Annotated in this window: 226 protein-coding genes and 8 tRNA genes (2 of these 234 cut by a window edge); 136 read left to right on the top strand and 98 right to left on the bottom strand. The window is 64.8% G+C overall.

The window, feature by feature from the left end:
* The 6 genes from VSX79_RS09620 to VSX79_RS09595 form a co-directional block, all read left to right on the top strand.
* Nucleotides 1-670 carry the 3' portion of an NAD(P) transhydrogenase subunit alpha gene (locus VSX79_RS09620; RefSeq protein ID WP_179495957.1) on the top strand. It extends 452 nt beyond the left edge of the window, so the window shows 670 of its 1122 coding nt (coding positions 453-1122); the start codon falls outside the window, past its left edge; its stop codon occupies nt 668-670.
* Nucleotides 671-677: 7 nt separating this feature from the next.
* Nucleotides 678-1043, top strand: coding sequence for a PH domain-containing protein (locus tag VSX79_RS09615; protein ID WP_179495959.1), 366 nt, complete (start codon nt 678-680; stop codon nt 1041-1043).
* 113 nt (nt 1044-1156) lie between these two features.
* Complete coding sequence (locus VSX79_RS09610) at nt 1157-1753, top strand: fasciclin domain-containing protein (RefSeq protein ID WP_326913232.1); 597 nt, start codon at nt 1157-1159, stop codon at nt 1751-1753.
* 163 nt (nt 1754-1916) lie between these two features.
* The gene (locus tag VSX79_RS09605) at nt 1917-2198 is read left to right on the top strand and encodes a proton-translocating transhydrogenase family protein (protein ID WP_037510628.1); all 282 of its coding nucleotides are present in this window, start codon (nt 1917-1919) and stop codon (nt 2196-2198) included.
* Between the two features lies 1 nt (nt 2199).
* Nucleotides 2200-3684: an NAD(P)(+) transhydrogenase (Re/Si-specific) subunit beta gene (locus VSX79_RS09600; RefSeq protein ID WP_326913231.1), complete on the top strand. Its 1485-nt coding sequence runs from the start codon at nt 2200-2202 to the stop codon at nt 3682-3684.
* 146 nt (nt 3685-3830) lie between these two features.
* Nucleotides 3831-4526 carry an aspartate/glutamate racemase family protein gene (locus VSX79_RS09595; protein WP_326913230.1) on the top strand — a complete coding sequence of 232 codons (696 nt, stop codon included), beginning with the start codon at nt 3831-3833 and terminating at the stop codon, nt 4524-4526.
* 30 nt (nt 4527-4556) lie between these two features.
* Here VSX79_RS09595 and VSX79_RS09590 read toward each other — a convergent pair whose 3' ends face one another.
* Nucleotides 4557-4952 carry a DUF2147 domain-containing protein gene (locus VSX79_RS09590; protein WP_326913229.1) on the bottom strand — a complete coding sequence of 132 codons (396 nt, stop codon included), beginning with the start codon at nt 4950-4952 and terminating at the stop codon, nt 4557-4559.
* A gap of 114 nt (nt 4953-5066) precedes the next feature.
* On the opposite strand from VSX79_RS09590, the gene VSX79_RS09585 reads away from it, so the two are divergent.
* The 8 genes from VSX79_RS09585 to VSX79_RS09550 all read left to right on the top strand — a co-directional run bounded on the left by VSX79_RS09585 (nt 5067) and on the right by VSX79_RS09550 (nt 12722).
* A complete protein-coding gene (locus VSX79_RS09585) occupies nt 5067-6284 on the top strand; it encodes a parallel beta-helix domain-containing protein (RefSeq protein WP_326913228.1) in 1218 nt (405 codons plus the stop codon).
* Nucleotides 6281-7309 (top strand): SO2930 family diheme c-type cytochrome, encoded by a 1029-nt coding sequence (locus VSX79_RS09580; RefSeq protein WP_326913227.1) that lies wholly within the window; start codon nt 6281-6283, stop codon nt 7307-7309. Before VSX79_RS09585 ends, VSX79_RS09580 begins: the two co-directional genes overlap by 4 nt.
* A 7-nt stretch (nt 7310-7316) precedes the next feature.
* Nucleotides 7317-7949 (top strand): maleylacetoacetate isomerase, encoded by a 633-nt coding sequence (maiA, locus tag VSX79_RS09575; RefSeq protein WP_326913226.1) that lies wholly within the window; start codon nt 7317-7319, stop codon nt 7947-7949.
* Complete coding sequence (locus VSX79_RS09570) at nt 7946-10042, top strand: TonB-dependent receptor (protein ID WP_326913225.1); 2097 nt, start codon at nt 7946-7948, stop codon at nt 10040-10042. Before maiA ends, VSX79_RS09570 begins: the two co-directional genes overlap by 4 nt.
* Nucleotides 10043-10128: 86 nt before the next feature.
* On the top strand, nt 10129-10575 hold the full coding sequence (locus tag VSX79_RS09565) for a MarR family winged helix-turn-helix transcriptional regulator (protein WP_179495977.1): 447 nt from the start codon (nt 10129-10131) through the stop codon (nt 10573-10575).
* Nucleotides 10568-10849 carry an HPr-rel-A system PqqD family peptide chaperone gene (locus VSX79_RS09560; protein WP_326913224.1) on the top strand — a complete coding sequence of 94 codons (282 nt, stop codon included), beginning with the start codon at nt 10568-10570 and terminating at the stop codon, nt 10847-10849. Before VSX79_RS09565 ends, VSX79_RS09560 begins: the two co-directional genes overlap by 8 nt.
* A complete protein-coding gene (locus VSX79_RS09555; RefSeq protein ID WP_326913223.1) occupies nt 10846-11712 on the top strand; it encodes an HprK-related kinase A in 867 nt (288 codons plus the stop codon). The genes VSX79_RS09560 and VSX79_RS09555 overlap by 4 nt, the downstream gene beginning before the upstream one ends.
* Complete coding sequence (locus VSX79_RS09550; RefSeq protein ID WP_179495983.1) at nt 11709-12722, top strand: nucleotidyltransferase domain-containing protein; 1014 nt, start codon at nt 11709-11711, stop codon at nt 12720-12722. Before VSX79_RS09555 ends, VSX79_RS09550 begins: the two co-directional genes overlap by 4 nt.
* A gap of 23 nt (nt 12723-12745) precedes the next feature.
* Here VSX79_RS09550 and VSX79_RS09545 read toward each other — a convergent pair whose 3' ends face one another.
* A complete protein-coding gene (locus VSX79_RS09545; RefSeq protein ID WP_326913222.1) occupies nt 12746-13414 on the bottom strand; it encodes an HAD hydrolase-like protein in 669 nt (222 codons plus the stop codon).
* 59 nt (nt 13415-13473) lie between these two features.
* On the opposite strand from VSX79_RS09545, the gene glmU reads away from it, so the two are divergent.
* Nucleotides 13474-14829, top strand: coding sequence for a bifunctional UDP-N-acetylglucosamine diphosphorylase/glucosamine-1-phosphate N-acetyltransferase GlmU (gene glmU, locus VSX79_RS09540; RefSeq protein ID WP_326913221.1), 1356 nt, complete (start codon nt 13474-13476; stop codon nt 14827-14829).
* Nucleotides 14826-15140 (top strand): hypothetical protein, encoded by a 315-nt coding sequence (locus VSX79_RS09535; RefSeq protein ID WP_179495989.1) that lies wholly within the window; start codon nt 14826-14828, stop codon nt 15138-15140. Before glmU ends, VSX79_RS09535 begins: the two co-directional genes overlap by 4 nt.
* 45 nt (nt 15141-15185) lie before the next feature.
* On the opposite strand, the gene VSX79_RS09530 is transcribed toward VSX79_RS09535, so the two are convergent.
* Entirely contained in the window at nt 15186-15962 is a 777-nt protein-coding gene (locus tag VSX79_RS09530; protein WP_326913220.1) for a hypothetical protein, read from the bottom strand.
* A gap of 228 nt (nt 15963-16190) precedes the next feature.
* On the opposite strand from VSX79_RS09530, the gene VSX79_RS09525 reads away from it, so the two are divergent.
* The 4 genes from VSX79_RS09525 to VSX79_RS09510 are packed head-to-tail and all read left to right on the top strand — an operon-like array spanning nt 16191 to nt 19027.
* Nucleotides 16191-16415 (top strand): ribbon-helix-helix protein, CopG family, encoded by a 225-nt coding sequence (locus VSX79_RS09525; protein ID WP_179495999.1) that lies wholly within the window; start codon nt 16191-16193, stop codon nt 16413-16415.
* Nucleotides 16412-16780 carry a PIN domain-containing protein gene (locus tag VSX79_RS09520; RefSeq protein WP_179496001.1) on the top strand — a complete coding sequence of 123 codons (369 nt, stop codon included), beginning with the start codon at nt 16412-16414 and terminating at the stop codon, nt 16778-16780. The genes VSX79_RS09525 and VSX79_RS09520 overlap by 4 nt, the downstream gene beginning before the upstream one ends.
* 13 nt (nt 16781-16793) lie before the next feature.
* Nucleotides 16794-18617 carry a glutamine--fructose-6-phosphate transaminase (isomerizing) gene (gene glmS, locus VSX79_RS09515; RefSeq protein ID WP_326913219.1) on the top strand — a complete coding sequence of 608 codons (1824 nt, stop codon included), beginning with the start codon at nt 16794-16796 and terminating at the stop codon, nt 18615-18617.
* Entirely contained in the window at nt 18614-19027 is a 414-nt protein-coding gene (locus VSX79_RS09510) for a GFA family protein (RefSeq protein WP_179496005.1), read from the top strand. The genes glmS and VSX79_RS09510 overlap by 4 nt, the downstream gene beginning before the upstream one ends.
* Nucleotides 19028-19030: 3 nt before the next feature.
* On the opposite strand, the gene VSX79_RS09505 is transcribed toward VSX79_RS09510, so the two are convergent.
* A complete protein-coding gene (locus tag VSX79_RS09505) occupies nt 19031-19219 on the bottom strand; it encodes a hypothetical protein (RefSeq protein WP_179496007.1) in 189 nt (62 codons plus the stop codon).
* 59 nt (nt 19220-19278) lie between these two features.
* Between VSX79_RS09505 and VSX79_RS09500 the strand changes: the two genes are divergently transcribed.
* A complete protein-coding gene (locus VSX79_RS09500; RefSeq protein WP_326913218.1) occupies nt 19279-19962 on the top strand; it encodes an HAD family hydrolase in 684 nt (227 codons plus the stop codon).
* A gap of 41 nt (nt 19963-20003) precedes the next feature.
* Complete coding sequence (locus tag VSX79_RS09495; RefSeq protein WP_326913217.1) at nt 20004-20876, top strand: dienelactone hydrolase family protein; 873 nt, start codon at nt 20004-20006, stop codon at nt 20874-20876.
* A 15-nt stretch (nt 20877-20891) separates the two neighbouring features.
* On the opposite strand, the gene VSX79_RS09490 is transcribed toward VSX79_RS09495, so the two are convergent.
* A complete protein-coding gene (locus tag VSX79_RS09490; RefSeq protein WP_326913216.1) occupies nt 20892-21359 on the bottom strand; it encodes a DUF411 domain-containing protein in 468 nt (155 codons plus the stop codon).
* Between the two features lie 47 nt (nt 21360-21406).
* Here VSX79_RS09490 and VSX79_RS09485 point away from each other — a divergent pair, with 47 nt between their 5' ends.
* Nucleotides 21407-21979 (top strand): hypothetical protein, encoded by a 573-nt coding sequence (locus VSX79_RS09485; RefSeq protein ID WP_179496015.1) that lies wholly within the window; start codon nt 21407-21409, stop codon nt 21977-21979.
* On the opposite strand, the gene VSX79_RS09480 is transcribed toward VSX79_RS09485, so the two are convergent.
* Together VSX79_RS09480 and VSX79_RS09475 are read right to left on the bottom strand one after the other, a co-directional pair.
* Nucleotides 21964-22980, bottom strand: a complete 1017-nt coding sequence (locus VSX79_RS09480) for an aldo/keto reductase (protein ID WP_179496017.1) — start codon at nt 22978-22980, stop codon at nt 21964-21966. The genes VSX79_RS09485 and VSX79_RS09480 overlap by 16 nt on opposite strands.
* 66 nt (nt 22981-23046) lie before the next feature.
* The gene (locus VSX79_RS09475) at nt 23047-23712 is read right to left on the bottom strand and encodes a LysE family translocator (RefSeq protein ID WP_257018101.1); all 666 of its coding nucleotides are present in this window, start codon (nt 23710-23712) and stop codon (nt 23047-23049) included.
* Between VSX79_RS09475 and VSX79_RS09470 the strand changes: the two genes are divergently transcribed.
* The 10 genes from VSX79_RS09470 to queE all read left to right on the top strand — a co-directional run bounded on the left by VSX79_RS09470 (nt 23711) and on the right by queE (nt 33901).
* Nucleotides 23711-24163 carry an Lrp/AsnC family transcriptional regulator gene (locus VSX79_RS09470; protein ID WP_179496019.1) on the top strand — a complete coding sequence of 151 codons (453 nt, stop codon included), beginning with the start codon at nt 23711-23713 and terminating at the stop codon, nt 24161-24163. The genes VSX79_RS09475 and VSX79_RS09470 overlap by 2 nt on opposite strands.
* A gap of 67 nt (nt 24164-24230) precedes the next feature.
* Nucleotides 24231-25217 carry an LLM class flavin-dependent oxidoreductase gene (locus tag VSX79_RS09465; RefSeq protein ID WP_326913215.1) on the top strand — a complete coding sequence of 329 codons (987 nt, stop codon included), beginning with the start codon at nt 24231-24233 and terminating at the stop codon, nt 25215-25217.
* Nucleotides 25218-25337: 120 nt separating this feature from the next.
* Nucleotides 25338-27926 (top strand): TonB-dependent receptor, encoded by a 2589-nt coding sequence (locus VSX79_RS09460; RefSeq protein ID WP_326913214.1) that lies wholly within the window; start codon nt 25338-25340, stop codon nt 27924-27926.
* Nucleotides 27926-28666 carry a hypothetical protein gene (locus VSX79_RS09455; protein ID WP_326913213.1) on the top strand — a complete coding sequence of 247 codons (741 nt, stop codon included), beginning with the start codon at nt 27926-27928 and terminating at the stop codon, nt 28664-28666. Before VSX79_RS09460 ends, VSX79_RS09455 begins: the two co-directional genes overlap by 1 nt.
* Nucleotides 28667-28796: 130 nt before the next feature.
* The gene (locus tag VSX79_RS09450) at nt 28797-29984 is read left to right on the top strand and encodes an aspartate aminotransferase family protein (protein ID WP_179496026.1); all 1188 of its coding nucleotides are present in this window, start codon (nt 28797-28799) and stop codon (nt 29982-29984) included.
* Between the two features lie 28 nt (nt 29985-30012).
* Nucleotides 30013-30939, top strand: coding sequence for an ornithine carbamoyltransferase (argF, locus tag VSX79_RS09445; RefSeq protein WP_179496027.1), 927 nt, complete (start codon nt 30013-30015; stop codon nt 30937-30939).
* Nucleotides 30940-30949: 10 nt separating this feature from the next.
* Complete coding sequence (gene hslO, locus VSX79_RS09440) at nt 30950-31873, top strand: Hsp33 family molecular chaperone HslO (RefSeq protein WP_326913212.1); 924 nt, start codon at nt 30950-30952, stop codon at nt 31871-31873.
* A 128-nt stretch (nt 31874-32001) separates the two neighbouring features.
* Complete coding sequence (locus VSX79_RS09435) at nt 32002-32406, top strand: hypothetical protein (protein WP_326913211.1); 405 nt, start codon at nt 32002-32004, stop codon at nt 32404-32406.
* 174 nt (nt 32407-32580) lie between these two features.
* The gene (gene queC / locus VSX79_RS09430) at nt 32581-33264 is read left to right on the top strand and encodes a 7-cyano-7-deazaguanine synthase QueC (protein ID WP_179496030.1); all 684 of its coding nucleotides are present in this window, start codon (nt 32581-32583) and stop codon (nt 33262-33264) included.
* A 4-nt stretch (nt 33265-33268) separates the two neighbouring features.
* Nucleotides 33269-33901, top strand: a complete 633-nt coding sequence (gene queE, locus VSX79_RS09425) for a 7-carboxy-7-deazaguanine synthase (protein WP_179496031.1) — start codon at nt 33269-33271, stop codon at nt 33899-33901.
* 3 nt (nt 33902-33904) lie between these two features.
* Here the strand turns inward: queE and VSX79_RS09420 are convergent, their stop codons facing one another.
* Both VSX79_RS09420 and lipB read right to left on the bottom strand, forming a co-directional pair.
* Nucleotides 33905-34249 (bottom strand): hypothetical protein, encoded by a 345-nt coding sequence (locus VSX79_RS09420; protein ID WP_179496033.1) that lies wholly within the window; start codon nt 34247-34249, stop codon nt 33905-33907.
* Nucleotides 34250-34259: 10 nt separating this feature from the next.
* Entirely contained in the window at nt 34260-34913 is a 654-nt protein-coding gene (gene lipB / locus VSX79_RS09415; protein WP_179496035.1) for a lipoyl(octanoyl) transferase LipB, read from the bottom strand.
* A gap of 133 nt (nt 34914-35046) precedes the next feature.
* On the opposite strand from lipB, the gene VSX79_RS09410 reads away from it, so the two are divergent.
* Nucleotides 35047-35793: a glycerophosphoryl diester phosphodiesterase membrane domain-containing protein gene (locus VSX79_RS09410; RefSeq protein ID WP_179496037.1), complete on the top strand. Its 747-nt coding sequence runs from the start codon at nt 35047-35049 to the stop codon at nt 35791-35793.
* Nucleotides 35794-35905: 112 nt separating this feature from the next.
* Nucleotides 35906-36787, top strand: coding sequence for a hypothetical protein (locus VSX79_RS09405; protein ID WP_179496039.1), 882 nt, complete (start codon nt 35906-35908; stop codon nt 36785-36787).
* Nucleotides 36788-36842: 55 nt separating this feature from the next.
* Here VSX79_RS09405 and hemF read toward each other — a convergent pair whose 3' ends face one another.
* Nucleotides 36843-37703: an oxygen-dependent coproporphyrinogen oxidase gene (gene hemF / locus VSX79_RS09400; RefSeq protein ID WP_326913210.1), complete on the bottom strand. Its 861-nt coding sequence runs from the start codon at nt 37701-37703 to the stop codon at nt 36843-36845.
* Nucleotides 37700-38158, bottom strand: coding sequence for a tRNA (cytidine(34)-2'-O)-methyltransferase (locus VSX79_RS09395; RefSeq protein WP_326913209.1), 459 nt, complete (start codon nt 38156-38158; stop codon nt 37700-37702). Before VSX79_RS09395 ends, hemF begins: the two co-directional genes overlap by 4 nt.
* A gap of 222 nt (nt 38159-38380) precedes the next feature.
* On the opposite strand from VSX79_RS09395, the gene petA reads away from it, so the two are divergent.
* The 4 genes from petA to VSX79_RS09375 are packed head-to-tail and all read left to right on the top strand — an operon-like array spanning nt 38381 to nt 41665.
* Nucleotides 38381-38938 (top strand): ubiquinol-cytochrome c reductase iron-sulfur subunit, encoded by a 558-nt coding sequence (gene petA, locus VSX79_RS09390; RefSeq protein WP_179496045.1) that lies wholly within the window; start codon nt 38381-38383, stop codon nt 38936-38938.
* A gap of 13 nt (nt 38939-38951) precedes the next feature.
* Nucleotides 38952-40238: a cytochrome b gene (locus VSX79_RS09385; RefSeq protein WP_179496047.1), complete on the top strand. Its 1287-nt coding sequence runs from the start codon at nt 38952-38954 to the stop codon at nt 40236-40238.
* A gap of 31 nt (nt 40239-40269) precedes the next feature.
* The gene (locus VSX79_RS09380; protein ID WP_179496049.1) at nt 40270-41082 is read left to right on the top strand and encodes a cytochrome c1; all 813 of its coding nucleotides are present in this window, start codon (nt 40270-40272) and stop codon (nt 41080-41082) included.
* A 28-nt stretch (nt 41083-41110) separates the two neighbouring features.
* Complete coding sequence (locus tag VSX79_RS09375) at nt 41111-41665, top strand: adenine phosphoribosyltransferase (RefSeq protein WP_179496051.1); 555 nt, start codon at nt 41111-41113, stop codon at nt 41663-41665.
* Nucleotides 41666-41680: 15 nt separating this feature from the next.
* Here the strand turns inward: VSX79_RS09375 and VSX79_RS09370 are convergent, their stop codons facing one another.
* From VSX79_RS09370 to VSX79_RS09360, 3 genes are all read right to left on the bottom strand, one after another.
* Complete coding sequence (locus tag VSX79_RS09370; protein WP_179496052.1) at nt 41681-42130, bottom strand: DUF6010 family protein; 450 nt, start codon at nt 42128-42130, stop codon at nt 41681-41683.
* A gap of 90 nt (nt 42131-42220) precedes the next feature.
* The gene (locus VSX79_RS09365; protein WP_179496053.1) at nt 42221-42604 is read right to left on the bottom strand and encodes a RidA family protein; all 384 of its coding nucleotides are present in this window, start codon (nt 42602-42604) and stop codon (nt 42221-42223) included.
* A 101-nt stretch (nt 42605-42705) separates the two neighbouring features.
* Nucleotides 42706-43485, bottom strand: a complete 780-nt coding sequence (locus tag VSX79_RS09360) for a DUF1134 domain-containing protein (RefSeq protein WP_179496054.1) — start codon at nt 43483-43485, stop codon at nt 42706-42708.
* A 244-nt stretch (nt 43486-43729) separates the two neighbouring features.
* Between VSX79_RS09360 and VSX79_RS09355 the strand changes: the two genes are divergently transcribed.
* The 5 genes from VSX79_RS09355 to VSX79_RS09335 all read left to right on the top strand — a co-directional run bounded on the left by VSX79_RS09355 (nt 43730) and on the right by VSX79_RS09335 (nt 47000).
* Nucleotides 43730-43822 (top strand) — tRNA-Ser (locus VSX79_RS09355).
* A 180-nt stretch (nt 43823-44002) separates the two neighbouring features.
* The gene (locus tag VSX79_RS09350; RefSeq protein WP_326913208.1) at nt 44003-44647 is read left to right on the top strand and encodes a PepSY-associated TM helix domain-containing protein; all 645 of its coding nucleotides are present in this window, start codon (nt 44003-44005) and stop codon (nt 44645-44647) included.
* An 11-nt stretch (nt 44648-44658) separates the two neighbouring features.
* A complete protein-coding gene (locus VSX79_RS09345) occupies nt 44659-45189 on the top strand; it encodes a DUF2271 domain-containing protein (protein WP_179496056.1) in 531 nt (176 codons plus the stop codon).
* Nucleotides 45190-45207: 18 nt separating this feature from the next.
* Nucleotides 45208-46041: a DUF4198 domain-containing protein gene (locus tag VSX79_RS09340; protein WP_326913207.1), complete on the top strand. Its 834-nt coding sequence runs from the start codon at nt 45208-45210 to the stop codon at nt 46039-46041.
* Nucleotides 46042-46067: 26 nt separating this feature from the next.
* Complete coding sequence (locus tag VSX79_RS09335; protein WP_326913206.1) at nt 46068-47000, top strand: FAD:protein FMN transferase; 933 nt, start codon at nt 46068-46070, stop codon at nt 46998-47000.
* Here VSX79_RS09335 and VSX79_RS09330 read toward each other — a convergent pair.
* From VSX79_RS09330 to VSX79_RS09315, 4 genes are all read right to left on the bottom strand, one after another.
* Nucleotides 46997-47680, bottom strand: coding sequence for a Fe2+-dependent dioxygenase (locus tag VSX79_RS09330; RefSeq protein WP_179496058.1), 684 nt, complete (start codon nt 47678-47680; stop codon nt 46997-46999). The genes VSX79_RS09335 and VSX79_RS09330 overlap by 4 nt on opposite strands.
* 91 nt (nt 47681-47771) lie before the next feature.
* Nucleotides 47772-50072: a TonB-dependent receptor gene (locus VSX79_RS09325; RefSeq protein ID WP_326915246.1), complete on the bottom strand. Its 2301-nt coding sequence runs from the start codon at nt 50070-50072 to the stop codon at nt 47772-47774.
* Nucleotides 50073-50252: 180 nt separating this feature from the next.
* A complete protein-coding gene (locus tag VSX79_RS09320; protein ID WP_326913205.1) occupies nt 50253-50939 on the bottom strand; it encodes an energy transducer TonB in 687 nt (228 codons plus the stop codon).
* 85 nt (nt 50940-51024) lie between these two features.
* The gene (locus VSX79_RS09315; RefSeq protein ID WP_326913204.1) at nt 51025-51894 is read right to left on the bottom strand and encodes an alpha/beta fold hydrolase; all 870 of its coding nucleotides are present in this window, start codon (nt 51892-51894) and stop codon (nt 51025-51027) included.
* A 106-nt stretch (nt 51895-52000) separates the two neighbouring features.
* Between VSX79_RS09315 and VSX79_RS09310 the strand changes: the two genes are divergently transcribed.
* Nucleotides 52001-52792 carry an SDR family oxidoreductase gene (locus VSX79_RS09310; protein ID WP_326913203.1) on the top strand — a complete coding sequence of 264 codons (792 nt, stop codon included), beginning with the start codon at nt 52001-52003 and terminating at the stop codon, nt 52790-52792.
* 43 nt (nt 52793-52835) lie between these two features.
* On the opposite strand, the gene VSX79_RS09305 is transcribed toward VSX79_RS09310, so the two are convergent.
* Together VSX79_RS09305 and cpdR are read right to left on the bottom strand one after the other, a co-directional pair.
* A tRNA-Val gene (locus VSX79_RS09305) sits at nt 52836-52910 on the bottom strand.
* Nucleotides 52911-52981: 71 nt separating this feature from the next.
* Nucleotides 52982-53359 (bottom strand): cell cycle two-component system response regulator CpdR, encoded by a 378-nt coding sequence (gene cpdR / locus VSX79_RS09300; RefSeq protein ID WP_326913202.1) that lies wholly within the window; start codon nt 53357-53359, stop codon nt 52982-52984.
* Nucleotides 53360-53552: 193 nt separating this feature from the next.
* Here cpdR and VSX79_RS09295 point away from each other — a divergent pair, with 193 nt between their 5' ends.
* On the top strand, nt 53553-54374 hold the full coding sequence (locus tag VSX79_RS09295) for an N-formylglutamate amidohydrolase (RefSeq protein ID WP_326915245.1): 822 nt from the start codon (nt 53553-53555) through the stop codon (nt 54372-54374).
* Between the two features lie 182 nt (nt 54375-54556).
* On the opposite strand, the gene VSX79_RS09290 is transcribed toward VSX79_RS09295, so the two are convergent.
* Together VSX79_RS09290 and VSX79_RS09285 are read right to left on the bottom strand one after the other, a co-directional pair.
* Nucleotides 54557-54633 (bottom strand) — tRNA-Pro (locus VSX79_RS09290).
* 107 nt (nt 54634-54740) lie between these two features.
* Nucleotides 54741-55088, bottom strand: coding sequence for a JAB domain-containing protein (locus VSX79_RS09285; RefSeq protein WP_326913201.1), 348 nt, complete (start codon nt 55086-55088; stop codon nt 54741-54743).
* A gap of 265 nt (nt 55089-55353) precedes the next feature.
* Here VSX79_RS09285 and thyA point away from each other — a divergent pair, with 265 nt between their 5' ends.
* The 4 genes from thyA to VSX79_RS09265 all read left to right on the top strand — a co-directional run bounded on the left by thyA (nt 55354) and on the right by VSX79_RS09265 (nt 59979).
* Entirely contained in the window at nt 55354-56247 is an 894-nt protein-coding gene (gene thyA / locus VSX79_RS09280; RefSeq protein WP_407697280.1) for a thymidylate synthase, read from the top strand.
* Nucleotides 56248-56340: 93 nt separating this feature from the next.
* Nucleotides 56341-57636, top strand: a complete 1296-nt coding sequence (locus VSX79_RS09275; protein WP_326913199.1) for a 3-methyl-2-oxobutanoate dehydrogenase (2-methylpropanoyl-transferring) subunit alpha — start codon at nt 56341-56343, stop codon at nt 57634-57636.
* A 20-nt stretch (nt 57637-57656) separates the two neighbouring features.
* Nucleotides 57657-58661 (top strand): alpha-ketoacid dehydrogenase subunit beta, encoded by a 1005-nt coding sequence (locus VSX79_RS09270; RefSeq protein ID WP_179497354.1) that lies wholly within the window; start codon nt 57657-57659, stop codon nt 58659-58661.
* 4 nt (nt 58662-58665) lie between these two features.
* Nucleotides 58666-59979 carry a dihydrolipoamide acetyltransferase family protein gene (locus tag VSX79_RS09265; RefSeq protein ID WP_326913198.1) on the top strand — a complete coding sequence of 438 codons (1314 nt, stop codon included), beginning with the start codon at nt 58666-58668 and terminating at the stop codon, nt 59977-59979.
* Nucleotides 59980-60069: 90 nt separating this feature from the next.
* Here the strand turns inward: VSX79_RS09265 and VSX79_RS09260 are convergent, their stop codons facing one another.
* From VSX79_RS09260 to VSX79_RS09245, 4 genes are all read right to left on the bottom strand, one after another.
* Entirely contained in the window at nt 60070-65181 is a 5112-nt protein-coding gene (locus VSX79_RS09260; RefSeq protein ID WP_326913197.1) for a hypothetical protein, read from the bottom strand.
* Between the two features lie 68 nt (nt 65182-65249).
* Nucleotides 65250-66314 (bottom strand): DUF11 domain-containing protein, encoded by a 1065-nt coding sequence (locus tag VSX79_RS09255; protein ID WP_179496078.1) that lies wholly within the window; start codon nt 66312-66314, stop codon nt 65250-65252.
* A 74-nt stretch (nt 66315-66388) separates the two neighbouring features.
* Nucleotides 66389-66853, bottom strand: a complete 465-nt coding sequence (locus tag VSX79_RS09250) for a hypothetical protein (RefSeq protein ID WP_326913196.1) — start codon at nt 66851-66853, stop codon at nt 66389-66391.
* Nucleotides 66854-66864: 11 nt separating this feature from the next.
* On the bottom strand, nt 66865-67866 hold the full coding sequence (locus VSX79_RS09245) for a hypothetical protein (protein ID WP_326913195.1): 1002 nt from the start codon (nt 67864-67866) through the stop codon (nt 66865-66867).
* 195 nt (nt 67867-68061) lie between these two features.
* On the opposite strand from VSX79_RS09245, the gene VSX79_RS09240 reads away from it, so the two are divergent.
* On the top strand, nt 68062-69261 hold the full coding sequence (locus VSX79_RS09240; protein ID WP_326913194.1) for an AI-2E family transporter: 1200 nt from the start codon (nt 68062-68064) through the stop codon (nt 69259-69261).
* Between the two features lie 43 nt (nt 69262-69304).
* Nucleotides 69305-69381, top strand: a tRNA-Asp gene (locus tag VSX79_RS09235).
* 78 nt (nt 69382-69459) lie between these two features.
* Here VSX79_RS09235 and VSX79_RS09230 read toward each other — a convergent pair.
* The 4 genes from VSX79_RS09230 to VSX79_RS09215 all read right to left on the bottom strand — a co-directional run bounded on the left by VSX79_RS09230 (nt 69460) and on the right by VSX79_RS09215 (nt 71144).
* Complete coding sequence (locus VSX79_RS09230) at nt 69460-69690, bottom strand: DUF2842 domain-containing protein (protein ID WP_326913193.1); 231 nt, start codon at nt 69688-69690, stop codon at nt 69460-69462.
* Nucleotides 69687-70280 (bottom strand): 5-formyltetrahydrofolate cyclo-ligase, encoded by a 594-nt coding sequence (locus VSX79_RS09225; protein ID WP_179496082.1) that lies wholly within the window; start codon nt 70278-70280, stop codon nt 69687-69689. The genes VSX79_RS09230 and VSX79_RS09225 overlap by 4 nt, the downstream gene beginning before the upstream one ends.
* A 218-nt stretch (nt 70281-70498) precedes the next feature.
* Nucleotides 70499-70945, bottom strand: a complete 447-nt coding sequence (locus VSX79_RS09220) for a cell division protein ZapA (RefSeq protein WP_179496084.1) — start codon at nt 70943-70945, stop codon at nt 70499-70501.
* A complete protein-coding gene (locus VSX79_RS09215; protein ID WP_179496086.1) occupies nt 70938-71144 on the bottom strand; it encodes a hypothetical protein in 207 nt (68 codons plus the stop codon). The genes VSX79_RS09220 and VSX79_RS09215 overlap by 8 nt, the downstream gene beginning before the upstream one ends.
* Before the next feature lie 156 nt (nt 71145-71300).
* Here VSX79_RS09215 and tkt point away from each other — a divergent pair, with 156 nt between their 5' ends.
* From tkt to VSX79_RS09190, 5 genes are all read left to right on the top strand, one after another.
* Entirely contained in the window at nt 71301-73268 is a 1968-nt protein-coding gene (gene tkt, locus VSX79_RS09210) for a transketolase (protein WP_326913192.1), read from the top strand.
* Nucleotides 73269-73304: 36 nt separating this feature from the next.
* Nucleotides 73305-74312 carry a type I glyceraldehyde-3-phosphate dehydrogenase gene (gene gap / locus VSX79_RS09205; RefSeq protein ID WP_326913191.1) on the top strand — a complete coding sequence of 336 codons (1008 nt, stop codon included), beginning with the start codon at nt 73305-73307 and terminating at the stop codon, nt 74310-74312.
* Between the two features lie 17 nt (nt 74313-74329).
* Entirely contained in the window at nt 74330-75526 is a 1197-nt protein-coding gene (locus VSX79_RS09200) for a phosphoglycerate kinase (protein WP_179496092.1), read from the top strand.
* A gap of 100 nt (nt 75527-75626) precedes the next feature.
* Complete coding sequence (locus VSX79_RS09195; RefSeq protein ID WP_407697279.1) at nt 75627-76496, top strand: fructose bisphosphate aldolase; 870 nt, start codon at nt 75627-75629, stop codon at nt 76494-76496.
* A gap of 4 nt (nt 76497-76500) precedes the next feature.
* Nucleotides 76501-77157 (top strand): O-methyltransferase, encoded by a 657-nt coding sequence (locus VSX79_RS09190; protein WP_326913189.1) that lies wholly within the window; start codon nt 76501-76503, stop codon nt 77155-77157.
* Nucleotide 77158: 1 nt separating this feature from the next.
* Here VSX79_RS09190 and VSX79_RS09185 read toward each other — a convergent pair whose 3' ends face one another.
* Complete coding sequence (locus VSX79_RS09185; RefSeq protein WP_326913188.1) at nt 77159-77554, bottom strand: hypothetical protein; 396 nt, start codon at nt 77552-77554, stop codon at nt 77159-77161.
* A gap of 35 nt (nt 77555-77589) precedes the next feature.
* Between VSX79_RS09185 and thiE the strand changes: the two genes are divergently transcribed.
* From thiE to VSX79_RS09165, 4 genes are all read left to right on the top strand, one after another.
* Nucleotides 77590-78228, top strand: coding sequence for a thiamine phosphate synthase (gene thiE / locus VSX79_RS09180; RefSeq protein ID WP_179496096.1), 639 nt, complete (start codon nt 77590-77592; stop codon nt 78226-78228).
* Nucleotides 78229-78508: 280 nt separating this feature from the next.
* On the top strand, nt 78509-80470 hold the full coding sequence (locus tag VSX79_RS09175; protein WP_326913187.1) for an OPT family oligopeptide transporter: 1962 nt from the start codon (nt 78509-78511) through the stop codon (nt 80468-80470).
* 106 nt (nt 80471-80576) lie between these two features.
* Nucleotides 80577-81140, top strand: a complete 564-nt coding sequence (efp, locus tag VSX79_RS09170) for an elongation factor P (protein WP_037553878.1) — start codon at nt 80577-80579, stop codon at nt 81138-81140.
* 39 nt (nt 81141-81179) lie between these two features.
* A complete protein-coding gene (locus tag VSX79_RS09165; protein ID WP_407697215.1) occupies nt 81180-81998 on the top strand; it encodes an inositol monophosphatase family protein in 819 nt (272 codons plus the stop codon).
* 6 nt (nt 81999-82004) lie between these two features.
* On the opposite strand, the gene VSX79_RS09160 is transcribed toward VSX79_RS09165, so the two are convergent.
* Nucleotides 82005-82562, bottom strand: coding sequence for a YbjN domain-containing protein (locus VSX79_RS09160; protein ID WP_179496100.1), 558 nt, complete (start codon nt 82560-82562; stop codon nt 82005-82007).
* Nucleotides 82563-82584: 22 nt separating this feature from the next.
* Nucleotides 82585-83067 (bottom strand): YbjN domain-containing protein, encoded by a 483-nt coding sequence (locus VSX79_RS09155; RefSeq protein ID WP_179496102.1) that lies wholly within the window; start codon nt 83065-83067, stop codon nt 82585-82587.
* Between the two features lie 235 nt (nt 83068-83302).
* Here VSX79_RS09155 and VSX79_RS09150 point away from each other — a divergent pair, with 235 nt between their 5' ends.
* The 21 genes from VSX79_RS09150 to VSX79_RS09050 are packed head-to-tail and all read left to right on the top strand — an operon-like array spanning nt 83303 to nt 101892.
* The gene (locus tag VSX79_RS09150) at nt 83303-83677 is read left to right on the top strand and encodes an NADH-quinone oxidoreductase subunit A (protein WP_179496104.1); all 375 of its coding nucleotides are present in this window, start codon (nt 83303-83305) and stop codon (nt 83675-83677) included.
* A gap of 29 nt (nt 83678-83706) precedes the next feature.
* On the top strand, nt 83707-84261 hold the full coding sequence (locus tag VSX79_RS09145; protein ID WP_179497368.1) for a NuoB/complex I 20 kDa subunit family protein: 555 nt from the start codon (nt 83707-83709) through the stop codon (nt 84259-84261).
* The gene (locus tag VSX79_RS09140) at nt 84261-85178 is read left to right on the top strand and encodes an NADH-quinone oxidoreductase subunit C (RefSeq protein WP_326913186.1); all 918 of its coding nucleotides are present in this window, start codon (nt 84261-84263) and stop codon (nt 85176-85178) included. The genes VSX79_RS09145 and VSX79_RS09140 overlap by 1 nt, the downstream gene beginning before the upstream one ends.
* Before the next feature lie 50 nt (nt 85179-85228).
* Nucleotides 85229-86446, top strand: a complete 1218-nt coding sequence (locus VSX79_RS09135) for an NADH-quinone oxidoreductase subunit D (protein WP_326915243.1) — start codon at nt 85229-85231, stop codon at nt 86444-86446.
* Nucleotides 86443-86628 (top strand): hypothetical protein, encoded by a 186-nt coding sequence (locus VSX79_RS09130; protein ID WP_326913185.1) that lies wholly within the window; start codon nt 86443-86445, stop codon nt 86626-86628. The genes VSX79_RS09135 and VSX79_RS09130 overlap by 4 nt, the downstream gene beginning before the upstream one ends.
* Entirely contained in the window at nt 86621-87289 is a 669-nt protein-coding gene (locus tag VSX79_RS09125) for a complex I 24 kDa subunit family protein (protein ID WP_326913184.1), read from the top strand. The genes VSX79_RS09130 and VSX79_RS09125 overlap by 8 nt, the downstream gene beginning before the upstream one ends.
* Nucleotides 87290-87292: 3 nt before the next feature.
* A complete protein-coding gene (gene nuoF / locus VSX79_RS09120) occupies nt 87293-88582 on the top strand; it encodes an NADH-quinone oxidoreductase subunit NuoF (protein WP_326913183.1) in 1290 nt (429 codons plus the stop codon).
* The gene (gene nuoG / locus VSX79_RS09115; RefSeq protein WP_326913182.1) at nt 88582-90594 is read left to right on the top strand and encodes an NADH-quinone oxidoreductase subunit NuoG; all 2013 of its coding nucleotides are present in this window, start codon (nt 88582-88584) and stop codon (nt 90592-90594) included. Before nuoF ends, nuoG begins: the two co-directional genes overlap by 1 nt.
* The gene (locus VSX79_RS09110; protein WP_179496111.1) at nt 90591-90866 is read left to right on the top strand and encodes a hypothetical protein; all 276 of its coding nucleotides are present in this window, start codon (nt 90591-90593) and stop codon (nt 90864-90866) included. The genes nuoG and VSX79_RS09110 overlap by 4 nt, the downstream gene beginning before the upstream one ends.
* Nucleotides 90863-91000 (top strand): hypothetical protein, encoded by a 138-nt coding sequence (locus tag VSX79_RS09105; RefSeq protein ID WP_179496112.1) that lies wholly within the window; start codon nt 90863-90865, stop codon nt 90998-91000. The genes VSX79_RS09110 and VSX79_RS09105 overlap by 4 nt, the downstream gene beginning before the upstream one ends.
* Nucleotides 90997-92040 carry an NADH-quinone oxidoreductase subunit NuoH gene (gene nuoH, locus VSX79_RS09100; protein ID WP_326913181.1) on the top strand — a complete coding sequence of 348 codons (1044 nt, stop codon included), beginning with the start codon at nt 90997-90999 and terminating at the stop codon, nt 92038-92040. Before VSX79_RS09105 ends, nuoH begins: the two co-directional genes overlap by 4 nt.
* The gene (gene nuoI, locus VSX79_RS09095; protein ID WP_093511087.1) at nt 92037-92525 is read left to right on the top strand and encodes an NADH-quinone oxidoreductase subunit NuoI; all 489 of its coding nucleotides are present in this window, start codon (nt 92037-92039) and stop codon (nt 92523-92525) included. The genes nuoH and nuoI overlap by 4 nt, the downstream gene beginning before the upstream one ends.
* A 12-nt stretch (nt 92526-92537) precedes the next feature.
* Nucleotides 92538-93149, top strand: a complete 612-nt coding sequence (locus VSX79_RS09090; protein WP_326913180.1) for an NADH-quinone oxidoreductase subunit J — start codon at nt 92538-92540, stop codon at nt 93147-93149.
* A complete protein-coding gene (gene nuoK, locus VSX79_RS09085) occupies nt 93146-93451 on the top strand; it encodes an NADH-quinone oxidoreductase subunit NuoK (RefSeq protein ID WP_053554267.1) in 306 nt (101 codons plus the stop codon). Before VSX79_RS09090 ends, nuoK begins: the two co-directional genes overlap by 4 nt.
* A gap of 4 nt (nt 93452-93455) precedes the next feature.
* Complete coding sequence (gene nuoL / locus VSX79_RS09080; protein WP_326913179.1) at nt 93456-95492, top strand: NADH-quinone oxidoreductase subunit L; 2037 nt, start codon at nt 93456-93458, stop codon at nt 95490-95492.
* Nucleotides 95489-97042 (top strand): NADH-quinone oxidoreductase subunit M, encoded by a 1554-nt coding sequence (locus tag VSX79_RS09075; protein WP_179496121.1) that lies wholly within the window; start codon nt 95489-95491, stop codon nt 97040-97042. The genes nuoL and VSX79_RS09075 overlap by 4 nt, the downstream gene beginning before the upstream one ends.
* Nucleotides 97039-98472, top strand: coding sequence for an NADH-quinone oxidoreductase subunit NuoN (nuoN, locus tag VSX79_RS09070; RefSeq protein ID WP_326913178.1), 1434 nt, complete (start codon nt 97039-97041; stop codon nt 98470-98472). Before VSX79_RS09075 ends, nuoN begins: the two co-directional genes overlap by 4 nt.
* Complete coding sequence (locus VSX79_RS09065; RefSeq protein ID WP_326915242.1) at nt 98394-99197, top strand: biotin--[acetyl-CoA-carboxylase] ligase; 804 nt, start codon at nt 98394-98396, stop codon at nt 99195-99197. Before nuoN ends, VSX79_RS09065 begins: the two co-directional genes overlap by 79 nt.
* Nucleotides 99198-99199: 2 nt before the next feature.
* Nucleotides 99200-99985, top strand: coding sequence for a type III pantothenate kinase (locus tag VSX79_RS09060; RefSeq protein ID WP_179496125.1), 786 nt, complete (start codon nt 99200-99202; stop codon nt 99983-99985).
* Complete coding sequence (locus VSX79_RS09055) at nt 99982-101616, top strand: ribonuclease J (RefSeq protein WP_326913177.1); 1635 nt, start codon at nt 99982-99984, stop codon at nt 101614-101616. The genes VSX79_RS09060 and VSX79_RS09055 overlap by 4 nt, the downstream gene beginning before the upstream one ends.
* A 15-nt stretch (nt 101617-101631) precedes the next feature.
* A complete protein-coding gene (locus VSX79_RS09050; RefSeq protein ID WP_179496129.1) occupies nt 101632-101892 on the top strand; it encodes a DUF1467 family protein in 261 nt (86 codons plus the stop codon).
* 147 nt (nt 101893-102039) lie between these two features.
* On the opposite strand, the gene VSX79_RS09045 is transcribed toward VSX79_RS09050, so the two are convergent.
* Nucleotides 102040-104313, bottom strand: coding sequence for a hypothetical protein (locus VSX79_RS09045; protein ID WP_326913176.1), 2274 nt, complete (start codon nt 104311-104313; stop codon nt 102040-102042).
* Nucleotides 104314-104462: 149 nt separating this feature from the next.
* Here VSX79_RS09045 and VSX79_RS09040 point away from each other — a divergent pair, with 149 nt between their 5' ends.
* Both VSX79_RS09040 and VSX79_RS09035 read left to right on the top strand, forming a co-directional pair.
* Nucleotides 104463-104759 (top strand): Hpt domain-containing protein, encoded by a 297-nt coding sequence (locus tag VSX79_RS09040; protein WP_179496133.1) that lies wholly within the window; start codon nt 104463-104465, stop codon nt 104757-104759.
* A 195-nt stretch (nt 104760-104954) separates the two neighbouring features.
* Entirely contained in the window at nt 104955-106259 is a 1305-nt protein-coding gene (locus VSX79_RS09035; protein ID WP_326913175.1) for a tetratricopeptide repeat protein, read from the top strand.
* A 66-nt stretch (nt 106260-106325) separates the two neighbouring features.
* On the opposite strand, the gene VSX79_RS09030 is transcribed toward VSX79_RS09035, so the two are convergent.
* Nucleotides 106326-106799, bottom strand: a complete 474-nt coding sequence (locus tag VSX79_RS09030) for an Lrp/AsnC family transcriptional regulator (protein WP_179496137.1) — start codon at nt 106797-106799, stop codon at nt 106326-106328.
* Between the two features lie 169 nt (nt 106800-106968).
* Here VSX79_RS09030 and VSX79_RS09025 point away from each other — a divergent pair, with 169 nt between their 5' ends.
* The 5 genes from VSX79_RS09025 to VSX79_RS09005 all read left to right on the top strand — a co-directional run bounded on the left by VSX79_RS09025 (nt 106969) and on the right by VSX79_RS09005 (nt 111472).
* Nucleotides 106969-108618, top strand: coding sequence for a histidine kinase dimerization/phospho-acceptor domain-containing protein (locus VSX79_RS09025; protein ID WP_326913174.1), 1650 nt, complete (start codon nt 106969-106971; stop codon nt 108616-108618).
* 73 nt (nt 108619-108691) lie between these two features.
* A complete protein-coding gene (locus VSX79_RS09020; protein WP_326913173.1) occupies nt 108692-109669 on the top strand; it encodes a polysaccharide deacetylase family protein in 978 nt (325 codons plus the stop codon).
* 69 nt (nt 109670-109738) lie between these two features.
* A tRNA-Ile gene (locus VSX79_RS09015) sits at nt 109739-109814 on the top strand.
* A 69-nt stretch (nt 109815-109883) separates the two neighbouring features.
* Complete coding sequence (locus VSX79_RS09010; protein WP_326913172.1) at nt 109884-111359, top strand: M20 family peptidase; 1476 nt, start codon at nt 109884-109886, stop codon at nt 111357-111359.
* Nucleotides 111360-111395: 36 nt separating this feature from the next.
* A tRNA-Pro gene (locus VSX79_RS09005) sits at nt 111396-111472 on the top strand.
* A 53-nt stretch (nt 111473-111525) separates the two neighbouring features.
* On the opposite strand, the gene VSX79_RS09000 is transcribed toward VSX79_RS09005, so the two are convergent.
* The 4 genes from VSX79_RS09000 to VSX79_RS08985 all read right to left on the bottom strand — a co-directional run bounded on the left by VSX79_RS09000 (nt 111526) and on the right by VSX79_RS08985 (nt 116094).
* Nucleotides 111526-112797 carry a ComEC/Rec2 family competence protein gene (locus VSX79_RS09000; RefSeq protein ID WP_326913171.1) on the bottom strand — a complete coding sequence of 424 codons (1272 nt, stop codon included), beginning with the start codon at nt 112795-112797 and terminating at the stop codon, nt 111526-111528.
* Nucleotides 112794-114080, bottom strand: coding sequence for a DUF2235 domain-containing protein (locus tag VSX79_RS08995; protein WP_326913170.1), 1287 nt, complete (start codon nt 114078-114080; stop codon nt 112794-112796). The genes VSX79_RS09000 and VSX79_RS08995 overlap by 4 nt, the downstream gene beginning before the upstream one ends.
* Before the next feature lie 6 nt (nt 114081-114086).
* Nucleotides 114087-114467 (bottom strand): hypothetical protein, encoded by a 381-nt coding sequence (locus VSX79_RS08990; protein WP_326913169.1) that lies wholly within the window; start codon nt 114465-114467, stop codon nt 114087-114089.
* Between the two features lie 205 nt (nt 114468-114672).
* Nucleotides 114673-116094 (bottom strand): M20/M25/M40 family metallo-hydrolase, encoded by a 1422-nt coding sequence (locus VSX79_RS08985; protein WP_326913168.1) that lies wholly within the window; start codon nt 116092-116094, stop codon nt 114673-114675.
* A gap of 129 nt (nt 116095-116223) precedes the next feature.
* On the opposite strand from VSX79_RS08985, the gene ettA reads away from it, so the two are divergent.
* Both ettA and VSX79_RS08975 read left to right on the top strand, forming a co-directional pair.
* Nucleotides 116224-117903 carry an energy-dependent translational throttle protein EttA gene (ettA, locus tag VSX79_RS08980; RefSeq protein WP_179496149.1) on the top strand — a complete coding sequence of 560 codons (1680 nt, stop codon included), beginning with the start codon at nt 116224-116226 and terminating at the stop codon, nt 117901-117903.
* A gap of 59 nt (nt 117904-117962) precedes the next feature.
* Nucleotides 117963-118367, top strand: a complete 405-nt coding sequence (locus VSX79_RS08975; protein ID WP_326913167.1) for a PaaI family thioesterase — start codon at nt 117963-117965, stop codon at nt 118365-118367.
* 126 nt (nt 118368-118493) lie between these two features.
* On the opposite strand, the gene VSX79_RS08970 is transcribed toward VSX79_RS08975, so the two are convergent.
* The 4 genes from VSX79_RS08970 to VSX79_RS08955 form a co-directional block, all read right to left on the bottom strand.
* Nucleotides 118494-119645 carry a cell wall hydrolase gene (locus tag VSX79_RS08970; RefSeq protein ID WP_326913166.1) on the bottom strand — a complete coding sequence of 384 codons (1152 nt, stop codon included), beginning with the start codon at nt 119643-119645 and terminating at the stop codon, nt 118494-118496.
* A gap of 9 nt (nt 119646-119654) precedes the next feature.
* Entirely contained in the window at nt 119655-120575 is a 921-nt protein-coding gene (cysK, locus tag VSX79_RS08965; protein WP_179496155.1) for a cysteine synthase A, read from the bottom strand.
* Nucleotides 120572-121240 carry an RBBP9/YdeN family alpha/beta hydrolase gene (locus VSX79_RS08960; protein ID WP_326913165.1) on the bottom strand — a complete coding sequence of 223 codons (669 nt, stop codon included), beginning with the start codon at nt 121238-121240 and terminating at the stop codon, nt 120572-120574. The genes cysK and VSX79_RS08960 overlap by 4 nt, the downstream gene beginning before the upstream one ends.
* 149 nt (nt 121241-121389) lie before the next feature.
* Entirely contained in the window at nt 121390-122700 is a 1311-nt protein-coding gene (locus VSX79_RS08955; RefSeq protein WP_257018115.1) for an MFS transporter, read from the bottom strand.
* A 128-nt stretch (nt 122701-122828) separates the two neighbouring features.
* Here VSX79_RS08955 and VSX79_RS08950 point away from each other — a divergent pair, with 128 nt between their 5' ends.
* Entirely contained in the window at nt 122829-124550 is a 1722-nt protein-coding gene (locus VSX79_RS08950; RefSeq protein WP_179496159.1) for a DUF885 domain-containing protein, read from the top strand.
* 63 nt (nt 124551-124613) lie between these two features.
* Here the strand turns inward: VSX79_RS08950 and VSX79_RS08945 are convergent, their stop codons facing one another.
* On the bottom strand, nt 124614-125915 hold the full coding sequence (locus VSX79_RS08945) for an RsmB/NOP family class I SAM-dependent RNA methyltransferase (RefSeq protein ID WP_179496161.1): 1302 nt from the start codon (nt 125913-125915) through the stop codon (nt 124614-124616).
* 56 nt (nt 125916-125971) lie between these two features.
* Between VSX79_RS08945 and VSX79_RS08940 the strand changes: the two genes are divergently transcribed.
* Nucleotides 125972-126181, top strand: a complete 210-nt coding sequence (locus VSX79_RS08940) for a DUF1674 domain-containing protein (protein WP_179496163.1) — start codon at nt 125972-125974, stop codon at nt 126179-126181.
* A 59-nt stretch (nt 126182-126240) separates the two neighbouring features.
* Here the strand turns inward: VSX79_RS08940 and VSX79_RS08935 are convergent, their stop codons facing one another.
* Together VSX79_RS08935 and VSX79_RS08930 are read right to left on the bottom strand one after the other, a co-directional pair.
* Nucleotides 126241-127020, bottom strand: coding sequence for a SapC family protein (locus VSX79_RS08935; protein ID WP_179496165.1), 780 nt, complete (start codon nt 127018-127020; stop codon nt 126241-126243).
* A gap of 50 nt (nt 127021-127070) precedes the next feature.
* The gene (locus tag VSX79_RS08930) at nt 127071-128537 is read right to left on the bottom strand and encodes an FAD-binding oxidoreductase (RefSeq protein ID WP_326915204.1); all 1467 of its coding nucleotides are present in this window, start codon (nt 128535-128537) and stop codon (nt 127071-127073) included.
* Nucleotides 128538-128627: 90 nt separating this feature from the next.
* On the opposite strand from VSX79_RS08930, the gene VSX79_RS08925 reads away from it, so the two are divergent.
* Both VSX79_RS08925 and VSX79_RS08920 read left to right on the top strand, forming a co-directional pair.
* Nucleotides 128628-129254, top strand: coding sequence for a hypothetical protein (locus VSX79_RS08925; protein ID WP_326915203.1), 627 nt, complete (start codon nt 128628-128630; stop codon nt 129252-129254).
* A gap of 113 nt (nt 129255-129367) precedes the next feature.
* A complete protein-coding gene (locus VSX79_RS08920) occupies nt 129368-130729 on the top strand; it encodes a DEAD/DEAH box helicase (RefSeq protein ID WP_179496169.1) in 1362 nt (453 codons plus the stop codon).
* Between the two features lie 107 nt (nt 130730-130836).
* On the opposite strand, the gene VSX79_RS08915 is transcribed toward VSX79_RS08920, so the two are convergent.
* Nucleotides 130837-131850: an NADP-dependent oxidoreductase gene (locus VSX79_RS08915; RefSeq protein WP_326915202.1), complete on the bottom strand. Its 1014-nt coding sequence runs from the start codon at nt 131848-131850 to the stop codon at nt 130837-130839.
* Nucleotides 131851-131949: 99 nt separating this feature from the next.
* Between VSX79_RS08915 and VSX79_RS08910 the strand changes: the two genes are divergently transcribed.
* Nucleotides 131950-132025: transfer RNA gene (locus VSX79_RS08910), tRNA-Ala, on the top strand.
* A 108-nt stretch (nt 132026-132133) separates the two neighbouring features.
* Here VSX79_RS08910 and VSX79_RS08905 read toward each other — a convergent pair.
* From VSX79_RS08905 to VSX79_RS08885, 5 genes are all read right to left on the bottom strand, one after another.
* On the bottom strand, nt 132134-133297 hold the full coding sequence (locus VSX79_RS08905) for an acyl-CoA dehydrogenase family protein (protein WP_179496173.1): 1164 nt from the start codon (nt 133295-133297) through the stop codon (nt 132134-132136).
* Nucleotides 133298-133317: 20 nt separating this feature from the next.
* Nucleotides 133318-134367: an aspartyl/asparaginyl beta-hydroxylase domain-containing protein gene (locus VSX79_RS08900; RefSeq protein WP_257018117.1), complete on the bottom strand. Its 1050-nt coding sequence runs from the start codon at nt 134365-134367 to the stop codon at nt 133318-133320.
* A gap of 50 nt (nt 134368-134417) precedes the next feature.
* Entirely contained in the window at nt 134418-135344 is a 927-nt protein-coding gene (locus tag VSX79_RS08895) for a DUF4349 domain-containing protein (protein WP_326915201.1), read from the bottom strand.
* 72 nt (nt 135345-135416) lie between these two features.
* Nucleotides 135417-137729 (bottom strand): ATP-dependent helicase, encoded by a 2313-nt coding sequence (locus VSX79_RS08890; protein WP_326915200.1) that lies wholly within the window; start codon nt 137727-137729, stop codon nt 135417-135419.
* Between the two features lie 10 nt (nt 137730-137739).
* Nucleotides 137740-138621 (bottom strand): Rossmann-like and DUF2520 domain-containing protein, encoded by an 882-nt coding sequence (locus VSX79_RS08885; protein ID WP_326915199.1) that lies wholly within the window; start codon nt 138619-138621, stop codon nt 137740-137742.
* A gap of 196 nt (nt 138622-138817) precedes the next feature.
* Here VSX79_RS08885 and VSX79_RS08880 point away from each other — a divergent pair, with 196 nt between their 5' ends.
* Entirely contained in the window at nt 138818-139366 is a 549-nt protein-coding gene (locus tag VSX79_RS08880) for a septal ring lytic transglycosylase RlpA family protein (protein WP_326915198.1), read from the top strand.
* An 83-nt stretch (nt 139367-139449) separates the two neighbouring features.
* Complete coding sequence (locus tag VSX79_RS08875; RefSeq protein WP_326915241.1) at nt 139450-140715, top strand: MFS transporter; 1266 nt, start codon at nt 139450-139452, stop codon at nt 140713-140715.
* Here VSX79_RS08875 and rsmD read toward each other — a convergent pair.
* Nucleotides 140702-141244 (bottom strand): 16S rRNA (guanine(966)-N(2))-methyltransferase RsmD, encoded by a 543-nt coding sequence (rsmD, locus tag VSX79_RS08870; RefSeq protein WP_326915197.1) that lies wholly within the window; start codon nt 141242-141244, stop codon nt 140702-140704. The two genes, VSX79_RS08875 and rsmD, sit on opposite strands and share 14 nt — an antisense overlap.
* 1 nt (nt 141245) lies before the next feature.
* Nucleotides 141246-142091 carry a pseudouridine synthase gene (locus VSX79_RS08865; RefSeq protein ID WP_179496186.1) on the bottom strand — a complete coding sequence of 282 codons (846 nt, stop codon included), beginning with the start codon at nt 142089-142091 and terminating at the stop codon, nt 141246-141248.
* Between the two features lie 156 nt (nt 142092-142247).
* Between VSX79_RS08865 and VSX79_RS08860 the strand changes: the two genes are divergently transcribed.
* Nucleotides 142248-142685: a response regulator gene (locus VSX79_RS08860; RefSeq protein WP_179496188.1), complete on the top strand. Its 438-nt coding sequence runs from the start codon at nt 142248-142250 to the stop codon at nt 142683-142685.
* Nucleotides 142686-142810: 125 nt separating this feature from the next.
* Nucleotides 142811-144520: an AmpG family muropeptide MFS transporter gene (locus VSX79_RS08855; RefSeq protein WP_326915196.1), complete on the top strand. Its 1710-nt coding sequence runs from the start codon at nt 142811-142813 to the stop codon at nt 144518-144520.
* On the opposite strand, the gene VSX79_RS08850 is transcribed toward VSX79_RS08855, so the two are convergent.
* The 8 genes from VSX79_RS08850 to purB all read right to left on the bottom strand — a co-directional run bounded on the left by VSX79_RS08850 (nt 144492) and on the right by purB (nt 151923).
* A complete protein-coding gene (locus tag VSX79_RS08850) occupies nt 144492-145808 on the bottom strand; it encodes a bifunctional folylpolyglutamate synthase/dihydrofolate synthase (RefSeq protein WP_326915195.1) in 1317 nt (438 codons plus the stop codon). The two genes, VSX79_RS08855 and VSX79_RS08850, sit on opposite strands and share 29 nt — an antisense overlap.
* 139 nt (nt 145809-145947) lie before the next feature.
* Complete coding sequence (gene accD / locus VSX79_RS08845) at nt 145948-146799, bottom strand: acetyl-CoA carboxylase, carboxyltransferase subunit beta (protein ID WP_179496192.1); 852 nt, start codon at nt 146797-146799, stop codon at nt 145948-145950.
* Nucleotides 146796-147587 carry a tryptophan synthase subunit alpha gene (gene trpA / locus VSX79_RS08840; protein ID WP_326915194.1) on the bottom strand — a complete coding sequence of 264 codons (792 nt, stop codon included), beginning with the start codon at nt 147585-147587 and terminating at the stop codon, nt 146796-146798. Before trpA ends, accD begins: the two co-directional genes overlap by 4 nt.
* The gene (trpB, locus tag VSX79_RS08835; protein ID WP_179496196.1) at nt 147584-148795 is read right to left on the bottom strand and encodes a tryptophan synthase subunit beta; all 1212 of its coding nucleotides are present in this window, start codon (nt 148793-148795) and stop codon (nt 147584-147586) included. The genes trpA and trpB overlap by 4 nt, the downstream gene beginning before the upstream one ends.
* Nucleotides 148792-149421: a phosphoribosylanthranilate isomerase gene (locus tag VSX79_RS08830; RefSeq protein WP_179497384.1), complete on the bottom strand. Its 630-nt coding sequence runs from the start codon at nt 149419-149421 to the stop codon at nt 148792-148794. The genes trpB and VSX79_RS08830 overlap by 4 nt, the downstream gene beginning before the upstream one ends.
* A 101-nt stretch (nt 149422-149522) precedes the next feature.
* The gene (pyrF, locus tag VSX79_RS08825) at nt 149523-150197 is read right to left on the bottom strand and encodes an orotidine-5'-phosphate decarboxylase (protein ID WP_179496198.1); all 675 of its coding nucleotides are present in this window, start codon (nt 150195-150197) and stop codon (nt 149523-149525) included.
* The gene (locus VSX79_RS08820; RefSeq protein WP_179496200.1) at nt 150194-150538 is read right to left on the bottom strand and encodes a lipopolysaccharide assembly protein LapA domain-containing protein; all 345 of its coding nucleotides are present in this window, start codon (nt 150536-150538) and stop codon (nt 150194-150196) included. Before VSX79_RS08820 ends, pyrF begins: the two co-directional genes overlap by 4 nt.
* Before the next feature lie 68 nt (nt 150539-150606).
* Nucleotides 150607-151923: an adenylosuccinate lyase gene (gene purB / locus VSX79_RS08815; protein ID WP_326915193.1), complete on the bottom strand. Its 1317-nt coding sequence runs from the start codon at nt 151921-151923 to the stop codon at nt 150607-150609.
* A 191-nt stretch (nt 151924-152114) separates the two neighbouring features.
* Between purB and VSX79_RS08810 the strand changes: the two genes are divergently transcribed.
* Together VSX79_RS08810 and VSX79_RS08805 are read left to right on the top strand one after the other, a co-directional pair.
* On the top strand, nt 152115-152411 hold the full coding sequence (locus tag VSX79_RS08810; RefSeq protein ID WP_257018120.1) for a hypothetical protein: 297 nt from the start codon (nt 152115-152117) through the stop codon (nt 152409-152411).
* Nucleotides 152412-152432: 21 nt separating this feature from the next.
* Nucleotides 152433-152924 carry an EF-hand domain-containing protein gene (locus tag VSX79_RS08805; RefSeq protein WP_326915192.1) on the top strand — a complete coding sequence of 164 codons (492 nt, stop codon included), beginning with the start codon at nt 152433-152435 and terminating at the stop codon, nt 152922-152924.
* A gap of 70 nt (nt 152925-152994) precedes the next feature.
* Here VSX79_RS08805 and rnk read toward each other — a convergent pair whose 3' ends face one another.
* Nucleotides 152995-153402, bottom strand: coding sequence for a nucleoside diphosphate kinase regulator (rnk, locus tag VSX79_RS08800; protein ID WP_257018121.1), 408 nt, complete (start codon nt 153400-153402; stop codon nt 152995-152997).
* Nucleotides 153403-153615: 213 nt separating this feature from the next.
* The gene (gene radC, locus VSX79_RS08795) at nt 153616-154296 is read right to left on the bottom strand and encodes a RadC family protein (RefSeq protein ID WP_179496206.1); all 681 of its coding nucleotides are present in this window, start codon (nt 154294-154296) and stop codon (nt 153616-153618) included.
* Between the two features lie 52 nt (nt 154297-154348).
* Here radC and VSX79_RS08790 point away from each other — a divergent pair, with 52 nt between their 5' ends.
* The 10 genes from VSX79_RS08790 (at nt 154349) to VSX79_RS08745 (ending at nt 161481) form a co-directional block, all read left to right on the top strand.
* Nucleotides 154349-154471 carry a hypothetical protein gene (locus VSX79_RS08790; protein WP_326915191.1) on the top strand — a complete coding sequence of 41 codons (123 nt, stop codon included), beginning with the start codon at nt 154349-154351 and terminating at the stop codon, nt 154469-154471.
* Entirely contained in the window at nt 154464-157631 is a 3168-nt protein-coding gene (locus VSX79_RS08785; RefSeq protein ID WP_326915190.1) for a YdbH domain-containing protein, read from the top strand. The genes VSX79_RS08790 and VSX79_RS08785 overlap by 8 nt, the downstream gene beginning before the upstream one ends.
* Nucleotides 157628-157855 (top strand): YnbE family lipoprotein, encoded by a 228-nt coding sequence (locus VSX79_RS08780; RefSeq protein WP_257018123.1) that lies wholly within the window; start codon nt 157628-157630, stop codon nt 157853-157855. Before VSX79_RS08785 ends, VSX79_RS08780 begins: the two co-directional genes overlap by 4 nt.
* 20 nt (nt 157856-157875) lie before the next feature.
* A complete protein-coding gene (locus VSX79_RS08775; protein WP_179497387.1) occupies nt 157876-158271 on the top strand; it encodes a YdbL family protein in 396 nt (131 codons plus the stop codon).
* 211 nt (nt 158272-158482) lie between these two features.
* Nucleotides 158483-158812, top strand: a complete 330-nt coding sequence (locus VSX79_RS08770; protein ID WP_326915189.1) for an AtpZ/AtpI family protein — start codon at nt 158483-158485, stop codon at nt 158810-158812.
* 50 nt (nt 158813-158862) lie between these two features.
* A complete protein-coding gene (locus tag VSX79_RS08765; RefSeq protein ID WP_326915188.1) occupies nt 158863-159615 on the top strand; it encodes a F0F1 ATP synthase subunit A in 753 nt (250 codons plus the stop codon).
* A 42-nt stretch (nt 159616-159657) separates the two neighbouring features.
* Nucleotides 159658-159888 carry a F0F1 ATP synthase subunit C gene (locus VSX79_RS08760; protein WP_037515205.1) on the top strand — a complete coding sequence of 77 codons (231 nt, stop codon included), beginning with the start codon at nt 159658-159660 and terminating at the stop codon, nt 159886-159888.
* Nucleotides 159889-159959: 71 nt separating this feature from the next.
* A complete protein-coding gene (locus VSX79_RS08755; protein WP_326915187.1) occupies nt 159960-160457 on the top strand; it encodes a F0F1 ATP synthase subunit B family protein in 498 nt (165 codons plus the stop codon).
* Nucleotides 160450-160983 (top strand): F0F1 ATP synthase subunit B family protein, encoded by a 534-nt coding sequence (locus VSX79_RS08750; RefSeq protein WP_179496216.1) that lies wholly within the window; start codon nt 160450-160452, stop codon nt 160981-160983. The genes VSX79_RS08755 and VSX79_RS08750 overlap by 8 nt, the downstream gene beginning before the upstream one ends.
* 168 nt (nt 160984-161151) lie before the next feature.
* On the top strand, nt 161152-161481 hold the full coding sequence (locus VSX79_RS08745) for a hypothetical protein (protein WP_326915186.1): 330 nt from the start codon (nt 161152-161154) through the stop codon (nt 161479-161481).
* A gap of 253 nt (nt 161482-161734) precedes the next feature.
* Here VSX79_RS08745 and VSX79_RS08740 read toward each other — a convergent pair whose 3' ends face one another.
* Complete coding sequence (locus VSX79_RS08740; RefSeq protein WP_179496218.1) at nt 161735-163072, bottom strand: chloride channel protein; 1338 nt, start codon at nt 163070-163072, stop codon at nt 161735-161737.
* 70 nt (nt 163073-163142) lie between these two features.
* Nucleotides 163143-163781, bottom strand: a complete 639-nt coding sequence (locus tag VSX79_RS08735; RefSeq protein WP_179496220.1) for a carbonic anhydrase — start codon at nt 163779-163781, stop codon at nt 163143-163145.
* Nucleotides 163782-163843: 62 nt separating this feature from the next.
* Here VSX79_RS08735 and lipA point away from each other — a divergent pair, with 62 nt between their 5' ends.
* Nucleotides 163844-164791 (top strand): lipoyl synthase, encoded by a 948-nt coding sequence (gene lipA, locus VSX79_RS08730; protein ID WP_179497391.1) that lies wholly within the window; start codon nt 163844-163846, stop codon nt 164789-164791.
* A complete protein-coding gene (locus VSX79_RS08725) occupies nt 164792-165271 on the top strand; it encodes a type II toxin-antitoxin system RatA family toxin (protein ID WP_179496223.1) in 480 nt (159 codons plus the stop codon).
* On the opposite strand, the gene VSX79_RS08720 is transcribed toward VSX79_RS08725, so the two are convergent.
* Complete coding sequence (locus VSX79_RS08720; protein ID WP_179496225.1) at nt 165214-165771, bottom strand: CinA family protein; 558 nt, start codon at nt 165769-165771, stop codon at nt 165214-165216. The two genes, VSX79_RS08725 and VSX79_RS08720, sit on opposite strands and share 58 nt — an antisense overlap.
* A gap of 3 nt (nt 165772-165774) precedes the next feature.
* Entirely contained in the window at nt 165775-166953 is a 1179-nt protein-coding gene (gene ispF, locus VSX79_RS08715; RefSeq protein WP_326915185.1) for a 2-C-methyl-D-erythritol 2,4-cyclodiphosphate synthase, read from the bottom strand.
* A gap of 96 nt (nt 166954-167049) precedes the next feature.
* On the opposite strand from ispF, the gene dusB reads away from it, so the two are divergent.
* The 7 genes from dusB (at nt 167050) to hflX (ending at nt 176288) form a co-directional block, all read left to right on the top strand.
* Nucleotides 167050-168048: a tRNA dihydrouridine synthase DusB gene (gene dusB / locus VSX79_RS08710; RefSeq protein WP_179496229.1), complete on the top strand. Its 999-nt coding sequence runs from the start codon at nt 167050-167052 to the stop codon at nt 168046-168048.
* The gene (locus tag VSX79_RS08705) at nt 168045-169136 is read left to right on the top strand and encodes a two-component system sensor histidine kinase NtrB (RefSeq protein WP_179496231.1); all 1092 of its coding nucleotides are present in this window, start codon (nt 168045-168047) and stop codon (nt 169134-169136) included. Before dusB ends, VSX79_RS08705 begins: the two co-directional genes overlap by 4 nt.
* Complete coding sequence (locus VSX79_RS08700; RefSeq protein WP_179496233.1) at nt 169133-170551, top strand: sigma-54-dependent transcriptional regulator; 1419 nt, start codon at nt 169133-169135, stop codon at nt 170549-170551. Before VSX79_RS08705 ends, VSX79_RS08700 begins: the two co-directional genes overlap by 4 nt.
* A gap of 123 nt (nt 170552-170674) precedes the next feature.
* Entirely contained in the window at nt 170675-172936 is a 2262-nt protein-coding gene (locus VSX79_RS08695; RefSeq protein WP_257018125.1) for a sensor histidine kinase, read from the top strand.
* On the top strand, nt 172926-174305 hold the full coding sequence (ntrX, locus tag VSX79_RS08690; RefSeq protein WP_179496237.1) for a nitrogen assimilation response regulator NtrX: 1380 nt from the start codon (nt 172926-172928) through the stop codon (nt 174303-174305). The genes VSX79_RS08695 and ntrX overlap by 11 nt, the downstream gene beginning before the upstream one ends.
* 118 nt (nt 174306-174423) lie before the next feature.
* The gene (gene hfq / locus VSX79_RS08685; protein WP_326915184.1) at nt 174424-174927 is read left to right on the top strand and encodes an RNA chaperone Hfq; all 504 of its coding nucleotides are present in this window, start codon (nt 174424-174426) and stop codon (nt 174925-174927) included.
* Entirely contained in the window at nt 174924-176288 is a 1365-nt protein-coding gene (gene hflX, locus VSX79_RS08680; protein WP_456154546.1) for a GTPase HflX, read from the top strand. Before hfq ends, hflX begins: the two co-directional genes overlap by 4 nt.
* On the opposite strand, the gene mazG is transcribed toward hflX, so the two are convergent.
* The 3 genes from mazG to VSX79_RS08665 form a co-directional block, all read right to left on the bottom strand.
* A complete protein-coding gene (gene mazG, locus VSX79_RS08675) occupies nt 176266-177039 on the bottom strand; it encodes a nucleoside triphosphate pyrophosphohydrolase (protein ID WP_179496239.1) in 774 nt (257 codons plus the stop codon). The genes hflX and mazG overlap by 23 nt on opposite strands.
* A gap of 181 nt (nt 177040-177220) precedes the next feature.
* Nucleotides 177221-177934 (bottom strand): anti-sigma factor, encoded by a 714-nt coding sequence (locus tag VSX79_RS08670; protein WP_326915183.1) that lies wholly within the window; start codon nt 177932-177934, stop codon nt 177221-177223.
* Nucleotides 177931-178419: an RNA polymerase sigma factor gene (locus VSX79_RS08665; protein ID WP_326915239.1), complete on the bottom strand. Its 489-nt coding sequence runs from the start codon at nt 178417-178419 to the stop codon at nt 177931-177933. Before VSX79_RS08665 ends, VSX79_RS08670 begins: the two co-directional genes overlap by 4 nt.
* A 123-nt stretch (nt 178420-178542) precedes the next feature.
* Here VSX79_RS08665 and VSX79_RS08660 point away from each other — a divergent pair, with 123 nt between their 5' ends.
* Both VSX79_RS08660 and VSX79_RS08655 read left to right on the top strand, forming a co-directional pair.
* Nucleotides 178543-179811, top strand: coding sequence for a S8 family serine peptidase (locus VSX79_RS08660; RefSeq protein ID WP_326915182.1), 1269 nt, complete (start codon nt 178543-178545; stop codon nt 179809-179811).
* Nucleotides 179812-179903: 92 nt separating this feature from the next.
* Nucleotides 179904-180740: a hypothetical protein gene (locus tag VSX79_RS08655; RefSeq protein WP_326915181.1), complete on the top strand. Its 837-nt coding sequence runs from the start codon at nt 179904-179906 to the stop codon at nt 180738-180740.
* 79 nt (nt 180741-180819) lie between these two features.
* Here VSX79_RS08655 and VSX79_RS08650 read toward each other — a convergent pair whose 3' ends face one another.
* The 10 genes from VSX79_RS08650 to VSX79_RS08605 form a co-directional block, all read right to left on the bottom strand.
* The gene (locus tag VSX79_RS08650; RefSeq protein ID WP_326915180.1) at nt 180820-181215 is read right to left on the bottom strand and encodes a YciI family protein; all 396 of its coding nucleotides are present in this window, start codon (nt 181213-181215) and stop codon (nt 180820-180822) included.
* Nucleotides 181155-181331, bottom strand: coding sequence for a hypothetical protein (locus tag VSX79_RS08645; protein WP_326915179.1), 177 nt, complete (start codon nt 181329-181331; stop codon nt 181155-181157). Before VSX79_RS08645 ends, VSX79_RS08650 begins: the two co-directional genes overlap by 61 nt.
* Complete coding sequence (locus VSX79_RS08640) at nt 181328-182092, bottom strand: MBL fold metallo-hydrolase (protein ID WP_179497400.1); 765 nt, start codon at nt 182090-182092, stop codon at nt 181328-181330. Before VSX79_RS08640 ends, VSX79_RS08645 begins: the two co-directional genes overlap by 4 nt.
* Nucleotides 182093-182105: 13 nt before the next feature.
* Nucleotides 182106-182882, bottom strand: coding sequence for a TatD family hydrolase (locus tag VSX79_RS08635; RefSeq protein ID WP_326915178.1), 777 nt, complete (start codon nt 182880-182882; stop codon nt 182106-182108).
* On the bottom strand, nt 182882-184465 hold the full coding sequence (metG, locus tag VSX79_RS08630; protein WP_326915177.1) for a methionine--tRNA ligase: 1584 nt from the start codon (nt 184463-184465) through the stop codon (nt 182882-182884). The genes VSX79_RS08635 and metG overlap by 1 nt, the downstream gene beginning before the upstream one ends.
* Before the next feature lie 38 nt (nt 184466-184503).
* The gene (locus VSX79_RS08625; protein WP_326915176.1) at nt 184504-185496 is read right to left on the bottom strand and encodes a DNA polymerase III subunit delta'; all 993 of its coding nucleotides are present in this window, start codon (nt 185494-185496) and stop codon (nt 184504-184506) included.
* Nucleotides 185484-186107: a dTMP kinase gene (gene tmk, locus VSX79_RS08620; protein WP_326915175.1), complete on the bottom strand. Its 624-nt coding sequence runs from the start codon at nt 186105-186107 to the stop codon at nt 185484-185486. The genes VSX79_RS08625 and tmk overlap by 13 nt, the downstream gene beginning before the upstream one ends.
* A gap of 75 nt (nt 186108-186182) precedes the next feature.
* Entirely contained in the window at nt 186183-187157 is a 975-nt protein-coding gene (locus tag VSX79_RS08615; protein WP_326915174.1) for a D-alanyl-D-alanine carboxypeptidase family protein, read from the bottom strand.
* A 6-nt stretch (nt 187158-187163) separates the two neighbouring features.
* Nucleotides 187164-188162, bottom strand: coding sequence for a septal ring lytic transglycosylase RlpA family protein (locus tag VSX79_RS08610; protein ID WP_326915173.1), 999 nt, complete (start codon nt 188160-188162; stop codon nt 187164-187166).
* Complete coding sequence (locus tag VSX79_RS08605; protein ID WP_407697271.1) at nt 188146-189210, bottom strand: lytic murein transglycosylase; 1065 nt, start codon at nt 189208-189210, stop codon at nt 188146-188148. The genes VSX79_RS08610 and VSX79_RS08605 overlap by 17 nt, the downstream gene beginning before the upstream one ends.
* 144 nt (nt 189211-189354) lie before the next feature.
* Here VSX79_RS08605 and VSX79_RS08600 point away from each other — a divergent pair.
* Nucleotides 189355-189444 (top strand) — tRNA-Ser (locus VSX79_RS08600).
* Here VSX79_RS08600 and VSX79_RS08595 read toward each other — a convergent pair.
* Together VSX79_RS08595 and VSX79_RS08590 are read right to left on the bottom strand one after the other, a co-directional pair.
* Nucleotides 189445-190536: a flavin reductase family protein gene (locus tag VSX79_RS08595; protein ID WP_218844312.1), complete on the bottom strand. Its 1092-nt coding sequence runs from the start codon at nt 190534-190536 to the stop codon at nt 189445-189447. It abuts the tRNA gene before it with no gap.
* A gap of 114 nt (nt 190537-190650) precedes the next feature.
* Nucleotides 190651-191631, bottom strand: a complete 981-nt coding sequence (locus VSX79_RS08590) for an NAD(P)H-dependent flavin oxidoreductase (RefSeq protein WP_179496261.1) — start codon at nt 191629-191631, stop codon at nt 190651-190653.
* A 122-nt stretch (nt 191632-191753) separates the two neighbouring features.
* Here VSX79_RS08590 and VSX79_RS08585 point away from each other — a divergent pair, with 122 nt between their 5' ends.
* From VSX79_RS08585 to VSX79_RS08550, 8 genes are all read left to right on the top strand, one after another.
* Nucleotides 191754-192935 carry an acyl-CoA dehydrogenase family protein gene (locus VSX79_RS08585; RefSeq protein ID WP_326915172.1) on the top strand — a complete coding sequence of 394 codons (1182 nt, stop codon included), beginning with the start codon at nt 191754-191756 and terminating at the stop codon, nt 192933-192935.
* 103 nt (nt 192936-193038) lie between these two features.
* Nucleotides 193039-194133, top strand: coding sequence for an acyl-CoA dehydrogenase family protein (locus tag VSX79_RS08580; RefSeq protein ID WP_179496265.1), 1095 nt, complete (start codon nt 193039-193041; stop codon nt 194131-194133).
* Nucleotides 194130-195335, top strand: a complete 1206-nt coding sequence (locus VSX79_RS08575) for an acyl-CoA dehydrogenase family protein (protein WP_179496267.1) — start codon at nt 194130-194132, stop codon at nt 195333-195335. The genes VSX79_RS08580 and VSX79_RS08575 overlap by 4 nt, the downstream gene beginning before the upstream one ends.
* Before the next feature lie 12 nt (nt 195336-195347).
* Entirely contained in the window at nt 195348-196130 is a 783-nt protein-coding gene (locus tag VSX79_RS08570; protein WP_179496269.1) for an SDR family NAD(P)-dependent oxidoreductase, read from the top strand.
* A 24-nt stretch (nt 196131-196154) separates the two neighbouring features.
* A complete protein-coding gene (locus VSX79_RS08565; RefSeq protein WP_179496271.1) occupies nt 196155-197405 on the top strand; it encodes an acetyl-CoA C-acetyltransferase in 1251 nt (416 codons plus the stop codon).
* Between the two features lie 118 nt (nt 197406-197523).
* On the top strand, nt 197524-198654 hold the full coding sequence (locus tag VSX79_RS08560) for a CaiB/BaiF CoA transferase family protein (RefSeq protein ID WP_179496273.1): 1131 nt from the start codon (nt 197524-197526) through the stop codon (nt 198652-198654).
* A 92-nt stretch (nt 198655-198746) separates the two neighbouring features.
* Nucleotides 198747-199550 carry a crotonase/enoyl-CoA hydratase family protein gene (locus tag VSX79_RS08555; protein WP_179496275.1) on the top strand — a complete coding sequence of 268 codons (804 nt, stop codon included), beginning with the start codon at nt 198747-198749 and terminating at the stop codon, nt 199548-199550.
* A 2-nt stretch (nt 199551-199552) separates the two neighbouring features.
* Nucleotides 199553-200332, top strand: a complete 780-nt coding sequence (locus VSX79_RS08550) for a tyrosine-protein phosphatase (RefSeq protein ID WP_179496277.1) — start codon at nt 199553-199555, stop codon at nt 200330-200332.
* Between the two features lie 4 nt (nt 200333-200336).
* Here the strand turns inward: VSX79_RS08550 and VSX79_RS08545 are convergent, their stop codons facing one another.
* The 4 genes from VSX79_RS08545 to VSX79_RS08530 all read right to left on the bottom strand — a co-directional run bounded on the left by VSX79_RS08545 (nt 200337) and on the right by VSX79_RS08530 (nt 205172).
* On the bottom strand, nt 200337-201671 hold the full coding sequence (locus tag VSX79_RS08545; protein WP_179496279.1) for a Xaa-Pro dipeptidase: 1335 nt from the start codon (nt 201669-201671) through the stop codon (nt 200337-200339).
* A gap of 73 nt (nt 201672-201744) precedes the next feature.
* Nucleotides 201745-202365, bottom strand: coding sequence for a phosphatase PAP2 family protein (locus VSX79_RS08540; RefSeq protein WP_179496281.1), 621 nt, complete (start codon nt 202363-202365; stop codon nt 201745-201747).
* A gap of 130 nt (nt 202366-202495) precedes the next feature.
* On the bottom strand, nt 202496-203893 hold the full coding sequence (lpdA, locus tag VSX79_RS08535) for a dihydrolipoyl dehydrogenase (RefSeq protein ID WP_179496283.1): 1398 nt from the start codon (nt 203891-203893) through the stop codon (nt 202496-202498).
* A 1-nt stretch (nt 203894) separates the two neighbouring features.
* A complete protein-coding gene (locus VSX79_RS08530; protein WP_326915171.1) occupies nt 203895-205172 on the bottom strand; it encodes a pyruvate dehydrogenase complex dihydrolipoamide acetyltransferase in 1278 nt (425 codons plus the stop codon).
* Between the two features lie 159 nt (nt 205173-205331).
* On the opposite strand from VSX79_RS08530, the gene VSX79_RS08525 reads away from it, so the two are divergent.
* Nucleotides 205332-205787, top strand: coding sequence for a universal stress protein (locus VSX79_RS08525; RefSeq protein WP_179496287.1), 456 nt, complete (start codon nt 205332-205334; stop codon nt 205785-205787).
* Here the strand turns inward: VSX79_RS08525 and VSX79_RS08520 are convergent.
* The gene (locus VSX79_RS08520) at nt 205784-206176 is read right to left on the bottom strand and encodes a hypothetical protein (RefSeq protein WP_179496290.1); all 393 of its coding nucleotides are present in this window, start codon (nt 206174-206176) and stop codon (nt 205784-205786) included. The two genes, VSX79_RS08525 and VSX79_RS08520, sit on opposite strands and share 4 nt — an antisense overlap.
* A gap of 120 nt (nt 206177-206296) precedes the next feature.
* Here VSX79_RS08520 and VSX79_RS08515 point away from each other — a divergent pair, with 120 nt between their 5' ends.
* The gene (locus tag VSX79_RS08515) at nt 206297-207079 is read left to right on the top strand and encodes a helix-turn-helix domain-containing protein (RefSeq protein WP_179496292.1); all 783 of its coding nucleotides are present in this window, start codon (nt 206297-206299) and stop codon (nt 207077-207079) included.
* A gap of 15 nt (nt 207080-207094) precedes the next feature.
* Here the strand turns inward: VSX79_RS08515 and VSX79_RS08510 are convergent, their stop codons facing one another.
* The 5 genes from VSX79_RS08510 to phaR all read right to left on the bottom strand — a co-directional run bounded on the left by VSX79_RS08510 (nt 207095) and on the right by phaR (nt 212498).
* A complete protein-coding gene (locus VSX79_RS08510) occupies nt 207095-209413 on the bottom strand; it encodes a ribonuclease R family protein (RefSeq protein WP_179496294.1) in 2319 nt (772 codons plus the stop codon).
* Nucleotides 209414-209474: 61 nt separating this feature from the next.
* Nucleotides 209475-209960 (bottom strand): DUF6644 family protein, encoded by a 486-nt coding sequence (locus tag VSX79_RS08505; RefSeq protein WP_179496296.1) that lies wholly within the window; start codon nt 209958-209960, stop codon nt 209475-209477.
* A gap of 10 nt (nt 209961-209970) precedes the next feature.
* Entirely contained in the window at nt 209971-210321 is a 351-nt protein-coding gene (locus tag VSX79_RS08500; RefSeq protein WP_179496298.1) for a DUF6152 family protein, read from the bottom strand.
* Nucleotides 210322-210392: 71 nt separating this feature from the next.
* Nucleotides 210393-211919, bottom strand: coding sequence for a proline--tRNA ligase (gene proS, locus VSX79_RS08495; protein ID WP_179496300.1), 1527 nt, complete (start codon nt 211917-211919; stop codon nt 210393-210395).
* Between the two features lie 42 nt (nt 211920-211961).
* A complete protein-coding gene (gene phaR / locus VSX79_RS08490) occupies nt 211962-212498 on the bottom strand; it encodes a polyhydroxyalkanoate synthesis repressor PhaR (protein WP_179496302.1) in 537 nt (178 codons plus the stop codon).
* A 493-nt stretch (nt 212499-212991) separates the two neighbouring features.
* On the opposite strand from phaR, the gene VSX79_RS08485 reads away from it, so the two are divergent.
* On the top strand, nt 212992-216111 hold the full coding sequence (locus tag VSX79_RS08485) for a TonB-dependent receptor domain-containing protein (RefSeq protein WP_326915170.1): 3120 nt from the start codon (nt 212992-212994) through the stop codon (nt 216109-216111).
* A gap of 89 nt (nt 216112-216200) precedes the next feature.
* Here VSX79_RS08485 and alr read toward each other — a convergent pair whose 3' ends face one another.
* Together alr and VSX79_RS08475 are read right to left on the bottom strand one after the other, a co-directional pair.
* Nucleotides 216201-217247, bottom strand: a complete 1047-nt coding sequence (alr, locus tag VSX79_RS08480) for an alanine racemase (RefSeq protein ID WP_326915169.1) — start codon at nt 217245-217247, stop codon at nt 216201-216203.
* Between the two features lie 45 nt (nt 217248-217292).
* Entirely contained in the window at nt 217293-218915 is a 1623-nt protein-coding gene (locus VSX79_RS08475) for an MFS transporter (protein ID WP_326915168.1), read from the bottom strand.
* A gap of 104 nt (nt 218916-219019) precedes the next feature.
* On the opposite strand from VSX79_RS08475, the gene VSX79_RS08470 reads away from it, so the two are divergent.
* On the top strand, nt 219020-219787 hold the full coding sequence (locus tag VSX79_RS08470) for a cyclase family protein (protein ID WP_326915167.1): 768 nt from the start codon (nt 219020-219022) through the stop codon (nt 219785-219787).
* A gap of 712 nt (nt 219788-220499) precedes the next feature.
* On the opposite strand, the gene VSX79_RS08465 is transcribed toward VSX79_RS08470, so the two are convergent.
* The 3 genes from VSX79_RS08465 to VSX79_RS08455 form a co-directional block, all read right to left on the bottom strand.
* Nucleotides 220500-220907: an MAPEG family protein gene (locus VSX79_RS08465; RefSeq protein ID WP_326915166.1), complete on the bottom strand. Its 408-nt coding sequence runs from the start codon at nt 220905-220907 to the stop codon at nt 220500-220502.
* A gap of 58 nt (nt 220908-220965) precedes the next feature.
* Entirely contained in the window at nt 220966-221337 is a 372-nt protein-coding gene (locus VSX79_RS08460) for a tRNA-binding protein (protein ID WP_326915165.1), read from the bottom strand.
* Nucleotides 221338-221463: 126 nt separating this feature from the next.
* On the bottom strand, nt 221464-222923 hold the 3' portion of the coding sequence (locus tag VSX79_RS08455) for an acetyl/propionyl/methylcrotonyl-CoA carboxylase subunit alpha (RefSeq protein ID WP_326915164.1). 535 nt of this gene lie beyond the right edge of the window; only the last 1460 of its 1995 coding nucleotides appear in the window; its start codon lies off the right edge, out of view; its stop codon occupies nt 221464-221466.

Genomic DNA, 222923 nt, shown 5'->3' with positions numbered 1-222923 from the left:
CCGCGCTTTTCCGATGATGATGACCGCCGCGGGTACGGTAAGCGCCGCCAAGGCGTTCGTGATGGGGGTCGGCGTTGCGGGGCTGCAGGCGATCGCGACGGCGCGCCGTCTGGGCGCGCAGGTCAGCGCGACCGACGTGCGCGCCGCGACCAAGGAACAGATCATGTCGCTCGGCGCCAAGCCGATCTTCGTCGAGACGGTCGCGGGGATCGAGGGCGAGGGCGCGGGCGGCTATGCCACCGAAATGTCCGACGAATACAAGGCGGCGCAGGCCGAACTCGTGTCGTCGCATATCGCCAAGCAGGACATCGTGATCACCACCGCGCTGATCCCGGGGCGTCCGGCGCCGCGACTGATCACCGACGCGCAGCTCGCGACGATGCGGTCGGGCAGCGTGATCGTCGACATGGCGGCCGAAAGCGGCGGCAATGTCGAGGGATCGGCGCCCGGCGAGACGAAGAGGATTCACGGCGTCACCGTGATCGGCGCGCAGAATATCGCCGCGCTGATGCCCGCCGACACCAGCGCGCTGTTCAGCCGCAACCTGTTCAACTTCCTCTCGGCCTTCTGGGACAAGGAAGCGGGCAAGCCCGTGCTCGACGAGGAAATCGGCAATGCCGTGCGTCTGACGCAGGGCGGCAAGGTCGTGAACGAGCGGCTATCGGGGTAGCTGAACGATGGGTCTGTTCAGCGCCGGGGATATCGACGTCACCGGCGCGCAGGCCGAGTTTCAGGCCTGGCTGATCGACGGCGAGCGCGTGCTTGCCGCCTTCCGTACGGTTCGCGACACCGCCTTGCTCACCAACCTGCGTTTCATCTTCGTCGATGTGCAGGGGCTGACGGGATCGAAGAAGGAATTCCTCAGCATTCCGTGGCGTTCGGTCACGCGCTTTTCGTTCGAAACCGCAGGAACCTTCGACCTCGATGCCGACATGAAGATGTGGGTTTCGGGCGCCGCGACGCCGCTCGAGGTGAAGATTTCGCGCAAGAGCGATCCGCAGCATATCCACCGGCTGATGACGCAGCTGATCGTCGGTCGCTGAGACCGCCGTCATAGATCGCCACCGGGCCGTAACAAGAGCGTCATCAACCGCGTGTTGATGCCAGCCGACGGCGCTCGATTCGGGCCGCTGGCATGCTTTGCGAAGGACAGCATATGAAAATCCACCTGATCTTGACCGCCGCGGCGGCCGCGCTCGCGTTGGCGGGCTGCGGCAAGGGCGACGCGCCGGCCGACCCGGTTGCGGGCGGCGAAGGCGCGATGTCGGCCGCGATCGGCGGCGATGCGTCGGCGATGCAGGCGACGAGCACGATCGCCGCGAATCTCGCGGCCTCGCCGAACCACAAGTCGTTGACCGCCGCGCTCACGCAGGCGGGGCTTGCCCAAAGCCTGTCGGGCGCGGGGCCGTTCACGGTCTTTGCGCCGACCGACGCCGCCTTTACACAGGTGCCGCCGGTAACGCGCGACGGCTGGATGCGTCCGGCGCAGAAGGCGGTGCTCGCCGGCGTGCTGAATTATCATATCGTTCCGGGCAAGCTGACCGCCGCCGACCTGTCCGCGAAAATCGCCGCAGGCGGCGGCAAGGCGGTGCTCAAGACCGCCAGCGGGCAGGATCTGGCCGCCACGAAAAACGGCAATGCGATCCTGCTGACCAGCAGCAGCGGCAACAAGGCGACGGTGACGGCGGCCGATCTCACCCAGTCGAACGGCGTCGTCCATGGCGTCGACGCGGTGCTGGTGCCGACCATGTAAAAATTTCGTCGCCAACGCGGCGGCAGGATATTTTATGTCGAATAGCGCCCGCATTTCCGGTCATCCGAAATGCGGGCGCCTCTTTTTGGGTGCTTTGGAGTCGACAGGCTGGACGACGCACGGCAAGAGGTGCGCGAAACGGAATCAGCAGGGGAGCGAGCCCGTGGATTTTATCGCGATTTTTTCGATTTTCGTCCTGGCGTGCTTCGTCGGCTATTTCGTCGTCTGGTCGGTGACCCCGGCGCTGCACACGCCGCTGATGAGCGTCACCAACGCCATTTCGTCGGTGATTATCGTCGGCGCGCTGATCGCCAGCGCCGCGGCGGGTTCCGCCTCGTCGAAATGGCTCGGGCTTGCCGCGGTGGTGATGGCGAGCGTCAATATCTTCGGCGGCTTTGCCGTCACCGCGCGTATGCTGGCGATGTACAAGAAGAAGGAGCGCTGAGATGGAATTTCAGTCGATCCTTGCCGCCGCAGCGGGCGGCCATGGCGCGGTGAATCCCTGGGCCGCGATCGCCTATCTGGTCTCGGGCGTCTTCTTCATCCTCGCGCTGCGCGGACTGTCGTCGCCGGCCTCGTCGCAGCGCGGCAATCGTTTCGGCATGATCGGGATGACGATCGCCGTCGTCACGACCTTGCTGACCCACGTTCCGCGCCTCGATGGCGGGGCGCTCGATAGCGTCGCGCTCGCCGAAATCCTCGTCGCGATCGGCATCGGCGCCGTCATCGGCATCGTCATGGCGCGTCGGATCGCGATGACCGCGATGCCGCAGCTTGTCGCGGCGTTCCACAGCCTCGTCGGCCTTGCCGCCGTGGCTGTCGCGGCGGCGGCCTATCTCAATCCGCAGGCCTTCGGCATCGCCGATGCCGCGGGGCAGATTTTCACCGTCAGCCGCGTTGAAATGGGCCTTGGCATCGCGATAGGCGCGATCACCTTCTCGGGGTCGGTCATCGCCTTTCTGAAGCTCAACGGCAATATGTCGGGCGCGCCGATCATGCTGCCGGGGCGGCACGTCATCAATCTCGGCACGCTCGCCGCGATCATCGGCCTCGTCGCCTATTTCACCTTCGACCAGAGTCCCTGGGTGTTCTGGACGGTCACGGGCCTCAGCTTCCTGATCGGATTCCTGCTGATCATCCCGATCGGCGGCGCCGACATGCCGGTCGTCGTGTCGATGCTGAACAGCTATTCGGGCTGGGCCGCGGCGGCGATGGGTTTCACCCTCGGCAACACCGCGATGATCATCACCGGCGCGCTCGTCGGCTCATCGGGTGCGATCCTGTCGTACATCATGTGCCGCGCGATGAACCGCAGCTTCATCAGCGTGATCGCCGGCGGCTTCGGCGGCGACGATGCGGCGGCTTCGGGCGGCGGTTCGAAGGAACAGCGCCCGTGGAAGCCGGGCAGCGCCGAAGATGCGGCGTTCCTGATGAGCCAGGCCGAGAATGTCATCATCGTCCCCGGATATGGCATGGCGGTGGCGCAGGCGCAGCACGCGCTCCGCGAAATGGCCGACCAGCTCAAGAAGGAAGGCGTCAACGTCAAATATGCGATCCACCCCGTGGCCGGGCGGATGCCGGGGCATATGAACGTGCTGCTCGCCGAGGCGAATGTTCCCTATGACGAAGTGTTCGAGCTCGAGGACATCAACGGCGAATTCGCGCAATGCGACGTCGCCTTCGTCATCGGCGCGAACGACGTCACCAACCCCGCGGCGAAGACCGACAAGACCTCGCCGATCTATGGCATGCCGATCCTCGACGTCGCCAATGCCAAGACGGTGCTGTTCGTGAAGCGCTCGATGGGCGGGGTCGGCTACGCCGGCGTCGACAACGATGTGTTCTACATGGACCAGACGATGATGCTGCTCGGCGATGCCAAGAAGATGGCCGACGACATCGTCAAGGCCCTGAGTGGTAGCGGGCACTAAGACCTGAGGCGGCAGCGGGCACTGACCCGACAACCATTGACCCGAATCGTCATCCCGGCGAAGGCCGGGATCTTGACCTGCCGTTGAATCGCGACGGTGAGACCCCGGCCTTCGCCGGGGTGACGATAAAGGGGTAGATATCACCTATGCGTAAAATCGGCCTGATCGGGGGAATGAGCTGGGCATCGACCGAGCTTTATTACCGCCATCTCAACAAGGGGGTGCAAAAGCGCCTCGGGACAGCTTGTTCGGCGCCGATCCTGATGGAGAGCCTCAACTATTGCGAGCTGTCGCGCATTACGACGGCAGAACAATGGGAGCATGCCAAGGAGGTGCTGATCGCCTCGGCGCAGCGGCTCGAGGCGGCGGGCGCGACCGCGCTGATGATCGCGGCCAATTCGATGCACAAGGTCGCCGAAGACGTCGCCGCGGCAATTTCCATCCCGTTGCTCCACATCGTCGACGAAACCGGCGAGAAGATGAAGGCCGACGGGGTCAAGGCGACCGCAGTCATCGGCACGCGCAACGTGATGACCGAGCCCTGGTTCCGCCAGCGCCTCGTTCGCCACGGGCTGACGCTCGCGCCCTATGACGCGAGCCGCGCCGACGAGATCGACCGGATCATTTACGAAGAGCTGATGCTCGGCAAGGTGAACGAAAGCTCGCGCCGGACGATGAAGACATTCATTACGGACATTGCGAAGCAGGATATCCAGGCGGTGGTGCTCGCGTGCACCGAGCTGGTGATGCTTGTCGACACCGACGCCAATGTCCTGCCGATCTATGACACGACGCGCATCCATGTCGCGGCGGGCGTCGACTGGATTCTGGGCGAGGGGTGATCTTCTCCCCTCCCGCAAGCGGGAGGGGAATTATCCCACCCGCGTCCAGGTTACCGTGCGGCAGAATACCGCGACGCAACCCTTCATCGTCAGCTTGTTGCCCTTCACGCGAAGGTGCGCCTTGTAATAGCGGCCGTCCTCGGGGCTATAGCCTTCGCCTTTCCAGCCGTCGCCGTGCGGGACGAGATCCCAATAGATCTGCAAACCCTCGACCATGCGGCCGCGCTTCGCCTTGTCGGGATTGCGTTCGTCGCGCTGGCCGCCGGGGGGCTCCTTGATCAGGAGTTCGGCAATCCGCCCGCACATCGTCGCGCCGCACTTCGTCATCGCGACGATGCCCTTGCCGTCGTCGGTTTTCCAGCGCCCGGACAGCGATGCGGGCGCCGCCGCCATGGACGGCACGGCAATCAGGGCGACAAGCGCCAAAGCAATTCTGTGAATCAAAGCGACCTCTCCCCGGTTAGCTACACATATGTCAGCAACACGCTTGGCATCCGTCAAGTCTTGCACCATGCTCCCCGAAAATTTGGGGAGAGACATATGCGATTCCATGTCCTGCGCCACCACGCGGCGACGCTTTGCATCGTGGCGGCCCTTGCCGCCCAACCGGCGGCGGCGAAAGTTATCAGCGTCAGTGCGGCAACGCCCGACGCCAATGAAAAGCTGCAAGAGGCGCTGATCCTTGCCGATCCCGGCGATGTCGTCGAATTGGGTGCGGGCGTGTGGAAGCTGACCGACGGGCTTTCGCTCGACGTCGCCAATGTCACCGTGCGCGGCGCCGGGGCGGGCGAGGGTGGTTCGGTGCTCGACTTCGCGGGGCAGCAGGGCGCGGGCGAGGGGCTGCTCGTCACCTCGGACGACGTCTTGCTCACCGATTTCGCGGTGCTCAACACCAAGGGCGACGGCATCAAGTCAAAGGGCGCCGACCGCATCGTCTATCACAAGCTGCGCGTCGAATGGACCGCGGGGCCAAAGGAAACCAACGGCGCTTACGGCATCTATCCGGTCGAAAGCAGCGACGTGCTGATCGACAGCGTGTTCGTGCGCGGCGCGTCGGATGCGGGCATCTACGTGGGCCAGTCGAAGAATATCGTCGTCCGCGATTCGATCGCGACCGAAAATGTTGCGGGGATCGAGATCGAGAACAGCTATGACGCGGACGTCCACGACAATATCGCGACGAAGAACACCGGCGGCATTTTGGTGTTCGACCTGCCGAGCCTGCCGATGCAGGGCGGGCACAATGTCCGCGTCTTCGAAAATGTCGTGAACGACAACAGTACGCCGAACTTTGCGCCCAAGGGCAATATCGTCGCGAGCGTGCCGACGGGCACCGGCGTGCTGATCATGGCGAACCGCAATGTCGAGATTTTCGACAATGTGTTCGACCAGAATGGCACCGCGAATGTGATGATCGTCGGCTATCGTTACGAGCATAAGGATCCGAAATATCAGCCGCTGCCTCGGCACATCGTCGTGCGCGGCAACCAGCATGGCAAGGCGGGTTATGCACCGAAGTTCCCCGGCGGCGATCAGATCGCGGCGGCGATGGGGGGCAGCATTCCGCCGGTGCTGTGGGACGGCGCGGGCGATGCCATCGTGCTCGACAAGGTCGGGGTGCTGTCGCTGAACCTGCCCGACGTGACGACGCCGCAGAGCGAGGCCAAGCCCGCGCCCGCCGACCTGTCGAAAGGGACGCCGCCCGCCGCGCTGCCGCCGATCAAGCTGCCCGAAAGCATGGAGGCAAAGGTCCGGTGAAACGCCTTCTCGCCGCGCTGGGAGCGGCGCTGCTATGCGCAAGCGGCGGGGCGGCCATCGTGGCGCCGGCTGTCGATCAGGCGCTGGTCGAAAGCGATGCGATGCCGCCGAAGCTGTCGGCGTTCGGGCTGTTCCGCGGCAATGATCCGAAAATGCCCGCGACCGGCATCGGCTATACGCTGCGCGCGCCGCTGTTCAGCGACTATACCGACAAGCATCGCTTCATTTCGATCCCGGCGGGCAGGAAGGCGAAGGTCGCCGCCGACGGCACGGTCGAATTTCCGGTGGGAACGGTGCTCGTCAAAAGCTTCGGCTGGGCGGACGTGAACGACGGGCGTCCGGTCGAGACGCGCCTGCTCATCCACCGCGCTGCGGGCTGGGTCGCCTTGCCCTATATTTGGGACGCCGACGGCAAGGATGCGACGCTGGCCTTGGGCGGGCGGCGCATTCCCGTGAGCTTCAAGAGCCCCGATGGCGAGACGCACAGCATTCGCTATGCGGTGCCGAACAAGAACCAGTGCAAGGAATGCCACAGCCTGAACGGCGCGATCGTGCCGATCGGTCCGAAAGCGCGCAATTTCATCCCCGACCCGGCCGCTTCCGACAAGCTTCGCAGCGTCTATTTCGAGAATCCGGCTGCATTGAAACCCGTGATGCCGCAATGGGACGATCCGAACGCCGGCAGCGTCGCGACCCGCGCGCGTGCTTATCTCGACGTCAATTGCGCGCATTGCCATAACCCCGCGGGCAGCGCGTCGAACAGCGGCCTGTTCCTGCGCTGGACCGACGACCCGACGGGCGTCAACTATGGCATCGGCAAGCGTCCGACCGCCGCGGGCAGGGGGAGCGGGGGCATGGACTTCGCGATTACGCCGGGCGATCCGGACCACAGCTTCCTGATCTATCGCCTCGAAAGCACCGACCCCGGCATCGCGATGCCCGAGGTCGGGCGATCGACGGTGCACAGGGAAGGCGCGGCGCTGCTGCGGCAATGGATTGCGGAGATGCCGAAAGCATCGCATTAGGCAGGCCATGACCCACCTCGTCCTCCACGATTATTTTCGCTCCTCGGCCAGCTTTCGCGTGCGTATCGCGCTGAACCTGAAAGGGCTCGATTATGAGCGCGTCGAGGTCAGCCTGATCGCGGGCGAGCAGCGCAGCGACGCCTATCTCGAACAGAATGCGCAGGGCTTCGTGCCGATGCTCGTCGTCGATGGGGAACCGATCATCCAGAGCATGGCGATCATCGACTGGCTCGACCGCGCCTATCCCGAACCGCGCCTGATCCCCGAAGAGGCGATGCCGCGGGCGGTCGCGCTGGCGCAGGCGCAGGTGATCGCGAGCGACATCCACCCGCTCAACAACCTCCGCGTGCTCAAATATCTGAAGCGCGACCTCGGGCTCAACGAACAGACCAAAGACCGCTGGTATCGCCACTGGATCCTCGAAGGGTTCGACGCGCTCGAGGCCATGGCGGGACAGGAGCGTTTCCTGGGCGGCGACACGCCGGGTATCGCAGACTGCTGCCTCGTCCCGCAGATGTATAATGCGCGGCGGTTCGACACGGTGCTCGACGATTATCCGCACCTCGTCGCGATCGACGCGGCGTGCATGGAATTGGAGGCGTTCCGGAAGGCCCATCCCGACGCGGTCAAGCCGGCGTGATCCGCCTTCTCGGCGGGCTTTCGGCGCTGGCGTTGCCGGCCGCCGTGGCGGCGCAGGACAGTCCGGCCGCCGCGAGCGAGGAACCGATCATCCTCCTCAACGAGACGCGCGAGACGATCGTCGTGACCGGCGCCGGCAGCCTCGCGCCGACGGCAGGCGACAGCGTCCAGGACGTCACGCTAATCCGCGATGTCGAGCCCGGACTCGGCGCGCGGGTCGAAAATCGGTTGCGCGACGAGGCGGGGATCGTCCAGTTTCGCCGCTCCGACGGTCGGTCGGCCCACCCGACGAGCCAGGGCGTCACACTGCGCGGCCTCGGCGGCAACGCGTCCAGCCGCGCGGTCGTGCTGCTCGACGGCGTGCCGCAAGCCGACCCCTTCGGCGGCTGGGTGGCGTGGAGCGGTTTCGATGCGGTCAGGCTTGGCGGCATCCGCATTACGCGCGGCGGCGGTGGGGGCGCTGACGGGCCGGGGGCGCTGGCGGGAACGATCGCGCTGCACAGCAGCATCACTGATGGCGCCGAGGCGAGCGCCGCCTATGGCTCGCGCGACGCGTTCGACCTCTCGGGCAGCGTCGGAAGCAACCTCGGCGAGGGAGCGATTGCGCTCGACGCGCGCTTCGCCGGCGGCGACGGTTTCACCCCTGTCGTCGCGGACCAGCGCGGCGCCGCCGACCGTGCGGCGCGCTATCGCCAGGGCGGAGGCGGCATCCGGCTTCAGACGCTGACAGGCGGTTCGGGGCGGATCGAGGCAACGGTGCGCGGCTTCTTCGACCGGCGCGACCGCGGCACCGATTATTCGCGGAGCCGCACCGACGGGGTCGATGCCAGCGTCCGCTACGTACTCGACCCGGGTTTCGCCGACGGCTGGCGGGCGAGCGTGCTCGCCTATGTCCAGCTTCGCGACTTCGAGACCGGCTTTGCGAGTGTCGCGGTCGATCGCGACAGCGCGAACCCCGCGCTCGAACAGCATGTGCCGGCAACCGGCCTGGGCGCGCGGATCGAACTGCGCCCCGCCTTCGGATCGCGCAACCCGCTTCGCGTCGGCATCGACTGGCGGCGGACGGTTGGCCGCACCGAGGAGGATTATTTTTTCACCGACTTCGTGCCCGGGCGCCACCGCGTGGCGGGGGGCAGCAGCGACACGCTCGGCGCCTTTGCCGAATGGACCGATTGCCTGGGGAGCGACCGGCTGTTGTGGACGGCGAGCGGCCGCCTCGACCGCTGGTGGCTGGGCGAAGGCTATCGGTTCGAAACCAATATCGGCGGCGCCCCGATCACCGACGCGCGCTTCGCCGCGCGGCAGGGCTGGGAAGCGAGCGGCCGCCTCGGCATCAAATGGACGGCGGGTCCGTTCGCGCTTCGCGCCGCGGCCTATCGCGGCTGGCGGCTCCCGACGCTCAACGAGCTTTACCGGCCGTTCCGCGTCGGCCCCGATGCGACCGCCGCGAACGAGTTGCTCGAACCCGAACGATTGTGGGGTGGGGAGATCGGCGCGGACTGGTCGGCGGGCCGAACCCGCGTGGGCGTGACCCTGTTCGCGAACCGGCTGTCGAACGCGATCGCCAATGTCACGCTCGGTACGGGGCCGGGCAATTTCCCCGGCGTGGGTTTCGTCGCGGCGGGGGCGACATACAGCCAGCGGCAGAATCTCGACGCGATCGACAGCAAGGGCGTCGAGGTGAGCGCCGAGCAGGGCATCGGGCCGCTGATCCTGCGCGCGACCTGGGCTCTCACCGATGCCAGGGTCGATGCGTCGGGAACCGCCGCGACGCTCGACGGCCTGCGTCCCGCGCAGATCGCGAAACATGGCGGCAGCCTGTCGATCCTCGCCGATCGCGGGCGGCCGTTCGGCGGCTTCGCGACGCTGCGCTATATCGGCAGGCAGAATGAGGATGATCTCGGGCTCCTCGCGCTGGATGATGCGCTGACGCTCGACGCCGGGCTGTGGTGGCGCTTATCCGATGCGGTCAGCATCGAGGCGCGCGGGGAAAATCTGTTCGACGAGCTGGTGCCCGCCGCCATCTCGTCCGCCGGCATCGTCGAGCGCGCGACGCCGCGCACCCTGTGGGTCGGTGCGCGCCTTTCTTTCTGATTTTCACGCGTTCCGCCCTTCACAGGTCCGAAACAGGCGGTAGGATGGGCATTGCCGGGAATGACGCGTGTGGGGGTTGGTTAAGCATGGCCGCGAAGAAGCTGAATCTCGATAATTTCCTGCCCTATCGCCTCTCCATCGCCTCCAACGCCCTGTCGAGCCGGATCGCCGCCGAATATGAAAATCGCTTCGGTTTGAAGATTCCCGAATGGCGGCTGATGGCGGTGCTCGGCGAAGGGCAACCGAAGACGCAGCGCGAACTTGTCGCCGCGACGCGCATGGACAAGGTGACGGTCAACCGCGCCGCCAAGGTGCTCGCCGACCGCCAGTTGATCGCGCGCCAGGCGCACGAGGCCGACGGGCGCTCGCACCATCTCGAACTCACCGACACCGGGCGCTCGCTCTACGACGCGATCGTTCCCGCCGCGCTCGCGAGCGAGGCGCGGCTCGAATCGAATATCAGCGCGGGCGAACGCGCGACGCTGATGGCGATCCTCGCCAAGCTGACCGCCGCCGCCGAAGATTATGGCTGATCGCGCCTATCGCGCCGCGCCGGCCGATGCGCTGCGGATCGAACCGCTCGGCGAGCTGACCGCGATCTTCGACCGGCGCTCGATGCAGACGCATCTCGTCGTGTCGCCGGTGCCCGAGATGCTGAACGCGATGGGCGCCGACGCCTGCACGCCGGCGGGCATTGCAGAGCGGCTTGCGGCGACGTTCGATCTCGGCAGCGCGGAAGATGCGCAGCCGATCCTCGCCGAGCGGCTTTCCGAACTGGCGGCGATGGGGCTGGTGGAGCGCGCGTGAGGCACAGCACACGCATCGCGGTCGGCCCGGTGCAATTCCGTATCGGCAGCGACTGGGCCGCACCCGTCGCGGCGCTCGAACGGCTTTATGCCGCCTATCCGCGCGACGATGCGCGGCCCGCTGACGCCACGGTGCGGCTCTTCGCGGCGCGGCCGTGGCGGCGCTGGTTGCGCCCGTCGGTGCATATCGGCGGCGATTTCATCATTCCGGGCGCGTTGCCGCTGCCGCTGTCGATGGGGCTGCTCGCCGCTGAAATGGGGATGAATTTGCAGGTCGCACTGGGATGGCGGCGGCACATGCTGCTCCATGCGAGCGCGGTCGCGAGGAACGGGCGCGCGCTGATCATGTCGGGCGAATCGGGATCGGGCAAATCGACGCTCGCCGCGCTGCTGGGGGAGGGCGATTGGCGGCTGATGGGCGACGAGTTCACGTTGATCGACCCGCAAAGCGGCGACGCCTTCGCCTTTCCCCGCGCGGTCAGCCTCAAGAATTCGGCGATTGCCGAGGTCGCGGCGCGCGTCGATGCGGCGCGGCTCGGCCCGTTGCTCGCGGCGACGCCGAAGGGCGATGTCCGCCATCTGGTCCCGCGCACCGACGCGATCGCGGCGATGCACGAACCCGCGCGCCCGGCGCTGCTGCTCTTCCCGCGCTTTGGCGGGGCCGCCAGCATCGAGCCGATGGGCGAGGGTGAGGCCTTCGTCCGGCTGACCGAGGCGTCGACCAACTATGTCGCGCTGGGCGAAGCGGGCTTCGCCGCGCTGACGCGGCTGGTGCGCGACACGCCGGCGTTCGGCGTCACCTATGCCGACAGCGCGGAGGGGATCGCGCTGGTCGAACAGCTCTGGGCGGACGTCCTGAAATGAGCGCGGTAGAGGCCTTTGTCGATCTGCTGGCCGCACGGCTCGATCCGGCCGCGCTGGCGCCGCGCGACTGGGAGGGTGTGACCGGCGTGGCGCGCAGCGAAGCGATGCTGGCGACGCTTGCGCACCGGCTCGACGGCGCCGTGCTGCCGCCCGCCATCGCCGCGCTCTTTGCGGACCAGCGCGCCGCTGCAGAGGTCGCGCAGCGGCAGGCGCTGTGGGAGGCCGAAATGGCGCGCCGCGCGCTCGCGCCCGTGGGGATCGAATTCGTGCTTTTGAAGGGCGCGGCCTATGCTGCGGCGGGCATGGCGTGCGCGGCGGGACGGCAGATCGGCGACCTCGACATCCTCGTGCTCGCCGCCGACATTCGCCGTGCCGAGAACGCGCTGCTCAAGGCGGGTTGGGAATGGGTCAAGTCGGACCCCTATGACGATCATTATTACCGCGCGCACATGCACGAATTGCCGCCGATGATCCACAAGGCGCGCGACCGGATGATCGACGTCCATCATACGATCCTGCCAAAAACGCACCGGGTCACCCCCGACGCGCTCGCGCTGGTCAGCGATGCGGTAACGAGCGCCGACGGCCATGCGGTGCTGTGTCCCGCCGACATGGCGGTGCATTGCGCGGCGCATATGCTCGCCGATGGCGACCTGCAGGGGGGGCTACGCAACCTGTGGGATTTTCACGCGATGACGCGCGATTTCGCCGCGACCGACGCCGGGTTCTGGGGGCGGCTCGACGGACGGGCGGCGCTGCACGGGCTGCAGGCGGCGGTGCATCGCGCGGCGCGGCTGTCGCGCGACCTTTACGGATCGCAATTGCCCGAGGCTTGGGACCGGAGCGACCCGGCCGATGCCTGGTTCCGCCGCCGCCTGATGGCGCGCGACGATTGGGGGCGGGTGACGCAGCCGCTGCTGGAACAGGCCTTCTACATTCGCTCGCACTGGCTGCGTATGCCCCCGGCGATGCTGGCGAAGCACCTCTGGACGAAGTGGCGGAAACGCTAGCGCGATGACGCGATAGCGACGATCTAGAGCCGCGCCAGCAACGGGACCAACTCGTCATAATGATCGATGACATGGTCGGCGCCATGCTCGGCCGCCGGGCGGTGCAGGAAGCCAAAACTGACCAGCACGCTCGTTGCGCCGGCGCCGCGCGCGGCTTCGACGTCGAAGATGCTGTCGCCGACCAGCGCCGCACGGCCGCCGCCGCACCGTTCGATCATCGCGCGGACGGGAGCGGGCGAGGGTTTTGCCTTGCCCGGCCCCAGCGTGTCGCCGCCGATAATCGTCGCCATGCGGTCGGCGAGTCCCAATTCGCCGAGCAACCGGCGCGCAAGGCCCTCGAGCTTGTTGGTGACCACCGCGGTGCGCACGTTCATGCTGTCGAGCGCGTCGAGCGCGGCGATCAGGCCGGGGAAGGGCCGGCTATGGACCGCGATATGCGCCTGATAATAGGCAAGCAGCTCGTCAAGGAGCCGCGGCACATCGTCCCGAGGCACGCCGCCGGTCGCGGCGAGCGCGCCTTCGAGCAGGTGCGTCGTGCCGAGCCCGACGAGTGGGCGAACTTCGTCGTGGTTCAGCGGCGCGCGGCCTGCGAGCGCCAGCGCGTGGTTGAGTGCGGCGGCAAGGTCGCCGAGCGTGTCGAGGAGCGTGCCGTCGAGGTCGAAACCGACGATCGCGAAAGGAAATCCGTTCATCCTCCGCGCATGGCGCGATGGTCTGGAAACCGCAACGATTTGCTGGCATGGCAGCGGCCATGAGCAATAACATCGCCGCCATCGTCCTTGCCGCGGGCAAGGGGACCCGCATGAAATCCGACCTCCACAAGGTGCTGCACCCGATCGCAGGACGGCCGATGCTGATGCACCTGATGGCGAGCGTCGACGAGCTGAACCCGGCGAAGAAGGTGGTGATCGTCGGCGACAAGGCCGACCAGCTCGAAACGGCGCTGGGCGGCACGGCCGAGCTGGCGGTACAGGCGCCGCAGCTCGGCACCGGCCATGCGGTGCAGCAGGCCGAGGCCGCGCTGGCCGGCTTCGATGGCGATGTGCTGATCCTCTATGGCGATGTGCCCTTCGTTCCCGCCACGACGATGCGCGCGATGGTCGACCGGCTGAATGCGCCCGATGGGCCCGCCGTCGTCGTGCTCGCGTTCGAGCCCGCCGACGCGCAGCAATATGGCCGCGTGATTACCGAGGGCGACCATGTCGTCAAAATGGTCGAGCATAAGGATGCGACCGAGACCGAACGCGCGGTGCGCCTCTGCAATTCGGGGTTGATGGCGGCGAAGTCGGCCGACCTGTTCGCGCTGCTGTCGCGCGTCACCGACAATAATGCCGCGAAGGAATATTATCTGGTCGACATCGTCAATATCGCCAATGCCGACGGGCGGCATTGCGCGGTGGTCGTTACCGACCCCTATGACGTCGCGGGCATCAACAGCCGCGGCGAACTCGCGGCCATGGAGGGCGAATGGCAGGCGCGGCGGCGCGTGGCGGCGATGGAGGGCGGCGCCAGCCTGATCGCGCCCGATACCGTCTGGTTCGCCTGGGACACGAAGCTCGGCCGCGATGTAACGATCGAGCCCAATGTCTTTTTCGGTCCCGGCGTGACGGTCGCGGACAAGGTCACGATTCGCGCCAACAGCCATATCGAGGGCGCAATGATCGGCGCGGGCTGCGAAATCGGCCCCTTCGCGCGCCTTCGACCGGGCACAGTGCTCGGCGAAAAGGTGAAGATCGGCAATTTCGTCGAGACGAAGAAGGCGGTGCTCGGCGCGGGTGCGAAGGCGAGTCACCTGACCTATCTCGGCGATGCGACCGTCGGCGCGGGCGCGAATATCGGCGCGGGCACGATCACCTGCAATTATGACGGCTATTTCAAATACAGGACCGAGATCGGCGAGCGCGCCTTCATCGGATCGAACAGCGCGCTCGTCGCGCCGGTGAAAATCGGTGCGGACGCGATCGTCGCGGCGGGCAGCGCGGTGACGCGCGACGTCGCCGACGGCGAGCTGCGCCTCGTGCGCGGCGAGCAGCTGGTGAAGCCCGGCTGGGCAGACCGTTTCCACGACACGATGCGCAAGAAGAAGGCGGCGGAGAAGAAAATATGAGCGACCGCTATACCGAAAAGCCCTTCCTGCGCTTCGTCGATGCGTGGGTGCTGAAATCGATCGGCCATCTCGATGAAGCGACCGAGAGCTATTGCAGGGCGATGGTGCCGCAGCTCGAGCAGAGCTTCGGCGTCAAGGGAAGCTGGGAGCAGATCGTCGCGCAGCAGATGAACTTCGGCCCCGAACTGCCCGCGCAGATCCAAAAAATCTGGACCGACGGCAAGGCGCGGTTCGCGCAAGGGAATGGCGAGGCGCCCGATCCCGTGCAGTTCGCGATGATTTTCGTCGACCGCAATTTCGGGCGCGCTTGACGGCCCCGAGGCCGCCCTGCCGCTGGCAGGGCAAATTGCGTACCGTCAACAGGACAGGACCTCTTGGGTGTTCTGTGCTTCGGTTTTTGCGCACAAGGTCTTTTCGTCCGCCTCGATCTCGCTCCTGGCGGTCGCCTTGGTCAGTTCAATGACCGCGTTCGCCATCGTGCCCGCCCGGAAATAGGCCTGCAAGTCGTCGATCGCCGACGCGAGGGGATAATCTTTATATTCCGATTTCATACCCGCCAGAATCCGCAAATAGGCGTTGGTTCGCGCTGCGCGCATCGCGGTGATCAGCGCGGGTCCAGTCTGCTCGTAATAGAAAGCCTCCGTCGACAGATTCTGCGTGCTCCCCGTAAAGGTCGCGAGCGCCGACAGAACGGTTTTCACGCCGGTCGCATCGACCAGCGTGGCCGCCGTTTCGAAAGCGGTGCGCGCGGTTCCGATGTAGAAATCGGCCTTTGCGCGGCCGGCGAGCAGATTTCCTTCATAGGAATGATAGTTATTGTTGATGACCAGCATCATGTCGCTGATCACCATATCGCGGAAATTCCGGCATTTCTTCAGTTCGCCAGCGTCGCCGGATACAACGTGATCGCGGCACTCTTGTTGAAATTCCAGCCAGCTGCCCGGTTTCGCCACCGGCATGTCGTCGTCGTTCTGGCTGGTGGCGTCCAGATATTTATTCGCGATCACTGCCATCGAATTATCTTCGAACGGCTTTTTTGGTATTGTCGCGACGCCCGCTCCTGGCAAGCTGGTGCAAGCAGAGGTCGCCAGCGAAATGCCAATCAGTAAAGACGCGCGAATCGAAAATGCCATGGAATATTCCCCCCGGAAGCCCGTTGTCCTTAATATGGATGATCCAATAGATTAAAAGCGAAATCTTGTCTTTTCGGAAGACCGTCCACACGTTGCGTGATGGCGATTGGGTTGCCGAAAGGGCATTGCTTATAGCGACGGCGAGGGTGCGAATGGCGATTCGACCTGCCTTAATCAAGGAAGTCCACGCGCTCTTGATTTGATATCATGATATGATATCAGAAATCCATGCGCTTTCTCGCCGATATTCCCGACGACGATATCCAGTGGCTCGACGCGCTGGCAGGCGAGCAGGGCGTGTCGCGCGCCGAGCTTGTCCGGCGGGCGGTCGCGGCCTTTCGCGCCGACGTGTCGGGTGACGCGATCGACAATGCCTTCGGCATCTGGCGCGGCCGTGACGATATCGGCGACGGGCTGAAATATCAGCGGCGCCTGCGGGGTAAGCGCGAATGATCGACGCGCAGTTCGACAGCGACATATTGATCGATGCGCTGAACGGCGTCGAGGCCGCGCGCGCCGAAATCCGCCGCGCCGGACGCAAGAGCGTCAGCCGCGTCAGCTGGACCGAGGTGATGTCGGCGGCCGATTCCTCGTCGGTGAAGGCGGTCGAGGCCTTCCTCGGCTGTTTCCAGATCGAGGAGATCGGCGATGCCGTCGCGCGCCGCGCCGCTGCCCTGCGCGCCGAGCGCAAGGGCTTGACCTTGGCCGATGCTTTCGTACTGGCGACCGCGCAGATCAGCGGGCGCATCCTCGTTACGCGCAATATCAAGGTGTTTCCGGCGTCGATGCCGGGTATTCGCGTCCCCTACACGCTATAGAAAGCCAGAACCCATGTGCGGAATTATCGGAATCATCGGCACGGCCCAGGTGGCGGACCGCCTCGTCGACGGGCTCAAGCGCATGGAATATCGCGGCTATGATTCGGCGGGCGTGTGCACGGTCGAGGGGGGAGAGCTGATCCGCCGCCGCGCCGAGGGCAAGCTGAACAATCTCGTCAAGGAGCTCGCGGGCAATCCCGCGCCGGGCACCGTCGGTATCGCGCACACGCGCTGGGCGACGCACGGCGCGCCGACGACGAGCAACGCGCACCCGCACGCGACGGGCGAAGTCGCGCTCGTCCACAATGGCATCATCGAGAATTTCAAGCCGCTGCGCGAAGCACTGCAAGCGCGCGGCCGCACGTTCGAAAGCGAGACCGACACCGAAGTCGTCGCGCATCTCGTTTCGGAGCAGGTCGAGGCGGGCCTGTCGCCGCAGGATGCGGTGAAGGCGGTGCTGCCGCAGCTGCGCGGTGCCTTCGCGCTCGCCATCGCCTTTCGCCAGCATCCCGACCTGCTGATCGGCGCGCGCCTCGGGTCGCCGCTTGTCGTCGGCTATGGTGAGGGGGAGACCTATCTCGGCTCCGACGCGCTCGCGCTGGCTCCATTGACGCAGAAGATCGCCTATCTCGATGAGGGCGACTGGGTCGTCATTACGCGGGATGGCGCGCAGATCTACGATGCCGACAACAATCCCGTGACGCGCGAGATCACGACGTCGGGCGTCACCGCCGCGGCGGTCGAGAAGGGCAATTACCGCCACTTCATGCAGAAAGAGATTTTCGAGCAGCCGACCGTGGTCGCGCAGACGCTATCCTCCTACATCCGCCCGCTCGAACAGACGGTCGCGCTGCCGCAGATGGATTTCGACCTGAGTTCGATCGACCGAATCACGATCGTCGCATGCGGGACCAGCTTCTATGCGGGCATGGTCGCCAAATACTGGTTCGAGACCTTTGCGCGCGTTCCGGTCGACATCGATGTCGCGTCGGAGTTCCGCTACCGCGATCCGGTGCTCCAGCCGGGCGGGCTCGCGCTGTTCATCTCGCAGTCGGGCGAGACCGCCGACACGCTCGCAGCGCTGCGCCATTGCAAGGCGAACAGCCAGACGATCGCGGTCGTCGTCAACGTGCCGACGAGCAGCATGGCGCGCGAAGCCGACCTGTTGCTCCCGACCCACGCGGGACCCGAAATCGGCGTCGCCTCGACCAAGGCCTTCACCTGCCAGCTCGCGGTGCTCGCCGCGCTCGCGGCGCATCTCGCGCTCAAGAAGGGCAAGCTCAGCGCCGCCGAAGAGCGCGAGATCGTCAAGCATCTGATCGAGGCCCCCGCCGCGCTCAACGCCGCGCTCGCGCACGACGAGGAAATTTCGAAGATGGCGCATCTCGTCGCCCCCGCGCGCGACGTGCTCTACCTCGGCCGCGGTCCCGACTATCCGCTCGCCTTGGAGGGCGCGCTCAAGCTCAAGGAAATCTCATACATCCATGCCGAAGGCTATGCCTCGGGCGAGATGAAGCACGGTCCGATCGCGCTGATCGACGAGGCGGTCCCGGTAATCGTCCTCGCGCCGTCGGGCCCCCTGTTCGAAAAGACGGTGAGCAACATGCAAGAGGTCATGGCGCGCGGCGGCAAGGTCGTGCTGATTTCCGACGCCGAAGGCCTCGCCGAAGCCGGCGACGGCTGCATGGCGATGATCGAAATGCCCAAGGTCCACCCGCTTATCGCGCCGCTCGTCTATGCGGTGCCGGTGCAGTTGCTCGCCTATCATGTGGCGGTCGCCAAGGGCACCGACGTCGATCAGCCGCGCAATCTGGCGAAGTCGGTGACGGTCGAGTGAGCTGGAACACCACTTGCCATTGCGGCGCCGTCTCGGTCCGCCTCGCCAAGGCGCCCGAGGAGATCGCCGAGTGCAATTGCTCGCTCTGCTTTTCGCACGGGATTCTCTGGGCCTATTATTCGCCGCGCGATGTGGTGATCGAGGGCGAGACGCGGACCTATAACCGCGCCGACCGGGAAAATCCCAATTCGGACCTGCATTTCTGCGCGACCTGCGGCTGTACAACGCATTGGTCGGCGACCGAGGGGCTGATCGAACGGATGGGCGGCGAGGTCGATATGATGGGGGTGAACATGCGCCTCTTCGACCCGGCGCAGCTTAGCGGTTTGAAGCTCAGCTTCCCCGACGGGCGCGGCTGGTCAGGCGAGGGGGCGTGGGGCTATGCGCGCGAGAATGAGGTCATGCGCTGACCGTCACTCCGTCGCGTTCGCCTGCGCGAGGATCGATGCAGCAACGTCCTCGATCCTGCCCGCGACCAGCAGCGGTGCGCCGCCGACCATGCCGACCTGAGTCTGGCCGTTTTCATAGTCGCGGAGCCAGGCGACATTTTCGGCGACGACGAGATAATTGCCGCCACGCGACTTGAGTTCGATGAATTTCATGCCGATGTCTCCTGTTCATCGAGGCTCTAGGCGGCAAATATGAAGATTACAGGATTCGCATGAGCTTCGCTGCCATCATTTTCGATTTCGACGGCGTCGTCGCCGACAGCGAGGTGCGCGCGAACCTGTCGCTGGCCGAGAGCCTGACCGCAGCGGGGATGCCTGCGACCTATGACGAGTGCCTGCGCGACTATTACGGGCATAACTGGCAAGAGACGCAGCGGCGGATCGAGGCGCGATATGGGCGGCCGCTGCCCGCCGATTTTCGCGAGACGCATCGCGAACGGGCGCGGGCGCGCTATATGGAAGGGTTCGACGCCGTGCCCGGCGTTGCCGACTTTCTCGACACGCTCGGACGATTGCCCCGCGCCATCGCCTCGTCGAGCCGCGCCGAATATATCGGCTGGGCGCTTGGGCTTTTCGGGCTTGGCCACCATTTCGGCGCGCATGTCTACAGCGCCGACGGCTGGGACCGCGGCAAGCCGCATCCCGATATCTACCTTGCTGCCGCGAAGGGGCTGGGCGTCGATCCAGCTTCGTGCCTTGCGATCGAGGATTCGCCGACCGGGGCGCAGGCGGCGCTTGCGGCGGGGATGACCGTCGTCGGTTTCTGCGGCGCGGGGCATATCGTCGACCGCGTGGCGCATGGCGAGATGCTCGGCAGTATCGGTGTGCACCGGGTTGCTTTCACCTTCGCCGAGCTTAGCATCGCCACAGAAGCGGGAACCGTCGCCGCTGGATAATGGTCGTTATTCTATCACGAACCGCCGCAAGGAGAGACACGATGTGCACCGAGAATACCGAAGCCGACCTCGACCGCGCCGGGATGCCCGTTGCGCGCCGTAGCTTTACGGCGCTCGCGGGCGCTGGCGCGTTGATGGCGGCGCTGCCCGTGCGCGCGCTGGCGGGCAAGCCGGTGAAGGGGCGCGACGTCACGATCACGACCGATGACGGAACGTGCGACGCCTATTTCGTCGCGCCGGCCGAGGGCAAGCACCCCGGCGTGCTGGTGTGGCCCGATATTCGCGGCCTGCGCCCCGCATTCCGTCAGATGGCCGACCGGCTCGCGGGCGAGGGCTATGCGGTGCTGACGGTCAATCCCTTCTACCGCTGGCAGAAATCTCCGGTGGTCGATGCCGCCAATGACTGGGGCAATCCCGAGGTGCGTGAAAAGCTGTTCGGTTATCTCAAGCAGCTTACGAAGCCGATCGTCGAGACCGACGCCAAGGCGCATCTCGCCTTTCTCGACGCGCAAGGCGAAGTCGATACGGGCCGCAAGATCGGCACCGCCGGTTACTGCATGGGCGGGCCGATGGTCATCTATACCGCCGCATTGAAGCCCGACCGCGTCGGGGCCGCGGCGAGCTTTCACGGTGGCGGGGTGGGCACCGACAAGCCCGACAGTCCGCACCTGCTGATCCCCGCGACCAGCGCCGGCTACCTCTTCGCAATCGCCGACAATGACGACAAGGAAAGCCCGAACGAGAAGGTGCTGCTGAAGGAGGTGTTGGTTCCGCGCAAGCAGTGGCACGAGGTCGAGGTCTATGAAGGTGCGATGCACGGCTGGTGCCCGCCCGACGGCCGCGCCTACAACGAGGCGGCGGCGGAGAAGGCGTGGGGACGCCAACTCGAGCTGTTCAAGGCCGAATTGACCTGACGCCCGCCGCCACGGTCAGTGCGCGTGCGCGCTGCTGCCGGCGGCATAGCTTGCATAGACGCGCTGGCCGGCGGGGCCGAAGGTTATGACCTTATAGGCCTCGCGGTGGTCGCCATGTTCCATGCCGGGCGAGCCCATCGGCATTCCCGCGACCGCGAGGCCCTTCACGCCCTTCGGCTTTTCGCGGAGCAGGCGGGCGATGTCCTTCGCGGGCACATGGCCCTCGATCACATAGCCCCCGACGAGCACGGTGTGGCAGCTGCGCAGCGCCGGCGGCACGCCCTGCTTGTCCTTGACCGCGCTCATGTCGGGCGAGTTGACGATCACCGCCTTCGTTCCGAACGACGCTTTCACCTGTTCGAGCCATTTGAGGCAGCAGCCGCAGCCGGCGTCGCGGAACATCACCGGGTTCGCGGCGTGCGCGGTGCCGATGACGGCAGAGAAAGCGGCGAGGGCGAAAAACGCGCGGCGGGCAGAGGTCATCGCAATTCCTTTTGGAAGAGATGCCCGCGAATCTATAGGGCAGGTCCATGAAAGTCCATTTCATCCGTTCGGGCGAGCGCCGCTACAGCATGCGGATCGAGCGCGAGGGTTTGCCGGTGCTCGTCATGGATCCGGCCCCCGGTTTCGATCCCGACCTGCCGCACGACATGGCGCATTTCGTCGTCGAGGCGGCACTGGGGCTCAGGACGGGGGTGTTCGGCCAGATCGCGGCGGGTGGCGACGCGGGTTCCTTTCGCGTCGAGGCCGCCGACGGCGAGATGTCGGCGAAGGAGCGCCAGCGCGCCGCGCGCAAGCAGGTCGCCAAGGGCGCGAAGCTGATCCGGAGCCAGGGCCGGGAGGGCGAATTGTCCGAACTCGCCGCCTTCCTGTTCGACATCGGCTGGCGGCGTCAGTCGCGACCCGGCAGCGCCGCGCAGCGCGGCGCGCTCGGCGAGGCGGAACGGACGCGCGCATCGCTCAGCGCCGACGAGCGTGCGAGGATCGACGCTGCGCGGCGCCAAGTGTTCGCCGATTTCGATCGGCGGGCGGCCGAATGGCGCGCGCTGCGGGTGGGTGAGGCGCTGGTGCTGGAATGGCCGACCGGTCAGCCCATCGGGTAGAGGATGTCCTTGCTGACCTTGTGCAGCGCCTTCATCACATCGTCGGCAAGCACCAGTTCCATCGCGTCGAGGATGGGATCGAGCTGGTCGTCGGCGCTGACACCGACGATCGTCGAGGCGACGAAATCATGCTGTTTCGACCAGGCGGTCGCCATCGTCACCGGATGCAGCCCAGCCTCTTCGGCGATCTTGAGATAGCGTTCGGTCGCCGCGAGGCTCCTTTCGTTGACGAAACGGCGTCCCATCGCGGCTTGCCGCCCTTCCATCTGGAGATAACGTGAAAAGCGTGCGCCTTCAGGGGTCGCCCCGCCCTGATATTTGCCCGACAGCACTCCGCCCGCGAGCGGCGAATAGGGGATCAGGCTGACGCCTTCCTGCCGGCACACCTGCGCCAGCTCATCCTCGAAGCGGCGGTTGTTGAGGCTGAAATTATTCTGGATCGTGTGGTAGCGCGCGCCGCCCAGCTTCTCCGACGCGGCGAGCGACTTCATCAGCCCCCAGCTCGTCTCGTTCGAGCAGCCGAGGATGCGCACCTTGCCGGCGCGGACGAGCTCGTCGAGCGCGTCCATCATCTCGTCATAGGGCGCGTCATGGTCAGGCCAGTGCGTCTGGTAGAGGTCGATATAATCGGTCTGGAGCCGCGTCAGGCTGTCGTCCACCGCCTGCATGATATTCTTGCGGTCGAGCGCGGTCATGCCGTTCCGGCACGGCGATTTGAACCAGACGTGGCTCGGCCCCGAAACCTTGGTCGCCATGATGATCGCGTCGCGCGGCTTGGTCTTCATCCAGCGCCCGACGATCTCTTCGGTGCGGCCGACCCATTTGACGTCGGGCGGGACCGGATAGCCCTCGGCGGTGTCGTAAAAGTTGATACCGGCATCGAAGCAGCGGTCGAGGACTCGAAACGCCGTCGCCTCGTCGGCCTGACTGCCGAAGGTCATCGTTCCCATGCAGATGTCGGACACATGGATGGCGCTCTGGCCGAGGCGGCGGCTGGGCATGGCTGATCTTCTCCGGTCGCGAGGGAGGGGAGCGCCGTCTTTAGGTTGCGCTTCGCAACCTGGCAATCAGATCAGCAGCGCGAGCGAGCCGACGAGCAGCGCGGCCATCGTCCAGTTGAACGCCTTCAGCCGCGCCGGGCTCGACAGCCAGCCACGCAGCGACACGCCCATCACCGCCCACAGGCTGGTCGAGGGCAGGTTGATGACCCCGAAGACGACCGCGACGAGCAGCACGGCAGCGAAATTGCGATCGGGAGCGTAAAGCGCGATGGCGGTCAGCGCCATCGACCAGGCTTTCGGGTTTACCCATTGGAACAGCACTGCCTGGAAAAAGCTCATCGGCTTGCCGCGCGCGCTGCCTTCGGTGTCGGGCGCGGCGGCGTTGGCGATCTTCCATGCAAGCCAGAGGAGATAAGCAACGCTGACCACCTTGAGGATGATATTGAGCGCCGGAAACAGGTCGAACAGCCCCATCAGTCCGACGCCGACAAGCACGATCATCAGGGTGAAGCCGATGCCGACGCCAAGCGCGTGGGGCACGGTGCGGCGCAGGCCGAAATTGGCGCCCGACGCCATCAGCATCATATTGTTCGGCCCCGGCGTGATCGAGGAGACAAGCGCGAAGGCGGAGAGAGCGGCGAGCGTGGTCTGGTTCATCGGCGCAATATAATGCGTTTCGCTGCGCAACAGATTGCAAAGTTGATGCAGATTGCGATAGATTATGCAATCCATGATCAAGATCGATGCCATTGGCCGCAAGATATTGCAAGAATTGTCTCACGACGGGCGAATCTCGAACCTCGAACTCGCCGAGCGCGTCGGGTTGTCGCCTTCGGCCTGCCTGCGCCGCGTGCAGGAGCTTGAGCGCAGCGGCGTGATCAAGGGTTATCGCGCGGTAATCGATCCGACGAAGCTCGGGCTGACCTTCCTCGCCTATGTGACCGTTGGGCTCTCGTCGCACACCAAGAAATCGCAGGCGGATTTCGAGGCGGCGATGGCCGATGCACCGGAAGTGCGCGAATGCCACAATATCACCGGGACGATCGAATATCTGCTGCGCGTCGAGACCGAGGATCTGGCGGCGTACAAGCATTTCCACACCGAAGTGCTGGGCGTGCTGCCGCAGGTCCATTCGATTACCACCTATGTTCTGATGGATTCGCCCAAGGACGAGCGGGCGTAGTTTTTCTTCGCCATGCCCGCGAAGCTGTGCGGTTGAACCCATCGTTCCTCGACCGCATATCGGTTTCATGACGAAACTCTCTTTCCTCGACCTCGTGCCCGTCACCGATACCGGTACGATCGCCCAGTCGCTCGCCAATGCTGCGGATCTCGCCCGCCACGCCGAGGCGCTCGGTTACGAACGTTACTGGGTCGCCGAGCATCACGGCATGGCGGGGATCGCAAGCGCGGCGACGTCGGTCGTGCTCGCGCACCTCGGCCACACCACCCAAAGCATTCGCATCGGTTCGGCCGGCATCATGCTGCCGAACCATGCCCCGATGGTGATCGCCGAACAGTTCGGCACGCTCGAAGCCCTGTTCCCCGGACGCGTCGATCTGGGCCTGGGCCGCGCACCGGGGTCGGACCAGCGCGTCGCGCGCGCGCTGCGCCGCACCCTCGCGAGCGACGAGCGGCAGTTTCCGCAGGATGTGCTGGAGCTTCAGGCATTTCTGGCGGGCGACGATCAACTTGGCATCACGGCGGTGCCGGGAGCGGGCACGCATATTCCGCTGTGGATTCTTGGTTCCAGTACCTTTGGCGCGCAGCTCGCGGCGATGCTTGGGCTGCCTTACGCCTTCGCGAGCCACTTCGCGCCCGACGCGCTCGACGAGGCGCTCGACATCTATCGCCGCCAGTTCAAACCGTCGGCGCAGCTTGCCGAACCCTATGCCGCCGCCGCGTTCAACGTCTTCGCCGCCGATACGCGCGACGAAGCCGAACTGCTCGCGAGCTCGCAACAACAGGCTTTCGTCGCGCTGCGCACCGGCAACCCGGGCAAAATGAAGCCGCCGCTCGCGGGGTACAAGGACAGCCTGCCGCCCAATGCGCGCGCGATCCTCGACCATGTGCTGCAATGCTCGGCGGTGGGGACGGTCGACGACGTCGCGGCGGGGCTGAAGGCCTTTATTGCGCGCACCGGGGTCGATGAAGTGATCGTCGCATCGTCGATGTACGACCATGCAGCACGCAAACATTCGGTTGCGCTTGCCATGGAGGCGGCGCGCAGCCTCTGATTCGTCAACGCATGTGACGGTTGGCGTCATCAAAACATCGTGAAACGGTCACGGTTGCGTCGTCGAATCGACGCGGCGGACCCCTAGGCGCAGCGCGTCATTCCAAAAGGGGTCGCTTCCATGTCCGTCAAACTCTCCCTCGCCGGAGCAAGCGCGATCGCGCTGCTCGTTTCGTCTCCCGTGCTGGCACAGGAAGCCGCGCCCGCCGATGAGGGCGAAGCGATCGTCGTCACCGGCCAGCGCGCGCAGCAGGAACGCGCGATCGAGATCAAGCGCGATGCCGTCGGCATCATGGACGTCGCTGCGGCGGACGAGATCGGCCAGCTTCCCGATCGTAACGTCGCCGAGGTGATCGAGCGCCTGCCCGGCGTCGGGGTGCAGTACGACCAGGGCGAAGGGCGTTATGTCGCGATCCGCGGCATTCCGTCGGACCTCAACAATTATACCGTCAACGGCTTCGAACTCGGCAACCCCGACGGCAATACCCGCCGCCTGCCGCTCGACATCGTCTCGGGGCAATTGCTCAATCGTGTCGAGGTGACCAAGGCGAAGACCGCCGACCTCGATGCGCAGGGCATCGGCGGCACGATCAACCTCGTGACCCAGACCGCGTTCGACTTCGCCGAGCCTTTCGTCCTTTCGGCCAATGTGCAGGCGGGCTACCAGACGCTCAACGAGAAGGTGCCGGTTCGCGGCGACGCGAGCATTGGCGGCCGCTTCGGCAGCGACGAACAATTCGGCATCCTGATCGGCGCGAGCTATTCGAAGCGAGATTTCCAGAGCTTCGGCATCTTTCCCGACGACTGGGCGCCGTTTCCGGGCGCCGCGCGCGGCGGGCTGCCGACCAATATCAAATATACCGATTATCAGCTCGAGCGCGAGCGCATCGGCGGTATCGCCTCGTTCGACTGGCGGCCGAGCGATACGACGCATTTGTGGGCGCGCGGCCTCTATAGCAAATTCACCGAGAATGAATATCGCCAGCGCTTCCGCCTCGATTTCGCGACGCAGGACCAGCGCGAGGACGGCAATGTGACGCTGAATCCCGACGGGCTGACCGGCGTCGCGGCCGAGAGCGAGCAGCGGTCGGACCTGCGGCTCGAATATAAGGAAAAGTCGGTGCTCGTCGGCATGATCGGCGGTAAGACCGAGACCGACGACTGGACCTTCGACTATGGCCTTGCGCGCTCGCACAATGAGGTCATCGAGCCGAACCAGCTCTGGCAGTTCCGCGGCAATCCGGGGACGGTCGATTTCGACTTCACCGACAAATTGTTCAGCGCCGCGCCGCGCACTCCGCTCTCCGCCGATGGCCTCGGTTTTCGGCAATATACGGTGCAGGACGAAAGCGGCGACGAATATATCTGGACCGGCCGGCTCGACGTGACGCGGCGGCTCGGCTTCGGCGACGACAGCTGGCTGAAACTCGGCGGCAAATATCGCGCGACCGACAAGGATTTCGATTCGAACAACAGCATCTTTTCGCGCGGCGGCGATCCCGCGACGCGCTTCACGCTGGGGCAGTTCGGGCTGCAGGGCGCCGACGTCGTGAGCCATGTCGGCGGCGGGCATGACTATCTGATCACCCCGGTGATCGACGCCGGCCTGATCGACGCGTTCACCGCCGACCCCGCGAATGCCGCCTATTTCGTGCTCGACGAGAGCTCGACCCTCGCCAATGCGACGTTGAACGATCTCGACCTCGGCGAAGACATCGCCGCCGGCTATGCGATGGCGAACCTCGATTTCGGGGCGATCACCGTGACGCCGGGCATTCGCGTCGAACGCACCGACTTGACGATCCGCGGGTTCCAGCTCGAGAACGAAACCGACGTCGTCCCGGTGAACGCGAAGCGCAGCTACACCAACTGGCTGCCCAGCCTGATCGTGCGGATCGAGCCCAACGACGAGGTGATCGTCCGCCTTGCCTATACGCGCAGCGTCGGCCGCCCCAATTATTCGGACCTCACCCCCGGCGGCGAGATCGGCTATGAGCAGAATGACGACGGGACGTTCGATGGATCGGTGTCGCTCGGCAACCCGAACCTCGAACCCTATATCGCCGATGCGCTCGACGCCTCGGCCGAATGGTATTTCGCGAAGGGCGGGCTGTTTTCGGTCGGTGTCTTCGCGAAGTTCATCAAGAACCCGGTCTACACGCAAAGCTTCACCCTGCTCGATACCAGCTATGGCGGGCGCGACTATGCGGTGCTCGGCTTCTCGCAAAAGGCGAACGGGACGAGCGCCGACATCATCGGGCTTGAGCTCGCCTATCGTCAGCAGTTCGATTTCCTGCCGGGCTTTCTCTCGGGCTTCGGGCTCGAGGCGAATATGACGCTGATCGATTCGAAGCTGAAAGTGCCGGGCCGCGCCGACGCCGCAGCCTTCCCAGAACAGTCGAACCTGCTCTATGGGGCGCAGCTTTTCTATCAGAAGGGGCCGGTCGAGGCATCGATCGCCTATCACAACACCGGCAGCGCGCTGATCTCGCTCGGCGCCGACATGCTCGGCGATCAATATAATGACGATCTGCGCCGGCTCGACGCCAAGGCGTCGTTCGCGGTCACCGACAATGTCAGCCTCTTCGTCGAGGGGCAGAATCTGACCGACGAGCCGACGCGCCAATATCAGGGCGAGCGTCGTGACTGGATCATCCAGAACGAACGCTATGGCCGGACCTTCTACGCCGGCGCGTCGGTGCGCTTCTGATGCTCGCCGCCGCGCTCTTGACGCTTTCGACGATCGCGGCGCCCGAGGCCGATCAGGGCGTCGCGGCGGACCGGACCCATGTCTATGCCATCGATAATTATGCGATCGGCAAATATGACAAGGCGAGCGGCAAGCGGGTTGCGGGGTGGGAGGGCGATCCGAAGCTGTTTCCGCATCTCAACAGCTGCGCGGTGGTCAAGGCCGACCTTGTTTGCGCCGCATCCAACTATCCGAAAGTGCCGATGGCGAGCAGCGTCGAGATTTTCGACGCGAAGACCCTCCGCCATATCCGCACGGTGAGCCTCGGCCGCATGGTCGGGTCGCTGACCGCGATGGACTGGCACGGCGGCAACTGGTGGGCGGTGTTCGCCAACTACGACGACCGCGGCGGCGAGCCGGGTCGCGACCACCGTTTCACGACGCTGGTGCGAATGGACGCGTCGTTCCGACCCCTCGAATCCTGGCTGTTCCCCGATGCCGTGCTCGCGCGCTTCGCGCCCAAAAGCTGTTCGGGTTTCGCCTGGGGGGCCGACGGGCTGATGTATGCGAGCGGACACGACCGGCCCGAAATCTATGCGCTGCGGCTGCCGAAGGCGGGCGCGACGCTCGACCTTGTCGCGACGCTGCCGGTGCCGACCGAGGGGCAGGCGATCGACTGGGACCCGGTCGAGCCGCGCCTGCTATGGTCGATCGACCGCGCGAAGAAGGAAATCCGGGCGACAGCGGTTCCGGCACTCTGATCGTTTTTCTGTCATCCGGCGCGAGGCCCGCCGTGTTGACGCGCCTCCGGCACCGGCAGTATAGGAGCGGCCCGACCAAGGGCGGCCCGTTTGGGGTCGCCTTTTTACTTTAGTTTGAAAGGTGCCTGCCATGACGATCACGCCGCTGATGCCCGTATACCCCCGGTGCGGTGTGCGTCCGGTGCGCGGCGAGGGCGCCTATCTGATCGGCGAGCGCGGCGAGCGCTATCTGGACTTCGCGAGCGGCATCGCGGTCAACCTGCTCGGCCACGGCCACCCGCACCTGACCAAGGCGATCCAGGATCAGGCCGCGACGCTGATGCACGTCTCGAACCTCTATGGCAGCCCGCAGGGTGAGGCCTATGCAGCGCGGCTCGTCGAACATACGTTCGCCGATACGGTGTTCCTTACCAACTCGGGCGCCGAGGCGGTCGAATGCGCGATCAAGACCGCGCGCGCCTATCATTCGAGCGCGGGCAATCCCGAAAAGCACAATCTGATCACCTTCAACAACGCCTTTCACGGCCGCACGCTCGGCACCATCTCGGCGACCAATCAGGAAAAGCTGCGCAAGGGTTTCGATCCGCTGCTGCCCGGCTTCGCCTATGCACCGTTCGACGACATCAACGCCGCGCTCGATCTGGTCGACGACAATAGCGCGGGTTTCCTCGTCGAGCCGATTCAGGGCGAGGGCGGTATCCGCCCCGCGTCGCAGCCTTTCCTGCAGGCGCTGCGCGATATCTGCGACAAGCGCGACCTGATGCTCGTGTTCGACGAAGTCCAGTGCGGCGTCGCACGCACCGGGCATCTCTATGCCTATGAACATTATGGTGTCACCCCCGACATCATGGCGAGCGCCAAGGGCATCGGCGGCGGCTTCCCGATGGGCGCGTGCCTCGCGACCGAAAAGGCCGCGCGCGGCATGGTGATCGGCACGCACGGGTCGACCTATGGCGGCAACCCGCTTGCCTGTGCGGCGGGGCAGGCGGTGCTCGACGTCGTGCTCGAAGACGGTTTTCTCGACCAGGTCAAGACGACCGGCGAGCGGCTGCGCGGCGCGCTCGAACAGCTCATCCCGAACCACGACCATCTGTTCGACAGCGTGCGCGGCGTCGGCCTGATGCTCGGGCTCAAGCTCAAGTCGGACAGCCGCGCCTTCGTCGCGCATCTGCGCGACAATCATGGGCTGCTCACCGTCGCGGCGGGCGAAAATGTCGTTCGCGTGCTGCCGCCGCTCAACATCGACGAGAGCCACATCGCGGAATTCATCGAGAAACTGTCGGCGGGCGCGGCGAGCTACACGCCCGCGGAATCCTGATGTTTTCCGTTCCTGTAGAACGGAGGGCATGATGCGGCGCTTCCTGAACCTTTCCGACGCCGGCGGCGACGCCGTCGCGGCGATGCTCTCGGACGCGATCGACCGCAAGGCGGCACGCGCGGGCTGGCCGAAGGCAAAACCCGACGCCGACGCGCCGCTGGCGGACCATGTGCTCGCGATGGTGTTCGAGAAGAATTCGACGCGCACGCGCGCGTCGTTCGACATCGCGATCCGCCAGCTCGGCGGCGTGCCGATGATCCTCGATGCGGGAACGACGCAGCTCGGCCGCGGCGAGACGATCGCCGACACCGCGCGCGTGCTGTCGCGCTATGCCGATGCGATCATGATCCGCACCGACGACCATGCGAAGGCCGAGGAACTCGCCGAATATGCGAGTGTCCCGGTGATCAACGGTCTCACCGACCTGTCGCACCCGTGCCAGATTGTCGCCGACCTCTTGACGGTGGTCGAGAGCGGCAAGGCGCTGCCGGGGCTTGAGCTCGCCTGGCTCGGCGACGGCAACAATGTCCTCGCTTCGCTGATCGAGGCGGCGGGCCTGTTCGGCTTTCACGTCCGCGCCGGTGTGCCGCAGGGCTATGAACCCGAGGCGGGCTTCGTCGAGGCCGCGCGCGCCAAGGGCGTTCGCGTCGATATCGTGCGCGATGCGCGCGAGGCGGTGGCGGGCGCCGACCTGGTCGTCACCGACACCTGGGTGTCGATGGGACAGGATCATGCGCACAACAAGATTGCGGCGATGGCGCCCTACCGGGTCGACGAGCGGCTGATGACGGGCGCCAAGGCCGACGCCATCTTCCTCCATTGCCTGCCCGCGCACCGCGGCGACGAGGTCGTCGATGCGGTGATCGACGGCGCGCAGTCGCGCGTGTGGGACGAGGCCGAAAACCGTGTCCATGCGCAGAAGTCGATCCTGCTCTGGGCGCTCGGCAAATTGTGAGCTTTATGACGTGAGCGAGACCATCGAAACCTGGTTCGACCAGCCCCTGCTGTTCACCATCGCCGAGCGCCATGTGCGCGGACGGCTGGTGCGGCTCGGGCCGACGCTCCAGACGATCATCGGCGCGCACAATTATCCGCCGGTCGCCGAAAAACTGCTGGCAGAGGCGCTGGTGCTCACCGTGCTGCTCGGCTCGACGCTCAAGGACGAGAACGGGCAGTTGACCTTGCAGGCGCAGACCGGCGGCGGGCCGGTCGAACTGCTCGTCTGCGACTATCGCGGCGGTGAGCTGCGCGGCTATCTCAAGTTCGATGCCGAGCGGCTGGCCGAGGTCGGGGCCGATCCGACGCTGTTCGCGCTGTTCGGCGAAGGCTTTCTTGCGATCACCTTCGACCAGGCCACCACCGGCGAACGCTATCAGGGCATCGTCCCGCTCGAAGGCACGTCGATCGGCGAGGCGGCCGAGCATTATTTCGAACAGTCGGAACAGATTCCGAGCCTGATCAAGCTCGCGGCGCGTCACGATCCCGAAGCGGGCTGCCTTGCCGGCGGATTGCTCCTCCAGCACCTGCCCGAAGGCGAGGTCGGCCGCGACCGCCTCCATGTGCGGCATGACAGTCCCGAATGGGAACATGCCAAGGCGATCGCGGTCACGCTCAAGGCCGAGGAACTCACCGATCCCGCGACCTCGCTCGAGACGCTGGCATGGCGGCTGTTTCACGAGGATGAGGTGCGTGTCGAGCCGGGCGTGACGGTGTCGCGCGGGTGCCGGTGCAGCGCCGGCTATTTCGCTGGCGTTCTCGCGCAATTCCCCGAGACCGAACGCGCCGAAATGGCCGACGATGACGGCCGGGTCGTCGTCGACTGCGCCTTTTGCTCGCGCTTCTTCCCGATCCCGCTCGAAGAGATCGCGTCCCACGATCGCAGCGAATAGCATCGGCCTGAACAGACGACGAAACGGGGTAATCCAGCGCCAAGCGGTTGAAATGCCGCTGCGGCGTTGTTAGCTATAGGCGACCGGGTCGCTTCCAGACCGCGCGGGCGGCCAGTGGACAGGTGAAAATGGCGATCTTCTCTCCCTTCGTTCGATATTCCTTACTGGCGCTCGGCCTTGCGGGCGCAACCGCGGTGCCGGCGCAGGCGCCGTCGCTGGCGATGCTCGACCGGCTCGAAAAGGGGAGTTGGCAGCTGCGCGAACGCGGCAAGGACGCGGTCGTCCAGACGATCTGCGTCGGCGACGCGCGGCGGATGATCCAGGTCTATCACCCCGGCGCGACCTGTTCGCGCTATGTGATCGAGGATACGCCCAATTCGGTGACCGTCCATTATACTTGCCCCGGTGCCGGGCATGGCCGCACGACGATCCGCAGCGAAACCAACCGGCTCGTCCAGATCGATACGCAGGGCATTGCCGAGGGCAGGCCCTTCTCGCAGGCGATCGAGGCGCGGCGCACGGGCGGCTGCTGAACAAACCAGATATTAACCATCCGCCGTTACAACAGGGCCATGGCATATCGATGTGTGCCATTCTCCCTAACGGCTGTCATGCCGAACTGGGCCGTGCGGCGACCGCCTCGCGGCCCGTTTCTTTGATGCGGCGCGACCCTTGCGCCCCCGGCGGCGCGGGCCTATCTGGCGCCGATGCAGCAAGTTTCCGGAAAAAGCGTGATCGTCCTCCTGTCGGGCGGGCTCGACTCGATGGTCTGCGCGGGCCTCGCGCGCGAGGCGGGCGCGCGGATCGTCGCGCTGACGATCGACTATAACCAGCGCCATCGCGTCGAGCTCGAATCCGCCGCGCGCATCGCCGAATATGTCGGTGCCGCCGAGCATATCGTCCTGCCGCTCGATCTCCGCCGCTTTGGCGGTTCGGCGCTGACGGCCGATATCGACGTGCCGAAGGACGGGGTCGGCGACGATGTCCCGGTCACCTATGTCCCCGCGCGCAACCTCATCTTCCTGTCGCTGACGCTCGGGCTCGCCGAGGCACGGGCTGCGCAGGACATCGTCATCGGGGTCAATGCACTCGATTATTCGGGCTATCCCGACTGCCGGCCCGAATTCATCCAGGGCTTTGAAAAGCTTGCGGCGCTGGCGACCCGCGACGGCGACAAGGGCGTCGAGTTCCGCATCCACGCGCCGCTCCAGCATATGACGAAGGCCGATATCGCCGCCGAAGCGGCGCGGCTGGGCATGGACGCCGGGATGAGCTGGTCGTGCTACGACCCCACCCCGGAAGGGCTGCACTGCGGGTCGTGCGACAGCTGCCGCCTGCGCAGCAAGGGCTTCGCCGACGCCGGGCTCGCCGACCCGACGTGCTACGCCTGATCCGATGGTCTACGCGGTCAAAGAGATTTTCCTCACGCTGCAGGGGGAAGGGGCACAGGCGGGGCGCCGCGCTGTGTTCTGCCGCTTCGCCGGCTGCAATCTCTGGACGGGGCGTGAAAAGGATCGCGCCAAGGCGATCTGCCAGTTCTGCGACACCGATTTCGTCGGCACCGACGGGACGCTGGGCGGCAAATACAAGACCGCTGCGACGCTCGCCGATGCCATCGCCGAAAGTTGGGGTGCGGGCGGCGAAGACCGCTATGTAGTGCTGACCGGCGGCGAGCCGATGCTGCAGGTCGATGACGCGCTGATCGGCGCGCTGCACGATCGCGGCTTCACCATCGCGATCGAAAGCAACGGCACCCTGCCGATTCCGCGCAGCATCGACTGGATCTGCGTCAGCCCGAAGGCGGGCAGCGATCTGGTCCAACTGAGCGGCGACGAACTGAAGCTCGTCTGGCCGCAGCCGGGCAGCGACGTCGCGCGGCTCGCGGATCTCGATTTCGGGCATCTGCTCGTCCAGCCGCTCGACGACGTGGACGCCGCCGCCAATGTGCAGGCGTGCATCGATCTGGTGATGGCCGATCCGCGCTGGCGCCTGTCGCTCCAGACGCACAAGCATCTGGGTTTGCGTTAGGGCTTATTCGCCCTTTTTTGAGGGCGCGTCGGCGGTCAGCGCCTTTTTCGCGGCCGGCATGTCGACCGCCTCGGGATTGTCGCCGGCATCGCTTTCGTCGGCGGCATCGTCGCTCTCGCTAGCCTCTTCGGGCTTGGGCGCGTCCTTCTTCGTTCCATCGTCGGGAATGCTGTTGTCGATCGCGGTGCCGTCGCTCGCCACATCGTCGAGGATGATCATCGAATCGCTGATCGATCCGGGCTGGACCTCGACCGCGTCGAGCTTGGTCGTCGATTTGCCGGTGCTGTCGCCCCCGCCGCAGGCGGTCAAGGCGAGCAGGGAGAGCGAGGCGAGGAATATGCGGGTCATGGCAGGGTTCCTAGTCTGTCGGCCCGAGCTTGTCGAGAAAGGCGGGCAGCGTCTGCACGAGCGCCGCATCGACGTCGGCGAAGGTCGCCGCCTTGCCGAGCGCGGCGAGGCTGGTCACCGGAAATTCGGCGATGCCGCACGGCACGATCCCGCCGAAATGCGCGAGGTCGGGCGCGACGTTGAGCGAAAAGCCGTGCATCGTCACCCAGCGCTTCACGCGCACGCCGATCGCGCCGATCTTGGCCTCGCGACCCTCTGCGTCGTCGGTCCAGATGCCGATGCGGCCGTCGGCGCGCCTTGCCGCGACGTCCAGCAGCGCGAGCGCGTCGATCACCCAGCCTTCGAGCGCCGAGACATAGGCGCGCACGTCGCGCCCGCGCCGCGTCAGGTCGAGCTGGACATAGCCGACGCGCTGGCCCGGGCCATGATAGGTGTAACGCCCGCCGCGCCCCGCGTCGTAAACGGGGAATTGCGGGTTCAGCAGCTCGGCGGGATCGGCGCTCGTCCCCGCCGTATAGAGCGGCGGATGCTCGAGCAGCCAGATATGTTCGCCGCCCGCGTCGGCTTGGATCGCGGCCGCGCGCGCTTCCATGTCGGCGAGCGCCGTATCATAGTCGGTCAGGCCGGGGCTTATCGTCCATTCGGGCGCGGGAAGGGAGGTCATTGCGCCGGCTATCTGGCGCGCCGCGGCCTTCGGTGCAAGACCCCCCGGCGCGTATGACCGACAGGGCTGGACAGACGCGCCGAAGATCGTCACCTTCGGACGCAACGGGGAACCAAAAAATGACGGGGTATCAATGGTAAAATTCGATATGGGCGCGGCGTGGGACGACACGTTGCAGCTTTTGAGATCGCACACGGCGCTCGTCGGGACGATCGCGGGCGTATTCCTCTTCCTGCCGGCGCTCGCCTTCGCCTGGTTCGGCCCGGTACCGATCGAGCCGCCCGCGGGCGCCGATTTCAACCAGGTCGTGGCAACATTTCGCGAAAGCTTTCGCCAGATGATCCCCGGCCAGCTGGTCATCGCGCTCTGCACCTTGATCGGAACCGCGGCAATCCTGCGGCTCTGGCTTTCGCGGGCGGGAATCAGCGTCGGCGAGGCGCTGACCTTCGGCCTCATGCTCTTCCCGACGATGATTGCGGTCCAGATCCTGTGCGGAATCGCGATCGGTTTCGGTCTCGTCCTGCTGATCGTTCCCGGTATCTACCTGATCGGGCGGCTCGCGCTCGTGACACCGGCGATCGCCGATCGCCGCATCTACAACCCTTTCGAGGCGATCCGGACGAGTTGGGAGCTGACCCGCGACAACGGCTGGGCGGTCTTCTTTTTCCTGTTCCTTGTCGGCATCGTGATCGTGATCGCGGCGCTGATCGTCGGCGGGATCGTCGCGGTGATCTTTGGCAGCGAGCCGGGTATCGGTCGCATGATGGGGGGCTTCGTCGAAGCCGCGTTCGGCGCGATCGGTAGTCTGGTGTCGATCGCCGTATCGGCCGCGGCCTATCGCCAGCTCGCGCTACGGACCTCGTCCGACGTGTTTCAGTGACAGGCAAACCCGCAGCAACAAAGAATGGGTCGCAATCGGGGCGAAGCCGGTCGGCCTTCGCCCAACCTTGGACGGAGTGAAGAGCAGGTTTTGACAAGCAGGGGGAAGTGACATGACGAAAATGAGTATCGGAGCGGCTTTTTCCGAAACCTTCGCGTTTCTGAAGGCCAATTGGATGCAGATGCTGATGTGGGTGGGCGGTGCGCTCGTCGTCGTCGGTCTGCTTGGCTATCTGTTCCTCGGATCGACCTTTGCGGCGATGGCGATGTCGCCCAATGACCCTTCGCTCATCATGGGGGCATTCGGCAAGATCAGCCTGTTCGCGCTGGTGGCCGCGGTAATCTTCTACGGCGTGTCGATGCTGATCTGGCGTGGTGGCATGCACCCCGGCGAGGCGCCGAATTTCGCCTGGGCGTTTCAGGCCGGACCGGCGCTGGCATTTGGCATGATCGTGATCATGATCGCGGCCTATATCGTCATCTTCATCGTCATGTTCATCCTGACGCTGATCTTCGGCGCGGCGCTCGGCGGAATGGGTGGCTTGTCTCCCGCGGCGCTGGAATCGGGCGGTGCCGGCGCGATCGGCGGCGGGGCGATCCTCTTGATGGTGCTCGTCTATATCGCGGTGATTGTTTTCCTCCTGTGGGTGCAGGGCCGCTTCATGGTCGCCGGGCCGGTGATGGCCGAGCGGCTGACGCGAAATCCGGTCACGGGTCTGAGCGAATCGTGGCGGCTCACCGGCCCTTCGCAGTGGGTGATCGTCGGCTTCTATCTGCTCTTCACGATCGGCCTGTTCGTCTACGCGCTGGTCGCGGGGATGATATTCGGCGGCATTCTCGGCGCGGTCGCGGGCGGTTCGGTCGTCGGCGCGATGCTGACGATGATCGTGATGGCGGCGCTCGTCTATCTGCCGATCATCATGATCTCCTTTTCGATGCCGGTCGGCGTCTATCGCGCCATCGCGCCGCGCGCATCGGGCGACGTCTTCGCCTGATCGGACGTATGAACTTGGCGAGAGGGCGCTCCGGAAACGGGGCGCCCTTTTCGCATCAGGCCCATTTTGCGAGCGGCGGCAGGCTCATCAGGATCGCGTCGATATTGCCCCCGGTCTTGAGCCCGAACAGCGTTCCGCGGTCGTAGACGAGGTTGAATTCGGCATAGCGGCCGCGCCAGATCAGCTGCGCGTCGCGCTCGGCCTCGGTGAAGGGCAGGCCCATGCGGCGGCGCACGATCTGCGGAAAGATGTCGAGGAAAGCCTCGCCGACCGCCTGCGTCAGCTGGAAATTGCGGTCATACTCGGCATCGTCGCCGCATTCGAGATGGTCGTAGAAGATGCCACCGACGCCGCGGTGGACGCCGCGGTGGGGGATGTAGAAATAATCCTCGGCCCATTTGGCATAGCGTTCATAGACGTCGGGGCCAAAGGGCGCGCAGGCGGCGCGCAGCCGCGCGTGAAAGGCGTCGGTGTCTTCGGCATAGGGGATCGGCGGATTGAGGTCGGCGCCGCCGCCGAACCAGCGCCGCGTCGTCGCGAGGAAGCGCGTGTTCATGTGGACGGCCGGGACGTGCGGATTCGCCATATGGGCGACAAGGCTGATCCCGGTGGCAAAGAAACTCGGATCTTCGGCCGCGCCGTGGATCGACGTGGCGAATTCGGGCGCGAACTGGCCACCGACGGTCGAGACGTTGACGCCGACCTTTTCGAAGACCTGGCCCGTCATCACCCCGCGGACACCGCCGCCGCCTTCGCCCGGTTCGATCCCGTCGGCATCGCGATCCCACGGGGTATAGGCAAAGCGCGCGTCGCTGCCCGCCTCGGCCTCGATCGCCTCGAATTCGGCGCAGATCCGGTCGCGGAGCGATTCGAACCAGTCGCGTGCCGTCTGTTGCTGCGGGTCGAGCGGGGTCATGCCGGAAAGCCTTTCGTTTGCCTGAGCGCCTCGGCGAGCGCGATGCCAGCCGCGACCGCGACATTCAAGGATCGAAAGCCGGGTTGCATCGGAATCGCGATCCGTGCGGCGGCCGCATCGTGGACATGGTGCGGCACGCCCGCGCTCTCCGATCCGAACAGCAGGACATCGCCAAGGCCGAACTCGAAATCGGGAAGCGGCGTCGCGCCCGCGGTTGTGAGCAGGACGACGCGCTGTCCGCCGATCTGCGACCAATGGCGGAACGCGTCCCAGTCCGGGTGTCTGCGAACATTCGCGCGCACCGCGTAATCCATGCCTGCGCGCTTCAGCGCCGCGTCGCCAAAGGGGAAGCCGCACGGTTCGATAATATGCGCCGGCGCGCCGAAACAGGCGGCGGTGCGTAATATGGTGCCGACATTGCCGGCGATGTCGGGTTGAAACAGCGCGATTTCCATGCTGCCGCCATAAAGGCGAAGGCGCCGCGAATCGAGAGACTTGTCCGTGTCGGGGCGGGCAGGTGACGGAAGCGGAAATTGCCTGTTGGCAAGCCCGGACAGTGCGGCTATCAGGCCCGCAATTCCCGGAGGGGCCGCCGGGTTGTGCGCTTTCGTGCGCGTGCAACAGGGGCGGTCATTCCTTCGAGAATCTTTGTGGTTCACCCATACAAGGGCAATCGAATGGCCAGTGAAACTGAACTCAACGCCGGTATCGAAGATGGCGTACGCCGCCGGGATTTCATCAATATTGCGGCAGTGAGTTTCGCTGGTGTCGGTGCGGTGGCGGTGGTGCTGCCGCTGCTCAACCAGATGAACCCGTCGGCCGACGTGCTCGCGCTGTCGTCGACCGAAATCGACATTTCGGCGATTCAACCCGGTCAGGCGATCAAGACGAGCTGGCGCAAGCAACCCGTGTTCGTGCGCAACCTCGTTGCCAAGGAAATCGCCGAAGCCAAGGCCGTCCCGATGGGCGACCTGCGCGACCCCGAAACGATCGACCAGCGTACCAAGCCCGGCAAGGAAAACTGGCTGATCACGCTCGGCGTCTGCACGCATCTCGGTTGCGTGCCGCTCGGCGCCGCCGAGGGTGAGAATCGTGGCGATTATGGCGGTTATTTCTGCCCGTGCCACGGTTCGCACTATGACACCGCGGCGCGCATCCGTAAGGGGCCGGCACCCAAGAATCTGGTCGTGCCGCCCTATGAATTCACCAGCGATACCGTCGTGACGATCGGCTGAGGAGCGAGATAAGATGAGCTTTCCCTGGGCCAAGCCCTATGAGCCGCAACATCCGCTGATGAAGTGGATGGACGAGAAGCTGCCGATCCCTCGGCTGGTCTACAACGCCACGGGACCCGGCTATCCGGTTCCGCGCAACCTCAACTATTTCTGGAACTTCGGCGTCCTCGCCGGCGCCGCGCTGATGATCCAGATCATCACCGGTATCGTTCTGGCGATGCACTATGCTGCCAATGCGGACGTCGCGTTCAATTCGGTCGAGCATATCATGCGCGACGTGAATGCCGGCTGGTTCATCCGCTACGCGCATATGAACGGCGCGAGCATGTTCTTCATCGTCGTGTATCTCCACATCTTCCGCGGCCTTTATTACGGTTCGTACAAGGCGCCGCGCGAAATGGTGTGGCTGCTCGGCGTCGTGATCTTCCTCCTGATGATGGCGACCGCCTTCATGGGCTATGTGCTTCCCTGGGGCCAGATGAGCTTCTGGGGCGCGCAGGTGATCACCGGCTTCTTCTCTGCGATCCCGCTCGTCGGCGAGCCGGTGCGCGAATGGCTGCTTGGCGGCTTCGTTCCCGACAACGCGACGCTCAACCGCTTCTTCTCGCTGCACTATCTGCTGCCGTTCGTGATCCTGGGTGTCATCATCCTGCACATCTGGGCGCTGCACATCCCGGGTTCGTCGAACCCGACGGGCATCGAGGTGAAGGACGAACAGGACACCGTCCCGTTCCACCCCTATTACACCGCGAAGGACGGCTTCGGCGTCGGCGTCTTCCTGCTCGTGTTTGTCGCGCTGACCTTCTTCAGCCCGAACACGCTCGGCCATGCCGACAATTATATTCCGGCAAACTCGCTTTCGACGCCCGCGCATATCGTTCCCGAATGGTATTTCCTGCCCTTTTACGCGATCCTGAAGGCCTTCACCTTCAACTTCCTGTGGATCGACGCGAAGCTGTGGGGCGTCATCGCGATGTTCGCTTCGATCGCGCTGCTGTTCTTCCTGCCCTGGCTCGACAGCTCGCCGGTCAAGTCGTCGAACTATCGCCCGCTGTACCGCATCTTCTTCTGGGTCCTCGTCGCCGACGTACTGCTCCTCGGCTGGTGCGGCATGCAGCCCGCCGAACAGCCGTGGGTGATCCTCAGCCAGCTGGGTGCGATCTATTATTTCGCGCACTTCCTGGTGATCCTGCCGATCGTGTCGCGGATTGAACGCCCGCTTCCGATGCCGAATTCGATCACCGAAGCGGTCCTCGCCAAACACGCCACCGACACCGCGTCGGCTTCGGCAACGGCCTGAGCGCCGGACTTTAATAGGAGCTGATACAGCCATGGTTCGTCCGCTCGGTTTTCTCGTCGGTCTCGGTTTCATTACCGCGCTGGTGCTCGCGATCTTCACGACGCCGCTCAAGAATGAACCCAATGTCGCGCACGAGTTTCACAAGCACCCCAAGCATCTGAAGCTCGCCAGCGATGGCATCCTGCTGCCGCATTGGGACAAGGCGCAGCTGCAACGCGGGATGCAGGTGTACAAGGAAGTCTGCTCGGCCTGCCACGGCCTGCACCTCGTCGCCTTCCGCGACATTGCGGACCTCGGATACACCGAAGGGCAGATCAAGACTTTCGCCAGGGGCTTCCAGGTCCCGTCGATCAACCCTGACACGGGTGAACCGGCGACGCGCGATGGCCTGCCGTCGGATTATTTCCCGTCGCCCTACGCGAACGAAGTCGCCGCGCGCGCCGCGAACAACAATGCGCTGCCGCCCGACCTTTCGCTGATCACCAAGGCGCGCGAAGGCGGCAAGGACTATGTCTATTCGCTGCTGACCGGGTTCCAGAACCCGCCGGCGAACCTGCCGGCCGAGCTGAAGCCGGGCACGGGGCTGCACTACAACCCCTATTTCGCGAACCTCAACCTCGCGATGGCCCCGCCGCTGGCTCCGAACCAGGTCACCTATGCCGATGGCACCCAGGCGACCGTCGACCAGATGTCGAAGGACGTGACCGCATTCCTCGTCTGGACCGCCGAACCGAAGCTGATCAAACGCATCCAGGTCGGTTATGCGGTGTTCTTCTTCCTGCTGATCTTCACTGTACTGACCTATCTGTCGTACCGGAACATCTGGGCCGACAAGAAGCATTGAGAAACGGGGGCAGGGCGATTGTGACGTCATGATCGCCCTCCCGCCCCAGCCGGACCTCGACCTCGCGTCACTCGTCCGCACGATCCCGGACTTTCCAAAGCCGGGCATCCAGTTTCGCGATATCACGACGCTGATCGGCGATGCCGCCGGTTTCAGCGAGAGCGTGCGCCGGCTGAGCGCGCGCGCCGCGGCCTACCGCCCCGATCTCATCGTCGCGGTCGAGGCGCGCGGTTTTCTGTTCGGCGCCGCGATGGCGACCGCCATGGGTCTTGGCGTCGTTCCGGTACGCAAGGCGGGCAAGCTGCCCGGCGTGACGATCGGCGTGGATTACGAACTCGAATATGGCGTCGATCGCCTCGAACTCCATGATGGCGCGGTGCTGCCGGGGCATCGCGTCATCCTCGTTGATGACCTGCTCGCGACCGGCGGCACGATCCTCGCCACCGCAGCGCTGATGCGCAGCGTCGGTGCCGAGGTGGCGGCGGCGCTGTTCGTGATCGATCTGCCCGATCTTGGCGGGTCGCAGCGGCTCGATGCAGCCGGACTGGCTTGCGAAACGCTGATCGCCTTCGACGGCGACTAGGCGCTTCGGCGCATTTTAGATCAGGCCGTGGTTTCGCCAGATCAACAGCAAGCCGGTCCCGACGATGACGTCGATGACGACGCACCAAGGCACATACCACTGCGGGATCGCCACGAGCGGCAGATGCGCGCGACGGTGATGCGCGAAATCCCACGCGGCGTGGCCGAAATAGGCAAGCGGCAACAGGAGGGGCCAGTGCAGCAAGCCGAGCAGCCCCGCAATGGCGAAGGCGCCGGTGACGTTGAATTCGACAAGCTGGTCGCGGGGCGATCCGTTCACGACGGCAAACCCGAAATAGATACCGGCAATCAACGCGATCAGAATCGCGGCGAAAGCGAGCGATGCCTGCGCCGACAGGAATGCGTGTGGGAGCAGCGAGGCAACGCCGACGGCCACCCCGGTCAGGATCGGGCTCCGCTCGAACGGCGAAAGCCGGCGGTCATGATGCAAGGGTTCGACCGACATAATGCCTCCCCGACTGGTTGCGTGCGGCGGGCCGGCACGTCAAAGTCGCTCTCTTGATATCACAGTCAGGGGCGTCCGTCGCCGGGGGTATTATCCGGATGCCTGGGCCTTGGCCGAGAGCGCGATAGCCTCGATCTCGATACGGAATCCGAAATGGAGCGGGCCGGTGGGGACAACGCTTCGGGCGGGTCGCGTTTCGCCGAAGAATTGCCGGTACAGGATGTCCAGTTCATCCCAGTCGGCAATGCTGCTGAGATAGACGGTCGTCTTGATCACCTGTGAAAGGTCGGCACCGGCCTGATGCAGGACGTTTTCGAGGTTCGACAATGTTTGCTCGACCTGTGCCTTGAACGGTGCATCCGCCAGCGATGAATCGCGGCCCGGCCGCAGAGGAAGCTGGCCCGAGACGAAGATCAGGCCGCCGCCGACCGTGAAGGGCGAATAGTGCGGGTCACTGGCGGGCTTCGATGTCATGTCGTCGATCTCCGGATGGGGCGGTCCCCGATATCATCCGCACAAAGAAAAAGCCCGCGCCGAAGCGCGGGCTGTCGCCCCCGTGGCAAACGGGCCAATTCTCAGAAGGGTACCCAATTCTGCTTTTTGCGGAACTTCATATAGCCGACGTTGGCGCCGAGCCGTGCGCCGACGCCGACCCGGATCGGGATCAGCACGACGTCGCCGCGGCGCAGGTAGCTCGCGTTGAAGCCTCCGACTAGATAGGCGGCGCCTTCGCCCGCAGGATAGCGTTTGTAGAGATCCTCGCTGTCGAACAGATTGTAAACGAGGACGAAGGTGTTGCCGGCGTTCGCGCCCGCGTCGAAACCGATCGACGGGCCGGTCCAATAAGCGGGCAGCTCGCCCTCGATCTTGTGGTGCAGCGTGCCCGAACCGTAGCGCACGCCGAGGACGAGCGCGCCGCCAGCTTCGCGGCCAACGATATAGGCGTTGGGTTCGCCCTGCTTCTTGAGGATATCCTCGATCAATCCCGCGAGACCCTGTGCGCCCTTGCCGAACACACCTTCCGCCGCACCGATCAGGTCGTCCTGCTTATAGGTCGAGCCATCGTCGGTGGCGACGCTGGTGGCGGTCATATCGGCGGTGTCGCCGCTCGTCGTGCCGCCGTCGACCGGCGTTTCGCTCGTCTGTTGGTCGCCGGTCGCAAGGTCGCTGTCATACGACGGCTCGCTGTAGGGATCGCTTGTTGTCGCAGGCGGTGCGGGACTGTCGAGATCGGAGTCGATTTGCGTGTTGCTGGGATCGATCTCGCGCATCTGCGCCGCCGCCGGCAGCGGCGTCAATGCAAGTCCGAGCGAGGCCAAGGCTGCAAGAGCAAGGCTGGTGAACGTCTTCCGCATATTGGACCCCCAAAAATCGAGCGGCACCTTTGCGCCGAAATCTACGTTAATCATGACTCGCTTTGACGCGGGGGCAATGAACGGGCGATGACCTGAGTCGAATTTACGCCGGACCGAATCATTCGAGCGACGAAATGCGCGCAAGGCCCATAAAATTGAACAATCTTTGCCGTTGCGGGGCGCGAGGCGCATGGCTATAGCGACCCGCCTAGGCCAAACCTGCCGTTAGCGCGGCAGACCATGCGGAGACGTGGGTGAGTGGCTGAAACCAACGGTTTGCTAAACCGTCGTACTGGTAAATCCGGTACCGAGGGTTCGAATCCCTCCGTCTCCGCCACCTACTTCCCTTTCGATCGAAAACCATAGGCCGCCGCTGCCTGCCGGCCATGCGTTCGCCCGGCCGCTGCCGCGCGCGCGGCATTTTTCGCGTGGTTCACAAATTTTATTGTAATTGAGAATCGTTCGCGATAATGCCGCTCGCATCCCGCTCCTCCGGAACCCGCCGCAGAAACCTTCGATGCACGCACCGACATCCCAACGCCCGGCGGCCCGGAAGAGCCGGAACGCCTTTTGGCTGAAACAGCTGCATATGTGGCACTGGATGAGCTCGGCCGTCAGCCTGATCGGCCTGCTCCTGTTCGCGATCACCGGCTTCACGCTCAACCACGCGGCGGATATCGAAGCTGCGCCGGTGGTCACCGAAGCGGCGGCGACGATGCCGCCGACCATGCTCACGGCGCTGAAGGCGGCCGTTCCCGCGGCTGAAAAGGCGCCGTTGCCGACCGCCGTTGCCGCCTGGGTCGAGGAGCGCTTTCCCGTCAAAGCGTCCGCTGAGGCCGAATGGTCGGCCGACGAAGTCTATCTGCCCGCGCCGCGTCCTGGCGGCGACGCGTGGGTCGCGATCGATCTGGCGACCGGCAAGGCGACGAGCGAGGTCACCAGCCGCGGCTGGATTTCCTACCTCAACGATCTCCACAAGGGTCGCAATTCGGGTGGCGCGTGGAGCCTGTTCATCGACGTCTTCGCGCTCGCCTGCCTCGTTTTCGCGGTCACTGGCCTGTTCCTGCTCCAGCTTCATTCGGCGAAGCGCCGGAGCACCTGGCCGCTGGTCGGGCTGGGGCTCGCGATTCCCGCCGCCATCGCGACCATCTTCATCCACTAGGGAGACCCTTCATGCAGCTTACCACCCCAGCGCGCATCGTCGGCGGGACGATCGGCCTTGGTGCCATACTCACCGCGCCCTTATTTGCCGCCGCGCCGGGGACGATGGACGTCGCGGTCAATATTCCGCGGCTGAAGGTCGCCGAATATCACAAGCCCTATGTCGCGATCTGGGTCGAGAAGGAGGGCGCGAAGCCGAGGACCGTGGCGGTCTGGTACGATTACGACATGAAGGCGAACGAAGGCACGAAGTGGCTTCGCGACGTGCGCCAGTGGTGGCGCGCCGCGGGCCGTTCGATGACTTTCCCCGCGAACGGGATCACCGGCGCGACGCGCGCACCGGGCGCGCACAAAATCTCCTTCACGCGCGCGCAGCTCGGCGCGTCCGCGCCCGGCCAGTACATGCTGGTGATCGAGGCGGCCCGCGAAGTGGGTGGCCGCGAACTTCTGCGTATCCCCTTTACCTGGCCCGCAAAGGCCGGAGCGGGCGGACGCGCCGCGGGAAAAAGTGAATTGGGGGCCGTCTCGGTTTCCTTCCGTTAAGCAGGAAAGGACAGGGTGATGAACAAGGGTTTTTGGGGCTTCGCAGCGGGGGCGGCGCTTGCCGCGATCGCCACCGTCCCGGCATCGGCGCACCGTCAGTGGATGCTGCCGTCGTCGACCGTTCTGTCGGGCGACGATGTCTGGGTCACGGTCGACGCCGCGATATCGAACGATCTTTTCTACTTCGAACATCATCCGATGCGCCTCGACGCGCTGAAGGCATGGGCGCCTGACGGCAGCGAGGCGGCGATCGAGAACAAGGCGACCGGGCGCTATCGCAGCACCTTCGACGTCCATCTGACGCAGAAGGGGACGTGGCGGATCGCGTCGGTATCCGACGGCGTGATGGGCAGCTATGACCTGAACGGCAAGACCGAGCGCCTGCCGCGCGGCACGACGACCGCGAACCTCGCCGAGCGTATCCCCGCGGGCGCGACCAATGTGCGGACCGCCGAAGCGAACAATCGCAACGAGATTTTCGTGACCGTCGGCGAGCCGACCGTGACGCTGTTCCAACCGACGGGGAAGGGGATCGAGCTGGTCCCTGTCACGCATCCGAACGACCTGATCGCGGGCGAGGCGGCGACGTTCCAGTTCGTGCTCGACGGCAAGCCCGCGGCGGGCCTGCCCGTCACGGTGATCCCCGGCGGCATCCGTTATCGCGACCAGCTCGGCCAGATGGAACTTCAGACGGGTAGCGACGGCAAGGTCGAGATCAATTGGACGGGCCCCGGCCTCTATTGGCTGAACGTCACGACGCCGCGTACGGCGCGCGAAGAAGGCGCCGCGGCACCGGCAGGGCCGCAGCGCCGTGCGAGCTATGTCACGACGCTCGAGGTGCTCGCGCCCTGACCGACCGCATATTGATCCCTCGCGCGTTGACGCTTGCCGCCTTCGCCGGGTGCGACGCGCGGGCAGGGATCGAACGCTTCGTCGGCGAGAGCATGGGGACGAGCTGGTCGCTGCAGGCGGTGGCGCCGCCCGCCTCGACCCTGCACGGCGTCGAGGCGGCGCTTGCTCTCGTCGTCGAACAGATGAGCCAGTGGGAAGCGGAATCCGATCTCTCGCGCTTCAATCGCGCGCGCGCCGGCGTATGGCGCGAGGTGCCGGACGAACTCGCCCATGTCGTGAAGGCGGCGCTTCGAATCGCGCGCGCCAGTGGCGGCGCTTTCGACGCGGGCCTCGGCCGCCTGACCGAAGCATGGGGCTTCGGCAGCGCGGGGGCTGTCGATAGTGCGCCGCCCCCGACCAGCGCGTCCGCCGCAAGGACGATCGATTTCGATCGCGCGACGCGGCGCATCCGGCGCGGCGAAGGCGCGGCGCTCGACCTCTCGGGGATCGCCAAGGGCTATGCCGTCGACCTTGCCGCCGACTGGCTGCTCGACGTCGGCGTGCGCCACTTTCTGCTCGAACTCGGCGGCGAACTGCGCGGGGAGGGGATCCGTCCAGACGGACAGCCCTGGTGGGTCGATGTCGAAATGCCGCCGACGGCATCGCTCGCGCCGTGGCGCATCGCGCTGCACGACCTGTCGGTGGCGACCTCGGGCAATTATCGGCGGGGCTTCAGCGCGGGTGGTCAGCATTATTCGCACAGCTTCGATCCCGCGACCGGACGCCCCATCGTCAACGGCGTCGCATCGGTGACGGTACTGCACCGCAGCTGCATGATCGCCGACGGCTGGGCGACGGCGTTGACCGTGCTGGGCCCCGAAGCAGCGATAGCGTTGGCCGATAAGCAGGAACTGGCCGCGTGCGTGGTCGCGGGCGACCGCGAATATGTCTCGCGCGCGTGGCGCGCGATGCTGGATTAACTGTCCGCCCAGAGCCGCAGCAGATTGTGATAGACGCCGGTGAGTTCGATCACCGAGCGGTCCTTGCCGCCGAGTTCGCCGGTCAGCCGCTGCACTGCGCGATCGAGGTCGAACAATGTCCGGCGCTTCTCGGCATCGCGGACCATCGATTGCAGCCAGAAGAAGGAGGCGACGCGCCGCCCGCGCGTGATCGGCGTGACGCGATGCAGGCTCGACGAGGGATAGACGACCGCGTGACCGGCGGACAGTTTGACGCGCTGGACGCCATAATGATCCTCGATCAGCAATTCGCCGCCGTCGTAATCCTCGGGCGCTTCGAGGAAGACGGTGATCGACAGGTCGCTGCGGATGCGGAAATCGCTGCCGCGCTTGAGGCGGATCGCATTATCGACATGCGTGTCGAATAGCTGCCCGGCCCCGTAACGATTGAACAGCGGCGGGTAGATTTTGAGCGGAAGTGCCGAGGCGAAGAAGATCGGGGAGCGGCCGAGTGCTTCGAGGATCATTCGCCCCGCCTGCTTGGCGGCCTCGCCATCCTCGGGCAATTGCTCGTTCTGCTTGGCGAGCGCCGACTGGTGGCCCGACGTCGCATTGCCGTCGATCCATTCGGCGGCATCGATGATCGCGCGGATGTCCGCCACTTCGGCTGGGGAGAGCAGGTCGGGAACGGCAATCAGCATCGGTAGTGTGTTCCTTACCCTCCGGCGCTGCCACAGCTTGTGCCGGGGATCAATGCCGGGAGCGGCGCCGGGCCGCTCCCGGCAAGGTTCGTTAAAGCCCGACCGTCAGGGTCAGCACCGCAGACCGCGCGTCGCCGGGGGTCGCCCAGCCATTGTTGCGGATGCGGGTGAAATAGAGCTTGTCGGTGAAATTCTTCACGTTGAGCTGTGCCGAAATCCGGTCGGTGAAATCATAGGCCAGATAGGCGTTGTGAACCCAGTAATCGTCCGACTGGAACAGCTCCGGATCGGCCGTTGCCGTCGGCAGGTTAAAGGTGAATTTGCCCTGATAGGTCGCTCCATATCCGATCTTCAGCCCGAACGGCAGTTCATAGGTGGTGAACAGGCTGCCCGAATGTTTGGGTGTGTCCTGGATCCGCGCGCCGGCGACCGGATCGGGGAAGGCGGGCGAGTTGGTGCAGGCGCCTTCGCCGGGATTGGCGAGGCAGTAATCGGACACCGACTGCAAAATCTCGCTGTCGAGATAGGTATAGTTGGCGGTGATCGACCAGCCGGGAAGGATCTGCCCGACGGCGCTCAGCGCGATGCCGTCGACGCGCGAATGGCCGTCGAGCACCTGATCGGGCAGCGTCGGATCGCCCGAATTGACGCGATAGCTGTCGCGCTCGTTGCGGAACGCCGCGGCGCTCAGCAGCAGGCGGCCGCCCGCGACCTCGGCCTTCACGCCGATCTCGTAATTCTTCGCGCTTTCCGGTTTGACGTTGCAATTGCCGTTGGTTGCGGCCTCTGAACAACTGCCGTTGACCGACGCCTGCGAGGGCGTCTTGGAATTGCCGTAGGCGGCATAGAGGGTGACGGCCTCGACCGGTTTGTAAACGAGTCCGATGCGATAGGAAAAGAGGTTGTCGCTATACTCGGTCGGGGTCGTGATGCCCAAGCCGTTGCGGTTCGATCCGCTGCTCTTTTCATAACGGACACCGCCGTTGAGTTCGAACTTGCCGAGCTTCATCGCGTCGAACAGATAGAGTGAATAATTGTCGACCTCGCCGCGCTGGCGGCCGGTGTAGGTGAAATTGACCGGCCCTTCATAGACATTGCTGCCATAAGAGAAGCCGTCGGGGAGCGCGGGGCCGACGACCACCTCGTTCGGGTTGGCGATGTTGACCAGCGGATAGCGGCTATAGAAGGGCGTGCCGTCGGCGTTGCGCAGCGCATTGCCGTTGTTGAGCGTATATTTCTCCCACAATGCCGAGGCGCCGACAACGAGCGTATGTTCGATCGCGCCGGTGTTGAACGTGCCGCGCAGGTCGACCTGGTCGTACATCAGCTCGTTCGTCGAATCGCGGAGCGTCCCGCGCGGGCCGCCGATGTAATAATAGCCGTCGGGCACGGTGAAGCTGCCGAAGCCGTTGACGTTGATCGTGCAGCTGTCGCCTCGCGGCGTCACACCGGTCGAAAGGCAATAAGTGCCTTGCGGCGGGCCCACGACGGTCAGCTGGCTGACCTTCTGCCAGCGCGCCAGATTGCGGATCGACCAGTTGTCGCTGAATTCATGTTCGACGATCGCGGTCGCCTGATCGACCGTGATTTCCTGTCGATCGACATTGCGGTAACCGAAATAATCGCTGCGGTGGACGCCCGGGATCAGGCCATCGTAATAGGGCACGCCATATTGCGGGATATTGTCGTCTTCCTGATGCAGATATTGCAGCGTCAGCTTGGTCGGTCCCGCCATGCCGATGCTGATCGACGGCGCGACGCCCCAACGCTTGTAGTTATCGACATCGCGTCCTGGCACGTCATTCTTGTGCGCCATCGCGTTGAGCCGCACCGCGATCAGGTCGTTGACGCGGAGGTTCGCGTCGACCGTGCCGCGGTAATAATTGTCGGTGCCGATGCCCGCGGTGCCGACGACGCGCGTCTCGTCGAGCGGGCGCTTGGTGACGATGTTGATCGATCCGCCGACCGATCCGGCGCCACTCTGCACCGAATTGGCGCCGTTGACGATTTCGAGCTGTTCGAGGTTGAACGAATCCGACCGGTTATAGGCGGCGCTGTCGCGCACGCCGTCCTGCGTGATGTCGCTGCCCGCCGAATAGCCGCGGAAGTTGATCGAATCGGCGGGCGGTGAGCCGCCTTCGGCTGCGCCAAAGGTGATGCCGGGGACCGTCGAGAGCATGTCGCGCAGCGTCAGCAGATTCTGCTGCTCGATCGTCTCGCCAGTGATAACGGTCACCGTTTGCGGCGTGTCGCGCACCGGACGCGTCGATTTCGGCGATTCCTGCTGCGTCTGATAATGCTGCCCGGTGACGATGATCTGCTCGCGTTCGTCGCGGCGTTCGCGCTCGGACTGCTGTTCGGAAGACGCGTCGGCACCCGTATCGGCCGCCATGGCCGCAGTGCTGATCAGGCTGCCGACGCAGGAGAGCGCCAGGAAAGTGGCGGACGTCGTTGGCTTCACGGCTCTTACCCCTTTTTGTTATGGATGAGGCGCCGCTATTGCGAGTTAATCGCAGAGTCAAATAATATTGCGAGGCATTCGCGATAAGTTGGCGATTGCAGGATGCGCGAACTAGCGCGGCGGTTCGAGCCACCACGTCTGCCGCCAGCCATATTGGCTCGCGATCGGGTCGCCCGCGGCATCGGTCGCAGGCTTGAAGCGAAAGCGCGCCTCGATCAGGGCACAGGTCGTCCGGTCCAGCGACGCATCGCCGCTTGATCGCGTCACGCGGCAGCCGCTGACGCGGCCGCTGGCTTCAATCGTGAACCGCACCTCGACTTCGCCGCCCGCCCTCGCGCGGCTTGCTTCGCGCGGATAATCGCGGTCACGGATCGCGCCGCTCCGCCACACGGCCCTGGTGCCGCCGCCGGTGCCGCTTCCTGCGCCGCCGGCACCGGTGCCGTCGCCGCGCCCGCCTGCTCCCGATCCCGGTCCGGAGTTCGGTGCGGCGCCCGCCGACGCATCGCTCCCTGCGCCGGGGTTCGGCGCGGCCGCGACGGGTGGGATGACCGGTGGCAGCTTGGGCGGCGGCGCGGCAACCGATGCGGCCGAGGCCTTCTTGTTGATGGCCGACGCCTTGCCGCTGGCCTTTTCGCTTGGTGTCTTCGCTGGCCGAGCCTGTGAGCGCGGCTGCTGCGGTGCGGGGATCGCGATCGTCGTGATCGCTTCGCTCGCCTTGCGAACGAGGCTGAGGTCGAGGCCGCTCGCAAGGCCGAAACCGACCGCAACGACGATCGTCAGCGCGCTTGCGCCGGCCAATGCCCGCTGCCTTGTCGATACCTTCCCCGTATACGCCATCGCGCCGCCTCTCATCGCGCGCCGCAGCGCGCAACCGGCGACGGGTCTAAAGGAATTCGTCTAGCGTGGACATGAACCGGTCGAACTGGTCGTGGTGCAGCCAGTGGCCGGCATTTTCGAACTCGATCACCTTCGCGGTGTTGAAATGCTCGAGCCGCCCGTCCTTCTCGGGGTTCGAGGCCCAGCTGTTCGCGCCATATAGGAGCAGGGTGGGGCAGGTGATCGCACCCCACAACGCGGCGATATCGGCGTGCGGCATGTCGAAGGCGGGCCAGACGTTGAGGTAATTGTCGAATTTCCAGCTCCACGTGCCGTCCTCGTTGCGGCTGATGCCGTGGATCGTGAGGTGCCGCGCCTGCGCCTCGGTCAGATAGCTGTTCTCGCCCATCATCCGCGCCAGCGCGTCGTCGAGCGTTGCGTAGCGGCGCGGGGTGCGCCCTGCGGCCTGACGCTTGTCGTCGATCCATTTGCGGAAACGCTCGGCATAGCCGGTTTTCGCGCGCTCGGCGATGACCTTGGGCGAAGGACCGAGCCCCTCGATCGCGACGAGCTTGTGGACATTGTCCGGATAGAGGCCCGTATAGCGCAATGCGATATTGCCGCCCATCGAATGCGCGACGATCGAGATCGGGCCGAGGTCAAGCTGATGGATCAGCTGCGCGAGGTCATAGACGAAACCGTCCATGTCGTAATTGCCGTCGGGCGACCAGGCGCTGTCGCCATGTCCACGCAAATCCGGCGCGATGATATGATAGCGGCCCTTCAGCTTTTCGGCGACCCAGTCCCAGTTACGGCAATGGTCGCGCCCCCCATGGACGAGCAGTAACGGCGGCGCGCCCCGGTTGCCCCAATCGACATAATGCAGCTTCAGCCGCTGCGAGATGAAGCTGTTCGAGGTGGGGCCGGCACTTGCCATCGGTTCGTCCTTGCTGTCTGTTCCAGTTTCAAAAGGCGACTGGTTCCGATCCGTCAACCCCGGATCGTCCGGATCGCCATCCACAGCGAGAGAGAGGGCGAGCGCGATGTCGACATTTCGGGATAATCTGCTGGCGGGAAAGACGGCCTTCGTCGCAGGCGGCACGAGCGGCATCAATCTGGGCATCGCGAAGCGCTTCGCCGAACTCGGCGCGAAGGTCGCGGTGGCCGGACGCGATCCCGACAAGGCGGCGCGCGCGGCGGCGGAAATCGGCAGCGGCGCGCTCGGCCTGTCGGGCGATGTGCGCGATTATGACGCGATCCGCGGTGTGATGCAGCGTGTGGCGGACGCCTTCGGTCCAATGGATATCGTGATTTCGGGTGCCGCAGGCAATTTCCTCGCGCCGGTGCTGGGCATGTCGGCCAATGCGTTTCGCACGGTCGTCGATATCGATCTCAACGGCACCTTCAACGTGTTCCGCGGCTGTCACGACCTGCTCAATCGGCCGGGCGCGTCGCTTATCGCGATCACGGCGGGGCAGGCGGTCAACGCGTCGGCGCTGCAGGCCCACGCCTGCGCCGCGAAGGCAGGGATCAACCAGTTGATTCGCGTGCTCGCGCTCGAATGGGGACCCGAGGTGCGGGTGAACGGCATTTCGCCGGGGCCGATCGCCGACACGGAGGGCATGAAACGCCTCGCGCCCGATGCCGCGACGCGACAGGCGCATTACGACCGGATCGCGATGAAACGCTGGGGCAAGATCGAGGAGGTCGCCGAATCGGCGGTGTTCCTTTGCTCGCCCGCTGCGGGCTACATTACCGGCACGATCCTCGACTGCGATGGCGGCAGCCAGATCGGCGATGCGTCGCGCGGTGATTTGATGAAGGGCATGGCCTGAACGCAAAAACGCCGCCAACCCGTTGGGGCGGCGGCGTTTTTAATGGTGGGCGTGGCAAGGATTGAACTTGCGACCCCTGCGATGTCAACACAGTGCTCTACCACTGAGCTACACGCCCATCCCTTGGGGTGACGCGCCCCCTAATCGGCTCCGCGCGGCTTGGCAAGCCCTTCGCGAAAAAGATGCACGCTATTGTTGGTGCGACTGGTCGGCGCGGCCGAACATATTGTCGACTTCGCGCACCAGATCCTTGAGGTGGAAGGGCTTCGAGAGCAGCTTCGCCTGCGGCACATTTTCCTCGGCCCGCAGCGACACGGCGGCAAAGCCGGTAATGAACATGACCTGCGTCTGCGGGGCCACCTTCGCCGTATGCTGCGCGAGTTCGATCCCGTCCATTTCGGGCATGACGATATCCGAGAGCAGGAGGTCGAAGGTGCCCGAATCGATATAGGGGACCGCCGCGGTCCCGCGGTCGACCGAGGTGACGTGATAACCGCCAGTCGTCAGCGCGCGCGCAAGATATTCGCGCATCACATCGTCGTCTTCGGCCAGCAATATGCGTATCATTCGAAATCTGTTCCCGGTCTTCGGCGCCGCCGGTTCCGCTTGGCCGCGCCTTCTAATCCATATCCGATATAGCGTCAGAGATTTAACAAATTGACGCGCGACGCTGGATTCGTCGCGCTTTTTTTGCCACCCGTAAGCGATGCAGTCCCGTAGCATCCCGCCTGCCGCCATCGCTGTCAACCGGCCCCGGGTGATGGGGCCGGTCGTGGTGTCGGTGCCGCACGCGGGACGCATCTATCCGCCCGAGATACTCGCCGCGGCGCGCGTCGAGCAATCGCAACTCGAGCGGCTCGAGGATGGATGGTGCGATCTGCTGGCGGCCGGGGCAACCGGTGCGGGGGCCGTTGTCGTGGAGGCGCTGTGGGCACGCGCGGTCGCCGACCTCAACCGCGGCGAGGGGCAGATGGCACCCGGCGAGGTCGCGATGTCGTTGCGCGCGCAATTTTCCGCGCCAGGGCGCAAGGAGCGGGCAGGGCTGGGCGTTGTCCCGACGCGACTGTTCGATTGCGGCCCTTTGTGGAAGCGGCCGATCGACAGCGCCGCGTTGCATTGGCGGCTCGAATCCTTCCACCGGCCCTATCATGACGCGCTCACCGAGGTTCTGGTGGAGGCTCGGGACCGCTTCGGGCACGCGATCCTGATCGATCTGCACTCGATGCCCTCGATCCCGGCCGGGCAGCCGGGCCATGGCGCCCGAATCGTGGTCGGCGACCGCTTCGGCGGCAGCGCGGGCGCATGGCTGATCGATATGGTGGTAGCGTCGGCGGGGCGTCTGGGCGAAGTCGTGACGCGCAACCAGCCCTATTCGGGCGGGCATATCATCCGCACGCACGGCCAGCCGGCCGATGCGATCCATGCCGTGCAGATCGAAATCGATCGTAGCCTCTACCTGTCGGTCGAGCGCCTGCCCGATACGGCGCGGATCGGACGACTCGCGCGCTGGTTCGCTGACCTTGTCGGCGACCTGGGACAGGCGCGGCCCGGCAACGAAATATTCCCGCAAGCCGCCGAATAAAAAACCACCTCGTACCGTAGTACGAGGTGGCCAGGGTCCAGGGAGGACGCGTCCGCGCCAAAGCTGACGGGACACTCGCCGCGATGGAAAGGGGGAAAACCACGGCGGCGTAGGATGAATTTAGGGACTTGTTCGCCGACTTACAAGAAGTGACGATGCAGAATCTGCAATTTACAGGAAATTGGTCGGGGAGAGAGGATTCGAACCTCCGGCCCCTGCCTCCCGAAGACAGTGCTCTACCAGGCTGAGCTACTCCCCGACCGATCTGCGCGCCGACCAGGGTCGCCGCGAAGGCAGGGCGGTCCTCTAGACGCGCAATCTGCGAACTTCAAGCGCCAATCGGCACATCGAAGAGGATTGCTGTGACTAAAGCATTTCGGCAGTCCGAAAGCTGAAATGACCGTCCGCCACGAAAATCAGATGATCGACCAGGTCGATGCCCAAGGTCCGCAGAAAAAGCGCGGCATTGTGCGTCGTGCCAATGTCGGTATCGCTCGGCAGGGCGATGCCCGACGGGTGGTTGTGGGCCATTATCACCGTTGCGATCCCGCCATCGAGCAACGTCCGCCAGCTTCGCGTCGGGATAACGCAGCGGCCCGTTGCATCGCCATCGACGCATTCGAGACGGACGAGACGCTCGAACGCGTCGAATCCGGCAAGCAGCAGCGTTTCGCGGCCATCCTCGAACAGCGGGCGTAACAAATGGCGCGCCACCTCATCCTCCGATCGGGACGGAACGAATCCGACCGGCGCGATGGGCTCCGGGGTTTTGCCTACGGGCTCGAAAAGGGTCATCTCCGGACCCATGCGCTCCGGCCGCGCGATTCCCAATGCCCGACTGCCCCGCAACGGAGGCTTTGCGGCGTCACGCCGGCTGCTCCCTTGTCCGCTCGCGGTGCGAGGCCTAGCAACGATGGGAATAAACCGGGAGTGAGTCTTGCCTGATTCCATCCATTATGAACTTCAATATCTCGATTTGATGCGGCGCATCTGGGTCGAGGGCGACGAACGCGTCGATCGCACTGGCGTCGGCACGCGGTCGCTGTTTGGTGAAACGATGCGATTCTCGCTCGCCGACGACGCGATCCCGTTGCTCACGACGAAGCGCGTCTATTGGAAGACCGCGCTGCGCGAGATGCTGTGGTTCCTGACCGGCGATACCAATATCCGGTCGCTGGTTTCGCAGGGCGTGAAGATATGGACCGACTGGCCGCTCGAAAAATACCGCAAGGCGAGCGGTGAGGATATCAGCGCCGAGGATTTCGAGGCGCGGATCGTCGCCGACGAAGAATTCGCCGCGAAATGGGGCGATCTCGGGCCCGTCTATGGCCACCAATGGGTGAACTGGCCGCGTTACGAGCCGGCGGGCGAGGGGCTTTTTCGCCGCGCCGAGCAGGGGCATAATCAGATCGCGGCGCTGATCGATTCGCTCAGGAACAATCCCGGCTCGCGCCGCCATATCTTTACCGGCTGGAACGTCGCGGATCTCGACCGGATGGCGCTGCCGCCGTGCCACATGACCTATCAGTTTCACGTCCGCAGCGATGGCGGGCTGTCGTGCCTGCTCTTCCAACGATCATGCGACCTCGGTCTCGGCTTTGCATTCAACATCTTCGAGGCGGCGCTCTTGACGCGGATGATAGCCGAGGTGTGCGATCTCACCGCGCATGAGGTGGTGTGGACCGGCGGCGACGTCCATCTCTATCTCAATCACGCCGATCTGGTCGAACAGCAGTTGCAGCGCGTCCCCGAAGGCGCACCGAAGCTGCACATCCTTCGCCGGCCGTCGAGCATTTTCGATTACCGGTTCGAGGATTTTGCGGTCGAGAATTATGCGCCGCAGGCGCATATTTCTGCGCCCGTCGCGGTCTGATGGCCGCCGTTGCATTCGTATGGCATCCGTAATAATATGTCGTCACGTTGAAATATAACTAGGTGCGCGATTCGCGTCCGAAGGGAAGAAGATATGCCTGAGACGCCTCAGCGTCCGGCGCGCAATTTGCCGCCGCTGTCGCTTCACATCCCGGAGCCGCGCTATCGCCCCGGCGATACGCCGGACTTTGGCGATATCGAGGTTCCTGCCGTCGATGCGACCCCGCGCCCCGGCGAGGCGACCAAGCCCGACGCGATGCGCGAGCTTTGCTATGGCCTCGTTCGCGTGCTCGATTTCGACGGGCAGGCGAAAGGCCAGTGGGATCCCCGGCTTTCGCCCGAGCGGCTTCGCGCGATGTTGCGAAACATGATGCTCACCCGCGCGTTCGACGACCGGATGTTCCGGGCGCAGCGGCAGGGCAAGACCAGCTTCTATATGAAGTGCACGGGCGAGGAAGCGACCTCGGTCGCCTCGACGATGGCGATCGACCGGACCGACATGGTTTTTCCGAGTTATCGCCAACAGGGCATCCTGATTACGCGGGATTATCCGCTGATCCAGATGATGAACCAGATCTATTCGAATCGTGGCGACCATCTCCTCGGCCGCCAGTTGCCGATCATGTATTCGGCGCCCGAACACGGTTTCTTCAGCGTATCGGGGAACCTTGCGACGCAATATCCGCAGGCGGTCGGCTGGGCGATGGCGTCGGCGTCGAAGGGCGACAGCCGGATCGCGACGGTCTGGTGCGGCGAGGGGTCGTCGGCCGAGGGCGACTTCCACTCGGCGCTGACCTTTGCGACGGTGTATAACGCGCCGGTCATCTTCAACGTCGTGAACAACCAGTGGGCCATATCGAGCTTCTCGGGCTTTGCCGGCAGCGAGCGCACGACCTTTGCGGCGCGCGCGGTCGGTTACGGCATTGCAGGACTGCGCGTCGACGGCAACGACCCGCTCGCGGTCTACGCCGCGACGCAATGGGCGGCGGACCGGGCGCGGACCAACAACGGCCCGACGCTGATCGAGCATTTCACCTATCGCAGCGAAGGCCACAGCACCTCCGACGACCCCAGCGCCTATCGCGCCGCCGATGAAGCGACCGCCTGGCCGCTCGGGGACCCGATTGCCCGGCTCAAGCAGCATCTGATCGTGCTGGGCGAATGGGATGAAGCGCGTCACGAGGCGCAGGCGAAAGAGCTCGACGACCTGGTCAAGATGACCCAGAAGCAATCGGAAAAGCTCGGCATCTTGGGGCACGGCATGCACCAGCCGTTCGAGACGATGTTCGAGGATGTGTTCGAGGACATGCCCTGGCACCTCAAGGAACAATGCGCGCAGATGCTCGCCGAACAAGAGGCCAAGTTCGGCCCCGACTGGAAGCCCGAATGATGGCGGACGAGACCAAAACGATGAACATGATCGAGGCGATCAACAGCGCGATGGACGTCATGCTCGAACGCGACCCCAATACGGTCGTCATGGGCGAGGATGTCGGCTTTTTCGGCGGCGTGTTCCGCGCGACCGCCGGTCTTCAGAAAAAGCATGGCAAGACACGCGTGTTCGACACGCCGATCAACGAATGCGGCATCATCGGGGTCGCGGTCGGGATGGGCGCATACGGACTGCGCCCGGTCCCCGAGATCCAGTTCGCCGACTATATCTATCCCGGCCTTGACCAGCTCGTCAGCGAAGCGGCGCGGCTGCGCTATCGCTCGGCGAACGACTTTATCTGCCCGATGACGGTGCGTACCCCGTTTGGGGGAGGCATCTTCGGCGGTCAGACGCACAGCCAGTCGCCTGAAAGCATCATGACGCATATCTGCGGCGTGAAGACGGTCATTCCGTCGAACCCCTATGACGCCAAGGGTCTTTTGGTCGCGGCGATCGAGGACAATGACCCGGTCGTCTTCCTTGAGCCCAAGCGCATCTATAACGGTCCGTTCAGCGGCTATTACGACCGCCCGGTCGAGCCCTGGTCGAAGCATGATGCGAGCGCGGTGCCCGAGGGCTATTACCGCATCGACCTCGGCAAGGCCGCGACAGTGCGCGAAGGCGAGGCGCTGACCATCCTCGCCTATGGCACGATGGTGCATGTCACCAAGACAATCGTCGAGGAAATGGGCATCGACGCAGAGATCCTTGACCTGCGCACCTTGCTGCCGCTCGACATCGACGCGATCGAGGCGTCGGTAAAGAAGACCGGCCGCTGCCTGATCATCCACGAAGCGACGCGCACCTCGGGCTTCGGCGCCGAACTTGCCGCGCTGGTGCAGGAACGCTGCTTCTATCATCTCGAAGCGCCGGTCGAACGCGTCACCGGTTTCGACACGCCGTATCCGCATAGCCTCGAATGGGCCTATTTCCCTGGCCCGGTGCGCATCGCGACCGCGCTCACCAAGATTTTGAAGGACTGACGCCATGGCCCGCTATTCATTCCGTCTGCCCGACATCGGCGAAGGCATTGCCGAGGCCGAGATTGTCGCCTGGCATGTGCGTGTAGGCGAACGCGTCGAGGAGGACGCGCAGCTTGCCGACATGATGACCGACAAGGCGACCGTCGAAATGGAATCGCCCGTTTCGGGCGTGGTGGTCGAACTGGCGGGCGAGGTCGGCGATCTTATCCCGATCGGCTCGACGCTTGCTGTGATCGAGACGGACGGCGACGGTGAAGGCGAAGTGGAAGCACCGCCTGCGGACACACCGGTCGAACAGCAGATCGAGGCGGAAACGCCGGGTGCCGAGGAGATTTCGGTTGCGGAAGCAGTCCCCCTCCCGCTTGCGGGAGGGGCTAGGGGAGGGCATGTTGAGCCCACTCCGGCAGTTTCCGAAACAAGCCCTCCCCCGAGCCCTCCCGCAAGCGGGAGGGGAGATAGACCTGTCCTCGCCTCGCCCGCTGTCCGCGCGCGCGCCAAGGACCTGGGCGTCGACTTGGGTCAGGTGCAGTCCGAGGGCGACCGCATCCGCCACGCCGACCTCGACGCCTTCCTTCGCTATAGCAGCGGGCAGGGCTATCATGCGCCGGGCGCCAGCCGCGCCCGCGCCGACGAGCCGATCAAGGTCATCGGGATGCGCCGCAAGATCGCCGAGAATATGGCGGCGTCGAAGCGCGCGATCCCGCACTTCACCTATGTCGAGGAAATGGACGTCACCGCGCTCGAAGAGATGCGCGCCGACCTCAACGCCAATCGCGGCGGCCGTCCGAAGCTCACGATGCTGCCCTTCCTGATCGTCGCAATCTGCCGCACGATCCCTGAGTTCCCGATGATCAACGCGCGCTACGATGACGAAGGCGGCGTGGTGACGCGCTATGGCGCGGTGCATCTCGGCATGGCGACGCAGACCGATGCCGGGTTGATGGTCCCGGTGATCCGCGACGCGCAGGACATGAATGTGTGGCAGCTCGCAAGCGAGATCACGCGCCTTGCCGAAGCCGCGCGCACCGGGAAAGCGAAGGTCGAGGAACTGACCGGCGGCACGCTGACCGTCACCTCGCTGGGCCCGCTTGGCGGGATCGCGACGACGCCGGTGATCAACCGGCCCGAGGTTGCGATCATCGGCCCGAACAAGATCGTCGAGCGCCCTGTGTTCGACGGCGACGACATCCGCCGCGCGAAGCTGATGAACCTCTCGATCAGCTGCGACCATCGTGTCGTCGATGGCTGGGATGCCGCGAGCTATGTGCAGGCGCTCAAGAAGCTGATCGAAACGCCGGTTTTGCTGTTCGCGGATTGATCCTATTTCGTCATTGCGAGCGTAGCAAAGCAATCCAGGGCGGTTGATGCCGTCCTGGATTGCTTTGCTACGCTCGCAATGACGAGCTATTTAAAGCCCCAACCCTGCGAAACTCGTCTGGTCGAACTTCAGCTTGAAGGTCACATAGGCGCCCGATCGCGAGAAGCGCGCGTCTTCGAAATCGCGGTCGTGGAAGCCCGCGAAATTATAGCCGAAGGTGATATTGGCATTCTTCATCGGCGCCAGCGTCACCGTCGGGCCGCCGGCCCAGCTGACGGTGTCGGCATCGGTGCCGACGCGCACGGTGCCCGAGGCGCCGACATCGACATGCTCGCCGAGGTTGAAGCGAAAGTCGGCGCCGATCAGGTTCGACCAGCCCTTGACGTCATCGGCGCCGAAGCGGTCGAAATTATAGCGCGTGCCCCAAAAGAGGCCGATCTCGGCGCGTTCGTACCACATGCCGCCTTCGCCGCGCGTGCCGAGCGGCGTCCAGTTGGCCGACAGGCTGCCCAGCAAGCGGCGGCTTGTCGCATCCCCGTCGATCGTCAGCGTTCCGCCGATCGGGCCGGGCCGGCCCGCAACAGCGTCGCGCACCTTGTCCGAACGGAATTCGCTCTTGCCCAGCCATGACACGCGCGAATCGGCGGGGCGGTGGGCCCAGCTCATTTCGAAGTTGATGACCTCGGTCGTTGGTGTCGTGCCGCTGCCGCTTGCTTTGGCATAAGTGAAGAGTGCGCCGAGCGCGCGACCTTCGCCGAGCTGGCGGAGGCCGCCGAGCGTCAGGCCATAACGGTTGGCGAGCTCGCCGTCGCGATATTCGGCGCGGCCCGTGAGCGTCCAGCGGTCGGCGCGGTAGGTTGCACCGCTGCTGATCGCGAGGAAATCTTCGGTGAGCGTGCCGCCCGTGCCGAGGAAACCGCCTGATGCGACAGGTTGGTCGACATTAAGCACGTCGCCCGCACGGATGCCGCCGATGGTACGGTTGCCGTCGACCGACACATCGACCGACCAGCGCTCGCCAAGCTTCAGCGACTGCGACAGGCCATAGGCGGCGAAGCTGCGCGGTCCATATTCGCCGATCTCCTGCTGGTTTGCGGTGGCGAGCAGGCGCGCGCCCGACCAAGGGGCGAGGTCGAAGCCGAGCCGCGCGGTGCGCGCCTTGACCGTATCGCCGTCGGCGATTTCATAGCTGCCGACGAGGTTGACGTCGCGGTTGATCACGACGCGCGCGCCAAGGCGGTGGCGGGTCGGAAAATCGACGCTGGCATCCTCGCCGCCCAAGGCATATTCGGTCTGCGCGTCGAGTTCGAGGCGCTTGCCGAACATCCGTTGCGTCGCGCCGAGCTGGACGATGTTCGAGCGGTTCTGCGTGCCATCGGTCAGGCGGTCGTCGGCATGGGTGAGGCCGGCGCGCGCGACGGTGGTGCCATTGTCATATTCGGCTAGCACCCGCGCGGCGCGGCGGCGCGCATTGGTGTCGAGATAATCTTCCTGCCACGCGCTGCCGGTCAGCGACAGCGTGCGCGTCGCGCGGAGGCGCGCATCGAAGCCGAACTTGCGCGTGCCGTCCTCGCCGCGATTGAGCTGGCCGGCGCCGAAGCCCGCCTCGCGCTCGCGGACATAGGCGAGAATATCCATATTGCTGCTGTGATGCTCGGCCTCGACCAGCCACGCCTTTGCGCTGCCCGCGGTCGCGACGGGGCTGCCATTCTGGGCCTTGGCATCGCTGATCGCGAGTTCGGCGCGGACTTCGGTGTCGATATTGGGGCGATAGCGCGCATCGACACCGCCAAGGTTGGTCCTGGCGTTGCCGTCCTCGTCGTGGATGAAGGTCGCGCCGACGCGGATTTTTTCGTCGTTAGACTGATAGCTGACGCGCCCGCCGGCGTTGAGCACGCGCTGGCCGACGCCGCCCGTCTCATATTCGGCGACGATGAACTGCGGGTCGAGGGCGGGCGAGCGGCTGAGCACGGGTTCGCGGAAGCGGATCGTTCCCGACAGATAGTCGATGTCATAATCAACATGGCGCGACAGGCTGACGCTGTCGACGATGCGCTCGCTGTGCAGCCGGTCGCGCGTCTCGATTACGATGCGCTCGCTGTTCGGCAAAATATCCTTCGCGCCGAGCTGGTACGGACCGGTCAGGCCGTTGCCCTGGATCTCGTCGCGGCGGAAACGATAGGGCGTGTCGGCGACGAAGGCGGTCGCGGCGACATTGCGCCCGCGATACTCGGCCTTGCCGCCGTTGAGCGCGCGCTGGTAGCGGGCGAGCTCGGGCTCTGAAATCCCCGTCTCGATATCGCCGAACATCGCATAGAATTGCGGACGTTCAAGGCGCAGATAGAGCTTGCGCACCGAGGCGGCGTCGTAGCGCGTCTCGTTGCGGTCGGCGTAGATCGTATAATAGGCGCGCGGATCGATCACGCCGCCGAACCGCGCGTCGTCCTCGTCCTTGTCGCTGTCATAGGCGAGGGTCATCAGCCATTTGCCGCGCACGCGGCCCTTGGCATAGAGCGCAAGCCGCGCGTCTGCGTTCAGATCGTCGAGCGTTTCCGCTACCGGCTCCATCCGGTCGTCGAGGGTGTTATAGCCCAGCGTTCCGGCGGCAAAGCCGACCACGGTCCACGGGCGGTTGCCCGGATCGAGCCAGGTTTCGATCGTCTGCTTGCGTGTCACCTTGTCGTCGCGGAAGTTGAAATCCATCGCGAGCGTGCCCGACGCGGTCGTCGGTTCGAGTTCGATATAGGCGATGCCATCGTCGCCATCGATCTTCCACACCGGCTGCGCGCGTTCAAGGCCCGCGAGCTGGCGCGCCTGCTGCGCATCGGCTTCGACCGCCGGATAATAGGGTGCGGGAACGACGAAATCACCCGTCAGCCCGGCGCGAACCGGCTTGCCGTCGCGGTCGGTCAGGTGCACCGCGATCACCGGGCGCGTGACGCCATCGGCGACGAGCACCGATTTTTCGTGGATCAGCGTCGCGCGCATCGGGGTGATCGAATAGTGGACGGTGCGTTCGAGCGTTTCGACGGTGACGCCGCCCGCGTCCTTCACTTCGGCGATGAGGCGATTTTCGCCTTCGCGGATTTCGAGGCCGCGCCACAGGCTCACCGCAACGCTGGCGTCGGCGGATTTGCTCATGCCCTCGAAGGTCAGCGGATCGGCTGCCTTGCCGTTGACGCGGAGCGACACTGTCTGGCCGGGGGCGTGCTTCACCGCGGCGCGGATCGCCTTGGCGCGGGGGTTATGGTCGATTTCGGGAAAGAGCCATGCGATGCCCGGCGCCTGACCCGCGAGCCAGTCGCGACCGGCGCCGGCGGCTTCGGGATCGCTCAGAACTGTCGGCGCCGTGATGGTGGTGAGGTTCGGCGCGGCGCGCGGCGTGCTGGCGATCGCACGGAAATCGGCGCGTTTCAGCGCGCCGCCGCGTCCTTCGACGAAGCGCGAAATGGCGCTGCTGGCGCTTTGCGTCGAGCGGGCGCAATCGACGGCCTCGCGGTCGAGCGGCAGCGTTGAAGGATCGATCTGCGCGACGTGCAGGCCGGGGCGCACGCCTTCGAAATGATAGCGGCCATCTTGGTCGGTGACGGTGTAGCTGCCGTCCTGGAGCATCACGCGCACGCCCATGATGCCGCCGGCCTTGCCCGGATCGATGCTGCAGCCGCCGTCGGTGATCCGGCCGATGATCGTCATCCGGTCGCCGAGCTGGTCGCGTTTGATCGAAATCGTCGCTTCGGCGACGTTGCTTGTCGTCCCGCGGTTGTCCGTCGCCGATGCGCGATTGAGGGCATTGCCCGGCTGCGCCGACACGACGACTTCGGCCAGATAGGTGAGCAGCGCCAAGCGCGAGGCCGCGATTCCGGGCAGCGTGACGGCGAACGCGCGGCCATTCGCCTCGACGGCCGCATCGACACGAACGCCGTCGACCCGCACGGTATCGGCGCGCAGGCGCATCCCGGCGGGCAGGACGTCGCGCACCGTCACCGCGCCGGTGGCGCGGCGGGTGTCGCGATTGGAGAGCTCGATGCGATACTGGATGACGTCGCCGGGCACCGCGACCTGCGTCGAGGTCGTCTTGCGCAGGACCAGCGGCAGGCCGGGCTGGTCGACGGGAATGTCGACGCGCACCGGGGCGGGGCTGTCCAGCGTGAAACTGCGGCCATAGCTCGCGTCGTTGATCGTGAACGGCTGGCCGTCGTCCGGGCGGCGAAAGGCGGCGAGTTCGGCTGGGTTCGACGCCGACGGGGCGGTGAACGGCGCGGGCGGTTCTACGACCAGGCGGTAGGCGCCCGGTGCGAGAAAAGGAAAGCGATAGTCGCCCGCCGGAAAGTCATAGACCGTCCCGCCCGAATCGGTGACGCGCTGCCCGGTGATGACGCTGGAGGGGTAGGCCGAGACGCCGTCGTCGCCGAACACCTTCGCCGGCTGGCCCGTTGCGGCGTCGACGATCGTCACGCGGCTTCCCGCCACCGGCGCTCCGTCGCCGCTGTCGAACACTATGCCGAAGGGATCGACAAGGAAGTCGATCGTGGCGAGCGCGACCAGGCTCGCGTCCGCCTGATCGGACACGCGCAGCGTCAGCGGCGCGCCGGGTTCGACCGACAGGCGGCAATCGCCCTGCGTCACGGCTGGCGGCACACCGATCGTATTGATGAAGCCGACGAATTCGCCGCTGTTCGCGGCCGTTTCGGTAAGGGTGATCGATTCGCGGTCGCCATTTTCGAGTTCGATGACGACGGGCAGCGTATCGCGCGCCTGCGGGTCGCGGTTTGCGGCGGCGAAGGTGACGCCGACGACAAGCATTTCGCCGGCGCGGAAGCTGTCGCTCCGCTGCAGCGATGCCGGGGCAGTCGAAATCCCGGCATAGACACCGGCCAGCGGGATCGCTGCCGCTGCCGCCGCCGCGGTGCTGAGCGCCCCGATACCGCCCGCCCGCCCGCATTGCGTCGGCGCCAGCGGCACCGACCGATCGCCGCCGCCGCTCGTCAGGCGATAGGTCGCGATGCTCGGCGGCTCCGGCGGACGGGGCACGACGGTGACGTCGACGCGGTTCGACAGCGCCTCGCCGCGATGGCCGTCATGCGTCCATTCGGCGGAAGCGGTGTTCGTGATCACCTGCGCGCGCGCCGCCGGTGCCGCAGGCAGCAGCACCGCCGCAACCAGTGCGGTCAAAAGGCCAAGAGATGTGTCGCGGATCGCCATGCCAGCCCCGAAGGGAACAGCGGCGGCCGGTTGTCCCGGCGCGCGCGCTGCTCCCGTCCGTTACGTGGTCAGTTGACCGTGGCGCGGAATACGAGCGTGCGCGTCGCGCCGGCGGCGACCGTTGCGATCGTCCCCGACACGTTGGGCGCCGAATAGCTGCCACCCGCCGCGCCGTCGGCATTGCACGTTCCCGCCGTGGCCGTGCCGTTCAGCAGGATCGTGCCCGCATTGAACGTCAACTGGCCCGGAACGGGGTCGTTGATGGCGACCGACGTCGCATCGGCGCTGCCCGAATTGGCGACGGCAATGCAATATTCGACGACCGCGCCGGGAATCAGTTTTGGGTTCGTCGTGTTGTTGAACGGGTCGGAGATGACGCGGCTGGTCTTGGTGACCGTGAGCGTCGCCGTCTGCACGGTATAGTCGTCGTTGTCGCTGTGCGAGCCATCGCGCGCCGCGTCGCCCGTCACGCCAGCCGTATCGGCGAACACCGTGTCCTTGCCCGCGGTGTTCGCGCCGGCGGTTTCGGTAATCGCCGCACCCTGGCTGCCCGACGTCCCGCCTTCGCGCGCGGTCGCGCGGAGCGTGACCCCCGCTACGGCGTTGTTGGCAAGCGCCGCCGGAATATCGGCGACGACGAAAAGGCGGATTGCGGTATCAACGACGAGTTCATCGACATAGCCGGTGATCAGCGTGTCACCCGCGTCCCAGCTGCCCACTATCCCTGACGAAATATTGTCACGATAGATGCGGACGTTGGTCGCGTCGAAGCTGTCGGTGCCGCCATGCGCGGCGGTGCCGCCAGCGATCTGCGACGCGACGAGCGCGAAATCGAGCACTTCGTTCGAGCTGTTGGTCAACTGAAACGTCGTGACGGCGTTGGTCTGGCCCGGAACGACATTGGTCGTGACGGTGCCGACTTCCTCCACAAGCAGGTTGATCTTGCGGTCGACGGTGAAATTGTTTGACGCCGACTGCTGGCCCTGCGCGACGCCACCGACCTGATAGTCGACGGTGGCGGTATTGGTGATCGTGGTGCCCGCGGTCGTGCCGGCGGCAAAAGCCGGCACGGCGGCGACGCTCGAAAGCGCCGTCAGACCGATGGCACCCATATAAGTCAGCTTGCTGGTCATAGCTGAGCTCCTGGGCTTTATGTGGCCGCCGTTTCCCCACCGCTGGCGACCGTTAAGCGGTTTATGTCACTTCGCTATTTGACGACTCCCCGAAACATGAGCTTGCCCGTGCCGCCGACCGGGATCGGCTTCTGGAAAGCCCAGCGGAGATGCGTCACGTCGGCGGGCTGCGCGGCGCGGCGCATGCCGCCCTCCATCAGAACGCTGAGGTCGGCGAGCAGTCCCCACTGCTTGCCGCCATCGACCGAGACGAGAGGGCGCGTGTCGCCGGCGTCCGCGAAGCGGACCGCCGAGGGCATCGGGTTGGTGACGACGAATTTGTCGGCCGGCTGCGCGCCGGCGTTGCGATAGTTGAGAACGAAAACAAGGCGGTCGCCCGGAACGACGACTTTCGGTTCTTCGAGCAATATGCGTTGCTTGCCCTCGGTGTCGGTCGAAACACGCTCGATGAACACATGATTGTCGAGCGCGACCTGGTTCGCGGCGAGCGCGGGACCGGGCAGCAGGGCGGCGAGCGAAAGGAAAAGGCCGGTGCGCATACGCATCTCCATCAGTCGATCATGGTCTGGAAGGTGACGGTGCGGGTCTGGCCGCCCGCGACGGTGCCGAGCGCGACGTTGATCCGCGTGCCATTATAGTCGCCGGCATCGGCATCGGCCGCGTCGGAAAGCGCGCTGCCGCCGAGCTTGATCGACGCCGGAACATAGCTGGTGTCCGCCGGGATATCGTCGGTGATCGCGAGGCCGCTCACCGAGCCGCTGCCCGCGACGGTGGCAACAATCGTATAGGTGATCGTTGCGCCGGGGATCGGGTCGGCGGTGTTCAGCGTGTTGGTGATGACCGCCGATTTGACGAGCGTCACGGTCGCAGCCGACACGAGGAACGTTCCGGCGTCCTCGCCGTCGGCTCCCGTCGATCCGACCACGGCGTCACCGCCGCCTTCACCCTCGCCGACGAAGCTGGTGCCCGGCGTGCCGGTGCCCGTCTTTGCGGCGGCGACAAGGCTGACGATGCCGCGATTGCCATCGACCACGGTTCCCGGCGTCGTCGCAAGGACGAAGACGGTGATCCCTTGGTCGGGATCGAGCGACGGATCGTTCGCGCCCGCCGCATAAAGCGTGTCGGTGCCGAAATCGAAGAGGCCGTCGCCATTGTCGAGATAGATTTGGGTGATGACGGGATCGTAATTGTCGCCGCCGGCGTTGGCGATCGTCGTCAGGCCGAAGGCTTCGACGCCGTTGCCGTTGTTGGTGACCGAGAAGGTGAGCACCTGGCCCGTCGCGCCCGGCGTCGTCGGCACCTCGGCTGGGTTGCTCGAATCGACGGTCACGTCGAGCAATTCGTCGACGAGCAGGTCGACGCGGTTCGAATCGACGGTCGTCGAGCCGGCGCCGGTGTCGAAGCTGGCCGATGCGGTGTTGCTGATGGTCGAGCCAGCGCGTGTGCCGGCTGCCTGGGCCTGGACCGGCAGCGCAAGCGCGGCCAGCAAGGCAATGGTCGAACAAGAGGGAAGAAGCCGATGCTTCGCGCCCCCCACAGGCGCTATCATCATCATTTTGACTCCGAAAAGGTTGGTCCTTGGAGCCCTCAGTCGCCGATAAAGGGTAATTTCTGGTTAAAAAGCAGGTAGAAAAGCGCGTTTTGCTCCAAATAGGGACAGGCCCGGTTCTTGCACGGCACGAAACGGGGCGGCTGGCGCGGCAGGTAAAGCACGCGTAAGGTGAGGCGGTTAACAAGGAGAAGCGGGGTGGCGGAGGACCGGGGCAGCAAGGATGTGCGTCCGCCGCGCGTCAATCCACTGCAGCAGATCGAGATTGACGATTTCCGCCGCGACCGGCTGCTTGCCGCGCTCGCGCTGATCCTTGGCGCCGCCTTCTGCCTCGGATTGCCGTTCGCCTTGCAAGCCGGTGCGGAATTCTTCCTGCCGCTTACCGCCGCGATCGTGATCGCGATCGCGCTCGTTCCGCTGCTCGAATGGCTCGAACGACGCGGCATCCCTTCCGCGCTTGCGGCATTTCTTGCGCTCGCCACCTTCCTCGCGATCATCAATGCGGCGCTCGCAATCATTGTCGTGCCGGCAACGGGCTGGTTTGCGCGCGTTCCCGAATCGATTCCGCGCATCCAGAGCAATCTTGCGCCGCTCATCGACTTTTATTCGACCCTGCAACGCTTCGTCGATCGCACATTGACGTCGGTTGCCAGCGGGACCGAAGCGACGGCGCAAGCGGTCGCCGCGACCGCGCCGACCTCGGTCGTCGATTATTTCATCTCGTCGGCGCCCTCGGCGGCGATCCAGCTCTTTTTTGCCGTGCTGGTCATCTTCTTCTTCCTCGCGGGCTGGACGCGGCTGCGTAAGGGCACGATCCGCCGGCGCGGGAGCTTCGACGGCGCGATGCAGACCGCGCGCGTGATCCAGAATGTCGTCGATGCGACCGCCGACTATCTCGCGACCATCACGATGATCAACGCGATTCTCGGCCTTTCTGTCGCGCTGCTGCTCTGGGCGCTGGGGATGCCGTCGCCTTTCATGTGGGGCGGGATCGTCAGCATTTGCAATTTCGTGCCCTATCTGGGGCCGATCGTCGCTGCGGTGTTGCTCGGGCTCGGCGGGTTGATGACCTTCGACGCGGTCGGACTCGCGCTGCTGCCGGCGCTGATCTTCATCGGCGTGCATCTGGTCGAGGCGAACCTGATCACGCCCCTCGTGCTCGGCAAGCGCCTTACGATCAACCCGCTGCTGATTCTCGTGTCCCTGAGCTTCTGGGGATGGGTGTGGGGAACGCCGGGCGCGTTGCTCGCGGTGCCGCTGCTGTTGATTCTGCAAACGGTGCTCGCGTCGACCGGAACGCCCGATCTTGCGGGTTTCCTTTTCGAGCATGGCACGCTGACCACGACTGACGAGGTACGCGATCGATTAAATCGCACGCAAGATGAAAGCGACGGTTGACAGGTCGGGGCGAGGGCCATATTGGCGCGGCTCCCAAGCACACGCGGGTGTAGCTCAGTTGGTTAGAGTGCCGGCCTGTCACGCCGGAGGTCGCGGGTTCGAGCCCCGTCACTCGCGCCATTCCTCGTCTTTCTGGACGGAATGGTCACCGCGTCTTGGGACTTTCCATCACTGGAAATTATGGATTGGCGCCGCTCCTCAGCGGCGCCAAGTCCCCAATTCCATCCAGCGCAGCAGCGGCTTCAACGGCGCGATCCACACGATCCCCGCGACGAGATAGAATAGCGCCTGCACCAGCACCGGCCACGCGCCGACCCATGGCGAAAGGCTGACGATGATCGCGGTCCAGCCGCCAATCAGCGCGAGGATCAGGAACATGCCGGCGGGCTTGCGCCAACTGGGCTGGGGATTGGCTGGATCCTGATTCACAAACGATCTCCGCAAAGGATGAATTCCTGTTCGGTCAATATCGCGTCGAGCGCGATATCGGTCGATTCGCGCGGCGTAGCGTCGATTTCCTGCACGGACCAGCCGATACCGATTCGCAGCGGTCCAGGATGCGCAGCAAAATAACGGTCATAGTGGCCGCCGCCCTGGCCGATCCGGCCGCCGCGGCGATCGAATCCGACCAGCGGGCAGAAGATGATGTCGGGTACTGCAATGGGTGCGTCGTCTGCCGGTTGCTGCGTACCCCACGGCCCTTTGACGAGCGACTCGTCCTGTCGCCAGCGACGGAAATGCATTTCGGCGACGCGTCCGGCATGGTGGGGCAGGGCGAGCGCGCCCGCCTCGGCAAGCCCCGCAAGCATCGGCAGGATATCGGGTTCGTCACGCCATGCGACATAGGCGCCAGTCGTTGCGTGCGTGGCGAGAAGCTCGGAAAGCGACGCCGGGAGCACGCGAAACGCCGCCAGCTGCGCCATCCCGTCAAGATTTGCGGCGAAATGCTGGCGCCGGAAGCGCAGCTTCTCGCGCAGTTTCTGCTTTTGCTGGACCAGATCGGCGGACAAGTTGGTCATCGCCTCCTCTGGCACCGGGGGTTCGGTTGGCGGGACCGCCGAGGTCGTTTGCTGGAAGATCCTCTGACGCCAGTAACGTCAGGTGGGAACCATGTGCGTCGGACCAGGGTCCGGGCAGGGACAGCTCCCTAGGATGATGTATCGCCTCAGGGATTTTCGCAAAAGCTCGTGCCGGGCAGTACCCGCCGTCCCCTATGTAGGGGGGCGGACCCGCTCGCTCAAGGGAGTTGCTCGACTTTCGCGGCAAGGCTTTCGATGCGGTCCGCAATCTGCAACAGCGCGCGGCTGTTCGATGCGTTGGTCGAAGGCGCCGGGGCAGCGATATTTTTCCGCGCCGCCTCCAATTCCTTCAGCGCGGCCTTCTCGCGCTCGGCCGCGGCTTTGAGTTCGTCGCGGGCGGCCGCCTCGCGACTTTCGGCAAGCGCTACCGCCGCGCGCAGCGAATCGGATTGCGGTTCGGCTTTTTCCACCTTGCCGCGCGCTTCCTGCGTCTCGTCGGCGAGCATCAGCGCCGCGAAGAGCAACTGTCGCATCTCGGTCACGCCCGGCATCGTGCGGACCTTTTCATCGACGATCGAGGCAAGCTGGGTCAGCTGCACTTCCTCGCCATCGGCGCAATGCACGTCGTAGGGGCGGCCGCCGATCGTCAGTTTGACGTCAGCCACGGTCGGCCTCCGCAATGAGCCGGTCGAGTTCGCCGATCACTGCCGCGACCTCGGCCTTGAGCGCGGACTGGTCGGCGGCGGGGGCGGCAATCGGGAGTGCGGGGCGGCTCGCCCGATCGGTCAGGGCCTTTTCGATGCGGCTCAGCGCACGTTCGATACGGCCGATGGCCAGGCTGGATTCGTCCAGATCGAGTTCCATGTCCAAGGGTTAGCAGGGCAGGGAAGCGGGCGCAATCGGCTGTCCACCCCGAAATGCGCCACAATTTGTGCCGCGAGCGGTTGACTCCTGACCTCGCCACCGCAAAGGGCTGTCCCACCGAATCCGGTCATCTTCACATCCTTTCCCGGGGGACTCATGACACTGCCCGAACGTCAGCTCGCCAACGCGATCCGTGCGCTTGCGATGGACGCCGTACAGGCCGCGAACAGCGGCCATCCCGGGATGCCGATGGGCATGGCCGACGTCGCCACCGTGCTTTATTCCGATTATCTGAAGTTCGACCCGAGCGATCCGAAATGGCCCGATCGCGACCGATTCGTCCTTTCGGCGGGGCACGGTTCGATGCTCGCCTATGCGACGCTCAACCTCGCGGGTTATGCGCGGCCGACGATCGAGGACATCCGCAACTTCCGCCAGCTCAATAGCCCGTGCGCGGGGCATCCCGAGAATTTCGAGCTCGACGGCGTCGAGACGACGACGGGGCCGTTGGGGCAGGGGCTTGCGACCGCGGTCGGCATGGCGATTGCCGAGCGGCATCTGAATGCGATCTATGGCGACGATCTGGTCGATCATCGCACATATGTCATCGCCGGCGACGGGTGCCTGATGGAAGGCATCAACCACGAAGCCATTGGTTTGGCCGGACATTTGCAGCTTGGTCGGCTGATGGTGCTGTGGGACGACAACAAGATCACGATCGACGGGTCGACCGACCTGTCGACGAGCGAGGATATCGCGGCGCGCTATGCTGCGACCGGCTGGCATGTCGAAAGCTGCGACGGGCATGATCCCGCCGATATTCGCCGTGCGATCGACGCCGCGCTGGCCGATCCGCGGCCGTCGCTGGTCGCGTGCCGCACGATCATCGGTTTCGGGGCACCGAACAAGCAGGGCACTTCGGCGACGCACGGGGCGCCGCTGGGGGCAGACGAGATCGCGGCGGCGCGCCGGGAACTGGACTGGACCGCCGAGCCGTTCGTCATCCCGGCGGACATCGCTGCGGCGTGGGCCGCGTTCGGCGAGAAGGGCAATAAACTTCATTCCGAATGGAATGATCGACTTGCAAATAGCGAAAAGAAAAAGGAATTTGAAGACCGGCTGAGCGGCAAGATCGTCCCCGGCGACGCGTTCAAGGCCTATCTCGACGGCCTCGTCGCCGAGCCGCCGAAGGTCGCGACGCGCAAGGCGTCCGAAAACACGCTCGGTGCGCTGACCGCCGATATCGCCGCGCTCGTCGGCGGCAGCGCCGACCTGACGGGTTCGAACAATACCAAAACCTCGTCGACCAAGCCGCTGACGAAGAATGATTATTCGGGCCGTTATATTTATTACGGCATCCGCGAGTTCGGCATGTCCGCCGCGATGAACGGCATGGCGCTGCACGGCGGGGTCGTCCCCTATGGCGGCACCTTCCTGGTCTTTGCCGATTATTGCCGCGCCGCGATCCGCCTGTCGGCGCTGCAAAAGCAGCGCGTCGTCTATGTGATGACGCACGACAGCATCGGGCTGGGCGAGGATGGCCCGACGCACCAGCCGATCGAGCATCTCCAGTCGCTGCGCGCGATGCCGAACCTGCTGGTTATGCGCCCCGCCGACGCGGTCGAAACCGCCGAATGCTGGGCGCTCGCGCTCGCGCAGGAAAGCCGGCCGTCGCTACTCGCGCTGACCCGCCAGAATCTTCCACCGCTGCGTCATGACGTCACGGAAAATCTTTGTGCAAAAGGCGGTTATCGCCTGCGCGGGGCCTCGGCTGCCCGCAAGGTCGTGCTCGTCGCGACGGGCTCCGAAGTCTCGCTCGCGATGGAGGTCGCCGACAAGCTCGAGGCCGCGGGCCATGGCGCCGACGTGGTGTCGATGGTCTCGACCGAACTTTTCGACGAGCAGACGGGCGCCTATCAGGCCGATATCCTGCCCGAAAATGCGCTGATCGTATCGATCGAGGCTGGCACGACCTTTGGATGGGAACGCTATACCGGCCGCCATGGCCTGCGCTTCGGCATCGACAGCTTCGGCGCTTCGGCGCCGATTGAAGACCTATTCAAGCATTTCGGCCTTACCGCCGATGCTATCACACCCCAGATCCTGGCAAAGCTCGGCAACTAAGGACCGGCTTATCCCACGCAGAAAGGACGTTTCGACATGGCAGTGAAGGTTGCAATCAACGGTTTCGGACGCATCGGCCGCCTCGTGGCACGCGCCATCCTCGAACGCCCCGACTGCGGGCTCGAACTGGTCGCGATCAACGATCTGGCGGACGCGAAAGCCAATGCCCTGCTGTTCAAGCGCGACAGCGTCCACGGACCTTTCCCGGGCAACGTTTCGGCCGAGGGCGACCAGATGATCGTCAACGGCAAGGCGATCCGCGTCACCAAGGAACGCGACCCCGCCAACCTGCCGCACGCCGATCTGGGCATCGACATCGCGCTCGAATGCACGGGCTTCTTCACCGATGCCGAAAGTGCGGGCAAGCACCTCGCCGCCGGCGCCAAGCGCGTGCTGATTTCGGCGCCCGCCAAGGGCGTCGACCTGACCGTCGTTTATGGCGTCAACCACGACAAGCTGACCGCCGACCACAAGATCGTCTCGAACGCGAGCTGCACCACGAACTGCCTCGCGCCGGTCGCCAAGGTTCTCAACGACACGCTGGGCATCGAGCGCGGACTGATGACCACGGTTCATGCCTATACCAACGACCAGAAGATCCTCGACCAGATCCACAGCGACATGCGCCGCGCGCGCGCCGCGGGCATGTCGATCATCCCGACGACGACCGGTGCCGCGCGCGCCGTCGGCGAAGTGCTTCCCGAACTCAAGGGCAAGCTCGACGGTTCGGCGATCCGCGTCCCGACGCCCAACGTCAGCCTGGTCGACCTGACCTTCACGCCGAAGCGCGACACGAGCGTCGAGGAAGTGAACCAGATCCTGAAGGACGCGTCGGAAGGCGCGCTGAAGGGCGTTCTCGCCTTTTCGGACGAGCCGCTCGTCTCGATCGATTACAACCACTGCCCGGCGAGCTCGACGATCGACAGCCTCGAAACATCGGTTCTCGAAGGCAAGCTGGTCCGCGTCGTCAGCTGGTACGACAATGAATGGGGTTTCTCGAACCGCATGGTCGACACCGCAGGTGTGATCGCCAAGCTGCTCTGATTTAAAAGGAAACGTCGATGACCGCGTTCAAGACCCTCGACGATATCGGTGACGTCACCGGCAAGAAAGTGCTGGTCCGCGTCGACCTCAATGTCCCGATGTTCGAAGGTGCGGTCAGCGATGCGACGCGGATCCAGGCGGCGATGCCGACGATCCGCGAACTGTCGGACAAGGGCGCGATCGTCCTGCTCCTCGCGCATTTCGGGCGGCCGAAGGGCGCGAAGAACCCGACCCAGTCGCTGAGCCTCGTCATGGGCGGCGTCGAGGATGTGCTGGGCCATTCGGTCATGTTCATCCCCGAAGCCGTCGGTGAGGGGGCGAAGGCGGGCATCGCGGTGCTGGCGCCCGGCGACGTCGCGGTGCTCGAAAATACCCGCTTCTATCCCGGCGAGGAAAAGAACGATCCTGCCTTTGCCGACGGTCTCGCCGAAATCGGCGATCTTTATGTCAACGACGCCTTTTCGGCGGCGCACCGCGCGCATGGCTCGACCGAAGGCGTCGCGCATCGCCTCCCGGCTTATGCGGGGCGCGCTATGGAAGCCGAGCTCAAGGCGCTCGACGCCGCCCTCGGCAATCCGGCGCATCCGGTCGCCGCGGTCGTCGGCGGTGCGAAGGTGTCGAGCAAGATCGACGTGCTCAAGAACCTTGTCGGCCAGGTCGATCACCTGATCATCGGCGGCGGCATGGCGAACACCTTCCTCGCCGCGCGCGGAGTCGATGTCGGGAAATCGCTGTGCGAGCATGACCTGGTCGATACCGCGAATGCGATCTTCGACGCCGCCGACGCGGCGGGTTGCACGATCCATCTGCCCTATGACGTCGTGGTGGCAAAGGAGTTCGCGCCGAACCCGCCGACGCGGACCGTCAACGTCCATGAGGTCGCCGCCGACGAGATGATCCTCGATATCGGTCCCGCCGCGGTCGAAGCGCTGGCGGACGTGCTCAAGAATTGCCGCACGCTGGTGTGGAACGGCCCGCTGGGCGCGTTCGAGACGCCGCCGTTCGATACCGCAACCGTCGCGCTGGCCAAGACCGCCGCTGCGCTGACGCGCGAAGGCTCGCTGATCTCGGTTGCGGGCGGCGGCGATACCGTCGCGGCGCTCAACCATGCGGGCGTCGGCACGGATTTCACCTTCGTCTCGACCGCTGGCGGCGCCTTTCTCGAATGGATGGAAGGCAAGCCGTTGCCCGGGGTCGACGCGCTGAAGGCCTAGCCCTTTCCGCCGCATTGCATCGCGACCAAGGGGAAGCTATGCGCACCGCCACATACGTATGCAAATGACCGGAGATCCTATGACGACCGCCAATGCCGCCATGCTCGACCAGATCAAATCGGGGCAGGGGTTCATCGCCGCGCTCGACCAGAGCGGCGGTTCGACCCCCAAGGCATTGAAGGGCTATGGTATCGAAGCGGACGCCTTCTCGAACGATGAGGAAATGTTCGGCCTGATCCATGACATGCGCAGCCGGATCGTCACCGCGCCCTGCTTCAATGGCGAGAAGGTGATCGGCGCGATCCTGTTCGAACGCACGATGGACGGCGAAGCGGGCGGCAAGCCGGTTCCGGCGCTTTTGTGGGAACGCGGCGTGGTGCCGTTCCTGAAGGTCGACAAGGGGCTCGAGGACGAAGCCGACGGCGTCCAGCTGATGAAGGCGAATCCTGGCCTTGATGACCTGTGCGCGCGCGCCGTCGCCAAGGGCGTGTTCGGCACCAAGATGCGCAGCGTCGTCAACCTTGCCAATCCGGTCGGGATCAAGGCGATCGCCCGTCAGCAGTTCGCCGAAGCCGCGCGGATCGCCGCGCACGGCCTGGTCCCGATCATCGAGCCCGAAGTGAATATCAAGAGCGCCGAGCGCGACGCGGCCGACCGGTTGCTTCTCAAGGAATTGCTCGCGGCGCTCGACGCATGGACGGGCGCGCCAGTGATGCTGAAACTGTCGCTGCCGACCGAAGCGGGCCTGTTCCAGCCGCTCGTCGATCATCCCAAGGTGCTGCGCGTCGTCGCGCTGTCGGGCGGCTTCGCGCGCCCCGAAGCGTGCGTGGAGCTGGCAAAAAACCCGGGTATCATCGCGAGCTTCAGCCGCGCTTTGCTGGAGGACCTGCGTCACCAGATGAGCGACGAGGAATTCAACGCCTCGCTCGGCGGCGCGATCAACGAAATTCACACGGCCTCCGTGGCCTGAAGTGATGGGAGAGAGGTGGCAAGCCGTCGATGACTATATCGCCGGCAAATTGCTGGGCGAAGACGACGCGCTTGCCACCGCCCTCGCCAATAATTCGGCGCAAGGCCTGCCGCCGATCGACGTCTCGGCGGCGCAGGGCAAGATGCTGTTCCTCCTGGCGCAGATGGCCGGTGCGAAGCGCATCCTCGAAGTCGGGACGCTCGGCGGCTATTCGACGATCTGGCTGGCGCGAGCCTTGCCAGCGGACGGTGCCCTGGTGACGCTGGAGCTGGAAGCGCATCACGCCTGCGTGGCGCGCGACAATCTTGAGCGCGCTGGTGTCGCGGACAGAGTGGATCTTCGCGTCGGCCCGGCCGCGGAAAGCCTCGCGGCGATGACCGGCGAGGCGCCGTTCGACTTCGTCTTTATCGACGCCGACAAGCAGAACAACGCGCATTATGTCGCCGAGGCGATCCGGCTTGGCCGCCCCGGCACGACGATCGTCGTCGATAATGTGGTGCGCGAAGGCGGCGTGCTGGATGCCGACAGCGACGATGAACGGGTCGTCGGCACGCGCGCGCTGTTCGACATGCTCGCCGCCGATCCGAGGCTTGATGCGACGGCGGTGCAGACCGTCGGCGCAAAGAAATGGGACGGTTTTGTGCTGGCGTTGGTGCGCTAGCCTAAAGGCCGCCCGCGAAACGGAACGAGAAACGATAGTCCAACGGCTTGATCGTGACGTTGGTCATCTTTTCCGGGCGGACCGATTCGAGCGCGAATTTGCCGTCGGCAAGCTGCGTCTCTTCGCCCAGCGTGACTTCGAACGGCTGCTTCTCGCCATTGCCGCGAAGCCACAGCATCTTCACGCGCACGCGCCCTGCCCACACGCAGCGGGCGTTCATCGGGCAGCGGCTATCCTCGATCACCTCGACTGGCTGGACGAGCGGACCATCGACATAGGCTTTTTGCCCGAGCGCGACGTCGCTGCCATCGGGGAGCGGCGCGCCGGCGGTCGTCGCGCAGGCGGAAAGCAGGAGAGCGGGGAGGGTGAGAGCCGCGAGGCGGGTGACGTTCTGCATTTGCCCGCGTCTGGCCCGGTCGCTATGAACGAGCCATGAAAACACCGACCTGCCAACTCTACCTCATTTCCCCGCTCGACGTCGGCGGCGATTTTCCCGTCCGGCTGGAGGAGGCGCTGTCCGCAGGCCCCGTCGCGGCCTTCCAGTTTCGCATCAAGAATGTCGACCAGCATGACGCGGCTCGGCTGGCGGAACCGTTGCAAGCGATCTGCGCCGCGCAGGAGGTCGCCTTCATCGTCAACGACGATGTCGCGCTCGCGAAGCGGCTGAAGGCCGACGGCGTGCATCTGGGGCAGGGCGATGGCGATCCCAGGGAAGCGCGCCGCCTGCTCGGTCCCGACGCGCAGATCGGCGTGACCTGCCACGACAGCCGCCATCTCGCGATGGACGCGGGCGAGGCGGGCGCCGATTATGTTGCGTTCGGCGCTTTTTTTCCGACGACCACCAAGGCGGTGGAGCATCACCCCGAACCCGAGATACTGACCTGGTGGCAGGGGTTGTTCGAGCTGCCGTGCGTCGCGATCGGCGGGATCACGACGGCCAATGCGAAGATTCTGGTCGACGCCGGGGCCGATTTCCTTGCCGTGTCGGGCGGTGTGTGGGGGCATCCCGAAGGCCCCGCGGCGGCCGTGCGCGCCTTTACCGATATCCTCGAAAATCAGCCGGCGGGATAATCGCGTCCCGGCGTTTTCGGTTCCTTTTTCGGCGCAGACGGCGCCCCCGCATCCTTGCGCCAGCCAAACAGGCCGGCGCAAGGCGCCCCGCGCGGCTTTGCTGCGGTGCCGCGAGGGAGCGGCGGGGTAAGTTCGGGATGCTCGATACTCATCATGGCGGTCGATATGGCACCGTTGCCACACGTCATATTGGATCGATGCGTCAAATCGGCGTCGGTTCGTCGCCTTTTCGCTTGCGCCGCGCGCTCTGGCCCGCAAGACAGCGGCCGGAGATAAATATATGAACGAAACCACCGCAGCGCCGACCTCGCGCGGCCGCGAACTGACGATACGTGCGATCCTGCTCGGCGGCCTGCTGACGTTGATGTTCACGGCCGCGAACGTCTATCTCGGGCTGAAGGTCGGGCTGACCTTCGCGACGTCGATCCCCGCGGCGGTGATCTCGATGGCGCTGCTGCGCTATATGGCGGGCTCGACGATCCTCGAGAATAATATCGTCCAGACGATCGCGAGCGCCGCGGGCACGCTGGCGGCGATCATCTTCGTGCTGCCGGGGCTTGTCATGGTCGGTTACTGGCAGGGCTTCCCGATGCTGGAAACCACCGCGATCACGATGCTCGGCGGGATTTTGGGCGTGCTCTTTTCCGTCCCGCTGCGCCGCGCGCTCGTTGTCGATTCGGATCTGCCCTATCCCGAAGGCCGCGCCGCCGCCGAAGTGCTGCAGGTCGGCGCGGCGAGCGTCGAGGGGGCGGAAGAGAATAAGGCGGGACTGTCGGCGCTGATGTGGAATTCGCTCGTCGCGGCGGGCTTCACGCTGCTCACGCAAATGAAGCTCGCGGGGGCCGAGGTCGCGCGCTGGTTCAGCGTCGGCGCCGGCGCGACGGGGGTCGCGGGCGGGCTCGCCTTTGCGCTGTTCGGCGTCGGCCACCTCGTCGGCCTGTCGGTCGGCATGGCGCAACTCGTCGGGTTGGTCACGGGCTGGTGGGTGCTGCTCCCGATCCTGACGCAGGGCGGGGCGGGGGACCCCGAGACGCTGGCGAACACGGTTTTCCGCGCCGATGTGCGCTTCTTCGGCGCCGGTGTCATCGCGGTCGCGGCGATCTGGACGCTGATAAGGATCGCCGAGCCGGTGCTCGGCGGCATTCGTTCGGCGATGGCGGCATCGCGGGCGCGGCAGGGCGGGCAGGCGCTGGCGATCGAGGAACAGGATATGTCGATCAGCTGGGTGTTCGGCGGCTCGCTGTTCCTGATGCTGCCGATCGGTATCCTGCTCTGGTCCGAGCTTTCGGGCGGGCCGCTGGCGGGCGCATCGTTCGCGCTGATCGCGGGGGCGATCCTGTTCATCATCATCGTCGGGCTGATGATCGCCTCGGTCACCGGCTATATGGCGGGGCTTATCGGCGCGTCGAACTCGCCGGTGTCGGGGATCGGCATCCTTGCGATCATCGCGTCGTCGCTGCTCCTTCTCGGCCTGCTCGGGCGCGGCGGGGGAGAGGCTGAAATCGGCGCGATGGTCGCCTATGCGCTGATCGTCACGGGACTGGTGTTCGGTATCGCGACGATTTCGAACGACAATCTCCAGGATTTGAAGACCGGCCAGCTTGTCGGCGCGACGCCTTGGAAACAGCAGGTCGCGCTGATCATCGGCGTGATCTTCGGCTCGCTCATCGTCCCGCCAGTGCTCAATGTGCTCAACGAGACATTGGGCTTCGTCGGCGCGCCGGGGGCTGGTCCGAACGCGCTCGCGGCGCCGCAGGCGGGGCTGATCTCGTCGCTCGCGCAGGGCGTGCTTGGCGGCGACCTCAACTGGACGATGCTGGGCTATGGCGCGCTTGCCGGCGTCGGCTTCGTCATCGTCGATGCGTTGCTCGGCCGCGCCGGCAAGCTCAGGCTCCCCCCGCTCGCGATCGGCATCGGCATCTATCTGCCGATGGCGGTGATCCTGCCGGTGGTGATCGGCGCGGTCGGCGGATGGTTCTACGATCGCTGGGCGACAAAGCGCCCGAACGCGAGCTTTGCGCACCGCATGGGCGTGCTCACCGCGACGGGGATGATCGTCGGCGAAAGCCTGTTCGGCGTGCTCTATGCGGGGATCGTCGCAGGCAGCGGCAGCGACGCGCCGCTGGCCGTCGTCGGCGACGGCTATGCGCCCTATGCGCCGTGGGTCGGCCTGATCCTGTTCGCGGGCCTCGTCTGGTTGAGCTACAAGCGCACGCGCGCGATGGTCGTCGCGACGCCCTGACACGCGGCTTGCCCTTCGGCGCGCGCGCGGCTAAAGGCGCGCACCTGACAGCTGTGCCCGGCGGGCACCGCTTTGCTCTTTCCATCCTTGACTGTGAGTGTGTGCGATGAAGATCACCGGCGTTGAAATCCGTCCCGGCAATATTATCGAATATGAAGGCGGCATCTGGAAGGTCACCAAGATCCAGCACACCCAGCCGGGCAAGGGCGGCGCCTATATGCAGGTCGAAGCCAAGAATCTGATCGACGGGCGCAAGCTCAACAACCGTTTCCGCAGTGCCGACACGGTCGAAAAGGTCCGCCTCGACACCAAGGATTTCCAGTTCCTCTATGCCGAGGGCGACGACCTGGTGTTCATGGACAAGGACAGCTTCGAACAGATCAACATCTCGAAGGATGTCGTCGGCGAGGCGCATGAATTCCTGCAGGACGGCATGGACGTCGTGCTCGAGCTTTGGGAAGAGCGCCCGATCTCGGTCGAGCTGCCCGAAACGATCGAAGCGACGATCGTCGAGGCCGACGCGGTGGTGAAGGGGCAGACGGCGTCGTCGTCGTACAAGCCCGCGATCCTCGACAATGGGGTGCGCGTGATGGTGCCGCCGCATATCACCAGCGGTACCCGCATCGTCGTGCATGTCTACGACCGCGAATATGTCCGCCGCGCGGACTGATTAGTTCCCCTCCCGCTTGCGGGAGGGCGGAGAAAAATTATGGCCGTATCTGGCATCATCACCGTCATGGAACGCGCCGCGCGCAAGGCCGGCACGAAGCTGCGCCGCGACTTCGGCGAGATCGAGCATTTGCAGGTTTCGCAAAAGGGGCCCGCGGATTTCGTTTCGAAGGCCGACCAGGCCGCCGAGCGCACGCTGTATGACGAGCTGACCCATGCGCGTCCGGGCTGGGGCTTCAAGATGGAAGAGGCGGGCGAGATCGAGGGCGATCCCGGCAAGCCGCGCTTCATCATCGACCCGCTCGACGGCACCTCGAACTTCCTGCACGCGATCCCGCATTTCGCGATCTCGATCGCGGTACAGGAACCCAAGCCCGGCGGCGGCTGGGGCGACGTCACGGCGGCACTCGTCTACCAGCCCGTTACCGACGAAAGCTATTGGGCCGAGCGCGGCCGCGGCGCGTGGCTGCACGACCGGCGTTTGCGTGTGGCGTCGCGCCGCCACCTCAACGAATGCCTGATCGCGACGGGCATCCCATATATGGGCCATGGCAATATGGCGCAGTGGAGCCGCATTTTCGGTGCGGTTGCGCCCGAAGTCGCCGGTATCCGCCGCTTCGGCGCCGCCAGTCTTGACCTCGCATGGATCGCGGCGGGCCGTTACGACGGCTTCTGGGAAAGCGACCTGCAGGTCTGGGACGTCGCGGCGGGCATGCTGCTCGTGCGCGAAGCCGGCGGTTTCGTCAGCGATTTCCGCGGCGGCGACCGCGCGATCGATCGCAGCGAGTTCATCGCGGGCAGCGCCGCGGTGCACTCGAAGCTGCAGAAGCTGGTCGCGGGCGCGCTGCGGAACGCGTGAGAGCGCTTATTTCTTTTTGACGTCGTTCCCGTCGTTAAAGACGAAGGTATCGAAATTGGCCATAACGTCGGTCCAAATTTGTAGGTTTTCGATGAACTGCGCGCGCGGCATGCCTCCGGCATCGAGATAGATATCCATCTCGATGACCGGGTCATTCTCTTTATCGACATAGGTGCGGCCGTAGCGGTTCTTGGCGTTCCACTCGTTCGTCCGTTCGACGGGGAAGGGCTTGCCGATCGTGAAGCCCGTATAGAATTCGATGGAACTGCAGGGCCCCAGCTTTACCCCGCCGTCGCAGCCGAGAAAATAGATGGTGAAATTGCGCCCGCCACTGGCGGATTTGATATAGGTGGTGCCGTCCTTGTCGGCCTCAACCTTGGCGCGATAGCCCTCGTCGGACAGCAGCTTGGCGATTTGCCCGGCGTCTGCCTTGATCGGAATATCCGCGGTTGTCGCCTCCTGAAGCGCCGTCGTATTTTCTATGGCACCCTGCGCTGGTGCGGCAGGCGATACTGCAAGCATCGCCGCGACTAAAATTGTCTTCACGAATTCCCCCTTGTTCACCCATCATCCGGGCCGGCTGTCCCTATTTCTCGAAAACATAAGCCCGGAAGCTGTCCATCAGCGAGGCCCAGGTGTTGAAGGTCTCGCCGACATTTTCGCGCGGGATGCCCGCGAAATCGAGGTCGACGTCCATTTCCAGCACCGGGTCGCCGGCGTCGTCCTTATAGGCGCGCGCGAAACGCTTTTCCTTGTTCCACTGGTTGAGCCGTTCGAGCGTGACGTCCTTGGCGTCGCTGAATCCCATATAATATTGCAGCGTCTTGCACCGCTGGCCCGCATCGCAATTCATGAAGAGGACGAGGAATTTCAGGCCGGCCCGGTTGCTTTCGATATAGGGATCGTCGCCCTCCTTGACGACGATCGTCGCGGGCCAGCCCTGCGACTCGACGATCGCCTTGATCGTCTCCGGATTCGCCGCGTTGACCAGTTCGGCATGCGCCGGAGTCGCCAGCAAAAGCGCCAGCGGGGCAAAGGCGGCGGCGGCGCGAGCGGTGATTGGTCCCATATAAGCTCCCTTGGTCGATATTCAGGGTCCGTACCGCCCCGAAAAGCGCGGCACAGCGACCCTTTTTCGCTTGCGTATCACAGCGATAGGGGCGCTCGCCAGCGCGCATTATGCTTTTGGTCACGCGCGAAACGAAAATCCTGCCCGCGGTGCTTGCGACACGCGGCTTGGTGGCCTAAAGCGCCCCCCATAAACGGGTGCGAGACACCCCAAAACAACAGAACTGCGAGCTCCCATGGTCGATCTGACGCAATATTTGCCGATTCTGATCTTTCTTGTCGTCGCCGTCGGCCTGTCCTCCGCCTTCGTGTTCCTTCCGATGGGCGTCGCGCGGTTGACCGGGGCGCACAAGCCCGATCCGGCGAAGCTGACCGAATATGAATGCGGTTTTCCCGCTTTTGAAGATGCGCGCAGCCAGTTCGACGTGCGTTTCTACCTCGTCGCCATCCTTTTCATCATCTTCGACCTCGAAGCGGCCTTTCTCTTTCCCTGGGCGGTCAGCCTCGAGGAAATCGGCTGGGCCGGCTGGGCGACGATGATGGTTTTCCTCGCCGAACTGACCCTCGGCCTTGTTTATGCCTGGAAGAAAGGGGCGCTGGATTGGGAATGAGCAATTCGAGCATCCTGATGCCCGGCCAGATGCCGGTCGCGCCGGGGACCAACCCCGAGCTGTTTCCGGTGGCGCCGGGGACAAGCCCCGACGCGGGCTTTTTCGACGACCTCAACAGCGAGGTCGGCGACAAGGGCTTTCTCGTCACCTCGACCGAGGATCTGTTCAACTGGGCACGCACCGGCTCGCTCTGGTGGATGACTTTTGGCCTCGCGTGCTGTGCAGTCGAGATGATCCACGTCAACATGCCGCGTTACGACATGGAACGCTTCGGCGCCGCGCCGCGCGCGAGCCCGCGCCAGTCGGACGTGATGATCGTCGCGGGGACGTTGTGCAACAAGATGGCGCCCGCGCTGCGCCGGGTATACGACCAGATGTCGAACCCGAAATATGTCATCTCGATGGGCAGCTGTGCCAATGGTGGCGGCTATTATCACTATAGCTATTCGGTGGTGCGCGGCTGCGATCGCATCGTGCCGGTCGATATCTATGTCCCCGGTTGCCCGCCGACCGCCGAGGCTCTGCTTTATGGCGTGATGCAGTTGCAGCGGAAGATCCGCCGCATCGGGACGATCGAACGCTGATGGCCCATCCCGCTCCCCTCGTTGCGCCGCAGCCCTCGCTCGCGGCCGCGCTGAAGACGCTGCTCGGCACCGATCTGCTCGCGCATGTGTTCACCGTCGATGAAGACAGCATCACCGTCGATCGGAGCGCCGTCGCCGGCGTAATGGTCGCGCTGCGCGACAATCTCGAATATCAGCAGCTGATGGAAATCGCCGGGGTCGACTATCCCGAGCGACCCGAGCGGTTCGAGGTCGTCTATCACCTGCTCAGCGTGACGAAGAACCATCGCCTGCGCGTGCGCGTGTCGACCGACGAGGCGACGCCGGTGCCGACGGTCGTGCCCGTGTGGCCGAACGCCGGCTGGCTCGAGCGCGAAGTGTTCGACATGTATGGCGTGCTGTTCGCGGGCAATCCCGACCTTCGCCGCATCCTGACCGACTATGGTTTTCAGGGGCACCCGCAGCGCAAGGACTTCCCGCTGACCGGCTATACCGAACTGCGCTATTCGGAAGAAGACAAGCGTGTCGTGTACGAGCCGGTGAAACTGGCGCAGGATTTCCGCAACTTCGACTTCCTTTCGCCGTGGGAAGGCGCCGATTATGTGTTGCCGGGCGATGAAAAGGCCGGCGGGACGGGCGAAGCGCCGGGCAAGGGCGCGCCGACGCCGATGACCGCCAAGGAAGTAAAGGCATCCGACGACAAAGCGAAAGCCGCGCCGCCGCCGACCCCGAAGACGACCGAAAAGCCGGCGCAGACGGGGGCGGGCAACAAGGCGAACAAGGAAGCCGCGAAGCCGAGCAAGGACGGCGCGAAGGCCAAGGCGGACGGCGAGTCCAAGACGCCCGCCACCGCCAAGGCCGAGAAGGCGCCCGCCAAGGCGAAGGCCCCGGCCAAGCCGCGCACGCCGCGCAAGCCGAAAACAGGAGGTGACGCATGACCGACGCTCCCCAAATGGCTTCTGGAGCGGTCAAGCACCACGGCAGCGACATGTTCGAAGGCTATCCGGTCGACACCGCGAACACCGCGGGCGATCAGGCGGTCACCAATTACACCATCAACTTCGGCCCGCAGCACCCCGCGGCGCACGGCGTTTTGCGCATGGTGATGGAGCTCGACGGCGAGATCATCGAGCGCGTCGATCCGCACGTCGGCCTGCTCCATCGCGGCACTGAAAAGCTGATCGAATATAAGACCTATCTTCAGGCTTTGCCCTATTTCGACCGGCTGGATTATTGCTCGCCGCTCGGCATGGAGCACAGCTATGTGCTGGCCATCGAAAAGCTGCTCGATCTCGAGGTGCCGGCGCGCGCGCAATATCTGCGCGTGCTGTTCGCGGAGCTGACGCGCATCTGCAACCATATGCTCAATATCGGGTCGCACGTCATGGACGTCGGCGCGATGACGCCGAACCTGTGGGTGTTCGAGCTGCGCGAGGATTGCCTGAACTTCTTTGAGCGCGCTTCGGGTGCGCGGATGCACAGCGCCTATTTCCGCCCCGGCGGCGTCCATCAGGACGTCCCCGAAAAGCTGCTCGTCGACATCGGCGAATGGGTCGAGACGCGTCTGCCGAAGCTGTTCGGCGACGCGATGAGCCTCGTCATCGACAACCGCATCTTTAAACAGCGCAACGTCGACATCGCGACGGTGTCGAAGGAAGACGCGCTGGCGTGGGGCTTCAGCGGCCCGATGATCCGCGGCAGCGGCATTGCATGGGATCTGCGCAAGTCGCAGCCCTATGACGCTTATGCGCAGATGGAATTCGACATTCCCGTCGGCACGCGCGGCGACTGCTATGACCGCTTCATGGTGCGCGTCGAGGAAGTCTATCAATCGGCGAAGATCATCAAACAGTGCCTGCGCGACATGCCCAACGGCCCGATCGCCAGCCTCGACCGCAAGGTCGTCCCGCCGAAGCGCGGCGAGATGAAGCAGTCGATGGAATCGCTGATCCATCACTTCAAGCTCTATACCGAAGGCTTCCACGTCCCCGCGGGCGAAGTCTATGTGGCGACCGAAAGCCCCAAGGGCGAATTCGGCGTCTATCTGGTCAGCGACGGCAGTAACAAGCCGTACCGCTGCAAGATCCGCCCGACGGCGTTTTCGCACCTGCAGGCGATGGACATGATGTCGAAGGGGCATATGCTCGCGGATACGACTGCGATCATCGGGGCGATCGACGTTGTGTTCGGGGAGTGCGACCGGTGATCGCACTGCTCGACACCATCCAAAAAATGGCTATCGGCGCTGGTCTGGTACTTCTTGCGTTGAAGTCGATGCGCGGACTTGAGGTTAATGATGAGCTCGTGCTGCTGAACCTTGTTTGGCCCATCGCTCTCCTTGCTAAGCTGACCCTTGAAAAACGCTCGAAAGTTGTCGCTCATGGCTGACGCACCCCAAATTCCCGACGAAGCCGAAACCCGTGCGCGCTGGGGCACGTTTGCGTGGACGGCGGAAAATGCCGAGAAGGCGAAGGCGGTCATCGCGCGCTATCCCGCAGGGCGCCAGCGTTCGGCGGTGATGCCGCTGCTCGACCTCGCACAGCGGCAGGTCGGTGCCGAGACGCAGACGCAGGGCTGGCTGCCCGTGCCGGTGATCGAATATGTCGCGGCCCAGCTCGATATGCCGTTCATGCGCGCCTATGAGGTCGCGACCTTCTACACCATGTATAATCTCGTGCCCGTCGGCCGCTATCATGTGCAGGTGTGCGGCACGACGCCGTGCCTGCTGCGCGGGTCGGACGATGTGATGGCGGCGTGCAAGAACCGCGGCATGGTGAAGGGCAAGACGACGCCCGACGGCCTGTTCACCTTGACCGAGGTCGAGTGCATGGGCACCTGCACCAACGCGCCGATGGTCCAGATCAACGACGATAATTACGAAGACCTCGATTACGACAGCACCGTCCGCATCCTCGATGCGCTCGCTGCCGGCGAGCAGCCGAAGGCGGGGACGCAGCTTGCGAACCGCCACACGAGCGAACCCGACGGCGGACCGACGACGCTGAAGGAAATGGTGTCTTCGAACCACGACTATCGGAAGGAGTGGTGAGCCATGCTGGCCGATAAGGATCGCATTTTCACCAATCTCTACGGCTTCCAGCCGTGGAACCTCAAATCCGCGCAGGCGCGTGGCGATTGGGACAATACCAGGGATCTGATGAAGCGCGGCCAGGACGCGATCATTGAGGAAATCAAGGCGTCGGGTCTGCGCGGCCGCGGCGGTGCGGGCTTCCCGACGGGGCTCAAGTGGAGCTTCATGCCGAAGGAGCCGCGCGCCGACCGCCCGAGCTTCCTCGTCATCAACGCCGACGAATCCGAGCCGGGGTCATGCAAGGACCGCGAGATCATCCGCCACGATCCGCACAAGCTGATCGAAGGCGCGCTGATCGCGGGCTTCGCGATGCGCGCGCGCGCCGCTTACATCTATATCCGCGGCGAGTTCATCCGCGAGGCCGAGACGCTGTTTGCCGCGGTGCAGGAGGCCTATGACGCCGGCCTGCTAGGGAAAAACGCGGCCAAGTCGGGCTATGATTTCGACGTCTTCGTCCACCGCGGCGCCGGCGCCTATATCTGCGGCGAAGAAACCGCGATGATCGAAAGCCTCGAGGGCAAGAAGGGCCAGCCGCGCCTGAAACCGCCGTTCCCGGCGGGTGCGGGGCTTTATGGCTGCCCGACGACGGTGAACAATGTCGAGAGCATCGCGGTCGTCCCGACGATCCTGCGCCGCGGCGCGCCGTGGTTCGCGAGCTTCGGGCGCGAAAATAACAAGGGCACCAAACTCTTCCAGATCAGCGGCCATGTCGAGCGCCCGTGCGTCGTCGAGGAAGAGATGGGCATCACCTTCCGCGAACTGATCGACAAGCATTGCGGCGGCATTCGCGGCGGCTGGGACAATCTGCTCGCGGTGATCCCCGGTGGTTCGTCGGTGCCGCTGGTGCCCGCGGCCGAGATCATGGACGCGCCGATGGACTTCGACGGGCTGAAGGCCGTCGGTTCGGGCCTCGGCACCGCCGCCGCGATCGTGATGGACAAGTCGACCGACGTCGTTCAGGCGATCAGCCGGATCAGCTATTTCTACAAGCATGAAAGCTGCGGCCAGTGCACGCCTTGCCGCGAAGGCACCGGCTGGATGTGGCGCGTGATGGAACGGCTGCGCACCGGCGACGCCGACATCAGCGAAATCGATACGCTGTTCGACGTGACCAAGCAGGTCGAAGGCCACACCATCTGCGCGCTCGGCGACGCCGCCGCGTGGCCGATCCAGGGCCTGATCAAGCATTTCCGCCCCGAAATCGAACGCCGCATCCGCGAGAATGGCGGCGCGCTGGAGGCAGCCGAATAATGCCTAAAGTTACCGTAGATGGCGTAGAACTCGACGTGCCGCAGGGCGCGACCGTTCTGCAGGCGTGCGAGATGGCGGGGAAGGAAATTCCGCGCTTCTGCTACCATGAGCGTCTGAGCATCGCCGGCAATTGCCGCATGTGCCTTGTCGAAGTGTCGCCGGGCCCGCCGAAGCCGCAGGCGTCGTGCGCGCTGCCGACCGCCGAGGGGCAGGTCATCAAGACCGACAGCCCGATGGTGAAGAAGGCGCGCGAAGGGGTGATGGAGTTCCTGCTCATCAACCACCCGCTCGACTGCCCGATCTGTGACCAGGGCGGCGAATGCGACCTGCAGGACCAGTCGGTCGCCTATGGCCGCGGCGCGACGCGCTATGACGAGAATAAGCGCGCGGTTACCGAGAAATATATGGGTCCGATCGTCAAGACGGTGATGACCCGCTGCATCCAGTGCACGCGCTGCGTCCGCTTTGCGGAGGAAGTCGCGGGCGTCGAGGATGTCGGCGCGATCTATCGCGGCGAAAATATGCAGATCACGTCGTATCTGGAACATGCGGTCGCGAGCGAGCTTTCGGGCAATATCGTCGACCTGTGCCCGGTCGGTGCGCTGACCAGCAAACCCTATGCGTTCGAAGCGCGGCCGTGGGAACTGACCAAGACGCTCGGCATCGACATGATGGACGCGGTCGGCACCAATGTGCGTATCGACAGCCGCGGGCGGCAGGTCCTGCGCGTGCTGCCGCGCGTCAACGACGATGTGAACGAGGAATGGGCGAGCGACAAGACGCGCCACCATGTCGACGGCCTGACCCGTCGCCGTCTCGACCGGCCTTATGTCCGCAAGGGCGGCCAGATGGTCGAAGCGACGTGGGCCGAGGCCTTTGAGGCGATCAGGGCGGTGAACGCCGGATCGTCGGTCGCCGCAATCGCGGGCGACCTTGCCGATTGCGAGACGATGTTCGCGGCGAAGGCGCTGGTCAATGCGCTCGGCGGCACCCTGCTCGAAGGGCGTCAGACCGGGCTCGACTATGACGTCACCAGCCTGTCGGCGGTCAATTTCAACACGGGTATCGCCGAGGCTGAGAATGCCGACGTGATCCTGCTCGTCGGCACCAACCTGCGCTGGGAAGCGCCGCTGATCAACACGCGCGTCCGCAAGGCGGTGTGGAAGAAGGGCGCGAAGGTCTTTGCTATCGGTCCCGAAACCGACCTGACGTACAAGACCGAGTGGCTCGGCGACGATGCGTCGCTCGTTGCGAAGCTGCCCGCGCATGTGATCGACGCGCTGAAGGGTGCCGAACGGCCGATGCTGATCTTCGGCGGTGGCGCTTTGTCGGTGCCCGGCGTCCACGGTGCGGGCCTTGCGCTCGCCAAGTCGGTGGACGCGGTCAAGGATGGCTGGAACGGCTTCAACGTCGTGCATTTCTCCGCCGCGCGCATGGGCTCGCTGATGCTCGGTTACGGGCTGCCCGGCGGGATCAAGGACGTCATCGCGGCCAAACCGAAGCTCGCTTTCTTCCTTGGCGCCGACGAGGTCGATTTCGCGGCGCTGCCCGATACGTTCAAAGTCTATGTCGGCCATCATGGCGACAAGGGCGCGCATGCCGCCGATGTCATCCTGCCCGCCGCAGCCTGGACCGAAAAGGACTTCACCACGGTCAACACCGAGGGCCGCGTCCAGCGTAGCGAGAAAGCCGTGTTCGCACCCGGCGACGCGCGCGAGGACTGGAGCATTTTCCGCGCTTTGGCCGATACGCTCGGCGTGAATGTCGGCTTTGACAGCTTCGACCAGTGCCGCGCCGCGATGATCGCCGCAGTGCCCGCGCTCGGCGTCGAGGGTCTTGCCGATTATGGCTGGACGGTGCCGAAGCTCGCCCCCAAGCCAGAGGCGCGCGCGATCCCGTCGCCGATCAAGGATTTCTACCTCACCAACGCCATCTGCCGCGCGTCGCCGACGATGCAGCGCTGCTCGGAAGAGCTGATCCATGGCGTCGACTTTGCGGAGGCCGCGGAATGAATGGGAATCTACCCGAATGGGTACAGCGCTCACCGCGATTCTTTTATGCCGCTGCGGTGCTGATGTTCTTCGCCTATTTCGCGCTGGGCGTTGTTGAGATAAACGGTTTGAATACATCCTATTCCGATCAGTCAATGGTCCGTGTTGCCACGCTGCGGGTTCTCGCTGACGCGACGCGGGAAGCGATTTACGCTGTCGGAACCGGCGTACTGGTGCATGTTGCATTGGCTATCTGGGCGCGGATGCATTCCACTTTGGAGGCCGCGGAATGACCCCGGTGCATGCGATTGCCAGCGTGTTGCTGGTCGGGATGGGCTATTCGGTGTGGCGCGGGTTCAATCCGCGCAAGTCGGAAAAGCCGGGCCCGCATAATGGCTGGCGGAACCAGGACGGGGCCCGGAAATGACCGAGACCTTCATCTCCTGGGGCATGGACCCGAACTGGGCGTGGGGCGTCGCGACGATCGCCGGTATCCTGCTCATCGCGCTGCCGCTGATGCTCGCGGTCGCGATGATCATCTATGCCGACCGCAAGATCTGGGCGGCCATCGCGCTGCGCCGCGGGCCGAACGTCGTCGGCCCCTTTGGCCTGTTGCAGTCGTTCGCCGACGGGTTGAAAGTGTTCCTGCAGGAAACGATCATCCCCAGCGGGGCGAACCGCGGGCTGTTCCTGATCGCGCCGATCATCACCTTCACCGTCGCGCTGCTCGCCTGGGCGGTGATTCCGTTCAATTCGGGCGCTGTGCTCGCCGACATCAACGTCGGGCTGCTCTACATCCTCGCGATCTCGTCGCTCGGCGTCTATGGCGTGATCCTGTCGGGCTGGGCGTCGAACTCGAAATATCCCTTCTTCTCGGCGATGCGCGCGTCGGCGCAGATGATCAGCTATGAAGTCTCGATCGGCTTCATCCTGATCGGCGTCGTGCTCTTCGCCGACAGCTTCAACATGAACGAGATCGTCAAGGCGCAGCAGGGCCACGGGCTCGGCATCGTCAACGCCTTCGGCTTCAACCTGCTGCTCTTCCCGCTCGCGGTGATGTTCCTGATCTCGTCGCTCGCCGAAACCGCGCGTGCGCCGTTCGACCTGACCGAGGCGGAATCGGAACTCGTCGCGGGGTACCAGACCGAATATTCGTCGATGAGCTTCGCGCTCTTCTGGCTCGGCGAATATGCCAACGTCCTGCTGATGTGCACGCTCAACGCGGTGCTCTTCTGGGGCGGCTGGCTGCCCCCGATCGACTGGGCGCCGCTCTATGCCGTTCCCGGAATCATCTGGCTGTTCGCGAAGATCCTGTTCTTCTTCTTCGTCTTCAGCTGGGTCAAGGCGACCGTCCCGCGCTACCGCTATGACCAGCTGATGCGGCTAGGCTGGAAAATCTTCCTGCCGATTTCGCTTCTCTGGATCTTCCTGATCTCCGGCTATCTGATGCTGACGAGGTATTCATGAGTACCATTGCCCACCTCATCAAAAGCTTCACGCTGTGGGAGTTTGTGAAGGCGCACGCCCTTACGCTCAAATATTTCTTCAAGCCGAAGGCGACGATCAACTACCCGTTCGAAAAGAACCCGCTGTCGCCGCGTTTTCGCGGTGAGCATGCGCTGCGCCGTTATCCGAACGGCGAGGAACGCTGCATCGCGTGCAAGCTGTGCGAAGCGGTGTGCCCGGCGCAGGCGATCACGATCGAGGCCGAGCCGCGCGACGACGGCTCGCGCCGCACGACGCGCTACGACATCGACATGACCAAGTGCATCTATTGTGGCTTCTGTCAGGAAGCGTGCCCGGTCGATGCGGTGGTCGAGGGGCCGAACTTCGAATTCGCGACCGAAACGCGCGAGGAACTGCTCTATGACAAGGCCAAATTGCTCGCCAATGGCGACAAATGGGAACGCGCGATCGCGGCGAATCTTGCCGCCGACGCGCCCTATCGGTAAGGGCGCGCGCACATGATCCAACTCTTTGCCTTTTACCTGTTCGCGACGATCGTCATCGCCTCCGCGGCGATGGTGATTTTCGCGCGCAACCCGGTCCACAGCGTGATGTGGCTGATCCTCGCCTTCTTCAACGCGGCGGGGCTGATGCTGCTCGCGGGCGCCGAGTTCATCGCGATGCTGCTTGTCATCGTCTATGTCGGCGCGGTCGCGGTGCTGTTCCTGTTCGTCGTGATGATGCTCGACATCGATTTCGCCGAGTTGCGCGCGGGTTTCGTGCGCTACCTGCCGCTCGGCGCGCTGGTCGCGATCATCCTTGCGGCCGAACTGATCTTCGCGGTCGGCGCGTGGAGTGCGGGCGGGGTCGACCTCGCGGCGCGCGCGGCACCTGCCGTCAGTGACAAGAGCAATATCCAGCAGATCGGCGAACTGCTCTACACGCGCTACATCTTCCTGTTCGAGGCGGCGGGCATCGTCCTGCTCGTCGCGATGATCGGCGCGATCGTGCTGACGCATCGCCAGCGTGGCGGGGTCCGCACCCAGAATATTTCGCTGCAGAACCAGCGCCGCCCGCAGGATGCGACGCGGCTGGTCGATCCGGGCGTCGGGCAGGGGATGGAATTGTGATTTCGGTCGGCCATTATCTCGCCGTTTCGGCGGTGCTGTTCACGCTCGGCGTGCTCGGCATCTTCATCAACCGCAAGAATATCATCGTCATCCTGATGGCGATCGAGCTGATCCTGCTGGCGGTGAATATCAATCTTGTCGCGTTCAGCGCGGCGCTCGGCGACCTCGTCGGACAGGTTTTCGCGATGTTCGTGCTGACCGTGGCTGCAGGCGAAGCCGCCATCGGCCTTGCCATTCTCGTCATTTACTTCCGCGGCCGCGGCACCATTGCCGTCGACGATGCCAACCGGATGAAGGGGTAAACCGGTGATCCAGGCGATCGTATTCCTGCCGCTCTTGGCGGCGCTTGTCGCAGGCCTCGGCCAGCGCGTGATCGGCAATGTGCCGTCGAAAATCATCACGACGGGCGCGCTGTTCACCAGCTGCGCCCTGAGCTGGCCGATCTTCCTGTCGTTCGTGACGGGCAGCGGCGAAGCGACGGTGACCCCGGTGCTGCACTGGGTTCAGTCGGGCGCGCTGCAGTTCAATTGGGAATTGCGCGTCGACACGCTGACCGCGGTGATGCTCGTCGTCATCACGACGGTTTCGGCGCTCGTCCACCTCTATAGCTGGGGCTATATGGAGGAAGACCCGGACCAGCCGCGCTTCTTCGCCTATCTCTCGCTCTTCACCTTCGCGATGCTGATGCTCGTGACCGCGAACAACCTCGTCCAGATGTTCTTCGGCTGGGAAGGTGTCGGTCTCGCATCCTATCTGCTGATCGGTTTCTGGTACAAGAAGCCGAGCGCCAATGCCGCGGCGATCAAGGCGTTCGTCGTCAACCGCGTCGGCGACCTTGGCTTCATGCTCGGCATTTTCGGCACCTTCCTCGTGTTCGGCACCGTCTCGATCCCCGAGATACTCGCCGCCGCGCCGGGCATGGCCGGAAGCACCATTACCTTCATGGGCATGCGTCTCGACACGATGACGATCCTCTGCCTGCTGCTGTTCATCGGCGCGATGGGCAAGTCGGCGCAGCTTGGCCTGCACACCTGGCTTCCCGACGCGATGGAAGGCCCGACCCCGGTGTCGGCGCTGATCCACGCCGCGACGATGGTCACCGCGGGCGTCTTCATGGTCTGCCGCCTGTCGCCGATGTTCGAAACCAGCGAAGTCGCGCAAGGCGTCGTGATGTTCGTCGGCGCCGCGACCTGCTTCTTCGCGGCGACCGTCGCGACGACGCAGTGGGACATCAAGCGCGTTATTGCCTATTCGACCTGTTCGCAGCTCGGCTACATGTTCTTCGCCGCGGGCGCGGGCGCTTATGGCGCCGCGATGTTCCACCTGTTCACGCACGCCTTCTTCAAGGCGCTGCTGTTCCTCGGTGCCGGTTCGGTCATCCACGCGATGCACCACGAGCAGGACATGCGTTATTATGGCGCGCTCCGGAAACAGATCCCGATCACCTATTGGGCGATGATGCTCGGTACGCTGGCGATCACCGGCGTCGGTATCGCGGGCGTCGCGGGCTTCGCCGGCTTCTATTCGAAGGACGGCATCCTCGAGGCCGCTTTCGCGAGCGGCGGCGGCGGCGTGGTGGCCTTTTGGGTTGGCATTTTCGTCGCCTTCCTCACCAGCTTCTATTCGTGGCGCCTCGTCTTCCTGACCTTCTATGGCAAGGCGCGCTGGGAACAGAGCGAACATATCCAGCATGCGGTGCATGACGATCACGGCCACGGGCATGACGATCATGCCCACGCGGATCATCATTACGATGCGCATAGCGACGGCACAGCGGGCTATCATCCGCACGAAAGCCCGCTTTCGATGCTTATCCCGCTGGTCGTCCTGTCGATCGGTGCGGTCTTTGCGGGCATCGCGTTCCACCACCAGTTCATCTATCCCGAAGAGGGCATGGCGTTCTGGAAGGGCAGCCTCGCGTTCGACGAGCATCTGATGCACGCCGCGCATGAAGTGCCTTTGTGGGTCAAATGGACGCCGTTCACGGTGATGGCGATCGGGCTATTCCTCGCGTGGAACAGCTATATCCGCAACACGACGTTGCCGGCGCGCTTCGTGGCGCAGTTCAGGCTGCTCCACCAGTTCCTGTACAATAAATGGTATTTCGACGAGCTCTACAACATCCTCTTCGTGAAGCCTGCTTTCGCGATCGGCCGCTTCTTCTGGAAGCGCGGGGATGAAGGCACCATCGACCGCTTCGGTCCCGATGGCGCCGCCGCGCTCGTCGCCGGGGGGACCCGTCTCGCGGTCCGGCTGCAATCGGGTTATGTTTATGGATATGCGTTTGTGATGCTGCTCGGTCTTGTCGGCCTCGCCAGCTGGGCCATGGTGAATTTCCTGTGAGCGGTCTCCCCATTCTTTCGCTGATGCTGGCGGTCCCCGCGATCGCCGCCATCCTCTGCCTCTATGCGGGCGACCGTAACGCACGCGTCATCGCGCTCGTCGCGACGCTGATCGATTTTGCGCTGGGCATTGTGCTCTGGGCGAATTTCGACATCGGCGGCGCGCAGTGGCAGTTCACCGAACGCGCCGACCTGTTCGGACGTTTCCAGTGGGCGCTCGGCATCGACGGCATGGCGCTGATGCTCATCATGCTCAGCGTCTTCCTGATGCCGCTGTGCATCCTTGCGAGCTGGGATGCGATCAAGAGCCGCGTCGGGCTCTACATGGCAATGTTCCTGATCATGGAAGTCGTGATGATCGGCGTTTTCATGGCGCAGGATCTGCTGCTCTTTTACATCTTCTTCGAAGCCGGCCTGATCCCGATGTATTTCATCATCGGCATCTGGGGCGGCGCGAACCGCAAATATGCGGCATTCAAATTCTTCCTCTATACGCTGCTCGGGTCGGTGCTGATGCTGATCGCGATGATCGCGATGATCGGCGAAGCGGGTACGACCGACATTCCGACGCTGCTGAACTATGACTTCCCGCCGGCGATGCAGACCTGGCTCTGGCTCGCCTTTTTCGCCAGCCTTGCGGTCAAGATGCCGATGTGGCCCGTCCACACCTGGCTTCCCGACGCGCATGTGCAGGCGCCGACCGCGGGCTCGATGATCCTTGCGGGCGTGCTGCTCAAGCTCGGCGCCTATGGCTTCCTGCGCTTCATGATGCCGATGTTTCCTGACGCTTCGGGGCAATTGATGTGGATCGTGTTCGGCCTGTCGATGATCGCGGTCGTCTACACCAGCCTCGTCGCGCTGGTGCAGAGCGACATGAAGAAGCTGATTGCCTATTCATCGGTCGCGCACATGGCGATCGTCACCGCGGGCCTCTTCGCGTTCAACCAGCAGGGTATCGAGGGCGCGCTGATCATCATGCTCAGCCATGGTGTCGTCTCGGCCGCGCTCTTCTTTTGCGTCGGCGTGATCTACGACCGGCTCCACACGCGCGAGATCGACCGTTACGGCGGGCTTGCGGTGAACATGCCGGCCTATGCGCTGTTCTTCATGCTGTTCACCATGGCGTCGATCGGCCTGCCGGGGACCAGCGGCTTTGTCGGCGAATTCCTGAGCCTCGCGGGCATCTATGAAGCGTCGAGCTGGGTTGCCTTTGTGTGCACGACCGGGATCATCCTCGGCGCCGCGTACATGCTCTATCTCTACCGCCGCGTCGTGTTCGGCGAACTGACCAAGGACGATGTGAAGGCGATGCCCGACCTCAACGCGCGCGAATGGACGATCATGGTGCCGCTGGCCGCCGTGGCGCTGTGGATGGGCGTCTATCCTGAAAGCTTCCTCGCACCGATGCGCGGCGATGTGACGACGGTTGTCGCGCGTCTCGCTCCGGCGAAGCCCGCGGGCGACGCGCATCTGGCCGCCGGCAAGGCGAAGCCCGCTGCGGCGCATGGTGAACCGGCCCACGGATCGAGCCATGCTGGAGGCGTCCAATGACCGGCGACCTGATGCTCATCTGGCCCGAACTGATCCTGACGATCGGCGGGCTCATTACACTGATGCTCGGCACCTTCTTCGGTGACCGCAATGTTGGCCTGTACCAGCTCAGCTCGCTGCTCACGCTCGCCGCAGCCGCGGCCGCCGTCGTCGCGCTGTTCGGTATCGAAACGACGGTCTTTTCCGGCACGCTGTCGGTCGACAGCTTCGGCGGTTTCGCCAAGCTCTTGATCTATGCCGCGAGCTTCGTCTGCATCATCGTCGCGCCGCGCTTCTTCAGCGGCGGGATGCGCGCCGAATATCCGACTTTGATTCTCTTCGCTGCGCTCGGCATGGGCATCATGGCCTCGTCGCGCGACCTGATGACGCTCTATGTCGGGCTCGAGCTCAACAGCCTTGCCGCTTATGTGCTCGCGAGCTTCATGCGGACCGATGAGCGGTCGAGCGAAGCAGGCCTTAAATATTTCGTTCTCGGCGCGCTCGCCTCGGGCATGCTGCTTTACGGCATTTCGCTGCTCTACGGCTTCACCGGCACCACCGATTTCGCGGGTATCGCGAAGGTGATGGGCGGCGAGCTCAACATCGGGTTGATCTTCGGCATTGTCTTCGTGCTCGCGGGCCTCGGCTTCAAGATCAGCGCAGTGCCGTTCCACATGTGGACCCCCGACGTCTATGAGGGCGCGCCGACTCCGGTGACGACCTTTTTCGCCACCGCGCCGAAAGTCGCGGCGATGGCGCTGATGACGCGCGTCGTGATCGACGCCATGGGCCCCGCGGTCGGCGCATGGCAGCAGATCATCATCTTCCTGTCGCTCGCCTCGATCATCCTCGGCGCGGTCGGCGCGATCGGGCAGAAGAATATCAAGCGCCTGCTCGCCTACTCGTCGATCAACAATGTCGGCTTCATGCTGATCGGCCTCGCCGCCGGGACGCAGCAGGGGGTGGAGGGCGTGCTGACCTATCTGCTCGTCTATATGCTGACGACGCTCGGCGCCTTCCTCGTCGTGCTCCAGCTGCGCGATGCGGACGGCAATCAGGTCGAGAGCATTCCGGCGCTTGCCGGCCTGTCGCAGCGCCGTCCGGGCCTTGCCGCGGCAATGGCGGTGTTCCTCTTCAGCCTTGCCGGCATTCCGCCGCTGTTTGGCTTCTGGCCGAAATATCTGGTGTTCGAGGCCGCGGTGAACGCGAACCTCGTGCCGCTGGCGGTCGCGGGGATCGTCGCCTCGGTGATCGGCGCATTCTATTATATTGCGATCATCAAGACGATGTATTTCGACGACAAGTCGGACACCGAGTTCCCGAAGGGTGGCGGCGCCATCGTCGAGGATGCGGTGATCACCGCGAGCGCCCTCTGGCTATCGGTCATCGGCTATCTCTTCATCCCGGCGCTGGCGGTGTTTTCGGCGAGCGCGGCAGCGGTGCTGTTCTGATCCCGCCGATCGAGCGGATCGCGCAGACAGGTTCGACCAACGCCGACCTGCTGGCGCGGCTGGCAGGCGGCGAGCATGTCGGCGAAGGCCATTGGCTGGTCGCCGACCGCCAGACCGCCGGACGGGGGCGGCTCGGCCGCGCCTGGGGCGACGGTTCGGGCAACTTCATGGGCTCGACGGTCGTCCGGCTGACCGCGAGCGATCCGTCGCCGGCGACGCTCGCACTCGTCGTCGCGGTGGCGCTGGCGAAGGTGGTGAAGATTTTCGCGCCCTCGGTTCCGCTCGAACTCAAATGGCCGAACGACTTGCTGGTCGATGGCGCGAAATGCTCGGGGATCCTCCTTGAGCGCAGCGGCGATAGCGTCGTGGTCGGCATCGGGGTCAATCTGGCGTCGGCGCCCGAACTGCCCGACCGCAGGACCTTCTGCTTTGCCGATAGCGGCGTTGCGATCGACCGCGACCGCTTCGCCGAGGCGCTGGCCGTCGCGCTGGTCGATGCGCTCTGGACCTGGCGGCAGGAGGGCGTCGAAAGCATCGTTCGCGCTTGGCTGCCGCTCGGCCATCCGGTCGGCACGCCGCTCCGCGTGTCGGAGCAGGACATCGACGGGACGTTCGACGGTCTCGCGCCCGACGGCGCGCTGCGCTTGCGCAGGGCGGACGGCGAAGTCATGCTGATCCATGCGGGCGACATCGAACTCCGCCGTCCGGTCGAAAAAGGGGAATAGTCGTGCTGCTTGCGATCGATGTCGGCAACACCAACGCCAAATTCGCGCTCTTCCGTGGCACCGAGCTCCTCGCGCGCTGGCGAATCGCGACCGACGACCGGCGGACGGCCGACGAATATATGGTGTGGCTCGACCAGCTCATGCGCATCGAGGGCCATGACCGTGCCGAGGTGGACGCCGTTATCATTTCGACCGTCGTGCCGCGCGCGCTCCACAATCTCCAGCTGCTCGCCGTCAAATATTTCGGGGTCGATGCGCTTGTTGCGGGGCGCGAGCCGGTGAGCTGGGGCATCGCGCTCAGGGTCGACGAGCCGCAGTCGGTGGGCGCCGACCGCGCAGTCAACGCGATCTCGGCGCAGGCGGTCGAACCCGGCAAGGACAAGCTCGTCATCAGCTTCGGCACCGCGACGACGCTCGATCATATCGGCCCCGACGGCGCCTATCTGGGCGGCATCATCGCGCCGGGGGTCAATCTGTCATTGGAAGCGCTGGTCGCCGCCGCCGCCAAGCTGCCGCGCATCGCGATCGAGGCGCCCGCGAGTGCCAGCGTGATCGGCCGCACCACCGAAAGCCAGATGCTGATCGGCGTCTATTGGGGCTATGTTTCGATGATGGAGGGGCTGATCGCGCGCATGAAGGCGGAGATCGGCAAACCGCTTATCGTGGTCGCGACCGGCGGCCTCGCGACACTTTTTCAGGAACAGGCCCATCTGTTCGATCGTATCGAACCCGATCTGACGCTCAACGGGCTCATGCACCTCTATAACCAAGGACAACAAAAGATATGACGACTCCGGGCAAGGAGCTGCTTTTTCTCGCATTGGGGGGATCGGGCGAGATCGGCATGAACGCCAATCTTTATGGCTGCGACGGCAAATGGATCATGCTCGACCTGGGCGTGACCTTTGGCAGTCACGATTATCCAGGCATCGACATCGTCATGCCCGACCTGGAATTTATCGAGGATCGCAAGAAGGATCTGCTCGGCATCGTCCTGACGCACGGGCATGAGGACCATATCGGCGCGATCCCCTATCTTGCCGCCGACCTTGGCGTGCCGCTCTATGCCAACCGCTTCACCGCGGGGCTGATCGCGCACAAGCTCGCCGAAGAGGGGCTGGAGAAGGAGGTCAAGATCAAGGTCGTCGACATCGATGACAGCTTCCGCATCGGCCCCTTCGGTATCCGCCTGGTCCCGCTCGCGCACTCGATCCTCGAAATGAGCGCAGTGGTGATCGACACGCCCCATGGCCGCGTCTTTCACACCGGCGACTGGAAACTCGACGAAGAACCGATCCTGGGCGTGCCCGCGACCGCCGCGGCGCTGAGCGCGATCGGCGACGAAGGCGTCGATTTCCTCGTCTGCGATTCGACCAACGCCTTCAACGCCGATGCATCGGGCAGCGAAGGGGCTTTGCGCGCAGGATTGGAACAGGCGGTCGGTCAGGCCAAGGGCAGGGTGGTCGTCACTACCTTTGCGTCGAACGCGGCGCGGCTGGCGACATTGGGCGCTGTTGCGCAGGCGACCGGGCGCAGCCTCTGCGTCGCGGGGCGCTCGCTCGACCGCATCCTCGGCGTCGCGCGCTCGGTTGGCTATCTGAGGGACTTCCCGCCGACGGTCGATTTCGACGAGGCGATGCGCCTGCCGCGCGACAAGGTGATGGTGATCGCGACCGGCGGGCAGGGCGAACCGCGCGCCGCGCTGGCGCGCATGGCGGCCGACGGCCACCAGATCAAGCTGGAGGCGGGCGACACCGTCGTCTTTTCGTCGAAACAGATCCCCGGCAACGAGGTCGCGATCGGACGGATCATGAACCAGCTCGCGGCGAAGGACGTGCTGACGGTCACCGAGAAACAGGCGCATATCCACGTCAGCGGCCATCCGGGGCAACCCGAGCTGGCCGCGCTTTACGGCTGGCTGCGGCCGAAACTGATCGTGCCGGTGCATGGCGAGATCCGCCACATGCACGAACAGGCCCGCTTCGCGCTCGAAAAGGGCGTGCCGGATGCGCTCGTGCAGGAAAATGGCGACCTGTGCCGCCTGGCGCCGGGGCCGGCGAAAATCGTCGAGCGCGTGCGCGCGGGGCGGCTGATCCTCGACGGCGACGTCATCCTCCCCGCCGATGGCGAGACGATGAGCGAGCGGCGCAAGCTTTCGCTCAACGGTCATATCACCGTTGCGGTGATCTTTTCGGGCAAGCGCTTCGTCGAAAGCGCGATCAGCTATCGCGGCGTGCCGGTCGAGGATGAGCGCGAGGCCTTTATCGACGAGATGCGTGAAGCCGCCCAGCAAGCGGCCACCGGGCCCTCGCGCGACGAGGACAAGCTGCGCGAGGCTATCCGGCTGGGCGTGCGCCGCATTGCAACCGACTGGACCGGGAAAAAGCCGGTGGTCGATGTGATGCTGGTCGATGTCTGATCCGGAGAAATCGCGATGAAATGGACTTCGGCGCTCGCCATCTACCTGCTGATCTGGGCATTCAGCGCCTTTTTCGTTCTGCCCTTTCATGGCCGGCGGGCAAGCGACGACGCCACGCCGCTGGTTCGCGGGCAAGAGCCGGGCGCGCCCGCGACATTTCGTCCGGGGCGGATATTGCTCCAGATGACGATCGTCGCGACGGTGGCCTTCGGGCTTTATTACGTCGCTTATGTCAACGGTTGGGCCGACCCCGACGTGTTGACCGGGCGGGCTTGATCGCAGAGCAGCGCCTAGGCGGCTTTCGGGTGGGCGAGCGACCCTATTGAATATTCGTCATTCTCCGGGTCCCCGCTTTCGCGGGGATGACGACGTAAGAAGGCTTACGACAGCTACCGCTCCAATTCGGGTCCGTTCGCGGCGGGTTCAGTTCCGCAAGCGGTCGATCGCCTGCGCCAGCGCGACATAGAGCTTGCCGATATCCGACGACAGCAAGGTCACGCTGATCGCCGATCCGTCGCGCGCGCCGATCAGCAGGCGCAGCATCGCTTCGAAATCATGGATGAACTGGTTCACCGATGCGTGAAACCCGTCGTCATTCTGGTAGATGCGCAGGATTTCCCTGGCTTCGCTATTCTCCACCAGTTTGACCGCGCGGCGCGCGAATACGCCCCGGTCGCCCTTGAGATAGGCGTCCCACGCGGTATCGCTGACTTCGCTCGACAATATCTTGGTGACGTCGATCGCGGTCGATTTCAGCGCCTCGGTCAGGAGGCCGACCTGCTTGGCGAGCGAATCGCGATCGGACGCGGCGATCGCCTGTTCGGCCTCGCTCACGCGCTGCTCGACGCTCGCGCTGGTGTCCATGATCGTGATCAGCTGGCGCATCAGCCGGTCGGCGGCGCCGTTCGCCGCGGCGACGGCGCGCGCCGAAGCCTCTTCGATCGCGTTCAATTGCGCCATCACGTCATTCTTGAACGCTGCATCGATCGCGCCGGTCGCGGTCGCCTGCATCGCGTCGCGTGCGCCCGACACCAGCTTTTCGAGCGTCAGCCGCGCCTCGTCGGCGGCCGAATCGGCGGTGGCGCGCACTTCGTCGAGCGTCGCGATCATCCGCGCGCCGCCCTGTTCGGCGAAATCGTCGGCGCCTGCGCGCAGTTTCGCCAGCGCGACATCGGCTTCCGCCAGCGCGGCGTTGATCCGGTCGGCCAGTTCCTGCTGGCTGGTCGCATGACCCGCCATCTGTTCCTCATTGGCCTTGAGCGTCGCTTGCACGGCATTGACGTGTGACATCGTCGATTGCGCAACCAGTTCCGACGCGTCGAGCAGCGGGCGCAATTGCGTCAAGGCCGTCTGGGTCGTCTGCCCGTGCGATGCGATGCGATCGAGTGCATGCGGCAGCGTCTCGTCGAGTTCGCGGGTTACCGCGTCGAGCGCGAGCAGCAGCGATTCGGCATGGCCGATAAGCTGATGCGCCGAGGCGTTTCCGCTCTGCACTTCCTGCATGAAAGCGCCGAGCTGCGCCTTGGTATCGTCGATCGCGCGGCCGATGACGCCGGTGCTGGCACCGACGCTGACGTCGAGGATTTCAAGCTGTTCGCCAACGTCGGCGACATGCGCGGTGATGCGCGCGGCGAGGGCGTCGCTGGCATCGGCGTGAGCGACAAGCTGTGCGCCCATCGCATCGCCCGCGTCGCGCGCCGCCGCGAGCCGGGCGTCCATCTGCGCCGCGGCGGCGTCGACGCCGTCGCGAAACTGCTGCCAGCTCCTGTCGATCTCGCCCGTCATCGCGGCGACGGTCGAGGTCATCTCGTCGCGTGCAGAAACGGCGACGTTCGACATGCGGGCGAGGGCGGCATCGTGCGCGTCGGTGACTTGCGCCGACGCGGAGAGCAGGTCGGACTCGGTCTCCTTCGCCTGTCCCTGGAGCGCGACGATCGCCTCGAGAATGCTCGCGGTCGAGGTCTCGCTGGTCTGTGCGGCTTTGGCGGCCTCTTCGCCGAGCGCGGCGAGTCGAGCCTCGAGATTGGCGCCCTGCTGATGCGCGACGAGCCCTGCCTCGCGGAAATTGACTGCCAGCCGCTGGGCGACATCGTCGATCCGCGGCAGGCCGGCGAGCAGCCCGTCCATCCGCTGCATCGCGACATCGCCCGACCGCGCGAGCTGGTCGTGGGCGTTGGCGATCACCGAGGCGTTGCTTGCGAGCTTGTCGCTGCTTTCGGTGAGGCGCGAGACGGTGTCGAGGCCGAGCTGCTGAACGAGCCTCGCCTGTTCGCCGAGTTGCTTTTGCGCGTCGGCGAGATGCAGGCCGAGCGCGTGCATCGACTGGTTCAGAGCCATATTCTCTTCGCGCAGGGCGGCGGCGACGCGGGCGAAGCGCGCCTGCTCCGACCGGCTCGAGCGTAGCAGAATCATCCACAATATCGCGAGCAAGGTCAGCGGCATTGCGATGGTCGCGATCAACAGCGGCCAGTCGGTGAGGGCCGGACCGCGGGCGAAACCCTCGGTTGCCACCGCGAGTGCGAAACCCGTCCAGCCGATCGCGAGGAGGCCGAGCAGGGTGGGGAAGGCGCGGTCGCGCCATGCCGGCGCCACCGCATCCTCGGCGGTTTCGGCATCGTTCAGCGACGACATATCGAGCCAATCGCGTTCGGCCGGCGCCGCCGCTTCGGGCGCAGCCGGGTTTTCGGGCGCTGTCACTTCCGCCGGCGCCTTGCTGTCTGCTTCCTGGTTCGCCGCGGAATCCCGCCACAATCCCACGATTTTCTTTTCCCCGCTCATCCCGCCATCTTAGCATCAAATGCCGGCCATGAAACGGAAACTTAACCACAAGCTGGCAAAGCTGTGGAATGTCTTTCGACAGTGGTCCCCTCGATCGTTACCTGAGCGCAGCGTTCGGCGGCGACCCGGCGATGGCGATGGATCTGCGTGGCGCCTTTACCGGCAGTGCACGCGACCTCGCCGACCTGATGCGCCGCGCGCGCTGCGACGCGAACTGGGAAATGGCGGCGCTCCGCCTGAAAGGGCTCGCCGCAACCTTCGGGATCATCCCGCTGATCGAGCTTGCCGAAGCCGCGATGGCGGGCGCACCGGGTGATCCTGCCATATTGCGCCAGATCAACCGGACGATCGACGAGATCGCCTGACCGCGCCTGACGTGCGACCCGGCGAAGCGGGTTCAATTCCCGTTCAGCCGCTTTCCGCCAGTGAAATATCGATGTCCGCTGTCTTGCCATGGCAACGCGACGGAGTTAGCCGCGTTATCGACGCGCGGCCGACCCTTTGCGCGCCCGATTTGTACGCCGAGGCGACGGCCGCCGAGTTCAAAGGAGAGATTTTCGATGTTCACCCGTTTCCGCTCGATGCCCGCAACGGCGATGGCTGCCGTTCTGGGCTGTGCGCTGATGACCACCGCCCTTCCGGCCGCTGCCAAGGAAAAGCCGAAGAAGGAAGAAGAAGCCAAGGGCAAGGGCCTGTCGGCGAGCAAGGCGTTCGGTCCGGCGCTCAAGAAGATGACCGACGCGACCACCGCGAAGGACACGGCCGCCCTCCAGGCCGCGCTGACCGAAGGACAGGCCACCGCGACCACCCCGGACGATAAATATCTGGCCGCCTTCTATCAACTCCAGCTCGGTATCCTGAGCAAGGATCAGGCGATTCAGGCGCAGGCGCTCGACACGATGCTCGATTCGGGCGTGACCCCGGCGGAAAATCTTGCCGTCTATAATTTCTTCTCGGGCAATTTCGCCTATGGCGCGAAAGATTATCCGAAGGCGATCAAGCGCCTCGAAGCGGCGCGCGCGGCGGGGTCGACTGAGCCCAATGTGCCCGTCCTCCTGATGGACAGCTATCTCAATGCCGGGCAGGTCGATCAGGGGCTCGCCACCGCCAAGGCCGCGATCGAAGCGAGCCGTGCCGCCGGGCAACGCCCCTCGGACGAGCTGTATGTCCGCCCGGTCAAGGCCTTGCAGGCCGCAAAGCGCACCAATGAGGTGCTCGACCTGATGACGATGCGCCTGCGCGACTACAACCAGCCGACGGTCTGGCGTCAGACGCTCTTCATCGCGCTGCAGGCGAATCAGGACAAAGAAGTCGGGCTCGACATCTTTCGCCTGATGCGCGCGACCGGCGCGATGCAGGAACGTCCCGAATATGCCGAATATGCGGCGCTTGCGACCGAAGCCGCGCTGCCGGGTGAGGTCGTGTCGCTGATCAAGGCGGGCAAGCAGAGCAATGTGATCCCCGCCAGCGACGCGAAGTTCAACGAGCTTCTGACGAGCCAGACCGAGCGGATGGGCGACGAGGAATCGACGATCGCCGCCTATGCGCAAAAACCGTCGACGCTGTCGAATCCCAAGGTTGCCGGCGCGACGGGTGACGCGATGGTCGGCTATGGCCGCTACGCCGATGCCATTCCGCTCTACAAGGCGGCGCTGGCCGCCGGCGGCGACAAGGATCTCTGGACCTATCGCCTCGGCGTGGCGCAGGCGCAGTCGGGCGACACGGCGGGCGCGAAGGCGAGCTTCGCGCAGGTGACCGGCCCCCGCAAGCGGCTTGCCGACCTGTGGACGGTGAAGATCGACACGCCCGCGGCGGCGCCCGCCGCTCCCGCACAACCGGCGGCTGCCCCCGCTACGGGCGGCTGAACCGGCGGACAACAAAAAAGGGCGCCGCTCCAGGCCGGAGCGGCGCCCTTTACCTTATCCGGTTGATCAGACTTCGACCGGGATGCCGGCGAGCTGCTTGGCTGTGCGAATCGTCAGCGACGTTTTTACGCTGGTGACGTTCGGCGCCGAGGTCAGATGCGCGGTCAGGAAGGACTGGAAGCTCTGCAGGTCGCGCGCGACGACCTTTAGCAGGAAATCGATCTCGCCGTTCAGCATATAGCATTCGCGCACCTCGGCGAGTCCGCCGACATAGTCTTCGAAGGCTTTGAGGTCCGACTCGGCCTGACTGCGCAGGCTGACCATCGCAAAGACGGTGATGCCGTAGCCGAGCTTCGCCGCGTCGAGGTCGGCGTGGTAGGATCGGATGACGCCCGATTCTTCGAGCGCGCGTACACGACGAAGACATGGCGGAGCGGTCAATCCCACCATCTGTGCCAGTTCGACATTCGTCATCCGCCCGTTTTTCTGCAGCTCGCCCAATATCTGCAAATCAATCTGATCGAATTTCTGACTAGCCATCGTTGAAACATCCGCTTTCCAAAACTGCGGAGACCATAATATTATTTCAGGCGATTGCAATTGTCCCACAATGCGACGTGGAAGGTTAAGGCACTTTCATGACCGGATGATTCACGCTAGCCGGTAAACATATGCTAACCAACGACCGACGCTGTGGGGCTCTTTCCGCGTGACCGCTGACTCGATGATCGCGACCATCTTGCGCCAGGCGCCTGCGGATCGCCGCGCGAGTATCACCGCGTGGCGACAACTCTCCGATATTCTGGCCCAGCGCGGCAATCAACTGGGCGATGACGATATTCGCCGCAGCCTGCATGCGCTCGCCGTATTGCGGCCACGGGTCCCCGAAGCGGTGCGCCGCGACTGCGCGCGCGCGATCACGCGTCACGGCCGTTTCGCCCCGCTCGTCGCGCTCTACGCCAACGACGTTCCGGCGGTATCGGCGGCCATACTGCGCGAGGTGCGTCTTTCCGAAACCGACTGGCTGGCGCTGCTGCCCGCGACGAGCGCGATGGCGCGGTCGGTGCTCGCCGGGCGTCGCGACCTGCCGGAAGCGGTCGCCCGCGCGCTGGCCAGCCTTGGCAGTGCATCGGTGGCATTGCCCCAGCCCGCAAGCGCGGCGGTCGAAGAGCCGGCACCGGCAGCACCGATCGCGCAAGCGATGCCCGATCCCGTGGCCGATAGCGGCCCGAGCCAGATCAGCGAACTCGTCCGCCGGATCGACAAATATCAATCGACCCGCGGCCAGCCGGCTGCGCCGCGCCCGCCGCGGGCCGCCTTCCTTTTCGAAACCGGACCCGATGGCGTGATTCACTGGGTCGACGGCGTGACGCGCGGCGCGGTGATCGGGCTGTCGATCGCCGAGGCCGCCTTTGGCGGCGAACCCGGTACCGATGGCATCGCCGCCGGTGCGTTCCGCCAGCGAGCGGAGATCATCAACGCGCGCATGTTGCTGGAAGGAACGCCCGCCGAATCCGGCGAATGGCGTTTTTCGGCGCTGCCCTGGTTCGACCCGGCGACCGGTCAATTCCGCGGCTATCGCGCGAGCGCCCGGCGTCCGCATCGCAATGAAACCCCCTATGGCCGCACGGCCTCCGAAGATTCGGGTGATTCGATCCGTCAGTTGATCCACGAGCTGCGCAGCCCGCTCAATGCGATTTCGGGTTTCGCGCAGATCATCTCGGGACAGATGTTCGGGCCTGTGAGCCAGGGCTATCGCGCGATGGCCGATGCGATCGTCGCCGATGCCGCCTCGGTCCAGGCGATTATCGACGATCTTGAAACCGCTGCGCGCAGCGGCGAGGCGCCCCCGATGCAGGCGGCCGAAGAGATCGTCGATATCGGCGCGATCGTGACACAGATCGAACGCGATCTGGCCGGGTTGCTCGCCGACCAGCGCGTCGAACTCAGCATCTCGCGCGTCGGCGGCCCCTTTCTCGGGCTCGCCGGTGACGCCAATGTGCAACGTATGGTCGGGCGATTGCTCACCGCGCTCGTCGATGTGTCCGAACCGGGGGCGATTTTGGTCGGGCAACTGGTCACCGAAACGCGGCACGACGACATGCTCCAGCTTCGGATGGTCCGCCCGGCGGCGATCCGCTTCGCGACGGCGTCGGACCTGCTCGATCCGGGTTTCAGTCCCGAGGGCGAGGCGCCTGGCGCTGCCGTGCTCAGCCTTGGCTTCTCGCTCCGCCTGGTCGACAGCCTGGCCCGCGCGATCGGCGGACGGCTCGATATCGGGCATAACGCCTTGACCTTGCACCTGCCCTCCGCCAACTCGAAAGGCGAGGTCGAGCTGGAGGCGCAGCAAGGCGAATAGGCCGGCGGGCCGGGCTAAGGGGGGCGTGGTGCAGCCTGCGGGCAGTTTCTTTGCATATCCGGCCGCATCGGATTTGATCACACTGGATTCGGGCGAGGCGCCGCGTTTCTGGGTGACGGTCGACACCGAGGAGGATTTCGACTGGGACGCGCCCTTCGCGCGCACCGGCTATCGCCTCGCGTCGGTCCCCGCGCTCGCCGAATGCCAGGGCTATTTCGATCGTGCGGGGGTAAAGCCCATCTATCTCGTCGACTGGCCGATCGTCGCCGACGACCGTGCGGCCGAAATACTCGGCGCCGCGCGGCAGGCAGGGCGTTGCGAGATCGGGGCGCAGCTTCACCCGTGGGTGACGCCGCCGCACGACGAAGAGGTCGGCGAGCGGAACAGCTATACCGGCAATCTGCCCGCGGGTCTGCAACGCGCGAAGATGACCGCGCTGCGCGATGCGATCCGCGACCGGTTCGGCGTCCAGCCGATCGCCTATCGGGCGGGGCGCTACGGCCTTGGCCCGGATACGGCGGCGATGCTTGCCGAATTGGGATTCCGCTGCGACACGTCGGTTCGTAGCGGTTTCGATTATCGCGCGGGCCATGGCCCCGACTATCGCGACGCGCCGCTTCATCCCTGGTGGGTCGGGGCGGGGCAGAGCGCCGTGCTCGAGATTCCGGTGACGACCGTGTTCGGCGGGGCGCTCGGCCGCGCGGGGCGCAGCGTCTATCACCGGGTCGCGCGCGATGGCACGCACGCCGGCGCCGCGCTCGCGCGTCTCGGGCTCGTCGAGCGGATCGCGCTGACCCCCGAGGGCATTCCTGTCGAGCGCGCGTGCAGGGCGATCGACATCGCCGTCGACCTTCGTCTGCCGGTGCTGAACTTCTCCTTTCATTCGCCGTCGCTGCAGCCGGGCAACACGCCCTATGTCCGCAGTCAGGCCGACCTCGATCTTTTCTATCGTTGGTGGGATGTGGTGCTTGAACATCTCGCGCGGCGCGGGGTCGAGCCGACCACCGTCGCCGAAATATTGGCGATGGCCGAACGCAAGGCGGCGCGCTGAGGTTGCCGCTTGCCAACGCGGCGCGGCGTCCGCTATCGCCCGCAAATCCCTTTCCGGGTTTCGCGAGGGGGGCCTGTAGCTCAATGGTTAGAGCTGGCCGCTCATAACGGCTAGGTTGCGGGTTCGAGTCCTGCCGGGCCCACCACTCCTTCCACCATTTTCCTTGCAAATCTAAACCGATGGCGGTCCATTGCGCCAGTCGAAGGAGAGGGACATGGCGAAGCGGCGGACGATCCTGGCCGGGGGGCTTGTGATCATTGCAATTGGAGCGGGAACGGTTGCGGTGCGCACTGCGACCTTTGTACCGAAGGATATTGCCGACGGCAGCGATGTGCGGCTTGTGGCGGCGCCTGCCTATGATCTCGACGCAGCGGTCGCGCATCTGAGCGCCGCGGCGCAGATCCGGACGATCTCGCATCAGGACGCGGCCGATAACGACATCGGCGAATGGGACAAGCTGCACGCGTGGCTTGGGTCGACCTATCCCGCGACGCACGAGGCGATGACGCGCACGATCCTGCCGAACCGCACCCTCATATATCACTGGCCGGGCGGCGACGCGTCGCTGGCGCCGATCATCGTCATGGCGCATCAGGACGTGGTGCCGGTGACCGGGGGAACCGAAAGGGACTGGAAATACCCCCCCTTTGCCGGGACGATCGCCGAAAATGCGATCTGGGGGCGGGGCACCGTCGACGACAAGGGATCGCTCGTCGGCCTGTTCGAAGCGATCGAGGCGCTCGCAGTGCAGGGTTTCCAGCCGAAGCGCGGCATCTATCTCGTTTCGGGCCATGACGAAGAAGCGGGCGGATCGGGCGCCGCTGCGGCTGCTGCCAGGCTGAAGGCCGAAGGCGTTCGCGCGCTCTATACGCTCGACGAAGGCAGCGTCGTACTGCGCGATACGCCGCTTATCAACGGCCCCGCCATCCTGATCGGCGTGGCCGAAAAGGGCTATGCGACACTGAAAGTCACCGCCAACGCGCCGGGCGGTCACAGTTCGATGCCGCCCGCCGAAACCGGCGTCACGACGCTCGCGCGCGCGGTGCTCGATATTACCGAAAAGCCGTTCCCGATCGAAATGCGCGGCCCCGGAGCGGCGATGGTCGAGGCGCTCGCCGCGCACAAGGGCGGGACGACAAAGATGGCCGTCGCCAACAAATGGCTGCTCGGCTACCTCGTCAAGAACCAGCTTGCCTCGTCGCCGTCATCGGCTGCCGCCTTTCACACCACGATCGCGCCGACGATGCTGGAGGGCAGTCCCAAGGAGAATGTGCTGCCGCAGTCGGCGACGGCGCTGATCAACTATCGAATCGCGCCGTGGAACAGCTCGGCCGACGTCATGGCGCGCGCGAAAGCCGCCGTGGGCGACGCGCCGGTCGAGCTGAGCTGGGTCAAGCCGCCGAACGAGCCGTCGCGCGTGTCGTCGAGCAGTTCGCAGGGCTGGAAGTATATCGTCGCGGCAGCGCGCGCCGATGCGCCCGATGCCGTCGTCGCGCCTTATCTGGTCGTCGCCGCGACCGACAGCCGCAGCATGGAGCCGATCTCGGAGGATGTGTACCGCTTCATGCCGATGCACTTCACGCTGAAGGAAACGGCGATGATCCACGGCACCAACGAACATATGACGATCGACAGCTTCAAGCGCATGATCGATTTCTATGCGCGGTTGATTGCGACGTCTGCGGGATAGACTTGGGCGCGCCATCTGTCTAAGGCGCCCCAGCGTCGGGGAGTGGCGCAGCCCGGTAGCGCGCTTGCTTTGGGAGCAAGATGTCGCAGGTTCGAATCCTGTCTCCCCGACCATTATCCTTCGGGTAGCAGCGCCGCTGCTGGCGTGATCCACGCCTGCCAGCCGTTTAGCCGACTTCGACGTGCAGGCTCGAGCGCAGGTCCACCTGTGTCGGTCCGTAAGACCAGAAGTCGCGCAGTACGTCTGCCTTTGGATGATATGTGTTCCCACGTTCCGGGTCGGACGAAAAGACGCTGATCAACGGGGCCAGCCGTCCGGCGACGCCCTTGTGCCAGTTACGGCCGGCCCCGTGATGCATGACCTGGAAGATGCCGACCCGGTCGATCCGTACTTCCGAAAAATGCCGCACAAGCGCATCGAGTCGCTCGCGACTGTCGAGGTAGCCGTCGCCCGAGAATAGCTGCGCGACGCGTCGAGGGTGGTCCCAGTGACGATGATTTCCCGGCTGATAAGCGACAAGGCTGTTCCGGTCGTGAAGACGCAATCCGGGAAGCGGGCCCGCATAGAGGAACAGCGAGATCAAATTTCGCGCTACGGCGTCGGAGCCAAATCGGGCATCGTAACAGAGTTTCAACGTCGCGACCGCGGTGTGGACACTGCCGGGCGTGCCCTGGCCCGCCCGCCAGGCCGCCGCCGCCGCCAAAAGTTCCTCTCGGAGGATGCCCACGGCCCGGGCGAAATCCTCAAGATCGGGTGGCAGCAGGTCGGCGTTGTTATAGGGCACGAACTCCCATAGCCCCTCGACCCGCAATCGCCCGCCGCGCCGCAGCAACTCCGCCCGCGGACTTTGGTCAGCATCGCCATCGATCATCAATTCTGACGCTTCTGTATCGCCGAGCGCCTCGGTATCGAGCCGCAATTCGAAATCGCCTTCCTCGCCGTCGATCCCCGGCATCTCCTCCGGTGCGTCGGGCGGCGGCGGCACTGCCTCGCCGTCGGAGGGCGGGACGAAGAGGATACGGCCGATCCGCCGCCCTCCATCCAGTGCCCGGATATAGCCGACCGGATCGGCGAACAGCCGGAAGACGGGATCGGACGAGGTGACGCCCTGCGCGAAAGCGAGCGCCAGCCGGGCGGCCAGCGTCGCATAGGGAAGCATAAGCGTATCTACCGGGAAATGCCCCAGCAGCTCGGCAAGGCCGCTGATATGATCCTTGTCGAAATGCGAGATGGTGACGAGATCGAGACGCTGCCTGCTATCATTGAGCGAGGCCATATCGTTGATACCGTCGATGACGAGCTGGTTCCCCGACACGGTGCGGCAATCATAAACCCAGCGGAAGCGCGCGCGCATCGGCCCCCGTTCTACCAGCGCGCCGGATGCGAAGAGACCCTGACCCACCGCGTGATACCGATAATCGATGCTGTCGATGCTCATCGCGTGCCCTTGTTTTTCGCGAGCTGAGAGCTTCGCGGCGCGCGGCGTTTGGGCGGCGTCGGCGGCTCGATCACTGCGCCCGTTCGCGCATCGACCGTTCCAAGCAACTTGCCCGGTTCAACGCCGAGCTCGGCCGCCCAGCGCTGGAGGTCCTTGGGACGATAATCCGCAACCTTGCGGCGAGGCTTGGGGCCGGGAAGAGCGTAGCCCGTCAATTTGCGCCAGCGGTCGAAGACGCTGGCGTCGATTGTTTCGTTGACGCTCAGCCACGACCCTTTGTCGTCCTCGACGGCGGGGGCGGCAATTCGGCGGTGAAAGCGGCGCCAGAATTTGAGGGCGGGATAGAAACCCCACAGGAAGCTTTTGAAACTGTCGTTGATCGGCGCGGCGATCTCATAGCCCGTGGGAACGACCTCGCCGCGCCAGGCGAGGCCCAGGGCGCCGGCCTTTTTCATCAGCCACGCGAGCGGAAGCTGCGGCAGGTCGTCGCCGGCGATGCCGCCGCCGACATTGGCGTGGGCGCCCGCGAACCAGCGTTGCTCGACGATCGTCGGCCGGACGCGGCGCTTGCCCGGCGGGTCGGGTGTGGCGGGCGTGAAGCGGGTCCAGAGCGTCGGCGCGAAGGCCGCGCGATGCTCGTCGAGCGCGAGGGCATGATAGGCATGCTCGAAAATTGCCGATAGCCGGGTATTGTGAAAGCCGAAGCGCCGACGGCTGATCCCCGGAGTATTGCCGAACGGAATGCCGAGTGCGCCGACGGTGTCCCAGACGCCGATCATCTTGATAGGCACCCGCCGCGAGTGGCGCAGCAGCCGCTTTTCCGCGGGCGGCAGGTTTTTCGTCTGGTGCAGTTCGACGAAGGAGGGCGCCTTGTCGTCGAGCCGGTAGCGTTCGTAAAGTTCCTCGACCGAAAGCGGCGAACCGGGGCGGAGCAGCCCGCAACGTGCGATCATTCCCGCAACGCTGCGTGCGGTGAAGGCACCGCGGCTGAAGCCAAAGAGGAAGATCTGGTCGCCCTGATCATAGTGGCCCATCAGCCAGCGATAGGCGCCGATGACGTCGCGATCGAGGCCATAGCCAAGCGCACCGCCCCGGATGCGCTCGCCGCGCGGGGTGCCGACCCCGGCGGTGTAATAGCAAAGCTGCGCAACGCCCGCCGCGTCCCGCGGTGCGACGAGCTGGCTCAGCCGCCAGACGCTCGTATTGTCCTCGGAGCTGTTCCAGGTGCCGTCGAGCAGGAGGACGAGCCGCTTGCCCGGCATGGTCACGGCCCCTTTTGCCATCGCGCGCTATCCTCCCGTTCGGGCGGGTTTCTCATATCTTCGCGACGCCGACAAGGCGGCCGGCGGGACGGCAAGGTGCGCGCGGGCACAAAAAAAGACGGCCTTCCCGAAGGAAGACCGTCCCTTTTTCGTTTCGGTCAACGCCCCGAAGGGCTGCGACTTACTTCGTTTCTTCGGCCGGAGCGGCAGCGGCGTCAGCCGGAGCAGCAGCAGCGTCGGCCGGAGCGGCAGCGGCGTCGGCCGGAGCAGCGGCTTCGGCACCAGCGGCAGCAGCGTCGGCACCAGCGGCAGCGGCTTCGGCGCCGGCAGCAGCGGCGTCAGCGCCTTCTTCAGCAACAGCTTCAGCAGCCGGAGCTTCGGTGGTGGCTTCTTCAGCAGCCTTTTCACCGCAAGCGGCGAGGGCGAACATGCTGGCAGCAACGGCGATAGCAGCAAATTTCTTCATGATGTGTGGGCTCCCTAAAATGCCTTTCCGCGTCCGGGAAAACTTCCCGTACCGCGAGCGGCGGGATTTAGCTGTTCCGCGTGAATCGTCAACAAAAATAATTGAGATGGCCGGTGCGGGCGGGAATCTGTCATTTATCCGTAACCGTCACGGAAGTTCGCTATCCGCGCTGTTCGCGAGAATCGCCAGAACCGCGCTCCAGACCACCACATTTTGCCGCAACTGAACAGGGTCGATCTTGTCGAGCGTATCGTCGGGCGTGTGGTGCAGGTCGAAATAACGCGTGCCATCCTGGGCCAGGTCGATCGCCGGGACGCCGGCCTGGACGAGCGCGCCGATGTCGGCGCCGCCATTCGCTGCCTGCTTGCCGCGAACGACGCCGAACGGCATCACCGCGGCCGCCAGCCGGTCGGCGAGCGCCGTCGCGCTGTCGGGCAGCTTGAAGTCGATGCGCCACACGCGATCGGCACCGAAATCGGATTCGAGCGCGACCGCGTGCTTTTCGGTCCCGTGCTTCTCGAAATAAGCTTTGCCGCCGAACACGCCGACTTCCTCGGCGCCCGCCCACAGGATGCGGATCGTGCGGCGCGGCTGGCCGGCGGTCATTACATGCTTGGCGGCGGCCGCGACGATCGCGCAACCCGCCGCGTCATCGATCGCGCCGGTGCCGAGATCCCAGCTGTCAAGGTGGCAGGCGACGACCACCGGGCTCGCGGCGGGGTCGCGGCCCGGAACTTCGGCGATGACATTGCCTGACTGTTTTGTCCCGAGGTTCTGCGGGGTGAGGACGAGCTTCATGCGCAGCGGTTCGGGAACATAGCCCATCTCGGTCTCGCTCTTGCGCATCTGCTGCGCGCGCTTCCATTGGCGAACGAGCTGGTCAGCATCGGGGTTCGAGATCGCGCCGGCGGGAATAGGCTTCACGCCGGGCTCGAAATTGGTGCCGCCGGTGTGCGGAACCCGATGATCGTCGGTGCCGATCGCGCGGATGACGGTCGCGATCGCGCCCTTCTTCGCCGCGACATTGGCGCCGGTGAAGCGGCCGCGGCCATAATAGCCGTAGCCGCTGCCGTCCTGCGCAGGCGCCATCTGGTGATCGATGAAGACGATCTTGCCCTTCACCCGACGCTCGGGCGCCGCGACAAGCGCGTCGAAACTCTCGAAATAGGCGATGTCGCCCTCAATGCCCTTGGCCCCGGTCGAGGCGCTGGTACCGAGCGCGGTGATCGCGACCTTTTGCGGCAGGAAGGGGCTCGTAAGCCACGCATCCTCCTCGCCGCGCACCCATACCGGCATATCGAAAGGCTCGTCGCGGACATTGGAGAAACCCATCGATTGCAGCCGCGCGACCGCCCAGCGGCGTGCGGCGGCCTCGGCTTCGGTGCCGGCCATGCGCGGACCGATCTCGGTCGTGAGGTCCTCGGTGATCGACCAGGCGATATCGTCGCCGCGCTGCGCCAGCTCGGCGGCGCCCGGTGGCGGCGGAATCGACGCCGACAGCGGCGTTGAGAGGAGGGCAAGGCTCGTACCGGCGAGCGCGAGGAGGCGGGCGGGGATCGGGTTCGTCATGCCTTTGTCCTAGCGGGGCAATTCAGCGCGCCGCAAGCGCCGATTGCCAACCGCGCCCCCATTCGCTAACCGGCCCCCAACTCTCCCGGCCGCACGACCGCGGCCCAGCCTCTACCGGAGCTTGATCCCATGGCCGCCCAATATAGTTTCGTGATGAAGGGTCTGACCAAGACTTATCCCGGCGCGCAGAAGCCGACGCTGAACAACCTCAGCCTGCAATTCTATCCCGACGCCAAGATCGGCATCGTCGGCCCGAACGGCACCGGCAAGTCGACGCTGATGAAGATCATGGGCGGCATAGACAAGGATTTCACCGGCGAAGCCTGGCCCGGCGAAGGGGTCACCGTCGGCTATCTGGCGCAGGAGCCGCAGCTCGACCCGACCAAGACGGTCAAGGAAAATGTCATGGACGGCGTGCGCCCGGTTGCCGACATGATGGATCGTTTCAACGAGATCAGCGCGCTGATGGCCGACCCGCCCGCCGACGCCGATTTCGACGCGCTCATGGAAGAAATGGGCACGCTCCAGGAAAAGATCGACGCGGTCGACGGCTGGACGCTCGACAACCAGCTCGAAATCGCAATGGAGGCGCTGCGCTGCCCGCCGGGCGACTGGAGCGTCGAAAATCTGTCGGGCGGTGAAAAGCGCCGCATCGCGCTCACCCGCCTGCTGCTCGAAAAACCTTCGATCCTGCTGCTCGACGAACCGACCAACCATCTGGACGCCGAAAGCGTCGCCTGGCTCGAAAAGCATCTGGTCGATTATCCGGGCAACGTGATCCTCGTCACCCACGACCGCTATTTTCTCGACAATGTCGTGAACTGGATCCTCGAACTCGATCGCGGCCGCTATTTCGTCTACGAAGGCAATTATTCGACCTACCTCGAAAAGAAGGGCAAGCGCCTCGAACAGGAAGCGCGCGAGGATCAGGGCCGTCAGAAGGCGATCAAGGACGAACTCGAGTGGATCCGGCAGTCGCCCAAGGCACGCCAGGCCAAGTCGAAGGCGCGTATCAAATCGTTCGACCAGCTCGTCGAGGCGCAGGAAAACCGTGCGCCCGGCAAGGCGCAGATCGTCATTCAGGTTCCCGAACGCCTCGGCGGCAAGGTGATCGAGGTCAGCAATATCTCGAAGGCCTATGGCGACAAGCTATTGTTCGAAGACCTGTCCTTCACGCTGCCGCCGGGCGGCATTGTTGGCGTCATCGGCCCCAACGGTGCAGGTAAATCGACGCTGTTCAAGCTGATCACCGGGCAGGAACAGCCCGACAATGGCAGCGTTTCGATCGGCGACACGGTGCGCCTCGGCTATGTCGATCAGAGCCGCGACGCGCTCGACCCGAACAAGAATGTCTGGGAAGAAATTTCGGGCGGGCACGACATGATGAATATCGGCAAGCACGAGATGCAGACGCGCGCCTATGTCGGCGCCTTCAACTTCAAGGGCACCGACCAGCAGAAGAAGGTCGGGCAGCTATCGGGCGGTGAACGCAACCGCGTCCATATGGCCAAGATGCTGAAGCAGGGCGGCAACGTGCTGCTGCTCGACGAACCGACCAACGACCTCGATACCGAAACGCTCGCGGCGCTCGAAGAAGCGCTCGAAAATTTCGCGGGTTGCGCGGTTGTCATCAGCCACGACCGCTTCTTCCTTGATCGCCTCGCGACGCACATCCTCGCGTTCGAAGGCGACAGCCATGTCGAATGGTTCGAAGGCAATTTCGAATCCTATGAGGAGGACAAGATCCGCCGTCTGGGCGAAGGCGCGACGCGCCCGCACGCGACAACCTACAAGAAGCTGTCTCGCTAAACGGCATGGCGGGGAAGGCCGCACCGGTTTCGGCGCCGATATCATCGGGCGCGATCCGCATGGACGCGGACGCGCTCAACGCTTTTCTCGGTGATGCCTTCCCCCACGCCGAGCCGGGCTCGCGCGGCCATGTCGTTTCCGCCGCGCCCGGCCATGTGCAGGCGCGGATGGACCCGACCGACAAGGCGCTGCGCCCCGGAGGACTCATCTCTGGGCCGACGCAGATGGGTTTCGCCGACATGGCGGCCTATGCGCTCGTCCTCGCGCATATCGGTCCGGTCGCGATGGCGGTGACGAGCGCGCTCAATTACCAGTTCCTGCGGCCATGCCGCCCAGGACCCCTGTTTGCCGACGCGTTCATGTTGCGCCTTGGCAAGCGGCTCGCGGTGATGGATGTGCGGATATGGACCGACGATGCCGACCGGCCCGTCGGGCAGGCGAATGTGACTTACGCGATTCCCTGAAATGGGACCGGTTTTCGACCTGTAGCGGCTGTTCTTCTCCCCTCCCGCAAGCGGGACGGGATATCCGGTTCGAGACTGGAATGTCCGCCTCTCCACCTCAAAGCGGTCACGATCGGAACGCTGCTCTTACCGCTTCATGCACTGGCGCACGTCGTCGCGCTTATATTCGCTACAGTTCCACAACGCCTTTTCGAATCCCGCCTTGTCGTCGCGAAGGTAGGAGAAGCTCATCGCCGCGCGCTGTGTATCGCTCATCGCGTCGCTGTCGGGTTTGAGGGTCGGGTTGGTCCAGCCCATGAACTTGCAATAGGGCTTGTCGCCGCACAGCCGGAGCGCGGTCGTCACGAAACTTTCGGGCGCCGCCTTGCGGTCGAGCTGGGTGTAGATGGTGTCGCGGCCGGCCGTTTCGCCCGCGCCCACGACGACGCGGGCTTCGCCCACCGCCGCATTGGCGTCGACGGGCGCGATTTCGGTGGGCAGGCCGAGCGCGATGGCATGGAGCGGGGAGAGCGCCGCGAGCTTTGCAATCGGCCCGTCGTCGCCCGACACCGCGCCGCGGAAGGCGCCCGGCGTGCCCCAATAGCCAGGCCAGCGGAAGAAGAGATGCGTATCGACGATCGCGATCTTCTCGAGGCTGTCGCTCCAATAGGGGCGCACCCAGTCGGTGTGATAGTGGGTGGCAAGGCCGATGGCGGGATAGGTGCCGCCCGACAGCATCAGGTCGGCGTTGTTCCGTGCGCGCTGCCACGCCGCGTCCGAATAGCGGCGGTTCAGGGCGCCGTCGCAGGTGAAGGTGAACTGGCAGCCGGTCACACGCTCCGAACCCTGGAACACGACGCCGCAGATCGATTTGGGGAAGGCGGGGTGACGCGCGCGGTTGATCACGACCTGGCCGACGGCCTGCTGTCCCTTGGCATCGTCGCCCGCTTCATAGAGCATCGCGGCGGCAAGACAGTCGCGCGCGCGGGCTTTGGCATCGCCGCCGCCAGCATAGACGAAGGGACGCGGCGCGACGAAGCCCTTGGTCACGAGCGCGATCTTCGCATTCTGCGCGCGCGCGTCGGATTCGGTAACCGGCGCGAGCACCATCGGCGGTGCCTCGGGCACGACGTCGGCGGGCGGGGCGACGGGGTGCGGACGCGCCATATAACGCGCGCCGTTTTTTTCGCCATTGGCGTAAAGGACCGCGCCGATCGCCACGACGGCGATCAGGACGAACAACCAGCCCGTCCAGTCGCGCCGCAGCGGCAACGTCGATTCACCGCCCTCGGGACGCATAGCGAAAGGTCAGATTTCCGGGAGGAAATCGGGTACCGACAGGTAGCGCTCGCCGGTGTCGTAGTTAAAGCCGAGCACACGGGTGCCGGGCGGCAGCTCGGCCAGCTTCTGTGCGATGGCGGCGAGTGTCGCGCCCGACGAAATGCCCACGAGCATGCCTTCCTCGGTCGCGGCGCGCCGCGCATAGTCCTTTGCCGCGCCAGCGTCGACCTTGATCACCCCGTCGAGCAGGTCGGTATGCAGGTTGCGCGGGATGAATCCGGCGCCGATACCCTGGATCGGGTGCGGCGCGGGCTGGCCGCCGGAGATCACCGGCGACGCTTCGGGTTCGACGGCATAGACCTTGAGGTTTGGCCAATGCTCTTTGAGAAACTGCGCGGTGCCGGTGATATGGCCGCCGGTGCCGACGCCCGTGATCAGCACGTCGATCGGGCTGTCCTTGAAGTCGGCGAGGATTTCGGGGCCCGTCGTGCGGACGTGGACGTCGATATTGGCTTCATTTTCGAACTGCTGTGGCATCCATGCGCCGGGCGTCGTTTCGACCAGCTCGATCGCACGCTCGATCGCGCCCTTCATGCCCTTTTCGCGCGGCGTGAGGTCGAAGGTCGCGCCATAGGCGAGCATCAGCCGGCGGCGCTCGACCGACATGCTTTCGGGCATGACGAGGATCAGTTTGTAGCCTTTGACCGCGGCCGCCATCGCGAGGCCGATGCCGGTGTTACCCGACGTCGGCTCGACAATGGTGCCGCCGGCTTTCAGGCTGCCGTCGCGCTCCGCCGCTTCGATCATCGCGAGGCCGATCCGGTCCTTGATCGATCCGCCCGGATTGCTGCGTTCCGACTTTATCCAGACCTCGGCGCCCGGAAACAGCTTGGTCATACGGATGTGCGGCGTGTTCCCGATGGTATCGAGGATCGAATTGGCTTTCATGATCGGTGCGCTCTTTCCTTGAATTCGAACCGCGGGTCGCGGCGGACGCGATTTAGCCAGTCCCCGGCGCGTAGCCAGAGTGCCTCATCCGCCAAGGCCGGCGTCGGCGCGGGTTGTAACGAGGCGAGGAGATACTGTCCATAAGGCCAGTCTCCGATCTCCGAGTCCGCATTGATATGACCGAACGGCCCGGCATTGACGAAACGCGCGTCCCACTGCCGGGCGAGCCGCCACACATGCGCGGCCTTGGCATAGGGATCGTTATCGCTGGCGACGACGGTCATCGGCACGCGCGACGTGAAGCCGGACGCGCCGGCAAAGCTTTGCACGCCATGTTTGTGTCGCAGTCGGCCAAGGTCGGGCGGCGCGACGAGCAGCGCGCCGGTGATGCGCGTCCGCGTCACCGCGCTGGCGCCGGCGAACCAGTGGGCAAAAGCGTGGCAGCCGAGGCTGTGCGCGGCGACGAGCACAGGTTCGCTCTCGACCTCGATCGCGGCCGCGATGCGGCGCACCCATTCGTCCTTGTCGGGATTGTCCCAGCTGCCGAGTTCGATTCGCTCGCTATCCGGGAATTTATGCTCCCACAGGCTCTGCCAGTGGGTGGGGCCGCTGTTGTGAAGGCCCGGAATCGTCAGGATTTTATATCGGATCGTCGCACTGTGCATGACGGTTTCTCCATTGAGGGGGCAAGGGGAACCGCGGTGACGGGTGCATATGAGATAATTCAACCAAATAAATAGACAATTGCTTTGTGATGAATCGGCGCTGTTTTCCGACGAGGCGAAGCGAGCCCTCCGGCGGCTACGGAAATGCGTCAGTTGGTCTGTTTGAACTGCGGCTCGAATGTTTTGGCGCGGCGCAGTTCGGGAAAGATCCAGGCCCAAAGCGCCGTTACGCCAACCGCGGCAGCGCCGCCGACGACCACGGCGCTGATCGGGCCGAGCGCGGCGGCCATCGCGCCCGCGCGCATCTCGCCGAGCTCGTTCGAGGCCGAAATGGCGAGCCCGGATGCGGCGCTGACGCGCCCGCGCATGTGGTCGGGCGTGTTGAGCTGGATCAGCGTGCCGCGAACGAACACCGAAAACATGTCGGCGGCACCCATCAGCACGAGCAGCGCGAGCGACAGGATCAGGCTGGTCGAGAGCCCGAAGGCGACCGTCCCGGCGCCGAACACGGCGACCGCCCAGAGCATTTTCACCCCGACATCGCGCTCGATCGGTCGGATGGCGAGGCCCACGGCAACGCCGACCGACCCGAAAGCGACGGCGGCGCGCATCAAGCCCGCGCCCTCCGGTCCGGCGTGCAATATATCGCGCGCGAAGACGGGGAACATCGCGGTAGCCCCCGCGAGCAGCACGGCGAACAGGTCGAGCGTGATCGTGCCCAGAAGGAAGCGCTCGACCCACACGAATTGCAGCCCGTCGACCATTTCGCGCAGCGGATGCCGGCGCACCTCGGCCGGCGGCGGCAGCACGGGGCGCACGCGGCTCAAGGTGAAGGCCGAAATCGCGAGCAGCGCCGCGGCGAAGACATAGACCGACGCCGGGTGCGCGGCATAGATGAGTCCGCCTGCCGCCGGGCCGATCACCGAAGCCGATTGCCAGGCGATGCTGCTCATCGCGATCGCGCGCGGCAGCACGGCGGGCGGCACGATATTGGGCGCGATCGCGCTCATCGCCGGGCCCGAAAAGACGCGGGCTACCCCGTGGAGCGCGGCAAGGCCGAAGAGCAGATTGAGCGTCAGGCCGTCGGTCCAGGTGAACCAGCCGAGCGTGGCCGCGATAAGCAGATCGATCAGGTTCGAGAAGATCGCGACGCTGCGCCGTTCGAAGCGATCGGCCGCCCATCCGGCGACGGGGGTCAGGATCGCGAGCGGGACGAACTGGAACAGCCCGAGCAGTCCGAGCTGGAACGACGCCTCCTTGATCGACATGCCATAGTCGGAGCGCGCGGTGTCATAGAGTTGGTACCCGATCACGACGACCATCGCGATTGTCGCCATTACCGCAGCGAAGCGCGCGAGCCAGAAATAGCGGAAGTCGGGAAAGCTGAGCGGGGAAGGGGCTTTGGGCGTCGCCTCCGGCATCACCGGTTCTTCGCCTTCGGGTGGGGGGATCGTCGCCATCGGTGTTCGCCGTAACCGGCTTTTCGTGCCTGTCCAGACAGCATAGCTTTGCCGTTCGTCGATTTTCGGGTGCCATCGACCTGAGCGGCTGGCAGAAGCGCGGGCACCGGAGTCAGGGAGATCAAGGAATGAATCGCAAATTTGTCCGCTTTGGCGGCGTCGCCATGGCTGCGACGCTGCTCGCGCTCACCGCTTGCAACGCATCCGACAATAAATCCGCAACGGCTCAAAGCGCCAAGTCATGGACCGAATTTCGCGATAGTTTCCTCACCGGCTATTTTCCGCTCAATCCCAATTTCGCGGTCTATCAGGGCAAGCACGAGTTTGACGGGCAATTGCCCGACTGGTCGCCCGAGGGCCTTGAGAAACAGGCGGCCTATCTCGAAAAAACGATCGCTGATGCCAAGGCGTTCGACGGCGAAATGACCGACGCCGAAAAATTCGAGCGCGACTATCTGATCCACGTCGCGCAGGGGCAGCTCTTCTTCCTCCGCGACACCGATTTCGCCCGGAAGAATCCCGCCTTTTATACCGGCGCGCTCGATCCCAACGTCTATATCGCGCGCCCCTATGCCGACGCGACGACCCGGATGAAGGCATTCATCGCCTATGCCGAAAAAGTCCCCGCGGCGGCAGCGCAGATCAAGGCGAATCTCAAGCTCCCGCTCCCCGCGACCTTCGTCAAATATGGCACGGCAGGTTTCGGCGGCTTTGCCGATTATTACAAGGGCGACGCCAAGGCGGCTTTCGCATCGGTCAAGGACGAGGCGCTGCAGAAGCAGTTCGATGATGCGGCCGAAAAGGCCGGCGCGGCGATGTCCGATCTTGCCGAATATGTCGGATCGCAGCCGGGCACGACCGACGGCTATGCGCTGGGCGCCGAGACATTCGCGAAGATGATCCTCACCAACGAGGGCGTCGATACCCCGCTCGCCGAACTCGAGCGCATCGGGCGCGCCGACCTCAAGCGCAACCAGGATGCGCTGAAGGCCGCCTGCGCGACCTATGCCGCGGGGATGACGATCGCCGACTGCATGAAGAAGATGAATGCGGACAAGCCCGAGGGTGGCCCCGTCGCCGAGGCGCGGCGCCAGCTTCCGGTCCTGCGCGCCTTCCTGGTCGAGAAGGATATCGTGACGATCCCCGGCACCGAACAGGCGCAGGTGGAAGAATCGCCGCCGTACAACCGTCAGAATAGTGCCTATATCGACATTCCGGGGCCGTATGAGAAAGGCCTGCCGTCGGTCTATTATATCTCGCCGCCCGATCCGGCGTGGGACAAGGCGACGCAGGATGCCTTCATTCCGGGCAAGAAGGACCTGCTTTTCACTTCGGTCCACGAGGTGTGGCCGGGGCACTTCCTCAACTTCCTCCACTCGAACCGCGCCGAGAGCATCTTCGGCAAGCTGTTCGTGGGCTATGCCTTCGCCGAAGGCTGGGCGCATTATACCGAGGAGATGATGTGGGATGCCGGGCTGGGCGAGGGCGACCTCGAAACCCATATCGGCCAGTTGTCGAACGCGCTGCTGCGCGATTGCCGCTATCTTTCGGCCATCGGGCTGCACACGCAGGGCATGACCGTCGCGGACAGCGAAAAGCTGTTCAAGGAGCAATGCTATCAGGACGAAGGCAACGCCCGGCAACAGGCGGCACGCGGCACTTATGATCCCGCCTATCTCAACTACACGATGGGCAAGCTGATGATCCGCAAGCTGCGCGAGGACTGGACGAAGGGCGACCGGACGAAGTGGAAGGCCTTCCACGACGAATTCCTGTCCTATGGCGGCCCGCCGATCCCGATGGTGCGCGCCGCGATGATGAAGGAAGATACGCCGAAGGCGGTCTTCTAAAAGCTCCGAAAAGGCCGGCTCGCCAACGATTTTGGCGGGCCGCCCTCTTTGCTTGCGTGTCGTTCAGCTCGACGGCGCGCGCAGTCGGGCGACGAAGAATCCGTCAAGACCGCCCGCGTCCGCGAGCACGCCCGGAAGGGTGCGGATGAAGCCGTTGCTGTCAGGCGCAATCGCTTCGGGCAATTCGTCGGCGCGTGCCGGCTCGATGGTCCATCCGGCGTGATGATCGAGGAAGGCCGACACCTGATCCTCGCCTTCGTCTGCCTCGAGCGAGCAGGTCGCGTAGATCAGCGTCCCGCCCGGTTTGACCCAGAAGGCCGCGCGCGCCAGTAGTTCGGCCTGCAGCGCCGACATTTCCGCGATCTGGCGGGGCTCGATGCGGTGCAGGACGTCGGGATGGCGGCGGAAGATGCCGGTCGCCGAGCAAGGCGCGTCGAGCAATACCGCGTCGGCCTGACCCTCGGGCGCCCACGACCGGATATCCCCTTGGACGACGTCCGCCGACAGGCCGGTCCGTTCCATGTTTGTGCGGAGCCGTTCGAGTCTTTTCGCGCTCGAGTCTACCGCGACGACTTCCCAGCCTGCAGCCGCGAGTTGCATCGTCTTCCCGCCGGGCGCGGCACAAAGGTCGAGAACGGTTCGGCCCTCGCCGGCGCCAAGCAGGCGTGCGGGCAGGCTCGCTGCCAGATCCTGTACCCACCAGCCGCCTTCGGCATAGCCCGGCATCGCCTCGACCGCCTGTCCACGCGGCAGGCGGCGATGGCGCGGCGCAAGGGAAACCGCATCGGGCCATTCGTCGGCGCCCGGTTCGGCGGCGAAGCTGAGGTCGATCGGCGGCGGGACGCTCCAGCTCGCTTCGGCGGCCTCGACCGTCGTCAGGCTCCATTGCTCGGCCCATCGTTCGGCGGTGGGCAGGGGAAGGGTGGCGCGTTCGGGTAGCCGCCATTCCTCCTGCTGCGCGCGCGACAGGATCGCGTGGACCAGCCGTCGCGGCCCGCCATCGACGAGCGGCAGGGCGGTCGATACGACCGCATGGCCGGGACTTTTCAGCACCAGCAACTGCGCAAGCGCGATCCGCAGCACGGCGCGCGACTTGACGTCATCGGGAAGAATCTGCGCCGTGGCGCCGTCGATCAGCGCGTCGATGTCGACCATCCAGCGCATCGTTTCGGAAGCGATCGCGACGGCGAACGCGCGGTCGGCGCCGGCCAGGCCCTGCGCCGCTGCGTGCATCGCAACGTCGAGCGGATCGCCGCGGCGCAGGATCGCGTCGATGAGGCGAAGCGCGGCGCGGCGCGGCGCCATGCCGGGGGGATCGGCTTCGCCCGCTTGCCGGCGACGCCGTGGGGGACGGCGATCGGTCATGAAGGGGCTACGACTTGCTTGGCGTGGCGCATCGGAAATCCTATAGGGGCAGGGCCATGAACGACAGCAGCCCGAACCCGACCATCGGCGGAACGCCGCGCGCTGTAAAGCGCCCCGCCCATGTCAAAGCGCCTGCGGGCTGGACGAACAGTGCGGTTCCGGCTCCCAAGCCCATCGTCGAGGACATGGCCGAGGACCAGCCGGGCGGGCGCAATCCGGTGCGCTATGGCGATTGGGAGTTGAAAGGCGTCGCCGTGGATTTTTGACCGCCGCGACCCTGTGACCGCCCCCGCGAGAATGCAGGGGCGGCCCTATATGCCCGTGCTCAGGCTGCGGGTAGTTCGGTGTTGAGCGGCATCTTGCCGCTCTTGACCTGCTCAGCGAACACTTCGCGCATCAGCTGCAGCGAGAAGAGGTGCGCGAAGATCAGGCCGAGGATGCCGTTCTGCATCAGCTTGCGCAGCACGTCGCCGCGCAGCTCGCGCAGCTTGTTCTCGTCGACCATCTGGAAGCCGCGATAGACATAGGGCTTGTCATTGCCTTCCTGCTGGATCGAGACTTCGCCGTCCATCAGGAGGTCGGCCTTTTTCAGCTCCTCCATGAACATGCCCGTGCGCTGGCCGGCTTCTTCGAAATTCTTGCAGAATTCCAGTACGGCCTTGACCTGGTCCGACGGCTGCCCGTCGACGAACAGCACGTCGCCTTCGTCGAACTTGCCGAGCGCGCCCGAGGTCGGGTCGAAGCACAGCGACAGCTCTTCCGTATTGGGCTGAAGCTTGGCGAGCAGGAAGGGGTAGCGGCGGATATAGGCTGGGACATACACCGGGTTGACCAGCTTGCCCTCGTCGTCGACGAAGGTGTTGATCCCTTCGTTGAGGCCCATCAGCGCGAGCGGAACGGGATTGTCGCCCGCCGAAAAGACGATCGGGAAAAAGCGGCAGGCCGAGACGAATTCGTCCGAGGTCAGCGGGATCGCATGCTGGCCAACCAGGAATTCGGCGCTATCGAGCGGGCGGGCGCGGAAATCGGCGTGATCGACGCTCGAAAGCGGGACAAGGTCCTTGTAGAACAGCGGCAGGTTGGCAGGTGCGGGCGCAGTGGCCATGTTTCAACTCCGGTAGGTGCCCGTCGGCGGGACAAAAAAGATACAGCGCCTTATTGGCCCGCGCGGTGCGACGCAAGGGGGCGATCGCCAAGTCCGGCGATGAGCTTGCCCGGATTGAGGATGCCCGCCGGATCGAGGCCGGCCTTGATACCGCGCAGCGCCGACAGCCGCGCCGGACTGTCGAGTTCGGCCAATATGTCGCGCTTCATCTGGCCGATGCCATGTTCGGCCGAAATCGAACCGCCAAGCTCGACAACGTGCGAATAGACGAGCCGGCTGACCGCCGCGCCATGCTCGGCGAGCCATACAGCGCCATCGACGCCGGCGGGCGGCTGGACGTGGTGATGCACGTTGCCGTCGCCGAGGTGCCCGAAGGACAAGGCGCGCAAGCCCGGAAAGACGCTTTCCAGCCGTCGCGGGTTTTCGGCGATAAAATCGGGCATCAAGTCGACCGGAACGCTGATATCGTGCTGAAGCGCGGGGCCTTCGGCGCGTTCGGCCTCGGAAATGGAATCGCGAAGCCGCCAGAAATCGTCGCTTTCGCGTTCGCTCTTGGCGATCACGACGTCGCGGATCAGGCCGGTGTCGATCGCCGCCGCCAGTTGCGGATCGAGCGCGTCGCCCAGCGGCCGATCTTGATCGCCCGCCAGTTCCAGCAGGATATGCCAGGGGTGGGGATCGGAAAGCGGCGCGCGCGTCTGGGGAATATGGCGCAGCACGGCGTCAAGGCAGCTTTGCGGGATCAGTTCAAAGCCCTCGAGCGCATCGCCGATCGCGGCATCGAGCCTGCGCAGCAGCAGGAGCGCGTGCTCGGGCGAATCGACGCCGATCCAAGCCGTACGCCGCGCCGCGACCGCGGGGACGAGGTGCAGGCAGGCAGCGGTCACGATACCCAATGTCCCCTCGGCACCGCACAACAGGTGCCGCAGGTCGTAGCCGCGATTATCCTTCTTGAGCGGGGCGAGCCCGTCGAAAATGCTGCCGTCGGGCAGCACGGCCTCGAGTCCCGCGACCAGCGCGCGCATCGTCCCGTGGCGGAGCACCTGCGTTCCGCCCGCGTTCGTCGATACCAGCCCGCCGATCGTCGCCGACCCTTTGCCGCCGAGCGTGAGCGGAAAGCGCAGGCCGTGCGCCAGAACGCCATCGTGGAAGACTTCCAATATCACCCCTGCCTCCGCGACGGCAAGCCGCGCCGCTTCGTCGACATGACGTATGCGGTTCATACGCCGCAGGCTGAGCAGCAGCTGGTCGCCGCTGTCGTCGGGGGTGGCACCGCCAACCATACCGCTGTTGCCGCCCTGGGGAACCAGCGCAACTTGCTCGTCGGCGCACAGGCGGACGATAGCGGACACCTCCTGGGTCGATGCCGGCGACAGCATCGCGGCGGCGCGGCCGTGATATTTGCTGCGCCAGTCGGTCAGCCAGGGCGCGATCGTGCCGGGGTCGGCGCTATAGCCCTTCGGCCCGAGCAACGCCGCGAGCTTATCCAGTAGCGATGCCGATGGCGCGTGCGTCATGCCCTGCAACTCCGGAATTTTCGCGCGCTCCAAGGAATATGGAGCGGCGACAGTTCATTTGATGTTCAATCATCCTCGTTAAAGGGGGCGATGGACGAATCATATCTGTTCGTCCAGCGGGGCATGGACGCGGGAGCCAAGGGTGAGCAGTATCTTCTGTCAGGACGCCAAGGGAGCGGCAGCGCGGCTGTGCTGACCGCGGCGTTCCTATGGTTCGTGGCGGCCGCGCCGACGGCCGACGCGGCGCCCCCCCTGGCGGCGCCCGAGCCGCTGGTGGCGATTTCCGCGCCGACGGTCGATCAGGCTTCGTCTTTCTGGCAGGTGGTGATCGAGCAGCAGCTGATTATCCGCGTTCCGGCCCAGCGTTCGCAGCTCAACAATTTCGCCGCGGAACGGTCGATGCCCCGGCGGGTGAACGAGTTGCCGATCGTCTGGAAAGAAAAAAAGGCGCCCAAATGCGTCGCGATGCGCAACATTATGGGAATGCAGGCGGTCCAGCGCGATAGTATCGACCTGATCACGCGGCAAAAGCAAAGATTGCGCGCGCAGCTCAATCGCGGCTGCCGCGCGCTCGACTTCTATGCCGGCTTTTACATGCAGGGCAGCAAGGATGGCAAACTCTGCGAAGATCGCGACGAGATTCACGCGCGCACCGGCGCGCGGTGCGAGATCGACAAGTTCCGGCTGATGGTCCCGGTTCACGACGACGACGATTGATCGGGTTTTTCTCGGCCTTTCCTTGACTTTTCTCCGCTATTTGCCCAATGGCGCGGCAACGTCCGCCTGCGTGGGAGGCGGCACGCTCCTTTTATTTCCGGACATATCGCCTCATGAATTTTGCCGACCTCGGCCTTTCCGAAGAACTTTTGCGCGCGATCAACGAGTCGGGCTATACCGAACCGACCGCCATTCAGGCGGGTGCGATCCCCTCGGTTCTGATGATGCGCGACATGATCGGCATCGCCCAGACGGGGACAGGCAAGACGGCCTCCTTCGTGTTGCCGATGATCGACATCCTCGCGCACGGCCGCGCCCGCGCGCTGATGCCGCGTTCGCTGATCCTCGAACCGACGCGCGAGCTCGCGGCGCAGGTTGCCGAGAATTTCGAGAAATACGGCAAATATCACAAGCTTTCGATGGCGCTGCTGATTGGCGGCGTGCAGATGGGCGACCAGGTCAAGGCGCTGGAAAAGGGCGTCGATGTCCTGATCGCGACGCCGGGCCGCCTGATGGACCTGTTCGAGCGCGGCAAGATCCTGCTCACCGGCTGCAACCTGCTGGTGATCGACGAGGCGGACCGGATGCTCGACATGGGCTTCATCCCCGACATTGAGAATATCTGCACCAAGCTGCCGGCGAATCGGCAGACGCTGCTCTTCTCGGCGACGATGCCGCCACCGATCAAGAAGCTGGCCGACAAGTTCCTCTCGAACCCGAAGACGATCGAGGTCGCGCGTCCGGCGAGTCGGAACGAGAATATCGAGCAGTTCCTCGTAAAGACGTCGGAACGCGGCAAGCGCGATACGTTGCGCGACCTGATCGAAGCGGAGGAAGTCGGTACCGCGATCATCTTCTGCAACCGCAAGACCACGGTGCGCGAACTGGCGAAATCGCTCCAGCGCTATGGCTACAAGGCGGGCGAGATTCAGGGTGACATGGATCAGTCGAGCCGCACAGCCGAACTCGACCGGTTCAAGGCGGGAACGATCAATATTCTAGTCGCGTCGGACGTTGCGGCACGCGGGCTCGACGTCAAGGGTGTCAGCCACGTCTTCAATTTCGATGCACCGTGGCATCCCGACGATTATGTCCATCGCATCGGCCGCACTGGCCGCGCGGGCGCCCAGGGGCGCGCGTTCACGCTGGTGACGCCATCGGACGACGAGGCGGTCGACAATATCCAGAAGCTGACCGGCTATCAGATTCCGGTGCATGATGGCGGCGCCGGGGGCGCTCCCGTCCCGGCGAGCGAAGGCGACACCGAAGGGCGCGAACCGCGCCGCAGCGGACGGCGCGCGAGCCCGAAAGCGGGGAAGGAGCCGAAGCGCGCTGCCGAAAAGCCGCGCGAGGCACCGAAGAAAGACCCCGAGCGGAAACCGGCGCCGCGGACACGACGTGACGATGACGATGGCCCCGACGATGGCTGGAACGGCCCGATGCCCGATTTCTTGTCGGTGGGTTTCGGCAGCTGAGCTGAAGGGCTCTTCGGTTCGACCTGATGGCGGTTTGGGGTGGGGGAGCGGACGATCCCTATCCCGTCATGGCAGCTATCCGCCGCCAGCTACCACCGCTGGTTATTTTACAACCGAACCAGCATCTTCCCGATATTGCCGCCTGAAAACAGGCCGAGGAAGGCATCTGGCGCCGCCTCGAGCCCTTGGTGGACGGTTTCGCGGATCGTCACCGCGCCGCTGGCGATCAGGCCACCCATGTCGGCGTAGAATTCTTCCATGCAGTCGATGAACTGGTCGGTGTAGATGAAGCCTTCCAAGCGGATGCGCGCGGGGATGGTGCGGATGAGATATTTCATCTCCTGGGGCTTCGCGTCATTATAGGCGTCGATCATCCCGCAGATCGCGAAGCGCGCAAAATCATTCGCGGTCGCAAATGCCGCGTCGAGATGTTCGCCACCGACATTGTCGAAATAAACGTCGATGCCCGATTTGCCGAGCCGTTCGAGCGCGGCGGCCAGCTGAGCCAACACCGGACCCGCCTTGTAATCGACCACCGCATCGGCGCCGAGTTCGGTCACCCAGCCGCATTTTTCCGCGCCGCCGGCCGAGCCGACGACCGTCATCTCGCGCGCCTTGGCGATCTGGACTACTGCCGAACCGACCGCGCCCGCGGCCGCCGAGACGAAGACGGTATCGCCGGGTTTCGCCGCCGCGACGCGCAGCAGGCCAATCCAGGCCGTACCGCCCGTCAATCCCATATTGTGCAGGAAGGTCTGCGGCGGCAGGCCTGCGGCAAGCAGGTCGGCGGGCAGCTTGTTGGGCATCATGTCGAGACCGATGATGCCGCCTTCGCGCCAGCCGCCCATGTGGAGGATGAGGTCGCCGGGGGCAAAGCCCTCGATCCGGCTTTCGACGACTTCGCCGATCGCGCCGCCGGTCATCGGCTGGTCCAGCTGGAAACTCGCCGCATAGCTTTTGGCGTCATTCATCCGCCCGCGCATATAGGGGTCGACCGAGAGCCAGAGGTTGCGCAAGCGAAGCTGGTCTTTTTCGAGAGCAGCCTCAGGAAGGTCACGGAGCGCGAAATTGTCGATCGTCGGCAGTCCCTGCGGACGACCGGTCAGGTGCCAGGCTTTCATCGGAATCCCCCCATTCCTCAAAAAAACTTCGCGGCGACGACAAAGCTCAGAAAAGCCGTTGCCACTGCCGGACAGTGCCGTTAAGACCCCGCCGGTCGCGGGGCCGTAGCTCAGATGGGAGAGCGCTGCAATCGCACTGCAGAGGTCAGGGGTTCGATTCCCCTCGGCTCCACCAGCGACTTCCTCCCGTTTCGTCGGCACCGGCCCGCTTCCCCACCCGGCCTCCCCGATGATGGCAGCCTATGGGAGGCCGGGTGGGGGAGCGGGCCGGTGCCGTTAGCCCTTAACCGACATAATCCCGAATCATATTCTTTGCGATCACTAGCTGCTGGATCTGTGTCGTCCCTTCATAAATGCGGTAAATGCGGCAGTCGCGATAGAAGCGTTCGGCCAGATATTCCTTGAGATAGCCGGCGCCGCCGTGAATCTGGACGACGCGATCGGCGACGCGTCCGCACATTTCGCTGGCGAACATCTTGGTCGCCGCCGCCTCGACCAATATCTTCTCGCCCCGATCGGCGCGCGCGCAGGCGTCGTTCAGCATGCAGTCGGCGGCATAGATTTCGGCCTTGCTGTCGGCGAGCATCGCCTGGATCAGCTGGAAATTGGCGATGGGTTCGCCGAATGCCTTGCGCTCCATCGCATATTGAAGGCCGACGTCGAGCATACGTTTGGCATAGCCGACGCTCGCTGCGGCGACCGACAGGCGGCCGTTGTCGAGGCTCTGCATCGCCGCGCGGAAGCCGATGCCTTCCTCGCCGCCGAGCAGCGCATCGCCATCGACATGCACATCCTCGAGGATCACGTCGGCGATCTGCGATCCCGCCTGACCCATCTTGCCATCGGGCTTGCCGATCGACACACCCGGCGCGTCGCGGGGGACGAGGAAGGCGCTGACATGCGCATTCTTGGGCAGCGCCTCCGCATTGGTGCGCGCCATGACGAGGATGACGTCGGCGAAGGGTGCGTTGGTGATGTAGCGCTTGGTGCCGTTCAGGACGTAGCCGTTGCCGTCGCGCACCGCGCGCGTCTTCATCGCCGCGCTGTCCGACCCGCTGTCGGGCTCCGTAAGCCCAAAGGCCGCGATCGCGCCGCCCGCGAGGCGGGGCAGCCAATGCGCCTTTTGCTGGTCGGTGCCGAAACCGACGATCGATTTGCACACCATCCCGATGTTGATCGAAACGATCGAGCGGTAGGCGGGCGAGGCATAGGCGAGTTCGCGGATGAAGCCGACATATTGGCCGACGTTCATGCCCGCGCCGCCAAACTCCTCGGGCATCGTCACGCCGAACAGTCCCATCTCGCGCATTTCGGCAAGGATATCGTCGGGGACGCGGCCGAGCTCTTCGAGCTGGTTTTCGGCCGGGATCAGCCGCTCGCGGACATAGCGTCGCAGCTGCTCGATGAAGGCTTCGTAGATATCGGCGTCCATGCCCGGATTGATCATCGTCTTCCTGTCCCCTTGGTCTATTGTTCGCCATATGTGTCGATCGCCGCGAAGATACGCGTCAATTGTTCGCGCTCGTCGGCATCGATATCGGGACGCCAGATTTCGAACAGCAGGATGGTGCGGTCACTGGTTCCGCGGTTCCACGCCTCATGCTCGAAACTGTCGTCGAAAATCAGAAGCTCCCCTTCGCGCCAGCTGCGCGTTTCGGCGCCGACGCGCAGGCCACAGTCGTCGGGCACGATCAGCGGCAGATGGCAGATAAGCCGCGTGTTGAGCATGCCGTGGTGCGGCTGGATATGCGTGCCGGGGGTGAGGCGCGAAAAGAGCGCGATCGGCGCGCGCCCGGGGATCACGGGTTGCGGCGCGAGTTCCAGCGCGGCGAGGGCGGCGGGGCAAAGCGCCGCCATGCCGTCGGCGACCGCGCCATCCTTCCAGAGCCATGCCGCGCCCCAGCCGGGCTTGTCGAGCAGCGGGTTGTTCGGCGGCGGCCGGTCGGGGCTGGCGGTAACATAGGGACCGAACGGATCGGCCGCGCCGTCAACCATCGCCAGCAGCTCGGCGCGGATCGCGTCGGTCGCGGCCTCGACCGCATCGACCCAGCCGAAATCGGACCGTTCGAAAAAGGGTCGTTGGGCGAGACCGGGAAAATAGAACATGCTCGGCTGTTGCACATAGAGCGGTTGCTCGCCGGCGAGCATCCTGAGCGCTTCGGCTACACGCGGCGTGGCGTTTCCGGTGTCGATACCCGCACCGCGCAACTGGCCGAGCAGATGATCGGCAAAGGCGCGGTCGGTCTCCGCGAGGAATTGCTCGGCGCGCTGGAGGCCCGGGTGAAGTGACGGCGGAACGCCGCGCGCCTGCGCCGCGGTGCCCAGCGCGAGGCGGTAATAGCTGCCCGCCGCGCGATCGTCGGCAAGGCGGCGCTTGAGCTCCGCCATCGCGAGCAATGCGGGGATATTGCCGCGGTCGGCGCGGATCGTGGCGTCGAGTATGGCCGTTTCGGCGGCAACGTCGCCGCGGCGGTGCGCGTCGCGCGCCTGATCCAGCCATGTCGTCTGCCCCGTCATGGCCTTTGCCATAACGGGGCGCCGGACCTTTGCAAGCGCGCGCCCGGGTCTCAGTCGACCGGCGGCGCCGGCGCGGTGGCAGTTTTGGAGGCTCCGCGCAGCCATTTCCGGATCGCGAGCGCGGCCGCCGTGCGCCATCCCGCGAGCAGTAACAGGAATAGCGCGGCCCATGGCAGAACCGCCGCCCCGACGACGAGGAGGAACGACAGCATCACGCTGCCGCTACGGATCAGCATGTTCAGCGCGTCGCTGAACGGATTGCCGTAACCGATGCCCGGCAGCCCGCCGGTGCTGACATAGTCGAACTGCATCGGCGTGGTCGCAAGCATCGCTTCGCCGGCGCGGCGCGTATCGCGCTCGCCGTCGAGCTGCCGCCGCATCGCGGAAATTTGTTGCTGCAATTCGGTGCGCTCGCGGTCGCCGAGGCCGCCTTGCTTCAGCCGCGCCTCCAGCCGGGCGATTTCGGCACCGATATCGGCGCTGCGGCGCTGTGATTCGCCGATCTGCGTTCCTACATCCTCGCCACTGATTCGCGCCTCCGCCAGCACCCCTTCCGCCTTTTCGACGCTGCCGATCGCGTCGCGCCCGAACTTGCGCGCGATGGCGGGGTCGAGCTTGAACAGCAGCTGCGCCTCCACTTCATCTTCGCGGACGAGGCGATAGGTCATGCCGGTGATGCGGCAGCGCGTGGTGCCGAGGGCTTCGCATGCGGCGGCATGTTCCTCTTGCATCTTTGCAATGCGATTGTCGTCGAGGCGGAAGGCATAGGCGTAGTTGAAGGCGACCCCGGGCGCCGATGTGACTGCGACGTTGGGCGGGCGCATCGCGGCTGGCGCCGGGATTGCCTGCGTCGACGCCGTTTCGGCGGCGTCGCCGGGTGCCATGTCATAGGCGGGAGCATCGAGCGGTTCGGCGGGTTTTTCCGAACAGCCGACCAGGGCGAGCGCCATCGCGCCCGCTAAGAGCTTGGTTTTCATGAAATCTCTCCCAACATGCGACTCGGATCACATGTGATTTCATATCATAATTGATTGAGTAGACAATATGGATCAGGCGAGCTTTACGAAACTGTCGAGAACCCGCTTGCTGCCAGCCTGATCGAATTCGACTTCGAGCTTGTTGCCGTCGATATCGATGATTTCGCCGTAACCGAACTTCTCATGGAAAACGCGCATTCCGATCGCGAGATCCGATCGCGCCTTGGCGCCGACCGAGGCGGCGGGTCCCCGCTCGGAGGGGGCAGGGGCGCGGGTGGCGGTCGTGGAGATTGCTAGCGCGCGCTGCCATGCCGGGCCGCGCGTCATCGTGCGGGCCGGCTGACGCTCGGCGACATGCGCGAAGGGATCGCCCTGTGCCGACCAGTTGGCTCGCCACAGGCTCTGCCCGCCGCCGAAACTGTTTTCGCTATCGACATGCTCGGGCGGGATTTCGCCGATGAAGCGGCTGGGGATGCTGCTCATCCACTGGCCATAGATGCGGCGGTTGGCGGCGTGATAGATGCTCGCGCGCTGGCGGGCGCGGGTGATCGCGACATAGGCGAGGCGGCGTTCTTCCTCGAGGCTCGCAGTGCCGCCTTCGTCCATCGACCGCTGCGACGGGAACACGCCATCCTCCCACCCTGCGAGGAAGACATGATCGAATTCGAGGCCCTTCGCCGCGTGGATCGTCATGATCGTCACCGTCTCGGTCTGGTCGTCATTGTCGCGGTCCATGACGAGGCTGACATGCTCGAGAAAGGCTTCGAGCGATTCATATTCTTCCATCGCGCGAACGAGTTCGGAGAGATTTTCGAGCCGCCCCGCGGCATCGGCGCTGCGATCGGCCTGCAGCATCGCCGTATAGCCCGATTCGTCGAGGATGAGCTGGGTGAGCTCGGGATGCGGCAGCGCGTTCGCCTTGCCCTGCCAGTTCCGCATCACCGCGATGAAATTGGCGAGCTGGCGGCGCGCCTGCGGGGTCAGCTCGTCGGTTTCGGTGATCCGCGACGCGGCTTGAAACAGCGGCACGCGCTCGGCCCGCGCGAACTGGTGGATCCGCGCGAGCGCCTTGTCACCGAGCCCGCGCTTCGGAACGTTGACGATGCGTTCGAACGCCAGGTCGTCGGCGCTCGACTGGATGAGCCGGAGATAGGCGAGCGCATCGCGGATTTCGGCGCGCTCATAAAAGCGGAAACCGCCGACGATGCGGTACGGCATTCCGATCGCGATGAAACGGTCCTCGAACTCGCGCGTCTGGAACTGCGCACGGACAAGGATCGCGGCGCGATCGAGACTGACCTTGCGATGCTGGAGCGTCTCCAGCTCCTCGCCGATCCGCCGCGCTTCCTCGGGCCCGTCCCACACGCCGACCACCCGAACCTTGTCGCCCGCGTCGAGCTCGGTCCACAGCGTCTTGCCGAGGCGGCCGCTGTTCTGCGCGATCAGCGCCGACGCGGCAGCAAGTATCTGCGGCGTCGAGCGATAATTCTGTTCGAGGCGGATCACCGTCGCGCCGGGGAAGTCCTTTTCGAAGCGCAGGATGTTCGCGACCTCGGCGCCGCGCCACGAATAGATCGACTGGTCGTCGTCGCCGACGCAGCAGATATTCTTGCGCGCCTGCGCGAGCAGGCGGAGCCAGAGATACTGGCTGGCGTTGGTGTCCTGATATTCGTCGACGAGGACATATTTGAAACGCTGCTGATATTGCTCCAGCACGTCGCGGTGCGTCTTCAGGATCACGAGCATGTGGAGCAAGAGGTCGCCGAAATCGCAGGCGTTGAGCGTCTTCAGCCGCGCCTGATAGAGTGCGTAGAAATGCTGCCCCTTGCCGTCGGCATAGGCTTCCTTGTCGGACGCATCGAGATCGGCGGGCGTGAGCCCGCGATTCTTCCATTTGTCGATCAGCCCGGCGAGTTGGCGTGCGGGCCAGCGCTTCTCGTCGAGCCCTTCGGCCTGGATAAGCTGTTTCAGCACGCGCAGCTGGTCGTCGGTGTCGAGGATCGTGAAATTGCTCTGCAGCCCGACGAGCTCGGCGTGGCGGCGCAGCATCTTCGCCGCGATGCTGTGAAAGGTGCCGAGCCAGGGCATACCCTCGACCGCGTCGCCGATCATCCGCCCGATGCGCTCGCGCATCTCGCGCGCGGCCTTGTTGGTAAAGGTCACCGCGAGGATTTCGGACGGCCATGCCCGCCGCGTCGCGATAATATGCGCGAGGCGCGCGGTGAGCGCGGCGGTTTTGCCCGTGCCCGCCCCCGCGAGCATCAGCACGGGGCCTTCGGTGGTCAGCACCGCCTGCCGCTGCGGACCGTTCAAGCCTTGCAGATAGGGTGGGTCCGACGGGTCGGGTGGGGGCAGGTCGGGCAGCGAGGCGGGGGTATCGTTCACGCGCGAACGATTAGGGAACAGCGAGCAGGCTGTCCAGTGCGGTGAGGCGGGCCGGTGGCGTGCTTCCGTGTCGTTTCAATTCGCCGAGCGTTGCCCGTGCCATCGCGCGATAGGCGGGCAAAAGGTCGGGGCTCTGCACCCGGAGCGTTTCGAGATGCCCGCCGATCGTGTGCGCGTCGCCGCGCAGTAACGGCCCCGACAATCCCGCGAAACCCAGGGCGAGGCTGTTTTCGAGCGCGGCGCGTACAAGCGGAGCAAGCAGAGCGGGGGGATCATCGACCCCCGCATCCTCCAATGCGCTCGCTGCGCCCGTGATCAGCGTCACGAGATGGTTCGACGCATGGCAGAGCGCCGCATGATAGAGTGCCCGCCGGTCCTCGGCGATTTCGACCGCGATGCCGCCGAACAGCGCGACGATGCGTTGGGCTTGTCCGGTGGCCTCGCTCGTCGAGCCGGTGATCGCGAAGCGCGCGCCGGTCATGCGCCGCACCTCGGCCTGCGGGTCGCCGGTGAAGGTCATTGCCGGGTGGATCGCGGCGGTCCGGGCGCCGATGAGGCGAAGCGGTTCCAGGATCGCCGCGCCGCTTCGCCCGCTGACGTGAAAGATCATGACGCTGCGATCCGCCGGCAGCGCCGCCGCGATACCCGGCACGATTTTTTCCAGCGCATCGTCGGCGACGGCGACCGCGACGACGTCGCATTCGGCGATCAGGCGGTCGAGGTCGGGTTCCGCAAGGGCGCCGACGCCCTCCGCCGCGCCGCCCGCCTTTTCGGGTGAGCGACCCCACATCATCGGCGATGCGCTCGCATGTGGTCCCAGCGCAAGAGCAAGCGCCTGCGCGACCCGGCCTGCGCCGACAATACCGGGCTGCTGAAAACGAAAGTCGGTCATACGCGCCGTTGTAACGTGCGGGTAAGTGTTTCGCCAACGGAACGTCAGTTTTCGACCGGAAGTTGACATTCGTCTCCCCTCCCGCTTGCGGGAGGGGAGAAGGTCAACGTCCGCTCACCACCCCACAAGGCCGCCATTCACGCTTTATCTCGTCGTGTGCCGCATCTACGGTCCCGCGATGCAGCGAAATCCCACAATGAAACTGGCCGGAACGACACTGGCCGTTCTCGCTCTCTCCGCCTGTGCTGGCGGCAATTACCGTCCCGTTGCCGATGCGCCGGTGCGGATCGGGCCCGCCTATACGATCCGCGGTACGACCTATGTACCTGCCGCCGCGCCCGCCTATGACGCGCTCGGCTATGCGAGCTGGTACGGCAGCGAGTCGGGGAATCGCACCGCCAATGGCGAGAAGTTCCGGCCCGGCTGGATCACGGCAGCGCATACGACATTGCCGCTGCCGACCTATGTCGAGGTGACCGCGCTCGACAGCGGGCGGCGGATCATTGTCCGCGTCAATGATCGCGGGCCCTTCGCGCTCGGCCGGATCATCGACCTGTCGAGCGGTGCGGCCGAGCAACTCGGCATGAAGGCGCAGGGGCATGCGCCGGTGCGCGTGCGACGCGTCGAACCATCGGAGAAGGATCGCGAACGCCTGCGCAAGGGCAAGCCCGCAGCGTCGCTGTCGAGGGTTCCCGAGCGTGAATTGCTGCGTCTGCGCGCGCAACTTGCGCCGCGAGGCCGCTGACGCTTCGCATTCCCGCTTGCGCCGGAGAGGGCGCGCGCCCAAAGCGTCGCCGACAGCAATGGGGAGGGGCATCGGCCGTGGATCTGGCACCCTATCGGCAACATCGCCGTATCCTGACCGCGAGCCTCGTCGGCACCGCGGTCGAATTCTATGATTTCTATATCTATGGAACCGCGGCGGCGCTCGTGTTCGGGCCGCTCTTCTTTCCTGAAAGCTCGGCTTCGGCGCAGCTGATGTACAGCTTCATGACCTTCGGGCTCGCCTTTTTCGCGCGGCCCGTGGGGGCGATCGTCTTCGGCCATTATGGCGACCGGATCGGGCGCAAGTCGACGCTGGTGGCCTCGCTGATGCTGATGGGCGCCTCGACCTTGCTCATCGCCTTCCTGCCGACCTATGCGATGGTGGGCTGGGTGGCGCCGCTGCTGCTGTGCATCCTGCGCTTTGGACAGGGCTTCGGTCTCGGCGGCGAGTGGGGCGGCGCGGCATTGCTCGCGGTCGAGAATGCGCCGCCGGGATGGAAATCGCGTTTCGGCATGTTTCCGCAATTGGGCGCCCCTGTCGGCTTCATCGCCGCGAATGGCCTGTTCCTGCTACTGGGCCTGGGGCTGAGCGATCCCGACTTCGCCGCGTGGGGCTGGCGCATCCCGTTCCTGCTGTCGGCGGTGCTCGTCGGGCTTGGCTTGTGGGTGCGATTGAAGATCGGCGAGACACCGGCCTTCGCCAAGGCTGTCGCCGAGGAGGCACCGGTCGCGGTGCCGCTTGGGGAGCTGTTTCGGCACCATCTGGTTGCGACGCTTGCGGGAACCTTCGCCGTCGTCGCCTGCTTCGCGATCTTCTATCTCGCGACGAGCTTTGCGCTCGCGCACGGGACAACGGCGCTCGGCTATCCGAAGGAGCAATTCCTGTTGATCCAGCTCGGCGCGATCCTGTTCATGGCGATCGGTATAATCGCGGCCGGATACTGGAGCGACGCGTCGAGCGCGCAACGCGTGCTGACCTGGGGATGCGGCGCGACGATCCTGATCGGTTTCCTGTTCGGGCCGTCGCTCGCGTCGGGAAGCTGGTCGCTGATCTTCCTCGGATTGGCCGCGGCGCTGTTCGTGATGGGGCTGGTCTATGGCCCGCTCGGAAGCTGGCTGACCGGGCTCTTCCCGGTGCGCGTTCGTTATACGGGAGCGTCGGTGGCATTCAACGCGGGCGGTATCCTTGGCGGTGCGATGGCGCCGATCGTCGCGCAGGCGCTGGCGGAGCGCGGCGGGACCGAAACGGTGGGCTATTATCTGGCGCTCGCCGGGATCGTGAGCTGGCTGGGCCTCTTGATGGTGCGGCGGATCGCTACGCCAGCCTGAGCAGCGTCAGCTTCGCCTTGCCGACCTTGCGCTCTGCGTCGATTTCAAGGCCGGCGACCTCGACCGCTTCCTTCTCGCCGGTCTCGATCGAGATCCAGCTGTCGGGTCCGATCCAGCCCAGGCGGCCCAGCTTGTCGAGCGCAACGCTGCCGGCGCCGGTGCCATAGGGCGCGTCGAGCAGGAGCAGGTCGTAGCTACGCCGCGCGGGCCCCAGCGCGAGCACGGACCCGGCACGAATGTCGGCGCGCGGCATGGCGCCGAGCGCGCCGAGATTCTTGCGCAGTGCGTCGAGCGCGTCGCGATCCTGTTCGGCGAACAGGCATTGTTCGGCGCCCCGCGACAAAGCCTCGATCCCGAGCGCGCCCGAGCCCGCGAACAGATCGGCGACGTACAGCCCTTCAAAGCTGCCGAGGCGGCTCGCGAGCATCGAGAAAAGCGTTTCGCGCGTGCGGTCGGCGGTGGGCCTCGTGGCGTCGTTCCTGGGCGCGAGCAGCTTGCGGCCGCGCCATTCGCCGGAAATAACGCGCATCCTATTTCATCCGCCGCCGGAACTGGAACAGCTCGTCGCGCGGTACGACCTCGGCCGCGCCCATATCGAGCCCTTCGAGCGTGAACTGGCCGTAGCGCGTGCGTATCAGGCGGCTGACCTGCAGCCCGAAATGTTCGAGCACGCGGCGGACCTCGCGGTTCTTGCCCTCGGTCAGCGTCATTTCGATCCACTGATTGCGACCCGTGCGGCGTTCGAGATTGGCGTCGATCTTGCCATAGCGAACGCCATCGATCTCGATCCCCATCGCCAGCTCCTCAAGCTGCGCCTGGCTGATGTCGCCGAAAGCGCGCGCGCGATAGGTACGCTCGACCCCGCTCGCGGGCAGTTCGAGCTGGCGCTTGAACTCGCCATCGTTGGTGAGCAGCAGCAGCCCCTCGGTATTATAGTCGAGGCGGCCGACGGGCATCAGTCGCGGCAGGCCCTTGGGCAAGAGATCGTAGATCGTCTTGCGGCCCTTGGGATCGCGCGCGGCGGTAAGGCAGCCCGCAGGCTTGTGGAAACGATAGAGGCGCGTCGAAACGGGTTTCGCGACCGGATTGCCATCGACCGTCAAGCCTTCAAGCGTGGAGAGGAGCGGAGCGGGCTGGGCGATGACCTCGCCATTCAGCGCGATGCGGCCTTCCTCGATCATCCGTTCGACGTCGCGCCGCGATCCGACGCCGGCGCGCGCGAGCAGCTTGGCGATGCGCTGCGGCCCTTCCTCCTGCTCTTCGGCCGGCTTGGTCTTGAGCGCCGAAACGGCGCCCCGCGCGGCGCGGCGGCCTTTCGGGGCGTCGCGATCTGCGGCGGAGCGAGGCGTCGAGCGGGGCGGTCGGGGGGGTGGCATCGGAACGGATTTGGCTTTCTTGTCGTTCTCGAAGGAGAATAGTGTTGCGTCGTGAACACGCCCATAGCCGCAAAAGACCCGCTTCGTCGATGGCAAGCAGAAGCGATCTTGCGGGATGACGCGCAGCGAGTCATGGCAATGTCAAAGGGAGTAAACATGCTCTTCGCGTCCCGCCCGACCTGCATCAAGCGGTTGCTGATCATCGAGGATGATCCGCTGACCGCTTTCGACAATGAGCATACGCTGAAGCACGGCGGGTATCAGGTCGTCGCAACGGTCGATTCGGGCGAGGCGGCGGTAGCGGTGATGGCGGCCGAACCGGTCGACGCGCTGGTGCTCGATCTTGGCCTGGCGGGCCACATGACCGGACGTGAAGTCGCGCGGTTGGCGCGCGACCGCGGCATCGCGGTGCTGCTGGTGACCGGACAATGCCCCGCCGACGCAAGCGAGATCGCGATGGCATGCCTCGGCAAGCCGCACAGCGCTTCGGCGCTGATTTCGGCGCTGAAGGCGCTCGAAACGATGATTTGCAAGAATGAGGCGCCGCGCAAGGTGAGCGGCCTGACGACCTACTGGCGCCCCGCCACCGCATGAGATGCGGCGAGCCGACAGGGCGGGGCGGATCGGCGGCGATTTAGCCGCTTCCAATTTGCCCCCGAGGCTTTAGGCCGTTGCTACAATCGGCGATGACCGATCGGCACGCGGCAAAGGGGAATATCATGTCGACAAATGCGGCGATGCCGGCACCGAAGGGCTGGCGCGACAGTTTGCGCCCCTATCTCGAGCCCGCGCCGCTTGCCGCCCTGTTCCTCGGCATATCGTCGGGTTTCCCGTTCGCAATGATCGGCGCGACGCTGACGACGCGCCTCGCGCAGGACGGCATCGAGAAATCGTCGGTCACGGCTTTCGCGCTGACCTTCCTGGCGTATAACCTCAAATGGGCGTGGGCGCCGGCGATCGACCGCTTCCGTATCCCGATCCTCGGCCGAATCGGCCAGCGGCGGTCGTGGCTGATCCTCGTCGGCGCGCTGGTCTTCCTCGCGGTCACGGTGCTGGGCAACCTCGACCCCAAGGCGTCGCTCGCGGTCGTGGCGCTGGCCGCGATCTCGGTGGGACTGGCTGGCGCGACCTTCGATATCGTTATCGACGCCTATCGCATCGAACTGCTCGCGCCCGAGCAGTTGGGGACCGGATCTGGGATGTCGCAATATGGCTGGCGCATTGGCGCCGCGGTGGCGGGCGCAATGGCCCTGGTCGTTGCCGAACGCGCGGGCTGGGGTGTCGCCTACATGGTGTGCGCGGCGCTGGTCCTGCCCGCGATCATCACCGGGCTGGTGATGGGCGAACCCGAACGCAAGATCGAGCGTCATTGGCCGGCCTATCTGTCGCGCGCCTATTATGCGATCTTCATCCTCAGTTTCCCGATCGCCTTCCTCGTCGCGCGGCAGGTCGATCAATGGCTCGATGTCGACATCCTCACGCTGATGGTGCTCGTCGGCTATCTGTTCCCGCTGTTCGACCTCTCCGCCCGCCGCGCGCGCGATATCGGATGGAGCGGACAGGTGAACTGGATCATCGCGCTGCCCGCGCTGGCGCTCGTCGCGGTGCTGGCGACCGATTGGGGCACGATCGCCGCCTATGTCGGCGCGACGCTGCTCGGCGTCGTGCTGGCCGTCGGCGCGCTCGTTATCGCAGCGCTGGTCGCCCTGCCGACCAGGTCACGCGAAGGCCAGGCGCCCGACAAGGGCGCGGTCGGGCCGCTCGCGGAGTTTTTCTCGCGCGAGGGGGCGATCCTGATCCTCTTCTTCCTGCTGCTCCACAAGATCGGCGACACGCTCGCCAATCTGACCTTCCGCCTGTTGTTCGAGGATCTGGGCTATACCAACGACGAGATTGCCTTCTACGACGTCGGTCTCGGCTTCTGGGCGCTGCTCGCCGGGGTGTTCGTCGGCGGTATCATCTATGCCCGGTTCGGCATGAAGCGGTCGGTGCTGCTCAGCCTTGTCCTGATGGCGATTTCGAATTTCAGCTTTGCCGGCCTGGCCGCCGCCGGACACAGCAATTGGGGCATGGCCGGTGCGATCGGGTTCGAGAATTTCGCGAGCGGGATCGGCGGCGTCTGTGTCGTCGCCTATCTGTCGGCGCTCGCCGACCTGCGCTTCACCGCGACCCATTTCGCGCTTTTCTCTGCCGCGGCGAGCATCCTCGGGCGCTTCCTGACCGGGACCAGCGCGGGCAAGCTGATCGAACAGTTCGGCTATGTCGATTTTTACCTGCTGACGACCGCGCTCGCGGTGCCGGGCATTCTGATCTTCTGGTGGATGATGCGCTCGGGGCTGGTCGATCGCTCGATCGGAACGGCGGGCGAGGTCGAGATACCCGAGGCGTCGCCTCAGGCCGTCAGTCCGGAAACTGCCGGTTCGCGCTGAGCACTTCGCCGGCGAGATAAAGCGAACCGGCAATCAGGACGATATCGCTTGCCGGATCGACGTCGAGGCCGCGCAGCGCTTCGGCGACCGACATGGCGGCTTTTGCCCCGGCGCCGAAGGCTTCGGCGCCATGATGCTCGTGCCCCGGAACGGGAACGGCGGTCAGGCTCGCGAGGCGATCGGCCAGCGGCGCGACGATCGCGGCGGGGTCCTTGTTCGCGAGCATGCCGGTGATCAGGTGGATGCGCCGCGCCTCGCCCGCGAACTGGCGCGCCAGCGCAAGGCCCGCGTCGACATTGTGCGCGCCGTCGAGCCAGATTTCCGTGTTGTCAGGAAGCAGGTCGGTGAGCGGGCCCGAGTCCAGACGCTGCATCCGGCCCGGCCAGAAGGCTTCCGCGACACCCCGCGCGATCGCGTCGTCGCTCGGCTGTGGACCGGGCGCGAGGCGCAGCATCGCGATGGCAAGCCCCGCGTTGCGCATCTGGTGCGCGCCCGCCATGCGTGACCGCAGTATCCGGTCGACCGAGCCCAGTTTCGATGTCCAGCGAAAGCCATTGCCATCGGCCTCGACCGTCCAGCCGTCGCCTTCGGGAAAAAGCGTGGCTCCGACCGAGGCGACCTTGGCGGCGATGGTGCCTTGCACGAGGGACGGATAGGCGAAGGTTGCCACCGGCGTATCGGGTTTGATGATCCCGGCTTTTTCCCACGCGATGCGCGTCGCCGGATCGTCGGGCGTCCCGGCTTCGGACGCGAGCAGGAAGGCTTCGTGGTCGATACCCAGCGAGGCGATGCCGGCGACTGCGGGCGGCGGGATGATGTTGGTCGCGTCGAGACGACCGCCGAGGCCGACCTCGATGATGCAGTCGTCGGCGGGGATGCGCGCAAAGGCGAGGAAGGCGGCGGCGGTGGTGACTTCGAAAAAGCTCGCGTGCAGATCGGTGGCCTCGTCGAGCACCTCCTCGAGCAGCGCCGCGAGCAATGCGTCGTCGATCAGCGTTCCGGCGAGGCGGATACGTTCGTTGAAGCGGACCAAGTGGGGGCTGGTGTAGCTGTGCACCTTGCGCCCCTGTGCTTCGAGGATGGCGCGAAGGTAAGCGCAGGTGGATCCTTTGCCATTCGTGCCTGCGACATGGAAGGTGCGCGGGAGCTGGAGCTGCGGGTTTCCGAGCCGTGTGCAGAGCTCCGCGATGCGTTCGAGCCCGAGGATGTCGCGGCCCGGCGAGAGTCCCGCGAGACGGTCGAGCTGGGTCTGGACGGCAGGGTCGGAGCTGTGGGCGTGGTCGGCCATGGCGAATGGTTCAGCCTATCCAAACACCGTTCGCCCTGAGCTTGTCGAAGGGCCGCATTCTTCTTTTGACGCTGCAAGAAGAGGAACGGTGCTTCGACAAACTCGGTACGAGCGGGGATCGAGAGTATTTTCCTTGGAGCTATGCCGCCTTCTCAGGCGCCAGATAGCCGATCAACCGGGCCAGCGTCGCGGGCAGCTCCTTGCGATGCACGACCATGTCGATCATCCCGTGGTCGAGCAGATATTCGGCGCGCTGGAAGCCTTCGGGCAGTTTTTCTCGGATCGTATTCTCGATCACGCGCTGGCCGGCAAAGCCGATCAGCGCCTTGGGTTCGCTAATCTGCACATCGCCGAGCATCGCATAGCTGGCGGTGACGCCGCCGGTGGTCGGGTCGGTCAGCAGCACGATATAGGGAAGGCCCGCACGGCGCAGGCGCGCGAGTGCGACCGTCGCGCGCGGCATCTGCATCAGCGACAGCGTGCCTTCCTGCATCCGCGCGCCTCCTGCGGCGGTAATCGCGATATAGGGGACGCCGCGCTTGATCGCGTTCTCGACGCCGGCGACGAACGCTTCGCCGACCGCGACGCCCATCGACCCGCCCATGAAGGCAAAATCCTGCACGCCGATCACGACGCCCTGGCCAGAAATGCGGCCGAACGCGTTCTGATAGGCGTCGCGGTCGCCGGTCTGCGCGCGCGCCGCCTTGATGCGGTCGACATATTTTTTGGTGTCGCGGAATTTCAGCGGATCTTCGGGTGCCGCAGGGGCCGCAATCATCTCGTGCAGCCCGCCGTCGAACAACTGAGCGAAACGCTCGGCCGCGCCGATGCGGTCGTGATGGTCGCAGCGCGGGCAGACGTTGAGATTGTCTTCCCATTCCTTGACGAACACCATCTGCTGACACTGACGGCATTTGTGCCAGAGATTGTCGGCGGTATCGCGCTTGGCGGTGAAGGGCAGGGCGTTGCGAACGCGGTCGAGCCAGCTCATGCGGCGATCTCCTTTGCGCCGTGGATAGCATCGGCGAGCGAACGGGTGAAGGCTTCGACGTGCGGCGCTGCAGCGTCGCCATGTTCGGCGATGATGTCGATAAAGGCCGATCCGACGACGACGCCATCGGCAACGCGCGCGATCTGCGCGGCCTGTTCGGGGGTGCGGACACCGAAGCCGACCGCGACGGGGAGGTCGGTCGCGGCCTTGAGCCGCGCAACGGCTTCGTCGATGCTCGTTTGGGCCGCCTGCTGGAGCCCGGTGATCCCGGCGACGCTGACATAGTAGAGGAAGCCGCCCGCCCCTTCGAGGACGGCGGGCAGACGCGCGGTGTCGGTGGTCGGGGTGGCGAGGCGGATCAGGTCGACGCCGGCGGCGCGGAGCGCTGGGCCGAGTTCGGGGTCCTCCTCGGCGGGAATGTCGACGCAGATGACGCCATCGACGCCCGCCTTGGCACATTCGGCCGCGAACCAGTCACCGCCGCGGATCGTCATCGGATTCGCGTAGCCCATCAGGACGAGCGGGGTGTCGGGGTGGCGCTGGCGGAAGGCGGCGGCGACCGCGAAGATGTCGGCGGTGGTCGTGCCCTTGGCGAGGCTGCGCAGGTTTGCTTGCTGGATCGCGGGGCCGTCGGCCATCGGATCGGTGAAGGGCATGCCAAGCTCGATCACATCGGCGCCTCCCGCGACGAGCGCGTCGAGGTTCGCGGCGGTGTCGCCGTCGCCCGCGGTGATGAATGCGACAAGGGCGGGGCGTGGTTGGGCGAAGGTGGCGGCGAAGCGGGTCACAGCGTCACCTCCAGCGCGTCCGCGACCGTCGCAATATCCTTGTCCCCCCGGCCCGAGCAATTGACGATGATGATCTTGTCCTTGCCCAGCGTCGGCGCGATGCGTTCGGCGGCGGCGATGGCGTGCGCGCTTTCGAGCGCGGGGATGATGCCTTCGAGCTTGGTCAGCTTCTGGAAGCTCGCCAGCGCCTCTTCATCGGTGACGGGTTCGTAGCGGACGCGGCCGATGTCGTGCAGCCAGCTGTGCTCCGGGCCGATGCCCGGATAGTCGAGGCCCGCCGAGATGCTGTGCGCCTCGGTGATCTGGCCGTCCGCGTCCTGGAGCAGATAGGTCTTGTTGCCGTGGAGGATACCGGGTTTGCCGCCCGCGAGGCTGGCGGCATGCTTGCCTTCGAGCCCTTCGCCCGCGGCTTCGACGCCCACGATCTCGACATCGGCGTCGTCGAGGAAGGGATGGAACAGGCCGATCGCGTTCGATCCGCCGCCGACGGGGGCGATCAGCATGTCGGGGAGGCGGCCTTCGGCTTCCAGTATCTGCGCGCGTGCTTCGTTGCCGATCACCGACTGGAAATCGCGGACGAGCTCGGGATAGGGGTGCGGGCCGGCGACGGTGCCGATGATGTAGAAGGTGTCGTGGACGTTCGCGACCCAGTGGCGCAGCGCCTCGTTCATCGCATCCTTGAGCGTCTTCGCACCGCTCTCGACCGCGACGACTTCGGCGCCGAGCAGCTTCATGCGAAACACGTTCGGCTGTTGCCGCGCAACATCGACCGCGCCCATGAAGATGGTGCAGGGCAGGCCGAACAGCGCCGCGACGGTCGCGGTCGCGACGCCATGCTGGCCCGCGCCGGTCTCGGCGATGATCTTGGTCTTGCCCATGCGCTTGGCGAGCAGAATCTGGCCGATGCAATTGTTGATCTTGTGGGCGCCGGTGTGGTTGAGATCCTCGCGCTTCAGATAAATCTTCGCGCCGCCCAGATGGTCGGTCAGCCGCTTTGCGAACCACAGCGGGCTGGGGCGGCCGACATAGTTTTTGAGCAGATCGTCGAACTCGGCCTTGAACGCCGGGTCGGCCTGCGCGGCGCGATAGTGGCGTTCGAGGTCGAGGATCAGCGGCATCAGCGTTTCGGCGACATAGCGGCCGCCGAACTGGCCGAAATGGCCGCGTTCGTCCGGCCCGGTGCGAAGACTGTTGGGAAGCTGGGTCATCGACCGGTCGCTTTAAGGAAAGCGGCGATCTTGTCCACATCCTTCACGCCCGGCGCGCTTTCGACACCCGACGAGACGTCGACGAGCGGCGCGCCCGTTTCGGCAATCGCCTGCGCGACATTGTCGGGGGTCAGGCCGCCCGCGATGCCCCAATCCATGCTGTGGCGATGATTCTTGAGCAGCGACCAGTCGAAGCGCGTGCCGGTGCCGCCGGGCAGCGCAGCCGCGGGCGCGTCGAACAGGATGCGATCGGCGATCCCGCGATATTTCTGCATCCGCGTGAGTGTTTCGGCATCCTTCAGCCCCACGGCTTTCCAGATTTCGGCCGGCGCGAGACGTTTCACCACTGCCAGCCATTCGGGCGTCTCGCTGCCGTGGAATTGGATGATATCGGGGCGGACCTTGCCAAGCGCATCGCCCGTCAGCTGCTGCGAGGCGTTGACGAGCAACAAAGCCACTTTGACCTGCGGCCCGGCGCGCTTGCGAAGTTCCGCTGCGGTCTTGAGGTCGACGTGGCGGGGGCTCGGCTCATAATGGACAAGGCCGATATGCGTGGCGCCATGGCGAATGGCGGCATCGACCGTTTCGGGCGTCTTGAGCCCGCAGATTTTGACGAGAGGGGGCATGGTCATCCTATCCTGTCGTCATCCCGGCGCAGGCCGGGGTCTCGCCGTTGCGGCTGAGCGCATCGTGGAGATCCCGGCCTGCGCCGGGATGACGGCTGTTTCTAAAGCGTCGCTTCGATTTCGCGCGCGGCGAGATCGGGGTCTTCGGACTGGCTGATCGGGCGGCCGACGACGAGGATCGAGGCGCCGTCCGACATCGCCTGTGCCGGCGTAACGATCCGCTTCTGATCGCCCATCTTGCCGTTCGCCGGGCGGACGCCGGGGACGACGAAATAGCCGCCGGGCCACGCCTTGCGCGCCGCTTTCACCTCCTGGCCCGAGCAGACGATGCCGTCGAGCCCGGCTTCGCGCGCGAGCGCGGCAAGGCGGACGACCTGGTCGTGCGGGGTGCCGCCGATACCGATATCGTCGAGATCGGGCGCATCGAGGCTGGTGAGCACGGTGACGGCGACGACCTTTGTATTAGCGCCGGCCACTGCCTTCGCTTCTTCGAGCATCGCACGGCCGCCGGCGGCGTGAACGGTGAGCACCGCCGGTTCGAGCGGACGCAGCGCCTGAATCGCTTTCGCAACCGTATTCGGGATATCGTGGAGCTTGAGGTCGAGGAAGATCGGCAGGCCGAGCTTCGCCATCTCGTGCACCCCGTGATGACCGTTGGCGCAGAAGAATTCGAGGCCCAGCTTCAACCCGCCGACATGGCGCCGCACCTTTTGCGCGAGCGTAAGCGCGGCGTCGAGGTGTGTCGTGTCGATGGCGAGGTAAAGCGGCGAGGTCATGGCTTGTCCGTCGAGAAGAGGTCGGTAGGGGCGGGCGGGATGTCGTTCACCGGCGTGGTTGCGGGCGCGGGCGCCACAGGCCGGTTGGCGAGCGCGCGGAGGTCCGCCGCCTGCCGCTCGCTTGCATCGAGGCGGCGCTTCAGCGACCAACGCGTCGTGCGCAGCGCGATCCACATGGGAACGCTGCCGATCAGAAAGGAAGCAAAGATGACGACGGGAAGTTTCGTCTCCGCTTCCCAGCCCGGCCAGATGGTAACGGTGACAACTTGCCAGTTCGCCATCGCAAAGATGACGAGCACGGCGGTCAGCAAAACCCAGATGATCGTACGCAGGATTCCCACTTCGTCTTGCTCCTCTGTCGATCCGGCGACGACACTATGACAGAACGCCCCGCGATTCCAGCCTGCGGCTAGACCGCCCCGAACACCCTGTCGAAGATCGTGTCGACATGCTTCATATGATAGCCGAGGTCGAAAAGTTCCGTAAGCTGGTCCGCCGAAAGCCGCGCGGTGACTTCGGCATCGCCCTTCAGCAGTTCGAGCAGCGAGAGCTGGCCGTCCGATTCCCATACCTTCATCGCGTTGCGCTGGACGAGGGCATAGCTGTCCTCGCGGCTCGCGCCCGCCTGCGTCAGCGCCAGCAGCACGCGTTGCGAGTGGACGAGGCCGCCCATGCGGTCGAGATTTTTCTGCATCCGCTCGGGATAGACAAGCAGCTTGTCGATGACGCCGGTCAGCCGCGCCAGCGCGAAGTCGAGCGTGATCGTCGCGTCGGGTCCGATGAAGCGCTCGACCGACGAGTGACTGATGTCGCGCTCGTGCCACAGCGCGACATTCTCCATCGCGGGGATCGCGGCGCTGCGCACCATGCGCGCGAGGCCGGTCAGATTCTCGGTCAGCACCGGGTTGCGCTTGTGCGGCATCGCCGACGAACCCTTCTGCCCCGGCGAGAAATATTCCTCTGCCTCGAGCACTTCGGTGCGCTGGAGATGGCGAACCTCGACCGCGAGTCGCTCGATCGACGACGCGATGACGCCGAGCACGGCGAAGAACATCGCATGGCGGTCGCGCGGGATGACCTGCGTCGAGACGGGCTCGATCGTCAGGCCGAGCTTGGCCGCGACATGCGCTTCGACGCGGGGATCGATATTGGCGAAGGTGCCGACGGCGCCCGAGATGGCGCAGGTTGCAATTTCGTTGCGCGCGGCCTGCAGGCGGATTTTGCAGCGCGAGAATTCGGCATAGGCCTCGGCGAGCTTGAGCCCGAAGGTTACCGGTTCGGCGTGGATGCCGTGGCTGCGGCCGATCGTCGGGGTGAGCTTGTGCTCATAGGCGCGGCGCTTGATCGCTTCGAGCAACGCGTCGATGTCGGCGAGCAATATGTCGGCGGCCTGGCTGAGCTGGACCGCAAGGCAGGTGTCGAGCACGTCGGAGCTTGTCATGCCCTGGTGCATGAAGCGGGCTTCATCGCCGACATTCTCGGCGACCCAGGTCAGGAAGGCGATGACGTCATGTTTGGTCACCGCTTCGATCGCGTCGATCGCGGCGACGTCTATCACGGGGTTCGTCGCCCACCAGTCCCACAGCGCCTTGGCGGCGGATTTGGGCACGGTGCCGAGTTCGGCGAGCGCGTCGGTCGCGTGCGCTTCGATCTCGAACCAGATGCGAAAGCGATTCTCGGCCGACCAGATCGCGGTCATTTCCGGCCGTGCGTAACGCGGAACCATTGAATTTCCTTCCTTTTCGGGCGGCTTGTCGCGGAATCCCCGCGAAACCGGGTCGGGGCGCCCCGTAGCAGGGACGGGGCGTTTCGCCAAATGTCCAGCGACCGCAACTTTGGCGAAATCCGGCGGGTTGATCCTTCGCCCCATCAGAAAGGCGACCGGCAAATCAAGGTCGCCGATACAGGAGAATGAATGTGTTGAAACAAGTGCTTTTGATCGGCGCAGCCGCCGTAAGCTTCCCCGCCCTGGCCCAGACCACCGCGCCGATGGACGAACAGCCCGCCCCGACGACGCAAACGCCGCCGGCGCCCACCGACACGACTGCGCCGACGCCCGACAGCACCACCCCGACGGACCAGACGGCGCCGACCGATCAGGCGCCGACCGAGGACGCGCTTCCCAGCGACACGCCCCCCGCGGCCGAGCCGACCCCTCCGGCTGACCAGCCCGCTCCGGATGACGAGGAAAAGCCCGAGTCGGAACCGGAATAAACCTTACGCAGGAGTAATATCATGTTGAAACAGATGCTTTTGATCGGTGCCGCCGCGGTGAGTTTTCCCGCGCTGGCCCAGACCACCCCGCCGGCTTCGGACCCGATGAGCCAGCCGACGACGACCGAGCCCGTGAGTCCGGCGCCGGCACCCGCGCCGGACACGACCAGCCCGACGCCTGACACCACGAATCCGGCCCCGATGCCCGATTCGTCGACTCCGCCGGCGGCGACCGAAGCCGCTCCGTCGAGCGCAGCGGCGACGCCGACCCAGATCGCGCAGATCGTCGAACAGGAATTCCCGACCTATGACGGGGACAAGAACGGCGACCTCAATGAAGCCGAATTCGGCGCGTGGATGAAGAAGCTGCGTGCCGCGACCGACCCCAGCGCCGACGTCGAATCGGCCGAGGTGACGAGCTGGATCGGACAGGCCTTCGCGTCCGCCGACGGCGACAAGTCGGGCGGCGTGAACAAGACCGAACTCACCGGTTTCCTGTCGCGCGGCGCCTGAACGGCGCCCCGCGGGGTGGTGCGGCCGTCGGAGCGATCCGGCGGCCGCATCGCCGTGCATAGGGTTGGGTCTATGCGGGTTGTTCAACCGCGATGATCGTCAGCCGGTGCTCGACGCCGCCACGGTCGGGCCAGTTGATCGACTGGCCGACGCTCAGCCCGATCAATCCGGCGCCGACCGGAGTCAGGATCGAAATCCGCCCTTCGGCTATGTTGGCTTCGGCGGGATAGACAAGGCGCAATGTCCGCTCGGTGCCGCTCCTCGCATCGGTGAAGGTCACCGTTGACCCCATTGTGACGACGTCCGGCGGGATCGCGGCGCGGACGCAGATTGCAGCGCGATCGATCTCGTCGAGCAGCAGTTCATAGAATGCGATCGAATCGCGCTGCTGTTGCAGCGTGAGCTCGGTCAGCGCATCGGCTTCGCTGTCGATCATGCGGATAAGGGGCATCGCGGCCCCGCTATTCTTGTTGGTCATGGCGCGGACTTTCCGGCTGGCGCGCGGCGGCCTGCCACGCACGGCAATGTGGGACGGAAGGTGCCCCGGGCTCGGGGCGATCGCGCCGGAACCCGGGGCTAAATGCCCGCGAGAAGCTGTCCCCCGTGATGGCGGAAGCGGAGAAGGCCGCGCCGAATCTGCATGACGGGAATCATGTGGCCGCGAACCGGGGAAGTCAAACGGGTCCTGACCCTAGATCAGTCCCATCGCGCGGAAGCTCCGGTAATCAGACCCACCGATAATGATATGATCGTGGAGAGCTATCCCGAGTTTCGCGGCTGCGGCGGCGATATCCTTGGTGATCGCGATGTCCTGACGGCTCGGTTCGGGGCTGCCGCTCGGATGGTTGTGAACCAGGATGATCGCGGAGGCGCCGAGTTCCAGCGCGCGTTTGATCACCTCGCGCACATAGATCGCCGACTGGTCGATCGATCCCTCGCTCGCCAGTTCGTCGCGAATGAGCATGTTGCGCGAGTTGAGATAAAGAATGCGGACGCGCTCGACGTCGATCGGCCCCATATCGGCGCGGAGCCAGTCGAGCAGCGCATCCCAGCTGGACAGGAGCGGCTTGTCGCGAAATTCGCCTTTCAGCAAGCGCAGGCCGGTCGCCTGAACGATCTTGAGCGCCGCGATGCCGGTGTCGCCGAGCCCGTCGACGCGGCGTAGCGATTCGGGGTCGGCGCTCACGAGTTGCGCCAGCGATCCGAATTCGCGCAGCAGCGCCTTGGCGAGCGGCTTGGTATCGCGGCGCGGAATCGCGAGCGCGAGCAGATATTCGACCAGCTCATAATCCGCGAGCCCGTCCGCGTCGTCGAGCAGGCGCGAGCGCAGTCGCGCGCGGTGACCGACATGATCCGGCGTGTCCCCCATCATCGCCGCAATAACCGCCTTGTGAGGCGCACTCAACGGTCATAGGAAAAGGAAGATGGCGAACCGGATCAATTTCCTGCATCGAAACGGGATTTCCGGCGTTTCTGGTGTGAACGGGGTCTGGGTCGAGGGACGAGATTTTGCCGCCATGACGTCATCGGCCAATTCCCATGACTGACGTGGCAGGCGGCGAGCAGCCGCGGTTCAAATACCGGACTTTATTGTTCAAGAAGCGCTGGCTGACCGCCGGCGCGGTGATCATCCTCGTCGCGGGGGTCTGGATCGCCCGCGAACCGATCGCCGATGAATTCATCCGCGACCAGCTCGGCAGTCGCGACGTTCCTGCGCGTTACACGATCGAGCGGATCGGTTTTCGCAGCGAGGTCTTGTCCGATATCGTAATCGGCGACCCGAAGCGGCCCGACCTCACGGCAAAGCGCGTCGAGGTCCTGCTCGGCTATGGCTGGTCGGGGCCCTATGTGTCGGGAATCAACGCCGACGGTGTCCGGCTTTACGGGCGTTTCGTCGACGGGCGCCTGTCGTTCGGTTCGCTCGACAAGTTCCGCGACCCCGAAAGCAAGGATCCCTTTGCCTTGCCCGACCTGTCGGTCGCGCTTCGCGATGCACGGGCGCGCGTTGAAACCCCGTGGGGGGATATCGGCGCGGCGCTGAATGGTGGCGGCAATCTGCGCCGCGACTTCACCGGCAAGCTCGCACTCGTCGCGCCGCGGGTCGGGGCGGCGGGATGCCACGGTGATAATGTCAGCTTCTATGGCACGGTCCTCGTCCGCGACATCCGGCCGCAGCTGGTGGGCCCGCTGCGCGGCGGCGCGCTGCGCTGCGCGGGCGGCAGCGTCAGCGCGGCGTCGCCGCAAGTCGCGCTCGACCTGTCGCTGTCAGAGAATCTGCAAAGCTGGAAGGGCAAGGCCGACGCCAGCATCGTGCGCCTCGTCGCAGGCCCGATCGCGGCCGACCGAATGGGGTTGCGCGCAAGTTTCGACGGCACCGCGGTGCTGACCAGGCTCGACGTCGATGCCGATATGGCGCGCCTGCGCGGACCCGATTTCGCTGCCGCGAGCGTGAACCTCGAAGCGAAGGGCAGCGTCGGCAGCGCGGCGCCCAAATTCGACGGACGCATCGGTTTCGCGCGTGCGAACAGCAGCGCGGACTTGCGCCGTTCGCTCACCGAAAGCGCGCGCGGGCTGTCGGGGACGCCGATCGGGCCGCTGGCGGCAAGGGCCGTCGGGGCCTTGAGCCGCGTGCTCGCCGATGCGAGCGGCAGTGCGGGTTTCGCAATTGCGGGCGAGGGGCCGACCGCGCGGGTCGATTTGATCGCGCCCGAACTGACGAGCGCGAGCGGCGCGCATTTTACCGGCAGCGCCGAAAGCCGTATCGGCTATCTTTATGGCGCCGACGATCCTGCGGTGATCGCGACGGGGCGCTGGAACATCGGCGGAGGCGACCTGCCCGCGGGAACGCTGAGCCTCGATCGCAGTGCCGAGGGGAAGGTCACCGGTCTTGCGAGCTTCGAGCCCTATGGCGCCGAAGGGGCAAGGCTGGCGTTGACGCCGGTGCGTTTTTCGGGTGGCGCGGGCGGGCTTCTCCGCTTCGCGACGACGGTGGCGCTGTCGGGACCGCTCGCGGGCGGCCGCGTCGAGCGGTTGACGGTGCCGCTGAACGGCTTTCTTGCCCCCACGGGAGCGCTCGCATTCGACGGCGGGTGCAGCCGGGTCGCTGCCGACCGGATCGAGGTCAGCGGGTTCCGGATCGGCCGCAGCGCCATCGATCTGTGCAGCCGTCCGGGGGCTCCGCTGCTCAGCGCAGGGCCTGCTGGCCTGCGCGGCGACATTCGCATTCCGCGCATTGCCCTGAGGGGAACAAGCGGCAGTTCGCCGTTCAGCCTGACCAGCGGCCCGGCGAACCTGGACCTGTCGGCGATGCGCTGGTCGCTGGCGCGCGCGGACATCGCGCTGGGCGAGGGGGAGGACGTGACCCGCTTCGCCGCTGACACCCTCACCGGGCGGGCGACACCGCAGGGCATGGCCGGTGAGCTTCGCGGCGCGGAGGGCAAGATCGGCGCGGTGCCGCTCAACATGAGCGAGATTGCGGGGCAATGGCGCTTCGCGAAAGGCGCGCTGACACTCGACGGCGGCCTTCTGCTCACCGACGCGGCGCCCGACCCGCGCTTCTTCCCGCTCGTCAGCGATGATGCGAGCCTGCGGTTCGCAGACGGGGTCATCGAAGCGAAAGCCGGCTTCAACGAACGGAAGACGGGGACGAAAATTCTCGACACGCTGATCCGCCATCGCCTCGCCGACACTAGCGGTGCGGCGGACCTCGCCGTGAAGGAGTTGCGGTTCGACGATGCGTTCCAGCCCGACCAGCTTACCAGCCTCGCGCTCGGCGTCGTCGCCAACGTTCAGGGTTCGGTCGTCGGCGACGGGCGGATCGAGTGGACCGCCGACGGCGTCACGAGCCGCGGCACCTTCGCAACCGCCGACGCAAGTCTGGCGGCTGCATTCGGCCCGGTCACCGGGCTGACGACGACGCTCAGCTTCGACGATCTCATCGGGCTCAGGTCGGCGCCGGGGCAGATCGCGAAGATCAACGAGATCAACCCCGGCATTCCCGTGATCGACGGCGAAATCGAATATCGGCTGCTCGGCGACAACCGCGTCCGCATCGAGGGCGGAAGCTGGCCTTTCGGCGGCGGCCAGTTGCTGCTCCACCCCACGACGCTCGATTTCAACGCTGACAATGCCCGGCGGCTGTCGTTCGACATCGTCGGGGTCGACGCCGCCGTGTTCCTGCAGAATTTCGGGTTCGACAATATCAATGCAACGGGCGTGTTCGACGGCACCCTGCCGGTCGAATTCGACGGGCTCGGCGGGCGGATCGTGGACGGGCGCATCGATTCGCGCGCCGGCGGGGGGACGCTCGCCTATGTCGGCGAATTGTCGAACCGCAATCTCGGCACGATCGCCAATTTTGCCTTTGGCGCGCTGCGCAGCCTCAAATATGACGATCTGACGATCATATTGAACGGGGATCTCGACGGCGAAATGGTGACCGACATCCGCTTTGGCGGCGTGGGGCAGGGCGAGGGCGCGACGCGCAATTTCCTGACCAATCAGGTCGCGAAACTGCCCCTGGTCTTCAATGTGAAGATCACCGCGCCGTTCCGACAGCTTCTGACGTCGGCGAAGGGATTCTATGATCCGTCGCTGCTGATCGAACAGAATCTCCCGGCCCTTATGCGGGCCCAGGAAGAAGCCGAATCCGCCGCGAGGGGGGAGGACGCCCCCGTTCAGCCACCAGAAAGCGAGCCTGTGCGATGAAGATAAACAAGACTGGAGCAAGGAGGCTGGCGATTGACGTCAGGCATATTGCGGTGATGATAGGTGCGCCGACCCTGATGGGAGCCTTGGCGGGCTGCGTTCAGATCGAAACGCCCGATAAGCCGATCGAAATCAACCTGAATATCAACATCCGGCAGGAAGTGGTGTACAGGCTGGATGGCGATGCCAAAAAGCTCATCGAGCAGAATAGCGAGATATTCTGATGGGGAAGGATGTGATGCGTATGACCAAATGGAAACCGACCGGACTGGCGCTTGCCGCGATCGCGGCAACGGCTGCCGTGGCCCTTGCTGTGCCGTCGGCGATGGCGCAGCGCGACCCGGCCTATGCCGCGGCGCGCGCCGCCGGGCAGATCGGCGAGCAGCCCGACGGCTATCTGGGTTTCGCGACGACGCCGACCCCCGCGATCCGCGCGCTGGTGCAGGACCTCAATATCAAGCGGAAGGCGGCTTATACCGCGAGCGCGCAGTCGACGGGCAGCACCGTCGAGCAATTCGCCTTTACCAGCGGCTGCAATCTGATCGCGAAGACCAAGCCGGGCGAAAAATATCAGACCCCCGGCGGCGCATGGAAAACCCGCGATGCCAGCCCGCCCGAACGCGACGCGCGCTGCCCGTAAGATCCGAATCCGAATAATGGAGCCCGAGGGCTCTCATATGCCGCCGCGCCCCTAAACGCGGCGGCATTTTTGTGCGCACAAGCAGAAGCATTGACTTAAGCGGGCGGCGTTCCTAAACGGACCGCGCCTTAGGGGTCCCCCGAATTTTCGGGCCTTTTTTTGTAGGCGGAATCGGGAGTTTCCGGTTCTGTTTCAGGAGGATGGCGAGAGAATGACGGGGAATGGCAGCGATCCGGAACTTGGCTCTGAGGATTCGCGCCTGGTCTCGCTCGAAGAGCGATTGGACCGGGCCGAAGCCGCAGAAGCAAGAAGGACCGCAGCGACCGCCGGACCGGAGACCGATGCGAATTACAAGCTCGGTAATCGTGTTCTGGCCGAGCTGCTGGGCGGGATCGGTGGCGGCGCGCTGGTCGGTTGGACGATCGACCATTTTGCCGGCACGGCGCCCTGGGGCCTGTTGGTGGTGCTGTTCCTCGGAATAGGCGTCGCCTTCAGAAACATATTTCGGATTGCGAATGTTCGGCCCAAAAAGCCGGATTGACAGGATTTTAGGCGAGGTATCGCGTGGCGGATCAAGGCAAAGTGGACCCGATGCACCAGTTCGAGGTGCAGAAGATGTTCGACATGTTCCATGTCGGGGGTCAGGAGGTTGCCTTTACCACCAGCGCGCTGTGGATGGTCATCGCTGGCCTCTTGCTGTGGGTCTTCATGGTCGGCGGGATGAAGCGCCAGCTCGTTCCTGGCCGCTGGCAGGTCGCCGTCGAGGGCTTCACCGGCTTCATCTCCAGCATGATGAATGCCAATATCGGCCCTGAAGGCCGCAAATATACGCCCTATGTCTTCTCGCTCTTCATGTTCATCCTGATGCTGAACGTGCTGGGTCTGATGCCCTTCGGCCTGTTCGGCCTGCACCCCTTCACCGTGACGAGCCACTTCGCGATCACCGGCGTGCTCGCGATCCTCAGCTTCGCGATCGTGCTGATCGTCGGCTTCTGGCGCCACGGTTTCCATTTCTTCTCGCTCTTCGTGCCGCATGGCACCCCGATCTGGCTGATGTGGCTGATCCCGGCGATCGAACTGGTGTCGTTCCTCGTCCGCCCGTTCAGTCTCGCGCTGCGACTGTTCGTCGCAATGACCGCGGGCCACGTGCTGATGAAGGTGTTTGCGTCGTTCATCATCGACGGGATCGCGGCGGGCCCGGCGATCGGTATTGGTGTCGGCCTCCCCAGCATGGCATTGATGATCGGTATCAGTGGTCTCGAACTGCTGGTCGCGGGTATCCAGGCTTATGTTTTCGCGCTGCTCACGTCGCTCTATCTGAACGACGCGATCAATCTGCACTGATTTTTCAACTGCATAATTATCGTTTTTCCCAAGGAGTATAAAATGGACGTTCAAGCTGCTTCGCTCATCGGCGCCGGTCTGGCCGCTATCGGTGCCGGTATGGCCGCCATCGGTGTGGGCAACGTGTTCGGTAGCTTCCTCGAAAGCGCGCTGCGCAACCCCGCGGCGGCCGACGGCCAGCAGGGCCGCCTGTTCATCGGCTTCGCGGCCGCCGAACTTCTCGGCCTGCTGTCGTTCCTGATCGCGATCCTGCTGTACCTCAAGGCAGCCTGATTTCGTCTGCGGGGCCGGCGCGCTGAGCGCGGGCCCCGCGACTGCTTTTCTTTTGTCGGTCGAGTAAATCCATGCCTCAAATCAGCCAATTTGCTGAAAGCTGGTACGCCGCATCCCAGATTTTCTGGGTGCTGCTGACCTTCGGCTTCGTCTTTTTCGTCATCGGCCGCGGCATGCTGCCGAAGATCGAGGCGACGGTGGACGCGCGCGACCGCAAGGTGGCCGACGATCTGGCAGCGGCGAAAGCTGCGCACGCCGCGGCCGACGGTCTGGAAGAAAGCTATCGCCAGCAGAGCGACGCGAGCCGCGCCGCCGCGCAAAAGGCGGTGACCGACGCCAAGGGCAAGGCCGCGAAGGACGCCGAAAAGCGTTTGGCGAAGGTCGATGCCGAACTCGCGGACAAGCTGGCGGCAGCGGAAGCCGAAATCGGCGCCGCGCGCTCGTCGGCAATGGCGGAAATCGAAGCGGTCGCGGCCGAAGCGGCGGGCGACCTCGTCGCCAAGCTCTCGGGTGTGCAGGTTGCCGCGGCGGACGCCAAGGCAGCGGTGAAGGCGGTGCTCCATGGCTGATTTCCTCATGATCCTGGCCGAAGGTGCCGCTGAACCGAAGTCTTTCGGTATCCTCACCGCGACAAGCTGGGTTTCGATCGCCATGGCGATCTTTATCGCGATCCTGTTGTGGAAGAAGGTGCCGGCGATGATCGCGGGCATGCTCGACAACAAGATTGCCGAGATTTCGAAGCAGCTCAAGGAAGCCGAGGCGCTGCGCCTCGACGCCGAATCGCTGAAGGCCGAATATGAGGCGAAGCTTGCCGACGCCGCCAAGGAAGCCGATGAAATGCGCGCCCGTGCCGATGCCGAGGCCGAGGCGCTCGTCGCCAAGGCAAAGGCCGACGCGACCGCGCTGATCGCGCGCCGCAAGCAGATGGCCGAAGACCGCATCGCGGCGGCCGAAGCCGGCGCGCTCGCCGAGGTCCGCACGGCGGCCGCCAAAGCGGCGACCGAAGCGGCCGCACGGCTGATCGCCGACAAGCATGACGCCGCGGCCGACAAGGCGCTGGTCGATCAAGCCATCGCGGGTGTCGCCCGGAGCTGAGCTCTTCGCCACTGCCGGATAAACGAAGCGCCCGCGGTCTTCCGCGGGCGTTTTGCTTTGTGCAATGTGGGAAGTGTTGGCTGAACGACCGGTTTCGACCGCAATTGCGGACATTCGACCTTTTGGCCAAGATGCCGCTGGCAACCATCGCAGCAAGGCTAGCCTGACATGTTTAAACCGAACAAAGAAGCGGTGCTAGAGGCTCTTCGAGAGCTGAGCGACAAAGACTTCCAAGACTATTACTGGATGGGGCGTGATCAGAGCGTCATGTGCGTGCCGGAAGAGCTATGCCATTCGATGCTCTTCGGCAGCAACCTGTCGCCAAATGTCAAAGCTCGACGACCCGTGTTCGGGCCTTGGGACGCACGGATCATGGCTCTGGGAGAGAGGTTTTGTGATCTTGTCGATAAAACGTCGGGTGATGTCGAGGTGATTTTGGCGTCTTCCGAAATGGGCCAAATCCGCACTGAAGCGCAATCGATTCTGGATGGCATGTAGGCATAGAGGCTCCCCATTTCAGGCAATCGCCTCGAATCGGACGGAAAAACAGCAACCGATCGATTGCGGATATGCAGCCTTCCCACTCCCTTCGCATGGAGCGAAGTCGAGATGCCCCTCGGGCCAGGCGTCACGTCGATGGGTGTCTCGACTTCGCTCGACTCGAACGGACAGAGGGGAATGGCAGTTCCCAACCCCAAAGCGGACATCGGAAATATGCAGGCTTGGCTCCCGCCGTTCCCGCCATCAGCCGCTAATCATCGCCCGGTCGCGCGCCGATCTTTGGCGGCATGATGCGTTTCGCAAGCCCGTGATACAGCCGCGTCGGGCAGATTTGTGCGCTGGTCCAGTCGGCGATCAGCGCGGTGGCGAATAGCGGCAGGATGATGCCGCGCGCCGCGGTGGTTTCGATCAGGATGATCACTGCGGTCAGCGGCGCCCGTACGACCCCGACGAAATAGGCGGCCATGCCCAGCATCACGACCGCGCCCGCCGGACTTTCGGGAAAGGCGGGGGTCAGCAGATTGCCGAAACCGGCGCCGACGGCGAGCGAGGGCGCGAAGATGCCGCCCGGTGCGCCGCTGAGTGTCGAGGCGAGCGCCGCGGCGAACTTGGCCGGGAAAAACCAGAGCTTGCCCTGATGGCCTTCGACCAGGAATTTCGTGACGTCATAGCCCGTGCCCCACGTGCCGCCGTTGGTCGCGATCCCGACGAGCGCGACGACGAGGCCGCATCCCGCAGCGAACAGCACCGGCTGCGTGGCTGCGCGCCGGGCCCAACCGGTCGAGCGGTCGCTTGCCGCCAGGACGATCCTTGCGAACAATCCGCCGGCCAGCCCGCCGCCGATCCCGGCTATCGGCGCGATCAGCAGCACGTCCGAAACGGGCAGCGTATCGCGCATCACGCCGAAATAAACATAATCGCCCGCAACCGACAGGCTGACGAGACCTGCGATCAGGACAGCGCCCATCGTCAGCACGGCGACGCGCTGTTCATAGGCTGCTGCGAGTTCCTCGATGGCAAAGGCGATGCCCGCGAGCGGCGTATTGAACGCCGCCGCGACGCCTGCCGCACCGCCGGCGATAAAGACGCCCGCGGTGACGCGGACTTTGAGCAGGCGGTGCATCGCGACCATGATCGCCGCGCTGACCTGAACCGTCGGCCCCTCGCGCCCGACCGAGCCGCCGACCGACAATGTGGCGATCGTCAGACCGAGCTTGGCAAAGGCGGTGCGCAGCGACACCAACGGCCCGGTCGCTTCCTGCTCGGGGCGGCGCCCGGCGGCAATGATTTGCGGGATGCCCGAACCGCGCGATGCCGGGAAATAGCGGTTCGCGGTCCAGACGATCAGCGCAAAGGCGGTCGGTGTGATCAGGAGTGGCAGCCACCAGGCGCGATCCGAAATGCGAAAGATCAGGTGCTGCGCCCGGTCGCCGGCGGCGGCGAAGGCCAAGGCCACCAGGCCCAGCAGGATCGCACCGCCGACCATCGCGACGCGGCGGCGAATATCACCGACTTCGCTGCGGGCGCGACGATTGAAGCGATGCTGCGCGAGGCGGGCCCAGCGCGGGATTGTCGGCTTGGAAGGCATGGGGGAGGGCTGTGAACCCGCCGCCAGCCGGGCGCAACCCCTGTCCCGCGATCGCGTCGGCCCGGCAGGTTCAGGCGGGAGCGAATTCCCCCGTCGCTTCGTCCATCACATGCAATATCCCGTCGCCGATCGCGAAAAAGGCGCCGCGCAGTTTCAGGCTCCCACGCTTTTCCTTCTCCTGGATGCAGGGGAAGGTGCGCAAATTCGCGATACTCACGCGCACGGCCGCCATTTCCATCGCGCGGCCCGCTTCGCGGTTGTCGATCTGTGGATGGGCGGCACGCACCGCCTCGCTCGCCTCGTCGAGCAGGCCGATCCAGTCGGCGATAAAGCCGCCGCGCCCGGGCTCCGCGCCTTCCATCGACTTGTGGAGCGCTGCATGGCACCCGCCGCAAAGGCCGTGCCCCATCACGACGATTTCCTCGACCTTCAGGAACTGCACCGCGAATTCGAGCGCCGCCGAGACGCCGTGGCGTCCCGGGGTCGTCTCGAACGGCGGCACCAGCGCCGCGACGTTGCGGACGACGAAGATTTCGCCCGGGCTGGTGTCGAAAATCTGCGAGGGTTCGGACCGGCTGTCCGAACAGGCGATCACCATCACCTTGGGCGACTGTCCTTCGGCAAGCTGTTCCCAGCGTTCGCGTTGCTCCGCCCAGCCGCCGTTACGGAAACGCCGGTAGCCCTCGATCATATCTGTAAAGTGAGTCATGGAGGCGCCTTAGCATAGGTAGAGAGGTTGAGAAGAGGCGCGTGCGCGACTATGTGGGCGGCATGAACGCTCCCGCCCAGCCTCAACCGGCCTCCGCCGTCACCCCCAGCCAGCGCCAGCGCAAGCCCGACTGGATCCGCGTCAAGGCGCCGACCAGCCCCGGCTATGCCGAAACGCGCAAGCTGATGCGCGAGCTGAACCTGCACACGGTTTGCGAAGAGGCGGCGTGTCCGAACATCGGCGAATGCTGGACCAAGAAGCATGCGACGGTGATGATCCTCGGCGATACCTGCACCCGCGCCTGCGCCTTTTGCAACGTCAAGACCGGGATGCCGCGCCCCGTCGACCTGCTCGAGCCCGAACATACGGCGATCGCCGCGGCGAAGATGGGGCTCAGCCACATCGTCATCACCTCGGTCGACCGTGACGATTTGCCCGATGGCGGCGCGAGCCAGTTCGTCAAGGTGATCAACGCGCTGCGCCGCGAAACGCCGCAGACGACGATCGAAATCCTGACCCCCGACTTTCGCAACAAGCCCGAAAGCGCCGTCGCGGCGATCGTCGATGCGCGCCCCGACGTCTATAACCATAATCTCGAAACCGTGCCGCGGCTCTATCCGACGATCCGCCCCGGCGCGCGCTATTATGCCTCGCTGCGCCTGCTCGAAAGCGTCAAGCGTCGCGATCCGTCGATCTTCACCAAGTCGGGCATCATGCTCGGCCTTGGCGAGGAGCGGATGGAGGTCCATCAGGTGATGGACGACATGCGCAGCGCCGACATCGATTTCATGACGATGGGCCAATATCTCCAGCCGACGCCGAAACATGCCAAGGTCGCGGAATTCGTGACGCCGCAGGCGTTCGACGCCTATGCGCAGATCGCGCGCGCGAAGGGCTTCCTGCAGGTCGCGTCATCGCCGCTCACGCGTTCCAGCTATCACGCCGGCGACGATTTCGAACGGATGCGCGCCGCGCGCGAGGCGCAACTGGCGCGCGTGAAGGCGGACTGATTGCCCCGGCACCACGAAACGCGCGAGCTGCCGTACAGCGACGAGCAGATGTTCGCGCTCGTCACCGACATCGCGCGCTATCCCGAGTTCCTGCCTTGGGTCGTCGCGCTCCGCGTCCGCGACGACAGCGAGCATGAAACCGTCGCCGACATGATCGTCGGTTTCAAGGGCCTGCGCGAGAGCTTTTCGTGCCGCGTGCACAAGCAGCGCCCGCACGAGGTCATCGTCAGCTACATCGACGGGCCGATGAAGCATCTCAGCAACGAATGGCACTTCCGACCCGCCGAGGGCGGCGGTTGCCGCGTCGATTTCATGGTCGACTTCTCGTTCCGCAGCCGCATGTTCGAGGCACTTGCCGGCCAGATGTTCGACAAAGCGCTTCGCAAGATGATCGCCGCGTTCGAGGCGCGCGCGGACGCGCTTTACGGCGCGGGGAGGGCGACATCCTCCGACGGGCGCAGCCCGTCCTTTTCGGGCTGAAGCAGGCTGAGCGCAAACAGTGTCGCGTGATGACGGATCGTCGCGCGATCGGTCGATTCGAACTGGATGCGCTGGGTGAAATAATCGTCGGGATCCTGCCCGCGCAGCGCGCGCGCGAAAACGACAAGGCCGACGGGCTTCTTTTCGGATCCGCCGCCCGGGCCCGCGATCCCGGTGATCGCGACCGCGACATCGGCATCGCTGTTCGCCAGCACGCCCGCCGCCATCGCCCAGGCCGTGGCGAGCGACACTTCGCCGAAGGTTTCGAGGATTTCGCTGCTGACGTCGAGCTGCGACTGCTTCGCATGCCCCGAATAGGTGATGAAGCCGGCGGAGAAGACGTCCGAACTGCCCGCGATGTCGGTCAGCGCGGCGCTGACCATCCCGCCGGTGCAGCTTTCGGCAACGGCAACTTTGCGTCCTGCAGCGCGATTGCTGGCAAGGACGTCCGCGGCAAGTTCGTCGCGCGCCGAAAGGCGCGCTTCTTCGACAGACTGCAAGGTTCAATTCTCCGGAAGTTGTACGGTCGCGACGGCCTGGGCCGATATCCCCTCGCGGCGGCCAGTAAAGCCCAGCCGCTCTGTCGTTGTCGCCTTCACACTAACCCGTCCGACCGGAATCGCAAGGATTTCGGCAATCCGCTCGCGAATTGCGACGCGGTGCGGGCCGATTCGGGGCTCTTCGGCGATGATAGTCAGGTCGAGGTGCCCGATCCGTCCGCCGTTCGCCGCGACGCGATTGCCAGCAAAGGCGAGAAAGCGGTGCGATGCGGCGCCGCGCCATTGCGGATCGCCGGGCGGGAAATGGTCGCCGATGTCGCCGTCGCCCAGCGCGCCGAGGATCGCGTCGGTCAGCGCATGGAGCGCGACGTCGGCATCGCTATGGCCTTCAAGGCCATGACTATGCTCGATTTCTATGCCGCCGATCCACAGCGGTTTTCCCTCCACCAGACGGTGGACATCATATCCCATGCCGACGGCCGTTCGCATCATCGTGCCTGTCCCCAATAGCCCCGCGAGCATGGCCATATCTTCGGCATATGTCAGTTTGTGGAGGCGCGCGTCGCCGGCGACGGTTGCAACGGCGACGCCGGTCTGCCGCACGAGCTGGGCATCGTCGGTCGCGCTCGCCCCCGACGCCCCGGCATGCGCGCGGCGCAGGGCGCCGAGCCGGAACGCTTGCGGGGTCTGCACGCGCGCCAGCCTGTCGCGCGCGGCGACGTCGCCCGCGACGCCGCCGGCCTGCTCGACCAGCGTATCGGGAACGGGCAGCGTCGGAATGGCCGCGTCGGCATTGCCAAGCGCGTCGAGCAGCCGGTCGATCACCTCGGGGCCGACCCCCGGGCGCGCGGCGTCATGGACGAGCACGATCGCGCCATCCTCCCAATCAGCGAGCATCGCGAGCGCATTCGCGACCGACTGTTGCCGTTCGGGTCCGGGCTCGGCGGAAATCCAGCCATCGGGAAGGGGTGCGGCTGCGGCCATGACGTCGCCGTCGCCGACCAGAACGCCGCGTGAAATGCGGGGATACGCCGCGAAGGCGTCGAGGCTCCAGGCGAGCACGGTCCTGCCGCCGAGCAACTCCAGCTGCTTCGGCCGTGCGAATCCCGCACGCGCGCCTCGCCCGCCGGCCAGCAATATGACCGCCACGCGCGGCGAAAGGGGGAGGGCGGACTCGTTCATCGTGCGCGCCGGTTAGCGCAGCCGCAGCTTGCGGGGAAGCGGCTTAGCGTGTAGGGGCGCTGCTTAAATTTTAGGCAATTCGAAAGCTCCCCGCTTATGGCGCCGCTCCGGCCCATTCAGATCGGCAACATCACCATCGCGGATCCCGTGATCCTCGCGCCGATGACCGGCGTCACCGACCTGCCGTTCCGCAAGCTCGTGCGATATTATGGCTCGGGGCTCAACGTCACCGAGATGATCGCGAGCCAGGCCGCGATCCGCGAAACGCGCCAATCGATCCAGAAAGCGGCGTGGGACCCTGTCGAAGAGCCGGTGTCGATGCAGCTCGTCGGCTGCACCCCCTATGAAATGGGCGAGGCGGCCAAGCTCAACGAGGACCGCGGCGCGTCGATCATCGACATCAACATGGGCTGCCCGGTGCGCAAGGTGACCAATGGCGACGCCGGATCGGCGCTGATGCGCGACCTGAAGCTCGCCGCGGCGCTGATCAAGTCCTGTGTCGAGGCGGTCTCGGTGCCGGTAACGGTCAAGATGCGCATGGGCTGGTGCCACGACAGCCTGAACGCCCCCGAACTGGCGCATATCGCCGAGGATCTGGGGGCGAAGCTCGTCACCGTCCATGGCCGCACGCGCAACCAGATGTATCGCGGCGAGGCCGACTGGGGCTTTGTGCGCAAGGTGAAGGATGCGGTGTCGGTCCCGGTCATCGTCAACGGCGACATCTGCTCGGCCGCCGACGCCCGGAACGCGCTGGCGCAGAGCGGGGCCGATGGCGTGATGATCGGCCGCGGCGCCTATGGCCGCCCGTGGCTGCTCGGCCAGGTCATGGCGGCGCTGCGCGGCGAAGCCGAACGGCCAGAACCCGGTATCGACGAACAATATGACGTCATTACATCGCATTACCGCGCGATGATCGACCATTATGGCGAAATGACCGGGGTCAATATGGCGCGCAAGCATCTTGGCTGGTACGTCAAGGGCCTGCACGGCTCGGCCGAGTTCCGCAACAAGGTCAACCAGATCCCCGACAGCAAAGGCGTGCTCGATGCGCTCGAGCAGTTCTATACGCCTTTCCTGAGCAGGGCCGCCGCGTGACCACGCTCACGTCGAGCATCCCGAACTTCGACCATGACGAACTGATCCAGTCGCATCCGGTTCCGACATTGCTGATCGACCGGGGCGGGGTCGTCCTGTTCGTCAACGCCGCCGCCGAACAACTGTGCAACATCAGTCGTTCGGCGATGGTCGGGCGGGTGGTGTATGACGTGATCCGGATGGACCGCAGTTATCGCCAGCGGATGAGCGACGCCGCGACCTCGGCGCTTTTCGCGCATCGCGCCGAAATATCGGTGGGGGGACGCAAGTCGGTCTTCGTCGACATGCAGATGGTTCCCTATGGCCACAGCGGCCATCGCATCCTCGCGCTCGTTCCGGCGCAAAGCGAGGCCGAACTGATGGGCGGCGCGATCGGCCGCTCGGGGCGCGCGGCGGGCGCCGCCGCGTCGATGCTGGCGCACGAAATCAAGAATCCGCTCGCCGGCATCAAGGGTGCGGCGCAATTGCTGGCGCGCAAGACCGATACGGCGGGCGAGCGCTTCACGACACTGATCTGTTCCGAGGTCGATCGGATCGCGACGCTGATCGACCAGATGGAGCATTTTTCGCGCGGCCAGCCGATCGCGTGCAGCCCGATCAACCTGTACCAGCCGATCCACCAAGCGATGGAAACCGCGCGCGCGCGCCAGTTCCCGGGGGTGCGCTTCGCGGAGGATTTCGACCCTTCGCTGCCGCTCGTCCACGGCAATCATGACGCCATGGTGCAGATATTGCTCAACCTGCTGACCAACGGCTGCGAGGCGTTGGGCGGGCGCGACGACGGCGTCGTCCGCCTGACGACCGCCTACCGGCACGGTCTGTCGATCGACAATGGCGACGGGCGCGGGCGCATCGCGCTGCCGATCGAGGTCAGCGTCAGCGACAACGGTCCCGGCGTCCCCGCCGACATCCGCGGCGACCTGTTCGATCCCTTCGTCACGACGAAGCGCGAGGGGCGGGGGCTCGGCCTTGCACTCGTCGCCAAGCTCGCGCGCGACATGGGCGGCACGGTCCAGCATATCCGTGACGGCGACTGGACGCGTTTTCGCGTACATCTCCCCGTCGCGCCAAAGGGACGCAAGGCATGAATCCGGGCAAGACGATCCTGCTTGTCGAGGATGATCCGGCGATCGCGATGATCATCCGCGAAACGCTCGTCGGCGAATGCGGCCATTTCGCGTCGGTCGGCAGCCTGGCCGAACGCAACGCCTGGCTGGCCGATCATCGCCCCGACCTGGTCATCACCGACGTCGTATTGCCCGACGGCGACGGCATCGATTCGCTGTCGCACACGGGCATCGACCCCACGACGCCCGTGATCGTGCTGTCGGCGCAGAATACGCTCGACACCGCCGTCCGCGCGACGGGGATCGGCAGCTACGATTATCTGCCCAAGCCTTTCGATCTCGACGAACTCACCGCCAGCGTCCGGGCCGCGCTTGAAAAGCGCAGCGAACCGGCGACGCGCGACGCCGCGGCGCCGGCCGACAGCCACGGACTGGTCGGCCGCGCGCCGGCGATGCAGGCGGTCTACCGTACCATCGCCCGCCTCGCGTCGAACGATCTGGCGGTGTTGATTCTCGGCGAATCGGGCACCGGCAAGGAAGTCGTTGCGCGCGCGATTCACGCGACCGGACTGCGCCGGAACGGACCGTTCGTCGCGATCAACATGGCCGCGATCCCGCGCGAATTGATCGAGGCGGAGCTGTTCGGGCACGAAAAGGGCGCGTTCACCGGCGCCCACAGCCGCAATGCAGGACGTTTCGAGCAGGCGGCGGGTGGCTCGCTTTTCCTCGACGAGATCGGCGACATGCCGCTCGAAGCGCAGACGCGGCTGCTCCGGGTGCTCCAGAGCAATGAATATTCGACCGTGGGCGGTAATCAGGCGCTGCGCGCCGACGTCCGCGTCATCGCCGCGACGCACCGCGACATGCGAACGCTTGTCGCCGATGGCCGGTTTCGGGAGGATCTTTTCTACCGGCTCAACGTCATTCCCGTCACGCTGCCGCCACTACGCGACCGCCGCAGCGATATTGCCGCCCTTGTCGGTCATTTTGTCGAGGCGGGGCGCAGCTCGGGGCTTCCCGACCGTCAGTTCGCCCCGGAGGCGATGCAATGGCTCGAACGCTACGACTGGCCGGGCAACGTCCGCGAACTCGGCAATGTCGTCCAGCGGCTCGCCGTATTGTCGCGCGACACCGTGGTGACGGTGCGCGACGTCGAGACGGTGCTCCAGGAAAATGGCGAGGGGGGCGGGGCCGTCGAACCCGCCGTGCTGATCGCGCGCGCCGTCGATGACTGGGCACGCGAGCAGATGGCGGCCGCAATGGGCGACGGCGACCTTCACGAGCAGCTCGAAGCGATCGTCGAGGCGGCGCTTTTCCGGCGGGTCTTGCGCGATGTACGCGGCAATCAGCTCGAGGCGGCGCGGCGACTCGGGATTAACCGCAACACGCTGCGCAAGCGGCTGGGGCAGCTCGACATCGATCCGGCGCATCCCTGAAACCGGGCAATAATCCCGAAATCGGCGCTATTGGGCGATATTCGCGCCGATTGTGTGTTTTCTATGCAACAGGATTGTCGTAACGCGGCAACAATGGCGCATTCGGCATCCTTGGCATTCGACATGGATTCGGACGACGAGGAAGTGCGTTCGGGCTTCTGGCGCTTTGGGGCGCCCGAATATTATACGCTGGGCGTCATCGTCAGCGTGGCGATCGCGACATATATATTCGTCACGGGCGACGCGCAGAGCGAACGATTGCTGACCCCGGCGCTGGTGGCGGCGATCATGGTCGTCAACCTCGTCCCGGCGATGGCGCTGATCGTGCTGATCGGCAGCCGCGTCGCGCGCGCGCGCGCTGTGCGTTCGATGGCGGGCGGGAATGGCCGCCTCCATGTCCGGCTGGTGGCCTTATTCTCTTTGATTGCGGCCGCGCCGACGCTGCTCGTCGTGATCTTTGCATCGCTATTGTTCCAGTTCGGCGTCGACTTCTGGTTCTCCGACCGGTCGCGGGGCATGTTCGAAAATGCCGCCAGCCTTGCCGAGGGCTATTATCAGGAAAATCAGCGCCAGGTTGGCGCGAACACCTTTGCGATGGCGACCGACCTCGGCACGCGTTTGAAGCAATATCCGATCGATGCGCCGGGATTTAACGATTATTATTTCCAGCAGGTGGTCGTTCGCAGCCTGAACGAATCCGCGATCATCGAGATAGGGCGCGACGGCGTCGCGCGGACCGCGACGGCGATCGACCCCGATGAGCGGCCTGCGGCAAGCCGGCTCAGTGCTGCGATGATCGCACGTCTCGACGCGGGCGAGGATGTCGTCGTCGTGCGCAGGTCCGATCGTATCGAAGCCGCTGCGCGCTTGCCGGGAACCGATCGTGCCTTCGTCTATGCGTCGCGCGACACCAATGTGCCGGGATTTCAGCAATCGGCGCGCGCCAGTGCGGTTTTGGCGGACTACAACAGCCTGTTCGATCGGTCGCAAATGCTCCAGTTGCAATTTAACGGCGCGCTCTATCTGGGCTCGTTGCTGTTGCTGGCGCTCGCGGTGATCGCCGCGATCGTCGTCGCCGACCGCATCGTGCGCCCGCTCGGGACGCTGATCGGTGCAACGCGAACGGCGGCGGGCGGCGACCTGTCGGTGCGCGTGACGCCGCCGGCGCGCGACGATGAAATCGCGGTGCTCACCCGCGCGTTCAACCGCATGACCGAGCAGCTGGAAGGGCAAACGGGAGCACTCGTCAGCGTCAACGAGCAATTGGAGACGCGGCGAAGCTTCATCGAGGCGGTGTTGAGCGGGGTGTCTTCCGCGGTGGTATCGGTCGATGCGGATCGCCGCATTCTGCTCGCCAACGCCGCCGCGGAGCGGTTGATCGGCCCGTCCGCCGACGACCTTACCGGTCTTTTGCTCGACGACGTCGCGCCCGAACTGGCGCGTCTGTTGACGAGCCACGAGCGCGAGGGGATCGTGCAACTGTCGCGCAAGGATGCCGAGCCGGCGACGCTTGCCGCCAAGGCGGTGGTGCAGGGCGACGGATTCGTCCTCAGTTTCGAGGACATCACCCAGCAGTTGCTCGACCAGCGCCGCGCGGCCTGGTCCGACGTCGCCCGGCGCATCGCGCACGAGATCAAGAATCCGCTTACCCCTATCCAACTGGCAGCCGAGCGGCTCCAGCGTCGTTTCGGCGAGAAGATCGACGGCGATGCGGCAACCTTCCGAAAGCTCACCGACACCGTGATTCGGCAGGTTCATGACATGCGGCGGATGGTCGACGAATTTTCGAGCTTCGCGCGGATGCCCAAGCCGACCTTCGGGGTCGAGGACGTGCGCGACATCCTGCGCCAGGCGGTATTCCTTTTCGAGGTAGCGAAACCCGACATTGCCTTTTCGGTCAAGACGCCGGCCGAGATCGAGCCCCTCGTCTGCGATCGCCGTTCCTTGTCGCAAGCCTTGACGAACATTGTCAAAAACGCCGTTGAAGCAATTGAAGAAAAATTCAAAAATTCCGACGAAGTCGCAACGGGGCATGTCGGCGCAACGCTGGATGTCGGTGCGGCGGGCGAGATCGTCATTCGCGTCACCGACGACGGCATCGGGCTGCCCGAAGCACGCGACGCGATCGCCGAACCCTATATGACGACACGTCAGGGCGGAACGGGGCTGGGCCTCGCGATCGTCAAGAAGATCGTCGAGCAACATTATGGCGAATTGGAGTTTTCGGACAATCCGGCGGGGCAAGGAACATGCGTGACCCTGACGCTCCATCCCGATCGGCTCCGGCCCCTGGCCGGGAAGGGCGGGGAGCAGAATATGGGGCAGAGTGAAACGGTTCCGGGGCGCATCCGCAACCGGCAGGACAGAGAAGATCATGGCGCTTGATATTCTGATCGTCGATGACGAACGCGACATTTGCGACCTCGTCGCCGGCGTCATGGAAGACGAAGGTTATGAGGCGCGCACCGCGTCGGACAGTGATTCTGCGCTCGAGGCGATCCGTCAGCGGCGGCCGTCGCTCGCGCTGATCGACGTCTGGCTCCAGGGCTCGCGTCTCGACGGGCTTGGGCTGGTCGAAGCGATCAAGGCGTTCGACCCGACGCTGCCGATCATCGTCATTTCGGGCCATGGCGGGCTCGACACCGCGGTTGCAGCGATCCGCCGCGGCGCGTTCGACTTCATCGAAAAGCCGTTCGAGGCCTCGCGCCTGCTTCACCTCGTCGAGCGCGCGACCGAAAGCGAACGACTGAAGTTCGAATATGAACAGCTGCGCGAAAAGGCCGGGCCGTCGGACGAGCTCACCGGCACCAGTGCCGCGATCAACAATGTCCGCGCCACGCTGAAGCGCGTTGCGGGAACAGGCAGCCGCGTGCTGATCACCGGCGCGCCCGGCGTCGGCAAGGAAGTCGCCGCACGCGTGCTGCACGGATGGAGCGGCAGGCACAATGCGCCGTTCCGGGTCATTTCGTCGGCGCGCATGGACCCTGAAACGGTCGAAACCGAATTGTTCGGCTCGGAGGCCGAAGATGGATCGATCCGCGTCGGCCTGCTCGAACAGGCGCATGGTGGCACGCTGTTCCTCGACGAGGTCGCCGACATGCCGCTGACCACGCAGGGCAAGATCCTGCGCGTCCTGACCGATCAGAGCTTCGCCCGTGTCGGGGGCCGCACGATGATCCGCGTCGATGTCCGCATCATTTCGGGGTCGGCGCGCGACCTGATGACCGAAATCGCCGAAAACCGGTTTCGCGAGGATCTATATTATCGGCTCAACGTCGTGCCCGTGCATATCCCGCCGCTGCGCGAGCGGCGCGACGATATTGCCAGCCTCTGCGACCATTATATCCGCCGCTACGCCGCCGACCGCCGCGTTCCGCCGCCGGAGATCAGTTCGGAGGCGATGGCGGCGCTCCAGGCGCATGAATGGCCGGGTAATGTCCGCGAACTGCGCAACGTCATCGAACGCGTAATGATCCTTGCGCCGAGCGATCGGCTGGCGCGGATCGATGCCGACATGCTGCCCGCCGAACTGGTCCGCGGCGGAACCGATATCTTGCCCAATTCGGAATCGATCACCGCGATCCCGCTGAAGGAGGCGCGCGAAAATTTCGAGCGCGAGTATCTACGCATCCAGATCAACCGCTTTTCGGGCAATATTTCGCGCACCGCGACCTTCATCGGGATGGAGCGGTCGGCGCTGCACCGCAAACTGAAACTTTTGGGCCTTACCGAGAGTTCGGACGGCGAGGGATAGCGGCTTTGCGCTAGACCTTCCGCCTGCTTTGCCGCATATTGCTTTCAAGAAGAAGGTCTTGAAAGCCGGAAAACCGGCACCGTACCCGCGGTTGTACCGCCAAAAACAGGAGGCAAATGTGTCCGATAAAAACCAGAATCTCCAAGATATTTTCCTCAACGCCCTTCGCAAGAGCAAAACCCCGGTGACCATGTTCCTGGTCAAGGGTGTCAAGCTGCAGGGCATCATCACCTGGTTCGACAATTTCTCATTGCTCCTCCGCCGCGACGGGCAGTCGCAGCTGGTGTATAAGCATGCGATCTCGACCGTGATGCCGTCGCATGATTTCGACTTGTCGCTGCTCGGCGACAATCTGCGCGACGCGCCGGCGAGCAAGGGCAAGGCGTTGCAGGACGTTTTCCTGAACGCGGTTCGCCGGTCGGACGAATCGGTCACGATGTTCCTCGTCAACGGCGTGATGCTGCAGGGCGATATCGTCGCGTTCGACCTGTTCTGCATGTTGCTCGAGCGCGAGCGGCAGGTGCAGCTTGTCTACAAGCACGCGATTTCGACCGTTCAGCCGAACGGGCCGATCAACCTGACCGACAATGGCGAGGGTGACGGCGAAGCGGACGACACCTGATCGACCCGATAATCGACAATGAAGACGAGGTAACGCGCGGCGCACCCGCGCTTGTCATCGTGCCCGAATGGCATAGCCAGCGGCTTGCGCGCGACCTTGACGCTCGCGCTGAGGAGGCGAAGGGACTCGCGCTTGCGATCGGGCTCGATGTCGTCGCCGTCCACACGCTGCGCCTGCGGCAGACGCGGGCGGCGACCCTTCTCGGCGTCGGCCAGATCGACGCGATCGCGCCCGACATCGCCGCGAAGGGCGTCCAGCTGGTCGTTGTCGATGCGGCGCTCACGCCGATCCAGCAGCGCAATCTCGAAACGGCGTTCGGTACGAAGGTGATCGACCGCACCGGGTTGATCCTCGAAATCTTCGGTGAGCGCGCTGCGACGGCTGAGGGGCGTTTGCAAGTCGAGCTCGCGCATCTCGATTATCAGGCAGGGCGCCTCGTTCGTAGCTGGACGCATCTCGAGCGTCAGCGCGGCGGCTTCGGATTCCTCGGCGGCCCCGGGGAAACGCAGATCGAAGCCGACCGGCGGATGATCCGCAATCGGATGGCGCGGATTCGCCGCAGCCTTGAGGATGCGCGCCGCACGCGCCAACTGCAACGGTCGAAGCGCCAGCGCGCGCCATGGCCCGTCATTGCGCTCGTCGGCTATACAAACGCCGGAAAATCGACTTTCTTCAACAGGTTGACGGGGAGTGACGTCATGGCGGAAGATATGCTTTTCGCCACGCTCGATCCGACGATGCGCGAAATCCGGTTGCCCGGCATCGACAAGGCGATCCTGTCCGACACCGTGGGTTTCGTGTCCGATCTGCCGACCGAACTCGTCGCCGCCTTCCGTGCGACGCTGGAAGAGGTCACGACCGCAGACCTGATCGTCCATGTGCGCGATATCGTGCATCCCGACAGCGAGGCGCAATATGAGGATGTGCGCGCGATTCTGAATTCGCTCGGCGCCAACGGTCCGCAGGATGGCGGGGAGGGGGATGCTCCGGCGGCGATCCCCCAGATCGAAATATGGAACAAGATCGACACCGCGGACGTCGATCGCCGCGCGACGATCGAAGAAATGGCGGCGCGGCGTCCCGACGTCGCGATCATTTCGGCCGTGACGGGCGAAGGCGTCGAGACCGCGCGCATCCTCATGGCGTCGCAATTGACCGCGCGGCATCAGGTGCAGCGCATCTATCTTGACTATGAGCAGGGCGAGGCAATGGCTTGGCTGCACGCCCGCGGCGAGGTGCTCTCCGATGAGCCGGAGGGCGAGGGGCACGTCCTGACCGTACGGCTCGATCCCGCGGATCGCGCGCGGTTCGAACGGCTATGGCCGGCCCGGAAAGATCCTAACGACGCTCCGACGCCTTGACCGCCAGCCAGTGATCTTCTTGCGCATCAAGCGACAGGTCTGCGATGCTCCCGCCGGCCCGATCTTCCATCGCCGCAAAGCGTCGGGCGAATTTCAGATTGGCGTCGCGTAGCGCGCTTTCCGCATCGACGCCCAGCTTGCGTGCATAGTTTACGACCGCGAACAAAAGGTCGCCGACTTCCTCGTGGCGCTCGGCTTCGTTCGCTGCATTCGCCACCTCGGCCAATTCTTCGGCGATCTTGTCGCGTGGACCGTCGACGTCGGGCCAGTCGAAACCGACGCGCGCGGCGCGGCCTTGCAGCTTTTGGGCGCGGAGCAAGGCGGGTAGCGACAGCGCGACACCTGCCAACGCACCACTTGGCCCTTCGGCGGCGCGTTCATCGGCCTTGATTGCTTCCCATTGCTTGCGGACATCGTCGGTCTCGCCGTTGCCGAAGATGTGCGGATGGCGGCGTTCCATCTTGTCGCTGATCGCATCGGCGACGTCGTCGAAGCCGAAAAGGCCGTCGTCGGTCGCGATCTGGCTATGGAACACGACCTGGAGCAGAAGGTCGCCGAGTTCGTCGCGGATCGCGGCAGGATCGCCGCCGGCGATCGCGTCGGAAACCTCATAGGCTTCCTCGATCGTATAAGGTGCAATCGTCGAGAAGTTTTGCGCGAGATCCCATTCGCAACCGCCGTCCGGATTGCGGAGCTGGCGCATGATTCCGAGCAGACGGTCGATGGGGGATTGGTTTGCCGTGTCAGGCATATGTTTATCCGATAATATATATTATGTTAAATCATAGAATGGTCCCCGCGTTTGGCAGACCGACTTCCACTCACCAAATTGCAGAAACGTCATATTGCGCGTCTAAGATCGCTCTATGCGGCAGTAAAGCCCAGTGGACCTGTTTTGGCGAGTTCCAGTTCCCAAGACTCTCCGACAAATCCTATCGGGGATTTGTCCATCCCGCGTCCCGCGCCGCTCGTTCGCTCTGAGCATCAAGTGGATCGCGTTTCATCATGGCCGCTGCCGCGCCAGCAAGTTCGCCCGATGAGGCTTGCCGGTAATCGCCGCGGGTTTGGCCCGGAAGCGTTCTTTCGATCTGCCATCGACCATCCTCGCGGCAACCGATTCCATTGACCGGACGGCTTTCGAAGCTGCGGCAATAGCGACCGGTATTGTCCTCGAAACTGAGCACGATACGGATCGGGGCATCGTCACGCTGGCTCGACGCGAGCTGTGTATCGAGCGCTGCGGCGAGCGATCCCGCCGCGACCAGAGCGCCGTTGTCGATTGTCACATCGGCGGCCGGCGCCCAAGGGCGCAGTCCGATTGTCAGGCCGAGCACCAGCGAAGCCGCAATGGCGCTCCAATGAACGCCACTGAAGTATGTGAAGCGCGCGCCTCTGACGCTGCGGCGATCGGCCAAGCTCGTATCGACCTTGTCATCAACCGCGATCAGCGACCGGAGTCGTTCGGGAACGGCCTCTTTCGCAATGGGAGCATAATGCCCGGTCAGCCGCGCTTTGAGCGCGCGATGGCGTGCGATCTCCGCCGCGAGTGCTGCATCGTTGGCTGCCTCGCGCTCAATCCGGCGTGCGGTCAGATCGTCGAGTTCGCCGTCGACAAAAGCAGCGACGGTGGCGGGATCAAAGCTCATGCCGCTTCTCCAAGATAGAACATCAGGGCTTCGCGCCCCCGCGCAAGGCGCGAGGTCACGGTACCGACCGGCACATCGAGCATCTCCGCGGCTTCGCGATAGGCATAGCCTTCGACAAGCACGAGCATCACGACTTCGCGCTGTTCGTCGGGAAGCCGGGCCATGGCGCCGTCGACATCGCCACGGAGTGCCCCTGCCTCGACCTCGGAGGCGCCCTCGCCCGCGACCTGTATGATTGCGTCGTCGATCGGCGCATGAACGCCGCGCCGGCCAGCGGCGCGGCGTTCGTCGATCCAGAGATTGCGGGTGATGCGGTACATCCAGCTGTCCAGTCTCGTTCCTTGTTGCCATTGATCGCGCGATTTCAGCGCGCGTTCGATCGCGGCCTGGCACAAATCGTCGGCATCGCTCTGATGGCGCGCCAATCCGCGCGCGAACCGGCGCAGGCGCGGCAATAATTCGACCAGTTCCTCTTCGAAGCGCATATTCGCCTTTTCGCTGTGTCTGAGGAAGAAACGACGCCACTCTATCGTTTCTTCCATGGCATGCTAAATTTTTCGGGCGCGGCTGGTTCGCCGCCTTCGCCCCCGCCGATATGAGGAGTTTCGATGCGCGCCTTGATCGCCCTGCCCATGATGCTCTCGCTTCTCTCCGCCGGGATCGCTGCGCATGCCGATGCCCAGATCGCATTGCCACCGGTCCAGCTTCCCGATGCCGCGCGCACCCTGCCCTCGCTGCCGGACATCAGCAGCGAGCCGCTCGTCGCTGTGCGCAATACGCTCGCGCAGTTGCGAATCGACCGGATCGCCGCGCTGCTCCGCGACAATCGCGACCGCATCGAACCCGACCGCGACGGCCAGCCCGCGGTGCGCGGCATAGTTGTGGCAACGGGTGTCGACGAAGCGATGATCGCGCGCGCGGCCAAGGAAGGGTTCCGGCTGATCGACCGCGAGCTTGTCGAAGGCATCGACCTCGACATAGCTCGCTTTGCGGTTCCTGAAGGGAACAGCCTCGCTCGCGCGCAAAAGAAGCTTTCCAAGCTTCTGCCCGAGGCCGAAGTCGATGCCGATCATATCTATTTCACAAGCGGTCCCGGTGGGACTCTTTCGGCCACGGCATTGGCGATGGCGGCGTCGCCCGGCCAAGCCCGGCTCGGATTGATCGACGGCGGGGTTGCTGCGCATCCGTCGGTCGCCGGTCGTGTCGAGCAGCGCGGCTTCGCGGCTGGTGCGCCTTACGCCAGCCGCCACGGCACTGCCGTGGCCTCGCTGCTCATCGGCAGCGGATCGGTTCGGGGGGCGGCTTCCGGGCAGCGGCTCCTGGCGGCCGACGTCTATGGCACCGATCCGGCGGGTGGGAACGCAAGCGCCATTGCGCGCGCACTGGGTTGGTTGGTACAGCGCGGCGCCGCGGTGACGACGATCAGCCTCGTCGGGCCCGACAACAAGCTGCTGGCGAGCGCCGTATCGCGCGCGCAGCAGCGCGGCATGTTGATCGTCGCCGCGGTCGGCAACGACGGCCCGGCCGCTCCGCCCGCCTATCCCGCTTCCTATAAGGGCGTGTTTGCGGTGACCGGCGTCGATGCAAGGAATCGCGTCTTGCCCGAGGCGGGCCGGACGCAACACATCGACTTCGCTGCGCCGGGCGATGCCGTGCTTGCCGCGACCGACGTCGATACGACCGACCGCCTGCGTGGCACCTCATTCGCCGCGCCGCTCGTCGGCGGACGCCTTGCCCTTCGCTACCCGGCACCGGCGATCGACCGGATCGGGCCGGCGGTATCCGCGCTGGTTTTCGAAGCCCGCGATCTCGGCAAGAAGGGCCGCGATAAGATTTACGGTCACGGGCTCATTTGCGGAGATTGCGGCCGTCGCTGACCGGTTTCGAATAATTTCGGAAGAAATTCGAACCCGCCATCGTTCTTCCTTCAGGCCCTCCCCTCCGGGCCGCAAGACGAAGGAGAAGGATAATGGCACATCGTATTTTCACGCCGGCTCTCGCGCTCGCCGTGTCGAGCATGGCATTTTCGGCCCCCGCTTCGGCGCAGTTGCTCGGCGGTAATGGCGGACTGAGTGGCGGCTTGGGCGGCACGCTCGGCAATCCCACCGGGCCGATCGGCGGGACGCTTGGCACAGCGGGCGATATCACCGGATCGGGCCGCGGCGAAGCCGATGTCGATCGTCGCTCGGGTCGAGTTCAAGGCAAGGGTCGCGCCGATGCGAATGGCAAGGGTTCAGCCAATGGCGACGCGAACCTGCTTGGTCGCGCGGTCGGCGGCAACGCCAGCGGCGCGGGCTCCGCATCGGGTAGCGGCAGCCTCGACGCGCAGGCCGTCGGCACCGATTTCGTCGGCCAGACGGCCCGCGGCGTTGTCGGCACCGCCCGTGACACCGCTTCGACCGCAACCGGCACCGCGCGCGGTGCGGTCGGGACTGTCCGCGATCGGACCAATGGCGCGCTGTCGGACGTCTCAGGCAGCGCCGCCGCCGCCGGTTCGATCGCGGGCAGCTTCCAGGGTAGCCTGGGCCAGCTCGCAGCCGCGGGCAGCGGCGCCGCCACCGGCAACGGCATGTTCGCCATCGCGCCGGGCATGCCCGTCACCGATCCGCGCGGCAAGGTGATCGGTTATGTCCAGGAACTGCGCCAGACCGGCAGCGGGGTCGTCCAGGCCGTGACGGTCGAGGTCGGGGACCGGGTAGCGACCCTTCCCGCCGCCAGCTTCGCCGGCTCGGGCGACGTGCTCGTGACCGGGATGACCAAGGGCCAGCTGAAGAAAGCGGCCGAGCAGCAGCAAACCGGCGAGTAAGGCAAATGGGGCGATCGGCGATGACCCCAATGACGCCGATCGACGACTGGGCGGGCCGCCATGCGGCCCGCCCCTTTTCTCAGCTCGCGGGATCGTACATGAACTCGCGAAGCTCTTGCGAACACCGGCAAGCGACCGCGATTTTCCTCGCCCATTCGGCAGCCTCCCTGCGGGTCGGCAATTCGAGCACCGCGAACCCGCCCTTGATGCGACTGCCTGGATAGATTTGCGTCGATACCAATCCTTCGCTGGAGACCAGCACCGGCTCGACCTGCTCGTCGATTCCGCCGCCGAACACATATACGCCGGCCGCCTTGGCTTCCTCGATCACCGCGTGGGCGGCGGCGGACACTTCGGGCAGTTCTTCGTCGGTGACCATCATGGCCTCACTCGGGAAAGAAATCAGATATTTCGTCATGCCATGATCTGCCACGTCCGGATCACGAGAAATACAAGCCCGAAGATCGCGACCCATGCGAGCGCCATCTTGAGCCAGTCGGCCATGGGTAACCGCCGGGCGAGTAGCGAGCTTAGGACCAATGTGAACGCGCCCGCGAACCACAGCGTCTGAACGACGGTATCACCATTCATAACTGAACCTCCAACCCGTCATAGCCCGGTTCTATCCCTGTGGGCAATTCGGCCGCAAGATCTTCATAATCCATGGTATTATCCATATGCGTGATGATCGCGCGCGGGTTGCCGACCTTCGCCAGCCCCTCCAGCGTCATCTGAAGGTGCGGATGTGTCGGGTGGGGATACCGGCGTAACGCATCAATCACGAACAGGTCGACGCCTTGAAAAAAATCGACCATCTCGTCCGTAAACTTCGAAAAATCAGTGGCATATGCGATCTTGTGCGCACCGTCGCTGAAGATCAGGCCGCTCGCCTTGATCGGCCCGTGCGGCATTTCGATGGCCGACACCTCGATCGGGCCGATCGACTGGTGGTCCTGGAGATCGATCGGATCGACCGATGCCGGATATCCCGCATTGCCGGCAAAGGCGTAGGTGAAACGCCATTTCAATATGTCGAGCACGTGATCGCGCGCATAGACCGGCACCGCCGAGCGGCGCAGGTGCATGACCTGACGCAGATCGTCGAGACCGTGAGTGTGATCGGCATGCTCGTGCGTCCAGATGACGGCGTCGATCTCCCCGACACCCGCGTCGAGCAGCTGCAGGCGCATGTCGGGGCTCGTATCGACGAGAATGCGGAAGCCGCCCAGCGATATCATGATGGATGCACGGCTGCGCAAGTTTCGCGGATTGTCGGGGTCGCACTGTCCCCAGTCGTTGCCGATCCGCGGCACGCCCGAAGAAGTCCCGCAGCCCAGGATCCTGAGCTTCATGGGTGCTTTGACGTCATGGCGCCGCCTTGTTGAAAAGCGCGTAGAAATTGGCGCTCGTGGCTGCGGCGAGGGTGTCCGTGTCTTCGCGGCGGAGGTCGGCGAGGAATGCCAGCGTGTCGGCAACGAAGGCGGGTTCGCCGGTTTTGCCGCGATGCGGGACAGGGGCAAGGAAGGGCGAGTCGGTTTCGATCAGCAGCCGGTCCCGCGGCAGCCATTTGGCGGTCGCCTGAAGGTCCGCGGCATTCTTGAAGGTCACGATCCCCGAAATTGAGATAAAGAGGCCGAGGTCGAGCGCCTTGCGCGCGAAATCGTCGCTCGCGGTGAAGCAATGGATCACGCCGGTGAAGGCTGCGCGCACCATCTCCTCGCCGAGCAGCGCCAGCGTGTCGGCTTCGGCATCGCGCGTATGGACGATGATCGGCAGGCCGGTCTCCTGCGACGCGTGAATGTGACGGCCGAAACTGTCCTGCTGGCGCAGGCGGTCGCTCTTGTCGTAATAATAGTCGAGCCCCGTCTCGCCGATCCCGATCACACGCGGATGCGCGGCGCGTTCGACCAGCTTCGCGGTATCGACATCGGGGTGATGGTCGGCGTCGTGGGGATGAATACCGACGCTCGCCCACACATCGTCGTTCGCCTCGGCGGCTGCGAGCACATCGTCCCATTCGCTTTCGCGCGTCGCGATGTTGAGCATCGCGGTAACGCCCCTTGTCCGCGCGCGCGCCAGCACCTCGTTCTGCTGTTCGGCGAGGCCCTTGTAATTGAGGTGGCAATGCGAATCGACGAGCATTACGCCTCTCCTTCCCCTTCTCCCTCAGACAATTCGAGACGGGGGAAGATCGGTACAGGTTGACCGACCGCGAAACCGCTCGCGACAAGCTTCGCGAACCAGCCGGTATCGGCCAACGCCGCGAAATCGCGCTCGTCCTCGGCGATGCCCATCTGGTCGAGCAGCTTGTCGGCCGCCGCGGGCACAACCGGGCGGATCGCGATCGCGAGCGTGCGCACGGCCTGGAAAAGCGTCATTAACACGGCGCGCATGCGGTCGGGATCTGTCTTGCGCAGCGCCCATGGCGCCTGTGTGTCGACATATTGGTTGCAGGCGAAAACGGCGCGGATCCAGTCTTCGATTCCAACCGAGAATGCGAGCTGGTCGAATTCGCGCGGGAGGCGGACCGCAGCCATGTCGGCGAGGTCGGTCAACAGGTCAATATCATCTTCGGAAGGCGCATAGTCGTCCGAAAGTTTGCCATCCAGATTCTTGAAAATCATGGATAGGCTGCGTTGTGCCAGGTTCCCGAAGCTGTTCGCGAGGTCGGCGTTGGCGGTGCGCACAATCGCTTCGGCCGAATAGCTGCCGTCCTGGCCGAAGCTGACTTCGCGGAGCAGATAATAGCGCAGCGCATCGACGCCGAACCGGTCAGCGAGCGCCATCGGATCGACGACGTTACCGAGCGACTTCGACATCTTCTCTCCGCGATTGAGCAGGAAACCGTGTCCGAACACCTGCTTTGGCAGCGGTAGGTTGGCGCTCATCAGGAAGGCCGGCCAGTAAACCGTATGAAAACGGACGATATCCTTGCCGATCATATGGATATTCGCCGGCCAGAACTTCCCGAAATCGCTGGTCGGATCGGGGTATCCCAGTCCCGAAAGATAGGTCGTCAGCGCGTCGACCCAGACATACATAACGTGCCCCGGCGAGCCCGGCACCGGCACGCCCCAATCGAAGCTGGTGCGCGAAACGCTGAGATCCTTGAGCCCGCCTTCGACGAAGCGCAGCACCTCGTTCCGCCGGCTTTCGGGGCGGATGAAATCGGGCTGCTCCTGGTAGAGCGCGAGCAGCCTGTCCTGATAATTCGACAGGCGAAAGAACCAGCTTTCCTCGACGGTCCACTCGACCGGCGTCCCCTGCGGAGAAAGGCGGGTGCCCCCTTCCCCGTCGCTCAGCTCGCTTTCATCGTAAAAGGCCTCGTCGCGAACCGAGTACCAGCCTTCGTAGCGATCGAGATAAAGATCGCCGTTGGCCTCCATCGCTTTCCAGATCGCCTGCGACGCCGCGTGGTGCGCCGCGTCGGACGTGCGCATGAAATTGTCATAGCTGATATTCAGCTTGGCATACATCTCACGGAAATATCCCGACATTTCGTCGGCAAGGTCGATCGTTGCGCGGCCCTGGTCTCGCGCGGTCTGGAACATTTTAAGCCCATGCTCGTCGGTGCCGGTAATCAGCCGAACATCGCGGCCCCGCGCGCGCTGGAAACGCGCCATGACATCGGTGGCGATCGCTTCATAGGCATGGCCGATATGCGGACGACCATTGGGGTAGCTGATCGCGGTGGTGATGTAGAAAGGTTCGTTATTTTCGGACATGCGCGCGCCTTAGCGGCTGGCGCGCGCAAGGGAAAGCGTCAGCGTGTCGCCTTATCCTGTCGCGGCGCCAGTTCTGCGAGGCAGTTACCGATTTCAAAGCCAACCATCGCGCCGTCATAGGATCCGCGGATTGCGTCGCGAACCGTGCGCTGGACGCGATCCCACTGCGCGAGAACCGACGCAATCTGGTCGACGGGGCGCTCGCGCGCGATGCGCGAGAGCAGGCCCGGCACGATATCGATCACCAGTTCGAGGCGGGCGCGATTGCTGGTGCCGCCGACCTCGCGAGCGAGGGCTTCGCGCAGCCTGTTCTCAGGATCGCCGCCCGCCGCGATCGCCAGCAATTTTTTCTCCATGACCGCCACGTCGCTGTCGATGAGTGCAAGCGCCTTGCCGGGAACCCCGCCCGACGCGGCAACGATCGCGCGCACATCCTCCATCTCGATCATCGGACGCAGATCGTGCAGCCACGATGTCATGACGTCACGAGCAACAGGTTGAAAACGCAAGGCTCTGCATCGCGAGCGGATCGTCGGTAACAGGCGTCCCGGTGAGTGGCTGACGAGCAGGAAGAGGGTCTTCGCAGGCGGCTCTTCAAGCGTCTTGAGCAGCGCATTCGCCCCATCGGTTTCGAGGTCGTCGACCGCATCGACGATGATCACGCGCCACTCGCCGAGCGACAGCGACAGATGCAGGCGGCGGATCATTTGCCGGATCTGTTCGATCGTGATGTTTCGCGCGAGCTCCTTTGCCTTGTCCTTTGGCTGACGCGCGAGACGCAGGATTTCGGGGTGATTGCCGGCATCGACCAGGCGAGCGGCGGCATCGTCGCCACGATCATCGAGAAGAGGAGGCGCCTTGCCTTCGCCGCTGCGCCCGTGGGTGACGAGAAAGCGCGCAATCCGCTCGGCAAAAGCTCCCTTCCCCATGCCCTGCGGCCCCGCCAGCAGCCACGCGTGATGGACGCGCCCGCCCTGCCACGCTTCGAGGAACGCCTTTTCGGCCTCCTGATGGCCGATCATGGTAGCCATTCCGCGAGGTCCGCGAGGATTGCCGCGGTCACCTCTTCGGCGGCCCGGTCGGCGTCGATGATCCGCCAGCGATCAGTTTCAGCCTGGGCCATTTCGACAAATCGCGCGGTGAGGCGCGCCTGATAGTCGAGCGGTTTGTTGCCCATGCGATCGTTACCCCCCCGCTCCGCAAGTCGCCGCGCCGCCTCATCGGGGCTGACGGTGAGCAGAAATGTGCGGTGGGGCATCAATCCTTCCGAACCAAAGCCGTGCAGCGCAAGAAGGTCGGCATCGGTTATCCCACCCCCGCCGCCCTGATAGGCCCGGCTCGAATCGACGAAACGGTCGCACAGCACCCAAGCGCCGCGCGACAACGCCGGCCGGATCGTGCGCGCGACATGATCGGCGCGCGCGGCGGCGAAAAGCAGGGCTTCGCTTCGTGCGTTCCAGCGGTCGTCGCTGCCTTCCATCAACAGCGACCGGATCGCCTCGGCGCCGGCGCTGCCGCCCGGCTCACGCGTTGCGACGGCCTCGATGCCGCATGCCTCCAGAGCCGCGGCGACCGAACGGATTTGCGTCGACTTGCCGACGCCCTCGCCGCCTTCCAGCGTAATGAAGCGGCCGGGTGTCACGTCGTTAGCCCGTGAAAGATGAACATGGAAAGCGCATCGTGCATGGACCGGCCGTAACCCGGCGGGTCGCCTTTGTCATCTCGCCGCGGTAGCGTCTGCCCGGCCTTTCGACGTACCGCTGCGCCGGTCTTGCGTCGCAATCGGCAGATCGAGGTGAGCAAAGCCCCAATTCATGAGCCGTTCCGCCTCTTCGCGGCGCGCCTTTTCGCTGGGCATGCCGGCTACGACCATGACCAGGCGGCGACCATCGCGCTTCGCCGAGCCAAGAAAGCAATAGCCGGCTTCCGACGTATGCCCCGTTTTGAGCCCGTCCGCGCCTGCAAAGCGGCCTAGAATGGGGTTGCGGTTCGGCTGGACGATCGGCTTGCCGTCGGGCGATATCCCGTGCCGGAACTTCGGGATCGAAAAATAGCGGCCATAGGCGCCCGGATGATCGCGGATCAGCCGGTCGGCAAGGAGGACAAGATCGCCCGCGCTGACCTTGGTGACGCCTCCGTCGGGCCAGCCGCTTGCGGTGCCGAATCGACTCGACTTCATGCCAATCTTGGCCGCCATGTCATTCATTCGTTTGATAAAGGTAGCCTCGCTCCCGTCGATGCCAACGGCGAGAACCGATGCCGCATCATTCCCCGAAACGGTGATCAATCCCTTGAGGAGGTTGTCGACCGACACCTTTTCGCCCGCCCGCAGGAACATGGTGGAACTGCGGCTGCGCGCGCTCCACATCTTCCACGTCGCATCCTCGACGGTAAAGAGCTTGTCGCGCGATAATTCACCCTTTTCGATCAGGTCGAGTACGACATATGCGGTCATCACCTTGGCCATCGACGCCGGGGCGAAGCGCTTGTCGGCTCCACGCGAGAAGAGAATCCGGCCCGAATCGAGATCCTTGAGCATCACGATGGGCGCTTCGGTCGTATAAGGTGCGTGCGCGGCCGGCGTGCTTTTCGCTTGCGCCTTGCCCGCCGATGTCGCCGGATTCGAAAGACCCAACGCCAAGCCCGACAAGAGAATCGCAGCGGTTCGGCGGAGCAGGATTGGATTGCTCATATCCGGTCAGCGGCTACGTCGGACCATGGCATCGCCGAAGCCCTTCGCTTTCGCCGTGCCAAGCGCGCCGCGGGCCTCGGCGTCGCTCGCGAACGGGCCCATCCGCACGCGCCACAGGTTGCCGGCTTTGGTGACATGCCCGCTGACCGATTTCGCAGCGGTATTGGCGCGGCTTTCGGTGCTGAAGGCGCCTACCTGTACGAAATAATTGCCGGTAGCGGTGACCGCAGGTTTTGCCGCCGCGGTCCCGGGCTTGGCGGTCTGCGCCGGTTTTGCGGGCTCGGCCTTGGGCGCGGGCATTTTCGTTCCGGGACCTTCGACGATGAAGCGGTCTTCGCCGGGCTTGCCGGTCGCCGATACGATCGCCGGACTGGCGGGCGCCGACGCCGTTTTCGGTACCGGCAATTCCTTCGCCTTGGCGCGAAGGATCGCCAACAGCGACTGGGGTGTGGCGATCCTTTCGCGGACGGGCTTGCCGGCACGAAGCTGCGCGCGCTCGGCCGCTGGCGGGTTGGTGCGGCGTACGCGGACAGCGGTGACGCCATCAACCACACCGAGCTGTTCCGCCGCGCCGCGCGACAAGTCGATCAGTCGGTCGGTGACCATCGGGCCACGGTCGTTAACGCGGACAAGGATCGTCCGTCCGGTATCGAGCGCCGTCACCTCGACATAGCTCGGCAGCGGCAGCGTCTTGTGCGCCGCGCTGATGCCGGCAGGATCGAAGGTCTCACCGTTCGCGGTCGGCTTTCCGGCGAGATCATCGCCATACCAACCCGCATAACCGACCTCGTCATAGTCGGCGACGTCGGTCGGCGTATAGGTCGCGTCGGCAATCTTGTAGGGATCGCCGATCGTGACCGGCACATCGACCACCCCGGTTTCCGCCGTCGCAGGCACCGGCTTGGTCGTCGGCCCGCTGTCGCGCGCACCGCCTAAACTACCGCAACCGGACAGCATCAGCGCCGCCCCGGCCATCAGGCCCCCGCCCCTAACGATCGATTTCATCCGCCAGCAACCCCACAGACAATGCGTAAAAATTGGAACAATTATAGTCCAGTATCGCACGATAGTTACCGGTCAGCAAATAGGCGGTCCGGCCAGGGCCGTCGGGTTCGAGCAAAGTCGCCTGCACATTGCCGTCGGGCCAGCGTCCGCTGACCGGCTGGATCCCCGCCGCACGCCATTCGGCCATCGAACGCCAGCGGCTATGACGGTCAAAGACGCGCGGACACCGCGTCGGCGTCAGGCGGTTGGCAACCGCGCCACGGTTGAAACTCGCGGGGACGGTGACGGCGACCCCCCACGGCTGCCCCGCGCGCCAGCCCGCGTTGCGGAGATATGAGCCGATCGACTCTATCGCGTCGGCTTCGCTCGACCAGATACGCGCCACGCCGTCGCCGTCGCCGTCTTCGGCGACGCGCAAATAGACCGACGGCAGGAATTGGGGATAGCCAAAGGCGCCGGCCCAGCTGCCCTTCAGCGCGCTGCGCGGCACGCCGCGCTCGACCATGACCATCGTCGCGATCAACTCGGGTTCGAAAAGGCTGCGCCGGCGCCCTTCATAGGCGAGCGTCGCGAGTGCTTCGGGCAGGTCGAAATTACCCGTTACCTGGCCATAGGCGGTCTCGTGACCATAGATGGCGATCATGATGCTCGTCGGCACGCCGGTGCGCTGCTCGATACGAGATAATAGCGGAAGCAACCGGTCGTGGACGCGGCGCCCGCCGCCGATGCGCGCCGCATCGACATGCTTTACCCTATAGGGCGCGAAGGCGGGGATCGGGGTGTTCGGGTTCGGCGGGCTGCCCAGATTGTCGCGGTCGAGCGCAACGACGCGCGCATTGTAGAGCAGCCCCGCCGTGACGCGATCGAAAGTGGTGCGCGAGACGCCGCGCGCCTGCGCCTTGGGCCATAGCGACTGGACATAAGTATCGAATCCGGCATCGCCGCTCTGCGCGTGAAGCGGCGCCGAAGCGGTGAGCATCCATGCCGACAGGAAGGCGGCGGCGATCCCGAAAAGGCGTCCGGTTCCGAAACGTATAGCTTGCATCATGTCCCCACCCATAGGGCGTGTGTCGCACAGATGCGAGCGGCTTGGCTAGGTCGCGGCGGGACGAGGCGAGTCATTCGCGCGATGGGTCGAGCGGGCAAGGTTTCGCTTGCCGCCGGGCGCCCGCGCGCTATGGCGGCGGCGCAAGGACAGGTGGCCGAGTGGTTTAAGGCAGCGGTCTTGAAAACCGCCGTGGGTGCAAGCTCACCGTGGGTTCGAATCCCACCCTGTCCGCCATCATGCAAAATGCAGCCGGCGATATTTTCCGCGAAAATAGAGCAGCGGATCGCGGTGCGGCTCGAACTGCGCGCGGACGACGCGGCCTACAAGGATGAAATGATCGCCCGCCTCGTGCAGCGATTCGCGCTGGCACTCGAACGACACGAGCGAGCCACCGAGTAATGGCACGCCCGTTTGCCCCGGCGCCCATGGCTGGTTGGCGAAGCGATCCTCGCCCTTGGCGGCGAAGCGGTTCGACGTCGGTTGCTGGCCGATCTGGAGCACGTTGACACCGAAATGCGCCGCGTCGCGGAGCGCCGGCGCGGTTCCGGCCGTGTTGGCAATACACACAAGCAATAGTGGCGGATCGAGCGAAACCGAGGTGAAGCTGTTCGCGGTCAGGCCGACGGGCGTCCCGGCGTCGTCGAGCGCGGTGACGATCGTGATGCCGGTCGCAAAGCAGCCCATCGCGTCGCGCAGTGTGCGCGGGTCCGATCCCGCCTTGAACTCCATCGCCTCGCGCGGCTGGCGCCGTTCGAGGAATTCGAGAAGCTGTCCGAGGAGTGCTTCGTTGCGGTCGGACGCGAGCTCCAGGTCGCATTCGTTTATGTCGGCGCTCTCGCCCATGATCAGCGCGGCGTTGAACGCATCGCTGACCGCGCTGCCCTGCGCGGGTGCAAAACCGCCGCGAACGACGAGTGCGGGGATGGCCAATCGAGCGGGCACGTCGTTCGCGATCGCTTCTTCGTCGACCGGCATGTCGACCAGCACCAACCCGGCGGCCAGAAGGGCGCCATCGAGCGCCAGCGCGCGCGTCGCTATCCATCCCCCGCGCCCGGCGGTCACGACAACGGGGCGCGAACCCATTTGCGCGAGCACCGCGCGCATATCCTCGATATGCGGATCAAGTCCGTCTGCTTCGCTTGCTTCGCGTAGATCGAGATTGACGACGCGCCGCCCCGAAAGCACCAGCGCATCGGCGACGTCGCGCCACGCGGCACGGCCCTGCCCGACATCGGGTATGAGCAGCACGGCGGGATCATTTTCGTCGCCCAGCATATCGGCAAACAGGGGAACGCCGCCGAAACCCTTATATTCGATGAGGCTCAAATATCCCCCTTGCCGCGCCGGCGGGCATTGACGCCGGCGGGCTCCGATATGATCAAGTTGCGAAGAATCGGATCATATCGAAAGCCTTCGCGACGCGCCAGCACGCCGGACGAATTAGGCGCGCATCGATGCCAGCCGCTGATCGACGATCGCGTCGGCTTCGGCGATGATCCGGTCGATCAATTGCTGGCAAGTCGGGATATCGTGGATCAATCCCTGCACCATCCCGGCCCAGAACACCCCTTTGCTGAGGTCGCCGGTCTCTAGCAGTTCGCGCCCCGCCTTGCCGTTTACCAGCTCCGCGACATCGGCGAAGGTGGCGTCGGGCACCGCGAGGCGGCGCACCACCTCTTCGCTCACCGCGCTCTTGCCGACGCGCGCGGTGTTCTTGAGGCTGCGGAAGATCAGGAAGCTGCCGCGTTCGTCATTGTCGATATACGCCTGTTTCACATTGTCGTGAATCGGCGCCTCGACCGTGGCGCAAAAGCGCGTGCCCATGTTGATGCCCTCGGCGCCGAGCGCCAGCGCCGCGACCAATCCGCGACCGTCGCCGAAGCCGCCCGAGGCGAGCATCGGGATCTTCACCTTGTCGGCAGCCGCGGGGATCAGGATCAGGCCCGGAATATCGTCCTCACCGGGGTGACCCGCGCATTCAAAGCCGTCGATAGAAATGATGTCACAGCCCGCGCGTTCGGCCGACAAGGCGTGGCGCACCGCGGTGCATTTGTGGAGGATCGTGACGCCATGCGGCTTCAGCATCTCCCATATCTCGCGCACCGCCTGCGTGCCCGCGGTCTCGACGATCTTGACCCCGCCGTCGATGATCGCTTGGGCATAGGCTTTGTAATCGGGCGCGTTGATCGTCGGAAAGACCGTCATGTTCACGCCGAAAGGCTTGTCTGTCATCGCGCGGCAGCGTTCGATCTCGGCGCTGAGCGCCGCCGGCGTCGGCTGGGTCAGCGCGGTCAAAATGCCGAGACCGCCGGCGTTCGACACGGCGGCGGCGAGTTCGGCATAGCCGACGCTCTGCATCCCGCCCTGGACGATCGGATGCTCGATACCCAGCATTTCGGTGATGCGTGTCTTGAAAGCCATTCTCGATCCCTCCTTGACGGTGCTGCCCTTACGGCATCTTCGCGCCGATCCATGAAATAACTTGACGCTTACGTCAACGTCGGGTTGACTTGGGAAATAGTTAGGTAGCGAAGGGAATCGGGATGGCGGCGCGTGAAGGCATATCGGATCGGGCGCTGGCGATTGCCGCAAAGGTCGAAAGCTTCGTGCGCGAAATCGTCGTTCCCTACGAGCGCGACTCGCGCCGCGACCATCATGGGGCACCGACCGACGAACTGGTGATGGAAATGCGCGAACATGCGCGCGCAGCGGGCGTGCTGACCCCGCACATCCTCGGCGACGGCGATCATTTGAACCAGCGCGAGACGGCGGTGGTGCTGATCAAGAGCGGCCTGTCGCCGCTCGGCCCGCTCGCGTGCAACACGATGGCGCCCGACGAGGGCAATATGTACCTGCTCGGCAAGGAGGGCAGCCCGGAGCTCAAGGAACGCTTCCTGAAGCCGATGGTCGAGGGCCGCGTCCGCTCGGCCTTCTTCATGACCGAGCCCGCCGAGGACGGCGGAGCGGGGTCCGACCCGTCGATGATGAAAACCACCTGCCATCTCGACGGCAATCACTGGGTCGTCAACGGCCGCAAGACCTTCATCACCGGCGCGCAGGGCGCGCGCGTGGGCATCGTCATGGCTAAGGCTGAGCAAGGCGCGTGCATGTTCCTCGTCGACCTGCCCGATCCCGCGGTCCGGATCGACGATGTACCGAACACGATCGACAGTTCGATGCCGGGCGGCCATGCAACGCTGACGATCGACAATCTCCGCATCCCCGCCGACCAGATGCTGGGCGAAGCCGGCGAAGGCTTCCGCTATGCACAGGTGCGCCTCTCCCCCGCCCGCCTGTCGCACTGCATGCGCTGGCTCGGTGCGTGCGTCCGGGCGCACGAGATCGCGACCGACTATGCCAACCGCCGCGAGGCTTTCGGCAAGCCGCTGATCGAGCATGAGGGCGTCGGTTTCATGCTCGCCGAAAACATGATCGACCTGAAACAGGCCGAGCTGATGATCGACTGGTGCGCGGGCATCCTCGACACCGGATCGCTTGGTACAGTCGAAAGCTCGATGGCGAAGGTCGCGGTGTCCGAAGCGCTGATGCGCATCGCCGATCGCTGCGTCCAGGTAATGGGTGGTACCGGGGTCACCGACAAGACGATCGTCGAACAGGTGTTCCGTGAAGTCCGCGCCTTCCGCATCTACGACGGCCCGACCGAGGTCCACAAATGGAGCCTCGCCAAGAAGATCAAGCGCGACTGGAAGGCAGGGCTCGCCTGACAGGGTCGCCAGTTGAGCCCATGGGCTCGCAGCGTCAAAACACTTGACGTTTACGTTAACGTTCGGATGATGACCGAAACCATAAGGGTAGAGGAACGGGCCGATGTCGATTTTGTACGACGAAGGGCAGCAGGCGATCGCGACCGAGTCGCGGCGCGCGCTTGAAGCGCGGGTCAGCAAGGACGATCTGCTGCCGCTACTCCAGACCAGCGGCAAATATCATGACGGTTTCTGGACGACGGCGAAGGAGCAGGGCTGGACCGCCCTCGCGCTTCCAGAGGTCTATGGCGGGCTTGCGCTCGGACTAGTCGAGCTTGGCCTGATCGCGCATCAGGCTGGGCGCTCGCTAAGTGGCGCGCCGTTCCTGACATCGAGCTTTGGCGCCGCCAAGGCAATCGAGCTTTATGGCAGCGACGCGCAGAAGGTGCGCTGGCTGCCTGGGCTCGCGAGCGGCGAGACGATCGGCGCGGTCGCCTTCGCGTCGGGTCCCGACCCCCTTCCCGCGCGCGCCGCTGTCACAGTGAGCGCCGGCAAGGCGAACGGCACCGCCGTCGGCGTTTCGGGCGGATTGTTTGCCGACGTTGCGGTCCTCTTCGCCGATGAAGGCGGCTTGCCTGCTCTCGCGATCGCCGACCTTGCCGGAATCGAAAGAAGGGCGGTCGAAAGCTTCGACAACAGTCGTTGCATTGCCGATCTGGTTCTGGCCAGCACGCCAGCCGAAACCCTCGTCGCCGGCGACGCGGCCCGCGCTGCGGCCCTCCACATCCTTGCATTGCAAGCCGTCGTGACTGCGCATGAACAGACGGGCGGCGCGGAGGCGCTGATGGAAATCGCACGCGACTATGCGCTGACGCGCAAGGCGTTCGGCCAGCCGATCGGGGCGTTCCAGTCGATCAAGCATCGCATCGCAGAACTCTACGGCCTGGTCGAACTCGCGCGCGCCAACGCCATCCACGCCGCGGCGCGCGAGCAGCAGGACGATTTCATCATTGCTGCGGCCGCCGCGCGCCTATCGACGACCGAGGCCTATGACACGGCGGCGCGCGACTGCATCCAGATTCACGGCGGTATCGGCGTGACGTGGGAGATCGGGCTGCACCTTCATATGCGCCGCTCGCGCACGCTCGCGCTCGAACAGGGGAGCAGCATCTTTTGGGAGGATTTGCTCGTCGACCGGCTGGCAGGAGCAGGCGCATGACCGATCTCGAAACCTATCGCGTCAAGGCTGCGGAATGGTGCGAAACGATGGTGCCGGCGTTCGGCAAGGCGGCGCGCAAAGGCCTTGGCGTCGATGACGACCTCGCGCTCGGCCGCCGCTATCAGAAGGCGAAATTCGACGCGGGCTATGCCGGCATCAACTGGCCGACCGACCTCGGGGGCCAGGGCCTCGGCCATATCGAGAAGATCACCTTCGAAGCCGAGGAGATGAAGCACGGCTTTCCGAACGTCTATTTCGGCATCTCGCTCGGTATGCCCGTCCCCGTTCTGATGCAGTTCGGCAGCGACCGGGAATTTGTGAAGGAGCGCGTCGTCAAGGCGCTGAAGGGCGAGGAAATCTGGTGCCAGCTCTTTTCCGAACCCTCGGGGGGCACCGACCTTGCGGGCCTGCGCACCCGCGCCGAAACCGATGGAAACGGCTGGAAGATCAACGGGCAAAAGGTCTGGACGAGCTGGGCGCAATATAGCGACTATGGTGTGATCGTCGTGCGGACCGATCCGACCGTCGCGAAGCACAAGGGGCTCACCTATTTTTGGGTCGATATGAAGGCGCCCGGCGTCACGGTGCGCCCGATCAAGCTCGCGGGCGGCGACAGCCATGTGAACGAGGTCTTCTTCGACGATGTGAAGGTCAGCGACGATCATCGCATGTCGCCCGTGGGCGGCGGCTTCGCGGTCGCGATGGCGACACTGATGATCGAACGCTATGTCGCTACCGACAGCGCCGGCTTCGGCCCGCATCTCGACCTGTTCGTCGACCTCGCGAAAGCCACCCGGATCAACGGCAAGCCAGCGATCGCCGACGGCCGTATCCGGCAGCAGATCGCGCGCAACTACGCGATGCGGAACGGCCTGGATTCGATCAACCGCCGCGCGCGGCTGATGATGCAGGCGGGAATGACCCCGGGTCCCGAAGGGTCGCTGAACAAGCTTGTCGCCGTCCGTTCGCGCCAGAAGCTTTCCGAACTTGCGCTCGATCTGCAGGGCACCGGCGCTTTCCCGTTCGACGAACATGCCTCGCCCAAGGACGATTGGGCGTCGAGCTGGATCAATGCGCCGACGGGGCGCATCGCGGGCGGATCGGACGAAACTTTGCTCAATACGATTGCCGAGCGCATCCTCGGCCTTCCGCAGGACCATCGGCCCGACAAGGGCATTCCCTTCAACCAGATCCCCGCCTGAGGAGCCTCCCCCATGAAAATCGATTCCAGCATATCGGCCGTCGTGACCGGCGGTGCATCGGGCCTCGGCCGCGCGACCGCGGAGGCGCTTGCTGCATCGGGCGTGAAGGTTGCCATCTTCGACATCAACGACGCGCTCGGCGAAGAGGTCGCGGCGTCGATCGGCGGATTGTTCGTCCATGTCGACATCACCGACGAGCAATCCGTGCTCGACGGCTATGCCAAGGCGCGCGCGGCGCACGGGCAGGAACGCGTCTGCGTCCATTGCGCGATGACCTCGCGCCGCGGCAAGACGCTCGCCTATGATAAGGAAAGCGGCAAGTTCCGCCGTACCCCGACCGAGGATTATGCCTATGGCGTCGCCGGCATATTGACCGCCAGCTACCGCGTCGGCTCGATCGCCGCCGAAGGCATGGCGACGCTTCCCGAGATGGAAGACGGCGAACGCGGCGCGATCATCTTCACCGCTTCGGTCGCGGCGCAGGACGCACAGATCGGGCAGGTGATTTACGGCTCGGCGAAGGCGGGCGTGAACGGCCTCGTCCTGCCGATGGCGCGCGATCTGATGGACCTCGGCATCCGCGTCAATTCGATCATGCCCGGCGTGTTCGGCACCCCGCTGCTCGGCAACATGAACCCGAAGGTGAAGGAGAGCCTCGAAGCCTCGGTTCCCTTCCCCAAGCGGCTCGGCAAGGCCGAGGAATATGCCAGCCTCGCGATGGAGATGGTGCGCAACAGCTATTTCAACGGCCAGGCGGTGCGCCTCGATGGCGCGATCCGCATGGCCCCCCGCTAACTCCCCGATCGAAAGGAATTTCCCATGAGCGAAGCCTATATCATCGACGCCGTCCGCACCCCGCGCGGTATCGGCAAGCCCGGCAAGGGCGCGCTGTCGCACCTTCACCCCCAGCATCTGGCCGCAACGGTGCTCGCCGCGATCCGCGACCGCAATAATCTCGACACCGCGACCGTCGACGACATCGTCTGGTCGACGTCGAGCCAGAATGGCAAGCAGGGCGGCGACCTCGGCCGCATGGCCGCGCTCTCGGCGGGTTACGACACCAAAGCATCGGGCACGACGCTCGACCGCTTCTGCGGCGGCGGCATCAGCTCGGTGAATTTCGCCGCCGCCAGCGTGATGAGCGGCATGGAAGATTGCGTCATCGCCGGCGGGACCGAGATGATGAGCTATACCACCGCCTTTGCCGCCGAACAGGCGAACGCCGGTTTGCCGCCGCGCCTGATGGGATCGGGGCACGAGGCGCTCGACGAACTGCACCCGCAATCGAACCAGGGCGTGTGCGGCGACGCGATCGCGACGATCGAGGGTATCAGCCGCGAGGCGCTCGACGCGCTCGCGCTGGTCAGCCAGCAGCGCGCCGACCGCGCGATCAAGGAAGGCCGCTTCGCCAAGTCGGTGGTGCCCGTACACAACCCCGACGGCAGCGTCGCGCTCGACCATGAGGAATTCCCGCGTCCGCAAACCACCGCAGAGGGGCTCGCGGCGCTCAAGCCCAGCTTCGCGGCACTCGCCGATTTCGACCTCGGCGGCGGCGTCACCTTCCGCAAGCAGGTCAACCGCCGCTATCCCGACGTCGAAATCCAGCATTTCCACCACGCCGGAAATTCGTCGGGGGTTGTCGACGGCGCCGCCGCGATCCTGCTGACCTCGAAGGAATATGCCGACAAGCACGGGCTGAAGCCACGCGCGCGCGTCGTCGCCTATGCCAATATCGGCGACGATCCGACCTTGATGCTCAACGCGCCCGTCCCGGCGGCGAAGAAGGTTCTCGAAAAGGCCGGGCTGACCAAGGACGACATCGACGTCTGGGAAATCAACGAGGCCTTTTCCGTGGTCGCCGAGAAGTTCATCCGCGACCTCGATCTCGACCGCGAGAAGGTGAACATCAACGGCGGCGCGATGGCGCTTGGCCATCCGATCGGCGCGACGGGCTCGATCCTGATCGGCACGGCGCTCGACGAACTCGAACGGTCGGGCGGACGCTACGGCCTTGTCACCATGTGCGCCGCCGGCGGCATGGCGCCCGCGATCATCATCGAACGGATTTAATCCCACCTTCGTCATTGCGAACGGAGCGAAGCAATCCAGAGCGGCTTACGTCCATGCTGGATTGCCGCGTCGCTTCGCTCCTCGCAATGACGGGGTATATTTCTATGGAGTGCGCAACATGACCGGACCATTGCAAGGTATCAGGATCATCGAATTTGCCGGCATCGGTCCCGGTCCTTTCTGCGGCATGATGCTCGCCGACCATGGCGCCGAGGTGATCCGCATTGATCGCCCCGGCGGCGTCATGGACCCGCGCGATCCGTTAAGCCGCAACCGCACCTCGATCGCGCTCGACATGAAGAACCCGCAAGCTGTCGAAATCGCGCGCGGGCTTTGCAAGAGCGCAGACGGGATCATCGAGGGCTATCGCCCGGGCGTGATGGAGCGGCTCGGCCTCGGCCCCGACGTGCTGCTCGCCGACAATCCGAAGCTTGTATATGGCCGCATGACCGGCTGGGGCCAGTTCGGCCCATATGCGCAGGCGGCGGGGCACGACATCAACTATATCTCGCTGTCGGGCGTGCTCCACGGCATCGGGCGTGCGGGCGAGAAGCCGGTCCCGCCGGTCAATTATGTCGGCGACTTCGGCGGCGGCGGCATGATGCTCGCCTTCGGCATGTCGAGCGCGCTCGTTCACGCCGCGCGCACCGGCGAAGGGCAGGTGATCGACTGCGCGATGACCGACGGCTCGGCGCTGCTGGCAGGCATGACCTGGGGTTTCCTCGCCGCGGGCCGGCTCAAGGATGAAGCCGGCGTCAACATGCTCGACGGCGCCGCGCATTTTTATGACAGCTATGCTTGCGCCGACGGTAAATATATCTCGATCGGATCGATCGAACCGCAATTCTATGCCTTGCTTCGCGAAAAGACCGGACTCACCGACGATCCCGATTTCGACGCGCAACTCGACCCGTCGAAATGGGGCGCGCTCAAGGACAAGCTGACCGCGCTGTTCAGGACGAAGACGCGCGACGAATGGTGCGCAATCATGGAAATGACCGACGTCTGCTTCGCGCCGATCCTGTCGCTGAGCGAGGCACCGCAGCATCCGCACAACGTCGAGCGCGAGACCTTCCTGACGGTGGGCGGCGCGGTCCAGCCAGCCCCTGCCCCGCGCTATTCGGCGACGGTCAACGACACGCCGCGTCCGGCCCCCGCGGTTGGCGCCGATGGCGAAGCGGTGCTGGCAGGGCTTGGCTATGATGCGGACAAGATCGCAGCGCTGCGCGAAGGAGGCGCGGTGCGCTGAGGCGCCGCGGTACTGCGGCCCTTTGCTTAGCGACCCGCTGCCAATCATGCTATGCACCGGGATGGCCAGCCGCAATGAAGGATATGAGGACAATGGGCGAATTTCTGCGTGTCGAACGGCGGGGCAAGATCGCGATCCTGACGATGATCAAGCCGGAGAGCATGAATGCGATCGGCACCCACGAAGACTGCCAGGATATCATCGACACGCTGCGCGACCTCGGCGCCGACCGCGGCGTCAGCGCGATCATCCTGACCGGCAGCGGCAAGGCGTTCAGCGCCGGCGGGAACCTGAAAGGCATGCAGGACCGAACCGGAATCGGCGTGCTCGACCAGCCCGATTCCACCCGGTCGAACTATCGCAAGGGTGTGCAGGCGGTGATCCGCGCACTGATGGATTGCGAGGTGCCGATGATCGCGGCGGTCAACGGCCATGCCATCGGTCTTGGCGCCGACCTCGCGTGCACCTGCGACATCCGCATCGCCGCCGAGAGCGCGAAATTTGCCTGCAGCTTCATCAAGGTCGGCATCGTCCCCGGCGATGGCGGGGCGTGGCTGCTCCAGAAGATACTCGGATACCCCCGCGCCGCCGAGCTGTTCCTGACCGGCGACCGCTTTGACGCGGCCCAGGCAAAGGAATATGGTCTGGTCACGGACGTCGTGCCCGATGCGGAACTGCTCGACCGTGCAATCGCCATTGCCGAGCGGATCGTCTGCAATCCGCCGCGCGCGCTGCGCCTGACCAAACGCCTGCTCCGCGAGGCGCAGCACAGCCGGATGAGCGATATTTTGGAATTGAGCGCAGCCTATCAGGCAATCGTCCACGAAACCGCGGATAACCGCGAGGCGATCAACGCGTTCGTCGAAAAGCGTCCCCCCGTGTTCACAGGAGAATGACCATGCTCGCCGAGCGTGTCCTGCCGCTGTCCGGCATTCACAATTTTCGCGACTATGGCGGTTATGCCGTCGAGGGCGGCGGGCGCCTGCGCGACGGGACGCTGTGGCGCTCGGCGCACCATGAAGGCGCGAGCGACGAGGATCTCGTCGCGCTCGACGCCTTGGGCCTCGAGACGGTGATCGATCTGCGTGGCGACGACGAGCGCGAGATGCACCCGTGCCGCCGCAGCGAGAATTTCTCGGCGCGCGTGCTGTTCGCGGGCGGGGTGACCGCGGGCCTCGCGCCGCACCTTCAGGCGGCGGGCGGGACGATCGATGTCGAGACGGCGCGCGCGCGGATGATCGATACCTATGCCGGAATGCCCTATCGCTCGGCACTCGTCGCGACGCTGCGCCTCTATCTGGCGGCGCTCGCCGAATATGACGCGCCGAGCCTCGTCCACTGCGTCGCGGGCAAGGATCGGACCGGCTTTGCCGTCGCGATCGTCCACCGGCTGCTCGGGGTCCATGAAGACGATTTGATGCACGATTATCTGCTCACCAACACCGCTGGCAAGATCGAGGAACGCATAGCGCAGGGCGCGGCGCATATCCGTTCGCGTTACGGCGCCGAAATCCACGACGATGCGATCCGCGCGCTGATGTCCGTGAACCCCGCCTACCTCGACGCCGCGCTCGCCACGGTGCGGCGCGATCATGGCGATATCCCGACCTATGCCGAGGCCGTGCTGAATTTCACCCCCGAGATGCGCGAGGCGCTGGTCGACCGGCTGGTGGTGTAGGACTTCATTCGCCCTTCACCAGCACCCCGCCCTTCACCACCGCATCGACGCTTTCGAGCTGGCCCACATCGGCCAGCGGGTCGCCGTCGACCGCGATAATGTCGGCGTAGCGGCCGACCGCGATTGCGCCCACGTCCCGTTCGCGGCCGAGCGCCTCGGCGGCGTTTTTCGTCGCGGCCTGGATCGCCTGCATCGGGGTCATTCCATATTCGACCATGACGCGAAACTGGCCGCCGACCTGTCCGTGCGGCATGACACCCGCGTCGGAGCCGAACACCATGCGCACGCCCGCCTTCACCGCTTTGCGAAAATTGTCGCGCTGGATCTGGGCGATCTCGCGGTCCTTGCGCAGATTATCCTCGAGCACGCCATTCTTTGCGCCTTCGGCCTGCGTATATTCGGTGTTGTAGATGTCCATCGAGAACCACACCGGCTGCTTGCGCGCCACCGCCATGCGGATGCCCTCGTCGTCGACAAGGCTGGCATGCTCGATCGTGTCGATCCCCGCGGCGATCGCGGCGCGGATGCCGGTCGCACCATGCGCGTGCGCGGCGACGCGCAAGCCCCATTGGTGCGCCTCGTCGGCGATGGCGGCGAGTTCCCTTTCGGAGACCTGGAGCTGGCCGGGCTCGGTGTTGCGCGAGAAGACCCCGCCGGTCGCGCAGACCTTGATCACTTCGGCGCCATATTTGCGCTGGCGGCGGACCTGGTAGCGCAGTTCCTCGGGCGTATCGCCGATCCCCTCTTCCTTGCCGTCCTTCTTCTCCATACTCGGCGGCAGGAAAGTGCTGTCGCAATGCCCGCCAGTCGCGCCGAGCGAATAGCCTGCCGGAACGATTCGCGGTCCCGTCGCATAGCCGGCGTCAATCGCCTGTTTCAGCCCGATATCGTTGCGATCGGCCGACCCGACGTTGCGCACGGTGGTGAAGCCCGCGCCGAGCATGTCGTTCGCATTCTTGACGGCGGTCATGCCCCAGAAGCTGTCGGTGAACTCCAGCCCGCGATAGCCGCCGATGTCGGCGGGGCCGTCGAGATGGACGTGCATGTCGATGAGTCCCGGCAACAGCGTCTTGCCGCCAAGATCGATATGCTTGACGTTCGATCCCCAGCGCACCGTGCGCGCATCGGCGATACCCGTGATGCGGCCATCGGCGCCGACGAAGATCGCGGGGAACTCGGCGGTCTTTCCGGTCAGGACGTCGATGTAGCGCGCGCCGGTGATGACGGTCTGCCCGCCCGCGTCTTGCGCCTGCGACGGCGCCGCCCATACCGCGAAAAGCGCGGGAGTGCCAAAAACGATTCCCCGCAGAAAACTGCCGAACTTCATTCGCGATTTCATGTTCGCCCCACCCGTTGCCGATGCCCCCAAATGTGATGGCAAACCGGCGCGAAATAGGACAGCGGAAAATGCTTCAGGCTGAAATCTTCTGCCCGCTGACCCACCAGGCGCCGAGTAGCGCGAACGCGCTGCCGAGCATCGTGCCGCCGGCAATGTCGCTCGCCCAGTGTACGCCGAGCATGATGCGTGAAAAACCGGTGAGCAGCATCATCGTTGCAGCAAGCGCCCATGCTGACGGCCGCCAGCGCGGTGGCGCGAGCCAGGCGAGGAGCAGATAGACGACCGCCGCGCTCGTCGCATGGCCGCTCGGGTAGGAAAAGCTCGTCTGACGGTCGAGATGATCGATCAGGTCAGGCCGCGCGCGGCGGAAGCCGAGCTTCAGCAGGCTGGAGGCGAGGTTCGAGAGCAGCGACGCACCGCCGAGCGCGACGGCGCAGCGCGGGCCGCACCAGTGCCAGACGAGCCCGCACAGCAGGATCACGATGGCCCATCGCGGCGTGCCGCCGCCGATCCAGCTTACCCATTGCATGAAGGATATGAAGCTCGCGCTGCTTTCATCGACGCGGATCGCAAGGCTGTGCGAGATTTGCCAGTCGGCGGCCTGTGTCCATCCTGCGCCCACCGCGAAACCGAGCAGGATAACGGCGATGAGGAGCGCCGCCGCGATGGGGGGAAAGCCTGAACGTCGAAGCAAGAAAATCCTCCCCGTCGCGCAGCCATGGGGAGGTGGCGTCCCGCAGGGGCCGACAGAAGAGGGCCCCTCCCCCACTCGCCTGCGGCGAGCGCGCCCTCCCCATGGCTGCGCGACGGGGAGGATCGAATGGTCAAATATGCAGCGGCCGCCCGAACGCCGCGAGCACGCCTTCGTGCATCGTTTCGCTGAGCGTCGGATGCGGGAAGACGGTGCCGATGAAATCATCCTCGACCAGCTCCGCGGTCTTGCCGATCGTATAGCCCTGGATCAGCTCGGTGACCTCGGCGCCGATCATGTGCGCGCCGAGCAGTTCGCCGGTCTTCGCGTCGAACACCGTCTTGGTGAAACCCTCGGATTCGCCGAGCGCAATCGCCTTGCCGTTGCCGATGAAGGGGAAGGTGCCGGCCTTCACCTCGTAGCCGAGTTCCTTGGCCTTCGCTTCGGTCAGGCCGACGCTGGCGATCTGTGGGCGGCAATAGGTACAGCCCGGGATGTTGCGCGGGTCCATCGCGTGCGGGTGGTTGCCCGCGATCGCCTCGACCGAAATCACCGATTCGTGCATCGCCTTGTGCGCGAGCCACGGCGGCGCGGTGACGTCGCCGATCGCCCAGATGCCGGGGACGTTGGTGCGGCACATCGCGTCGGTGTCGATATGGCCCTTGGTGGTCTTCACGCCCAGCGCCTCCAGCCCGATATTCTCGGTGTTCGGGACGATGCCGATGGCGACAATGGCATGGCTGAATTCGGCGCTTTCGACCTTGCCGTCCTTGGTCTTGATCTTCGCGGTGACGCCGGTCGCGGTCGCCTTTAGCTCTTCGACCCCGGCGCCGGTGAAGATCGTCATGCCCTGCTTCTTGAGCTGTTTCTCGAGGAAGGCCGACACGTCGGCATCCTCGACGGGGACGAGGCGGTCGAGCATTTCGACGACAGTAACATCGACGCCCATGTCGCTGTAGAAGCTCGCAAATTCGATCCCGATCGCGCCCGATCCGATGACGAGCAGCTTCTTCGGCATTTCGGGCGGCACGAGCGCGTGGCGATAGGTCCAGATGCGCTTGCCGTCGGCGGGGGCGAACGGCAGGTCGCGGGCGCGCGCGCCGGTCGCGACGATGACATTCTTGGCGGTGAGGGTTTCGGTGCCCTTCTCGCCCTTCACTTCCAATTTGCCGGGCGCGGTCAGCTTGCCCTCGCCCATATGGACGGTGATCTTGTGCTTCTTCATCAGGAAGGCGACGCCCTGGCTCAGCTGTTTCGCGACGCCGCGGCTACGCTTCACCACCGCGTCAATATCGGCGCTGATCTGCGCCGCGACGAGGCCGTAATCGCCCGCATGCTGCATATAATGATAGATCTCGGCCGAACGCAGAAGCGCCTTGGTCGGAATGCAGCCCCAGTTGAGGCAGATGCCGCCGAGATTCTCGCGCTCGACGATCGCGGTTTTCAGGCCCAATTGAGCCGCGCGGATCGCCGCAACATAGCCGCCGGGCCCTGAGCCGAGGACGATGAGGTCGTAGTTGGTGTCAGCCATGTTACGCCACCAGTCCCAGCGGGCTTTCAACAAGCTCCTTGAAGGTCTTCATCAGCAGCGCGCCGTCTGCGCCGTCGATCGCGCGGTGGTCGAAGCTGCCGGTCGCCGACATCACCGTCGCGATCGCGAGCGCGTCGTCGACCACATAGGGGCGCTTCTCGCCCGCGCCGATCGCCATGATCATCGCCTGCGGCGGGTTGATGACGGCGGTGAACTGCTTGATCCCCATCATGCCCATGTTCGAGATCGAGGCGGTGCCGCCCTGATATTCTGCGGGCTGGAGCTTGCCTTCCTTGGCCTTGGCCGCGAGTTCGGACATTTCGGTCGAGATTTTCGACATCGACTTGCCGCCGGCATCGACGATGATCGGGGTGATGAGGCCGCCCGGAATGCTGACCGCGACCGAGATGTCGGCGCGGCTGTATTTGCGCATCACATCGCCGCCGAAGCTGACGTTGCACGCGGGCACGCGTTCGAGCGCGACCGCGAGCGCCTTGATCAGCATGTCGTTGACGCTGAGCTTGACGCCGCGGCTTTCGAGGCTGGCGTTGAGTTCGCCGCGCAGCTTGAGCAGCGCGTCGAGGCGGATGTCGACGGTCAGGTAGATGTGCGGCGATTGCTGCATCGACTCGGTCAGGCGGCGCGCGATCGTCTTGCGCATGCCCGACAGCTTTTCATCCTCGTGCGGGATGCCGAAATCGGGGATCGCGCCGGCGGTGGCCGGTGCGGGGGTTGCGGTCGGCGCGGCGGCGGTGGGAGCGGGCGCTGCGGTGCCAGCAGGCGCGCCTTCGAGGTCGGCCTTGACGACGCGGCCGCCGGGGCCGGTGCCGGTCAGGCTCTTGAGGTCGATGCCCTGTTCGGCGGCGAGGCGCTTGGCGAGCGGGCTGGCCTTGATGCGGTCTCCCGAAGCGGCCGGTGCGGGTGCGGGCGCCGGAGCCGCGGCGGAGGGTGCAGCCGGCGCCGCCGGCGCGGCTTCGGTCTTGGGTTCGGCGGCAGGGGCCGGTGCGGGCGCGGCCTTGGCTTCGCTCGCATCCTCATCTTCGCCCGCGATCACCGCGATCACGGTGCCGACCTTCACGCCATCGGTGCCTTCGGCGACGAGAATCCGGGCGACCGTGCCCTCGTCGACCGCCTCGAATTCCATCGTCGCCTTGTCGGTTTCGATTTCGGCGAGCAGGTCGCCCGACTTGACCGTGTCGCCCTCCTTCACCAGCCATTTGGCAAGGGTGCCCTCCTCCATCGTCGGCGAGAGAGCGGGCATTTTCAGTTCGATTGGCATGTTTAGGCGTGTCCCTGTCAGTCTTGCAGGCGGGGCCTGCCGCTACGGATTCTTCCTCGCCATAAGCCCTGCATCGGTCAAGGTCCAGCGGGCCAGCTTGCGTTTCATACGAATGTGACGCACTCTTGGCGCCAAGCAAAAACACGAGGGGTCGGGGCGATGCGGACATATCTGGTGGTGATCGACGACAGTCCGGAGGCGGCGCTGGCGCTGCGCTTTGCCGCGCGCCGCGCGGCGCGGACGGGCGGCGGTGTCATGGTGCTCGCGATCATCCCGCCGCAGGATTTCGTCGCCTTTGGCGGCGTGCAGGCGACGATCGAGGCCGAGGCGCGCGAACATGCCGAGGAACTGGTGGCCGCCGCCGCCGACGCGGTGGTGCAGGAAGCCGGCGTGACGCCGCAAGTCATGGTCAAATCGGGCAAGCCCGCCGAGGTGGTTTGCGAAATGATCCGCGCCAATGACGAGATTGCGGCGCTGGTGCTCGCGACGGCTGCGAGCGGCCCCCCGGGACCGCTCGTCGCCTATTTCACCGGACAGGATGCGGGGTCGCTGCCCTGCCCGGTGATGCTGGTGCCGGGCGGCATCGATATCGCCCGGCTCGACGCGCTGAGTTAGACGGTGGCGGGACGCGACAGCGCCGCAGCGCCTTTCGCTTCGTAAATTGCAAATACCAGGACGCCGATCGCCTGCACGATGACAATGGCAATGCCGAGCGCGGTCATCTGTCCGGCGAAAATCGCGAGAACGGCAAAACTGGCAGCGACCCACCCCAGATTGCCGATCGCAATCAGGTTCGCGAGTCCCTTGCTCGGCTCCTTCTGATTGGCAACGAACAGCATCAGCAGAGCCGAGGGAAGGCCGATCCAACCCGCGACGGTCACCACTTCGGAGGGGAGGCCGAGCAGCGCGGCGACCGTCGCGGTCGCAAACACACACAGGACGAACAACGCCGTGCAGGTGATGGCATCGATGATCAGCGTGTTCTTGAGATTGAAGATGGACATGATGTTCTCCTTTCGATTGCCCGTCCCATCTGGCCCAGCAAATGCAGTCAGTCGATTACGCCCAAGGTAATGGAAAAGGAGAAGGACGAGGTATAGCTCTGGCCGCAGAAGGAGACGATCATGCAAGTCGCACCGCTGGGCGAACAACTCCGCGAATGGCGCACCCGCCGCCGGATGAGCCAGATGGACCTCGCGCTCGATACCGAGATTTCAACGCGCCACCTGAGCTTTATCGAGACGGGGCGGTCGAAGCCGAGCGCCCAAATGTTGCAGCGAATCGCCGACTGCCTCGACGTGCCGCACCGTGCGCGCAATGCGATGTTGCTGGCGGCGGGTTATGCTCCCGACTATCAGGAACGGCCGCTCGACAGCGACGAAATGGCGGGAATGCGCGCGATCGTCGAGCATGTGCTGAAGGGGCACGAGCCCTACCCCGCGCTCGCGGTGGACCGGCACTGGAATATGGTCGCGGCGAACAGCGCGGTCGGAATTCTCGCAGGGCTTGCGGCACCGCATCTGTTCGAACCACCGGTCAACGTGCTGCGCATTGCGCTGCATCCCGAGGGGCTCGCGCCGCATATCGCTAATCACGGCGAATGGCGCGCGCATATTCTCGAACGGCTCGACCACCAGATCGACGCGAGCGCCGACGCCGGACTGGTCGCATTGCGCGAGGAATTGGCCGGCTATCCGGCCGCCGAAGACGAGCATCATCGCGGCTTGGCGAACGGCATCGCGGTCCCGCTGATCCTCGACACGCCGATGGGACAAATCCGCTTTGTCTCGACGGTGACGATCTTCGGAACACCCGTCGACATCACGCTGTCCGAACTCGCGATCGAGGCGTTTTTCCCAGCCGATGCGGAAAGTGCGGCGTTGTTGCAGAAGCTCGCTGGAAAATAGTTATTCGGCGAGGAGCTATCTGCGCCGGCCCTTGTGCTTGATATTCGCCGGACGACCGCGTTTGCCGACCATATGCTTGCCGCCCTTGTCCTTGCCGGTTTTCTTCACCCCATCTCGCCGCGGCGGGCGGTTCCGAAAGCCGCCCTCGGGGGCGTCGGGCAGTTCGAAGCGTAGTGCGCCGCTGATCGGATTGGCGTCCATCAGTCGAAGCTCGATCCGCTGGCCGACGGTAAAGCTCACCCGTCCATGCTCGCTGTCAAGGCTGCGTGCGGCCTCGTCGTAGAAGAAGCGCTCGCTGCCCAGCGTCGATACGGGCACCAGCCCGTCGCCGCCGAGCCCGTCGACGGTCGCGAAGAAACCGAAAGGCTGCACCCCGGTGATGCGCGCGACGACGATCTCGCCCGTCCTGGTCGCGAGATAGGCGGCGACATAGCGGTCGACCGTCTCGCGCTCGGCCTCCATCGCGCGGCGTTCGAGCGCGCTGATCGCTTCGCCGATGCGCGACAGCCCCTTGGCGTCAGCCTCCCCAAGCCCCGTGCGCGCGGGCAGGCCCTTGGGCTTGCCGGGGACTTCGAGCTTGTAGGAATCGACGAGCGCGCGGTGGACGATCAGGTCGGCGTAGCGACGGATCGGCGAAGTGAAATGCGCGTAGCTGCCAAGCGCGAGGCCGAAGTGGCCCGCGTTGGCGGGGCCGTAGTAGGCCTGCGTCTGGCTGCGCAGGATCGCCTGCATGATTTCGGGCAGCCGGTCGTCTTCGGAAAAGCCGTCGATCAGCCGGTTGAACACCGCGGGGGTGATGACCTGCCCGAGCGCAAAGCTCTGTTCGAAGGTTTCGAGATAATCCTTGAGGCTGACGAGCTTTTCGCGGCTCGGCGGCTCGTGGATGCGGTACATGACGGGTGACTTCTTAGCCTCCAGCGCCTTCGCCGCCGCGACATTCGCCGCGATCATATAATCCTCGATCAACCGCATCGAATCGAGCCGGTCGCGGACGCGGATTTCGGCGATTCCGCCTGCCTCGTCGAGGATGACCTGCCGTTCGGGCAGGTCGAGGTCGAGCGGCGCGCGGGCGGCGCGCGCCTTTGCCAGCAGCGTCCAGCACGCCCATAAATTCTTGAGCGTGGGGAGCACGTCGGCGTCCCAGTCATCGCGCGGCGCGTCGCTGTCGTAAGCCGCCTGCGCATGCTCATAGGCGATGTTCGCGCGCAGCCTGACCAGCGCGCGCGTGAACCGCCATGACGTCACCTTGCCATGCTTGTCGATGACGAGATGGCACGCCATTGCGGCGCGGTCCTGCCCGGCTTTCAGCGAGCAGACGCCGGCCGACAGCGTTTCGGGCAGCATCGGCACGACCTGGTCGGGGAAATAGACGCTGTTGCCGCGCCGCCGCGCCTCGCGATCGAGCGCCCCGTCGGGACGGACATAATAGCTGACGTCGGCGATCGCGACGATCGCGCGAAAGCCGCCCTTGTTGCCCGGCTCGTCGTCGGGGATCGCCCAGACGGCATCGTCATGGTCGCGCGCATCTATGGGATCGATCGCGACGACCGGCAGGTCGCGAAGATCCTCGCGGCCGTCGGGGGTGAGCGGCAGCTTCGCCGCATGCCCCGCCTCGGCGAGCGTTTCGGCGCCAAAGACATGCGGGATTTCATGCCGCGCAATCGCGATCATGCTGAGCGATTTGGGCGCGAAGGGATCGCCGATGCGGTCGATGACCTTCGCCTTGATCGCTGCCCCTCGCCCCGTGAGTTCGGCGCGAACCAAGTCGCCGATATCCGCGTCGCCCTTGTCAGCGACAGCGAAGTCATAGCGCGCGCGCTTGTCGGCAGGCCGCAGCCAGACCATCGGCTTGCCGCCCGGCCCGATATCCTCGACGAGCACGCCGATCACCATCTCTGCGCTCGCCTGCAGCCGCTTCATCGGGTGTGCGACATGGCCGCTGCCCCGTTCCTCGGTGCGCGCGAGTATGCGGTCGCCGACGCCCAGCGCGCCTTTCCGCCCCTGCTCCATCACGCGCAGCCGCGGAGCCGGACCGGCGCCTTCCCAACGATCGGGCACCGCCCAGAGGTTGCTTCCCTCGATCGCCGCGACGCGTAGCACCGTGACGCGCGGCAACCCACCATGCTTGTGGAATGCCCGTCCGGGCGCCAGATCGACCAACCCCTCGTCGGTCATGTCCTTGAGCAACGCTTTCAGCGCGATCTTGTCGTTGCCGTGGAGCGCAAAATGCTTGGCGATCTCGCGCTTTCCCACCGGCTGGTCGGACGCCGTGATGAAGTCGAGAATCTGTTGGCTGCTGGGCAAGCCGGGCGAGTTGTTCGAGCGCTTTTTCATTGGCGAAAGGCTATAAGCGCGCTGGCGGGCATTACCAAGCACTAGCGCGGCCTTGCCGCCGTCAGCTGTAGGCGATCCAGCGCCCCGACGCGCCCGCGGCGAGCCAGAGGAGCAGCGAAGCCGCCGCCATCGCCCGCGCTGCGGCGGGCGCCCTGCCGGACCAGCGCGCCATATCGGCGTCCCAGACCAGTCTGAAGGCGGTCGCATTGGCCAAGGCAATCGCGATGATGACCAGCTTTCGCTCGAATATGGTCGATCTCGCGAGTGCTGGGCCGTCGGCGGCGAACAAGATCACGCCGCTGATCGCCATCAGGATGAGCCCGGCGATAGCGACCGGCGTGAGCGCGCGCGAGATTTCCATTACCGGCAGGCTTCTCCACAGGCCCATGACCCTGAGGTCGACGACGCCAATCCCTCCGACCAACATGATCAAGCCCAGCAGGTGCAGCGTATTGGCGACGGGATAGACGAGCGTCGACCCGCGCGACCACGGCCCGATGCCGGTCGTATCGAGCCACTCCGCAGCGGCAGTCAGGACAGGCTCCACGCCGCTTCGCTCAGCGCAACTCGACCGTCTTCTTGCCGACCATCACGCGTTCGACCCGCATTTCGGCGGCGCCGTCGCGCCGGACATAGCCGGTCAGGCGAAAGCGCTTGCCGGGTTCGATCTCGGCGCGCGTCAGCCCGCGCGCTTCCATGCGGCCGACCGGCGCCAATATGACGTCCCAGACCTTGCCCTTCCAGCGCATCTTGGCGCTACCGTGCGGGTTGCCCCACGACAATTCGGTGAAAGACGCGGTCAAGGTTACCGGCTTGGTCTCGTCATAGGACGACCAGCCATGGTGGGCCGCGGCGGGAAGCGCAGCTAGCGCCAGCGTCGCGGCAGCGACCAGCAAGGGATATCGCATCGACAGTCTCCTTCGAGCCCCTCGGCGCGAAGGCTAGAACGCCATGCCTCCCGGCGCAAGGGCGCTAAAGCTCAGTAGGTCCGCCCGATCAGTACTCGCTCGACGGCCGGTTCGCCGGTGAAGACGCAGGGACCATCGGCCGGCGCGGCATCGAGCGGCGTGTTGCGCATCGTGAGCTTGAGAGATTTTAGCTGCTCGACGATCTTGTCCAGCGTAGCGCCGGTCGGGCGCGACCATTGGACTTCGACCCAGCCGACGAACTTGTCGTCACCGGCGAAATGCGCCGCGAGGTCGGTCACGTCGCGGCGGATACTGGCGTGAAGCCGCTCGCTTGCCTCGGCATGGAGGCTCGACTGGATATCATCGAGCGTCGCGGCCGCGTCGGCGATGAAATCGCTCTTTGCGATGAACGCCGAATTGAGCTTGCCGCTTTCCTGATAGAGCCGGTCCCGGCGGATCACCGCGACATTGCCGCCCGCGACGTCGCGCGGACCGACTTCGACGATGATTGGCGCGCCCTTCTTGACCCAGCCCCACCGCTTGGTCTGCGCCTTCGCGCCGCTGGTATCGAGCAGCACGCGCACGGGTTCGCGGAAGGCATCGAGCGCCTTGAGGCTGGCTTCGAGGTCGCGGCAATAATCGAGGATCGCGGCATCTTCCTCATTGTCGCGCAGCATCGGCACGATGACGATCTGGTGCGGCGCGATGCGCGGAGGACAGCGCAGGCCGTCATCGTCGCCGTGCGTCATGATGACGCCGCCGATCATGCGCGTCGAAGTACCCCAACTCGTCGTGTGGCAGAGGCTGTGGCCGCCGTCCTTGTCCTGGTAACGGATGTTCGCCGCCTCGGCGAAGCCGGTGCCGAGATAATGCGAAGTGCCGGCCTGCAGCGCCTTGCCATCCTGCATCATCGCTTCGATCGAATAGGTCGCGACGGCGCCCGGGAAGCGCTCATTCTCGGGCTTTTCGCCCGCGATCACGGGCATCGCGAGGACATCCTCGGCGAAGGCGCGGTACATTTCGAGCGCGCGCAGCGTTTCGGCCATCGCATCATCCCGGTCGGCGTGCGCCGTATGGCCTTCCTGCCAGAGGAATTCGCTGGTGCGCAGGAACATCCGCGTGCGCATTTCCCAACGCACGACGTTCGCCCACTGGTTGACCTTCAGCGGCAGGTCGCGCCAGCTCTGCACCCAGCGGCTCATCGCCGAGCCGATGACGGTTTCCGACGTCGGGCGGACGATCAGCGGCTCCTCGAGCTTCGCCTCGGGATCGGGGACGAGCTTGCCCTTCCCGTCCGCGATCAGGCGGTGATGGGTGACGACGGCCATTTCCTTCGCAAAACCATCGACATGGTCGGCTTCCTTCTCAAAGAAGCTCAAAGGAATGAAGAGCGGGAAATAGGCGTTTTGAACCCCCGCGTCCTTGATTGCGGCGTCCATCACCTTCTGGATGCGTTCCCAGATGCCATAGCCCCACGGTTTGATCACCATGCAGCCGCGCACCCCCGATTCCTCGGCGAGGTCGGCCTCGGCAATGACATCTTGGTACCAGGCCGCGAAGTCGGCCTGACGGGTTACGCTGAGCGCATGCTTGATCATTTGTCCTGTTTCTGTGCTTTGGTACCGCGCTGCGGTTCCGGATTATTTTTTGGCGAGCTCGGCCCTGAGTTGGGCGATTTCGGCTTTCAGCTCTGCGATTTCGGCATCTTTCGCCTTGTTCGCGCCGGCGCCTGGTATGAATGCGCCCGCGGCTTGCTGAAACATTTCCATGTTGCGGCGGGTGAGTTCGGCGAGCGGGTTCGAGCCGAGCGCCCCTTCGAACGCCGAACGGACATCCTGCTGGTTCTTGCGGAACGCCGTCATCGACGCTTCGAGATATTGCGGCACCATCGACTGCATCTTGTCGCCATACATGCCGATCAGGTGGCGCAGGAAATTGACCGGCAACAGGGTTTCGCCGCGCGTTTCCTCGTCCATGATGATTTGCGTGAGGACATTATGCGTGATGTCTTCGCCGCTTTTCGCATCGACGACGCGGAAATCGCGGCCGTCGCGGACCATCGTGCCGAGATCGTCGAGCGTAATATAGCAACTGCGTTCGGTATCGTAGAGCCGCCGGTTGGCGTATTTCTTGATCGTGACGACGTCACCTTCCGTCGTCCCCTTGGACTTCGCCATTTTTCACCCGCGCTCCCTGAATCCCGGAACTATGGCGACCGCGCCGCACCGGATAGGCCATGGCATTAGCATCAAATTATGATGCGTCGCAACATGCGGCTCCATGTCTCACGCGAGTCGGCACACGCCAAAGTGCCTATCTCAGTATTTGGCAGGCAGGGCGCGGCGTCGCCCCAAGCCTCCAGCCAACTCGCGCGAATGGAGCATGCGAAAAATGCTCAAAGAAACTTAGTTTCGAAAGATACGATAGTTGTGAAACATTCATCCGCACAAGGCGCCCCGCGACGCTGGTTCATGTCGCACATGCAAAACCATATTATACGCCGGTTATCGCGGTTCAACGACTCGAGTGTTGCGCAAATATCACAAGCCGCCAGTCATAAACGAGATGTGACATAAAATTGCCACAGGATGCTTGTGCTCGGTTTTTTTTCAGTCTTTCTGGAGTGCAATCCGTTCAGTTCGATTTGAACGGGCAACCGGGGAGTTATCAATGACTAAGTCGCACCTGTTTCTGGGTGCTGCTGCCTTTGCAGTAGCCATATCCGTGAGCCAGCCCGCGTTGGCGCAAGACACCGCGGCGGAATGCATTGACGCCAATAATGATGGCGTCTGCGATTCCGATCAGAATACCGAACGCTCGATCGTCGTTACGGGCTCGCGCATTGTTCGCCCAACGCTCGATTCACCTGTTCCGCTCACATCGGTCGATGTCAGCGAACTCACCGACACAGGCGACGTTTCGCTGGGTGACGCGCTCAATGATCTTCCTTCGCTGCGCTCGACTTTCAGCCAGGGCAACTCGACCCGCTTTATTGGCACCGCAGGCCTCAACATCCTTGATCTCCGCGGCCTGGGCACCGCCCGCACGCTGGTTCTCGTTAACGGCAAGCGCCATGTCACGGCATCGCCGGGCGACTATCTGGTCGACGTCAATACGATCCCAGTCGACCTGCTGGAACGCGTCGACATAGTCACGGGCGGCAACTCGGCGATCTACGGTTCGGACGCTGTCGCCGGCGTGGTGAACTTCATCACCAAGCGCGATTTCGAAGGGATCAATTTGCGGGCGCAAGGCGGCATTTCGTCGCGCGGCGACCGCGGAAATATGTTCGTCAGCGGCACTTACGGAAAGAATTTTGCCGACGGTCGCGGCAACGTCGCGATTTCGGCCGAATATGCCGAAGCGAGTCCCCTCTACTTCACCGATCGCGACAAACTGACAGGCGCCTATTCGGGTCGCTGCCAGTTCCAGCTGACCGACGATACGATCGGAGAGCCGGCAGCGGGTGACGGCATTCCCGACAACACCTTCCTGTGCGGTATCAAAAATCGCTCTATCAGCGACGGTGGCACGCTCGGCGCGCTCGACCCAGCTTCCAGCACGCGTCAGCGTTATGTCCGTTTTGCCCCGGGCGGCAACATTTTCATCGACACGCCCGACCAGAGCTTCGGCGGTGTAGGCTCCGGCAACCAGCAGGGCGGTGAAGGTTCGACGCTGCGCAACACCGGCCAACTCGCGGCGGGCTTGAAGCGCTACTCCTTCAACCTGCTGGCGCATTACGACGTCAGCGACGCGTTCCGCCCCTTTGTCGAGGCGAAATACGTTCGCGTCGATGCTCTTCAGGAAGGCCAGCCGAGCTTTTTCCAAGGATCGCTGGCGGGCTTCTTCGCGACCACGCAAGAACAGTTTGACGCGATTCCGGAGCTTCGTTGCGATAATCCGTTCCTGACCAGCCAGGCTTTCGATACCCTCAGCGGCTTTGGAGTTTGCGGCGCGACCCCGGATGCGACGCCATTCGCTATCTCGCGCTTCAACACCGATTTCGGCGGTCGCGGCGAAAAGCATCGCCGTGAAACCTTCCGCGTTGTTGGCGGGGTCGAAGGCACGTTCAATGACGACTGGAACTATGAATTGTCGTTCAACTACGGTCGTCTCGACACGAGCATGAAGTCTTTAAACAACTTGGTGCTTTTTGACGAACAGGGGAATCTTGACGGCTTTCTGCTAGCGATCGACGCGACGCGTAATACCGCAGGTCAGATCGTTTGCCGCGTCAATGCCGATGCCGATCCGACGAACGATCGCCCGGACTGCGTCCCAATCAATGTCTTCGGCAGCGGTTCGCCGAGCCAGGCGGCCCTGAATTTCGTGAACACCACCTCGACCCGCGACGAAAAGGCGGAAGAGTTCGTGGCGCTGGCGAGCGTCGCCGGTGACCTCTCACAATTGTTCGAGTTGCCGGGCGGCCCGATCGGTTTTGCGCTTGGCGCGGAATATCGTGAAGAGAAGGCCTACTCGGCATATGACGCGTTGACGGCTTCCGGCGGCACGTTCCTAAACGCCATTCCTGTGTTCGATCCTCCGAAGCTTACGGTGAAGGAAGCTTTCGCTGAAATCAGCATTCCGCTGCTGGCGAACATGCCGCTAGCCGAAGAACTGACGATCAGTGGCGCGGCTCGCGTCTCCGATTATAACACATCGGCCGGCACGGTATGGGCCTATAACGTTCAGGGACTTTACGCTCCGATCCCGGACATTCGCTTGCGCGCCGCCTATGCACGTTCGGTCCGTACGCCGACGCAAAGCGATCTGTTCTCGACGCCGTCGCAGAACTTCAATCAACTGAACGATCCGTGCGACGTGCTGTACATCGGTAACGGTCCGAATCGCGCGGCGAATTGTGCGGCCGCGGGCATCCCGGCGGGTTTCGTGAACCAGCCGGCGCGTGATCGCACGACCGAAATCCGGTCGGGCGGCAATCCGACCTTGCAGAATGAAATCGGCAAGAGCCTGACGCTTGGCGCAGTGTTCGAGCCGAGCTTTCTCCGCGGATTCAACTTCACGGTCGACTATTACAAGATCAAGGTCGAAAACCTGATTGCGGTGCTGCCCGCGCAGACGATCCTCAACCTTTGTTACGACAATGCGAGCGGGATCGATAATCAGTATTGCGCCGTTGTGAGCCGTCTGCCGAATGGCCTGTTTGATCAGGCGAACGGCGCGGTGATCTCTGGCGGGATCAACTTCGCGTCGCAAAAGACTGAAGGTATCGACTTCGACCTTCAATATCGCCGGACGTTCGACAATGGCCATCGCCTGTCGGTGCGCGGGATCGCGACCTATTTGATTCGTCTCGACAACTACACCGATCCGACGTCGCCGAATGCGCCCAACCGTCAAATGAGTGAACTTGGCGATCCGCGTTGGGCTGCAAATGCGAGCATCAACTATGATTTCGGTGATCTCGATCTTAGCTACTCGGTCCGTTATATCGGCAAACAGACGATCGGCACATGGGAAGCGCAGAACGCGTACAAGGACATCTGCCCCGAAAGCGGAAATATCCCCGGTGGTGGTACCTGCACACCGGGTAATCTGACGACGTTCCCGGCGGCGAATGCCGACCAGTATCCGCAGATTTACTACCCGTCGGCATTCTACCACAATTTCCGGGCCAATCTGGAAATCGACAAGAAGTTCGAATTCTATGTCGGCGTCGATAATGCGTTCGACAAACAGCCGCCGCTCGGCCTGCTGGGTACGGCAGGTGGCGATCCCTACGACACCTTCGGCCGCTATTTCTACGCGGGCATCAAGGCCAGCTGGTAAGAGAAATCCGGCACGGTAAAAATCGGCCGCCTTCCTTCGGAAGGCGGCCTTTTTTTTTGCTCGGGGAGCACGCTCCTATCGCGTCGTTTCTAAAACCAACCGCGCTCGAACCGCGGCCCCAACCCCGTCAGCAGCTCATATTGCGACAATCCGCTGCGTGCCGACGCCGTCGGCAGGTCATAATCGATCGCGAGCCAGTCGCCTTCCTCGATTCCATCGGCGTCGCTCGCGTCGAAAGCGGTCAGATCCATCGATACGCGGCCGATCAGCGGCAGCGAGCACGCGTTCCACGTCGCCGAACCCGATCCGGCGTGGCAGCGTAAATAGCCGTCGGCGTAGCCCATGTTCGCGATCGCGATCCGGCTGTCGCGTGGCGCGGTCCAGGTCGCGCCGTAGCCGACGGCCTCGCCTTGGCGCACCCGACGCACCTGCAGCACGCGCGCTTCGGGGAAGGCGACCTGCCGGATATGGCCCGTGGCTTCGCCGCGCGGCGTCCCGCCATAGAGCGCGATGCCCGGGCGGGTCAGATCGAACGCATAATCGGCGCCGAGACAGATACCGGCGCTGTTCGCCAGGCTGTAGCGCCGCGCGGGGATCGCCTGCCGAACCGCGCGAAACGCCGCGAGTTGTCCGCTGTTCTGCGCGCTGTCCTCGTCGGCCGATGCGAGGTGGCTGAGCAGGGTTTCAATATTCAGGCCGTCGAGCGCCCCGCCTGCCGTTTCTTCGACGCGAAGGCCAAGCCGGTTCATCCCGGTATCGATCATCACGTCACACGGCCGCCCCTCGCCCGCCTCGCGCCACAGCGCGATCTGTTCGAGGCTGCCGAGCACGGGCCGCGCGGGAAGGGTAAGCGCCGCGATCACGTCGCTCGCGCCGACGCCGTGGAGCACCGAGAGCGATACGCCCCACGGCAAAGGCATCAGCGCGGCGGCCTCGGCCCAGGTCGCGACGAAAAAGTCGCGGCATCCCGCGGCGGCGAGATGTCGCACCACTTCGCGCGCGCCAAGGCCATAAGCGTCGGCCTTGATCGCCGCGCCGCATGCCGCCGAGCCGCTCTGCTTGGCGAGCCAGCGCCAGTTTGCGACGAGGGCTTCGGATGAAAGGCGAAGGCGGAGCGGCGGCGGAATGGCGATCATTCCCCTGCCCCTATACGGCTTGGCTGCCTGCGCCAATGGGGGCGATCAGGCGGGCTTGTCCCACTGTCCCTCGACCGGATCCTTCAGCATGAACGCGGTGACGAGGAAGGCGACGAGGACGACCACCCAGGTATACCAGAGCCCGGCATAGGCATTGCCGGTCTTCGCGATGATGAAGCTCGCGATCAGGGGGAGGAACCCACCAAAATAGCCCGTCCCCAGATGATAGGGGATCGAGAGCGAAGAATAGCGGACGTGCGGCGGAAACATTTCGGACAGCAATGCCGCGACCGGACCATAGGTGAAGCCCGACAGCGCGCTCAGCCCGAGCAGCGCGAGGAATATGACGGCGATACCGCCGATTTGCGGGACCTGCTTCGCGAAGTCATAACCCATCGCTTCCAAAGCGGGCTGGAGCAGTGCCGGATCCTCGCTCGCGACCTCGCGGTTTCCGATACGGATTTTGACCCTGTCAAAGCCGCTGTCCGTCTGGACGACCGTGTAGGGCACACCGAGTTTGGTCAGTTCGCCGAGCGTGCGCCCGCACGCGGTCGCCTGTTTCTGCGCGAACGGGTCGAAGCTGCATTGCGAACCGGTGACGGTCACGGGCGCGCGCTCGGCAGCAGCCGACAGTGCCGGGTTGCCGACGCTGCCCATCCACCAGAAGAGCGGGAAGAGCAGGACCAGCGTCGCGGCATAGCCCCAGACGATCGGCTTCTTGCGCCCGATGCGGTCGGAGAGCTTTCCGGCCCAGATGAAGAAGCCCATGCCGAACGCGGCGGCAAAGCCGACAATGATCTCGGCAGCCGTGTCCTCGACCTTCATCGGCCCTTTCAGGAACGACAGCCCGGAGAACATCGCCGTGTACCAGATGACCGTCAGGCCGGCGGCGATGCCGAATAGCGCGATGAAGATACGGCGAGGATTGCCGGGGTAGGTGAAGCTTTCCTTGAGCGGGTTCTTGGCGAGTTCGCCCTCCGCCTTCATCGCCTGGAACACCGGGCTTTCGGAAAGTTTGAGGCGCATCCACAGCGAAATGGCGAGGAGGATGAGCGAAAGCAGGAAGGGCACGCGCCAGCCCCAGCTTTCCCACACCGCGTCGGGCATCAGCGCCTTGCAGCCGAGCACGACGATCAGGCTGAGCACGAAGCCGCCGACGACGCTCGCCTGGATGAAGCTGGTGTAGAAACCGCGCTTTCCCGGCGGCGAATGTTCGGCGACATAGACCGCCGCGCCGCCATATTCGCCGCCGAGCGCCAGCCCCTGCAGCACGCGGAGCAGGATGACGATGATCGGCGCCGCGATGCCAATGGTCGCAGCCGACGGGATCATGCCGACGCCGGCTGTCGCGATGCCCATCAAGGTGACGGTGACGAGGAAGGTATATTTGCGTCCCAGCCGGTCGCCGAGGAAGCCGAAGATTACCGCGCCCAAGGGCCGGAAACCGAATCCGACCGCGAAGCCCGCCCACACGAGCAGGATTTCCAGCGTTGCATTGTCGCTGGGGAAAAAGGCCTTGCCGATGATCGCCGCGAGCGTGCCGTAGATGAAGAAATCATACCATTCGAACACCGTACCCGCCGACGATGCGGCGATGACCATGCGAATGTCTTTGGCGCTCGGCTGATAGACCGCGCCATGGTCGGCTACGGCGGCTGCGTCGGTCATAAACTCTCCCCTGCCCCTTTCAGGCTTACCGCCATCTCTAGCGGGCGGCGAACGGCGCGCAAGCCTTCTTGGCGTGGCGTCTTTCCGGTGGCAGACTGTGCGTCATGCAGTTCATCGACCTTTCGATCCCGATCACCAACGACGTCATCTCCGACCCGCCGGTGATGCGCCCGAACATCACCTATATGACCCATGAGAATACGTGGGAGCAGATCGCGATGTTCTTCCCCGGGCTCACGAGGGACGATCTGCCCGACGGCGAAGGCTGGGCGGTCGAGATGCTGTCGCTCAGTACGCACAATGGCACGCATATGGACGCGCCGTGGCATTATCATTCGACCACCGACAGCGGCGCAACTCGTGCGCCGTCGATCGACGAAGCGCCGCTCGACCTGTTTTTTCGTCCGGGCGTGAAGCTCGACTTTTCGGATCGTCCGGACGGCCATGTCGTGAGCGGCGCCGAAGTGGAGGCCGAACTGGCGCGCATCGGGCATGAACTCCAGCCCTTCGACATCGTGCTTGTCCAGTCGGGCGCGGTCTATGGCACCGACAATTTCACCGACCAGGGCAGCGGCATGGGGGCCGAGGCGACGCTGTACCTGACCGGGCGCGGCGTACAGGTCGTCGGCACCGACGCGTGGAGCTGGGACGCGCCGTTCAGTCACACCGCGCGGCGCTGGGCGGACACGCGCGATCCCTCGATCATCTGGGAAGGTCACAAGGCGGGACGCATCCGGCCCTATTACCAGATCGAGAAGCTCACCAACCTCGCCGCGATCCCCGCGACGGGCTTCACCTTCAGCTGCTTCCCGGTGAAGATCGAGCGCGCCAGCGCGGGCTGGATCCGTGCGGTGGCATTGGTCGACGGGTAGCTATTTCGGCTTTGGCGGCGTCGGCGCAGGAGTTGGACGCGGAGCAGGTGAAGGGGCTGGCGCAGGACGACTTGGCGATTTACGCTCGTCATTCAGCCAGTCGCGTTCAGGGGGTTTAGCCATTGATCTTCTCGCTACCAATACTCGGTAAATTTCGACTCGAACGGGCCGATCGTAACTATCCCGAAATAGATTTGCATGATCTATATCAGCTTGAATCTTCGATTTTAGACGAGGTAGTCAGAGAGGGTGAGCAACGCATCTTGGCCCAAACGTCATCTCATATTTCTACAGATCAGCGAGGATTCACGATAGCTGGTTTACAGCTAACGGTCGCAACGACATCTCTAGCTGCATACTTTTCTATTGTTAGCGGGACCTCGAAGATTGGATTGTCTGGTTATGCCTTTGCACTCGGTGCGGGCATGTTCATACTAGCATTTATTAGCCTACTTAGCGTTTGGCCGAAGCGGTTCGGACTTCCGGGCAATGAGCCAGAGAACTGGCTTCCCAACAATTGGAAATATCAAAAGAGGACGCTAAAATGGGGGAAAGTTGAACAGGCTGAGTGCCTACAACTCCACATCCAGCTGAATCGCGAAGTGGGCCGAAAGAAGGCTTACAGACAGATGTTTAGCATAATATCTTCATTCTTATTGGTCTTTACGCTGGCGACAATATTCGTAGTAAACAAACTTTCCGTTCCAAAATGTCAAAGATTCACTGTCGCCAGTACCCATAACGTCCACAGCCCGAGCACCAGCAAAGCGCCGAAGGTCGCAAGGACGCCGACCTGCCGCCCAAGCGGTGCCTTCCCCGGTTCTGAAGGCGTGTAGAGCCCGATGACATGCGCGACGCGGCCGATGAGGAAGGTCGCGCCGATGATCATCAGCCCCATATGATTGGCGCGCGCGGTTTCCAGCAAGCCGAGCAGGATGATCGTAATCGGCGCATATTCGGCGAGATTGCCGTGCGCACGGCTGGCGCTGATCAGCTTGGCATCGCCATGGTCACCGAAAGCGGCCTTCACGCGCAGTCGCTGGCGCACCGTGTCGATCGCGGTGACGAGCAGCAGCAAGGCGCAGACGGCGGCCACGAACGCGGTTACGGGTAATGTCATGAGCCCTCTCCCCTGTTTCCCTCCGCGAGACTAGCCGCGATGTCGGGCGCGGGAAAGGTTAGAAGAGGCGCGACCCGTCGGGAACTTTGCGATCAGGCGCGAAGAGGATCACCGCGCCCTCCTCATCGGCGAAGCCGAGCGTCAGCACTTCAGACATGTACTTGCCGATCTGGCGCGGCGGGAAGTTGACGACCGCGGCGACCTGCCGCCCCGCCAGCTCTTCGAGCGAGTAGCGATCGACGATCTGCGCGCTGCTTTTCTTCACGCCGATCGCGGGGCCGAAATCGATCTTCAGCCTGAACGCGGGTTTGCGCGCCTCGGGGAAAGGCTCGGCCTCCACGATCGTGCCGATGCGAATGTCGACGCGGAGGAAATCGTCGAAGGTGATTTCGGATGCCGCGACCGCGTCGGCGTCGTGATTTAGGTGCATTCAGCAAACTCCGTCATTGCGAGCGAAGCGGGCCGCAGGCGGCCGTAGGCCAACCAATCCAGAGCGGCTTACGCCATTCTGGATTGCCGCGTCGCTTCGCTCCTCGCAATGACGAGAAGGAGACGATTATTCCATCTCCAAGATCACCGCGTCGACCGCCAGACTGTCGCCTTGCGCGGCGTTGACGGTCTTTACCGTCCCCGCTTTTTCGGCGCGGAGGATGTTTTCCATCTTCATCGCCTCGACCGTGGCGAGCGGCTGGCCGGCCTCGACCTTGTCGCCTTCGCCGACGTGCAGCGCGACGAGCAGGCCCGGCATCGGGCAGATGAGGGATTTCGACAGATCGGGCGGGATTTTTTCGATCATGTGCTGGGTCAGCGGCGCGATGTGCCAGGGCAGAACGCGCACGTCGTGGATACGCCCGCGCGTCGTCATGCGCCAGCCGGTGCGCGTCTTAGCGACCTTTACCGCGAGTTCGGTTTCGTCGATCTCGGCGACGACGAGCCGGTCGCCCGGCGTATACTCGAGCGCGATGTCGATCCGGTCGCCCTCGATCTTGATATGCTTCTCGCCGATCTTGACCTTCTGCGGCGCGCCGTCGATCGTGACCTGCCACTTGGCGGGCGGTTCGAGCCGGTCGCCGAGCTGGCCATCGGTGCGGCGCGCGCGGTCGGCTTCGGCAGACGCCATGAAGCCTGCGATCGCCGCGAGCGCGCGTGTGATCGTCCCGTCGGTCGGCGCGCCATGGAAGCCCTCGGGATATTCTTCGGCGATAAAGCCCGTCGTCAATTCGCCCGAGCGGAAACGCGGGTGCTGCATGATCGCCGAGACGAAATCGATATTATGGCCGAGCCCTTCGATCTCGAAGCGGTCGAGCGCCGCGATCTGGAGGTCGGCGGCTTCGTCGCGCGTCGCGCCCCAGGTGACGAGCTTGGCGATCATCGGGTCGTAGAAGATCGACACTTCGCCGCCCTCCTCGACGCGCACGCCATCGACGCCGCGTGTCTCGCCTTCCCACGCCGGAACGGGGGTGCGGTAGCGCACGAGACGTCCGGTCGAGGGCAGGAAGCCGCGATAGGGATCTTCGGCATAGACGCGGTTCTCGATCGCCCAGCCGTCGATCTTGATATCGTCCTGCGTCATCTCGAGCTTTTCGCCTGCCGCGACGCGGATCATCTGTTCGACAAGATCGATGCCGGTGATCGCCTCGGTCACCGGATGCTCGACCTGCAGCCGCGTGTTCATTTCGAGGAAGTAGAAGCTCTCGCCCGTGGGGTCGGCGCCAGAGACGATCAGTTCGACCGTGCCCGCGCTATAATAGCCGACCGCCTTCGACAGCGCGACGCACTGCTCGCCCATCGCCTTGCGCATCGCGGGGGTCACGAAGGGCGACGGCGCTTCCTCGACCACTTTCTGGTGGCGGCGCTGGATGCTGCACTCGCGCTCGTTGAGGTAGAGCACATTGCCGTGCTGGTCGCCGAGGATCTGGATCTCGATATGGCGCGGGTTGAGGATGAATTTCTCGATAAAGACGCGGTCGTCGCCGAAGCTGTTGAGCCCTTCGCGCTTGGTCGCCTCGAAGCCTT

The sequence above is a fragment of the Sphingopyxis chilensis genome (genome assembly GCF_035930445.1).
Classification (GTDB): domain Bacteria; phylum Pseudomonadota; class Alphaproteobacteria; order Sphingomonadales; family Sphingomonadaceae; genus Sphingopyxis; species Sphingopyxis chilensis.
The sequence above is the reverse complement of the archived record's forward strand: the minus strand, read 5'-3'. Positions and strand labels throughout refer to the sequence as shown.

What these genes read in the sequence shown, in the direction of transcription:
- phaR (WP_179496302.1), bottom strand. Translation starts at nt 212,498, where the DNA reads ATGGCGAAGTCCAAGGGGACGACGGAAGGTGACGTCGTCACGATCAAG.
- VSX79_RS09050 (WP_179496129.1), top strand. Translation starts at nt 101,632, where the DNA reads ATGAAATGGACTTCGGCGCTCGCCATCTACCTGCTGATCTGGGCATTC.
- VSX79_RS08960 (WP_326913165.1), bottom strand. Translation starts at nt 121,240, where the DNA reads ATGCACAGTGCGACGATCCGATATAAAATCCTGACGATTCCGGGCCTT.
- VSX79_RS08850 (WP_326915195.1), bottom strand. Translation starts at nt 145,808, where the DNA reads ATGGCCGACCACGCCCACAGCTCCGACCCTGCCGTCCAGACCCAGCTC.
- VSX79_RS08940 (WP_179496163.1), top strand. Translation starts at nt 125,972, where the DNA reads ATGAACGACAGCAGCCCGAACCCGACCATCGGCGGAACGCCGCGCGCT.
- VSX79_RS09255 (WP_179496078.1), bottom strand. Translation starts at nt 66,314, where the DNA reads ATGACCAGCAAGCTGACTTATATGGGTGCCATCGGTCTGACGGCGCTT.
- VSX79_RS09250 (WP_326913196.1), bottom strand. Translation starts at nt 66,853, where the DNA reads ATGCGCACCGGCCTTTTCCTTTCGCTCGCCGCCCTGCTGCCCGGTCCC.
- queE (WP_179496031.1), top strand. Translation starts at nt 33,269, where the DNA reads ATGGTCTACGCGGTCAAAGAGATTTTCCTCACGCTGCAGGGGGAAGGG.
- lipB (WP_179496035.1), bottom strand. Translation starts at nt 34,913, where the DNA reads ATGACCTCCCTTCCCGCGCCCGAATGGACGATAAGCCCCGGCCTGACC.
- glmU (WP_326913221.1), top strand. Translation starts at nt 13,474, where the DNA reads ATGAGCAATAACATCGCCGCCATCGTCCTTGCCGCGGGCAAGGGGACC.
- glmS (WP_326913219.1), top strand. Translation starts at nt 16,794, where the DNA reads ATGTGCGGAATTATCGGAATCATCGGCACGGCCCAGGTGGCGGACCGC.
- VSX79_RS09135 (WP_326915243.1), top strand. Translation starts at nt 85,229, where the DNA reads ATGTTCGAAGGCTATCCGGTCGACACCGCGAACACCGCGGGCGATCAG.
- VSX79_RS09090 (WP_326913180.1), top strand. Translation starts at nt 92,538, where the DNA reads ATGATCCAACTCTTTGCCTTTTACCTGTTCGCGACGATCGTCATCGCC.
- VSX79_RS09125 (WP_326913184.1), top strand. Translation starts at nt 86,621, where the DNA reads ATGGCTGACGCACCCCAAATTCCCGACGAAGCCGAAACCCGTGCGCGC.
- queC (WP_179496030.1), top strand. Translation starts at nt 32,581, where the DNA reads ATGCAGCAAGTTTCCGGAAAAAGCGTGATCGTCCTCCTGTCGGGCGGG.
- VSX79_RS08790 (WP_326915191.1), top strand. Translation starts at nt 154,349, where the DNA reads ATGGCGAACCGGATCAATTTCCTGCATCGAAACGGGATTTCCGGCGTT.
- VSX79_RS09615 (WP_179495959.1), top strand. Translation starts at nt 678, where the DNA reads ATGGGTCTGTTCAGCGCCGGGGATATCGACGTCACCGGCGCGCAGGCC.
- pyrF (WP_179496198.1), bottom strand. Translation starts at nt 150,197, where the DNA reads ATGACCTCGCCGCTTTACCTCGCCATCGACACGACACACCTCGACGCC.
- VSX79_RS08930 (WP_326915204.1), bottom strand. Translation starts at nt 128,537, where the DNA reads ATGACGCACGCGCCATCGGCATCGCTACTGGATAAGCTCGCGGCGTTG.
- VSX79_RS09420 (WP_179496033.1), bottom strand. Translation starts at nt 34,249, where the DNA reads ATGACCCGCATATTCCTCGCCTCGCTCTCCCTGCTCGCCTTGACCGCC.
- VSX79_RS08575 (WP_179496267.1), top strand. Translation starts at nt 194,130, where the DNA reads ATGACCGATCTCGAAACCTATCGCGTCAAGGCTGCGGAATGGTGCGAA.
- VSX79_RS09365 (WP_179496053.1), bottom strand. Translation starts at nt 42,604, where the DNA reads ATGACATCGAAGCCCGCCAGTGACCCGCACTATTCGCCCTTCACGGTC.
- VSX79_RS09035 (WP_326913175.1), top strand. Translation starts at nt 104,955, where the DNA reads ATGTTCACCCGTTTCCGCTCGATGCCCGCAACGGCGATGGCTGCCGTT.
- VSX79_RS08570 (WP_179496269.1), top strand. Translation starts at nt 195,348, where the DNA reads ATGAAAATCGATTCCAGCATATCGGCCGTCGTGACCGGCGGTGCATCG.
- VSX79_RS08655 (WP_326915181.1), top strand. Translation starts at nt 179,904, where the DNA reads ATGGCACATCGTATTTTCACGCCGGCTCTCGCGCTCGCCGTGTCGAGC.
- nuoI (WP_093511087.1), top strand. Translation starts at nt 92,037, where the DNA reads ATGAGTACCATTGCCCACCTCATCAAAAGCTTCACGCTGTGGGAGTTT.
- argF (WP_179496027.1), top strand. Translation starts at nt 30,013, where the DNA reads ATGATGCGGCGCTTCCTGAACCTTTCCGACGCCGGCGGCGACGCCGTC.
- cysK (WP_179496155.1), bottom strand. Translation starts at nt 120,575, where the DNA reads ATGAAAGCCAATTCGATCCTCGATACCATCGGGAACACGCCGCACATC.
- VSX79_RS08515 (WP_179496292.1), top strand. Translation starts at nt 206,297, where the DNA reads ATGCAAGTCGCACCGCTGGGCGAACAACTCCGCGAATGGCGCACCCGC.
- VSX79_RS08510 (WP_179496294.1), bottom strand. Translation starts at nt 209,413, where the DNA reads ATGAAAAAGCGCTCGAACAACTCGCCCGGCTTGCCCAGCAGCCAACAG.
- VSX79_RS09040 (WP_179496133.1), top strand. Translation starts at nt 104,463, where the DNA reads ATGTCTTTCGACAGTGGTCCCCTCGATCGTTACCTGAGCGCAGCGTTC.
- VSX79_RS09330 (WP_179496058.1), bottom strand. Translation starts at nt 47,680, where the DNA reads ATGCTGATTGCCGTTCCCGACCTGCTCTCCCCAGCCGAAGTGGCGGAC.
- VSX79_RS09340 (WP_326913207.1), top strand. Translation starts at nt 45,208, where the DNA reads ATGAACAAGGGTTTTTGGGGCTTCGCAGCGGGGGCGGCGCTTGCCGCG.
- nuoG (WP_326913182.1), top strand. Translation starts at nt 88,582, where the DNA reads ATGCCTAAAGTTACCGTAGATGGCGTAGAACTCGACGTGCCGCAGGGC.
- VSX79_RS08975 (WP_326913167.1), top strand. Translation starts at nt 117,963, where the DNA reads ATGGACGCGGACGCGCTCAACGCTTTTCTCGGTGATGCCTTCCCCCAC.
- VSX79_RS08665 (WP_326915239.1), bottom strand. Translation starts at nt 178,419, where the DNA reads ATGCGCTTCGAAGAGGAACTGGTCGAATTATTGCCGCGCCTGCGCCGG.
- mazG (WP_179496239.1), bottom strand. Translation starts at nt 177,039, where the DNA reads ATGCCTGACACGGCAAACCAATCCCCCATCGACCGTCTGCTCGGAATC.
- VSX79_RS08935 (WP_179496165.1), bottom strand. Translation starts at nt 127,020, where the DNA reads ATGGCCACTGCGCCCGCACCTGCCAACCTGCCGCTGTTCTACAAGGAC.
- VSX79_RS08905 (WP_179496173.1), bottom strand. Translation starts at nt 133,297, where the DNA reads ATGATCAATCCGGGCATGGACGCCGATATCTACGAAGCCTTCATCGAG.
- VSX79_RS08580 (WP_179496265.1), top strand. Translation starts at nt 193,039, where the DNA reads ATGTCGATTTTGTACGACGAAGGGCAGCAGGCGATCGCGACCGAGTCG.
- VSX79_RS08995 (WP_326913170.1), bottom strand. Translation starts at nt 114,080, where the DNA reads ATGGCAAAAGGGGCCGTGACCATGCCGGGCAAGCGGCTCGTCCTCCTG.
- VSX79_RS08775 (WP_179497387.1), top strand. Translation starts at nt 157,876, where the DNA reads ATGACCAAATGGAAACCGACCGGACTGGCGCTTGCCGCGATCGCGGCA.
- VSX79_RS09380 (WP_179496049.1), top strand. Translation starts at nt 40,270, where the DNA reads ATGGTTCGTCCGCTCGGTTTTCTCGTCGGTCTCGGTTTCATTACCGCG.
- VSX79_RS09520 (WP_179496001.1), top strand. Translation starts at nt 16,412, where the DNA reads ATGATCGACGCGCAGTTCGACAGCGACATATTGATCGATGCGCTGAAC.
- VSX79_RS08950 (WP_179496159.1), top strand. Translation starts at nt 122,829, where the DNA reads ATGAATCGCAAATTTGTCCGCTTTGGCGGCGTCGCCATGGCTGCGACG.
- VSX79_RS08970 (WP_326913166.1), bottom strand. Translation starts at nt 119,645, where the DNA reads ATGCGTCCCGAGGGCGGTGAATCGACGTTGCCGCTGCGGCGCGACTGG.
- VSX79_RS09595 (WP_326913230.1), top strand. Translation starts at nt 3,831, where the DNA reads ATGCGTAAAATCGGCCTGATCGGGGGAATGAGCTGGGCATCGACCGAG.
- VSX79_RS09610 (WP_326913232.1), top strand. Translation starts at nt 1,157, where the DNA reads ATGAAAATCCACCTGATCTTGACCGCCGCGGCGGCCGCGCTCGCGTTG.
- VSX79_RS09260 (WP_326913197.1), bottom strand. Translation starts at nt 65,181, where the DNA reads ATGGCGATCCGCGACACATCTCTTGGCCTTTTGACCGCACTGGTTGCG.
- VSX79_RS09215 (WP_179496086.1), bottom strand. Translation starts at nt 71,144, where the DNA reads ATGGAACTCGATCTGGACGAATCCAGCCTGGCCATCGGCCGTATCGAA.
- VSX79_RS09105 (WP_179496112.1), top strand. Translation starts at nt 90,863, where the DNA reads ATGACCCCGGTGCATGCGATTGCCAGCGTGTTGCTGGTCGGGATGGGC.
- lipA (WP_179497391.1), top strand. Translation starts at nt 163,844, where the DNA reads ATGAACGCTCCCGCCCAGCCTCAACCGGCCTCCGCCGTCACCCCCAGC.
- VSX79_RS09315 (WP_326913204.1), bottom strand. Translation starts at nt 51,894, where the DNA reads ATGGCAAGTGCCGGCCCCACCTCGAACAGCTTCATCTCGCAGCGGCTG.
- VSX79_RS08670 (WP_326915183.1), bottom strand. Translation starts at nt 177,934, where the DNA reads ATGAGCTTTGATCCCGCCACCGTCGCTGCTTTTGTCGACGGCGAACTC.
- VSX79_RS08590 (WP_179496261.1), bottom strand. Translation starts at nt 191,631, where the DNA reads ATGGCTTTCAAGACACGCATCACCGAAATGCTGGGTATCGAGCATCCG.
- maiA (WP_326913226.1), top strand. Translation starts at nt 7,317, where the DNA reads ATGACCCACCTCGTCCTCCACGATTATTTTCGCTCCTCGGCCAGCTTT.
- VSX79_RS08745 (WP_326915186.1), top strand. Translation starts at nt 161,152, where the DNA reads ATGTTTAAACCGAACAAAGAAGCGGTGCTAGAGGCTCTTCGAGAGCTG.
- gap (WP_326913191.1), top strand. Translation starts at nt 73,305, where the DNA reads ATGGCAGTGAAGGTTGCAATCAACGGTTTCGGACGCATCGGCCGCCTC.
- VSX79_RS08615 (WP_326915174.1), bottom strand. Translation starts at nt 187,157, where the DNA reads ATGAGCAATCCAATCCTGCTCCGCCGAACCGCTGCGATTCTCTTGTCG.
- VSX79_RS09030 (WP_179496137.1), bottom strand. Translation starts at nt 106,799, where the DNA reads ATGGCTAGTCAGAAATTCGATCAGATTGATTTGCAGATATTGGGCGAG.
- VSX79_RS08660 (WP_326915182.1), top strand. Translation starts at nt 178,543, where the DNA reads ATGCGCGCCTTGATCGCCCTGCCCATGATGCTCTCGCTTCTCTCCGCC.
- VSX79_RS09550 (WP_179495983.1), top strand. Translation starts at nt 11,709, where the DNA reads ATGAGCGCGGTAGAGGCCTTTGTCGATCTGCTGGCCGCACGGCTCGAT.
- hemF (WP_326913210.1), bottom strand. Translation starts at nt 37,703, where the DNA reads ATGACCCCGCTCGACCCGCAGCAACAGACGGCACGCGACTGGTTCGAA.
- VSX79_RS09225 (WP_179496082.1), bottom strand. Translation starts at nt 70,280, where the DNA reads ATGACCAACTTGTCCGCCGATCTGGTCCAGCAAAAGCAGAAACTGCGC.
- VSX79_RS09385 (WP_179496047.1), top strand. Translation starts at nt 38,952, where the DNA reads ATGAGCTTTCCCTGGGCCAAGCCCTATGAGCCGCAACATCCGCTGATG.
- ntrX (WP_179496237.1), top strand. Translation starts at nt 172,926, where the DNA reads ATGGCGCTTGATATTCTGATCGTCGATGACGAACGCGACATTTGCGAC.
- VSX79_RS09190 (WP_326913189.1), top strand. Translation starts at nt 76,501, where the DNA reads ATGGGAGAGAGGTGGCAAGCCGTCGATGACTATATCGCCGGCAAATTG.
- VSX79_RS08610 (WP_326915173.1), bottom strand. Translation starts at nt 188,162, where the DNA reads ATGAAATCGATCGTTAGGGGCGGGGGCCTGATGGCCGGGGCGGCGCTG.
- VSX79_RS09140 (WP_326913186.1), top strand. Translation starts at nt 84,261, where the DNA reads ATGGCCCATCCCGCTCCCCTCGTTGCGCCGCAGCCCTCGCTCGCGGCC.
- VSX79_RS08780 (WP_257018123.1), top strand. Translation starts at nt 157,628, where the DNA reads ATGAAGATAAACAAGACTGGAGCAAGGAGGCTGGCGATTGACGTCAGG.
- VSX79_RS09505 (WP_179496007.1), bottom strand. Translation starts at nt 19,219, where the DNA reads ATGAAATTCATCGAACTCAAGTCGCGTGGCGGCAATTATCTCGTCGTC.
- accD (WP_179496192.1), bottom strand. Translation starts at nt 146,799, where the DNA reads ATGAGCTGGCTCGACCGCGTTCGCAACGCCCTGCCCTTCACCGCCAAG.
- radC (WP_179496206.1), bottom strand. Translation starts at nt 154,296, where the DNA reads ATGATGGGGGACACGCCGGATCATGTCGGTCACCGCGCGCGACTGCGC.
- VSX79_RS08920 (WP_179496169.1), top strand. Translation starts at nt 129,368, where the DNA reads ATGAATTTTGCCGACCTCGGCCTTTCCGAAGAACTTTTGCGCGCGATC.
- VSX79_RS08465 (WP_326915166.1), bottom strand. Translation starts at nt 220,907, where the DNA reads ATGACATTACCCGTAACCGCGTTCGTGGCCGCCGTCTGCGCCTTGCTG.
- VSX79_RS09495 (WP_326913217.1), top strand. Translation starts at nt 20,004, where the DNA reads ATGTGCACCGAGAATACCGAAGCCGACCTCGACCGCGCCGGGATGCCC.
- VSX79_RS09475 (WP_257018101.1), bottom strand. Translation starts at nt 23,712, where the DNA reads ATGGATTGCATAATCTATCGCAATCTGCATCAACTTTGCAATCTGTTG.
- VSX79_RS08565 (WP_179496271.1), top strand. Translation starts at nt 196,155, where the DNA reads ATGAGCGAAGCCTATATCATCGACGCCGTCCGCACCCCGCGCGGTATC.
- VSX79_RS09155 (WP_179496102.1), bottom strand. Translation starts at nt 83,067, where the DNA reads ATGGGACCAATCACCGCTCGCGCCGCCGCCGCCTTTGCCCCGCTGGCG.
- VSX79_RS09200 (WP_179496092.1), top strand. Translation starts at nt 74,330, where the DNA reads ATGACCGCGTTCAAGACCCTCGACGATATCGGTGACGTCACCGGCAAG.
- VSX79_RS08860 (WP_179496188.1), top strand. Translation starts at nt 142,248, where the DNA reads ATGCTCTTCGCGTCCCGCCCGACCTGCATCAAGCGGTTGCTGATCATC.
- VSX79_RS09600 (WP_326913231.1), top strand. Translation starts at nt 2,200, where the DNA reads ATGGAATTTCAGTCGATCCTTGCCGCCGCAGCGGGCGGCCATGGCGCG.
- dusB (WP_179496229.1), top strand. Translation starts at nt 167,050, where the DNA reads ATGGCGCCGCTCCGGCCCATTCAGATCGGCAACATCACCATCGCGGAT.
- VSX79_RS09395 (WP_326913209.1), bottom strand. Translation starts at nt 38,158, where the DNA reads ATGGAAATCGCGCTGTTTCAACCCGACATCGCCGGCAATGTCGGCACC.
- VSX79_RS09370 (WP_179496052.1), bottom strand. Translation starts at nt 42,130, where the DNA reads ATGTCGGTCGAACCCTTGCATCATGACCGCCGGCTTTCGCCGTTCGAG.
- VSX79_RS09310 (WP_326913203.1), top strand. Translation starts at nt 52,001, where the DNA reads ATGTCGACATTTCGGGATAATCTGCTGGCGGGAAAGACGGCCTTCGTC.
- tkt (WP_326913192.1), top strand. Translation starts at nt 71,301, where the DNA reads ATGACACTGCCCGAACGTCAGCTCGCCAACGCGATCCGTGCGCTTGCG.
- VSX79_RS09345 (WP_179496056.1), top strand. Translation starts at nt 44,659, where the DNA reads ATGCAGCTTACCACCCCAGCGCGCATCGTCGGCGGGACGATCGGCCTT.
- VSX79_RS09545 (WP_326913222.1), bottom strand. Translation starts at nt 13,414, where the DNA reads ATGAACGGATTTCCTTTCGCGATCGTCGGTTTCGACCTCGACGGCACG.
- proS (WP_179496300.1), bottom strand. Translation starts at nt 211,919, where the DNA reads ATGATCAAGCATGCGCTCAGCGTAACCCGTCAGGCCGACTTCGCGGCC.
- VSX79_RS09195 (WP_407697279.1), top strand. Translation starts at nt 75,627, where the DNA reads ATGCTCGACCAGATCAAATCGGGGCAGGGGTTCATCGCCGCGCTCGAC.
- nuoH (WP_326913181.1), top strand. Translation starts at nt 90,997, where the DNA reads ATGACCGAGACCTTCATCTCCTGGGGCATGGACCCGAACTGGGCGTGG.
- VSX79_RS08550 (WP_179496277.1), top strand. Translation starts at nt 199,553, where the DNA reads ATGCTCGCCGAGCGTGTCCTGCCGCTGTCCGGCATTCACAATTTTCGC.
- VSX79_RS09535 (WP_179495989.1), top strand. Translation starts at nt 14,826, where the DNA reads ATGAGCGACCGCTATACCGAAAAGCCCTTCCTGCGCTTCGTCGATGCG.
- VSX79_RS09500 (WP_326913218.1), top strand. Translation starts at nt 19,279, where the DNA reads ATGAGCTTCGCTGCCATCATTTTCGATTTCGACGGCGTCGTCGCCGAC.
- VSX79_RS09530 (WP_326913220.1), bottom strand. Translation starts at nt 15,962, where the DNA reads ATGGCATTTTCGATTCGCGCGTCTTTACTGATTGGCATTTCGCTGGCG.
- VSX79_RS09525 (WP_179495999.1), top strand. Translation starts at nt 16,191, where the DNA reads ATGCGCTTTCTCGCCGATATTCCCGACGACGATATCCAGTGGCTCGAC.
- VSX79_RS08900 (WP_257018117.1), bottom strand. Translation starts at nt 134,367, where the DNA reads ATGACGGGGCAGACGACATGGCTGGATCAGGCGCGCGACGCGCACCGC.
- ettA (WP_179496149.1), top strand. Translation starts at nt 116,224, where the DNA reads ATGGCCGCCCAATATAGTTTCGTGATGAAGGGTCTGACCAAGACTTAT.
- VSX79_RS08880 (WP_326915198.1), top strand. Translation starts at nt 138,818, where the DNA reads ATGAAACTGGCCGGAACGACACTGGCCGTTCTCGCTCTCTCCGCCTGT.
- VSX79_RS08760 (WP_037515205.1), top strand. Translation starts at nt 159,658, where the DNA reads ATGGACGTTCAAGCTGCTTCGCTCATCGGCGCCGGTCTGGCCGCTATC.
- VSX79_RS09110 (WP_179496111.1), top strand. Translation starts at nt 90,591, where the DNA reads ATGAATGGGAATCTACCCGAATGGGTACAGCGCTCACCGCGATTCTTT.
- VSX79_RS08915 (WP_326915202.1), bottom strand. Translation starts at nt 131,850, where the DNA reads ATGAAAGCCTGGCACCTGACCGGTCGTCCGCAGGGACTGCCGACGATC.
- VSX79_RS08740 (WP_179496218.1), bottom strand. Translation starts at nt 163,072, where the DNA reads ATGCCTTCCAAGCCGACAATCCCGCGCTGGGCCCGCCTCGCGCAGCAT.
- nuoN (WP_326913178.1), top strand. Translation starts at nt 97,039, where the DNA reads ATGACCGGCGACCTGATGCTCATCTGGCCCGAACTGATCCTGACGATC.
- VSX79_RS08635 (WP_326915178.1), bottom strand. Translation starts at nt 182,882, where the DNA reads ATGCTCGTCGATTCGCATTGCCACCTCAATTACAAGGGCCTCGCCGAA.
- VSX79_RS09410 (WP_179496037.1), top strand. Translation starts at nt 35,047, where the DNA reads ATGGTAAAATTCGATATGGGCGCGGCGTGGGACGACACGTTGCAGCTT.
- VSX79_RS09010 (WP_326913172.1), top strand. Translation starts at nt 109,884, where the DNA reads ATGGCGAAGCGGCGGACGATCCTGGCCGGGGGGCTTGTGATCATTGCA.
- VSX79_RS08785 (WP_326915190.1), top strand. Translation starts at nt 154,464, where the DNA reads ATGACTGACGTGGCAGGCGGCGAGCAGCCGCGGTTCAAATACCGGACT.
- VSX79_RS09565 (WP_179495977.1), top strand. Translation starts at nt 10,129, where the DNA reads ATGGCCGCGAAGAAGCTGAATCTCGATAATTTCCTGCCCTATCGCCTC.
- VSX79_RS09150 (WP_179496104.1), top strand. Translation starts at nt 83,303, where the DNA reads ATGGTCGATCTGACGCAATATTTGCCGATTCTGATCTTTCTTGTCGTC.
- VSX79_RS09265 (WP_326913198.1), top strand. Translation starts at nt 58,666, where the DNA reads ATGGCCCGCTATTCATTCCGTCTGCCCGACATCGGCGAAGGCATTGCC.
- VSX79_RS09185 (WP_326913188.1), bottom strand. Translation starts at nt 77,554, where the DNA reads ATGCAGAACGTCACCCGCCTCGCGGCTCTCACCCTCCCCGCTCTCCTG.
- VSX79_RS08625 (WP_326915176.1), bottom strand. Translation starts at nt 185,496, where the DNA reads ATGGCTACCATGATCGGCCATCAGGAGGCCGAAAAGGCGTTCCTCGAA.
- purB (WP_326915193.1), bottom strand. Translation starts at nt 151,923, where the DNA reads ATGGTTCCGCGTTACGCACGGCCGGAAATGACCGCGATCTGGTCGGCC.
- VSX79_RS09470 (WP_179496019.1), top strand. Translation starts at nt 23,711, where the DNA reads ATGATCAAGATCGATGCCATTGGCCGCAAGATATTGCAAGAATTGTCT.
- thiE (WP_179496096.1), top strand. Translation starts at nt 77,590, where the DNA reads ATGAAAACACCGACCTGCCAACTCTACCTCATTTCCCCGCTCGACGTC.
- rsmD (WP_326915197.1), bottom strand. Translation starts at nt 141,244, where the DNA reads ATGCGCGTTATTTCCGGCGAATGGCGCGGCCGCAAGCTGCTCGCGCCC.
- VSX79_RS08585 (WP_326915172.1), top strand. Translation starts at nt 191,754, where the DNA reads ATGGCGGCGCGTGAAGGCATATCGGATCGGGCGCTGGCGATTGCCGCA.
- VSX79_RS09325 (WP_326915246.1), bottom strand. Translation starts at nt 50,072, where the DNA reads ATGGCGGCCGATACGGGTGCCGACGCGTCTTCCGAACAGCAGTCCGAG.
- cpdR (WP_326913202.1), bottom strand. Translation starts at nt 53,359, where the DNA reads ATGATACGCATATTGCTGGCCGAAGACGACGATGTGATGCGCGAATAT.
- VSX79_RS08865 (WP_179496186.1), bottom strand. Translation starts at nt 142,091, where the DNA reads ATGCCACCCCCCCGACCGCCCCGCTCGACGCCTCGCTCCGCCGCAGAT.
- VSX79_RS08885 (WP_326915199.1), bottom strand. Translation starts at nt 138,621, where the DNA reads ATGACCGACTTTCGTTTTCAGCAGCCCGGTATTGTCGGCGCAGGCCGG.
- VSX79_RS09460 (WP_326913214.1), top strand. Translation starts at nt 25,338, where the DNA reads ATGTCCGTCAAACTCTCCCTCGCCGGAGCAAGCGCGATCGCGCTGCTC.
- VSX79_RS09455 (WP_326913213.1), top strand. Translation starts at nt 27,926, where the DNA reads ATGCTCGCCGCCGCGCTCTTGACGCTTTCGACGATCGCGGCGCCCGAG.
- VSX79_RS09435 (WP_326913211.1), top strand. Translation starts at nt 32,002, where the DNA reads ATGGCGATCTTCTCTCCCTTCGTTCGATATTCCTTACTGGCGCTCGGC.
- VSX79_RS08955 (WP_257018115.1), bottom strand. Translation starts at nt 122,700, where the DNA reads ATGGCGACGATCCCCCCACCCGAAGGCGAAGAACCGGTGATGCCGGAG.
- rnk (WP_257018121.1), bottom strand. Translation starts at nt 153,402, where the DNA reads ATGACCAACAAGAATAGCGGGGCCGCGATGCCCCTTATCCGCATGATC.
- VSX79_RS08925 (WP_326915203.1), top strand. Translation starts at nt 128,628, where the DNA reads ATGGACGAATCATATCTGTTCGTCCAGCGGGGCATGGACGCGGGAGCC.
- VSX79_RS08985 (WP_326913168.1), bottom strand. Translation starts at nt 116,094, where the DNA reads ATGACGAACCCGATCCCCGCCCGCCTCCTCGCGCTCGCCGGTACGAGC.
- VSX79_RS08755 (WP_326915187.1), top strand. Translation starts at nt 159,960, where the DNA reads ATGCCTCAAATCAGCCAATTTGCTGAAAGCTGGTACGCCGCATCCCAG.
- VSX79_RS08765 (WP_326915188.1), top strand. Translation starts at nt 158,863, where the DNA reads ATGCACCAGTTCGAGGTGCAGAAGATGTTCGACATGTTCCATGTCGGG.
- VSX79_RS08830 (WP_179497384.1), bottom strand. Translation starts at nt 149,421, where the DNA reads ATGCCCCCTCTCGTCAAAATCTGCGGGCTCAAGACGCCCGAAACGGTC.
- VSX79_RS08700 (WP_179496233.1), top strand. Translation starts at nt 169,133, where the DNA reads ATGAATCCGGGCAAGACGATCCTGCTTGTCGAGGATGATCCGGCGATC.
- VSX79_RS08460 (WP_326915165.1), bottom strand. Translation starts at nt 221,337, where the DNA reads ATGCACCTAAATCACGACGCCGACGCGGTCGCGGCATCCGAAATCACC.
- VSX79_RS09175 (WP_326913187.1), top strand. Translation starts at nt 78,509, where the DNA reads ATGAACGAAACCACCGCAGCGCCGACCTCGCGCGGCCGCGAACTGACG.
- VSX79_RS09245 (WP_326913195.1), bottom strand. Translation starts at nt 67,866, where the DNA reads ATGATGATAGCGCCTGTGGGGGGCGCGAAGCATCGGCTTCTTCCCTCT.
- VSX79_RS08855 (WP_326915196.1), top strand. Translation starts at nt 142,811, where the DNA reads ATGTCGACAAATGCGGCGATGCCGGCACCGAAGGGCTGGCGCGACAGT.
- VSX79_RS09450 (WP_179496026.1), top strand. Translation starts at nt 28,797, where the DNA reads ATGACGATCACGCCGCTGATGCCCGTATACCCCCGGTGCGGTGTGCGT.
- VSX79_RS08500 (WP_179496298.1), bottom strand. Translation starts at nt 210,321, where the DNA reads ATGCGATATCCCTTGCTGGTCGCTGCCGCGACGCTGGCGCTAGCTGCG.
- VSX79_RS08485 (WP_326915170.1), top strand. Translation starts at nt 212,992, where the DNA reads ATGACTAAGTCGCACCTGTTTCTGGGTGCTGCTGCCTTTGCAGTAGCC.
- VSX79_RS08545 (WP_179496279.1), bottom strand. Translation starts at nt 201,671, where the DNA reads ATGAAATCGCGAATGAAGTTCGGCAGTTTTCTGCGGGGAATCGTTTTT.
- VSX79_RS09375 (WP_179496051.1), top strand. Translation starts at nt 41,111, where the DNA reads ATGATCGCCCTCCCGCCCCAGCCGGACCTCGACCTCGCGTCACTCGTC.
- alr (WP_326915169.1), bottom strand. Translation starts at nt 217,247, where the DNA reads ATGATCGCCATTCCGCCGCCGCTCCGCCTTCGCCTTTCATCCGAAGCC.
- VSX79_RS09275 (WP_326913199.1), top strand. Translation starts at nt 56,341, where the DNA reads ATGCCTGAGACGCCTCAGCGTCCGGCGCGCAATTTGCCGCCGCTGTCG.
- VSX79_RS09295 (WP_326915245.1), top strand. Translation starts at nt 53,553, where the DNA reads ATGGGGCCGGTCGTGGTGTCGGTGCCGCACGCGGGACGCATCTATCCG.
- VSX79_RS08645 (WP_326915179.1), bottom strand. Translation starts at nt 181,331, where the DNA reads ATGAATGGTGATACCGTCGTTCAGACGCTGTGGTTCGCGGGCGCGTTC.
- VSX79_RS08750 (WP_179496216.1), top strand. Translation starts at nt 160,450, where the DNA reads ATGGCTGATTTCCTCATGATCCTGGCCGAAGGTGCCGCTGAACCGAAG.
- lpdA (WP_179496283.1), bottom strand. Translation starts at nt 203,893, where the DNA reads ATGGCTGACACCAACTACGACCTCATCGTCCTCGGCTCAGGGCCCGGC.
- VSX79_RS09405 (WP_179496039.1), top strand. Translation starts at nt 35,906, where the DNA reads ATGACGAAAATGAGTATCGGAGCGGCTTTTTCCGAAACCTTCGCGTTT.
- trpB (WP_179496196.1), bottom strand. Translation starts at nt 148,795, where the DNA reads ATGACCCAGCTTCCCAACAGTCTTCGCACCGGGCCGGACGAACGCGGC.
- VSX79_RS08470 (WP_326915167.1), top strand. Translation starts at nt 219,020, where the DNA reads ATGCAGTTCATCGACCTTTCGATCCCGATCACCAACGACGTCATCTCC.
- ispF (WP_326915185.1), bottom strand. Translation starts at nt 166,953, where the DNA reads ATGAACGAGTCCGCCCTCCCCCTTTCGCCGCGCGTGGCGGTCATATTG.
- VSX79_RS08895 (WP_326915201.1), bottom strand. Translation starts at nt 135,344, where the DNA reads ATGAAAACCAAGCTCTTAGCGGGCGCGATGGCGCTCGCCCTGGTCGGC.
- VSX79_RS08555 (WP_179496275.1), top strand. Translation starts at nt 198,747, where the DNA reads ATGGGCGAATTTCTGCGTGTCGAACGGCGGGGCAAGATCGCGATCCTG.
- petA (WP_179496045.1), top strand. Translation starts at nt 38,381, where the DNA reads ATGGCCAGTGAAACTGAACTCAACGCCGGTATCGAAGATGGCGTACGC.
- VSX79_RS08475 (WP_326915168.1), bottom strand. Translation starts at nt 218,915, where the DNA reads ATGACCGACGCAGCCGCCGTAGCCGACCATGGCGCGGTCTATCAGCCG.
- VSX79_RS09490 (WP_326913216.1), bottom strand. Translation starts at nt 21,359, where the DNA reads ATGACCTCTGCCCGCCGCGCGTTTTTCGCCCTCGCCGCTTTCTCTGCC.
- VSX79_RS09465 (WP_326913215.1), top strand. Translation starts at nt 24,231, where the DNA reads ATGACGAAACTCTCTTTCCTCGACCTCGTGCCCGTCACCGATACCGGT.
- VSX79_RS08945 (WP_179496161.1), bottom strand. Translation starts at nt 125,915, where the DNA reads ATGACCGATCGCCGTCCCCCACGGCGTCGCCGGCAAGCGGGCGAAGCC.
- VSX79_RS09350 (WP_326913208.1), top strand. Translation starts at nt 44,003, where the DNA reads ATGCACGCACCGACATCCCAACGCCCGGCGGCCCGGAAGAGCCGGAAC.
- VSX79_RS09360 (WP_179496054.1), bottom strand. Translation starts at nt 43,485, where the DNA reads ATGCGGAAGACGTTCACCAGCCTTGCTCTTGCAGCCTTGGCCTCGCTC.
- VSX79_RS08605 (WP_407697271.1), bottom strand. Translation starts at nt 189,210, where the DNA reads ATGATGCAAGCTATACGTTTCGGAACCGGACGCCTTTTCGGGATCGCC.
- VSX79_RS08520 (WP_179496290.1), bottom strand. Translation starts at nt 206,176, where the DNA reads ATGTCCATCTTCAATCTCAAGAACACGCTGATCATCGATGCCATCACC.
- VSX79_RS09485 (WP_179496015.1), top strand. Translation starts at nt 21,407, where the DNA reads ATGAAAGTCCATTTCATCCGTTCGGGCGAGCGCCGCTACAGCATGCGG.
- VSX79_RS08805 (WP_326915192.1), top strand. Translation starts at nt 152,433, where the DNA reads ATGTTGAAACAGATGCTTTTGATCGGTGCCGCCGCGGTGAGTTTTCCC.
- VSX79_RS08650 (WP_326915180.1), bottom strand. Translation starts at nt 181,215, where the DNA reads ATGGGTCGCGATCTTCGGGCTTGTATTTCTCGTGATCCGGACGTGGCA.
- VSX79_RS08640 (WP_179497400.1), bottom strand. Translation starts at nt 182,092, where the DNA reads ATGAAGCTCAGGATCCTGGGCTGCGGGACTTCTTCGGGCGTGCCGCGG.
- VSX79_RS09000 (WP_326913171.1), bottom strand. Translation starts at nt 112,797, where the DNA reads ATGAGCATCGACAGCATCGATTATCGGTATCACGCGGTGGGTCAGGGT.
- VSX79_RS08770 (WP_326915189.1), top strand. Translation starts at nt 158,483, where the DNA reads ATGACGGGGAATGGCAGCGATCCGGAACTTGGCTCTGAGGATTCGCGC.
- VSX79_RS09560 (WP_326913224.1), top strand. Translation starts at nt 10,568, where the DNA reads ATGGCTGATCGCGCCTATCGCGCCGCGCCGGCCGATGCGCTGCGGATC.
- VSX79_RS08525 (WP_179496287.1), top strand. Translation starts at nt 205,332, where the DNA reads ATGCGGACATATCTGGTGGTGATCGACGACAGTCCGGAGGCGGCGCTG.
- thyA (WP_407697280.1), top strand. Translation starts at nt 55,354, where the DNA reads ATGCGGCGCATCTGGGTCGAGGGCGACGAACGCGTCGATCGCACTGGC.
- VSX79_RS09585 (WP_326913228.1), top strand. Translation starts at nt 5,067, where the DNA reads ATGCGATTCCATGTCCTGCGCCACCACGCGGCGACGCTTTGCATCGTG.
- metG (WP_326915177.1), bottom strand. Translation starts at nt 184,465, where the DNA reads ATGTCCGAAAATAACGAACCTTTCTACATCACCACCGCGATCAGCTAC.
- efp (WP_037553878.1), top strand. Translation starts at nt 80,577, where the DNA reads ATGAAGATCACCGGCGTTGAAATCCGTCCCGGCAATATTATCGAATAT.
- VSX79_RS09480 (WP_179496017.1), bottom strand. Translation starts at nt 22,980, where the DNA reads ATGCCCAGCCGCCGCCTCGGCCAGAGCGCCATCCATGTGTCCGACATC.
- VSX79_RS08530 (WP_326915171.1), bottom strand. Translation starts at nt 205,172, where the DNA reads ATGCCAATCGAACTGAAAATGCCCGCTCTCTCGCCGACGATGGAGGAG.
- VSX79_RS09055 (WP_326913177.1), top strand. Translation starts at nt 99,982, where the DNA reads ATGACGACTCCGGGCAAGGAGCTGCTTTTTCTCGCATTGGGGGGATCG.
- VSX79_RS09270 (WP_179497354.1), top strand. Translation starts at nt 57,657, where the DNA reads ATGAACATGATCGAGGCGATCAACAGCGCGATGGACGTCATGCTCGAA.
- VSX79_RS08560 (WP_179496273.1), top strand. Translation starts at nt 197,524, where the DNA reads ATGACCGGACCATTGCAAGGTATCAGGATCATCGAATTTGCCGGCATC.
- nuoF (WP_326913183.1), top strand. Translation starts at nt 87,293, where the DNA reads ATGCTGGCCGATAAGGATCGCATTTTCACCAATCTCTACGGCTTCCAG.
- VSX79_RS09145 (WP_179497368.1), top strand. Translation starts at nt 83,707, where the DNA reads ATGCCGGTCGCGCCGGGGACCAACCCCGAGCTGTTTCCGGTGGCGCCG.
- VSX79_RS09165 (WP_407697215.1), top strand. Translation starts at nt 81,180, where the DNA reads ATGGCCGTATCTGGCATCATCACCGTCATGGAACGCGCCGCGCGCAAG.
- VSX79_RS08695 (WP_257018125.1), top strand. Translation starts at nt 170,675, where the DNA reads ATGGATTCGGACGACGAGGAAGTGCGTTCGGGCTTCTGGCGCTTTGGG.
- VSX79_RS08735 (WP_179496220.1), bottom strand. Translation starts at nt 163,781, where the DNA reads ATGACTCACTTTACAGATATGATCGAGGGCTACCGGCGTTTCCGTAAC.